Annotated in this window: 155 protein-coding genes, 5 tRNA genes, 1 rRNA gene and 3 pseudogenes; 72 read left to right on the top strand and 92 right to left on the bottom strand. The window is 51.2% G+C overall.

Going from position 1 to position 166,434, the window contains the following annotated elements; all coding sequences use genetic code 11:
• Positions 1 to 100: 100 nt before the first annotated feature.
• Positions 101 to 3,289 carry a DEAD/DEAH box helicase family protein gene (locus OH663_RS16820; RefSeq protein WP_263525780.1) on the top strand — a complete coding sequence of 1,063 codons (3,189 nt, stop codon included), beginning with the start codon at positions 101 to 103 and terminating at the stop codon, positions 3,287 to 3,289.
• 103 nt (positions 3,290 to 3,392) lie between these two features.
• Positions 3,393 to 4,111: pseudogene (locus OH663_RS16815) on the top strand (IS4 family transposase); the annotation flags it as partial.
• A gap of 348 nt (positions 4,112 to 4,459) precedes the next feature.
• On the opposite strand, the pseudogene OH663_RS16810 reads toward OH663_RS16815, so the two are convergent.
• The 6 genes and pseudogenes from OH663_RS16810 to OH663_RS16785 all read right to left on the bottom strand — a co-directional run bounded on the left by OH663_RS16810 (position 4,460) and on the right by OH663_RS16785 (position 10,173).
• Positions 4,460 to 5,725: pseudogene (locus OH663_RS16810) on the bottom strand (tyrosine-type recombinase/integrase).
• Positions 5,726 to 6,472: 747 nt separating this feature from the next.
• Positions 6,473 to 8,806, bottom strand: a complete 2,334-nt coding sequence (locus tag OH663_RS16805; protein ID WP_200042215.1) for a primase-helicase zinc-binding domain-containing protein — start codon at positions 8,804 to 8,806, stop codon at positions 6,473 to 6,475.
• 14 nt (positions 8,807 to 8,820) lie between these two features.
• Positions 8,821 to 9,141: a DUF5375 domain-containing protein gene (locus OH663_RS16800; protein ID WP_001472077.1), complete on the bottom strand. Its 321-nt coding sequence runs from the start codon at positions 9,139 to 9,141 to the stop codon at positions 8,821 to 8,823.
• Positions 9,138 to 9,365 carry a hypothetical protein gene (locus tag OH663_RS16795; protein ID WP_263525779.1) on the bottom strand — a complete coding sequence of 76 codons (228 nt, stop codon included), beginning with the start codon at positions 9,363 to 9,365 and terminating at the stop codon, positions 9,138 to 9,140. The genes OH663_RS16800 and OH663_RS16795 overlap by 4 nt, the downstream gene beginning before the upstream one ends.
• Positions 9,362 to 9,910 carry a host cell division inhibitor Icd-like protein gene (locus tag OH663_RS16790; protein ID WP_200042216.1) on the bottom strand — a complete coding sequence of 183 codons (549 nt, stop codon included), beginning with the start codon at positions 9,908 to 9,910 and terminating at the stop codon, positions 9,362 to 9,364. The genes OH663_RS16795 and OH663_RS16790 overlap by 4 nt, the downstream gene beginning before the upstream one ends.
• Positions 9,907 to 10,173: a helix-turn-helix transcriptional regulator gene (locus OH663_RS16785; protein WP_023165627.1), complete on the bottom strand. Its 267-nt coding sequence runs from the start codon at positions 10,171 to 10,173 to the stop codon at positions 9,907 to 9,909. The genes OH663_RS16790 and OH663_RS16785 overlap by 4 nt, the downstream gene beginning before the upstream one ends.
• A 540-nt stretch (positions 10,174 to 10,713) precedes the next feature.
• On the opposite strand from OH663_RS16785, the gene OH663_RS16780 reads away from it, so the two are divergent.
• The 6 genes from OH663_RS16780 (at position 10,714) to OH663_RS16755 (ending at position 15,842) form a co-directional block, all read left to right on the top strand.
• Positions 10,714 to 11,457: a capsid protein gene (locus OH663_RS16780; RefSeq protein WP_263525778.1), complete on the top strand. Its 744-nt coding sequence runs from the start codon at positions 10,714 to 10,716 to the stop codon at positions 11,455 to 11,457.
• 3 nt (positions 11,458 to 11,460) lie between these two features.
• Entirely contained in the window at positions 11,461 to 11,700 is a 240-nt protein-coding gene (locus OH663_RS16775; RefSeq protein WP_000468231.1) for an STY4826 family bacteriophage gene regulatory protein, read from the top strand.
• 15 nt (positions 11,701 to 11,715) lie between these two features.
• Entirely contained in the window at positions 11,716 to 12,282 is a 567-nt protein-coding gene (locus tag OH663_RS16770; RefSeq protein WP_200042218.1) for a phage polarity suppression protein, read from the top strand.
• Positions 12,283 to 12,557: 275 nt separating this feature from the next.
• Entirely contained in the window at positions 12,558 to 13,721 is a 1,164-nt protein-coding gene (locus OH663_RS16765) for a PP2C family protein-serine/threonine phosphatase (protein ID WP_200042219.1), read from the top strand.
• A complete protein-coding gene (locus tag OH663_RS16760; protein WP_176210665.1) occupies positions 13,711 to 14,769 on the top strand; it encodes a serine/threonine-protein kinase in 1,059 nt (352 codons plus the stop codon). Before OH663_RS16765 ends, OH663_RS16760 begins: the two co-directional genes overlap by 11 nt.
• Positions 14,766 to 15,842 (top strand): serine/threonine-protein kinase, encoded by a 1,077-nt coding sequence (locus tag OH663_RS16755; protein ID WP_080195883.1) that lies wholly within the window; start codon positions 14,766 to 14,768, stop codon positions 15,840 to 15,842. The genes OH663_RS16760 and OH663_RS16755 overlap by 4 nt, the downstream gene beginning before the upstream one ends.
• A 62-nt stretch (positions 15,843 to 15,904) precedes the next feature.
• On the opposite strand, the gene OH663_RS16750 is transcribed toward OH663_RS16755, so the two are convergent.
• Complete coding sequence (locus tag OH663_RS16750) at positions 15,905 to 17,170, bottom strand: tyrosine-type recombinase/integrase (protein WP_200042220.1); 1,266 nt, start codon at positions 17,168 to 17,170, stop codon at positions 15,905 to 15,907.
• A 163-nt stretch (positions 17,171 to 17,333) separates the two neighbouring features.
• Positions 17,334 to 17,418 (bottom strand) — tRNA-Leu (locus OH663_RS16745).
• Between the two features lie 229 nt (positions 17,419 to 17,647).
• On the opposite strand from OH663_RS16745, the gene ahr reads away from it, so the two are divergent.
• Entirely contained in the window at positions 17,648 to 18,667 is a 1,020-nt protein-coding gene (gene ahr / locus OH663_RS16740) for an NADPH-dependent aldehyde reductase Ahr (protein WP_200012620.1), read from the top strand.
• Between the two features lie 31 nt (positions 18,668 to 18,698).
• On the opposite strand, the gene idnK is transcribed toward ahr, so the two are convergent.
• The gene (gene idnK / locus OH663_RS16735) at positions 18,699 to 19,220 is read right to left on the bottom strand and encodes a gluconokinase (protein ID WP_048222231.1); all 522 of its coding nucleotides are present in this window, start codon (positions 19,218 to 19,220) and stop codon (positions 18,699 to 18,701) included.
• Positions 19,221 to 19,438: 218 nt separating this feature from the next.
• On the opposite strand from idnK, the gene idnD reads away from it, so the two are divergent.
• The 5 genes from idnD to OH663_RS16710 all read left to right on the top strand — a co-directional run bounded on the left by idnD (position 19,439) and on the right by OH663_RS16710 (position 25,398).
• The gene (idnD, locus tag OH663_RS16730) at positions 19,439 to 20,482 is read left to right on the top strand and encodes an L-idonate 5-dehydrogenase (protein ID WP_045439253.1); all 1,044 of its coding nucleotides are present in this window, start codon (positions 19,439 to 19,441) and stop codon (positions 20,480 to 20,482) included.
• A gap of 11 nt (positions 20,483 to 20,493) precedes the next feature.
• Entirely contained in the window at positions 20,494 to 21,258 is a 765-nt protein-coding gene (gene idnO, locus OH663_RS16725) for a gluconate 5-dehydrogenase (RefSeq protein WP_200012618.1), read from the top strand.
• 187 nt (positions 21,259 to 21,445) lie between these two features.
• Positions 21,446 to 22,765: a gnt-II system L-idonate transporter gene (idnT, locus tag OH663_RS16720; RefSeq protein WP_048222237.1), complete on the top strand. Its 1,320-nt coding sequence runs from the start codon at positions 21,446 to 21,448 to the stop codon at positions 22,763 to 22,765.
• A 52-nt stretch (positions 22,766 to 22,817) separates the two neighbouring features.
• The gene (gene idnR / locus OH663_RS16715) at positions 22,818 to 23,816 is read left to right on the top strand and encodes a DNA-binding transcriptional regulator IdnR (RefSeq protein ID WP_045439240.1); all 999 of its coding nucleotides are present in this window, start codon (positions 22,818 to 22,820) and stop codon (positions 23,814 to 23,816) included.
• A gap of 79 nt (positions 23,817 to 23,895) precedes the next feature.
• Complete coding sequence (locus OH663_RS16710) at positions 23,896 to 25,398, top strand: helicase HerA-like C-terminal domain-containing protein (RefSeq protein ID WP_200012542.1); 1,503 nt, start codon at positions 23,896 to 23,898, stop codon at positions 25,396 to 25,398.
• A gap of 39 nt (positions 25,399 to 25,437) precedes the next feature.
• On the opposite strand, the gene lptG is transcribed toward OH663_RS16710, so the two are convergent.
• The 3 genes from lptG to OH663_RS16695 all read right to left on the bottom strand — a co-directional run bounded on the left by lptG (position 25,438) and on the right by OH663_RS16695 (position 27,733).
• Entirely contained in the window at positions 25,438 to 26,520 is a 1,083-nt protein-coding gene (gene lptG, locus OH663_RS16705; RefSeq protein WP_045439235.1) for an LPS export ABC transporter permease LptG, read from the bottom strand.
• Positions 26,520 to 27,620: an LPS export ABC transporter permease LptF gene (gene lptF / locus OH663_RS16700; RefSeq protein ID WP_045439231.1), complete on the bottom strand. Its 1,101-nt coding sequence runs from the start codon at positions 27,618 to 27,620 to the stop codon at positions 26,520 to 26,522. The genes lptG and lptF overlap by 1 nt, the downstream gene beginning before the upstream one ends.
• A gap of 62 nt (positions 27,621 to 27,682) precedes the next feature.
• A complete protein-coding gene (locus OH663_RS16695; protein ID WP_223307023.1) occupies positions 27,683 to 27,733 on the bottom strand; it encodes a hypothetical protein in 51 nt (16 codons plus the stop codon).
• 153 nt (positions 27,734 to 27,886) lie between these two features.
• Between OH663_RS16695 and pepA the strand changes: the two genes are divergently transcribed.
• The 4 genes from pepA (at position 27,887) to OH663_RS16675 (ending at position 33,468) form a co-directional block, all read left to right on the top strand.
• The gene (gene pepA, locus OH663_RS16690; RefSeq protein WP_045439229.1) at positions 27,887 to 29,398 is read left to right on the top strand and encodes a leucyl aminopeptidase; all 1,512 of its coding nucleotides are present in this window, start codon (positions 27,887 to 27,889) and stop codon (positions 29,396 to 29,398) included.
• A 92-nt stretch (positions 29,399 to 29,490) separates the two neighbouring features.
• On the top strand, positions 29,491 to 29,934 hold the full coding sequence (holC, locus tag OH663_RS16685; protein ID WP_045439226.1) for a DNA polymerase III subunit chi: 444 nt from the start codon (positions 29,491 to 29,493) through the stop codon (positions 29,932 to 29,934).
• Positions 29,934 to 32,789 (top strand): valine--tRNA ligase, encoded by a 2,856-nt coding sequence (locus tag OH663_RS16680; RefSeq protein WP_200012540.1) that lies wholly within the window; start codon positions 29,934 to 29,936, stop codon positions 32,787 to 32,789. The genes holC and OH663_RS16680 overlap by 1 nt, the downstream gene beginning before the upstream one ends.
• 175 nt (positions 32,790 to 32,964) lie before the next feature.
• Positions 32,965 to 33,468 carry a GNAT family N-acetyltransferase gene (locus OH663_RS16675; protein WP_045439219.1) on the top strand — a complete coding sequence of 168 codons (504 nt, stop codon included), beginning with the start codon at positions 32,965 to 32,967 and terminating at the stop codon, positions 33,466 to 33,468.
• Positions 33,469 to 33,471: 3 nt separating this feature from the next.
• Here OH663_RS16675 and OH663_RS16670 read toward each other — a convergent pair whose 3' ends face one another.
• The 3 genes from OH663_RS16670 to rraB all read right to left on the bottom strand — a co-directional run bounded on the left by OH663_RS16670 (position 33,472) and on the right by rraB (position 35,624).
• A complete protein-coding gene (locus OH663_RS16670; protein WP_200012528.1) occupies positions 33,472 to 34,302 on the bottom strand; it encodes a topoisomerase II in 831 nt (276 codons plus the stop codon).
• A gap of 71 nt (positions 34,303 to 34,373) precedes the next feature.
• Positions 34,374 to 35,147 carry a tRNA isopentenyl-2-thiomethyl-A-37 hydroxylase MiaE gene (gene miaE, locus OH663_RS16665; RefSeq protein ID WP_045439216.1) on the bottom strand — a complete coding sequence of 258 codons (774 nt, stop codon included), beginning with the start codon at positions 35,145 to 35,147 and terminating at the stop codon, positions 34,374 to 34,376.
• Positions 35,148 to 35,198: 51 nt separating this feature from the next.
• Positions 35,199 to 35,624, bottom strand: coding sequence for a ribonuclease E inhibitor RraB (gene rraB / locus OH663_RS16660; RefSeq protein WP_045439213.1), 426 nt, complete (start codon positions 35,622 to 35,624; stop codon positions 35,199 to 35,201).
• Positions 35,625 to 35,716: 92 nt separating this feature from the next.
• On the opposite strand from rraB, the gene argL reads away from it, so the two are divergent.
• Both argL and argF (OH663_RS16650) read left to right on the top strand, forming a co-directional pair.
• Entirely contained in the window at positions 35,717 to 35,818 is a 102-nt protein-coding gene (gene argL / locus OH663_RS26110) for a putative translational regulatory protein ArgL (protein WP_404842351.1), read from the top strand.
• Positions 35,788 to 36,792 (top strand): ornithine carbamoyltransferase, encoded by a 1,005-nt coding sequence (argF, locus tag OH663_RS16650; protein ID WP_200012526.1) that lies wholly within the window; start codon positions 35,788 to 35,790, stop codon positions 36,790 to 36,792. Before argL ends, argF (OH663_RS16650) begins: the two co-directional genes overlap by 31 nt.
• A 55-nt stretch (positions 36,793 to 36,847) precedes the next feature.
• Here the strand turns inward: argF (OH663_RS16650) and OH663_RS16645 are convergent, their stop codons facing one another.
• Positions 36,848 to 37,300 carry a YhcH/YjgK/YiaL family protein gene (locus OH663_RS16645; RefSeq protein WP_045439205.1) on the bottom strand — a complete coding sequence of 151 codons (453 nt, stop codon included), beginning with the start codon at positions 37,298 to 37,300 and terminating at the stop codon, positions 36,848 to 36,850.
• Between the two features lie 671 nt (positions 37,301 to 37,971).
• Between OH663_RS16645 and arcA the strand changes: the two genes are divergently transcribed.
• The 5 genes from arcA (at position 37,972) to OH663_RS16620 (ending at position 43,298) form a co-directional block, all read left to right on the top strand.
• Positions 37,972 to 39,192: an arginine deiminase gene (arcA, locus tag OH663_RS16640; protein WP_045439201.1), complete on the top strand. Its 1,221-nt coding sequence runs from the start codon at positions 37,972 to 37,974 to the stop codon at positions 39,190 to 39,192.
• A 9-nt stretch (positions 39,193 to 39,201) separates the two neighbouring features.
• Complete coding sequence (gene arcC, locus OH663_RS16635; RefSeq protein WP_200012513.1) at positions 39,202 to 40,128, top strand: carbamate kinase; 927 nt, start codon at positions 39,202 to 39,204, stop codon at positions 40,126 to 40,128.
• A gap of 83 nt (positions 40,129 to 40,211) precedes the next feature.
• Positions 40,212 to 41,216, top strand: coding sequence for an ornithine carbamoyltransferase (gene argF / locus OH663_RS16630; RefSeq protein ID WP_200012503.1), 1,005 nt, complete (start codon positions 40,212 to 40,214; stop codon positions 41,214 to 41,216).
• Between the two features lie 55 nt (positions 41,217 to 41,271).
• On the top strand, positions 41,272 to 42,675 hold the full coding sequence (locus OH663_RS16625; protein ID WP_045439193.1) for a YfcC family protein: 1,404 nt from the start codon (positions 41,272 to 41,274) through the stop codon (positions 42,673 to 42,675).
• Between the two features lie 143 nt (positions 42,676 to 42,818).
• Entirely contained in the window at positions 42,819 to 43,298 is a 480-nt protein-coding gene (locus OH663_RS16620; protein WP_045439191.1) for an arginine repressor, read from the top strand.
• Here the strand turns inward: OH663_RS16620 and OH663_RS16615 are convergent.
• Complete coding sequence (locus OH663_RS16615) at positions 43,295 to 43,417, bottom strand: hypothetical protein (RefSeq protein WP_200012493.1); 123 nt, start codon at positions 43,415 to 43,417, stop codon at positions 43,295 to 43,297. The genes OH663_RS16620 and OH663_RS16615 overlap by 4 nt on opposite strands.
• Between OH663_RS16615 and pyrL the strand changes: the two are divergent.
• The 4 genes and pseudogenes from pyrL (at position 43,397) to ridA (ending at position 45,407) form a co-directional block, all read left to right on the top strand.
• Positions 43,397 to 43,532, top strand: a pseudogene (gene pyrL / locus OH663_RS16610) (pyr operon leader peptide). The gene OH663_RS16615 and the pseudogene pyrL sit on opposite strands and share 21 nt — an antisense overlap.
• Before the next feature lie 2 nt (positions 43,533 to 43,534).
• A complete protein-coding gene (pyrB, locus tag OH663_RS16605) occupies positions 43,535 to 44,470 on the top strand; it encodes an aspartate carbamoyltransferase (RefSeq protein WP_045439188.1) in 936 nt (311 codons plus the stop codon).
• Positions 44,471 to 44,482: 12 nt separating this feature from the next.
• Positions 44,483 to 44,944, top strand: a complete 462-nt coding sequence (gene pyrI / locus OH663_RS16600; protein WP_003025816.1) for an aspartate carbamoyltransferase regulatory subunit — start codon at positions 44,483 to 44,485, stop codon at positions 44,942 to 44,944.
• 76 nt (positions 44,945 to 45,020) lie between these two features.
• On the top strand, positions 45,021 to 45,407 hold the full coding sequence (ridA, locus tag OH663_RS16595) for a 2-iminobutanoate/2-iminopropanoate deaminase (protein ID WP_042321681.1): 387 nt from the start codon (positions 45,021 to 45,023) through the stop codon (positions 45,405 to 45,407).
• 52 nt (positions 45,408 to 45,459) lie between these two features.
• On the opposite strand, the gene OH663_RS16590 is transcribed toward ridA, so the two are convergent.
• From OH663_RS16590 to mgtL, 5 genes are all read right to left on the bottom strand, one after another.
• Positions 45,460 to 46,746, bottom strand: a complete 1,287-nt coding sequence (locus OH663_RS16590) for a TRAP transporter large permease (RefSeq protein WP_045439183.1) — start codon at positions 46,744 to 46,746, stop codon at positions 45,460 to 45,462.
• Between the two features lie 30 nt (positions 46,747 to 46,776).
• Positions 46,777 to 47,286, bottom strand: coding sequence for a TRAP transporter small permease (locus tag OH663_RS16585; protein WP_045439181.1), 510 nt, complete (start codon positions 47,284 to 47,286; stop codon positions 46,777 to 46,779).
• 62 nt (positions 47,287 to 47,348) lie between these two features.
• On the bottom strand, positions 47,349 to 48,326 hold the full coding sequence (locus tag OH663_RS16580; protein ID WP_045439178.1) for a TRAP transporter substrate-binding protein: 978 nt from the start codon (positions 48,324 to 48,326) through the stop codon (positions 47,349 to 47,351).
• Between the two features lie 377 nt (positions 48,327 to 48,703).
• Complete coding sequence (mgtA, locus tag OH663_RS16575; RefSeq protein WP_045439174.1) at positions 48,704 to 51,412, bottom strand: magnesium-translocating P-type ATPase; 2,709 nt, start codon at positions 51,410 to 51,412, stop codon at positions 48,704 to 48,706.
• 142 nt (positions 51,413 to 51,554) lie between these two features.
• Positions 51,555 to 51,608, bottom strand: a complete 54-nt coding sequence (mgtL, locus tag OH663_RS26105) for a mgtA regulatory leader peptide MgtL (protein ID WP_223307022.1) — start codon at positions 51,606 to 51,608, stop codon at positions 51,555 to 51,557.
• Positions 51,609 to 51,800: 192 nt separating this feature from the next.
• Here mgtL and treR point away from each other — a divergent pair, with 192 nt between their 5' ends.
• The 5 genes from treR (at position 51,801) to nrdG (ending at position 59,120) form a co-directional block, all read left to right on the top strand.
• Positions 51,801 to 52,772, top strand: coding sequence for a trehalose operon repressor TreR (gene treR / locus OH663_RS16570; protein ID WP_255642480.1), 972 nt, complete (start codon positions 51,801 to 51,803; stop codon positions 52,770 to 52,772).
• 110 nt (positions 52,773 to 52,882) lie between these two features.
• The gene (gene treB, locus OH663_RS16565) at positions 52,883 to 54,301 is read left to right on the top strand and encodes a PTS trehalose transporter subunit IIBC (RefSeq protein ID WP_200012478.1); all 1,419 of its coding nucleotides are present in this window, start codon (positions 52,883 to 52,885) and stop codon (positions 54,299 to 54,301) included.
• A gap of 49 nt (positions 54,302 to 54,350) precedes the next feature.
• Positions 54,351 to 56,003: an alpha,alpha-phosphotrehalase gene (gene treC, locus OH663_RS16560; RefSeq protein WP_200012476.1), complete on the top strand. Its 1,653-nt coding sequence runs from the start codon at positions 54,351 to 54,353 to the stop codon at positions 56,001 to 56,003.
• 408 nt (positions 56,004 to 56,411) lie between these two features.
• On the top strand, positions 56,412 to 58,550 hold the full coding sequence (nrdD, locus tag OH663_RS16555; protein ID WP_045439162.1) for an anaerobic ribonucleoside-triphosphate reductase: 2,139 nt from the start codon (positions 56,412 to 56,414) through the stop codon (positions 58,548 to 58,550).
• 105 nt (positions 58,551 to 58,655) lie between these two features.
• On the top strand, positions 58,656 to 59,120 hold the full coding sequence (gene nrdG, locus OH663_RS16550) for an anaerobic ribonucleoside-triphosphate reductase-activating protein (protein WP_045439159.1): 465 nt from the start codon (positions 58,656 to 58,658) through the stop codon (positions 59,118 to 59,120).
• Between the two features lie 34 nt (positions 59,121 to 59,154).
• On the opposite strand, the gene OH663_RS16545 is transcribed toward nrdG, so the two are convergent.
• The 11 genes from OH663_RS16545 to pmbA form a co-directional block, all read right to left on the bottom strand.
• A complete protein-coding gene (locus tag OH663_RS16545) occupies positions 59,155 to 61,068 on the bottom strand; it encodes a BglG family transcription antiterminator (RefSeq protein WP_048222268.1) in 1,914 nt (637 codons plus the stop codon).
• Between the two features lie 21 nt (positions 61,069 to 61,089).
• Positions 61,090 to 61,830: a 2-dehydro-3-deoxy-phosphogluconate aldolase gene (dagF, locus tag OH663_RS16540; RefSeq protein WP_045439154.1), complete on the bottom strand. Its 741-nt coding sequence runs from the start codon at positions 61,828 to 61,830 to the stop codon at positions 61,090 to 61,092.
• Positions 61,827 to 62,945 carry a DgaE family pyridoxal phosphate-dependent ammonia lyase gene (locus OH663_RS16535; protein WP_045439151.1) on the bottom strand — a complete coding sequence of 373 codons (1,119 nt, stop codon included), beginning with the start codon at positions 62,943 to 62,945 and terminating at the stop codon, positions 61,827 to 61,829. Before OH663_RS16535 ends, dagF begins: the two co-directional genes overlap by 4 nt.
• Complete coding sequence (locus OH663_RS16530; protein WP_200012465.1) at positions 62,929 to 64,062, bottom strand: amidohydrolase/deacetylase family metallohydrolase; 1,134 nt, start codon at positions 64,060 to 64,062, stop codon at positions 62,929 to 62,931. The genes OH663_RS16535 and OH663_RS16530 overlap by 17 nt, the downstream gene beginning before the upstream one ends.
• A 62-nt stretch (positions 64,063 to 64,124) precedes the next feature.
• Positions 64,125 to 64,769, bottom strand: coding sequence for a DUF4310 family protein (locus tag OH663_RS16525; protein ID WP_003830379.1), 645 nt, complete (start codon positions 64,767 to 64,769; stop codon positions 64,125 to 64,127).
• An 11-nt stretch (positions 64,770 to 64,780) separates the two neighbouring features.
• Positions 64,781 to 65,557 (bottom strand): DUF4311 domain-containing protein, encoded by a 777-nt coding sequence (locus OH663_RS16520; protein WP_045439140.1) that lies wholly within the window; start codon positions 65,555 to 65,557, stop codon positions 64,781 to 64,783.
• 22 nt (positions 65,558 to 65,579) lie between these two features.
• Complete coding sequence (locus OH663_RS16515; RefSeq protein ID WP_045439135.1) at positions 65,580 to 65,879, bottom strand: DUF4312 family protein; 300 nt, start codon at positions 65,877 to 65,879, stop codon at positions 65,580 to 65,582.
• 2 nt (positions 65,880 to 65,881) lie between these two features.
• Positions 65,882 to 66,244: an SFCGS family glycine-rich protein gene (locus tag OH663_RS16510; RefSeq protein ID WP_008786042.1), complete on the bottom strand. Its 363-nt coding sequence runs from the start codon at positions 66,242 to 66,244 to the stop codon at positions 65,882 to 65,884.
• A gap of 10 nt (positions 66,245 to 66,254) precedes the next feature.
• Complete coding sequence (locus tag OH663_RS16505) at positions 66,255 to 66,593, bottom strand: glycine dehydrogenase (RefSeq protein ID WP_223306970.1); 339 nt, start codon at positions 66,591 to 66,593, stop codon at positions 66,255 to 66,257.
• Positions 66,594 to 66,907: 314 nt separating this feature from the next.
• The gene (gene cybC, locus OH663_RS16500) at positions 66,908 to 67,294 is read right to left on the bottom strand and encodes a cytochrome b562 (RefSeq protein ID WP_045439122.1); all 387 of its coding nucleotides are present in this window, start codon (positions 67,292 to 67,294) and stop codon (positions 66,908 to 66,910) included.
• A 160-nt stretch (positions 67,295 to 67,454) separates the two neighbouring features.
• Entirely contained in the window at positions 67,455 to 68,807 is a 1,353-nt protein-coding gene (gene pmbA, locus OH663_RS16495) for a metalloprotease PmbA (protein ID WP_045439120.1), read from the bottom strand.
• Positions 68,808 to 68,900: 93 nt separating this feature from the next.
• Here pmbA and yjgA point away from each other — a divergent pair, with 93 nt between their 5' ends.
• Positions 68,901 to 69,452, top strand: a complete 552-nt coding sequence (gene yjgA, locus OH663_RS16490) for a ribosome biogenesis factor YjgA (protein WP_045439118.1) — start codon at positions 68,901 to 68,903, stop codon at positions 69,450 to 69,452.
• A 97-nt stretch (positions 69,453 to 69,549) separates the two neighbouring features.
• On the opposite strand, the gene mpl is transcribed toward yjgA, so the two are convergent.
• A complete protein-coding gene (gene mpl, locus OH663_RS16485) occupies positions 69,550 to 70,929 on the bottom strand; it encodes a UDP-N-acetylmuramate:L-alanyl-gamma-D-glutamyl-meso-diaminopimelate ligase (RefSeq protein ID WP_200012463.1) in 1,380 nt (459 codons plus the stop codon).
• A gap of 175 nt (positions 70,930 to 71,104) precedes the next feature.
• Here mpl and fbp point away from each other — a divergent pair, with 175 nt between their 5' ends.
• A complete protein-coding gene (gene fbp, locus OH663_RS16480) occupies positions 71,105 to 72,103 on the top strand; it encodes a class 1 fructose-bisphosphatase (protein WP_045439113.1) in 999 nt (332 codons plus the stop codon).
• A gap of 126 nt (positions 72,104 to 72,229) precedes the next feature.
• Here fbp and OH663_RS16475 read toward each other — a convergent pair whose 3' ends face one another.
• The 5 genes from OH663_RS16475 to ytfQ all read right to left on the bottom strand — a co-directional run bounded on the left by OH663_RS16475 (position 72,230) and on the right by ytfQ (position 78,035).
• Entirely contained in the window at positions 72,230 to 73,342 is a 1,113-nt protein-coding gene (locus tag OH663_RS16475) for a methyl-accepting chemotaxis protein (protein ID WP_200012460.1), read from the bottom strand.
• Positions 73,343 to 73,445: 103 nt separating this feature from the next.
• On the bottom strand, positions 73,446 to 74,447 hold the full coding sequence (gene yjfF, locus OH663_RS16470) for a galactofuranose ABC transporter, permease protein YjfF (RefSeq protein ID WP_200012458.1): 1,002 nt from the start codon (positions 74,445 to 74,447) through the stop codon (positions 73,446 to 73,448).
• A complete protein-coding gene (ytfT, locus tag OH663_RS16465; protein ID WP_045439107.1) occupies positions 74,434 to 75,456 on the bottom strand; it encodes a galactofuranose ABC transporter, ATP-binding protein YtfT in 1,023 nt (340 codons plus the stop codon). Before ytfT ends, yjfF begins: the two co-directional genes overlap by 14 nt.
• Positions 75,457 to 75,469: 13 nt before the next feature.
• Positions 75,470 to 76,972, bottom strand: a complete 1,503-nt coding sequence (gene ytfR / locus OH663_RS16460; protein WP_045439104.1) for a galactofuranose ABC transporter, ATP-binding protein YtfR — start codon at positions 76,970 to 76,972, stop codon at positions 75,470 to 75,472.
• Between the two features lie 106 nt (positions 76,973 to 77,078).
• Positions 77,079 to 78,035 carry a galactofuranose ABC transporter substrate-binding protein YtfQ gene (gene ytfQ, locus OH663_RS16455; RefSeq protein WP_048222286.1) on the bottom strand — a complete coding sequence of 319 codons (957 nt, stop codon included), beginning with the start codon at positions 78,033 to 78,035 and terminating at the stop codon, positions 77,079 to 77,081.
• A 310-nt stretch (positions 78,036 to 78,345) separates the two neighbouring features.
• Here ytfQ and ppa point away from each other — a divergent pair, with 310 nt between their 5' ends.
• The 3 genes from ppa to OH663_RS16440 all read left to right on the top strand — a co-directional run bounded on the left by ppa (position 78,346) and on the right by OH663_RS16440 (position 82,249).
• Complete coding sequence (gene ppa / locus OH663_RS16450; RefSeq protein WP_045439097.1) at positions 78,346 to 78,876, top strand: inorganic diphosphatase; 531 nt, start codon at positions 78,346 to 78,348, stop codon at positions 78,874 to 78,876.
• Positions 78,877 to 79,085: 209 nt separating this feature from the next.
• Positions 79,086 to 80,156: a 7-bladed beta-propeller protein YncE gene (gene yncE, locus OH663_RS16445; RefSeq protein WP_200012456.1), complete on the top strand. Its 1,071-nt coding sequence runs from the start codon at positions 79,086 to 79,088 to the stop codon at positions 80,154 to 80,156.
• 83 nt (positions 80,157 to 80,239) lie between these two features.
• Complete coding sequence (locus OH663_RS16440; protein WP_200012454.1) at positions 80,240 to 82,249, top strand: TonB-dependent receptor domain-containing protein; 2,010 nt, start codon at positions 80,240 to 80,242, stop codon at positions 82,247 to 82,249.
• 43 nt (positions 82,250 to 82,292) lie between these two features.
• Here OH663_RS16440 and OH663_RS16435 read toward each other — a convergent pair whose 3' ends face one another.
• Genes OH663_RS16435 through tamA form a run of 3 tightly spaced genes read right to left on the bottom strand, consistent with a single transcriptional unit; the run spans position 82,293 to position 88,146 of the window.
• Positions 82,293 to 82,637, bottom strand: a complete 345-nt coding sequence (locus tag OH663_RS16435) for a gamma-glutamylcyclotransferase family protein (RefSeq protein ID WP_045439093.1) — start codon at positions 82,635 to 82,637, stop codon at positions 82,293 to 82,295.
• 2 nt (positions 82,638 to 82,639) lie between these two features.
• Positions 82,640 to 86,416: an autotransporter assembly complex protein TamB gene (gene tamB / locus OH663_RS16430; protein ID WP_045439084.1), complete on the bottom strand. Its 3,777-nt coding sequence runs from the start codon at positions 86,414 to 86,416 to the stop codon at positions 82,640 to 82,642.
• The gene (tamA, locus tag OH663_RS16425; protein ID WP_045439081.1) at positions 86,413 to 88,146 is read right to left on the bottom strand and encodes an autotransporter assembly complex protein TamA; all 1,734 of its coding nucleotides are present in this window, start codon (positions 88,144 to 88,146) and stop codon (positions 86,413 to 86,415) included. The genes tamB and tamA overlap by 4 nt, the downstream gene beginning before the upstream one ends.
• A gap of 212 nt (positions 88,147 to 88,358) precedes the next feature.
• On the opposite strand from tamA, the gene msrA reads away from it, so the two are divergent.
• Positions 88,359 to 88,997 (top strand): peptide-methionine (S)-S-oxide reductase MsrA, encoded by a 639-nt coding sequence (gene msrA, locus OH663_RS16420; protein WP_045439078.1) that lies wholly within the window; start codon positions 88,359 to 88,361, stop codon positions 88,995 to 88,997.
• 273 nt (positions 88,998 to 89,270) lie between these two features.
• Complete coding sequence (paeA, locus tag OH663_RS16415) at positions 89,271 to 90,608, top strand: polyamine export protein PaeA (protein ID WP_045439075.1); 1,338 nt, start codon at positions 89,271 to 89,273, stop codon at positions 90,606 to 90,608.
• An 84-nt stretch (positions 90,609 to 90,692) separates the two neighbouring features.
• Here the strand turns inward: paeA and OH663_RS16410 are convergent, their stop codons facing one another.
• The gene (locus OH663_RS16410; protein ID WP_041143739.1) at positions 90,693 to 90,899 is read right to left on the bottom strand and encodes a DUF1107 domain-containing protein; all 207 of its coding nucleotides are present in this window, start codon (positions 90,897 to 90,899) and stop codon (positions 90,693 to 90,695) included.
• A gap of 329 nt (positions 90,900 to 91,228) precedes the next feature.
• Here OH663_RS16410 and OH663_RS16405 point away from each other — a divergent pair, with 329 nt between their 5' ends.
• Positions 91,229 to 91,786, top strand: coding sequence for a YtfJ family protein (locus OH663_RS16405; RefSeq protein ID WP_045439061.1), 558 nt, complete (start codon positions 91,229 to 91,231; stop codon positions 91,784 to 91,786).
• Here the strand turns inward: OH663_RS16405 and cysQ are convergent.
• Positions 91,776 to 92,516, bottom strand: a complete 741-nt coding sequence (gene cysQ, locus OH663_RS16400; protein ID WP_045439058.1) for a 3'(2'),5'-bisphosphate nucleotidase CysQ — start codon at positions 92,514 to 92,516, stop codon at positions 91,776 to 91,778. The genes OH663_RS16405 and cysQ overlap by 11 nt on opposite strands.
• A gap of 256 nt (positions 92,517 to 92,772) precedes the next feature.
• Between cysQ and OH663_RS16395 the strand changes: the two genes are divergently transcribed.
• Entirely contained in the window at positions 92,773 to 94,716 is a 1,944-nt protein-coding gene (locus OH663_RS16395) for a bifunctional 2',3'-cyclic-nucleotide 2'-phosphodiesterase/3'-nucleotidase (protein ID WP_071828882.1), read from the top strand.
• Between the two features lie 91 nt (positions 94,717 to 94,807).
• Here OH663_RS16395 and OH663_RS16390 read toward each other — a convergent pair whose 3' ends face one another.
• Entirely contained in the window at positions 94,808 to 95,188 is a 381-nt protein-coding gene (locus OH663_RS16390) for a winged helix-turn-helix transcriptional regulator (RefSeq protein ID WP_045439054.1), read from the bottom strand.
• 89 nt (positions 95,189 to 95,277) lie between these two features.
• Here OH663_RS16390 and OH663_RS16385 point away from each other — a divergent pair, with 89 nt between their 5' ends.
• The 3 genes from OH663_RS16385 (at position 95,278) to OH663_RS16375 (ending at position 98,073) form a co-directional block, all read left to right on the top strand.
• Positions 95,278 to 96,126 (top strand): SDR family oxidoreductase, encoded by an 849-nt coding sequence (locus tag OH663_RS16385; RefSeq protein WP_048222302.1) that lies wholly within the window; start codon positions 95,278 to 95,280, stop codon positions 96,124 to 96,126.
• Positions 96,127 to 96,206: 80 nt separating this feature from the next.
• A complete protein-coding gene (locus OH663_RS16380) occupies positions 96,207 to 97,031 on the top strand; it encodes an AraC family transcriptional regulator (protein ID WP_048222305.1) in 825 nt (274 codons plus the stop codon).
• 76 nt (positions 97,032 to 97,107) lie between these two features.
• Positions 97,108 to 98,073 (top strand): DMT family transporter, encoded by a 966-nt coding sequence (locus OH663_RS16375; RefSeq protein WP_200012616.1) that lies wholly within the window; start codon positions 97,108 to 97,110, stop codon positions 98,071 to 98,073.
• Between the two features lie 63 nt (positions 98,074 to 98,136).
• On the opposite strand, the gene OH663_RS16370 is transcribed toward OH663_RS16375, so the two are convergent.
• Positions 98,137 to 99,690: a methyl-accepting chemotaxis protein gene (locus tag OH663_RS16370; protein WP_045439045.1), complete on the bottom strand. Its 1,554-nt coding sequence runs from the start codon at positions 99,688 to 99,690 to the stop codon at positions 98,137 to 98,139.
• 245 nt (positions 99,691 to 99,935) lie between these two features.
• On the opposite strand from OH663_RS16370, the gene ytfE reads away from it, so the two are divergent.
• Positions 99,936 to 100,598, top strand: a complete 663-nt coding sequence (ytfE, locus tag OH663_RS16365) for an iron-sulfur cluster repair protein YtfE (RefSeq protein ID WP_045439037.1) — start codon at positions 99,936 to 99,938, stop codon at positions 100,596 to 100,598.
• Positions 100,599 to 100,661: 63 nt separating this feature from the next.
• Here ytfE and cycA read toward each other — a convergent pair whose 3' ends face one another.
• A complete protein-coding gene (gene cycA / locus OH663_RS16360) occupies positions 100,662 to 102,071 on the bottom strand; it encodes a D-serine/D-alanine/glycine transporter (RefSeq protein ID WP_045439035.1) in 1,410 nt (469 codons plus the stop codon).
• 309 nt (positions 102,072 to 102,380) lie between these two features.
• Positions 102,381 to 103,001: an FKBP-type peptidyl-prolyl cis-trans isomerase gene (fklB, locus tag OH663_RS16355; RefSeq protein ID WP_045449404.1), complete on the bottom strand. Its 621-nt coding sequence runs from the start codon at positions 102,999 to 103,001 to the stop codon at positions 102,381 to 102,383.
• A gap of 336 nt (positions 103,002 to 103,337) precedes the next feature.
• On the opposite strand from fklB, the gene OH663_RS16350 reads away from it, so the two are divergent.
• Entirely contained in the window at positions 103,338 to 103,988 is a 651-nt protein-coding gene (locus tag OH663_RS16350; protein ID WP_045439032.1) for an OapA family protein, read from the top strand.
• 67 nt (positions 103,989 to 104,055) lie between these two features.
• Here the strand turns inward: OH663_RS16350 and OH663_RS16345 are convergent, their stop codons facing one another.
• The 6 genes from OH663_RS16345 to OH663_RS16320 form a co-directional block, all read right to left on the bottom strand.
• Complete coding sequence (locus tag OH663_RS16345) at positions 104,056 to 105,003, bottom strand: DMT family transporter (protein ID WP_045439029.1); 948 nt, start codon at positions 105,001 to 105,003, stop codon at positions 104,056 to 104,058.
• A gap of 143 nt (positions 105,004 to 105,146) precedes the next feature.
• Positions 105,147 to 105,596: a 50S ribosomal protein L9 gene (rplI, locus tag OH663_RS16340; RefSeq protein ID WP_003025676.1), complete on the bottom strand. Its 450-nt coding sequence runs from the start codon at positions 105,594 to 105,596 to the stop codon at positions 105,147 to 105,149.
• Between the two features lie 41 nt (positions 105,597 to 105,637).
• Positions 105,638 to 105,865, bottom strand: a complete 228-nt coding sequence (rpsR, locus tag OH663_RS16335) for a 30S ribosomal protein S18 (protein ID WP_000135199.1) — start codon at positions 105,863 to 105,865, stop codon at positions 105,638 to 105,640.
• Between the two features lie 4 nt (positions 105,866 to 105,869).
• The gene (gene priB / locus OH663_RS16330; RefSeq protein ID WP_006686338.1) at positions 105,870 to 106,184 is read right to left on the bottom strand and encodes a primosomal replication protein N; all 315 of its coding nucleotides are present in this window, start codon (positions 106,182 to 106,184) and stop codon (positions 105,870 to 105,872) included.
• A 6-nt stretch (positions 106,185 to 106,190) separates the two neighbouring features.
• Positions 106,191 to 106,586 carry a 30S ribosomal protein S6 gene (gene rpsF, locus OH663_RS16325; protein ID WP_006686337.1) on the bottom strand — a complete coding sequence of 132 codons (396 nt, stop codon included), beginning with the start codon at positions 106,584 to 106,586 and terminating at the stop codon, positions 106,191 to 106,193.
• A 159-nt stretch (positions 106,587 to 106,745) separates the two neighbouring features.
• Positions 106,746 to 107,510: a TSUP family transporter gene (locus OH663_RS16320; RefSeq protein ID WP_045439023.1), complete on the bottom strand. Its 765-nt coding sequence runs from the start codon at positions 107,508 to 107,510 to the stop codon at positions 106,746 to 106,748.
• A gap of 297 nt (positions 107,511 to 107,807) precedes the next feature.
• Between OH663_RS16320 and yjfY the strand changes: the two genes are divergently transcribed.
• The gene (yjfY, locus tag OH663_RS16315; protein WP_200012452.1) at positions 107,808 to 108,083 is read left to right on the top strand and encodes a DUF1471 family protein YjfY; all 276 of its coding nucleotides are present in this window, start codon (positions 107,808 to 107,810) and stop codon (positions 108,081 to 108,083) included.
• 134 nt (positions 108,084 to 108,217) lie between these two features.
• Here yjfY and OH663_RS16310 read toward each other — a convergent pair whose 3' ends face one another.
• The 6 genes from OH663_RS16310 to ulaA are packed head-to-tail and all read right to left on the bottom strand — an operon-like array spanning position 108,218 to position 112,627.
• Positions 108,218 to 108,904 (bottom strand): L-ribulose-5-phosphate 4-epimerase, encoded by a 687-nt coding sequence (locus OH663_RS16310; RefSeq protein ID WP_200012449.1) that lies wholly within the window; start codon positions 108,902 to 108,904, stop codon positions 108,218 to 108,220.
• The gene (locus OH663_RS16305) at positions 108,904 to 109,758 is read right to left on the bottom strand and encodes an L-ribulose-5-phosphate 3-epimerase (RefSeq protein ID WP_200012446.1); all 855 of its coding nucleotides are present in this window, start codon (positions 109,756 to 109,758) and stop codon (positions 108,904 to 108,906) included. The genes OH663_RS16310 and OH663_RS16305 overlap by 1 nt, the downstream gene beginning before the upstream one ends.
• A gap of 9 nt (positions 109,759 to 109,767) precedes the next feature.
• A complete protein-coding gene (gene ulaD, locus OH663_RS16300; protein WP_045439012.1) occupies positions 109,768 to 110,418 on the bottom strand; it encodes a 3-keto-L-gulonate-6-phosphate decarboxylase UlaD in 651 nt (216 codons plus the stop codon).
• Between the two features lie 13 nt (positions 110,419 to 110,431).
• Positions 110,432 to 110,899 carry a PTS ascorbate transporter subunit IIA gene (gene ulaC / locus OH663_RS16295; RefSeq protein WP_045439010.1) on the bottom strand — a complete coding sequence of 156 codons (468 nt, stop codon included), beginning with the start codon at positions 110,897 to 110,899 and terminating at the stop codon, positions 110,432 to 110,434.
• A gap of 9 nt (positions 110,900 to 110,908) precedes the next feature.
• Positions 110,909 to 111,214, bottom strand: a complete 306-nt coding sequence (gene ulaB, locus OH663_RS16290; protein ID WP_045439008.1) for a PTS ascorbate transporter subunit IIB — start codon at positions 111,212 to 111,214, stop codon at positions 110,909 to 110,911.
• Positions 111,215 to 111,229: 15 nt separating this feature from the next.
• Entirely contained in the window at positions 111,230 to 112,627 is a 1,398-nt protein-coding gene (ulaA, locus tag OH663_RS16285; RefSeq protein ID WP_045438997.1) for a PTS ascorbate transporter subunit IIC, read from the bottom strand.
• A 363-nt stretch (positions 112,628 to 112,990) separates the two neighbouring features.
• On the opposite strand from ulaA, the gene ulaG reads away from it, so the two are divergent.
• A complete protein-coding gene (gene ulaG, locus OH663_RS16280; RefSeq protein WP_200012443.1) occupies positions 112,991 to 114,055 on the top strand; it encodes an L-ascorbate 6-phosphate lactonase in 1,065 nt (354 codons plus the stop codon).
• Between the two features lie 105 nt (positions 114,056 to 114,160).
• Positions 114,161 to 114,916, top strand: a complete 756-nt coding sequence (gene ulaR / locus OH663_RS16275; protein ID WP_045438991.1) for an HTH-type transcriptional regulator UlaR — start codon at positions 114,161 to 114,163, stop codon at positions 114,914 to 114,916.
• Here ulaR and yjfP read toward each other — a convergent pair.
• On the bottom strand, positions 114,913 to 115,662 hold the full coding sequence (gene yjfP, locus OH663_RS16270; RefSeq protein WP_200012440.1) for an esterase: 750 nt from the start codon (positions 115,660 to 115,662) through the stop codon (positions 114,913 to 114,915). The two genes, ulaR and yjfP, sit on opposite strands and share 4 nt — an antisense overlap.
• A gap of 181 nt (positions 115,663 to 115,843) precedes the next feature.
• Between yjfP and bsmA the strand changes: the two genes are divergently transcribed.
• Both bsmA and yjfN read left to right on the top strand, forming a co-directional pair.
• The gene (gene bsmA / locus OH663_RS16265) at positions 115,844 to 116,173 is read left to right on the top strand and encodes a biofilm peroxide resistance protein BsmA (RefSeq protein ID WP_071828881.1); all 330 of its coding nucleotides are present in this window, start codon (positions 115,844 to 115,846) and stop codon (positions 116,171 to 116,173) included.
• A 147-nt stretch (positions 116,174 to 116,320) separates the two neighbouring features.
• A complete protein-coding gene (gene yjfN, locus OH663_RS16260; protein WP_136345327.1) occupies positions 116,321 to 116,596 on the top strand; it encodes a DUF1471 family protease activator YjfN in 276 nt (91 codons plus the stop codon).
• A gap of 93 nt (positions 116,597 to 116,689) precedes the next feature.
• Here the strand turns inward: yjfN and OH663_RS16255 are convergent, their stop codons facing one another.
• The 15 genes from OH663_RS16255 to nnr form a co-directional block, all read right to left on the bottom strand.
• Entirely contained in the window at positions 116,690 to 118,312 is a 1,623-nt protein-coding gene (locus OH663_RS16255) for an isovaleryl-CoA dehydrogenase (RefSeq protein ID WP_045438971.1), read from the bottom strand.
• Positions 118,313 to 118,433: 121 nt separating this feature from the next.
• Complete coding sequence (rlmB, locus tag OH663_RS16250; protein ID WP_045438969.1) at positions 118,434 to 119,165, bottom strand: 23S rRNA (guanosine(2251)-2'-O)-methyltransferase RlmB; 732 nt, start codon at positions 119,163 to 119,165, stop codon at positions 118,434 to 118,436.
• Positions 119,166 to 119,237: 72 nt separating this feature from the next.
• Positions 119,238 to 121,700 carry a ribonuclease R gene (gene rnr / locus OH663_RS16245; protein WP_200012437.1) on the bottom strand — a complete coding sequence of 821 codons (2,463 nt, stop codon included), beginning with the start codon at positions 121,698 to 121,700 and terminating at the stop codon, positions 119,238 to 119,240.
• 38 nt (positions 121,701 to 121,738) lie between these two features.
• On the bottom strand, positions 121,739 to 122,164 hold the full coding sequence (gene nsrR / locus OH663_RS16240; protein WP_045438964.1) for a nitric oxide-sensing transcriptional repressor NsrR: 426 nt from the start codon (positions 122,162 to 122,164) through the stop codon (positions 121,739 to 121,741).
• 232 nt (positions 122,165 to 122,396) lie between these two features.
• Entirely contained in the window at positions 122,397 to 123,695 is a 1,299-nt protein-coding gene (purA, locus tag OH663_RS16235; RefSeq protein ID WP_045438961.1) for an adenylosuccinate synthase, read from the bottom strand.
• 102 nt (positions 123,696 to 123,797) lie between these two features.
• A complete protein-coding gene (locus tag OH663_RS16230) occupies positions 123,798 to 123,995 on the bottom strand; it encodes a DUF2065 domain-containing protein (protein ID WP_003025602.1) in 198 nt (65 codons plus the stop codon).
• An 81-nt stretch (positions 123,996 to 124,076) separates the two neighbouring features.
• Positions 124,077 to 125,081 carry a protease modulator HflC gene (hflC, locus tag OH663_RS16225; RefSeq protein WP_045438957.1) on the bottom strand — a complete coding sequence of 335 codons (1,005 nt, stop codon included), beginning with the start codon at positions 125,079 to 125,081 and terminating at the stop codon, positions 124,077 to 124,079.
• A gap of 2 nt (positions 125,082 to 125,083) precedes the next feature.
• Positions 125,084 to 126,337 (bottom strand): FtsH protease activity modulator HflK, encoded by a 1,254-nt coding sequence (gene hflK / locus OH663_RS16220; RefSeq protein WP_048222322.1) that lies wholly within the window; start codon positions 126,335 to 126,337, stop codon positions 125,084 to 125,086.
• A 126-nt stretch (positions 126,338 to 126,463) separates the two neighbouring features.
• The gene (hflX, locus tag OH663_RS16215) at positions 126,464 to 127,744 is read right to left on the bottom strand and encodes a ribosome rescue GTPase HflX (protein WP_045438953.1); all 1,281 of its coding nucleotides are present in this window, start codon (positions 127,742 to 127,744) and stop codon (positions 126,464 to 126,466) included.
• A 73-nt stretch (positions 127,745 to 127,817) separates the two neighbouring features.
• Entirely contained in the window at positions 127,818 to 128,126 is a 309-nt protein-coding gene (gene hfq, locus OH663_RS16210; RefSeq protein WP_045438949.1) for an RNA chaperone Hfq, read from the bottom strand.
• An 84-nt stretch (positions 128,127 to 128,210) separates the two neighbouring features.
• The gene (miaA, locus tag OH663_RS16205; RefSeq protein WP_048222323.1) at positions 128,211 to 129,161 is read right to left on the bottom strand and encodes a tRNA (adenosine(37)-N6)-dimethylallyltransferase MiaA; all 951 of its coding nucleotides are present in this window, start codon (positions 129,159 to 129,161) and stop codon (positions 128,211 to 128,213) included.
• Entirely contained in the window at positions 129,154 to 131,016 is a 1,863-nt protein-coding gene (gene mutL / locus OH663_RS16200; RefSeq protein ID WP_200012434.1) for a DNA mismatch repair endonuclease MutL, read from the bottom strand. The genes miaA and mutL overlap by 8 nt, the downstream gene beginning before the upstream one ends.
• Before the next feature lie 9 nt (positions 131,017 to 131,025).
• Complete coding sequence (gene amiB / locus OH663_RS16195) at positions 131,026 to 132,354, bottom strand: N-acetylmuramoyl-L-alanine amidase AmiB (RefSeq protein ID WP_136345328.1); 1,329 nt, start codon at positions 132,352 to 132,354, stop codon at positions 131,026 to 131,028.
• A gap of 16 nt (positions 132,355 to 132,370) precedes the next feature.
• Positions 132,371 to 132,832: a tRNA (adenosine(37)-N6)-threonylcarbamoyltransferase complex ATPase subunit type 1 TsaE gene (gene tsaE / locus OH663_RS16190; RefSeq protein ID WP_045438937.1), complete on the bottom strand. Its 462-nt coding sequence runs from the start codon at positions 132,830 to 132,832 to the stop codon at positions 132,371 to 132,373.
• Complete coding sequence (gene nnr / locus OH663_RS16185) at positions 132,804 to 134,351, bottom strand: bifunctional ADP-dependent NAD(P)H-hydrate dehydratase/NAD(P)H-hydrate epimerase (protein WP_048222332.1); 1,548 nt, start codon at positions 134,349 to 134,351, stop codon at positions 132,804 to 132,806. Before nnr ends, tsaE begins: the two co-directional genes overlap by 29 nt.
• Here nnr and queG point away from each other — a divergent pair.
• Positions 134,350 to 135,489, top strand: coding sequence for a tRNA epoxyqueuosine(34) reductase QueG (queG, locus tag OH663_RS16180; protein WP_200012431.1), 1,140 nt, complete (start codon positions 134,350 to 134,352; stop codon positions 135,487 to 135,489). The genes nnr and queG overlap by 2 nt on opposite strands.
• A 269-nt stretch (positions 135,490 to 135,758) precedes the next feature.
• Here the strand turns inward: queG and OH663_RS16175 are convergent.
• From OH663_RS16175 to orn, 4 genes are all read right to left on the bottom strand, one after another.
• Positions 135,759 to 135,834 (bottom strand) — tRNA-Gly (locus tag OH663_RS16175).
• 37 nt (positions 135,835 to 135,871) lie between these two features.
• Positions 135,872 to 135,947 (bottom strand) — tRNA-Gly (locus tag OH663_RS16170).
• A gap of 37 nt (positions 135,948 to 135,984) precedes the next feature.
• Positions 135,985 to 136,060 (bottom strand) — tRNA-Gly (locus OH663_RS16165).
• 199 nt (positions 136,061 to 136,259) lie between these two features.
• Positions 136,260 to 136,805, bottom strand: a complete 546-nt coding sequence (gene orn, locus OH663_RS16160; protein ID WP_045438928.1) for an oligoribonuclease — start codon at positions 136,803 to 136,805, stop codon at positions 136,260 to 136,262.
• Between the two features lie 218 nt (positions 136,806 to 137,023).
• On the opposite strand from orn, the gene rsgA reads away from it, so the two are divergent.
• From rsgA to mscM, 3 genes are all read left to right on the top strand, one after another.
• The gene (rsgA, locus tag OH663_RS16155; protein WP_190284551.1) at positions 137,024 to 138,076 is read left to right on the top strand and encodes a small ribosomal subunit biogenesis GTPase RsgA; all 1,053 of its coding nucleotides are present in this window, start codon (positions 137,024 to 137,026) and stop codon (positions 138,074 to 138,076) included.
• Between the two features lie 92 nt (positions 138,077 to 138,168).
• On the top strand, positions 138,169 to 139,137 hold the full coding sequence (gene asd / locus OH663_RS16150) for an archaetidylserine decarboxylase (protein WP_045438907.1): 969 nt from the start codon (positions 138,169 to 138,171) through the stop codon (positions 139,135 to 139,137).
• 17 nt (positions 139,138 to 139,154) lie between these two features.
• Positions 139,155 to 142,469, top strand: coding sequence for a miniconductance mechanosensitive channel MscM (mscM, locus tag OH663_RS16145; protein ID WP_136345329.1), 3,315 nt, complete (start codon positions 139,155 to 139,157; stop codon positions 142,467 to 142,469).
• 49 nt (positions 142,470 to 142,518) lie between these two features.
• Here mscM and yjeM read toward each other — a convergent pair whose 3' ends face one another.
• Both yjeM and epmA read right to left on the bottom strand, forming a co-directional pair.
• A complete protein-coding gene (gene yjeM / locus OH663_RS16140; protein ID WP_045438901.1) occupies positions 142,519 to 144,021 on the bottom strand; it encodes a glutamate/gamma-aminobutyrate family transporter YjeM in 1,503 nt (500 codons plus the stop codon).
• 221 nt (positions 144,022 to 144,242) lie between these two features.
• Positions 144,243 to 145,220: an elongation factor P--(R)-beta-lysine ligase gene (epmA, locus tag OH663_RS16135; RefSeq protein WP_045438899.1), complete on the bottom strand. Its 978-nt coding sequence runs from the start codon at positions 145,218 to 145,220 to the stop codon at positions 144,243 to 144,245.
• Positions 145,221 to 145,543: 323 nt separating this feature from the next.
• Here epmA and frdA point away from each other — a divergent pair, with 323 nt between their 5' ends.
• Genes frdA through frdD form a run of 4 tightly spaced genes read left to right on the top strand, consistent with a single transcriptional unit; the run spans position 145,544 to position 148,837 of the window.
• Complete coding sequence (frdA, locus tag OH663_RS16130) at positions 145,544 to 147,334, top strand: fumarate reductase (quinol) flavoprotein subunit (protein ID WP_045438896.1); 1,791 nt, start codon at positions 145,544 to 145,546, stop codon at positions 147,332 to 147,334.
• On the top strand, positions 147,327 to 148,061 hold the full coding sequence (gene frdB, locus OH663_RS16125) for a fumarate reductase iron-sulfur protein (protein WP_045438893.1): 735 nt from the start codon (positions 147,327 to 147,329) through the stop codon (positions 148,059 to 148,061). Before frdA ends, frdB begins: the two co-directional genes overlap by 8 nt.
• A gap of 10 nt (positions 148,062 to 148,071) precedes the next feature.
• Entirely contained in the window at positions 148,072 to 148,467 is a 396-nt protein-coding gene (gene frdC / locus OH663_RS16120) for a fumarate reductase subunit FrdC (protein WP_200013318.1), read from the top strand.
• Between the two features lie 10 nt (positions 148,468 to 148,477).
• Complete coding sequence (gene frdD, locus OH663_RS16115) at positions 148,478 to 148,837, top strand: fumarate reductase subunit FrdD (protein ID WP_045438887.1); 360 nt, start codon at positions 148,478 to 148,480, stop codon at positions 148,835 to 148,837.
• A gap of 41 nt (positions 148,838 to 148,878) precedes the next feature.
• On the opposite strand, the gene ampR is transcribed toward frdD, so the two are convergent.
• A complete protein-coding gene (ampR, locus tag OH663_RS16110; protein WP_404842350.1) occupies positions 148,879 to 149,751 on the bottom strand; it encodes a LysR family transcriptional regulator AmpR in 873 nt (290 codons plus the stop codon).
• Between the two features lie 134 nt (positions 149,752 to 149,885).
• On the opposite strand from ampR, the gene blaCMY reads away from it, so the two are divergent.
• Positions 149,886 to 151,031, top strand: a complete 1,146-nt coding sequence (gene blaCMY / locus OH663_RS16105) for a CMY-2 family class C beta-lactamase (protein WP_045438880.1) — start codon at positions 149,886 to 149,888, stop codon at positions 151,029 to 151,031.
• Positions 151,032 to 151,125: 94 nt separating this feature from the next.
• Positions 151,126 to 151,659: a lipocalin family protein gene (locus tag OH663_RS16100; RefSeq protein WP_045438873.1), complete on the top strand. Its 534-nt coding sequence runs from the start codon at positions 151,126 to 151,128 to the stop codon at positions 151,657 to 151,659.
• On the opposite strand, the gene sugE is transcribed toward OH663_RS16100, so the two are convergent.
• On the bottom strand, positions 151,656 to 151,973 hold the full coding sequence (sugE, locus tag OH663_RS16095) for a quaternary ammonium compound efflux SMR transporter SugE (RefSeq protein ID WP_045438872.1): 318 nt from the start codon (positions 151,971 to 151,973) through the stop codon (positions 151,656 to 151,658). The genes OH663_RS16100 and sugE overlap by 4 nt on opposite strands.
• Before the next feature lie 256 nt (positions 151,974 to 152,229).
• On the opposite strand from sugE, the gene OH663_RS16090 reads away from it, so the two are divergent.
• Positions 152,230 to 152,829: a helix-turn-helix transcriptional regulator gene (locus OH663_RS16090; protein ID WP_045438869.1), complete on the top strand. Its 600-nt coding sequence runs from the start codon at positions 152,230 to 152,232 to the stop codon at positions 152,827 to 152,829.
• A 30-nt stretch (positions 152,830 to 152,859) separates the two neighbouring features.
• Here OH663_RS16090 and ecnB read toward each other — a convergent pair whose 3' ends face one another.
• The 3 genes from ecnB to efp form a co-directional block, all read right to left on the bottom strand.
• On the bottom strand, positions 152,860 to 153,006 hold the full coding sequence (gene ecnB / locus OH663_RS16085; protein WP_003025482.1) for a lipoprotein toxin entericidin B: 147 nt from the start codon (positions 153,004 to 153,006) through the stop codon (positions 152,860 to 152,862).
• Between the two features lie 107 nt (positions 153,007 to 153,113).
• Positions 153,114 to 153,248, bottom strand: coding sequence for a lipoprotein antitoxin entericidin A (gene ecnA, locus OH663_RS16080; protein WP_045438864.1), 135 nt, complete (start codon positions 153,246 to 153,248; stop codon positions 153,114 to 153,116).
• Between the two features lie 57 nt (positions 153,249 to 153,305).
• Positions 153,306 to 153,872, bottom strand: a complete 567-nt coding sequence (gene efp, locus OH663_RS16075) for an elongation factor P (protein WP_005120972.1) — start codon at positions 153,870 to 153,872, stop codon at positions 153,306 to 153,308.
• A 41-nt stretch (positions 153,873 to 153,913) separates the two neighbouring features.
• On the opposite strand from efp, the gene epmB reads away from it, so the two are divergent.
• On the top strand, positions 153,914 to 154,942 hold the full coding sequence (gene epmB, locus OH663_RS16070) for an EF-P beta-lysylation protein EpmB (protein ID WP_045438859.1): 1,029 nt from the start codon (positions 153,914 to 153,916) through the stop codon (positions 154,940 to 154,942).
• Positions 154,943 to 155,041: 99 nt separating this feature from the next.
• Here the strand turns inward: epmB and OH663_RS16065 are convergent, their stop codons facing one another.
• The 3 genes from OH663_RS16065 to OH663_RS16055 all read right to left on the bottom strand — a co-directional run bounded on the left by OH663_RS16065 (position 155,042) and on the right by OH663_RS16055 (position 157,631).
• Complete coding sequence (locus tag OH663_RS16065) at positions 155,042 to 155,395, bottom strand: DUF4156 domain-containing protein (RefSeq protein WP_045438856.1); 354 nt, start codon at positions 155,393 to 155,395, stop codon at positions 155,042 to 155,044.
• Between the two features lie 252 nt (positions 155,396 to 155,647).
• Positions 155,648 to 157,294 carry a chaperonin GroEL gene (groL, locus tag OH663_RS16060; protein WP_045438854.1) on the bottom strand — a complete coding sequence of 549 codons (1,647 nt, stop codon included), beginning with the start codon at positions 157,292 to 157,294 and terminating at the stop codon, positions 155,648 to 155,650.
• Positions 157,295 to 157,337: 43 nt separating this feature from the next.
• The gene (locus tag OH663_RS16055; protein ID WP_000027827.1) at positions 157,338 to 157,631 is read right to left on the bottom strand and encodes a co-chaperone GroES; all 294 of its coding nucleotides are present in this window, start codon (positions 157,629 to 157,631) and stop codon (positions 157,338 to 157,340) included.
• 278 nt (positions 157,632 to 157,909) lie between these two features.
• Here OH663_RS16055 and yjeH point away from each other — a divergent pair, with 278 nt between their 5' ends.
• Positions 157,910 to 159,157: an L-methionine/branched-chain amino acid transporter gene (gene yjeH, locus OH663_RS16050; protein WP_200013317.1), complete on the top strand. Its 1,248-nt coding sequence runs from the start codon at positions 157,910 to 157,912 to the stop codon at positions 159,155 to 159,157.
• Between the two features lie 32 nt (positions 159,158 to 159,189).
• Here the strand turns inward: yjeH and OH663_RS16045 are convergent, their stop codons facing one another.
• A complete protein-coding gene (locus OH663_RS16045; RefSeq protein ID WP_045438843.1) occupies positions 159,190 to 159,669 on the bottom strand; it encodes an FxsA family protein in 480 nt (159 codons plus the stop codon).
• Between the two features lie 337 nt (positions 159,670 to 160,006).
• Between OH663_RS16045 and aspA the strand changes: the two genes are divergently transcribed.
• The 6 genes from aspA (at position 160,007) to OH663_RS16015 (ending at position 165,905) form a co-directional block, all read left to right on the top strand.
• Positions 160,007 to 161,443, top strand: a complete 1,437-nt coding sequence (gene aspA / locus OH663_RS16040; protein WP_040232935.1) for an aspartate ammonia-lyase — start codon at positions 160,007 to 160,009, stop codon at positions 161,441 to 161,443.
• 115 nt (positions 161,444 to 161,558) lie between these two features.
• The gene (locus OH663_RS16035; RefSeq protein ID WP_045438837.1) at positions 161,559 to 162,860 is read left to right on the top strand and encodes an anaerobic C4-dicarboxylate transporter; all 1,302 of its coding nucleotides are present in this window, start codon (positions 161,559 to 161,561) and stop codon (positions 162,858 to 162,860) included.
• A 128-nt stretch (positions 162,861 to 162,988) separates the two neighbouring features.
• Positions 162,989 to 163,336: a divalent cation tolerance protein CutA gene (cutA, locus tag OH663_RS16030; protein ID WP_045438833.1), complete on the top strand. Its 348-nt coding sequence runs from the start codon at positions 162,989 to 162,991 to the stop codon at positions 163,334 to 163,336.
• A complete protein-coding gene (locus OH663_RS16025; protein ID WP_200013316.1) occupies positions 163,312 to 165,015 on the top strand; it encodes a protein-disulfide reductase DsbD in 1,704 nt (567 codons plus the stop codon). The genes cutA and OH663_RS16025 overlap by 25 nt, the downstream gene beginning before the upstream one ends.
• Positions 165,016 to 165,050: 35 nt before the next feature.
• Positions 165,051 to 165,626, top strand: a complete 576-nt coding sequence (locus OH663_RS16020) for a transcriptional regulator (protein ID WP_048222352.1) — start codon at positions 165,051 to 165,053, stop codon at positions 165,624 to 165,626.
• A gap of 203 nt (positions 165,627 to 165,829) precedes the next feature.
• Positions 165,830 to 165,905, top strand: a tRNA-Phe gene (locus tag OH663_RS16015).
• A gap of 408 nt (positions 165,906 to 166,313) precedes the next feature.
• Here the strand turns inward: OH663_RS16015 and rrf are convergent.
• Positions 166,314 to 166,429 (bottom strand): 5S ribosomal RNA (rrf, locus tag OH663_RS16010).
• Positions 166,430 to 166,434 lie beyond the last annotated feature (5 nt).

Here is a 166,434-nt window from a genome sequence, read left to right as displayed (position 1 = left end):
GCGATCAACAACCTGTTTGACTGCTTCAGTTTTAAACTCTTCAGGATAACGCTTACCGCTCATGGGCACCTCTCTTTAAGTCATCTTAAATGACTCTGAGGTGTCTGTTAAACGCGTGGCGATTCACAATTTAGATATTGATCCATTTAGAGAGACAACCAAGTCTCTTGTAGATGAATCCCTTGAGGGGCATGAAAACGATGGAAGCTCCCGTTACTACATTCGGCTTGTTGAGCTGTTAGATGAGCATAGTTCAATCATCCCGGAAATGTTGCTTGAATATGATGAGAATATTCAGCGACATACTGCATTTATTAACGAAAAGCGGACAAATAAAATTCAATGGAAGTACTTCCAGTATCTGTCTTTGCTGTTTACCGAAATGTATTTGGATCAGTATTTTCGAGCGCCTGAAGACTTGCTGAATAACTTGAATACTCATGTAGATAAGTTTAATGCATCTCTTTTAGAGTGGGGGGAAAAGAAGAAGGACCTCTTGGGGTATTACAAAAAAGCTAATTTAAACAAGCTGTCATTTTGGAATGCGACAGGAAGTGGAAAAACGCTTCTCATGCACATCAATATGCTTCAGTACAAGCATTACGTGAAGAAGTATCGTAAAGAGCATGAGCTGAACCGCATTGTCGTTCTGACACCAAACGAAGGGCTCACCCACCAGCACCTGGAAGAGATGCAAGCGTCTAACATTTCGTCGGGTGAATTCACAAAGGTGGCCAAACGAGGTGACATGTTCTCTGCTGACATTATTGATGTCATTGACATGAATAAGCTCAAAGAAGAAGGAAAGAAAAAGACCGTATCAGTCGATGAGTTTGAGCGAAACAACTTGGTTCTGATTGATGAAGGTCACCGGGGTGCTAAAGGTGATGTTTGGTCAGAAATGCGAAGCCGCATGGCGCAAGAAGGTTTCACTTTTGAATACTCAGCTACTCTTGGGCAAGCGGTTAGCAGCACTGCTTCGCTGGCAGAAGAGTACTCAAAGAACATACTTTTCGACTATTCATATCGTTACTTCTACGCTGATGGCTTTGGCAAAGATTATCAAATTCTAAATATCGACTTTGATGAAGAGACTAATGCAGATAAAGATAATAAGCAGCTTTATTTAACGGCTTGCTTGCTATCTTTTTATCAACAAAACCGGGTATTTAGAGACCGAGGAGCCAAGTACAAAGCCTTTGCAATCGACAAGCCGCTTTGGGTTTTTGTTGGCAGCAAGGTTACTGCCATTCGAAAGGAGCAGGGCAAAGAGGTTTCGGACATTGTTGATATTTTACTTTTCCTAGCCGAGTTCGTGCGAGATAAAGAAAAATCAATCAGTAATCTAGCAAAGCTTTTGAGTGGCAATACAAGCCTTCGTAATCACCAAGGAAAAGATATCTTTGCTGAATCTTTCAACTACCTTGTTGAAACGAGGGATGCGCCAGCGGCATTGTTTAAAGATATTCTGACTCACCTGTTCAACTCGCCATCGGGTGGTTTACTGCATGTTGACTATCTAAAAGGTGGTGATGGCGAGCTTGCTCTTCGCTTAGGCGGAAGTGAAGATGTGTTTGGTGTAGTGAACGTAGGTGATGCCAAGCAAGTAGCTGACCTGTGTGAGCTGCGAGAAGAGCTTGTTGTCAGTGAGAAGAGTTTTAACTCATCTCTGTTTAAGAGTATTAATAACAATGACTCTGCTATCAATGTATTGATTGGCTCCAAACGATTCTCTGAAGGTTGGAACAGTTACCGTGTTTCTACACTGGGCCTAATGCACGTTGGTAAGAGTGAGGGTTCAGAGATTATTCAGCTCTTTGGTCGTGGTGTCCGCCTTCGTGGTTACGAGCACTCTTTAAAACGAAGCCGTGCTATTCATTGGGCTGCTAAAGATGGCGAGCTAAGTTGGATTGCAAAAGACAACTATCTGCCGATTCTTGAAACGTTAAATGTCTTCGGTGTGAAAGCTGATTACATGACGCAATTTGATCAGTTCCTTGAAGGGGAAGGGATTAAGAAGCCAGATGATGCGTTAACTAAAACGATCAACGTTAATGTTAAGTTGCCTAAGACACCGTTAATCACGGTGAAAGTGCCTGACAACATTAATTTCAAGAAAGACAAAAAAACGACCTTGCTTGCTCCCGTCGATTTTGAGGGCGATGACTCGAAATTACCGTTCGTGACCTTGAATTGGTACCCGCGTGTTGCTTCGAAGCTAAGCGCTGGTATGCGTTTGACTCGACACGATATCGACTTAGAGACGCACAGTTTGACTGAAAAGCATCTCGCTTTCTTGGACATCGATGCAATCTATAAGTCAATGCAACAGCTGAAGGCTGAACGAAATTGGTATAATTTGAACTTAAGCCGCGAGGCTATACAAAAAACATTGGAAGATGCGTCCTGGTACAAGCTAGAAATTCCAAGTGAAAGAATGAAGTTCTCAGGCTTCGACCGGTTCTATGAGTGGCAAGAAATTGCGATTGCGTTGTTGAAAAAGTACTGCGATCGTTTTTACAAGAATGAGCAAGATGCTTATGAGGCACCATTCCGTAAATTTGCCGAATTGGACCCTTCAGACCCTAACTTTTTTGATGAGTATAAGCTGGTTATTGATCAGTCCGAAAAGCTCATATTGCATAGGGTTTCTGAACTTCAAGAGCACATTAAAAACGGCTCAGTGACTGATTTTAACTTAGGTGGAAAGGGTGAGGCGGTGTTTTGGGACAACTACCTTTACTCCCCGATGCTGCACTTAAAAAATGGTGTTGATAGTGATCTGTTTAAGATTACCCCAACACATTTAAACCAAGGTGAGTATGATTTTGTTGCAGATCTGAGAGCATATTATCTGTCAGCTCCATCCATTCTAGAGGGTAAGGACCTCTATTTGTTGCGGAACCAGTCAAGAGGGCGAGGCGTTGGCTTCTTTGAGGCTGGCAACTTTTATCCAGATTTCATTTTGTGGATCTTGGATGGCGATACTCAACATATTGTTTTCGTGGATCCTAAAGGCATTCTTCGCTGTGAGGGTATCAATGACCCGAAACTTCGATTCTGCAAAACGATTAAGAAGTTGGAAGCAAAAATGCGCTCTGACGGCTTGAAGTATGCAGACAAACTTCAGATGCATTCTTTTGTGGTTTCAAATACGCCATTGAATAAAGTGCGTTGGTGGGATAGAAAGCTCGCCGGGGTTGATGACTTTTATGACTGTAATGTTTTGTTCCAATACGAGGACCGAAGCGGGTATGTGGACAAGCTAATCAGTAAAGTATTGATATAAAATAAATGAGGGCTTGACTCTAATGCCGCTCAGTTAAGGATCACTTGATTGATCCAGTGGCTGTGTAAGTATCCGTAATCTCTCCAGGGATTACGGATTTTTTATGCTGCTCAGCCAGGCTTTAGACACTGTTAACCAGTTTACCCCTCAGGAGTTCACCACTCTGGCAGACCTACTTTCCCCTGAACTTATTGATGAATGCCTGGCTGATACCAGCGTTGTCACGTTGCGGAAGCGCCGTCTTTCCATGGAGATGATGGTCTGGGCAGTCACTGGCATGGCGCTGTTCCGCTCCCATTCCATGAGCCTGTTGGTCTTTCACATGGATATTCTTTTGCCCGGTAACCGGCCTTTTGTTGCCCCCAGCGCCGTTGTTCAGGCTCGTCAGCGGCTGGGTGAAGATGCCATCCGGCTGGTGTTCGAAAAAACACGCCAGCTCTGGTTTGCAAAGACACCTCTCTCTCTCTGAAATGGCCTCACACTGATGGCCGTTGACGGTACGCTGTGGCGAACACCCTATACGCCTGAAAATGATGCCGCTTTTGGCCGTACTGCCAATGTGAATATACAGTCTGAATGCGTATGGTCTGCCAGATGGAAGTCACCAGCCATCTGTTGTTTGTCTGCAGTGGCTTTCGACAGCGTCTCAGAAGCGGGCGAGATTGACCTTGCAGCACAGCTACTTGCGCAGCCCCCGACCACTCGTTGACCATTATGGATAAAGGCGCACTGGGTCTGTTGCATTGCTGGCAGTCAGCGGGAATAGAAAGACACTGGGTGCTTCCGTTACATAAGGGCGCGCAGTATGAAGTGGTGAGAAACCTGGGGAGTGGGCATCTAATGTAGAGCCGGTTACAGCTCCAGCAGCCGCACGCCCAAATAAAACCCCTACCTCAGCTCCTGCAATGGTACCGACCAAAGGTATAGCTGAGCCTATAGCAGCCCCGCTTAATGCTCCTTAAACTCCACCAGCTACAGCAACATCTTTCTTACCAATATGCCGTTCACGAATACGGGTTGAATCGCAGACTGGGCAACAAATGTAATTTTCCATCATGATTTCCGTTTATGTTGATTTAAAAGCAAAAAAGCCCATGTCCGTGAGGACAGAGGCTTTCAGTGATATAAATTTATTGAATAAGACGTATTACGGTAATGTTGGAACGATGATTATTTAAAAGGGTTATTCACTTTTGCATAGTCAAAAGGTGAGATGGCTTTTGCTCTATTTGCATCAAGAAAATCTGCCCACCACTGCACCATTAGCCTCCGTTCCCCAAGATGCTCGGCCTTATGAATATAAGCCGCCCGAACAGAGTTACGTTCCACATGACTCATCTACCGTTCTACCGCATCCCTCGACCACAACCCCGATTCAATCAACGAGCTACATGCCATCGTCCTGAATCCATGCCCGCAAACCTCAACCTTTGTGTCGTATCCCATCACGCGCAGTGCCTTGTTCACCGTGTTTTCGCTCATCGGTTTACGAGGGTTATGATCGCCAACGAAAACAAAATCAAGATCGCCACTAATCTTGTGAACCGCTTTAAGGATTGCTAGCGCCTGGCTAGATAGCGGCACCAAATGAGGTGTACGCATTTTCGAGCCACGCTGCGAATGCTTTACTCCTTCGATAGCTTCTCGTTCAGCTGGTATCGTCCACATTGCTGTTTCAAAATCGATTTCAGACCAACGCGCAAAGCGCAATTCACTGGAACGAATGAAGATTAATAACGTGAGTTCAACCGCCAGACGAGTTAAAGGACGTCCTGTGTAACTGTCAATTCTGTGGAGTAGTTCAGGTAGGCGTTTCAGCTCAAGTGCTGGACGATGAACACGGTTACTGGAAGCAACTGCTCCAGCCATCTCTTGGGCCGGGTTGTAATCAATCAGGCCACTTTGAACGGCATATCGCATGATGGCAGTTGTCCGTTGCTGAAGACGAGAAGCGACTTCAAAGCGGCCTGTAGCCTCAACGACTTTTATGGGGGCAAGCAGATCACGAGTTTTTAGCTCTTCGATACTGCGTTTGCCAATTGCGGAGAACAGATTATCTTCCAGGCTTTTCAGCACCCGTCTGCTATGTTCTTCTGACCATTTTTTATTAGTGGCATGCCACTCTCTGGCAACTGACTCGAAGGTAATAGCCTCTTTCGCCTGTTCTTCTTTCACAACACGTTTATGCTCGCGAGGATCGATTCCTGCAGCAACAAGCCTTCTGGCCTCTTCTCTTTTTTGACGAGCATCAGCCAAGGATGTTTCGGGATAAACACCAAACGCCATCAGGTGTTGCTTACCGCCAAAGCGAAAGCGGAACCGCCAGTATTTTGAGCCGTTGGGGTGAATCAGCAAAAACATGCCATCCCCATCAACTAGGGTGTACTCCTTTTCCTGCGGTTTTGCAGAACGCACTTTGATATCTGTCAGAGCCATAAAAGTTCTCCTTCCATGTGCCGCTGTGAGTATACAACCATTATCGAACCAGCATATATACTCGGTTCTATACTCACAAGCATGTTGATGTGGGGTAACTCAGATTGACTTCAATTGAGGTGAAAATCGTGGAAAGCCTTGTGTGGCGCGGATTTTAGGCATAAAAAAGACCTCAGTTGAGGTCCATTTACATACTTATGGTGCGAAGGCCGGACTCAAAACACAACCTAATAAATTGAAAAAAAAAGGAAATAAACAAGAGCACATGTTCATGTGCCCCCTTTTGTGCCCCCATGGCTTTTTAAGCCCCTTAAGTTCACAACTGATTGGTATTAAAAAGGAAATTGTTATTTCCCCCATCGGTTAGGTTCCGATATACGGATCCTAACCGGGGGTAATATTGAACATCAGTAAAATTCTTTTTTTCCATATAACTGTTCACACTGTTCACCTCTTCACTTTTCTTTTTAATATCATGGTGATAAATGGTGATGAGTTGGTGAAGAGTGAACAGTCAACTCTTCACCTTTGTGATTTTTGCTCGTTCTGGATGCGCCCGGTCAGGGGATGCGCAGGGTGATAAAAAGTTTTTTCAGGTTTTATTGTTCACACTGTTCACCTCTAGTTTTTTATCAATAATTTCATGGTGATACAGGGTGAATATACGGTGAAGGGTGAACAGTGGATTGTTCACCTTGTGGCAATGGCCAGAAAGGAAAAGACCGGCTGTTGCCGGTCTGAGTGAGGTTATGTTGCTGCGGGGTCATCGCACTTCGGCAGCCAGTCGCCGTAGCTTTCCTCTTTCAGCGACAGATTGGTTTGTATCCCCTGCTTTGTGTGCCGCTTCTCATAATTCAGGCCGTACTCTTTCAGCATCATGGGCAGCCCCAGCCCGAACATTTTCAGGCTGAGCACGTTCCTGTACCCGTTAGCCTCCATATAGGCCAGATACGCGTGATACAGATATTTACGGTAATTACGCGGAATGATGCTGGCATTCCCCATAAACATCCCGTTGGTCTGCGGGAGCATTTCCAGATAGCCGCAAAAATCAAACGTCGGGTCAGCATCGCGCTTGATGCTGAGTGCCTCGTCGGAGTTCTGCTGCGACTGGAGCAGTGCGCGGGCGGTCATCGGGTCGCTGAATTTCTGCATAAGCTGGCGCACAATGACGGCCAGCTCGCGTGCAATTTTATCCCTGAGCTGCGGGTCGCGTTCTTCCGGCGCAATCTGCTCCGGAAAGTGAATAATCACCCGGCGACGTGACACCCCGCCGCTGCGGTCGGTGAAGCGCATCGGGTTGTTGTTCACGGCCAGAATCACTGCCGGGATATGTGTTGAGTACGGGTTCTGGTATTTCGGATCAACCGAGACCGCATCGCCGCCGGTGATGGCCTTGAGCCCTGCGCCGTCACCGCTCCATTTTTCCTGGTCGGGCAGACGGATAAGCGAGAAGCCAATCAGGGAGGCACGCTTGCGCGGGTCTTCCAGTGTGTCGATATCGGCTGACGTGGCGTTATCTTCCCCGGCGAGAAGGGTCGAGATTTCGGCCAGAATACTTTTGCCGCTCCCGCCGGGACCGGTGACTTCGAGAAAGAGCTGCCAGTCGTAACGGTTCGCCAGCACCATAAACAACGCAGCCAGAATCACGTCGCGTTTTTGTGGATTTTTACCGGCCGCACGGTCGAGCCAGCGCCAGAAGTTCGGCGCGTGAGTCTCCAGCGTTTCCCCGTCCACCGGCGCAGTGAAATCCACGTCGCACAGCGTGCGCAGCCAGTGTGATTTACTGTGCGGGCTGAACAGGCCGCTTTGGGTATCGAGTACCCCGTTGCGAAAGCCAATCAGACGACGCGCCGGTGTATCCTGCTGCGGAATAATCAGTTTCAGGGTCTCCACCACCGAGGCAATTTTCCCCGATGAGAACGGGGCGCGTAAGCGCTGGAATAAATCAGCCACATTCCGTGAAAAAGTGGCGGCAGGGATATTTTTCCAGATGCCGTTTTCATAGCGGGACAGGAGCTGGCCGTTCGCATCCACCGCCAGCGCTTCGCCGTAATGCTCATGCACCCGTAAGGCCTTGTCGCTGGCGCTCATGGCGGTAAATTCCGCCTCGCTCATGGTATCAAACGGACTTTGCGCCGGTGGCCGGATAGCGTCATAAATCGCTTTCCGCGTGGCTTCCTCGCCGTACTGCATAAACGCATCATTCCAGTCACCGAACACCGGCGGCAGGGCAACAATGCCCTCACAGGCATCTGCGGCCGCAGCGGCTTTACTCTGGCCGTCGCCGTTAAGGTCACGGTCGGCAGCGAGCACAATCTGACAGGCCGGATATTTCTGACGGGCAAGGCTCGCCAGAGAAAGGAGGTTCACGGAGGATAGCGCCACCATGACGGTTTCCCCGGTCAGATGATGCACGGTGAGTGCGGTCGCATAACCCTCTGCAATCCACAGGCGTTTTCCGGCCTGTTTTTTCCCTTCGATGACATGACACGCCCCTTTGACCTGACCGCCTTTCAGGGTGCGTTTGAGACCGTCAGCATTGATAAGCTGAAGGTTAACCAGTGCACCGGTATCATCATACAGCGGGACAACCACATCCCCGGCGCGGAACGTCACGCCGCCGGTTTTATGTATGACGGTGAGCGTCAGACATTCCTGAGCGGGGAAACCCTTGCGGGTGAGGTAGGCGTTGCCGGTGGCCGGTCGGATTTTCTCCATGAGCCTGACGGCCAGCGCGACCGCCGTTTTGCGGTCGGCACTGGTTGCAGCCTCTGCGGCCGCAATCACTTCCGGGGCAACCGGTGACAGATTGCCGGTCACGGCGTTCACCTTCCCGGCGGCCTCAGAGGCTGATACACCGAACACCTTCTCGACCAGTTTCAGCCCGTCACCCGCGCCGCACTGGTTACAGAACCATGTGCCGCGCCCCTCTTTATCGTCAAAGCGGAAACGGTCAGAGCCGCCGCACACCGGACAGGCCTGATGGCGGTTTTTAATCACCTTCACACCCAGCGCAGGGAGAATGCGTGGCCAGTGACCGCACGCCTGTTTCACCGTTTCTGTTACGTTCATTTTCATGGTTATTTTCTCCCTCAGTGCAGTACTGGTGCGGTGATATGACGGGCGCAAAGCTCATCCATCACGGCCAGCCCGAGAAAGGACAGCGACGGGGCGGCTTTGAGTGGTCCGGCTTCCATTAAATCTTCCAGCAGGGCACAGGCAATCTGACGGCCTTTTTCCTCGCCGTGCTGGCGCAGGTAGAAGCCCTCCAGCTCGGCGGCAATGGCGCTTTCCAGCGCGTCGAGGGTGAGGTGCGGGTAGCGGTGCTGGCGTTCGCACAGGGTCAGCCATGCACAGGCCACGGCACGACGATACAGCGCGGCGCGTAATACGGGTGGTAATGGCTTTTTCATACGTTACCCTCCCCGGTCAGCCACTGCTGGTTGCAGCGTTCGACTACACCGTCGAGCTGGGCGCTCATGAGGTAAATCACAGAGGTGAGCTGTAAGTGCTGCGCCGGGTCACGACGAACGGTGGCGCAGTCCTGCACCTGCATCAGGTCGCCGACGAGCTGGCCGACATTGCGCATATGCTCCAGACATTCGAGGTCACGGGCGGTAATAGTGGTGTGTCTCATGCGCGCACCTCCGCAACCGGCAGGCGGCCAGCAAACGAGAGGACGTAATCGCGAACGAGGGAAAGGCGTGCGGCGTGCTCATCACTGGCAACGGTGCGAAGCATACAGATACGGGGTTTACGGTCTGCGCGACGAACAGCGGCAAACACAAAGACAAACTGCGGGAGTGACGGGGTGAGGGTCGTAGCCATAGCGGCAACCTCCATAGTTAGCTGATTACAGCTACCACCGAAGTTCTCACGCAATGGTGGTAGCCCAGACGGGGGTGAGAAACCGGCAACTATGGAAACCGGCCAGCCCGAAAGCTGCCCCGCCTGAGCCACCATTATTTTGACGGCGCAACAGACAAAGAACCGTTGCCCGATAAATGGGTGTGCAAAAGCATAGACACAAAAAAAGACGCATGGCGCGTCCGGTGTCGCCACAGTTAAACTCGGGTTCTCACGCCCGGCTGCCGATTTTGCGACAGCAGGAAAACTATACCTGGAAACGGTGAAAAGAAGCAAGCCAGAAAAAGGGGCTGTTTGCTGAGCGGCCATCATCATGCGTCATAGCCCCGGTTACGTTCGGCAATGCGATCCGCCATCCATGCAGTGATTTCAGACTGCGCCCACGCCACGTTTTTTCCGCCGAGGGAGATTTGTTTCGGGAAGGCTTCCCGGCTGATGAGGTCGTAAATGGTCGAGCGGGACAGGCCGCACAGATGCATCACTTCGGGCAGACGGATAAAGCGTTCCTGAACGGCATCAGAAACCGGCATCAGCGGCGCGGCAGGGGCAGAAGACGGGGAAGAAAAAGCGGTGTGCATCGGGCTACCTCACAAAGTCCATACAGTGCCGGTCGTGTCCGTCCGGCTTCGGGTAGCTCTCTATTTTGTGAATATTTTCCCTCAGGGCAACAAGTCATTTTGTAGTACTCCACCACACAACAGAGTGATTTTTATACAGTGGCAAACGTTGGCCGTTTTTTGGTAAACGTTGGCAAACCGGTGGCCCATTACTGATTACTTTTGTTTATATATTTATTGTTTTTAATCACTAAAAAGTCTAAGTAACTGACTGGCTGAAAAAACTGAAGGGTGAACAGTGGTGAACAGACGGTGAACAGTCAGGTCTTCAACTGTTCACCCTTTAACTTACTGTATTACTTATCTTTTTATTTAAGGTGAACAGTGGTGAATAGTTATAAGTAAAAAAACAAACGGTGAGCAAGGTTTTCCTGCGACCTTTCTCTGGCCAGCCTGATGTTAAGGTCTGTTTGTGCCATCACTCTGACAACGGCAATGAATCGTGTTGTTGTGCAGGAGGCGTCAGAATCATTTCAGGTTGAACACACGGAGAGCCTGAACATGAAACCCGAACTCATTATCAAAGCCATGCAGACCGTTATCAGTAAACAGGATGAAGGCGCGGAACAACGTATTGCCGGTGCGCTGGTCGCACTTAACGAAGCAAAAGACGCACACACGGCCAGCATGGAAAAACTCAGCGACATTGAGGCTTCCATTCAGCGTTGTGAGCAGGAACGACAGACCGCCCTCAGTGAAAGTGCACAGGCCGAACAGGACTGGCGCAGCCGCTTTCGAACTCTGCGCGGCAACCTCACTCCTGAACTGAAAGCTGAACACAGTAAACGTATCGCCAGTCGCGAACTGGCTGATGAGTTCACCGGTCTTATTACCGAGCTGGAGAAAGACAAAAGCCACGCCATGCTTGGCGCATGCTCCTCCGGTACGGCTTATATCAGCGCCCATGAAAAAGCGTTCACTACCTACGCCAACAGCGAGTGGAAGAAGGCGTTAGCCGGTATCAGCCCCGCACTGTTACGTGCCTTTCTGTTGCGTATACGGTCGCTGGAAATGAGCGGAGAAACCTCGCCGCGTGCGACCGTGACCCGCGAGCTGGGTGATGCCCTGAATATGCAGTCAGCCCTGTATCATTTTGATATGGAGCAGGAGCCGGTCCTGTCCGTAACAGGCATGAATCGCCCGGTCATAACCGGGGTTGATATGGCGCTGTTAAGAAGCCCGGCCAGACGGATGAAACTTGCCGCTGAACTGGCCGCAAAAGACCACGAACAGGCAGAGGGCTGAATTATGTTTCACTGTCCGTTCTGCAAAAAGACCGCGCACGTCCGTACCAGCCGGTATCTGTCGGAAAACGTCAAACAGCGTTATCACCAGTGTACCAATATCGAATGTTCGGCCACTTTCCGCACCATTGAGTCGGTTGACGGTGTGATACGTGCTGCACCGGAGAAAACCGACCCCGCGCCGGTGACGCCACCGCCGCCGCGTAAAGTACAGGGCTGCTACAGCTCGCCGTTCCGGCATTAATCAGGAGAGAGACTCGTGACCACTGTGACCATACAGCAGGCCTTTGAGGCCTGTCAGACGAACAAAAACACCTGGCTGAAACGTAAAGCCGAACTGGCAGACCTTGAACGGGAATACCGTGAACAGCTCCTTGCCGGTGACGAACAAATCCCGCGCAGAATGCAGGATTTACGCGACAATATCGACGTGAAAAAGTGGGAGATTAATCAGGCCGCCGGTCGCTATATCCGCTCACATGAGGAGGTACAGCACATCAGCATCCGCAACCGGCTCCATGACTTTATGCAGCAGCACGGCGCGGAGCTGGCCGCCACGCTGGCGCCTGAGCTGATGGGATATCACGAACAAATTCCCGCAGTAAAACAGAGCGCCATGCAGCACTCGGTTGATTATCTGCGTGAAGCCCTATCGGTGTGGCTGGCCGCAGGTGAAAAAATTAATTATTCCGTGCAGGACAACGATATTTTAACGGCCATCGGATTCAGGCCTGATGCGGCTTCGCGGGATGATAATCGCGAGAAATTCACTCCGGCACAGAACCTGATTTACACCCGCCGACGTGCAGAACTGGCCACACGGTAGTACGCGAAAAAATCCCCCGAAAATTCCGCTATTTTTCCTGAAAAAAGCCATGCATCCATAAGGTGCATGGTTTTGCATGCAAATCCCCGTATTTTTTATCCCACGCAACACCAGTGCTGGTGCGGCCTGAGGCCGTTCATGCACCTGCATTAAAAGCGACCACTTAAGCGGGCAGGCGTGGCGGGGAGAGCATTGCGCGCGAGCTCTTTCGTATTAATTGACAATTGGTTAGCTCATTGCGAAAGTAAACTCCCCCACAATAAAACGGAATTACTATGTTTACAGAACGACTTGCTCGCTGGTTAGCTCGTTCTTCGGCCAAAAGCGGCATTAACCGGCCAGAAGACCTCAACGCTGTCCTTAGCACGGATATAGGACTGGTTAGAGCTGAGAATCAGGATCTAATAGCCGCGATTAGAGTTAACACTCCGTCAAACGTTGGCAATCCTTTTTTTGCAATGGCGTTATTAGATGGCATGGGTGGAATGCAAGATGGAAAGCAATGTGCAACAATTGCTTTATCAACTTTATTCTATTCTTTGATTAAGTTTAGAAGTGATCCTCCCGAGTCTCGGTTATTAAAAGCGACTTTAGAAGCAAACTCCGTTGTATATGACTATGCAAAAGGACATGGCGGTTCAACATTATCCGCTGTAATTATTGAAAATGGGTCTGCTCCTGTAATTGTCAACGTTGGCGACAGTCGAATATATAGCTTTTCTCTGGACTGTGGACTTACAGCAATTAGCAGTGATGACTCTCTAGAAGCATTGGGTGGCAGAGGGCGCGGATTACTCCAGTTTATAGGAATGGGGGAATCTATAAAGCCTCATATCAATATCTTAGATAAAAATCATAAAAATATAATATTGACATCCGATGGAACTCATTTCATTTCTCATTCAGCATTCGAAGAGTTATTAAGTCATTCATCTGATTTTTCTACATCAGCGCAGAGAATAGCTCAATATGTTCAATGGTGCGGTGCGAAAGATAACGCTTCATTTGGAATTATTAATTGCAATGATATAGAAAACAACCTCAACTCCCATAAAGATATTGGTGTAGAGTTATGGGACCCTCATGGGAATCTACATATCATGTGGATGAAAAATTATCCTGCAGCGCAGAATTACTTCTCTCAAAATATAGTGGACGATCAAGATAAAGAACCTTCACCTATTATAGAAGATGATAGTTTTGAAAATAAAAAAACACTAAACAATCCTTCAACAAAAAATCTAGAATTAGATTCTGAAACACCACAAAGAGAGCTATTCTCAAACGAATCCCCAGAAAAACCTCAAGATCCATCCATTACAAGCAAAGCAATCAAACAAAGAAAAAACAAAGATAAAAAGAAAGCTATTGAAAAGATCAAAAAAGACCAATCTGTAATGATAAATATCAAGGATGAGGAAAACAAAAATGAAGATTAATCACGTCCTACCAGAAAGATATTCATTAAAGAGCACTGAACTCGGTGGTGGCATGGGGGACATTTTAATATGTAAGGATAATCATTTAGATAGAGATGTAATTGTAAAGTTGTTAAAGGATGGAGAAGAAGAGAGACGTTTACTAGATGAACAGAAAGCGCTACTCAAACTTCGTTCTAAACATGTAGTACAACTTTATGATTTAATTGACATAACAGTCTCCGAAAAAACTAAAAAAGGATTAGTTCTGGAGTATATTAACGGAGTGGATTTAAATTATAACCCGTCAGAAAGTCACCCCGAAAAACTAAAGAAATTATGGCAGATAGCATGCGGGTTAAGTGACATCCACTCTGCTAAAGTAATTCACAGAGATATAAAGCCCAATAATATTAGAGTAGACGAGAATAAAATTGTTAAAATATTAGATTTTGGTTTAGCAAGGTCCTCAGGCACAGAAGCATTCACTCATTCTGTTATTGGAACCTTAGGCTATATGGCTCCTGAACTATGGAAGAGAAAAAACATTAGTTTCGATCAAAAAATTGATGTTTATGCATATGGTGTCCTCGTTTTAGATTTATTCGGCATAGAAAAACCAGATGAATTATACGAACATCCCCCGGCCGCGATAACCAATATACCTGAATTAGGAAAGATACTTCCGAAGGACTTAGCCAGAACTTTCATTAGTTGCTTAAGCCATGACAAAGATGCTCGACCGGCAATGTCTTCGGTTAGAGATCAAATAGCTAAATACCTATTAAAAGATAGACACCGTGCCCTCTTCGTCCTGAATGGAAAGAAATATGAAATAAATGCTAAAAATAAAAGTGTTACGATCACTTGGGGTACTAGTGGAAGTATGGAAATAGTATATGATGGTTTCGACTTTAAAGTAGGTAATTTTTCAGGAAGTGCGACAATTAATAACCAACAAGTGATAACAAATAAAGTATTTCCTAGCTGCAGTGTAATTACTCTTATAAATGAAAAATCTAGAAGCTTTGTCACCTTTGATATATCTAGACCGGAGGTAATATCATGATTGAAGTCGGAAGAATCATTGCAGAACGCTATAAGATTTTATCTTATGTTGGTAAAGGTGGGATGCAAGACGTATATAAAGTTTTAGATCTAAAGCTGGATTTAGATTTAGCTTTAAAGACCCCACTTCCTGGTTTGGAAAGCAAAAGATTTCTTAAAAGTGCCAAAATCGCTGCAAAAATAAACCATCACAATATAGCAAAAACCTTTGATTATGTTGAAGATAATGGCAATATATTTTTAGCGGAAGAATTTGTTGAAGGTGAAAACCTTGAGGAAAAATTGCGCCACTTTGATTTTTTAGACCCACATTATGGCGCTTGTATACTACATAACCTTGCTAAAGGAATAATGGCATCTCATAAAGCAGGTGTTATTCATAGAGATTTAAAACCGAGTAATGTAATGGTGTCTGGCGGAGTACAAATTTCGAATCTAAAAATTACAGATTTTGGAATAGCTACGCTAACACAAGAACTTTTTGATGAAGCTGCTGCCAGTGGTGACCTAACAAGATCGACCTCTGGTACGATAAAAGGTGCTTTACCCTTCATGTCTCCTGAATTAATGTTTGGTAAAAAGGGTAAACCTATAGAAGCATCAACTGATATTTGGTCATTAGGTGCAATGATGTTTAAATTATTAACAGGAGACTATCCATTTGGCGTTTATTTAGATGCTGCTGTTAATGTTAAAACAAAAAATAGAATGGAATGGCCAACCTTTATGACTGCCAATCCACAATATCAAAGTTTATCACAAGATCTACAAAAAATTGTAGATAAGTGCTTAAGTTATGACCCGGACAAGAGGCCTACAGCTGAAACGCTTGTTAAGGCATGTGAAACCCTTTGTTATTTATCCGAAGAACGTCATGTCGGTCGCGTCAATAATCTTATTCAAGGAGGGATAAGTGGATTTATTGATGGGACACCTTCTAACTCCTTTTTTAGTATGGAAAGTGTATACGGTTCGAGGTACCCAAACACCTCAACAAGAAATACTGTTTGTTATTCCACTTTTGATGGACACCCATGGCCTAGAGCACACCCTGTAATTCTTTGGAAAGATTGAATTAATAGGCACAAGTAATTGTGCCTATTTTAATCCATTAAATTATCATCTATAAATATCATTCATTTTATGTTGCAGACTCTTGCATATTCATAAGGTGTAATATGCTCATACTGAATAATATCGAGATAATCAGCCCACCACTGCACCATCAAACGACGCTCATCCAAATGCTCTGAAGTGTGAATATAGGCAGCACGCACATTGTTACGCTCAGAATGGCTTAACTGACGCTCTATCGCGTCATCGCTCCATAATCCTGACTCACCCAAAGCACCACGCGCCATCGTCCGAAACCCATGCCCGCAGACCTCGGTTTTTGTGTCATAACCCATCGCACGCAATGCGCTATTTACCGTGTTTTCGCTCATAACCTTAGTTGCGTCGTGATCCCCCGGAAACAACAGCTCTTTATCACCACTAATCTGCTTGAGCTGCTCTAACAAAACCATCGCCTGCCGACTGAGAGGAACGATATGCTCCTCTTTCATCTTCATGCCACGGTACGAATAACGCACACCCTTAATTTCTTCTCGTTTTGCCGGTACGCGCCAAAGGGATTTATCGAAGTCGAACTCGTCCCAACGCGCGAAACGTAACTCGCTGGAACGTACAAAAGTTAGTAAGGAAAGCTCGACAGCAATCCGTGTCATTACACGGCCACGATATGCAGCAAGGCGAGCAAGAAACTCAGGGAAACGGCTAGAAGGTAAGGCTGGATAGTGTCGTGCTTTGGTAGTCGATAACGCACCGGCCATGTCACTGGCTGGATTAGAGTCGATGTAATCGTTCTGTACGGCATAACGCATAATAGCCGTGACGCGCTGTTGCAGGCGCTGAGCGACGTCGTGTTTACCACTGGCATCAACTTTTTTGATCGGGGCTAACAGGTGACTGGTTTTGAGCTGGCGAATGTCGGACGAACCGATATGAGGGAAAATATAAAGTTCAAGATAGCGAAGAACGCGCGATCGATGGTCTTTGCTCCAGCGCTTGTTACTGGCATGCCATTCACGAGCGATAGTTTCGAAAGTATACGCCCCCGAGTTCTCGGCCTGAGCCTCTTTCTTTTCGGTTTTTGGATCAATGCCCTGCACTAGCAACTTTTTGGCTTCATCGCGCTTTGCTCTTGCCTGAGCAAGTGTCACAGTAGGCCAAACACCAAAAGCGAGGCGATCCTCTTTTTTGTCAGAGGGGCGTCTGTATTTCATGCGCCAGTATTTGGATCCCTTGGCCGAAACCTCAAGGTACAAACCGCCGCCATCGGCCATTTTGTAGGTTTTGTCTTTTGGCTTTGCGGTCTCGACCTGTCTGGCGTTGAGCTTCATTTGGGGGCACATTTCTAATCGAAGTTAAGATGCCCCCAATTATGCCCCCAATGACTTCCGGATTTCAACGGACAACCTCGGACGACTCAGGACGTAAAAATCGCTTCAATCATTGATTCTTAAGGGATAATTGGACTTTCTCGGATGGTCTTGGAAGTACTAATGGTGCCGAAGGCCGGACTCGAACCGGCACGTATTTCTACGGTTGATTTTGAATCAACTGCGTCTACCGATTTCGCCACTCCGGCACGGAAGGGATGCGGAAAACGTTGTGGATTATACCTGTCATGCGCCACCATGCAAGCGCCAGCGTGTACCTGGCGCGCTAAGTGTTGAAAATTTCAGCATTACGTTACGCGCCTGCAATCACCATCACAGTTTATCCCCCGCAACAACCACCTTAATCCCCCCTTCTGCGAAGCGCCCCGTTACCCCATGCTCTACACTTCCAGTTCAACACCACATGAGGGGAACATGATGTCGATGATAAAAAGCTACGCCGCAAAAGCGGCGGGCAGCGAACTCGAACTCTACGAATATGATGCGGGCGAGTTAAAGCCGGAAGATGTCGAGGTGCAGGTCGACTACTGCGGTATCTGCCATTCCGATTTGTCGATGATCGACAACGAATGGGGATTCTCTCAGTATCCGCTGGTTGCCGGACATGAGGTCATTGGTCGCGTGGTCGCGCTCGGCAGTGCGGCGCAGGATAAAGGGCTGAAGATCGGTCAACGCGTTGGTATTGGCTGGACGGCACGTAGCTGCGGGCACTGCGATGCCTGTATCAGCGGCAATCAGATTAACTGTCTGGAAGGTTCTGTTCCCACCATTCTCAATCGCGGTGGCTTTGCCGAGAAGCTGCGTGCCGACTGGCAATGGGTGATCCCGCTGCCGGAGAGCATCGATATTGCGGCGGCGGGACCTCTGTTGTGCGGCGGCATCACGGTATTCAAACCGCTGCTGATGCATCACATTACAGCGACCAGCCGCGTCGGGGTGATCGGTATCGGCGGTCTGGGGCATATCGCTATTAAGTTGCTGCACGCGATGGGTTGTGAAGTGACGGCGTTCAGTTCAAACCCGGCGAAAGAGCAGGAAGTGCTGGCGATGGGGGCGGATAAGGTGGTCAACAGCCGCGATCCGGATGCGCTAAAAGCGCTGGCGGGCCAGTTCGATCTGATTATCAATACGGTTAACGTCGATCTCGACTGGCAACCCTATTTTGAAGCGCTGGCTTACGGCGGTAACTTCCATACCGTCGGTGCCGTGCTGAAGCCGCTGCCGGTTCCGGCATTTACCTTAATTGCCGGCGATCGCAGCATCTCCGGTTCAGCGACCGGCACACCTTTTGAGCTGCGCAAGCTGATGAAGTTTGCCGGGCGCAGTAAAGTATCTCCAACCACCGAGCTGTACCCGATGTCGCAAATTAATGAAGCTATCCAGCACGTGCGTGACGGCAAAGCCCGCTACCGCGTAGTGCTGAAAGCCGACTTCTGATGATCTGGCTCAGTCCCATCCGGGGCTGAGCTTATTGTCCATGTCGAAAAGCGAGTACCGCCTGGCGGCACTGTTCCGTCACATGTTCGATGTCGTGGTTCACGTCAATACGGGCAATATCGCGTTCATCATCCTGCGGGCACTCCAGCGCATCAAACTGACTTTTCAGCAAACCCACTGGCATAAAATGTCCTGCCCGACGCTGCATGCGCGCCAGAATGGTCTCGTAATCGCCGTCCAGCCACAGGAAATGCACATTAGGACTACCCTGGCGCAATATATCGCGATACTGTTTTTTTAATGACGAGCAGACAATAAAGCCGGTCTCATTTTTTTTATACAGGCTGTATGAGGCGTCATTTAATCGCGCTAACCAGGGGAGTCGGTCTTCATCGGTTAGCGGAATACCTTCAGACATTTTATCAATATTTTTAGCTGGATGGAGATCATCACCATCAATGAATTTAGCCGATAATACAGCGGCAATCTTACTGCCAATTAATGATTTACCGCTACCCGAAACGCCCATCAAAATATAACTTTCCCCGGCCATCAAAAAAACTCCAGATTCCTGTTTCCATGCCGCGATACTACGCTTCCCACATTAGGAATTTCACGCTTTTTTAGCGCTGCTGCTGAGAATTACAAGGCGTATCACGTTATGCGTAACATTGTAGTGTAACAATTTTCCAGCGTGATCTATGTCACAAATAATAACAAATAAAACCGTTTAAATGCTGCCGAGGTTACTACCTGACCAGTGAGGCATTTATGCAAGTCAAAACACAATCCTGCGTTGTCGCGGGTAAGAAAACTGTTGCCATTACAGACCAAAATATTGAATGGAATAATAAAGGAACATTGGTACAAATTACCCGAGGTGGTATTTGCGGTTCCGATTTACATTATTATCAGGAAGGTAAAGTTGGTAACTTTACCGTAAAAGCGCCGATGATTTTAGGCCATGAAGTCATTGGTAAAGTTGTCCATAGTGATTCAAAAGAATTACATGAAGGTCAGTCGATTGCTATTAATCCGTCTAAGCCTTGTGGTCACTGTAAATACTGTTTGCAGCATGAAGAAAACCAGTGCACGGAAATGCGCTTTTTTGGCAGCGCCATGTATTTTCCCCACGTTGACGGCGGCTTTACTCAGTTTAAAACCGTCGATACTGCGCAATGTATTCCCTACCCGCAGCAGGCAGATGAAAAAGTCATGGCCTTTGCCGAACCGCTGGCTGTGGCGATCCACGCCGCACATGAAGCGGGCGATCTGCAGGGCAAGCGCGTATTTATTTCCGGTGTTGGCCCTATCGGCTGTCTGATCGTCAGCGCGGTGAAAACGCTTGGCGCGGCAGAGATTGTTTGTGCTGACATTAGTCCGCGTTCACTCACGCTGGCACAGCAGATGGGAGCGGATACGCTCATTAATCCGCAGCAGGACTCTCTCGACGAATGGAAAAAAGAGAAAGGCTATTTCGACGTCAGTTTCGAAGTCTCCGGGCATCCCTCCTCGATTACCACCTGCCTGGAAGTCACCCGCGCGAAAGGTGTGATGGTACAGGTTGGCATGGGCGGCGCCGTGCCGGAGTTCCCGATGATGATGCTGATCGGCAAAGAAATCTCTCTCAAAGGCTCCTTCCGCTTTACCACTGAATTCAACACGGCGGTGTCGTGGCTGGCGAATAACGTTATCGATCCGCTGCCATTACTGAGCGCCGAATATCCGTTTACCGACCTCGAACAAGCGCTGATTTTCGCCGGGGATAAAACCCAGGCGGCAAAAGTCCAGCTCGTATTCGAAGACAGACAATAAGGAATAGCATGATGAACGATCTTTTTTCACTGGACGGCAAAAATATTCTGATCACCGGTTCGGCTCAGGGAATTGGTTATTTACTGGCGACTGGGCTCGGTAAATATGGCGCGCAGATTATCGTCAATGATATTACGCCAGAACGCGCAGAAGCAGCTGTTACGAAACTGCAGCAGGAAGGTATTCGCGCCGTTGCTGCACCTTTTAATGTTACGCATAAACAGGTTATTGATGCCGCCATCGAACATATCGAAAAAGATATTGGTCCGATCGACGTGCTGGTAAATAACGCCGGTATCCAGCGCCGCCATCCGTTCACCGAGTTCCCGGAGCAGGACTGGAACGACGTCATTGCCGTTAACCAGACGGCGGTATTCCTGGTATCACAAGCGGTGACCCGTCGCATGGTTGAACGCCAGGCCGGGAAAGTCATCAATATCTGCTCCATGCAGAGCGAACTGGGGCGCGACACCATTACGCCGTATGCCGCATCGAAAGGCGCGGTGAAAATGCTCACCCGCGGGATGTGCGTTGAGCTGGCGCGCCACAATATTCAGGTGAACGGTATCGCGCCTGGCTACTTCAAAACCGAAATGACCAAAGCGTTGGTCGAGGACGAAGCCTTCACCTCCTGGCTGTGCAAACGTACGCCAGCCGCACGCTGGGGCGATCCGCAGGAGCTGATTGGCGCAGCGGTATTCCTTTCTTCCAAAGCGTCAGATTTTGTTAACGGACACCTGTTGTTTGTCGATGGCGGCATGCTGGTCGCCGTCTGATACAACACAACGCAACATCACGCAGCGCCCAGGCGCTGCATTTTTGGCCCCCCCTAAATAATTCGAGTTGCAGGACGGCGGCAAGTGAATGAACCCGATGAGCTTACTTGAGTAAGTGATTCGGGTGAGTGAGCGCAGCCCACATACCTGCAACTTGAAGTATGACGGGTGTATAAGAGAAACGATTATGCCATTAATAATAATTGCGGCAGGCGTCGCGCTGCTTCTGGTCCTGATGATTGGCTTTAAAGTTAACGGCTTTATTGCCCTTGTACTGGTTGCGGCTGTCGTCGGTTTTGCCGAAGGGATGGATGCACAGGCCGTTCTGCACTCAATACAAAACGGCATCGGCGGGACGCTTGGCGGACTGGCGATGATCCTGGGTTTCGGCGCAATGCTCGGGAAGCTAATTTCCGATACTGGTGCGGCCCAACGCATCGCCACCACGCTGATTAGTACGTTCGGGAAAAAGCGCGTGCAGTGGGCGCTGGTAATCACCGGGCTGGTCGTCGGTCTGGCGATGTTCTTCGAAGTCGGTTTTGTTCTGCTGCTACCGCTGGTATTTACAGTGGTTGCCTCATCTGGCCTGCCGCTGCTGTATGTCGGCGTGCCAATGGTTGCCGCCCTTTCTGTTACTCACTGTTTTCTGCCGCCGCATCCGGGACCAACGGCGATCGCCACGATTTTCGAGGCGAACCTGGGGACCACGTTGCTGTACGGATTTATCATTACTATCCCGACGGTGATTGTCGCCGGACCACTGTTTTCCAAGCTGCTGACCCGTTTTGAGAAAGCGCCACCGGAAGGTTTATTCAACCCACATTTGTTCACCGAAGAAGAGATGCCATCATTCTGGAACAGTATCTTTGCGGCGGTTATCCCGGTAATACTGATGGCAGTAGCGGCGGTATGCGAAATTACGCTGCCAAAAACCAACAGCGTACGGGTGTTTTTTGAGTTTATCGGTAACCCTGCGGTCGCGTTGTTTATCGCCATCGTGCTCGCTATTTTTACCCTTGGTCGACGTAACGGACGTACGATTGAGCAAATTATGGATATCATTGGCGACTCTATCGGCGCGATTGCGATGATTGTGTTTATCATCGCCGGTGGTGGTGCGTTTAAGCAGGTTCTGGTGGACAGCGGCGTGGGGCAGTATATCTCACACCTGATGACCGGCACCTCGCTCTCTCCGCTACTGATGTGCTGGACGGTAGCCGCCTTGCTGCGCATCGCGCTCGGTTCAGCGACCGTTGCCGCTATTACTACTGCGGGTGTGGTGCTGCCGATTATTAACGTCACCCATGCTGACCCGGCGCTGATGGTGCTGGCAACTGGCGCGGGCAGCGTGATTGCCTCACACGTTAACGATCCGGGATTCTGGTTGTTTAAAGGCTATTTTAATCTCAGCGTCGGGGAAACGTTACGTACCTGGACGGTAATGGAAACGCTGATTTCCATTATGGGACTGCTGGGGGTTCTGGCGCTGAACGCCATCCTGCATTAATACGGTATTTACCGGGGAGCGAAAGTCAGTGCTCCCCGGCACTGGAGAGAAAATGAGGAACCACAGAATTTCTTTGCAAGACATCGCCACCCTGGCGGGTGTGACCAAAATGACAGTGAGCCGCTACATCCGTTCGCCGAAAAAGGTCGCAAAGGAAACCGGTGAACGTATCGCGCAGATTATGGAGGAGATTAATTACATCCCTAACCGTGCGCCCGCAATGCTATTGAATGCGCAAAGCTATACGCTCGGTGTGCTGATCCCCTCTTTTCAAAACCAACTGTTCGCCGACATCCTTGCAGGTATTGAATCGGTGACCTCGGACCATAACTATCAGACGTTGATCGCTAACTACAATTACGACCGGGAATCCGAAGAAGAGTCAGTGATTAACCTGCTCTCGTACAATATCGACGGTATTATTCTTTCCGAGAAATATCACACTCTGCGCACCGTGAAGTTTCTGCGATCAGCCACCATTCCGGTGGTTGAGCTGATGGATATTCAGGGCGATCGCCTGGATATGGAAGTGGGCTTTGATAACCGTCAGGCGGCGTTTGATATGGTCAGCACCATGCTGGATAAACGCCAGCGCCACAAAATTCTCTATCTGGGGTCGAAAGATGATATCCGCGATGAGCAGCGCTACCGCGGTTACTGCGATGCCATGACGCGTCGTGGACTGGAGCCGCTGCGCGTCAATCCGCGCGCGATTTCATCCATCCACCTGGGAACACAAATGATGCGTGATGCCCTCACGGCACACCCTGACGTAGACGGCGTTTTTTGTACCAATGACGATATTGCGATGGGTGCGTTGCTGTTGTGTCGCGAACACAACCTTGCCGTACCGGAGCAGATCTCCATTGCCGGGTTCCACGGACTGGAAATGGGCAGGCAGATGATCCCAAGCCTCGCCAGCGTCATTACTCCGCGTTTTGACATTGGGCGCATGGCGGCGCAAATGTTACTGAGCAAAATCAAGAACAACGACCATAACCACAACACGGTTGATTTGGGGTATCAGATTTATCACGGCAATACGCTTTAAGTCATTTTCTCTCCCTGTCGCATACTTTCTTTCATTCACATTGCCTATACTCCAGGCAGGATAAATGGAGGAAATCTTAATGAGCACACCCCTGTTAATTGCCCGCACACCGGACACCGAACTGTTTTTACTGCCAGGCATGGCCAACCGTCACGGGCTGATTACCGGCGCAACCGGGACCGGCAAAACCGTCACGTTACAAAAGCTTGCCGAATCGCTGTCTGAGATTGGTGTGCCGGTATTTATGGCTGATGTGAAAGGTGACTTAACCGGTGTGGCACAGGAAGGACAAGCGTCAGAAAAACTGCTCGCTCGCCTGAAAAATATCGGTATTACCGACTGGCAGCCACATGCCAATCCGGTAACGGTATGGGATATCTTTGGCGAGAAAGGTCACCCCGTTCGCGCCACTGTTTCTGATCTCGGGCCACTGCTTCTTGCCCGGCTGCTGAACCTGAACGACGTACAGTCTGGCGTATTAGATATTATCTTCCGCATTGCTGATGATCAGGGGCTGCTCCTGCTCGATTTCAAAGATCTGCGGGCGATTACCCAGTACATCGGCGATAACGCCAAATCCTTCCAGAATCAGTATGGCAACATCAGCAGCGCCTCGGTGGGGGCTATCCAGCGCGGATTACTGTCGCTGGAGCAACAGGGCGCAGCGCATTTCTTTGGCGAGCCGATGCTGGAGATTAAAGACTGGATGCGCACCGACGCCAGTGGTAAAGGGATGATCAACATCCTCAGCGCCGAACAGCTCTACCAGATGCCCAAACTGTATGCTGCCAGCCTGCTATGGATGCTCTCCGAGCTGTACGAACAATTACCGGAAGCGGGCGATCTGGAGAAACCGAAGCTGGTATTCTTCTTCGACGAGGCCCATCTGTTGTTCAATGACGCTCCGCAGGTGCTATTGGATAAAATCGAGCAGGTGATTCGTCTGATCCGCTCGAAAGGTGTCGGCGTGTGGTTTGTTTCGCAAAACCCGTCTGATATTCCTGACAACGTACTCGGCCAATTGGGCAACCGTGTGCAGCACGCCCTGCGCGCGTTCACGCCCAAAGATCAGAAAGCGGTGAAAGCAGCTGCGCAAACCATGCGCGCCAATCCGGCATTTGATACCGAAAAAGCCATTCAGGAGTTGGGCACCGGCGAAGCGCTGGTTTCATTTCTCGACGCCAAAGGCAGTCCCTCAGTGGTTGAACGGGCAATGGTGATTGCACCGTGTTCGCGGATGGGTCCGGTGACGGACGATGAACGTAACGGGTTAATTAATCACTCTTCTCTGTACGGCAAATATGAAGAAGAGGTCGATCGTGAATCCGCCTATGAACGCTTACAGAAAGGGGTTCAGGCCAGTACCGAACAGCAAAATCCCCCCCCAGCCAACGGCAAAGCAGTCGAGGTGGACGACGGTATTCTTGGCGGGCTAAAGGATATCCTGTTTGGTAGCACCGGACCGCGCGGTGGCAAGCGCGATGGTGTGGTACAAAGCGTGGCGAAAAGCGCGGCGCGTCAGGTCACTAACCAGATAATCCGTGGCATGTTGGGAAGTTTAATGGGCGGCAGAAAACGCTAGCAGAAAGACGCCCCTCCCGAACAACGAGAGGGGCAGATGTTATGACTTACGCAGCATCAGCCAGAGGCTGATCAGGAAGAACGATGCGCTTGGCAGCAACGCGCCGATGATCGGTGGAATACCGTACACCAGCGTCAGTGGGCCAAAGATCTGGTCCAGCACGTAGAACACGAAACCAAAGCTAATCCCTGTCACCACGCGCACACCCATCGGCACGCTACGCAGCGGGCCAAAGATAAACGACAGCGCCATCAGCATCATTACCGCTACCGATAACGGCTGAAAGACTTTGCTCCACATATTGAGCTGGTAGCGTCCGGCATCCTGGCCGCTCGACTTCAGGTACTTCACGTAGTTATGCAGACCGCTGATGGAGAGCGCATCTGGATCCAATGCCACCACACCAAGTTTGTCTGGCGTAAGGTTGGTTTTCCAGGTTCCGCTCACAGTTTGCGAACCGGTGATTTGTTTCGGATCCTGCAGGTTAGATTCATCAACCTGCGACAGGCGCCAGACTTTATTATCGGCATCGAATTTTGCATTCGCGGCATAACGCACAGACAACAGGCGACGCTGATCGTTAAAGGTGTAGATACTGATACCACCCAGCTCTTCGTCACCTTTCACCCGCTCAATGTAGACAAAGCTGTCACCATCTTTCGCCCACAGCCCCTGTTGGGTTGAGAGCAGCGAGCCGCCATACATCTGCTGCGCACGGTAGTTACGCGCCATCTGTTCGCCCTGAGGCGCAACCCATTCACCGATAGCCATCGTCAACAGCACCAGCGGAATAGCGGTTTTCATCACCGACAATGCGACCTGCATACGGGTAAAACCAGAAGCCTGCATCACTACCAGTTCACTGCGCTGGGCCAGCATGCCCAGCCCCAGCAACGCGCCGAGCAGCGCGGCCATAGGGAAGAAGATCTGAATATCTTTCGGTGCGCTGAGCAGGGTATACAGCCCTGCGCCCATCGCATCGTAGCTCCCCTGCCCGGCTTTTTTGAGCTGGTCTACAAACTTGATGATGCCGGAGAGCGACACCAGCATGAACAACGTCATCATGATGGTGGTGAAAATCGTTTTACCGATATAGCGGTCAAGTACACCAAAGGGCTGCATTATACCGCTCCTTTACGCAGAAAACGGGCACGCAAGCGGCGCACTGGCAACGTATCCCACAGGTTAAGCGCAATCGCCAGTGCCAGATAAAGCAGGTTAACCGTCCACATCCAGAGCGCTGGATCAAGCTTACCTTTGCCACCGTTCGACTTCAGGGAAGTCTGGATCAGGAAGAACATCAGATACAATAGCATTGCTGGCAGCATGGAAAGCACACGCCCCTGACGCGGGTTAACCACGCTCAGCGGCACAACCATCAGCGCCATCATAAATACGGTGAATACCAATGTGATACGCCAGTGCAGTTCCGCACGGGCACGATCGGTATCGGTCGTCCACAATGTGCGCATATCCATCTGGTCGGTATCGTTGGGATCCAGCGCCACAGCCTGATGACCGATAATTCCCTGATAATCCTGGAAGTCGGTAATACGGAAATCGCGTAACAGTGCAGTACCTTCAAAGCGCGTACCTTTGTTCAGCACCACCACCTGAGAGCCATCGCGCAACTGGGTCAAATGTCCTGAATCAGCCACCACCACCGAAGGACGGGCGTTACCTTTCGGGCGGATTTGCGCGAGGAAGACATCTTTGAAGTTGTTACCATCGACGCTTTCGATAAACAGTACCGAACTGCCGTTGGTGGCCTGCTGGAATTGCCCCTGTGCGAGTGCAGCCATGCCAGGATTCGCTTTCGCTTCCGCCAGCACTTCATCCTGATGTTTTGAGGACCAGGGTCCAGCCCACATGACGTTCACCGCCGCAATAATACTGGTAAACAACGCCAGCACCATCGCCGCTTTCACCAGCACCGCTTTGCTCAGACCGCAGGCGTGCATGACCGTAATTTCACTTTCGGTATACAGTTTACCCAGCGTCATTAGCAGCCCGAGGAACAGGCTTAATGGCAAGATAAGTTGCGCCATTTCTGGCACGCCCAGCCCCAGAAGCGAGAGCACCAGATTTGCCGGGATATCACCGTCAACCGCCGCACCGAGGATCCTGACTAGCTTTTGACAAAAGAAGATCAAAAGTAGAATGAAAAGGATCGCAAGTTGGCTTTTGAGCGTTTCCCGTACCAGATATCTTATGATTATCACTTTAAATACGCCCGTAAAAACTCGTCTTTTGCCGGAATTTAGCTTGTTTCATGGCTTATACGTCATTTATTCTCTTGAGTCGTCGAAATCGTCGCTAAGACTATTATACTCAACGGATTCACCTCTCAGAAATTGTTCTGACGTGCCAATGCCGTAATAACGTTAAGATTAACACGAAGTCACCGCAACAGCGGGTATGAGTTACGAAAGCTTGCAATTCTATCCGTAGCCACCGCCGTTGTCTTTAAGATTCAGGAGCGTAGTGCATGGAGTTCAGTGTAAAAAGCGGTAGCCCGGAGAAACAGCGGAGTGCCTGCATCGTCGTGGGCGTCTTTGAACCACGCCGCCTCTCTCCGATTGCAGAGCAGCTCGACAAGATCAGCGACGGGTACATCAGCGCACTGCTGCGTCGTGGTGAACTGGAAGGCAAACCGGGTCAAACCCTGTTGCTGCACCATGTTCCTAACGTTCTGTCTGAGCGAATTCTCCTCATTGGTTGTGGCAAAGAGCGTGAGCTTGATGAGCGCCAGTACAAGCAAGTTATTCAGAAAACCATCAACACCCTGAATGACACTGGCTCGATGGAAGCAGTCTGCTTTCTGACTGAGCTGCATGTGAAAGGCCGTAACAACTACTGGAAAGTGCGTCAGGCTGTAGAGACCGCGCAGGAAACGCTGTACAGCTTTGATCAGCTAAAGACCAACAAAAGCGAGCCGCGTCGCCCGCTGCGTAAAATGGTCTTCAACGTACCTACCCGCCGTGAGCTGACCAGCGGTGAACGTGCTATTCAGCACGGTCTGGCTATTGCCGCCGGTATTAAAGCCGCGAAAGATCTCGGCAACATGCCGCCGAACATCTGTAATGCGGCGTACCTGGCGTCTCAGGCACGTCAGCTGGCTGACAGCTACAGCAAAAATGTGGTGACGCGCGTGATTGGCGAGCAACAGATGAAAGAGCTGGGCATGCACTCTTACCTGGCCGTTGGCCACGGGTCGCAGAACGAGTCGCTGATGTCCGTTATCGAGTACAAAGGCAATCCGTCAGAAGATGTCCGTCCGATTGTTCTGGTCGGCAAAGGACTAACCTTTGACTCCGGTGGTATTTCCATCAAGCCTGCCGAAGGCATGGACGAGATGAAATACGACATGTGCGGCGCAGCGGCAGTGTATGGCGTGATGCGTATGGTGGCGGAGCTGCAATTGCCGATTAACGTCGTCGGTGTGCTGGCTGGTTGTGAAAACATGCCAGGTGGTCGCGCGTATCGTCCGGGTGATGTGCTGACTACCATGTCCGGCCAGACTGTTGAAGTGCTCAATACTGATGCCGAAGGCCGCCTGGTGCTGTGTGACGTGTTAACCTACGTTGAGCGTTTTGAACCAGAAGCGGTCATTGATGTGGCGACGTTAACCGGTGCGTGCGTCATTGCGCTGGGCCATCACATCACCGGCCTGATGTCGAACCATAACCCGCTGGCGCACGAGCTGATTGGTGCTTCTGAACAAGCAGGCGATCGCGCGTGGCGTTTACCGCTGGGCGATGAATTCCAGGAACAACTGGAATCCAACTTTGCGGATATGGCCAATATTGGCGGACGTCCTGGCGGGGCAATTACTGCGGGCTGCTTCCTGTCACGCTTTACCCGTAAGTACAACTGGGCGCATCTGGACATCGCCGGTACCGCATGGCGTTCAGGAAAAGCCAAAGGAGCAACCGGTCGTCCGGTCGCGCTGCTGTCGCAGTTCCTGCTCAATCGTGCTGGTTTTAACGGCGAAGAGTAAGTTTGAGATTGTCCCGTAGGCCAGATAGCGCCATCCGGCCTACGGTGTGCATCATGGCAACGCATTTAAATCCACCACAAGAAGCCCCATATATGAAGAATGCAACGTTCTACCTTCTGGACAATGACACCGTCATTGATGGCTTAAGCGCCGTCGAGCAACTGGTGTGTGAAATTGCCGCAGAACGTTGGCGCGCGGGCAAGCGTGTACTGATTGCCTGTGAAGATGAAAGACAAGCTATTCGGCTGGATGAAGCGCTGTGGGCGAGACCGGCAGAAAGCTTTGTGCCGCATAATCTGGCGGGTGAAGGCCCGCGCGGCGGTGCACCAGTTGAAATTGCCTGGCCGGAAAAGCGCAATAGTAGCCCACGCGATCTGCTGATCAGTTTGCGCGTTGGCTTTGTAGATTTTGCCACCGCTTTCACAGAAGTGATAGACTTTGTCCCTTACGAAGATTCTTTGAAACAATCGGCACGCGAGCGCTACAAAGCATATCGCGTGGCTGGTTTTAACCTGAATACGGCAACCTGGAAATAATGGAAAAGACATACAACCCACAAGATATCGAACAGCCGCTTTACGAGCACTGGGAAAAGCAGGGCTATTTCAAACCTAACGGCGATGAAAGCAAAGAGTCCTTCTGCATCATGATCCCGCCGCCGAACGTTACCGGCAGTTTGCATATGGGTCATGCTTTCCAGCAGACCATCATGGACACCATGATCCGTTACCAGCGCATGCAGGGTAAAAACACCCTGTGGCAGGCAGGTACTGACCATGCGGGTATCGCAACCCAGATGGTGGTTGAACGTAAGATTGCTGCCGAAGAAGGTAAAACCCGTCACGACTATGGTCGCGATGCTTTTATCGATAAAATCTGGCAGTGGAAAGCGGAGTCCGGCGGTACGATTACCCGTCAGATGCGCCGTCTGGGCAACTCTGTGGACTGGGAGCGCGAGCGCTTTACCATGGATGAAGGCCTTTCCAATGCCGTGAAAGAAGTCTTTGTTCGCTTGTACAAAGAAGACCTGATTTACCGTGGCAAACGCCTGGTAAACTGGGATCCAAAACTGCGTACTGCTATTTCTGATCTGGAAGTGGAAAACCGCGAGTCCAAAGGCTCGATGTGGCACATCCGCTATCCGCTCGCCGATGGTGCAAAAACCGCCGACGGTAAAGATTACCTGGTCGTTGCGACAACCCGTCCGGAAACCGTACTGGGTGATACCGGCGTGGCCGTTAACCCGGAAGATCCGCGCTATAAAGACCTGATCGGCAAATTCGTGATCCTGCCGCTGGTTAACCGCCGCATTCCAATTGTTGGCGATGAACACGCCGATATGGAAAAAGGCACCGGTTGCGTGAAAATCACCCCGGCCCACGACTTCAATGACTATGAAGTGGGTAAACGTCACGGCCTGCCGATGATCAACATTCTGACCTTTGACGGCGATATCCGTGAAAGTGCAGAAGTGTACGACACCAAAGGTGAAGAGTCCGACGTTTACTCCAATGAGATCCCGGCTGAATTCCAGAAGCTGGAGCGTTTTGCCGCACGTAAAGCCGTGGTTGCTGCTGTCGACGCACTGGGCCTGCTGGAAGAGATTAAACCGCACGATCTGACTGTTCCTTACGGCGACCGTGGCGGCGTGGTTATTGAACCGATGCTGACCGACCAGTGGTACGTTCGTGCCGATGTGCTGGCGAAACCGGCCGTGGAAGCGGTTGAGAATGGCGACATTCAGTTTGTACCGAAACAATACGAAAACATGTACTTCTCCTGGATGCGCGATATTCAGGACTGGTGTATCTCCCGTCAACTGTGGTGGGGTCACCGTATTCCGGCATGGTATGACAACGACGGTAACGTCTACGTTGGCCGTAACGAAGACGAAGTACGTCAGGAAAACAACCTGGGCGCCGACGTTGCCCTGCGTCAGGACGAAGACGTTCTCGATACCTGGTTCTCCTCCGCACTGTGGACCTTCTCCACCCTCGGCTGGCCGGAAAACACCGACGCTCTGCGTCAGTTCCACCCGACCAGCGTGATGGTTTCCGGCTTCGACATCATCTTCTTCTGGATTGCCCGCATGATCATGATGACCATGCATTTCATCAAAGATGAAAACGGCAAGCCGCAGGTTCCGTTCAAGACCGTCTACATGACTGGCCTGATCCGTGACGACGAAGGCCAGAAGATGTCCAAATCCAAGGGGAACGTTATCGACCCGCTGGATATGGTTGACGGAATCTCCCTGCCTGAGTTGCTGGAAAAACGTACCGGCAATATGATGCAGCCGCAGCTGGCAGAGAAAATCGCCAAACGCACCGAGAAGCAGTTCCCGAACGGCATCGAGCCGCACGGTACCGACGCTCTGCGTTTCACCCTGGCAGCACTCGCGTCTACCGGTCGCGATATCAACTGGGATATGAAGCGTCTGGAAGGTTACCGTAACTTCTGTAACAAGCTGTGGAACGCCAGCCGCTTTGTGCTGATGAATACCGAAGACCAGGATTGCGGCTTTAACGGCGGCGAAATGACGCTGTCGCTGGCGGACCGCTGGATCCTCGCAGAATTCAACCAGACCGTGAAAGCGTACCGCGAAGCACTGGATAACTTCCGCTTCGATATCGCCGCAGGCATCCTGTACGAATTCACCTGGAACCAGTTCTGCGATTGGTATCTGGAGCTGACCAAGCCGGTAATGAACGGTGGTTCAGAGTCTGAACTGCGCGGTACCCGCCACACGCTGGTGACGGTTCTGGAAGGTCTGCTGCGCCTGGCGCACCCGATTATTCCATTCATCACCGAAACCATCTGGCAGCGTGTGAAAGTGATTTGCGGTATCACCGCAGACACCATCATGCTGCAACCGTTCCCGGAATACGATGCGGCTCAGGTTGATGAAGCGGCACTGTCTGATACCGAATGGCTGAAGCAGGCGATCGTTGCCGTGCGTAACATCCGTGCGGAAATGAACATTGCCCCAGGCAAACCACTGGAATTGCTGCTGCGTGGTTGCAGTGAAGCCGCGATTCGTCGCGTCAACAACAACCGTAGCTTCCTGCTGAATCTGGCGCGTCTGGAAAGCATCACCGTGCTGCCTGCCGACGATAAAGGTCCGGTATCCGTGACCAAAATCATCGACGGTGCTGAGCTGCTGATCCCGATGGCTGGCCTCATCAATAAAGAAGATGAACTGGCACGTCTGGCGAAAGAAGTGGCGAAAATCGAAGCTGAAATCAGCCGCATCGAAAATAAACTGTCTAACGAAGGCTTTGTGGCGCGTGCACCGGAAGCGGTGATCGCCAAAGAGCGCGAGAAGCTGGACGGTTATGCAGAAGCGAAAGCTAAACTGATTGAGCAGCAGGCGGTTATTAGCGCGCTGTAATCTGAAAGCCGGGAGGCATATCGCTTACCCGGCCTGTTATATCTTTAATATCAATGTATTGCGCGCTTCCTGGGGTGCGCAATACATCCGTTCCTGAATTTTCCTCTCTTGCACATCCCCGTCCCACAGTGTTATTAACTGCGTATATCCGCCACTACATGTCACGAGTTTTGCTATGAATGTTATTTCACCGGTCGCGGCCACCCTGCGCCTTATCACCGCTGACGATAATTCAGCCGTTGCCAGCGTGATCCGTCAGGTTTCCGCTGAATACGGCCTGACCGCCGATAAAGGCTATACCGTCGCCGACCCTAATCTCGATGAGCTATATCAGCTCTACAATCAGCCAGGATATGCATATTGGGTTGTCGAGCAGAACGGAAAGGTTGTGGGCGGTGGCGGCATCGCACCACTTTCCTGTAGCGAACCTGATATTTGTGAACTGCAAAAAATGTATTTTTTACCCACGATACGTGGACAGGGAATGGCAAAGAAACTGGCGTTGATGGCGCTGGACCATGCCCGTGAACAGGGCTTTAAGCGCTGTTATCTGGAAACCACTGCCTTTTTGCGTGAGGCGATTGGCCTGTATGAACATTTAGGGTTTGAGCACATCAGCGAACCATTGGGCTGTACCGGGCACGTCGATTGTGAAGTGCGGATGCTCAAACCCCTTTGAGTTTTACTGCATGTCAGGTGCGACCGACAGGCGAATAACGCCGGCCGCATTTGCCGCAGGCAGTTTCAGCACCTGCGACCAGAAGTCCTGCACCAGATCGCAGGCAATCTTTTCTTTACCAACGCCTTTCTGCGGATCGGCCATGATTTCAATATCATGGCCATAACGCTGCACTAACGGTGGCACGACTGCCTGCACATCCTGTGTTGCCTGCTGACGTTCAGTTTCCGTAACCGTGTGTCGGTTTGGCCCATAGGCAGCACGCATCATTGCAGCATCGCTCTCCATCCGCCGCTGAATAATCTCCTTCGCAATCAAATGGACCGGGTTAATTCCACCTTTCACCGCCGGAAACAGAAAACGGAAGCACTCGTCATCCCCTTTCTTTTGCACTGCCGCAATCTGTTCAAGGTTGATTTTCATATAGGCCGTGACGTTCTCGTCCGGCGCATTCTGTAAGCGTGCCATCTGAATCTGCAATATCTGCGGTTGTACCGCATCAATCATCTCCTGCTCGCTTTTACCCTCTTTTCGCATCTGCAGGGCCTGCATGCGAATACGCTGCCATAATGCGGGTTCCTGCTCTTTTAGCACGATCATCGTTGGCAGGGTTGCCATCGCGGCATCAAATTTTTGTTCTTCGGTCTGACCTGAGGCTGCATTTTCCCGGGGGATCAGGTAATGCACGTCAAAAACGTTCCACGCAATGATCGCTATCACCATGAAAACCGCGCCGGAGATTTTCCCCACCCAGCCTTTTTTGCGAAAGATGCCCACCACGATGGCGATAACCACGCCTACGTAAGCAGCGAGTAATACATGTGTCCAGTTCATTGGTAATCCTTGTCCCAAAAAGAGACATTCTTAACGTCTGCAGACATCCTGTCACTGGGCAACAGCAAAAACTACCGAATTTTAGAGATGACCGGTACGCCACTGTGAAAACGGAACTCATCGTCCGGGGATAAGATCAGCGAAGCTTCTACTTCACCAAAAAATCGTACTCTTTCACTGATATCGTGTGCAGAAACCTGCTGTGCCAGCGCCAGATAATCCTGATAATGGCGCGCCTCTGAACGGAGCAACGACAGATAAAATGCCTGTAACTCGTCATCCAGATACGGTGCCAGAGCAGCGAAACGTTCGCAGGAACGCGCCTCGATATACGCGCCGCAAATGAGCTTATCAATCAGCGTTAACGGCTCATGGGTTCGCACCTCTTTGAGCATGCCTTTGGCATAACGGCTGGCAGTAATTTTGATATACGGAATATTGCGACTCATCATCGCCTCCCGCACCTGCCAGAAGTGGTGTAACTCTTCTTTGATCAACAAAACCATGCTGTCGATAAGCTGTCGTCCCCATGGGTCGTCAGTTTGCGGCATCACACTTTTGCCGATCTGCTTATTCAGTGAGATGAAATCAGGTTCTTCCCCTTCCCGGAAGGCAAAGGCCTCATAGGGTTTCAGCCACTCCAGCAGCGCCTGCGCTCCCTGCTTATCAGCGACATATTTACGCACCAGCAACATCGCGGTTTGCGCCGCTTTCAGTTCACAAATGAGGTGGTCGGTCAGTAACAGAGGTAGATGTTCCGGGTCTCGCGCTTTATCAAGCCATGCCTGGGGTGTTTTGCAGTGCAGGAAGTTCAGGATCGGGGAGAGTATTTGCGGGTAATCCATACGTTGTCCTTGCCCTACGACAGCAAACGCTGCCGTAGGTCAGCAGATGATTTAGTGACGCACGCCATCATCATCTTCGTCGACGAAATCTTCATCGTCGCCGTCTTCACCTTCTTCGCCGTTAGGGTCTTCAAAATAAGTACCCCACCCGTCGTACTCCACATCAAATTTTTCAGCCAGATTCATCAGTTGCTCAACCTGGGAGTCAATCAGCTCGGCGTTCAGAGCACATTCGCTGAGGATGTCACAGCAAATTACCGTGTCGCCCTCTTCCACTTCCAGCTCTTCCGGCTCGGTCACTTCATAACCCAGTTTGAAGGCTTCTACTGCTGCTTTTTCCAGGGTTTCAAAATCATCTGCGGAAAGGTGATGCTCGATGGTATACAGCGCATCAGGATCGCTGCCATCTTCAAGTAATTCTTCAATAATCAAGCGTGTTTCTTCACGCTGTTCTTCCAGGTGTTCCGGGTTTGCCATGGCTCGTTCCTCATAATGTCCTGCCGATACTCTTATTGTCACATACCGCTGACATTGCCTCCACCTTTCCAGGAAAGATTTGTTAAACAAGGTTGCAAACGAATAAATATCCATATAAATTGAATTTTAATTCAATAAATGGCTTAAGCCATGTGAGGGAACCATGTCTGCACTTTATCAGAAGCATTTTTTGAAACTGCTTGATTTCACCTCTGCTGAACTCGCATCACTGCTACAACTCGCCGCACAACTAAAGGTGGATAAGAAAAACGGCACAGAGATCGCCAAACTGACCGGCAAAAACATCGCGCTCATCTTCGAAAAAGACTCGACCCGTACCCGTTGCTCTTTCGAAGTTGCCGCATACGATCAGGGTGCTCGCGTAACGTATCTCGGGCCAAGCGGCAGTCAGATTGGTCATAAAGAGTCGATTAAAGATACCGCCCGAGTGCTCGGTCGCATGTACGACGGTATTCAGTACCGGGGCCACGGACAGGAGGTCGTTGAGACACTGGCGGAGTATGCCGGGGTTCCGGTATGGAATGGGTTAACTAACAAATTTCACCCCACTCAGTTACTGGCCGATCTGTTAACTATGCAAGAACATCTGCCGGGTAAAGCGTTTAATGAGATGACGCTGGTATATACCGGCGATGCCCGCAACAATATGGGGAACTCGATGCTGGAAGCAGCAGCGTTAACGGGGCTGGATTTGCGTCTGGTTGCGCCACAAGCCTGCTGGCCTGAAGAAAATCTGGTTGCGGAATGCAAAGCCCTGGCACAGAAAAACGGCGGTAATATAACGCTGACTGAAGATGTTGCCACAGGCGTTAAAGGTGCAGATTTCATCTATACCGACGTTTGGGTATCAATGGGTGAAGCGAAAGAGAAATGGGCCGAGCGTATTGCGTTACTGCGTAAATATCAGGTCAACAGCAGCATGATGGCGCTGACCGGCAACCCGCAGGTGAAATTCTTGCACTGCTTGCCTGCATTTCATGACGATCAGACCACGCTTGGCAAAAAAATGGCGGAAGAGTACGGTCTGCATGGCGGTATGGAAGTGACAGACGAGGTCTTCGAGTCACCCGCCAGTGTGGTATTCGATCAGGCAGAAAACCGCATGCACACAATCAAAGCGGTGATGGTCGCGACGTTAGCGAAGTGACTATATTACATGACGGAAGTGCCGGATGGCGTCTCATCCGGCATCACAATATATTCTACGCCACCAGCATTTTCACCACAGCTTTGCGTACCAGCGCAGGCTTACCCACCGCACACAGCGGCTTATGGACCTCCCCTGGATAGAACACCACAAAGTCACCTTCATTCAGTACAACCGTTTTCTCCTCAGCCCCTTCCGGTAAAAAGGCGATATCTTTATCCTCCAGCCAGTCGGTCTCCGGCGCACCCGCAGGTAATGTGCTGAAAGTCATCCCTTCCTGGCCTTTGAGCAGGATCTGAATATCAAGATAACGGGCATGGTACTCGGCACGGCGCTGCTCGAACGGCTCGGTCATATCTTCTGCAATCAGATAAAACAGGCGATTGCCATCGATGTCATGCTTACCTTTTTCAGTTTCATCCGTCACATGCGCTTTAATGTGCTCAATCGCCTGTCTCAACTCTTCTGGCAGCCATGCTTCCAGGTGGTGAATATTGCCAATAATCATTTCAAAACCCTCAACTAAAACAACGTTTCATTTTGGTTGTTATACGAAAAAACCGTCTGCCATACAACTCCTGGTTACTGATATTTTGCGTCAACGCATGTTTATCGCTGATGATGTTGGTCAGTTGTTAATATCCAGGATGAGTTATGCATAAACTATGCATAACTCATGATCCCCTCTTTCCCTGATGTTATGTAACCAACTGTTTTACAAAATTTTATTAGAAAAACCTGCAACAGGTCACATTTCACTCTCCCTTCATAATGCCTGTATATCCTCATATTTATTTGAAAATAAAAGTTAAACCACAAATAATAAAATTAAAAAATCGCATAACCATTCAAAGATGAAAAATAAACCATTAAAAATCAACAAACTATTAAATTCACTATATTTAAGAAAACACACAAACAATTAACACGAACAAATAACAAGACATATTCATGCGTATTAATTCAATTCAACACCCTATTATTTTTTAATTTCTCAGAACTCTGTCATATATTAAAAAAGAAAAATAAAACGTCCGCTCTACTGTGAAAGAAATCACATTTCTATGTCAGATAAGGTCTAAATATAGATCCCGCAATTAGCTGAAAAATCATGACTGCAAAAATCTTATTTGCAGGCACCTCCTCTTTATTTTTTACAATCACGTTAAAGGGATAATGATGGAAAAGCATTATGTCGGTTCCGAAATCGGTCAATTACGTAGCGTGATGCTACATCGTCCTAATCTCAGTTTAAAAAGGCTGACGCCATCGAACTGTCAGGAGCTGCTTTTTGATGATGTTCTTTCAGTAGAACGTGCGGGTGAAGAACATGACATTTTCGCCGACACACTGCGTCAGCAGGGAATTGAAGTTCTGTTACTCACTGATTTATTGACACAAACTCTTGATATCCCTGACGCAAAAAGCTGGTTACTGGATACGCAAATTTCTGATTACCGCCTTGGCCCCGCTTTCGCTACCGATATTCGCGCCTGGCTGGCAGATATGTCGCACCGGGAACTCGCCCGGCATTTAAGCGGCGGTCTGACCTACGGAGAAATCCCCGCTTCAATCAAAAATATGGTAGTCGACACTCATGATATTAATGATTTTATTATGAAGCCATTACCGAATCACTTATTTACTCGCGACACTTCATGCTGGATATATAACGGTGTGTCTATTAATCCGATGGCCAAAACAGCTCGTCAGCGGGAAACCAATAATCTCCGGGCAATTTATCGCTGGCATCCGCAATTTGCCGATGGTGATTTTATTAAATATTTCGGTGATGAAAATATTAATTATGACCATGCCACGTTAGAAGGTGGTGATGTGCTGGTCATTGGCCGTGGCGCAGTGCTGATCGGCATGTCTGAACGGACAACCCCACAGGGAATCGAGTTTCTTGCCCAGTCGCTATTCAGGCATCGCCAGGCTGAACGCGTGATCGCCGTAGAACTGCCAAAACATCGCTCCTGTATGCATCTCGATACCGTTATGACCCATATCGATATCGATACCTTCTCCGTCTACCCGGAAGTCGTTCGCCCTGACGTTCAGTGCTGGACCCTGACGCCAGATGGACGCGGCGGCCTGAAACGAACTCAGGAAAACACCCTGGTACATGCCCTCGAAAAAGCCCTGGGCCTTGATCAAATTCGCTTAATCACCACCGGTGGTGACGCTTTCGAAGCCGAACGTGAGCAGTGGAATGATGCGAACAACGTCCTCACTCTGCGCCCCGGCGTCGTAGTGGGTTATGAGCGCAACATCTGGACCAACGAAAAATACGATAAAGCCGGAATCACCGTTTTACCCATTCCAGGCGACGAACTTGGACGAGGTCGCGGCGGTGCGCGCTGCATGAGTTGCCCGCTGGAACGCGACGGTATTTAAGGGGACGTCATGGAAAACAAACCTACTCTGGTTGTCGCCCTCGGTGGCAACGCGCTGCTCAAACGTGGCGAGCCGCTGGAAGCAGATATTCAACGTAAAAATATTGAGCTGGCAGCAAAAACCATCGCCCAGCTCACGCAGCAGTGGCGCGTGATCCTGGTGCATGGCAACGGCCCGCAGGTCGGACTGCTGGCGTTACAAAACAGTGCCTACGCCAGCGTCACCCCCTATCCGCTCGACATTCTCGGCGCGGAGAGCCAGGGCATGATCGGCTACATGCTACAGCAGGCGCTGAAAAATCAGCTTCCGCAGCGTGAAATTAGCGTCCTGCTGACGCAGGTTGAAGTCGATGCCAGCGATCCGGCATTCAGCAACCCAACCAAATATATCGGACCGATTTACGACAACATCCAGGCCAGGACATTACAGGCGGAAAAGGGCTGGGTTTTCAAAGCCGACGGTAAAGCATTCCGCCGGGTGGTCCCCTCTCCACAACCCAAGCGCATTGTTGAAAGCGACGCGATTCGTACCCTGATCGCCCGCGATCATCTGGTTATTTGCAACGGTGGCGGTGGTGTGCCCGTGGTGGAGAAGGCCGATGGCTACCACGGTATTGAAGCGGTGATCGACAAAGATCTCTCCGCAGCCCTCCTCGCCAGCCAAATCCATGCCAATGCGCTGCTGATCCTGACAGATGCCGACGCCGTATACCTCGACTGGGGCAAACCCACTCAACGCCCGCTGGCTCAGGTCACTCCGGAGCTACTCAGCGAAATGCAATTCGACGCAGGTTCAATGGGGCCCAAAGTCACGGCCTGCGCCGAGTTTGTCAGCCGCTGCCACGGCATTGCGGGCATCGGTTCGCTGGCTGACGGCACGTCCATTCTCAGCGGAGACAAAGGCACGCTGATTCGCAGCGAAACCGTCGACGCATAAACCCCTTTTACCTGATGGCACGAACCCGCAGGCCGGATAAGGCGAAGTTGCCATCCTGCCTGCTACGACTTAAGGACCTATTTATGGCTATTTCACTGAAAAATCGCAACTTTCTAAAACTTCTCGACTACACCCCCACCGAGATCCAGTACCTCATCGATCTGGCTATCGAGCTAAAAACCGCGAAAAAAGCCGGGCGTGAAAGACAAACACTAATCGGCAAGAACATCGCGCTGATCTTTGAAAAAACCTCTACTCGCACCCGTTGCGCCTTTGAAGTCGGCGCTTTCGACCAGGGTGCGCAAGTGACCTATCTCGGCCCAAGCGGCTCGCAGATTGGTCATAAAGAGTCGATGAAAGATACCGCCCGCGTTTTGGGTCGTATGTATGATGGCATCGAATACCGTGGCTATGGCCAGGACATCGTTGAGGAGCTGGGTGAGTACGCCGGTGTTCCGGTATGGAATGGGCTGACGAATGAATTTCACCCTACGCAGATCCTCGCCGATCTGATGACAATGCTGGAACACGCGCCGGGTAGAACTCTACCTGAACTGAGTTTTGCTTACCTCGGGGATGCCCGTAACAACATGGGCAATTCGCTGATGGTCGGCGCGGCAAAAATGAGCATGGATATTCGCCTGGTCGCACCAAAATCCTTCTGGCCAAATGAAGCTCTGGTCGCCGAATGCCGTGAAATCGCCAGTGTTACTGGTGCGCGCATTACGCTCACCGACGATGTCGCTGAAGGCGTCTACGACGTGGATTTCCTCTATACCGATGTCTGGGTCTCAATGGGCGAGCCAAAAGAAGCATGGGCGGAACGCGTCAGCCTGATGACGCCCTACCAGGTTAACCAACAGGTCATCAAGGCCACCGGCAACCCTAATGTGAAATTTATGCACTGCCTGCCGGCCTTCCATAACGAGCACACCAAAGTAGGACGTGAAATCGAAGCGGCTTACGGCCTGAAAGGGCTGGAAGTCACAGAAGAAGTATTCGAGTCAGTTCACTCGATCGTCTTCGACGAAGCAGAGAACCGGATGCATACCATCAAAGCGGTCATGGTAGCGACACTCGGCGACTAATCCCTCAGGGCATATGTCGCCAGGCGACGTATGCCCGAGCTATCCGGAGAACATCATGGGCAAATTCAAATTTCCCAGCGCATATACCATCCTGTTTATTCTCATTGCACTTGTCGCCGTCATGACCTGGATAGTCCCGGCAGGGAAATACCAGATGGCGATGAATGACACACTGGGCAAAGAAGTACCGGTTGCTGGCACTTACGCCCCCACAGAGGCCCATCCACAAGGTTTTACCGCGGTATTACTGGCACCAATCGACGGTCTTTATAACCATGAAACCTACACCGCCGGTGCAATTGATGTGGCGTTGTTTGTCCTGATCATCGGCGGTTTTTTGGGGGTTGTGAATAAAACAGGTGCTATCGACGCCGGAATTGAACGCGTGACGGTGAGACTTAACGGTAAAGAGGAGTGGATGATCCCCATCCTGATGGGACTTTTTGCTGCCGGAGGAACGATTTACGGGATGGCAGAAGAGTCACTCCCTTTCTACACATTATTAGTTCCGGTAATGATGGCCGCCCGCTTCGATCCGTTAGTTGCCGCCGCTACCGTTCTGCTCGGCGCTGGTATTGGCACACTCGGTTCGACGATTAACCCCTTTGCGACAGTCATCGCTGCTAACGCAGCCGGGATCCCTTTTACCCAGGGGATGTTGATGCGCATTCTGCTACTGCTCGTCGGGTATGTTATCTGCGTCGTGTGGGTGATGCGCTATGCCCGAAAAGTTCGCAGTCATCCAGAGCTGTCTATCGTAGCGGACAAACTGGAGGAAAACCGCGCTCATTTTCTCGGTAATCGCGCCGATACCAACCTTGAGTTCACGGCTACGCGTAAAGCAATCCTGTTTATTTTCGCTGCCGCCTTTGCGGTGATGATTTATGGGGTCGCTGTACTCGGGTGGTGGATGGCGGAAATATCCGGCGTCTTTCTGGCTGCTGCAATTATCGTGGGCGTGATAGCCAGAATGAGCGAAGAAGCATTTACCAGCACGTTCATCGACGGCGCGCGGGATCTGCTTGGTGTCGCGCTAATTATCGGTATTGCCCGCGGCATCGTCGTGGTGATGGATAACGGCATGATTACCCACACGATTCTGCACAGCGCCGAGAATTTAGTCTCTGGCCTTTCTACCACCATTTTCATCAATGTTACCTACTGGCTGGAAGTTTTGCTGTCCTTCCTGGTGCCTTCCTCCTCCGGGCTTGCAGTACTTACCATGCCAATAATGGCTCCGCTGGCAGACTTCGCCCATGTGCAAAGAGATCTGGTTGTCACTGCGTACCAGTCCGCTTCCGGCATTGTGAATCTGGTTACCCCTACCTCTGCGGTGGTAATGGGGGGACTGGCCATTGCTCGCGTACCTTACGTGCGATACCTGAAATGGGTCGCCCCACTACTGCTCATTCTCACGCTGCTGAACATGGCGGTCTTAAGCATTGGCGCCATGCTGTAGCCCTTTTGCCGTCGGATATCGACGGCTTTTTTGAGCGCTCTCTCGTTTTTCTGCCCAACCGCCCGTTTGATCCGTTATCGATACGGAAAATATGGTGAATTTCGCCATCGCATTGATATAAATAATAAATATAAGGTGTCTTTATGAAGGAATACGATGATTACTCTGCCAAAGAGCAACTGCTGCTGGCGGTTTGTCAGCGCCTGATTACAGAAAAACGCTACCTGTCACAGGAAGCCATCCGCTGTGAACTACAAAACCAGGGGTTTGCCGGCATCAGCCAGTCTACTGTCTCACGCCTGCTGAAATTGCTCGGAGCTATAAAAATAAGAAATACAAAAGGGCAAAAAATTTATTCTACAAATCCCCAGTTGCGCCCTGCGCCGGATGCCGCCCGCTCTATTGCTGAAATGGTGGTCAGCATAGAGCACAATAGCGAATTTATCCTTATCCACACCGCAGCGGGATATGGCCGGGCCGTTGCCAGAATCCTCGATTATCACGCATTGCCGGAAGTTCTGGGGGTCGTTGCCGGCAGCAGTATTGTCTGGGTCGCACCTCGGGTAGTTCAGCGAACTGCGCTAGTCCACAAGCAAATTAATTATTTACTAAAGATGAATTAAAATTCATAAGAACCGTTTGCGATGAATAATTTGTGCATTATTTGCTTGATCCCATAACGTAGCTGAGTATAATCGCGGACAATTTGCCGGGAGGATGTATGGCTCAGTGTGTACGACATTTTGTCTTACCGCGTCTGAAAAAAGACGCTGGCCTGCCGTTTTTCTTCCCGTTGATCACCTATTCCAAGCCCCTCAATTGAGGGGCTTTTTTTTTGCCCAGGCGTCAGGAGATAAACATGGCTAACCCGCTCTATCAAAAACACATCATTTCCATAAACGACCTCAGCCGCGATGATCTGAATCTGGTCCTCGCGACGGCGGCGAAACTCAAAGCAAACCCGCAACCGGAACTGTTAAAACATAAAGTAATCGCCAGTTGCTTCTTCGAGGCGTCAACCCGTACCCGTTTATCATTTGAAACCTCGATGCACCGTCTGGGTGCCAGCGTGGTTGGGTTCTCCGACAGCAGCAACACATCCCTGGGCAAAAAAGGTGAAACGCTGGCCGACACCATTTCCGTCATCAGCACCTATGTTGATGCCATTGTGATGCGTCATCCGCAGGAAGGCGCCGCGCGTCTGGCAACTGAATTCTCCGGCAATGTGCCGGTACTGAATGCGGGTGACGGCTCCAACCAGCATCCGACGCAGACCCTGCTGGATCTGTTCACCATTCAGGAAACTCAGGGCCGCCTGGACAATCTGCAGATAGCGATGGTAGGCGACCTGAAATATGGTCGTACCGTCCACTCCCTGACCCAGGCACTGGCGAAATTTGACGGCAACCGCTTCTACTTTATCGCCCCGGATGCGCTGGCAATGCCGCAATACATTCTGGATATGCTGAATGAAAAAGGTATCGCCTGGAGCCTGCATGGCACTATCGAAGAGGTGATGGCGGAAGTGGACATTCTCTATATGACCCGCGTACAGAAAGAACGTCTGGATCCGTCTGAATACGCCAACGTGAAAGCACAGTTTGTTCTGCGCGCCAGCGATCTGAATGGTGCGAGAGAGAATATGAAAGTTCTGCATCCGCTGCCGCGTATCGATGAGATCACTACCGACGTTGATAAGACGCCACATGCCTGGTATTTCCAGCAGGCAGGCAACGGGATATTCGCTCGCCAGGCGTTACTGGCACTGGTTCTGAACCGCGATCTGGCACTGTAAGGGGAAATGACGATGACACACGATAACAAACTGCAAGTAGAAGCCATCAAACGTGGCACTGTGATTGACCATATTCCCGCACAGGTTGGTTTCAAGCTGCTGACGCTGTTCAAACTGACAGAGACCGACCAGCGCATCACTATCGGTCTGAACCTGCCGTCTGGCGAGATGGGCCGTAAGGACCTGATTAAAATTGAAAATACCTTCCTGACCGACGAGCAGGTTAACCAGTTGTCCCTGTACGCTCCACAAGCGACGGTAAATCGCATTGACGACTATGACGTCGTGGGTAAATCACGTCCCAGCCTGCCGGAGCGTATCGATAATGTGCTGGTATGCCCGAACAGCAACTGCATCAGCCATGCTGAGCCGGTTTCATCCAGTTTTGCAGTGAAAAAGCGCGCCGATGACATCGCACTCAAATGCAAATACTGTGAAAAAGAGTTTTCGCATTATGTGGTGCTGGCCAACTAATTGGGGTTGGTAATGAATTCCCGGCTCCCTATAATGACCGGGAACATTCTATTACCGCTGTAATTCAGGAGAAATCATGAGCAAGACTATCGCGACGGAAAATGCACCAGCAGCAATCGGCCCATACGTTCAGGGCGTAGACCTGGGTAGCATGATCATCACTTCCGGTCAGATCCCGGTCGATCCAAAAACCGGTAGCGTATCGGAAGACGTGTCCGCTCAGGCGCGCCAGTCGCTGGAAAACGTGAAGGCTATCGTAGAAGCTGCAGGCCTGAAAGTCGGCGACATCGTAAAAACAACCGTGTTCGTTAAAGACCTGAACGATTTCGCCACCGTTAACGCCACCTACGAAGCGTTCTTCACCGAGCACAACGCCACCTTCCCTGCGCGCTCTTGCGTGGAAGTTGCCCGTCTGCCGAAAGACGTGAAAATCGAGATTGAAGCGATCGCCGTTCGTCGCTAAACAATGAAGAAATCCGGGCGCGAAAGCCCGGATTTTTGTCACTGCAGGGCAATCACAGCACGCCAAACAATTTCGGCAGGAATAACGAAATCGCCGGAATATACGTCACTAACATCAGTACCAGAAAAAGTACGGCGTAGAACGGCAGCATCGCCTTCACCACTTGTTCAATCTTCTGCTTACTCACCGCACTGGCAACAAACAACACCGATCCTACCGGCGGCGTAATTAGCCCAATCCCTAAGTTAACCAGCATGATCATACCAAAATGGACCGGATCAATACCGAGCGCGTTGGTTACAGGCAACAGGACCGGCGTCAGGATCAGGATCAGCGGTGCCATATCCATCAATGTACCGATCAGTAGCAGCATAATGTTAATACACATCAGGATGACGTATTTGTTATCCGAGATGCTGGTAAAGGCTTCGGTGATGCGCATCGGCAACTGCATATAGGTCATCACCGCGCCGAACGCGGCAGCAAAACCAATCAAAATCATGACGATAGTGACCGTTTTCACCGTGCGGAACATCAGTTTCGGTAGCTCAGACCACTTATAGTCGCGATAAATAAACATCGTGACAAAGAAGGCCCACAGGCAGGCAATCGCCGCTGACTCCGTCGCGGTAAAGATACCTGACAGGATGCCACCCATGATGATAACCACCGTCATCAGGCCCCACAGCGTATCAACAAAAATCTTCAATGCCTGACGAAACGGTACGCGCTCGCCTTTCGGATAACCACGCTTGTGCGCAAACGCCACGCACATCACCATCAGGCTAAAGCTTAACAACAAACCAGGCAGGATCCCGGCGATGAACAGCGCAGCAATCGAAACCGTACCGCCGGTCGCCAGCGAGTAAATAACGGAGTTATGGCTGGGTGGCGTAAGGATCGCCTGTACCGATCCACTGGCGGTCACCGCCGCAGCAAAGTCACGTGGGTAACCTTTTTTGTCCATCTCCGGGATCATCACCGAACCGATGGAGGCGGTGTCTGCCACGGACGATCCGGAAATCGCGCCAAAAAAGGTGGAAGCCACAATGTTAACCAGCGACAGCCCACCGCGAATGAAGCCAACGAAAATATAGGCAAAATTCACCAGCCGACGAGCAATCCCGCCTTCGGCCATAATCGCTCCGGCCAGAATAAAGAACGGGATAGCCAGCAATGAAAACTTGTTCACGCCGCTGGTCAGTTGGATCATCACCGCTTCCAGCGGGATATCAATATACCAGGCCCCAATGATGGCGCTAATACCAACCGCGTACGCTACCGGTACCCCAATCGCCAGCATAATGCCGAGCGTAAAGACGAGAATAAATGCATCCATCTGCTTTCCTTTATGAAATGGGGGCGGTAACTAGCTGGTCGATCCCAGCATGACAACAGGACGCTGATACTGCGGACCACGACAAATCTTTTCAGCAATAAAAAGCAGCGTGATGGCAGAACCAATGGGTAGCGGGAGATAGTTTTGCCCGGCACTGAGAAGCGGGAATTCCGCGACGGCTTGATCCCACAATTCAAGACACAGCGTGGTTCCGTACCAGAGAATGAACAGGCTTATCGCAATCAGCATGAGATCGGCGACAATCGAGCAGTAGCGACGGGCGGAATCTCCCAGGCGATCAGTGACCATACTCACCGCGATATGGGAACCTGCGCGATAGCTTACCGCCGCGCCAATAAAGGTGAATGTCACCATACAGAGAATGGCGACTGGCTCAGGCCATGACAGTGCATTATTCAGAACATAACGTGCAAATATCCCGACAGGAATAATGGCGACCATAACCAATAATGCGACTCCGGCAATCCACATTGAGATCCGGTAAAGAAAATCCATTACTGATGAATAGCATTCACCCATCATCATCACCTCGAATTAATCAAAAGATTCAGACGGATGGTTAATCCCATCCGTCCAATAAATTACTTCACATCCTGAATACGTTTGATCAAATCCTGGTGTTCTTTACCGTAATTATCCCTTACCGATTGCGTGGCTTTAAAGAAATAATCGGTATCAATATCATGGAACTGAACGCCATTAGCTTTCATGGTTTCCAGAGACTTCTCATTATAGGCAGCCCAGAGCTTGCGCTGTTCTACTTGCGCTTCTTTAGCGAGTTTAATGATGAGGTCCTGGTCCTCTTTTTTCAATTTATCCCATTTAGCCTTCGAGAAAAGAAATAGCTCCGGGATAATAAAATGTTTACTCCAGGTATAGTTTTTAACGACAGGCAAATAGTTGTGCGCAACAAACGTTGGCGGGTTATTTTCCGTTCCGTCAATGACGCCAGTCTGCATTCCGCTAAACACTTCGCTGACGCCCATTACAATGGAGTTAGCGCCCATTGCTTTTAAAGTATCCAGCGCGATCGGGCTCGCCTGAACGCGGATTTTCATACCGTGCAAATCTTCCGGTTTAACCACCGGGTTTTTGGTAATCAGGTTACGTGTTCCGGCATCCATCCAGCCGAGAAACACCAGACGTGATTTACTGTTTGCCGTCAGGCGATCGCCAATTTCCTGGCCAATCATACCGTCAAGCACCTGATGCATATGGTTTTCATCGCGAAAAATATACGGCAGTGTAAACACGTTAATCTCAGGGAGTATTGCTGCTACTGGCGTCATCGAGACACGAATAATATCGATAGCGCCTAATTGTGCCTGCTCAATCATCTGTTTTTCGTCGCCCAACACGCCACCCGGAAATGTTTTAATCTCCAGACGACCATCCGTTGCAGCACTCAGCTTCTCTCCCATGTGCTTCACTGCCACAACGTTCGGGTAATCAGCCGGGTGAACATCTGCGGCGCGAAAAGTTTGGGCCAACGTTGAATGGCTGGTCAGTAATACTGATACACCAATGCACAGACTTAACAGGTTTTTTGTCAGTTTCATTTGTCCTTCTCCAGAAGTTCATAATATCCATTAACAGGAATAGCTTGCAGAGCAAATGACTGCCGGAATTAGAAATGGGCAGCGAGAAACTTTCTTTACGACGTTACCTGTGCAGACTAACTGGTGTAACAATTTATTTCACTGACTGCCTTCACAAAAAAACGTCAACGCTAATAATTTTTAGCACAGTGTTTCATTTTTGCAACGCAGATCGTTTTATTGATAAGAAAACAAAGAGAGAGGAAGGGATTGTTACCAATTTGCCCTGTTAGTATTTCAATAAAAATAAAACAGAAATATCGTCGAGTAATATCTTCGAATGAAATAAAAAAATGCCGGATAGTGACCCAAGCACTATCCGGCAGAGAACTAAAAGATTATTGCCAGCCGTAGCGACGGCTATAAAAACCTTTCACTAATTGGGTCAATGTCATGTAACCAGCCAGAATCGCAATCAGCCACGGGAAGTAGCTCAGCGGCAGAGCCTGCAATTGTAAGTAGCTGGCCAACGGTGAGAATGGCAGCGCAATCCCCACCACCATGACCACCAGCGTCATCAGCATTAACGGCCATGCAGCACGGCTCTGGATAAACGGTACACGGCGGGTACGGATCATATGCACAATCAGCGTTTGCGACAGCAGACCCACCACAAACCAGCCAGATTGGAACAACGTCTGATGTTCTGGCGTATTGGCATGGAAGACGAACCACATCAGACAAAATGTCAGAATATCGAAGATGGAGCTGATTGGCCCAAAGAACAACATAAAGCGGCCCAGTTCGGCAGGATTCCAGCGCTGCGGTTTTTTGATCTGCTCTTCATCAACGTTATCAAAAGGAATAGCAACCTGGGATACATCATACAGCAGGTTCTGAATCAGTAAGTGCAGCGGCAACATTGGCAGGAAAGGCAGAAATGCGCTCGCCACCAGCACGCTAAAAACGTTACCAAAGTTAGAGCTGGCGGTCATTTTGATATACTTAAGCATATTCGAGAAGGTACGACGCCCCTCGATGACCCCTTCTTCCAGTACCATCAGGCTCTTTTCCAGCAGGATGATATCTGCCGCTTCACGGGCAATATCGACCGCACCATCAACGGAGATGCCAATATCCGCCGCACGCAGTGCCGGGGCATCGTTAATGCCATCGCCCATAAATCCAACCACATGACCTTCGCGTTTCAGCAACGTGACAATGCGCTCTTTGTGCATCGGCGTAAGACGGGCAAACAGCGTCGTGCTCTGGGCCAGTTGTGCCAGCTCGTCATCGCTTAGCCCTTCAATGCTGCTACCAATAACCACATCGCCCGCATCCAGACCTACTTCATGACAGACTTTTGCCGCCACCAGTTCGCTGTCTCCGGTGAGGATTTTCACCGTAATACCGCTGGCCTTCAGCGCCTTCAGAGCCGGAGCGGTGGTCTCTTTCGGCGGATCGAGGAACGCAATGTATCCTTCGAGGATCAGGTCGGACTCATCAATACGCTGATAATCTCCCTCACGTGCGGGCAGGTATTTGGTCGCCACCGCCACCACGCGCAATCCCTGGCGGTTAAGCGTATCGGTAACGCGCTTAACCCGACGTAGCATATTGTCATCCAGCGGAACAATCTCGCCATTGTGACGCACCTGGGTACAGACACTGAGGATCTCCTGTAGTGCCCCTTTGCACACCAGCTGATGCACATCAGTTTCTTCCGCCACTACCACCGACATCCGGCGGCGCTCGAAATCAAACGGGATCTCATCGATTTTCTGCCAGCGGGTAGAGAGCAGGCGGGCCGATTCTTCATCGACACCTTCCAGCACCGCGGTATCCAGCAGGTTTTTCAGCCCGGTCTGGTAATGGCTGTTCAGCCACGCGGAATGCAGCACATGCTCACTGGGCTTACCGGAGATATCGGTATGATTCTCCAGCACGATTTTGTCCTGAGTTAGTGTGCCGGTTTTATCGGTGCACAGAATATCCATCGCGCCAAAGTTCTGGATGGCATCAAGGTGCTTAACGATAACTTTTTGCTTCGACAGTTTCACCGCACCACGCGCCAGCGTGGAAGTGACGATCATGGGCAGCATTTCCGGCGTCAGTCCCACCGCAACAGAAAGAGCAAACAGCGCCGCTTCCCACCAGTCGCCTTTGGTATAACCGTTGATGATAAGCACAACAGGTGCCATCACCAGCATAAAACGGATCAACAGCATGCTGACGCGGCTGATCCCTTTCTGGAACGCATTCTGCTCGCTTTCCTGCTCAGTAACCCGACCCGCCAGTTGTCCAAACCAGGTATTGGCCCCGGTAGAAATGACGATAGCCTGCGCCGTACCGCTCACCACGTTGGTGCCCATAAAGCACAGGGTATCGCACTCCAGCGGGTTGCTTTGCTGCGGGTCTCGGCTGTTCGCCACTTTCTCAACCGGCAGTGATTCTCCGGTAAGCGAGGCTTGCGCCACAAACAGGTCACGCGCCTGAACGATGCGTAAGTCAGCCGGGATCATATCGCCTGCCGCCAGTTTGATGATGTCGCCAGGAACAAGCTGGTCGATCGGCAACTCTACCCAGCCGTTTTCTCCTTTCTCGTTGATCACCCGCAGTACCGTGGCGGTGTTGCTGACCATCGCTTTCAGCGCATCTGCCGCTTTGGTTGAACGCGCCTCCTGCACAAAATTCAGTAACGTAGAAATAGCAACCATCAGGGCAATTACGCCTGCAGCAAACAGATCCTCAGTGGCATAGGAAATGCCGCCCAGAATGGTGAGCAAAATATTAAATGGGTTACGGTAACAGACCCACAGATGCACCCACCACGGCAACGGTTTCTGTGCCGGCAACTGGTTTTCACCGTGTTTCTCACGGGCACTTTCCACTTCAGCGGCGTTCAAGCCTTCAGGGTGCGCATCAAACGTTTTCCACAGTGCTTCCTCTTCCATCAGCGCCATTTTCAGGCAATGTTCGCTCAGGGAAGGTGGGATCGGCGCGCTGGCAACGGCCTGGGCATTGGGCAATGGATCGCGATGCACCAGACGATGCGGCAAATGACGATTGAGCCGGGCAAACAGCTGGCGGGTAATATTTTTAAACATAGGCAGTCCCCCTGCGCCAGTAAACACAGGCGCAGTGAATACATCAGGCACAGCAAAGCCTTGCCTGATGGCAATCTAAAATCACAACAGGGACGTCAGAACGTCACTGTCTTACATATCCGGTAAGACAGTGAAAGCAGGCTTACCGGAAAGGTTTATTTCTCCGTTTCGGGAGAGGGGTGGGATCGGGATCCATACAGCCTCCGGTAAGTGAGTGAGTTGCGCGGCGCATTATACGCAGAAAACCATAAGGTTCGTGGCAATTATGGCGGTATGATAAACCACAGTAACTAAACCAAACGTATACACATTGCCTGAATAACAAAGTAAATAAAGCAGACTTTGCCCATTGCACTCCACTTGAGTAAAGTTACCCTCTTAATTAAAACTGAATGCGCTACGGGAAAACAGGATGCAGAATCGGCTGACTATTAAAGACATCGCCCGCTTAAGCGGCGTGGGAAAATCAACAGTTTCCCGCGTTCTCAACAATGAAAGCGGTGTCAGCGAACGCACCCGTGAACGTGTTGAAGCGGTAATGAATCAGCACGGTTTTTCCCCTTCCCGCTCCGCACGCGCCATGCGTGGGCAAAGTGACAAAGTGGTAGCAATTATCGTCACGCGCCTGGATTCACTTTCAGAAAATCTCGCCGTCCAGACCATGCTGCCCGCCTTCTATGAGCAGGGTTACGATCCTATTATGATGGAAAGCCAGTTTTCACCTGAACTGGTAGAAGAGCATTTGGGCATGCTCAGACGTCGCAATATTGACGGCGTGGTACTGTTTGGTTTTACCGGTATTACCGAAGCCATGATCGCTTCCTGGCAGGACTCTCTGGTGCTACTGGCAAGAGATGCCAAAGGTTTCGCCTCCGTCTGTTATGACGATGAGGGTGCAATCCATACTCTGATGCAACGTCTGTACGACCGTGAACATCGCCAGATCAGTTTTCTTGGCGTTCCCCATAGCGATGTGACCACCGGTAAGCGCCGCCATGAGGCTTACCTCGCATTCTGCAAGAAACATAAACTGCATCCTGTTGCTGCTCTGCCAGGTCTCGCCATGAAGCAGGGTTATGAGCATGCCGCAGATGTCATTACTCCGGAAACCACGGCCCTGGTATGCGCGACGGATACCCTTGCCCTTGGGGTCAGCAAATATTTGCAGGAGCAGCGGATCGATAATCTGCAACTGGCGAGTGTGGGGAATACACCACTGATGAAATTCCTCCATCCGGAGATCATCACTGTCGATCCCGGTTACGCCGAAGCCGGACGACAGGCGGCTTTACAGCTGATCGAACAGATCAACGGCCGCAGCGAGCCGCGCCAAATCATCATCCCATCCACCCTTTCCTGATCGCTTTCTGAGCGTTAATTTGTGATCTTCGCTACGTTTCGGGAACGTTCCCATTTTTAAATATTCAACGAAGATATACTCTGACGCCAGGTCAACAACAGGGCTTAATAATGAGCAAAATAAAACAAGCAGACATCGATCGGCTGATTGAGCTGGTGGGCGGGCGCGACAATATCGCCACGGTGAGTCATTGCATCACGCGCCTGCGTTTTGTGCTGAATCAGCCTGCGAACGCCAGGCCGAAAGAGATCGAACAACTTCCGATGGTCAAAGGCTGTTTCACCAACGCCGGGCAGTTCCAGGTGGTGATTGGCACCGAGGTGGGCGATTACTACAAAGCGCTGCTGGCGACCACCGGACAGGCCAGTGCCGACAAAGAGCAGGCGAAAAAAGCCGCGCGGCAGAACATGAAATGGCACGAGCAGATGATTTCTCATTTCGCAGAGATCTTCTTCCCGCTGCTGCCGGCGTTGATTAGCGGAGGCTTGATCTTAGGGTTTCGTAACGTGATCGGCGATCTGCCGATGAGCAACGGCCAGACGCTGGCGCAGATGTATCCCTCACTGAAAACGCTTTATGACTTTCTGTGGCTGATTGGCGAGGCGATTTTCTTCTATCTGCCGGTCGGGATCTGCTGGTCTGCGGTGAAGAAAATGGGCGGTACGCCGATCCTTGGCATTGTGCTCGGCGTCACGCTGGTTTCCCCGCAACTGATGAACGCCTACCTGCTGGGTCAGCAAGTGCCGGAAGTATGGAATTTCGGCCTGTTTACTATCGAAAAAGTCGGTTATCAGGCACAGGTCATTCCAGCTCTGCTGGCAGGTCTGGCACTTGGATTGATTGAAACGCGCCTGAAACGCATCGTCCCGGACTACCTGTATCTGGTGGTGGTTCCGGTGTGCTCACTGATCCTCGCGGTGTTCCTCGCCCATGCGTTTATTGGTCCGTTTGGCCGCTGGATTGGCGATGGTGTCGCCTTTGCTGTGCGTCATCTGATGACCGGCAGTTTTGCTCCGATTGGCGCAGCGCTGTTCGGCTTCCTGTACGCCCCACTGGTGATCACCGGAGTGCATCAGACCACGCTCGCTATCGACATGCAGATGATTCAAAGCATGGGCGGAACGCCTGTGTGGCCGCTCATTGCGCTGTCGAATATCGCTCAGGCCTCTGCAGTGGTCGGCATCATTATCTCCAGTCGTAAACATAACGAGCGGGAAATTTCCGTTCCTGCTGCGATCTCCGCTTATCTGGGAGTGACTGAACCGGCAATGTACGGCATCAACCTGAAATACCGTTTCCCGATGCTATGCGCGATGATCGGCTCCGGCCTTGCCGGACTGCTGTGCGGTCTGAACGGCGTGATGGCGAATGGTATTGGCGTCGGCGGCTTGCCGGGCATCCTTTCCATCCAGCCAACCTACTGGCAGGTATTTAGCCTGGCAATGGTTATCTCGATTGTTATCCCGATGGTACTGACCTCGTTCATCTACCAGCGTAAATACCGTCAGGGCACATTACAGATTGTCTGACTTTTTTTCGGGGCGCAGTTGCGCCCCATCGCATTTGCAGGAAATAACGATGAATATTCCCCACTGGTGGCAAAACGGCGTTATCTATCAGATTTACCCCAAGAGTTTTCAGGACACAACCGGTAGCGGCACTGGCGATTTACGCGGTGTGACACAACGTCTCGACTATCTGCAAAAACTGGGGATAGATGCCATCTGGCTGACGCCATTCTACATTTCGCCGCAGGTTGATAACGGCTACGATGTCGCTGATTATATTTCCGTCGACCCGGCCTACGGTACGCTGGATGATTTTGACGAACTGGTGGCGCAGGCGAAAGCGCGCGGCATCCGTATTATTCTGGATATGGTGTTTAACCATACTTCGACGCAACACGCCTGGTTTCGCGAGTCGCTGGATAAAGACAGTCCGTATCGTCAGTTTTATATCTGGCGCGATGGTACACCGGACGCATGCCCGAATAACTGGCGTTCAAAATTCGGTGGCAGCGCCTGGGGCTGGCACGCTGAAAGCGAGCAGTATTATCTGCACCTCTTTGCCCCGGAGCAGGCTGACCTGAACTGGGAAAACCCGGCAGTGCGCGCGGAGCTGAAAAAAGTCTGTGAATTCTGGGCCGATCGCGGCGTAGATGGACTGCGCCTCGACGTCGTGAACCTTATCTCCAAAGAGCAGGACTTCCCGAGCGATCCTGACGGTGATGGACGCCGTTTTTATACCGATGGCCCACGCGTGCATGAATTTTTACGCGAAATGAACCGCGACGTCTTCACGCCACGTAATCTGATGACGGTGGGCGAGATGTCCTCTACTTCGCTTGCTCATTGTCAGCAATATGCCGCACAGGACGGCAGCGAATTGTCGATGACCTTCAACTTCCACCACCTGAAAGTAGACTACCCCAATGGTGAAAAGTGGACACTGGCAAAGCCAGATTATGTGGCGTTGAAAGCCCTGTTTCGCCACTGGCAGCAGGGTATGCACGACACCGCCTGGAACGCACTGTTCTGGTGTAACCACGATCAGCCGCGCATCGTTTCACGTTTTGGTGATGAAGGGAAATACCGCATACCTGCAGCCAAAATGCTGGCAATGGTGCTGCACGGTATGCAGGGCACACCCTATATCTACCAGGGCGAAGAGATTGGCATGACCAACCCGCATTTTCGACAGATTACCGATTATCGCGATGTGGAAAGCCACAATATGTTTGCCGAACTGAATGCCGCTGGGCGTGATGCCGATGAGCTGCTGGCGATCCTCGCCAGTAAATCCCGCGATAACAGCCGCACGCCGATGCAGTGGGATCGCAGCAAACATGCCGGTTTTACGCAGGGGGAGCCGTGGATCAATCTGTGCGACAACGCGGCTGATATCAATGTCTCAGCAGCGCTTGATGATGCCGATTCGGTATTTTACGCCTATCAGAAACTGATCGCCTTACGCAAAACTGAACCAGTTATCACCTGGGGCGACTACGAGGATCTGTTACCGGAAAGCCCGCATCTGTGGTGCTATCAGCGAGAATGGCAAGGACAGCGGCTGCTGGTCATTGCCAACCTGAGCGAGACCTTCCAACCCTGGCAACCGATCCATACCGGTGGAAACTGGCGGGTGCTGATGCACAACTATGCCGAGGTCGCCAGCCAGCCCGGGGGCATGACATTGCGTCCTTTTGAAGCTATCTGGTGGCTGCAAAAATAGCTTGCAATTGGTTTTAAGCCCGGTGCGTATAGCGCTGCCGGGCTTCTCTGCATGCATCCAGCCTACCCTTCTGTTTTTGTTGAATAATTAATCAGATTTTTCTCACCACAATTTACAATCGGCTGCAGTGCCCGTCATCTGTACGCTCCAGTTTTTACTTTGAGCTACGTCAATAAAAACGTAAACATCCTTGATGCAAATCACTACATATAGAACTTAAAATGCACTCCGACCCAATATGTTGTATTAATCGACTACAATTGCTACAACAACATTTCCCTTCATAGCAGTGGAAATGTGGATAAAAGAGGTCTGGATTGCGAGAAGTCATTGGATAGAAAGATGAATAAACCGATGAACGCTCCCTAACCTCTGTGGATAACCTGTTCTTATAAATATGGAGTGATCATGACACCGCATGTGATGAAACGAGATGGCTGTAAAGTGCCGTTTAAATCAGAGCGCATCAAAGAAGCCATTCTGCGTGCAGCTAAAGCAGCGGGAGTCGATGACGCAGATTACTGTGCCACCGTCGCAGAAGTCGTTAGCAGCCAGATGAATGAGCGCAGCCAGGTCGATATCAACGAGATCCAGACAGCGGTAGAAAACCAGCTGATGTCTGGTCCGTACAAACAACTCGCCCGTGCGTACATCGAATACCGCCACGATCGTGATATACAGCGTGAAAAACGTGGCCGTCTGAACCAGGAAATTCGTGGTCTGGTTGAACAAACCAACTCAGCTCTGCTGAACGAAAACGCCAATAAAGACAGTAAAGTGATCCCGACCCAGCGCGACCTGCTGGCCGGTATCGTCGCCAAACACTATGCACGTCAGCACCTGCTGCCGCGTGATGTCGTCCAGGCACACGAGCGTGGTGATATTCACTATCACGATCTCGACTACTCGCCATTCTTCCCGATGTTTAACTGCATGCTGATCGACCTGAAAGGCATGCTGACGCAGGGCTTTAAGATGGGTAACGCGGAGATTGAGCCGCCAAAATCTATCTCGACTGCAACCGCCGTTACGGCACAAATCATCGCGCAGGTTGCCAGCCATATTTACGGTGGCACCACCATTAACCGTATTGATGAAGTCCTGGCACCGTTCGTGACCGAGAGCTTTAACAAACACCGTAAAACTGCTGAAGAGTGGCAAATCCCGGATGCAGACGGTTATGCGCATTCCCGTACCGAGAAAGAGTGCTATGACGCATTCCAGTCACTCGAATATGAAGTGAACACGCTGCATACCGCCAATGGTCAGACGCCGTTCGTCACCTTTGGTTTTGGCCTGGGTACCAGTTGGGAATCTCGTTTGATTCAGCAGTCCATCCTGCGTAACCGTATTGCCGGTCTGGGTAAAAATCGTAAAACTGCCGTCTTCCCGAAACTGGTGTTCGCTATCCGTGACGGTCTGAACCATAAGTTTGGCGATCCGAACTATGACATCAAACAGCTGGCGCTGGAGTGCGCGAGCAAGCGTATGTACCCGGACATCCTGAACTACGATCAGGTCGTAAAAGTCACCGGTTCGTTCAAAACCCCGATGGGCTGTCGTAGTTTCCTCGGTGTTTGGGAAAACGAGAACGGCGAGCAGATCCATGACGGTCGTAACAACCTCGGCGTGATCAGCCTCAACCTGCCACGTATTGCGCTGGAAGCCCACGGCGACGAAGCCACTTTCTGGAAGTTGCTGGACGATCGTCTGGTGCTGGCGCGTAAAGCGCTGATGACCCGCATCGCTCGTCTGGAAGGCGTAAAAGCCCGCGTAGCGCCAATCCTGTATATGGAAGGTGCCTGCGGTGTGCGCCTGAAAGCGGATGATGACGTGTCTGAAATCTTCAAAAATGGCCGTGCATCAATCTCTCTGGGCTATATCGGTATTCACGAGACCATCAATGCGCTATTTGGTGATACGCACTTGTACGACAGCGAAGCACTTCGTGCCAAGGGCATTGCCATTGTCGAACGTCTGCGTAAGGCAGTCGATCAGTGGAAAGACGAGACCGGTTACGGCTTCAGCCTGTACAGCACACCGAGTGAAAACCTGTGCGATCGTTTCTGCCGTCTGGATACCGCCGAGTTTGGTGTCGTGCCGGGCGTGACCGACAAGGGTTACTACACCAACAGCTTCCACCTCGACGTGGAGAAAAAGGTTAATCCTTACGACAAGATCGATTTCGAAGCACCGTACCCGCCGCTGGCGAATGGCGGCTTCATTTGCTACGGCGAGTATCCGAACATTCAGCATAACCTGAAAGCGCTGGAAGACGTCTGGGATTACAGCTACCAGCATGTGCCGTATTACGGTACTAACACGCCTATCGATGAGTGCTATGAGTGCGGCTTTACCGGTGAGTTTGAGTGCACCAGCAAAGGCTTCACCTGCCCGAAATGTGGTAATCATGATGCAGCCCGCGTGTCAGTGACCCGCCGTGTATGCGGTTATTTAGGCAGCCCGGACGCACGCCCGTTTAATGCCGGTAAGCAAGAAGAAGTGAAGCGCCGCGTTAAGCATTTAGGTAATGGGCAACTCGGTTAATCCCTCACGGTTTTATGCCCGGTGGCGCTACGCTTACCGGGCCTACAAACTGTGCATACATTGTAGGCCGGATAAGCAAAACGCCATCCGGCATGGTTAAGCGAAATGAATTATCACCAGTATTACCCTGTTGACATCGTCAACGGTCCCGGTACTCGCTGTACCCTGTTTGTTTCAGGGTGCGTGCACGAATGCCCTGGCTGCTATAACAAAAGCACCTGGCGGCTAAACTCCGGCCAGCCGTTTACCACAGAGATGGAAGACAAGATCATTGCCGATCTGAACGATACACGGATCCATCGTCAGGGGATCTCGCTGTCGGGCGGCGATCCACTTCATCCGCAAAACGTGCCGGATATTCTGAAACTGGTACAGCGCATTCACGCTGAGTGTCCGGGAAAAGATATCTGGGTGTGGACTGGTTACAAACTCGATGAGCTCAATGCCGAGCAAATGCGGGTGGTGGATCTCATCAACGTGCTGGTCGATGGTAAATTTGTTCAGGATCTCAAAGACCCGGCGCTTATCTGGCGCGGTAGCAGCAACCAGGTTGTGCATCATTTGCGCTAACACTTCAGGCGGATGATGTTCTGTTTTCCGCCTGTCAAAACCGGCTCACACACTCCATCGCGACTGCTTTGAATTCGTTAAAGTCACGGCAGGTACAGAGTCTTGCCATGGCGCGTTCGCGCAGAAAAGTAACGAAAATATCGTAGATTGCCATCGCCTCTTCGTACTCGCTTTTGCTGATGGCGAGTAAAAAGATCACGTGTGCGGTTTCATCTCCCCAGGCAATGCCCTGCGGAGCGAGGACCGTGTAGACCACCGTTTTCTTGGCCAGCAAACCGAGCGCGTGCGGTAGTGCAATGCCGTCACCCAGCATGGTGCTAACGATGGCCTCACGTTCCACCACCGAACTGACAAACTCCGCATCCACAAAACCTTCATCCTGCAACTGATGGCATAGTGTGTTGAACAGCGTCTGTTGATCCATTTGCCCGTCGACAATACGAAAATGCGTCGCATCGAAGTATTTGTCCAGCATCCATGGGCGGGTCCTGTCCACCAGCACCAGTTTACCAATTTGCTCCAGTTGATAATCTGTTGGAAACGGCGCAATCATCACTACGGGCTTATCTTTTTCGCTAATTCGCGCAGTAGAGATAACAAAGTCTTCGCTAATACTGTCCCGTTGTTCATAGTCTCGCAGCGTCACGGTACTTACAATTTCAATCTGCGAGTACTTACGCGCCAGCACTGCTTCAATCATCCTTGCCATCGCATTTCCCGCATCACAGACCAGAAGTACACGGGGCTGTCGTTGGTAACCGATGTTGTAACTACGTTCCAGCCCAACACCAATATGCAGGACAAGGAAGCCAATCTCATTTTCACTGATCGTATACGGGGTGTATTTCCCCCACCCCGACACAGCAGCAAGTGTCATGTCCCATGCCATTGGATAGTGCTGTTTAATATTTTCCAGCAGCGGATTGGGGATCATGATCTGGTAGCGTACCCGGGTGATCATCGTCTTAATATGCGTTAGCAGATCGGCATGCAGTTGCTGGTCATTCAGCAGGTTATAGTTGTACTGGGTGTTGATAAAACGCAGGATGTAATTAACCAGCGCCTCATCATCGTCAGCATTGATGGCACTGGGGGCGATCTCCTGAACCTGACGGGCAGCAATATGCACCTTCAGCCAGTTTTCTTCAAAAACGGAAAGCGGTTTATCTGCCAACTGGTGCAATACCGCCGCAATCTCCCGCGTAGCAAGGCACACCGCATGTTCGACTTCTTCTGCGGCGAACTCAGGAAGTGGATACCCCTCGCTAATCCTGCGTACCGCCACCGCACAATATAAGCGCAGAAAAAGCTCGCCCTCATCGGTCAGGCTGATATGAAAACGGGAAAAAATATCCTGTAAAACAGGTTGCAACTGCTGCGGTACGCCAGCATTGAGCGCCTCTTCCATTACCAGCGGATGGGCAGGATCTTGCTGTGCCAGCGTCCACAGAAGATCGGTCAAACAGGCCCGAATCGCCATCTCGCTACCGAACAGCTTCATTCCATGCCGGGGGCGCGTTTCCAGCGTCAGATGATAACGTTGCAGGTGTTCACGCACCTCCGCCATGTCATTCTGCAGTGTCGCCCGACTGATGAACCATTCATCAGCTAAATCTTCCAACTTTAGCGAAAAAGCCGATGTCAGAAAACGGACCACCAGCCAGTGAACCCGTTCCCGGCTGGTACGCGGTATACGCAACAGCTGCTCTGGTTGCTGCGTTTGCAACGCATGATAACTTGCCGGATCGTCAATTTTAAGCTGGTAGCCGTTGCCCCGACTGAGAACAAACTGTGCGCCATACTGGGTGAGTAGCGTATTCAGCGCGGTGATATCCGCTCGTACAGTACGTGTGGAAACCGACAACCGCTGCGCCAGCTCATCCTGCGGCAGCGCCTCGTTTTGCAGCATGTCAAACAGCTGTGCTAAACGTTGGTTGGGGAATCGCACGTCTTTTTCCTCATCAGTCAGTTAACCTACACAGGCCCTGGTGATCGCCAGCAGCTGGCGTACATCATCCGGGCGAGTGTTCCCATTCACCTTATCAATAATAGAACTATAAATGTGAGGAATGATTTTGCTCACGCCTGCATCAAGCGCTATCTGCAGGATTTCCGCAAAGTTATCCAGGTCTATACCACCCGTTGGCTCCAGCCAGAAGTCATGCCGGGCGCAGGCTTCAGCCACAGCCTTGTACTCGTTACGGCACTTGAGACCGCCCATCGGGAAGTATTTAATCGAACTGCCGCCCATGTCTTTGAGCAGGGCGATAGCTGTTTCTAGTGGAACAATGCCATCCGGAGACTGGCTGCTCAGCGGCCCGGTGGAGATTTTGACCATACCAGGCGTTCCGGTAGGTGACACAAGACCATTGACCACCGTCTCATTCTGCCCCAGCAGCGCACGGCTGGTTGCGACGCCGGTAAAAACCTGGTTTACATGCTGTGGCTGTACCTGGCGGGAGATTTCACTGACCATCGCCGACTGGTTGGGATCACCGGCTCCCAGGCCCACGGAGAGCGCATTGTCGATAAGCGCCGCATATTCGCGCATATCAGCCACAGCGCTTTCAACATCTGGGTAATTTTTAGAGAGCACGCCGACCAGCACATGGCCTTCAGCCGCCGCATAAATATCCCGGGCATTCTCTTTGGAACCCGCCAGCACGTTCAGGCAAACGCGATCGCGATAAAAGTTAGGGGTCAGTTTCATGCTTTTTTCTCCTGCCGGGTCACGTCACCAATACGACGCGCCACAATCTCCAGTTGTGCGCGATCGACGCTGCGCACATCCGCTTCAATAATCCCTTCGTTGGCTTTATAGCCACGGAAATAAATCGCGTACTCACCCTGTTTAAGCGCATCAACCAGTTCACCCGTGGCGATACCGGTCACCGCTTCGTCAAACTTAATCTCTGCACGGGCGATGTCGCGTCCTGCGCTATCCCATACCACGCGGGCGCTAACGCCATTAAAAGTATTCAGCGTATTGATAAATGGTGTCATTTTTTCCACCATTTCCGCGCCGCTCTCTTTCTGCGCGTTCAGATAGAGTTCAATGGCGCAGGTCAGACCGAGAATGCCTTCTTTGCCGACCTTCATTGCCCTCCCAATACCCGCTGTCTGGCGTTTTACCCACTCGACATACTGAGTTTTGCCGATCACCAGACCGCTGGTTGGCCCTTCAATGGCTTTCGCACCGCTATAAATCACCAGGTCCGCGCCAACACGGTAATAGCATTGCAAATCTTCTTCCGCCGCCGCATCGACAATCAGCGGCAAGTTATGCGTGCGCGCTACCACTGCGGCCTGCTCCACACTGAGCATGCTTTTCTGCACACAGTGGTGGGATTTGATATACAGAATGGCCGCCGTGCGTGGTGTAATAGCGGCTGCCAGTTGTGCCGCAGAGCATTCGTTAGCGTAACCCGCCTCCACCAACTTACCGCCGCCAAGCGCCACCATGCTGCCAACCGGTGCGCCAAAGTTGACGTTGTGTCCTCTTGGCAGCACGATTTCATTGTTGTCGATTGGCGTAACGTGCAGATTTTCCAGCAGCCAGTCACTGTCCTTAACCAACACAGCGGCAACCGACAGGGCAATCCCTGCCGAAGCGCAGGAGACGACCGTAGCCCCCTCTACTTCCAGTAGCTTTGCGATGTAGTCTCCTGTTTTGTTGACCAGATCTTTCATCTCAAAGTACTGATTCATCCCTTCCATCGCGGCCTGTACAACCTCCGGGCGCGGCGTGGAAACACCGAGCGCCGTCATGCGACCGGAAGTGTTAATCACCTGTTTTAAATCGTATTTTTCAAAAATCGAAGACATGTTCTGCGCTCCCTTGTTCGGTCATATAACCCTTGCCCGCACGTATTGCGGCAAGCGGCACCAGCAGTTGATCTGCCTGTAAGCTGTCTTTTTCTGCATCGACCAGCACGGCTGGCTGGCGTTTAAGCATAAAGAGGGTGAGATCAGCATCCTGACCTACCTGAAGTCGGCCTTTGTTTTTCAAACGCAGACCGTCAGCAGCATTGGCGGTCACGCAGTCAATAACCTGCGGTAGCGACATGCCGATGGCGAGAAACTTGGACATCACATTGGCAAGCGAATACACCGGGCCGCTGATGCGATTACGGCAATAGATGTCTGAGCTGATGGTATGCGGCAGAATGCCTAAACTGATGGCGCGCTTCGCGACCGCAAAGCTCAAGCTGGCGGTGCCGTGCCCGACATCAAGGCGAACACCACGCGCGAGAGCCTGCGACACCGAGGCTCGCAGCTCGCCTTCTGGCGTCAGAATGCGGTTCGGTTTGCCGTTGTAACAGTGGGTAATGATATCGCCCGCCGCCAGGCGCTCGGCAATTTCATCCAGATCCGGCGGGTTATTACCAATATGTACCATCAACGGCAAGTCGCCGTTTTCGGCCTGCATCACTTTGGCATGCTCCAGCGGCGTAATGCCATTTTCACCGACCACGCTGCTGCTCATCCGCGCCTTCAGGCCGACGATAAAATCAGGGTAGCGGTTGACCGCCTGTCGCACCGCATCGGCATCAATGTTGGCCATGTTCGCCAGTTCATTTTGGGCGATAAGTCCAACGCGAGAGATATTCAGTAGCGCATAAACATCAGTGATCGCTTCACGAGTCAGCGTGTAAAAATCGTCAATATCATCAGCCCCGGTACTACCCGCATCGACCACCGTGGTGACGCCGGTGGCAATACCGACGCTGTCTGGCTGGTCATGATAAATCGGGGATTTCGGGTAGCAGTGGACGTGAGAATCAATCCAGCCTGCGCTGACGTAGCACTCGCCGCGTAAGTCGATGGTTTTCGCCGCCGGGCTATCAACATCGCCCAGCGCCGCAATTTTGCCGTCTTTGAGAGCAATATCGCTCACCGTATCGTCAACCAGACGCGCATGGCGCAGGAGTAAATCAAACATCGTTCTCTCCTTTGCCGGACAGGGCTGAGTAATCGCTCTGTCCGGCCTACAAAACAGCAGTGTTAGCTAATCGCAATCGGGAAGATTGATCCCAAAATCATCGCACCGAGGATCGCCCCGCCAGTGATCGGTTTTTGCCACAGGTAAAACAGCAGCGCACCCGCCAGGGAGCCGATACCGATAGGGATGGAGGCAGTCATCGCACTGAGAATGATCAACGGCCCAAGGAAGCGACCAGAGGCGTTACCGGCCCCCATCATTACGTCAGCGCCATAGGTCGAGTCGCTCTGATTGATGGTGAACTTACGCGCCAGAATGATGATGTAGCCAATCGCCAGGCCAATCACCAGACCCGTGACCAACGAGGCGGCAAAGTTCGCTACCGGGAAAATAATGCCCGCGCCCAGCAACAATGCCGGGACGCCCAGGCCAACACCGGTCTGAATCGCCCCACCGATATCAAGGATCCCTACCAGCGAACCTTCAATGATTCGGGCAAACAGGAAACTTGCGCCAAACGCCGCAACCGCGCCGTAGGATCCGGTGTCCATTCCCGCTTTCAGCATCGCCACAAATGCCACTTCGTTAAATGCGCCGATGCCGTACAGGTAGTACATGTGCGTTCCGGCAAAGACACCGGAGGAGAGCAGGCCAACGAAGATCGGGAACGACCAGTCGGCAAACCAAAAACCTTTATTCTGTTCCATGATGACCTCCGTTATTTGCCGCTGAGCGAGTTGTGGATCAGTTCGAGCCAGTTCGGCACGGTCAGATGGAAGGATTCGATCATCTTCATATCGAAGCCACGGAAGAAGCCGCTCAGGACGAACAACGCGACGATAGCGACCATCATCACTTTGGTGACGTGGTTCCAGCCGCTCTCTTCTACGCCTTTACCAATCAGAATACCGAGTACCAGACCCGGTACCGCATTACCCATAATGAGCTGTGCTGCACCACCAAAGACTGTCGCCCAGAAACCGGATTTCTTACCGGCATCAATAGCCGCCAGCCAGAAGATTACTGGCATCACGGTATTGACCAGCAGATTTGCCGCAGGAACCAACACCTTAACAGCGGTAACCTGCAATGCTTCCGGTACGGATGAAGCGGTCAGGTTCAGAAAGGTCACGACGATCATGCCGATAACGCCACAGGCAATCGCCATGCGTTTAGGGTCATGCAGCGTTTCACCGACATTACGGTTTTTCAGCATCAACGCCGCCGCGCCCCAGTTAGGAATGATGCGGTGATCGACATCCTGAGTGAACGCGCCGGCCGCCACGGATGATGCCCAGGCGTTGAAGAAGAAACCCAGACCAAATGAGAAGTGAGAAGCCGGATCCCCTTCGCAGGAATTCAGTTCTCCCAGGGTACGAAATGCGCCCATCCCCTGAGTGGTAGGCGCATGAAACATGCGTGCAGCCCCAGCGCCGACACCCACGCCAACCAGCGCGCCGATGATGAGCGATTTTATTAATATTATCAGGAACATATTTATGCCTTTTAATAGTAAATCAGCGTTGCGTGACGAAATCCACCTTGTCGAGATTGATGGCAGTCACGTTGACGGTCACATCCAGCTCCACGCTGAAAGTGCGTCTTTCCCGGCGCATAAAGAAGAATAAAAATGCCTCTTTACGCACCGATTCACGCGCTTGAACAACCTGCACATCCTGTGGCTCAATACGCAGTAAGATATGCGGCGATGCCTTCATCACCGCAGCCTGAACATGATTCAGGGCATCAGCAAAGGCGCGTGCTTTCGTGTCGCCTTTGCCGGTAACTCTCACCGTCGTGGTGAATTGCTCTTTCATACTCAAGCGCCGTATTTCTTTTGCCACGCCTGTACCAGACGCTCGCCCAGTTCTTCCTTATCCATAAAGCCAAAGCCCAGCACGTTGCAGCCTTCGTTAATGGCGGTCACACCCTCATCCACTGAGCGCATGCCGTATTTTGCTTTGTAGCCATATTTGGTCTGCGCAGTGATGGCTCCCGCGCCGCCGCTGCCACAAAAAGAGATGCCAAAGGTGGCGTTTTCCGCTTTCATAACGTCGCCCAGTTTCATATCTGCCGCCACACCCGGCACCACGACCGCACGACCACCAGCTTTCTCAACGCCTGCCGCCACTTTCTGGCCCTTACCCAGACGATCGCCAATCACCACAGTAATCTGTTCCATCTTTTGCTCCTTAAAGGTTATCTTTCGCGACTTCGAAATGTACCGACAGCAGCCAGGCCTCTTCTTCTGGAAGATTGCCAAACTCAGCTACGACGTCGCGGGCAAGCGCCATTGATTCGGCAGAAATTTCATCAAATAGGCTGGCATCAACGTCTGGCAAGGGTTCCCCCGTCACCGAGCGGTGCGCCATGGCGCGAACATGCGACGTCAGCATTTGTTCCTGTACGGCGTTGGGGATGATGTGGCGTTCACGCAACAGGGCATATACCTGCGCCAGCATGCGATCGGCCAGTTCACCAGACGGTGTCACCGGTTCCCCCATGTCATTCATTGCAACTCCGTTATTCACTCGTTTCACCCCACTCATGGCTATGAGGGTAAACTAGCGGTGGAGGTTAAAAGTTTGTAGCGAGTTGTTTTCCACTTCGAAGTGGAAAGGCGAGCAGCGATAGTGATCTGTGCCACAGAAAAGACGGAATTGGCGATTAATAACCAGCATAACGTGATGGGGATCGCAGGAGATTGCAGGTAAAGCACAAGCGGAAGGAATAACGGTCTGACGTTAAAAGTTAAAAAATGTGATGGGCATAACGTTTACTTATGGAGGGAATCTGATGGGTATGTCTTACCCGACCTACGTAGTCTGTAGGCCGGATAAATAAATCAACGGTACTTCTTATGGTAAGCATTGCGGGTGGATTTCAGCTCTTCCGCTACTGCCTTCGCCTCTTTGACTTTACCTTCGTTCGCCAGTTTTAACGCACCGTCAATCTGACCGATCAACGTGTCAAAACCGTGGCGGAAATCTTTCATCTCCGGGCTGTCCGGGGATTTGCTTTCCAGCTTCGGCGGCGTTCCTTTTTGTGCGTCTTGTGCAGCTGCACGCATTTTGGTTAACGCACCTTTGAGTTCAGTCGCATTATCCGTTTTTTCGACGATCTTCAGGTTATCGTTGAGGATCCCCATGTCGTCTTCGAGATCGGCAGCAAACGCAGAAGAGCCAAGAACCAGCGTTGAAGCCGCGATGATCGCTAACAGGTGTTTACGCATTGCTCACTTCCTTTTTATTATTAAAAAATAACGCCCGATACCCTAAATAATCCGAGTTGCAGGCAAGCGGCAAGCGTGTGAATCCCGGCCATTTACATAAGTAAGTGACTGGGATGAACGCGTAAAACCAACACACCTGCAGCTTGAAGTATGAAGGGTATTATTGACCGGCGATCTTCATCTCCGGCAACAGTACAGAACCACACTGTATATTACTGCGCGTTTCAATATCGTTCCCTACGGTCACAATATTGCGCCACATCTCTTTTAAGTTACCGGCAATGGTAATTTCACTTACCGGATACTGAATTTCACCGTTTTCGACCCAGAAGCCAGCCGCACCGCGAGAGTAATCGCCGGTAATACCACTCACGCCCTGCCCCATCAGTTCGGTAACAACCAGGCCAGTGCCCATCTCTTTGAGCAACTGCTCGAAGCTTAGCCCTTGTCCGGGAATACGCCAGTTGTGAATGCCGCCAGCATGACCGGTGCTTTTCAGCCCCAGTTTACGGGCAGAATAGTTGGTCAACAGCCACTGAGTCAGTACACCATCTTTGATAATGTCACGACGCTCGGTACGCACGCCTTCACTGTCGAACGGTGAGGATGCCAGTCCTTTCAACAGATGCGGGTGTTCTTCAATGGTCAGCCATTCCGGCAGGATCTGTTTGCCCAGTGAATCCAGCAAGAAGGTGGATTTACGATACACCGAGCCGCCTGCAATAGCGCCGACCAGATGTCCAAACAGTCCGGTCGCCACTTCGTTCGCAAAAATAACCGGTGCTTTCATGGTGGACAGCTTACGCGGCGACAGGCGAGATAAGGTGCGACGGGCACAGTCTGCGCCGACCCACTCCGGCGTTTGCAGATCGCCAATTGCACGGCCAATGGTATAGGCATAATCGCGTTCCATATCGCCGTTCTCTTCAGCGATAACGCAGCTGGAAAGTGAATGACGCGTGGAGCAGTAACCCTGTAGCATGCCATGGCTGTTACCAAAAACTTTGATGCCATAGTGGCTATTAAAACTGCCGCCTTCGGTGTTAGTAATGCGCTTATCGGCCTGTAACGCAGCCTGTTCAGCACGCGCGGCCAATTCAATAGCTTCATCAGGCGACACTTCTGCCGGGTGGAACAGATCTAAATCTGGCGCATCAAATGCCAGCAGCTCTTTATCTGCCACGCCCGCGCACGGGTCCGGCGAGGTGTAACGGGCGATATCCAGCGCGGCCTGCACGGTACGTGCGATAGCCTGCGGGCTTAAATCAGTGGATGATGCGCTCCCTTTACGGTTCTGGTGATAAACCGTAATGCCAAGAGCACCATCACTATTGAATTCTACGTTCTCCACTTCACCATAACGGGTGCTGACGCTAATACCCGTGGTCTTGCTTACAGCGACTTCCGCGCCATCCGACTGACCTGACGCTAGCTCCAGTGCTGTCGAGACCGCTTCTTCCAGAATCTTACGCTGCGCTTCAACTTGTGAGATTACTTTCATCGCAAATGCCATAATGTAGAGAGTTTCTCTGAAGTCTAACAGAGAACCGTTTTTCAGTGCGCATCTTAACTGGTAACATTAGCCTCTTTTTTTAAGGAGCCTGACATGACTAAGCAGCCCGAAGACTGGCTCGACGACGTTCCCGGTGATGACATCGAAGACGAAGACGATGAAATTATCTGGGTCAGTAAAAGTGAAATTAAGCGGGACGCCGAGGAGTTAAAGCGCCTGGGCGTAGAACTGGTAGAACTGGGGAAAAACGCGCTGGATAAAATCCCGCTCGATGCGGATCTGCGTGCCGCCATTGAACTGGCGCAGCGTATCAAGATGGAAGGCCGTCGCCGCCAGTTGCAGCTGATTGGTAAAATGCTGCGCCAGCGGGATGTCGATCCTATTCGCCAGGCGCTGGATAAGCTGAAAAACCGTCATAACCAACAGGTTGTGCTGTTTCACAAACTTGAACAGTTGCGCGATCGTTTGATCGTTGAAGGTGATGACGCGGTAGCAGAAGTACTGAGCCTGTGGCCAAACGCCGACCGTCAGCAGCTTCGTTCTCTGGTTCGCAATGCGAAGAAAGAGAAAGAAGGCAATAAACCGCCGAAATCAGCGCGTCAGATCTTCCAGTATCTGCGTGAGCTGGCTGAAAACGAAGCATAATTTCATGCGTTGAAAGTGCCAGATAACTGCGTCAATGCCTTATCTGGCCTACAGTCAATTACATACCCGGTAAGCGGCCACGCTACCGGGCATTCTCTTACTCTTCCGCTTCTGCTTGCGCTTTCTTCGCCAGACCATCCAACAGTTTTTGATGGATGCCGCCAAACCCGCCGTTGCTCATCACCAGAATGTGATCGCCAGGCTGCGCGGTTTTCACCACCATATCAGCCAGCGTATCAACATCTCCGCTCCAGTGAGCAGGCTGGACACAGGCTTCAGCTACTTCAGAGACCAACCACGGAATATGTGGTGGTTGCAGCAGGAATACTTCGTCCGCACGTCCTAACGAAGGTGCCAGATCGTCTTTGCACAACCCCATTTTCATGGTGTTAGACCGAGGTTCCAGCACAGCAATGATACGCGCCGTACCGCCGACTTTACCGCGCAGTGCCGCGAGGGTAGCCAGAATCGCCGTTGGGTGATGGGCGAAATCGTCATACACCTTCACGCCATTAGCTTCACCGCGTAGCTCAAGACGACGGCGGGCATTGATGAACGATCCCAGTGCGTTGGCCGCATCCGCTGGCGTCACACCAACGTGACGGGCCGCCGCAATCGCCATCAGGCCGTTGTGCATGTTGTGCTCACCCACCAGGCCCCATTTCACAACACCGGCTTTTTCACCGTCCAGCCACACTTCCCACTCGGAAGCATCAGTAGTCAGTTTTTTCGCCTGCCAGTGTCCCTGCTCGCCGACCAGTTCCTGTTCACTCCAGCATCCCATCGCCATCGTCTGTTTCAGATTGATGTCGTTTTCCGGGAAGATGATGCGACCCTGACCCGGCACAATACGCACCAGATGGTGGAACTGTTTCTGAATCGCTTTCAGATCGTCAAAGATATCTGCGTGATCAAACTCAAGGTTGTTGAGGATCAGCGTTCGCGGGCAGTAATGCACAAACTTGGAACGCTTATCAAAGAACGCGCAGTCGTACTCATCCGCTTCAATGACAAAAAAGTCGCTTTCGCCCAGACGAGCAGAAACCTCAAAATTACCGGGTACGCCACCAATGACAAACCCCGGCTTATAACCGCAGACTTCCAGAATCCAGGTCGCCATCCCTGCCGTGGTGGTTTTACCGTGTGTCCCCGCCACCGCCAGTACCCAGCGTTCGCGCAGAACAAAGTCATGCAGCCACTGCGGTCCGGACATGTACGGAATATTCTTCTCAAGCACCGCTTCCACGCACGGATTGCCACGAGTCATGGCGTTACCGATGATCACCAAATCCGGCTGTGGGTCGAGCTGGCTGGCATCGTAACCCTGAATCAGGTCAATGCCCTGCTTCTCAAGTAAAGTACTCATCGGCGGATACACATTGGCGTCCGAACCCGTTACTTCATGGCCGAGCGAACGCGCCAGCATCGCCAGACCGCCCATGAAGGTGCCACAAATTCCCAAAATATGAATGCGCATACGTCACTATCCTTTTTTAATCTGGGGGCCATTTTACGCACATGTCTGGCAAGTGAGAAACGCATTTCAGGATATTCCGTAGTTTGCTGGCGCGATTCACCTGAGCGCGATAGCTGAAATATTTGTTAATATTGTTGCGGTCGCTTTACTCCACATAAATTGCAGGGAAAGTGTTATGAAAACGTTAGGTGAATTTATTGTCGAAAAGCAGCACGAGTTTTCTCATGCTACCGGTGAACTCACTGCTTTGTTGTCGGCAATAAAGCTGGGCGCCAAGATCATCCACCGCGATATCAATAAGGCCGGTCTGGTCGATATCCTGGGTGCCAGCGGTGCAGAAAACGTGCAGGGAGAGGTACAGCAAAAACTCGATCTGTTTGCGAACGAAAAACTGAAAGCAGCACTGAAGGCTCGTGATATTGTCGCAGGCATCGCCTCCGAAGAAGAAGATGAAATCGTCGTCTTTGAAGGTTGTGAACACGCAAAATATGTCGTGCTAATGGATCCGCTGGATGGCTCATCCAACATCGATGTTAACGTCTCCGTCGGTACGATTTTCTCTATTTACCGCCGCGTAACTCCTGTCGGCACACCGGTCACGGAAGAGGATTTCCTGCAGCCGGGTAACAAGCAAGTTGCTGCGGGCTATGTTGTTTATGGTTCATCCACCATGCTGGTGTACACCACCGGTTGTGGCGTACACGCCTTCACCTACGATCCTTCTCTGGGCGTATTTTGCCTCAGCCAGGAACGTATGCGCTTCCCGGCAAAAGGAAGCACCTACTCCATTAACGAAGGCAACTACATCAAATTCCCGAATGGCGTGAAGAAGTATATTAAATTCTGCCAGGAAGAAGATAAGGCCACTCAGCGCCCGTACACCTCGCGCTATATTGGATCTCTGGTCGCAGATTTCCACCGCAACCTGCTGAAAGGCGGGATCTACCTGTATCCAAGCACCGCCAGCCACCCGCAAGGGAAACTGCGTCTGCTGTACGAATGCAACCCAATGGCCTTCCTGGCCGAGCAAGCGGGCGGCAAGGCGAGCGATGGCAAAGATCGTATTCTGGATATCACCCCAGAAAGCCTGCACCAGCGTCGCTCGTTCTTCGTAGGTAACGACCATATGGTTGAAGATGTAGAACGCTTTATCCGTGAGTTCCCGGACGCGTAAACGCAACATCCCGGTCTACACCACGTTGTAGGCCGGATAAGCGAAGCGCCATCCGCGCACGATACGGTAATATTGCCGGATGGCGGCGTAAACGCCTTTATCCGGCCTACAAAATCCATAGCCCGATTACGACACCTGCAACCGGAACGCCGCCATCGCCTCCAACAGTGCATGTGACTGCTCTTCCAGTGAGCGAGTAGCCGCCGAAGATTGCTGTACCAACGCCGCATTCTGCTGCGCCGTTTCATCCATCTGGCTCACGGCAATGTTCACCTGTTCAATCCCGCGGCTCTGTTCCTGGGAAGCGCTGGCAATTTCACGCATTAGTTTAGTCATACGCATAACTTCAGTCGCAATCTCATCCATGGTTTCGCCCGCTTGCTGCGCCAGCTCACTTCCTTCTCCCACATGCGTGTGCGAGTCGCTGATTAAGGTACGGATCTCTTTTGCCGCTTCGGCACTGCGGCTGGCAAGATTGCGCACTTCTCCTGCTACCACCGCGAAACCACGCCCTTGCTCGCCAGCACGCGCCGCTTCAACAGAAGCATTCAGCGCCAGGATATTGGTCTGAAAAGCAATGCCATCGATTACGCTGAGGATGTCGGCGATACGACTGGAACTCCCGGAAATATCACGCATTTTTTCAATAACGTAGCACACCATTTCACTACCCCGATCGGCGGTATCCGATACCGATTTTGCCATCTGATGCGCCTGTTCCGCGTTTTCCGCATTCTGTTTCACGGTCGCCGTTAGCTCTTCCATACTGGCGGCGGTCTGTTCCAGCGAGGTTGCGGTGGATTCTGTACGTTGTGCCAGGTGTTGGTTACCTGCGGTCAGTTCGCGACTGCCGAGATCAATTTGCGAGCTGGCATCACGTACGCGTTGCACAGAATCACCCAATGCATGACGCATTTCATCCATTGCAGTATTAAGGCGGTTGAATTCGGCACTGGCTGACAAGGCAGTAACGGGTGACAAATCGCCCGTCGCCAAACGCTCGAGCTGTTCCACAATGTTATCCAGAGGCTGCAGAAACTTATTTCGCAGCATAAACCAAATAACCGCCAGCAAAGCAATGGCAGCCAACATGGATATCCCCATAATACCGTGATAAATCAATGAAGTAATTACACGGGTTGCGGCATAAAGCCCCATCCCTCCAGTCAGCAACAGAAGAAAAGTCAGCAGAGACAATAACACCAACAAACTTGATCGAATTGAAAGGGATTTTGGCATCGTTATATTTCCGGTTGTAGGGATAAAACAGACCTGTACAGAACCTATCGACTACAACCGGAAAAAGTTTAGGTATTTAAATGTTTTCTATAAAATCAGGATGTTACTTTGGTGCCGCAGACGTGGTAACTCTGGTTACCGGTGAACTCTGACGGTTCTCCCACAACACGGTAAGACCCCGTTGCAAGGCAATAAAAATAAACAATAAAATGCCAATGGCGATTTTTGTCCACCATGAACTTAATGTTCCATCAAAATTAATGTAGGTCTGAATCAGCCCCTGAATGGCTACGCCAAACAGGGTTCCTAAAACCGTTCCCACTCCGCCGCTCAGCAGCGTACCGCCAATCACCACCGAGGCAATAGCATCCAGTTCTACGCCGACACCTGCCAGTGCATAACCTGCCTGGGTATAAATTGAAAAAACAATTCCGGCCAGCGTCGCCAACCCGGTAGACAACATATAGATGCGGATTGTCGTACTGCGGGTTGAGATCCCCATCAGGTTGGCAGAGGTGGCATTACCACCGATAGCGTAAACCTGATTGCCAAACCGCGTACGGTGCGCAAGGAATATGCCGATCACCACCACAGCCAGCATCAGCAATCCCATCGCGCTTAGGCGACCGCCGCCGGGGATCTTCCATGCCAGGCTGGAGAGCGTGTCATAAACAGGATGGTTAATCGGGATTGATTCTTCGGAGACCAGATAGCTGACGCCGCGAAGGAAGAACATCCCCGCCAGAGTAATGATGAATGCCGGGATCTTCAGCGCATCAATTAACAACCCCATAAACGCACCGAATGCGCAGCCCATCAAAAGAATCAGGGGGAACGCCAGCAGAGGAGAAATTCCCCAGTAGCCAATGGCCTTTGCCAGAAATACGCCAGTAAAAGCAATCACTGAGCCGACGGAAAGATCGATCCCGCCAGAGAGAATGACGAAGGTCATACCAACAGCAATGATCCCTAAAAAAGCGTTATCAGTCAGGATATTGCATATCACTCGGGTAGAGGCAAAAGCCGGGAATTGCGTCAGACAGTAGAGATAGCCCAGCACAAAAACACCGAGGGTGATCATCAACGGTAAATTACGTTTTATCATGACCGCGCACTCCTTTTATCAGGCTGATAAAGCGTTGTGACTGCACGACCAGCACACACAACACGACAATGGCTTTGACCACCTGGTTCAGCTCCGGCTGGAAGCCCGAGAGTAAAATCCCGGTGTTCATCCCCTGAATAATGAGGGCTCCGACTACCGACAACAGCAGGTTGAAACGCCCTCCCATCAACGAGCCGCCGCCAATGACCACCGCCAGAATGGCATCTAACTCCAGCCATAATCCGGCATTATTAGCATCTGCCCCACGAATATCCGCAGTGACGATAATTCCGGCAATCGCTGCGCACAGGCCGCTCAGTACATAGGTGAGCATTACAATGATGCGGGTGTTCACCCCGGCGTTTTTCGCCGCGCGAATATTGATACCTACCGCTTCAATAAACATGCCCAGCGCCGTTTTGCGGGTCAACAGCCAGAATGCAACCAACGTCAGCAGCGCGATGATCACCGGCGTAGGGAACAGTAACAACGAGCCGCTGCCGAACCACGACAGATCGGGGGAATTGAAGGTGACGATCTGCCCTGAGGTGATCAACTGCGCAACTCCACGCCCGGCCACCATCAGGATAAGCGTCGCGACAAACGGTTGGATCTTGAGGATCGCCACCAGAATGCCGTTCCACAATCCTGCCAGAATACCGGAGCCTAACGCAGCGAGCAGGACAATAGGTAAACTGTGTCCTGCGACTGTCATCGCAGCGGTGGTGGCGCCTGCAATGGCCATCACCGCACCAACAGAAAGATCGATACCGCCGGTGGCAATCACCAGCGTCATGCCAATCGCCAGCAGCGCTACGGGCGCAGCGCGGTTGAGAATATCAATAGGGCTACCGAACAGGCGGCCGTCCTGCAAAATCACCTGATAGAAGTGCGGTGCTACCAGGCTATCCACCAGCAACACCAACAGCAGCGCTACCAGCTGTGGCATTCCTTTTGGCCAGCGAAACCGTCGTTTAGGCGGAGTAGATTGGGGGAGAGATTGAGGCATCACAATAATCTCCTTAGGCCGCAATGGCGTTCATAATTGCCGGTACGGACAGTTCAGCCAGTGGGATCTCTGCCACCTGTTTGCGATCGCGCATAATAATGACCCGATCGGCATAACCCACCAGCTCTTCCAGTTCGGACGAAATAACCAGCAGAGCGAGGCCATCAGCGCACAGCGTTTCGATCAAGCGAATGATCTCCGCATGCGCACCGACGTCGATCCCACGCGTCGGTTCATCAAGGATCAAGAACTGTGGTTTAGTCAGTAGCCAGCGTGACAACAATACTTTTTGCTGATTACCGCCGGAGAGAAATTCGATCGGCTGTTCGGCGTTCGGCGTACGAATGCCGAGCTGGCGGATAAAGCGCTCGGCGATCTCGTTTTGTTCTTTACGGGGAATGGGCCGCAACCAGCCTCGCTGCGCCTGCAGGGCCAGAATGATATTTTCCCGCACCGAAGCAGCGGCAATAATGCCATCCGTTTTCCTGTCTTCCGGGCAAAAGCCGATCCCCAGGCACGAGGCCTGATGCGGCGATCGCAGGGTCTGCGGTTTACCTTTGATCAGCGCACTGCCACTGTCGGCAGGTTTAATACCGAAGATCACTTCCGCCGTTTCCGTCCGCCCCGAACCCAGCAACCCCGCCAGGCCAACGATCTCGCCGGGCCGAACCTGCAAATCAAAAGGTGCGATCGTGCCTTTCTTGCCAAAATTACTGAATGCCGCCACCGGCTTATCACTCAACAGCGTGCGACCTGCGCGCTGTAACGCATGGGTATCCAGCTCACGACCCAGCATCATTTTCACCAGTTCGATCTGTGGTAGTTCTCGTGTTTCACGGCACCCAACGAAGCCGCCGTTACGCAGAACGGTGATCCGATCGCTGACCTGATAAACCTGATCGAGAAAATGGGTGACGAAAATCAGGCTGACGCCGCGATCGCGCAGATGACGCATTAGTCCAAACAGCATTTCAACTTCCTGGGTATCCAGGCTGGCGGTGGGCTCATCGAGGATCAACACTTTTGCGGAGAGATCGATCGCCCGGCAGATGGCGACTATCTGCTGCATCGCCACGGAAAAGCGGTTAAGCGGTTCGCGAACGTCGAGAGAAAAACCGTAAGAGGCCATCAGCTCTGTCGCACGCTTTTCCATCTGTTTACGTTGCAACAGGCCAAAGCGCCGCGGCTCACGGCCAATAAACAGATTATCCGCTACCGACATATTGGGCAGCAGGTTCACTTCCTGATAAACGGTGCCAATCCCCAGTTGCTGGGCGTGGGCGGTATTTTTGGGTGAAATCGTCTGGCCTTCGAGCCAGATAGTGCCACGATCGGCATGGTAAACGCCGGTCAGCGCTTTGATCAGCGTCGATTTTCCGGCTCCGTTTTCTCCCAACAGCGCCATAATCTCGCCACGACGCAAGCTGAAATCCACGTTATCCAGCGCTTTGACGCCGGGAAAGAATTTACTTAATCCTTCGGTTCGGAGGATTTCCTGGTGCTGTTCGGTGGTCATGGTTCCCCCTCTATCAACTGCCGGATGGCGACGCTCGCATCTTATCCGGCCTACAATACACTCGCCTGTAGGCCGGCCATCCAGCATTGTTCCTCACGCTAACGACTTAGTAGCCCATGTTTTTCTTCTTCTCTAACTCTTCTTTGGCGGTATCAGGCAGATAGAGGATTGATTTGGTAATGGTCAGCTTCTCGGGCATCGTGCCGTCTTTTTTGAATTTCTCCAGCGCGTCGAATGCCGGACCAGCCATATTTGGCGTCAGCTCGACGCTGGCGTTGGCTTCGCCGTCAATCATCGCTTTATAGATATCCGGTACGCCGTCAATTGAACCGGTGAGAATATCTTTGCCCGGCTTCAGGCCTGCTTCTTTAATCGCCTGAATAGCCCCAATCACCATGTCATCGTTATGGGCGTAAACCATGCAGATGTTCTTGCCGTTGTTTTCCGCTTTGATAAAACTTTCCATAACTTCTTTACCTTTACTGCGGGTAAAGTCTCCGGACTGGGAGCGAATAATTTTGATATTTGGCGCGTTGGCAATGGCTTCAGCAAAGCCTTTTTTACGGTCAATTGCCACGCTGGCGCCGACGGTCCCTTGCAGCTCAACGACGTTACATGGCTTGCCGTTCACCTCTTTAATCAACCAGTCGCCGATTAATTTACCTTCCAGCACGTTATCGGCGGTGACAGTGGTCATATAGAGAGATTTGTCTTTTACATCGATGGAACGATCGAGCAAAAAGACCGGAATTTCGGCATCTTTAGCTTCTTTTAATACTGGCTCCCAACCCGTTGCCACGACCGGTGCAATGAAGATGGCATCCACGCCCTGGGCAACGAATGAACGTACTGCTTTAATCTGGTTTTCCTGCTTTTGCTGACCGTCGGCGATTTTCAGCGTAATACCGCGCTTCTCGGCCTCGCTTTTCGCCACGTTGGTTTCTGCGGCGCGCCAGCCGGACTCAGACCCGACCTGCGAAAATCCTACGGTTAAAGGGGCTGCCATTGCCATAGACGACATGGCTGCTGAAACTGCTGTGACTAAAAGTAAGCGCTTCCACATAAGTGCGTCCTCGTAGGGTGATTATTGTTGATTAATAAACAGTCGCGAAAAAACTATAGACAATCGAGCATGTAACGAATTGAGTTACATCACACTTCAAAAAAGTAAATAAAACGTTAATCACAAGTTTGTAATCGCTTTCATTACCCTATGAAAAATGCGACTGAACTTATGGATTTTTCTGTCATGCAAACAGTGTGAAAAAGAGAAATTCAGAGGAACTAAATCGAAAAACAAGCGGAGACATTCAGCGCGAGTTGGCTATAATACCCGCCACTTGTTTGCCATAGCATATTTAAAGGAAACAGACATGAGCTTACTCAACGTCCCTGCCGGTAAAGATCTGCCGGAAGATATCTACGTTGTTATCGAGATCCCTGCGAACGCAGATCCGATCAAATACGAAGTTGACAAAGAGAGCGGCGCCCTGTTCGTTGACCGCTTCATGTCCACTGCGATGTTCTACCCATGCAACTACGGTTACATCAACCACACCCTGTCTCTGGATGGTGATCCGGTAGACGTTCTGGTCCCGACTCCGTACCCGCTGGAGCCAGGTTCAGTCATCCGCTGCCGTCCGGTTGGCGTACTGAAAATGACCGACGAATCCGGTGAAGATGCGAAACTGGTTGCAGTACCGCACACCAAACTGAGCAAAGAATACGATCACATCAAAGATGTGAACGACCTGCCGGACCTGCTGAAAGCGCAGATCACTCACTTCTTCGAGCACTATAAAGACCTCGAAGCGGGCAAATGGGTGAAAGTTGACGGTTGGGACAACGCAGAAGCTGCTAAAGCTGAAATCGTTGCATCCTTCGAGCGCGCCGCGAAGAAATAAGTTCGCTTGTGCTGATAGCCCTGAACACCATACTCTGGTTAGTAAGGGCTTTTTTATGTCTGTGCTTTCCCCCTTCCGTTTCCTCACGCAACCTGCTGGTTCCTTTTTGACCTACCAAATCGGGTAGTCACATTTCATTCATCTTATTTGCGAATAAGATTCGATCTCATTATCATTCGCAACACGTAAATAAATGTGAATAAACGTCAATGAACCTCCACAATGTGAAGTCCCTGAAATGCTATTCCGGTGTGGCCTTCGCCACAGCGCTGCTATTTACCACTCTGTCCGGTTACGCAGGTACGCTGCCTGAGAAAGATTTTCTGACCCGCGATGTCGGTAACGGCGTGTATGAACTGGCGGTTGATGACCAACAGAATGCACTTTTTGCTGCCTCGTCGCCGTCGTTTGATAAGGATAAAACCAGTGGGCTGATCTATAAACTCGATCTGGAGAAACTCACCACCACGGAAGTTATTACTACCAGCCGTCGCGCTTTTGCTACCGCGCTGGATGCAGAAAATCATGTTCTGTATGTCGGAAATACGCTGGAAGGTTCAGTAACGCTAATCGATACCCGCAGCGGTAAAGAGCTGGCGATACTACAACTGAGCGAGACCAAAAGCCCGAAAGACATTGTCCATACCCGTGAAATGGTGCTCGATAAGCAGCATCATCGTCTGTACATTTCCGGCGTTGCAGAAAAAGGAATTGTCTGGGTAGTAGATACGCAAAAGCGTGAAAAAATTGCCACTATTGAAAATATGGGTGAATACCCGACCGGCATGGCTGTTGATGCCGATAAAGATCGCCTGTATGTCGTTAATGGCAGAAACGAGTTGATTACTCTGGATACCACCAGCCATAAAATTATTAACCGCTTTACCATTGAACCTGCCAAAAAACATTTCTTCCTGAATATCGCTCTTGATGCGAAAAATAATCGTGCATTCCTCACCGATCCTGATCTCGCGGACGTACTGGTTGTCGATATTAATAACGGCAAAGTCATTGCGCCAATTAAGGTAATTAATTCTCTTGCCGTGTTATATAACGAAAAACGTCAGGAAGTTTACATTACCCACCGCAATGCAAAACAAGTCAGTATTGTGGACAGCAAGACCTATCAGGTGAAACAAAGCATTGAAACCAATGCATTACCAAACAGTCTTGCGCTATCGACAGATGCTAGCTCCTTGTATGTCAGCGTAAAACAGCCAGAAAAAATGATTGGCGTGAAGCCCGACTATGTGCTGAAAATCGATCTCTCTAAATATTAATAATCAAAAATCATTCTTTCACCTTGTCGCCAAAACGACGACAAGGTGACGTTGTTATTTTTACTTTTCAGGTGTCTTATATTATGAAAACGCGTCAACTTATTACGCTGACAGGGATCGTTGCACTCTCTGGCGGTGTTATATTCCCCTCACAGGCCGAGGAATTAAGTGAAACTTCTCGCAACAACGAAGATGAAATGGTAATCACCGCATCCGGTTTCTCACAACAAAAACGTGAAGCCCCGGCGACCATTTCCGTTATCGATCGTAAAACACTGGATATTCAACCCGACCGTAACATCGGTGAAGCAATAAAAAATATTCCCGGCGTTTCAGTTACCAACAGCAGCGGTATGAATGCTGGCAGCATTATGATCCGCGGGATGGACCCGTCCTATACCGCATTCATGGTCAACAGCGTCAAACAAAACACCGGCGAGTCACGCCCGTACGGACACGATATTGGTACCGAAGCCAACTTCTTACCGCCGATGGAGGCCATTGAGCGTATCGAGGTTATTCGCGGGCCGATGTCATCGCTGTACGGATCAGATGCCATCGGCGGCGTGGTGAACGTTATCACTAAAAAGCCTTACGGTACAAAGGACTGGACGACGGCAATTGCCGCTAATACCTGGCTTCAGGAACACCAGTATCTGGGCAATACCAGCCAGATGAATCTGTTCACTATGGGTCCCATTATCCCTGATGTTCTGGGATTAAGCGTGGCGGCAGACTGGCTCGACCGACGCGATGACGATCGCAACAATTACTTTGGCAAGCATAACCGTAAATCCGTGGATATGACGCTGGGTCTGGCCGCCAGCGAAAATAACCTGTTCGACCTCAACGTCGTCACCGGTGAACAAGAGAAAAACCGCACCCAGAAACGTGGCGCGCCGTGGTCATGGCTGTTCGATCGTAACGCCGTCACCCTCACTCATACCGGCTGGTACGCAGAAGATACCGTCGCGACAACCAATTACATTAACTACGAAAAAGGCCGGTCAAAATACGTTTACGACGGGCAATCACCACAGTATGTGCAGATGGAAAACTACGTCGCCAACTCGCAAACCACCATCACTCTCGACAACCACAAGCTGACCGTCGGGGCGAATTTTACCCGTGAAGAGTTAAACGACCGCTTTGATGTGGCAAACAAAACGCTGCCGGGTTCAGAACCCGTGACCAAAGTCAGCCGCAACGGTTGGGCGCTGTTTGCTGAGGACGGTTGGAGTATTGATGATTTTATCCTGACTACGTCAGCGCGTATGGATCAGGATGATAATTTTGGGACACATATTACGCCAAAAATGTACGGCAACTGGGCATTCAGCGATGACTGGGCGCTGAAAGGCGGCGTTTCCGCAGGGTATAAAAAACCAGAACTGCGCGCGACCTCCAGCGACTTCGTCACGCCTTACGGCTCAACTGTGCCTTATCCGTTCCTGACGGTGGGTAATGACGACCTGAAACCGGAGAAAAGCGTTAACTCTGAGCTGGGTCTCTACTGGACCGGCAATACATTGTCGCTGGATAGCACCGTCTTCTATACCCAGTTCAAAGATAAAATTGCCGAGCAAACCATTTGCGAAACCACGGCGACAAATCAGTGCTCCGTAAATGGTTACAAGGCGGATTCCGTCAGTAAGTACTTCAACGTTAGCGAGGCGGATGTATACGGTGTGGAGCTCAACGCCGACTGGCAAATCAGCGCGGATATTAAAGCTAACGCCAACTACACCTGGAACCACAGCGAGCAGAAAAGTGGGGTAAATAAAGGCTACGCGCTGAACGATTACCCACGCCATATGGCAAATCTGTCACTGAACTGGACGGCAACACAAAGTCTGGACGTATGGAGTACGGTGAATTATCGCAGCAGTAACCGCAACAGTGGCAACAACTATAAGTACGATGACTACACGATGGTAGACGTAGGCGTACGCTATAAACTCAATAAAAATACACAGCTGATGGCGGGTATCTACAACCTGCTGGATGAGGATCCGAAGCTGACTACCGCGTGGAATGAGTCCGCTCAGGTGGAAGGACGTCGCTATAACCTCGGCGCGCGAGTGGAGTTTTAAGCCCTGTAATAAAACAACGCCACCCGAGGGTGGCGTGTTCATATTAGTACTGGTCTCTGTCTAACCAGTTACCGCTTTCAATCAGCGTTAACCCCTCGACCGGACGTTGGTACACGTACATCCATGCACTTCCGTACGGCGTCTGAATTAACTGGCGTGCATACTCGCCGCCTCGCGTACGCAGAGCGTCAAGCTCTGCCAGCGTAGCGTTGTCAATACGATAAACTTCCCCGTGTACCGATCCGTTTCCCGGAACTGCGCCTGGATAGTGGCCCAGACTATACAACTGGTAGTTCTCGATATTGAAATCACCCAGCAACTGGGCGTTGGTCATCCAGTGGCTATTGCCCTGTTTGCGTCGTAAACTACCGTAGACAAATATTCGCATTGCTAAAACTCAAACTGATAGAGCAAATCAAGTGCCTGATCTACGCCAGACACGGCTTCCAGATATAGCTTAGGCATCAGACGATAACGTAGCGTGAGTGTCGCTAAGGAGTCAAATATACCCACACCATATTTCACCTGCAGACCTGGCAGTACGTATCCGCTGACAACCACCTGAGATGAGTCGCCCACCCCTTGTGTGTCCAGTGCCAGATTGCTTACGCCAAATGTCTCCCCGATTTTACCCACAACCTGACCACTTTGTGCAACCCCCAGACCAATAAGCATTGATGTCATTGCCGCACTGTCGCTCTGCTCGCTGTCCAGTCCTTGCCCACGAAGCAGGTAGGAAAGCGCCATTTGCTGTGACATCGCCGGGTCAGAGAAGATCTCCGCTTTCGGTTCATCAGCAGTACCCGTAACGCGAACACCGGCAATGACGTCGTCTTCAGTGGCATCCGGGTTACGAATCGCCTCGATGTTGAGCAACGGCTGGTCCGGCGGGCCGGAGAACAACAGCTCGCCTTTGCGCACAATAAGATCCTGACCATAAGCATGGAAGCGACCGCTCGGGATGTTAATCTGCCCGTTAAGCCCCAGCCCCTGCTTGTCCTGCGCCACTTTCAGATCGCCTGTCAGTCTTGCTTTCAGACCAAACGCATCGATGCGCACGTTGTTGCCTACATGCACGATCAGATTGCTGTTGATCGGAATACCCGCACTCTGTGGCTTCTCAGGCTGAAGATCGTTATTGAGCATTACCATATCGCTGGAGACACCCACCGCGCTTTCCGGCAGGTCATGCACCACAATACGCGCCCACGGTACATCAACGCTACCATCCAGCGTGAATAAACTTGGCGTGGCTTCGAAGACCACATCCGGAGATACATCCAGACGAACCATTGGCGGCACGGTGATACGAACGCGGCTGCCTTTAGCCGCGATACGCGCCCGCCAGTTGTCTATCTGAGTCCAGTCGGCGTCACCACTCAGGTTAATCTGTCCCTGCTGCGTGCGCACCACGCCCGCAATCGTCGAACGTGACCCCGTGAAATTAATCGCCAGCTGGCTTGGCTGCATGTCAAATGGCATAAAGTTGCCGTCAATGTCCAGACCACTAAGCTGTAACTGTCCGAGCAACTGCGGGCTTTGCACATCGCCGCCGAGGCGCAGGTTAGCGTTTAGCATCCCCGCAGCTTTTTCACCACGCGAGAAGATGGGATTGACCATCGCCAGATTAAAGTTACGGATATTGACGTTACCGCCAAGGTTGCGTCGCCCTTGCGGATCGGTAACCTGCACCTGCCCGTCAAACTGTCCGTTATTGGTCAGGCGAATCAGCCATCCCAGTTCGGCACGGTTATTATGCAGGTCAGCGGTCATATTCAGCGTTTCAAATGCCACCGGCAACGGTGCATCATTGACGCTTTGTGTGACCTTCACGTTACGCCCGCTTAGCGTTACCTTTCCCTGTGGCAACCCTTCTTTAGTCGTGTCCCAGCTTACATCGGCTTTACCGCTGAACACGCCGCTCGCCTGCGTGGTATCTGGCATAAACGGTTTCAGCATCGCCAGATCGAAGCGGTTCAGATTAACCACTGCACGTCCTTCAGCACCGGCATCAATCGTCTGCGGCACGCACAGTTCAGCGTTTGGATTGTTCCAGCAGTGCGGTCCGATGCTGATTTTCTGTTCCTGATTACGGTAATCCAGCGCTATCGCGCGGTTCAGCGACCACGGACCAACCGGCGTCTGGAAGCGGGTATTGCTCAAGGCTCCTTTCCAGCGCTGTTCTTTGCGATCAAAACTCCCTGCCAGGTCAAGCTGCCCGGAGACCGGCTCCCCCTGAATACGCAGCTGCAGCTCATGCTGCTTTTCGCTGCCTTTGGCATTCAGGGTAACGAGATTGATATTCACATCAGGTTGCACAATCCGCTCTACGCGCACGTTGAGGCTACCGGCGATTTGTTCAGCCGATTTCACATCGCCTTCAACGCGCACCTGGGCAACGGAGAGTTCCTGCCAGCGCAGGCCACGGGCGGTGATATCCGCCAACAGTTGCGGCGCTTCCACCGTACCGCGAATTTTGACCAGACCTTTCGCCGTACCGCCTAACCCCGGTAGCGCGTTATCCAGGCCCGGAGCATCAATCATCGCGTCGAGATTGAGATCTTTTACCCCCAGTTCACCTTTCACCTCGGCGCTGTTACGCCCCAGTTCCAGGTGCAGGCCTGGGATTGTCCACTGCAGGTAACTGTTCCCTTTCAGTGAGCCATTCACATTAACCTTGTTCTGTTTAACGTTACCGGTCAGCTTTAGCTCCGGAACCTCCATCTGCCAGGTTCCGCCATACAGGCTACCTCGGGTTTTCACCAAACCATTCAGTTTTGACGGCCAGTCCGGAAGCTCTTTCGCAGTGTTAATACCATCCAGCGTCAGTTCTCCACGCCAGCTTATAGCCTGCTGCCAGTCAAGCAACGCTTTGAGTTCGGTTTTCCCCTCCAGCGCCGCCACGGTAAGTTTGTCGAGATTAATCTGCTGTTCGTTGCCTTTAGCATCCAGCGTAATGGTTGCCGGAGGAATGTCCTGTCCCTTCACTGCTGTGCGCATCGACAGCGTATAGTCCGTCATTTTGCCGGTCAGTTTGAGCTTGATATCATCGGCCTGGAATTGCTTATCGCCGGTAAACGGCCAGTAAACCTGTTTGCTGACGACGTCCAGATTGAGCGGTAATCCTGCTTCCGCCAGGCGCGTTTGTGCGCGCAGATCCATATCCACCGGGCCGGATAGATTAACACCCACTTCCAGTTGTTCGCGCAGCGCGCCGCCAACCTTCAGCTTCACCTTTTCGCCTTTTAACGGGTCAATGTTCAGCGTACTGTTCAGCGTAATATCGACTGGCCACGCATCGGTCAGTTGCGCCGTCCCGCTGGCGTTCACCGTCCCCTGGCTGGAGTCGATATCCAGCGCGTCGAGCTTCATATTGCCGTCAATGCTGCTCACTTTCAGCAACATGTTGTGTACTGTCAGATCGGTATCCCCAGTCACGCGCAGTTGCTCGCCGCGGAATTCTTCAATATTGAGATTCAGCGGCAGGTGAACATCGGTCATTTCCGGTAGGACCGGTTTTGAGAACAGATCTTTGAGCGTTTCACCCAACGGTTTCTCATCCGGCTGCGGATTCTGGATCTTCGGCTCAACAACCTCTTCCTGGGCGACTTCCGCCACTTTAGGCAGTGCAATCAGCAGGCCCTGTAATGACGTTGGCTTCAGGGTCAGTGTTTTTTCCTGCCAGTTCAGGCCGGAAGTAAAATCCAGCACGGAAACGGTGGTGTCATCAATTTTGATATTGATGTTGTTAAGCGCCACGCGTGAAAGCGTGATGGGATAAGGCGTTGACAGATTAAGCGGGCCGCTATCCTCTTCCTCCACCGGAGCAGAAGGCGGCATCTTTTTACTGTCGATAGCCACGTTAATATCTTTTAGCGACAGATCATTGACGCACAGACTGCTGTTCCACAGACAGTTGAGGCCGACGGCCAGATGCACTTCACCCGCATTCACCGCCACGCCAGGCTGATCGTAGCGGATATTTTTCAGCGATAAATCCCGCCAGCCGCCAGTGACCTGGCCTATCTCCAGCCCCGGAACCCAGCGATTAGCCGCCTTAAAGAGCAGATGCAGACCCGAGGTTGTACCCACGAGAAACGCTACGGTGCCTAACAACAGCAGGATAAAAATCAGAACGCCGAGGCTTATCTTCTTCCATAAACTCATAATTCAGGCCCCAGACCGATGTAAAACTGTAAACCATGCTCATCTTTGTCGCCGACAGGTACAGCAAAATCGAGCTTGATAGGTCCTACCGGTGACTGCCAGCGCACACCAACCCCGGCACCGGTTTTAAAATCACTTCTGCGGATATCGCTGACCGCTTCACCGCTATCAACAAACATCGCACCCCACCATTTTCCGGTCACGTTGTACTGGTATTCCAGCGATCCTGTCGCCAGCTTCGAGGCCCCTTTCAGTTTGCCGTCGCTGCCTTCAGGCGCAATAGATTTGTATTTGTAACCGCGAATACTGCGGTCGCCCCCGGCGAAGAAACGCAGATCCGGTGGTACTTTGTCGAAGTCTCCGGTTTCAATCCAGCCGAGGTTACCGCGCATCACAAAGCGATGACGGTCGTACAACGTGCGGATCCAGACGTTCTGTGCCTGGAAGACGGAGAAATCGACATCTGAACCCCAGGCGGTATTCGAGTAATCGATGGAATAGCGCTGAGAATCCCCCCAGACGGGCATCAGACCGCCGCGCGAGCGCGTCCGGCTAATCATCACACCAGGATAGAGCAGCATAGTGGTATTGGTGACATTACCCTGGGTAAAGTGGTCGAGGCTCCAGCGCAGGTTAATTGCGCGCTGCCAGCCGCTGGAGAGATCCCAGTAGCGAGAGACGGCAAGCGTGGTGGAGTCCTGCTCGGTATCGTTCAAATCGGTACGTTTAAATCCCCCCTGAACCAGGTAGTACTGCTCCAGTGGGTTCTTTAACAGCGGCATTTTATAACTGAAATCAAGAACCTGTTCAGGCGCAGAAACGCTGACGCTGGTCGCCAGACTGTGACCGTACGAGTTCATCCACGGTTTTTTCCACGTGGTTTTTAACCGTGGCCCGACGTCGGTGGAATAGCCGACCCCGGTTTCAATGGTGTTTTCCGTGCGTGGCGAGACCACGCCTTTCAGCGGCAACACTTTGGTTTTGCGGGCTTTGTCGAATTCCGGCGCGACCACTACAGAATTAAACCAACCGGTTGCCGAGAGACGACGGTTCAGCTCCGCCAGATCTTTCGATTCGTACTCTTTGCCTTCTTTGAACGGCACCAGATTTTGCAGATACTCATCGCGAATCTGCGATCCTTCAAAGGTGACATGTCCAAAACGATAACGCTCTCCGCTGTTGTAATCGATATCCCAGAATGCCTGGCGACGATCGAGCGCGATCCCGAGTTGGCTTTTATTAAATTCACTGTCGAAATAGCCCTTACGCAGCGCCACGCTGGTTAGCGACTTTTTGAAGCTGTCATAGTCGCCTTGATTCAGCACAGTGCCGATGGCTGGACGCGTTTTTAGCAGGTCCAGATAATCTCTGTCAGTGCGCGCCCCACCGCGTAAAATGACGTCGGTTCCGCCAATCAGTACCGGTTCACCGGGTGTCACTTTGGCAATCAACACCTGACGTCCCTTCGCCGGTGGTGGACGCAATTCAAAATCAATGGTCGGCTCAAAATAGCCCAGCGCTTTTAGCCCTTCGCGAATAGCATCATCGACGCGCGCACGAAAACGGCGGTCAGGCGTGACTTCATCACTCTGAATCGTGGATAACTGCGCCCGGACGTTTTTTTCCAGCGGTCCCGATAATCCCTCGACCTGTAAGCGAACATTCGCAGCGGCGGCTGAGCCACTTAAGCACAGTAACCCCACCCAACATAACTGACGGATATGTGGCACATTTTCTCCTGAATATCCTTTTTTCCCACCCCTGGAAAAAAATACTATGCCGTTCCTGGGCTTAACAAAAAATCAACAATAAGAGTTGAAAAACAGACGACAACCCAAATATTTCTTATGTTTAACTCTAGACGTATTCACACCGTTTATTGTGGGCAAAGACGCGTCTTGTTACAACCTTAACCCAAATGACTGATTTCGGGAGAACGGCCATGAGTTTATTTGATAAAAAGCATCTTGTTACTCAAGCAGATGCATTACCTGGACGCAACACCCCGATGCCAGTGGCAACGCTGCATGCGGTTAACCAACATTCAATGACCAACGTGCCCGACGGTATGGAGATCGCCCTTTTCGCCATGGGCTGTTTCTGGGGCGTAGAACGTTTGTTCTGGTCACTCCCCGGCGTGTACAGCACTGCAGCCGGATACACTGGCGGCTATACCCCCAATCCAACCTATCGGGAGGTTTGTTCTGGTGATACGGGCCATGCTGAAGCAGTACGTATCGTCTATGACCCGCATGTTATCAGCTACGAACAGCTACTGCAGGTATTCTGGGAAAATCACGACCCGGCGCAAGGTATGCGTCAGGGCAACGATCAGGGCACTCAGTATCGTTCCGCAATTTATCCATTAACTCCGGAGCAAAATACCGCAGCCCAGGCCAGCCTTGAACGCTTTCAGGCAGCGATGACCGCAGCCGGTGATGATCGTCCTATTACAACGGAAATCAAAACGGCAACCCCGTTCTACTATGCCGAAGACGATCACCAGCAGTACCTGCACAAAAATCCTTATGGATATTGCGGCATTGGCGGCATTGGGGTTTGCCTGCCGCCACAAGGATAAATATCAGCCTCTGGCGACTTTACAGTCGCTTACGCTATACTAGCTTCTGAATTTACCGGCTCACTTCCGCGAGCCGGTTTTCAATGAATATTCCATTGGATTTATACTCTATGGATTTCGAGTTGCAGAAAGGCGGCAAACTCGTTAATCCCCAGGAGCATAGATAACTATGTGACTGGGGTGAATGAGTGCAGCCAACGCATCTGCGGCTTGAAAGACGACGAGTATCAACTTCTCCCTTCCGAGGATCTGGCCTTAACGGTCGGATAAGATATGTTAAACAGTATTTTAGTCATTCTCTGCCTGATCGCCGTGAGTGCGTTCTTCTCGATATCCGAGATCTCGCTTGCCGCATCACGCAAAATTAAACTTAAGCTGCTTGCCGATGAAGGCAATATCAATGCACAACGCGTTATGAAGATGCAGGAAAATCCCGGCATGTTCTTCACCGTGGTGCAAATTGGCCTTAACGCCGTCGCCATTCTTGGCGGTATCGTGGGGGATGCTGCGTTTTCTCCGGCTTTTTACGGCTTGTTCTCGCAATACTTCGCTCCAGAGCTGTCCGAACAGTTGAGCTTTATCCTCTCGTTCTCACTGGTAACTGGCCTGTTCATCCTGTTCGCGGATTTAACCCCGAAACGCATCGGTATGATTGCGCCAGAAGCTGTGGCTTTGCGTATCATCAACCCGATGCGCTTCTGCCTGTTCGTGTTCCGCCCGCTGGTGTGGTTCTTTAACGGCCTGGCAAATAACATTTTCCGCCTGTTTAAGATCCCAATGGTGCGCAAAGATGACATCACCTCAGACGATATTTACGCCGTGGTAGAAGCTGGCGCGCTGGCGGGTGTACTGCGTAAACAGGAACATGAGTTGATTGAAAATGTGTTCGAGCTGGAATCCCGTACCGTCCCGTCTTCCATGACATCACGTGAAAACGTTATCTGGTTCGATCTGCACGAAGACGAGCAGAGCCTGAAGAACAAAGTTGCGGAACATCCGCACTCCAAGTTTCTGGTGTGTAATGAAGATATCGACCACATCATTGGCTATGTGGACTCCAAAGATCTGCTTAACCGCGTACTGGCAAACCAGAGCATGGCGCTAAACAGCGGCGTGCAGATCCGCAATACACTGATTGTCCCGGATACGCTGACGCTCTCAGAAGCGCTGGAAAGCTTCAAAACTGCAGGTGAAGACTTTGCCGTCATCATGAACGAGTACGCGCTGGTAGTAGGGATTATCACGCTTAACGACGTAATGACCACGTTGATGGGTGACTTAGTCGGTCAGGGCCTTGAAGAACAGATCGTAGCACGTGATGAGAACTCCTGGCTGATTGACGGCGGTACGCCAATTGATGACGTGATGCGCGTGCTGGATATCGACGAGTTTCCACAGTCTGGCAACTATGAAACTATCGGCGGTTTCATGATGTTTATGCTGCGTAAAATCCCGAAACGCACCGACTCGGTGAAGTTCTCAGGCTATAAATTTGAAGTGGTGGATATCGATAACTACAAGATCGATCAGCTGCTGGTGACGCGACTGGACAGCAAACCCAGCGTCCTGGTGCCGAAACTGCCGGATGCAAAAGAAGAAAGCAAAGCCTGAATGTCCTGAGTGTAAAAACATCAACGGCTCCTGTTTAAGGAGCCGTTTTTTATATACCACTTACACTACTGCATAGCACTTTGGTCAAGCCATCTCAGTTTGCAGACGCAAAACCTGACGGTTAACTTCGGACATCACAGAGAAATGCTGTTTGTCCTTCACTTTTGGGATAAGAATCTTACCCTTATCAAATTCAAAAGCGCCTACATCCTTGATATATAACCGTCCACGAAACAGGATCTTCACGTACTTCGCCACCTGCAGCGGGTTGTATCGTTGGAAAATTTTCATTGTTGTCTCCTGCTGAGCATTACGCCTTTGCGGTACCACAATCGGTCCGACAATACTCAGGCGCAAATTTTAATGCCCTATGACTATAGACTATCTCTACGATGTTTCCAGCGTGTATAAGTTTATTTACCTTCAGGTTACAATTATTCAGAATTATCTTTTCATCCATTCGCTGTCTTCAGTATAAGCCTTCATTTTTCACAGGATTTGTGCGCCCGTCCGCAAACTGGCATCGCACTTGCGGGAAAAAGCATCATTCGCACATATGATTAAATTCCAGACCCAAGTGGTCGGATCACCTGCAAAATATAAAGAAAGAAGGAAACACCATGACCTTACAAAAACTGCTGGCGGTATCATGCCTGCTGCTACCCATGATGGCCTCCGCACATAAGTTTGAAACCAACCAGCGCGTGCCGCCGGTGGGGATTACCGATCGCGGTGAACTGGTGCTTGATAACGATAAGTTTAGTTATAAAAGCTGGAATAGCGCGCAGTTGCCAGGGAAGGTACGCATTGTGCAACACATTGCCGGACGCACTTCTGCCAAAGAGAAAAACGCGACGTTAATCGAGGCAATCAAAGCGGCAAATCTGCCGCACGATAAATACCAGACCACCACCATCGTCAATACAGACGACGCCATTCCAGGCTCCGGCATGTTCGTTCGCAGCAGCCTTGAGAGTAATAAGAAGCTCTATCCCTGGTCACAGTTTATTGTCGACAGTAACGGTGTTGCGCGTAAAGCCTGGCAACTGGATGAAGAAAGTTCAGCCATCGCGGTACTCGACAAGGATGGCCGCATTCAGTGGGCAAAAGATGGCGCATTGACGCAGGAAGAGGTGCAGCAGGTTATTGCCCTGCTGCATAAGTTGCTCAGTAAATAGAGACCCGGAAGCCGGGGTTAAGAAACGATTCACGCGGAGTGTAATCCAGGGGTTTCCCCTGCCAGTCGTGAACGTGCGCCCCGGCTGCTGCGGCAACAGCGTGGCCTGCGGCAGTATCCCAAACATTGGTTGGCCCAAAGCGCGGGTACAGCTGTGCCTGCCCTTCAGCGACCAGACAAAACTTCAGCGACGATCCAATCGACGTGGTCTGATGCTCGCCTAATTGTTGCAGATACTCTTTTAGCTCATTGTCAGCATGCGAACGGCTGATCACCACCAGCGGTGGACGCGCGTCACGCACCCGGATTTGCTTGCGCACGCCGTACTCTTCTTTCCACGCCTTACCTTCCGCCGCGCTGTACATCACGTTCATCACCGGCGCATACACCACGCCCAGAACCGGTTTTCCCTTCTCAATTAGCGCAATATTCACGGTGAATTCGCCGTTACGCTTGATGAACTCTTTCGTTCCGTCCAGAGGATCAACCAGCCAGTAGCGCTGCCAGTGCTGACGTATATCCCAGCCCGGGGGAGCCTCTTCTGATAAAACCGGAATATCTGGCGTCAGGGCCTGTAATCCTTCGAGGATCACCATGTGCGCGGCAATATCCGCCGCAGTGACCGGAGAATCATCCTGCTTGCTGGTGATCTCTATCGGTTTGATTCCATCGTAGACCTGCATAATGGCATCGCCCGCGTTCCGTGCAAGCTGGCATACATGTTCTAGCATTCTCCACCTCGTTTACACCCGTCATACTTCAAGTTGCATGTACGTTGGCTGCGTTCCTGCAACTCGAATTATTTAGAGTATATATCAGTGATGTTAACTCGTTGTTTTACTTATACCCGATCGTCAGGGGATCCGCCAACTGTGATAGCGTCTGCGGTTTTAAACGCTAACTTCATGTCATGATTCACAGTTCTGTAAGCAAGAAGATTTATATACATTTTCTTTTGTGGCTTAGATCTTAAAAAGGATGCCCCTGATGATTAAGTTTAGTGCAACGCTTCTGGCCACGCTGATTGCAGCCAGCGTGAATGCTGCAACCGTCGATCTCCGCATAATGGAAACCACTGATTTGCATAGCAACATGATGGATTTCGATTATTACAAAGATACACCAACTGAAAAATTCGGTCTGGTGCGTACGGCAAGTTTGATTAATGCCGCCAGGGGTGAAGTAAAAAACAGCGTTCTGGTCGATAACGGCGATCTGATTCAGGGCAGCCCTCTCGGGGATTACATGGCGTCCAAAGGGCTTAAAACTGGCGAAACTCACCCGGTCTATAAGGCGCTCAATACTCTCGATTACGCGGTGGGCAACCTCGGCAACCATGAGTTTAACTATGGGCTGGAGTATCTGCATAAAGCGCTCGCTGGCGCAAAATTTCCCTACGTTAACGCCAATATCATCGACGTTAAGACCCAAAAGCCGCTGTTTACCCCTTACCTGATTAAAGACACTGAAGTTGTCGATAATGAGGGCAAAAAGCAGACACTGAAGATTGGCTATATCGGCTTTGTACCACCGCAGATCATGACCTGGGACAAGGCTAATCTCAGCGGTAAAGTGACGGTGAATGACATTACCGAAACCGCACGTAAGTATGTGCCGGAAATGCGCGAAAAAGGCGCTGATGTGGTGGTAGTGATTGCTCACTCCGGTCTCTCTGCCGACCCATACCAGACCATGGCGGAAAACTCTGTTTATTACCTCAGCGAAGTCCCGGGCGTGGATGCGATTATGTTTGGCCACGCTCACGCCGTTTTCCCGGGTAAAGACTTTGCCAGTATCAAAGGCGCAGATATTACCAAAGGCACGTTAAACGGTATTCCTGCAGTAATGCCAGGCATGTGGGGCGATCATCTGGGCGTGGTGGATCTGGTACTGAACGACAACAGTGGTAAATGGCAGGTCACCCAGGCGAAAGCCGAGGCGCGTCCCATTTATGACGCGGCGGCTAAAAAATCCCTGGCTGCCGAGGACAGCAAGATAGTTGAGATCCTGAAAGCCGATCACGACGCCACGCGTGAGTTTGTCAGTAAGCCAATCGGAAAATCTGCCGATAACATGTACAGCTATCTGGCATTAGTGCAGGACGATCCGACCGTCCAGGTCGTGAATAACGCGCAAAAGGCCTACGTTGAACACTTTATCCAGGGTGATCCAGACCTGGCAAAACTGCCGGTACTTTCTGCCGCTGCGCCGTTTAAGGTCGGCGGACGTAAAAACGATCCGGCAAGCTTTGTGGAAGTCGAAAAAGGCCAGCTGACTTTCCGTAATGCCGCCGATCTCTATCTGTATCCGAATACCCTGGTGGTGGTAAAAGCCAGCGGTAAAGAAGTGAAAGAGTGGCTGGAATGTTCCGCCGGGCAGTTTAATCAGATTGATATTCACAGCAACAAACCCCAGTCGTTAATTAACTGGGACGGCTTCCGTACCTACAACTTCGACGTGATTGACGGCGTGGATTATCAGATTGATGTTTCACAACCCGCCCGCTACGACGGCGAGTGCCAGACCGTGAACGCCAAAGCAGAGCGTATTAAAAATCTGACCTTTAACGGTAAACCTATCGATCCTGACGCGACCTTCCTGGTAGCAACCAACAACTATCGCGCCTACGGTGGCAAGTTCGCCGGTACCGGCGACAGCCATATCGCGTTTGCTTCACCGGATGAAAACCGCTCAGTGCTGGCGGCATGGATAGGTGCCCAGACGAAGAGTGCAGGTGAAATTCACCCAGCGGCGGATAATAACTGGCGTCTGGCGCCGATCCACAGCGATACGAAACTGGATATTCGCTTTGAAACGTCGCCGTCCGATAAAGCCGCCACGTTTATCAAAGAGAAAGGGCAGTATCCGCTGAAGAAAGTCGCCACCGACGATATCGGTTTTGCCATTTATCAGCTGGATTTGAGTAAGTAACGTTAATGCCGGATGACGGCTAACGCCTTGTCCGGCTTAAAAATTGTGTACGCACACAGGCCGGATAAGCGAAACGCCATCCGGCAACATATCATGCAACCCGCTCTTCCCTCAGTGCCAGCACCTGCGGTAAATTCATTTCAATCCAGTCCGCCAGTGCAGCAACTTTATCACTCACCTGCTCACCCAACGGCGTGAGACTGTACTCCACATGCGGCGGAACCACCGGATACGACACCCGGTTGATAAACCCGTCCTGCTCCAGTGCCTGCAGGGATTGCGCCAGCATTTTTTCACTAACGCCGCCCATCTTGCGACGTAAATCACTGAACCGGTGCGTACCATCACGCAGCGCCACCAGAATCAACACGCCCCAGCGGCTGGTGACGTGTTTTAACACCTCGCGGGAGGGACACTGTTCGGCAAATAAGTTGCCGTCACGCAATTGCTGAGAAAGTGTCGAAGTTGTCATATTCATACTTACCTTTTTGTACGTACTTACTAAAAGTAAGTTTAAGTGCTAGCTTTACTAAACACAAGACAAACACCAAGGAGTTCCCCATGATTGCGATTACCGGTGCCACTGGTCAACTGGGCCAACACGTTATTGAAGCCCTGCTGAAAACCGTACCCGCCAGCCAGATTGTGGCCATTGTGCGTAACCCAGCCAAAGCTACTGCACTCAGCCAACAGGGTATTACCGTCCGTCAGGCGGATTACATCGACGAGGCCGCTTTCACTACAGCATTGCAGGGGATCGACAAGCTGCTGCTGATCTCGTCCAGCGAAGTTGGGCAACGTACCCCACAGCATCGCAACGTGATTAACGCGGCAAAAGCCGCCAATGTGAAATTTATTGCCTATACCAGTCTGTTGCATGCCGACAGCTCTCCGCTGGGGCTGGCAGCTGAACACGTGGAAACCGAGAAAATGCTGGCTGACTCCGGCATTGCTTATACCCTGCTGCGTAACGGCTGGTATACCGAAAACTATCTGGCCAGCGCGCCAGCCGCGCTGGAGCACGGCGTGTTTATTGGTGCTGCGGGCGAAGGCAAAATCGCCTCAGCGACCCGTGCCGACTATGCTGCCGCTGCCGCACGCGTCATCAGTGAAGACGGTCACGCCGGTAAGATCTACGAGCTGGCGGGCGATGAGGGCTGGACCCTGAGCCAACTTGCCGCCGAACTGGCAAAACAGAGTGGCAAAAAAGTGGTGTATCAAAACCTGAGTGAAGCCGATTTTGCCGCTGCGCTGAAAGGTTTTGGTTTGCCTGCCGGACTGGCGGATATGCTCGCCGACTCTGACATCGGTGCCTCAAAAGGTGGTCTGTTCGACGACAGCCACACCCTGAGCCAATTAACCGGTCACCCGACAACTTCTCTGGCGGACAGCGTCAAAGGCATCGTGTAAGTGTTAAAAATCGGTTAATTATGGTGGCATCCCCGCGTATCCTCTCTGATAATGAAAGACGATGCGTGGGGAGAGAAAACGTGCAAGGTGTACCTGAGCAGTTCATTGATGAGAAAGACAGCGCCCGCTTTCGCCATCTGGCGCAGGTTCCGGGCGTTGAGTTGTATCATGCGCACATCTCCCGTTATGCCTTTGAACCACATACCCACGAAGCCTTTGGCATAGGCGCGATTGAAGCGGGTGCAGAACGGTTTCGCTATCGCGGTACGCAGCACGTTGCTCCTGCCCACTCCGTCGTCACCATGAATCCCGATGAGCTGCATACCGGTGAGGCGGCAACCGCCGACGGCTGGCGCTATCGGATGGTCTACCTCGAACCTGACCTTCTGGAAGACGTCACCGGGATCCGCCACTGGTGGTTTCATGATGTTACGCGCCACGATCCGCTACGCTCGTACCAGATCTGTTCACTTATCCACGGCCTGTGGAATACCGAGGATCCGCTGGCGCAAAAAGGGTTACTGCTCGATCTGATTGATACATTCCAGCCTCTGGCCCGTCATGCGCCGGTACAACTGGAAGGCGCCCATCGCTTTGAGCGCGTACGCGAATATCTACACGACAACTACATGCACCCGGTGACGCTCGACGAACTGGCCCGCGTTGCCTCGCTGAGTCCCTGGCATTTTCAGCGCCAGTTCAAATCTCATTTCCACGTCACGCCACACCAGATGCTGATGGCGATCCGCCTGTGGCGTGCCAAATGTTTTCTTACTCACGGCATGCCCGCTGCAGATGTCGCCGCAGCGACTGGCCTGACCGACCAGTCGCATCTCACCCGCGCATTTACTCATCGTTACGGCATTACGCCTGTACGCTACCAGAAACAGGTTTTTTCGCGCTAATGCGCAATCTCATACAATACGTGGCCATTTTGCCTGCCTACACTGCTCGCAATGTTAAGCGATGTGGATGTCAAAAATGATTAGCGGTGTGTTGTACGCCCTGCTGGCCGGGCTGATGTGGGGATTAATTTTTGTCGGGCCGCTGATCGTGCCGGAGTATCCGGCAGTATTGCAGTCGATGGGACGCTATCTGGCGCTGGGACTGATCGCCCTGCCGATCGCCTGGCTGGGCCGCGGACGTCTGCGCCAGCTGGCGCGTAAAGACTGGATGACCGCACTGACGCTGACGATGATGGGTAACCTGATTTATTACGTTTGCCTGGCCAGTGCGATCCAGCGCACCGGCGCGCCGGTCTCAACAATGATCATTGGCACATTACCGGTGGTGATCCCGGTATTCGCCAACCTGCTCTACAGTCAACGTGATGGCAAATTATCGTGGTGGCGCTTAGCCCCTGCCCTGGTGCTAATCGGCATTGGTCTGCTGTGCGTGAATATTTCTGAGCTGAATCAGGGACTGCCTGATTTTAGCGGTTGGAGATACGGTTCCGGTATCGCGCTGGCGCTGGTTTCCGTAGTGTGCTGGGCGTGGTATGCGCTACGTAATGCCCGCTGGCTGCGAGAGAATCCCGATAAGCATCCAATGATGTGGGCAACAGCGCAGGCACTGGTAACGCTTCCCGTCTCCCTGCTGGGATACGTTGCGGCCTGTCTGTGGCTAAATGGACAAACACCAGATTTCTCTCTGCCCTTCGGCCCACGTCCGGGCGTGTTTATCGGTCTGATGGTCGCCATTGCGGTACTGTGTTCGTGGGTGGGAGCATTGTGCTGGAACGTCGCCAGTCAGAAGTTACCAACGGTGATCCTCGGGCCGCTGATTGTCTTTGAAACGCTGGCGGGCCTGCTCTACACCTTTATTCTGCGCCAGGAGATGCCGCCGCTGCTGACCCTGAGTGGCATCGTGCTGCTGGTTGTGGGTGTGGTGGTCGCCGTCAGGGCCAAACCGGAAAAACCAAGTGTCGTCGCGGTTTCACCATCATAATGAGCCGGATAGTACTACGCTAATCCGGCCTACAGGATATTTTCTTGTAGGCCGGAGCAGACGTTAAACTTTAAACACCGCCACCGTCTGATTCAGGCGTGCTGCCTGCTCTTCTAGCGCGGCAGCGGCAGAAGCAGACTCTTCCACCAGCGAGGCATTTTGCTGCGTCACTCGGTCCATCTCAGCAACCGCCTGACCTACCTGATCAATACCCCGACTCTGTTCATCTGAGGCGGATGCAATCTCACCCATGATGTCAGTCACCCGGCTGACGGCACTGACTATTTCCGCCATCGTTTCACCGGCTTCATGCACCAGCGCAGTACCGGCGTTGACCCGGTTACCGGAATCATCAATCAGCGCCTTAATTTCTTTCGCCGCCTGGGCGCTGCGCTGCGCCAGCGTACGCACTTCTCCTGCTACCACAGCAAAACCGCGCCCCTGCTCACCGGCTCGCGCCGCTTCTACCGCCGCGTTCAGTGCAAGAATATTGGTCTGGAAGGCAATACCGTCGATAACATTGGTAATTTGCGCAATTTTACTCGAACTGGTGGCGATCTCATCCATAGTGCGCACCACACCATCGACCACAGCGCCACCTTTCTGCGCCGTCTGTGAGGCATTTTTTGCCAGACTGGTTGCCTGCCGCGCATTGTCCGCATTCTGTTTCACGGTAGCGGTAAGCTGCTCCATACTGGCAGCCGTCTCTTCCAGAGAGGCGGCCTGTTGTTCAGTACGGGAAGAGAGATCATTACTACCCGCAGCGATTTCCCCCGCGCCGGTATAGATGGTATCTGCCCCATCGCGTACGACGCCAACCGTGTTTGCCAGCGCCTGTTGCATATCACGGACATTACGCGCCAGTAGCGCCATTTCATTACTGCCCTCGGCGCTGATACCGTGGGTCAGATCGCCAGCGGCAATATGGCGGATGTGCCCAATTACCTCATGGAGTGGCCTCAGCAGTACGCGTTGCATGGCTATCCAGCTGACGACAATAACGGTTATCACGATCAGCATCACCGCGGACAATAGCCAGATAATCTTCTGATAGTCCTTCTCGTTATCCTGTACACCAGCATTTGCCAGAGCAGATTGCGCAGCGCGCCATTCCTGATAAACCCCCTGCATCGCCGTCTGCTTTTGCTCAGCATTCTGTTTAAACATCTCCTCCAGTTTGCCTTCAGCGAGCAGCGCATTCATTTTTGCCAGCGTTGCAGAATAGATGCCGTACTGCTCTTCGAGCCGGTCAGCCAGATGCTCATCCAGACCCGGCGTTTCCGGCAAGGCATAGTATTTATCGTAATGATCTTTGGCATCATTCAGCAGGCGATTTGCTGTATTCACCAGTTCCTTCAACTGGCCACCGTTAATTTCATTCGCCATCGTCCCTTGCAAACGCAGCATACCCCGATTGAGCGTGACGCGAGCCTGGTTCAGGCTAATCCAGGCATCAGTAAACTCGGCCACATTCTGGCTGGAAAGCTGAGACACGTTAAAGTTTTGCTTGTCGTTATTGAGCGCGCCAATAAAAACGCCTGCGGAAATGAGCTGCATTGCGCCCAGGGCGAGTAACACGGTGATAAGTAAGGTTATCACTTTGATTCGTTTGAACATCTGTTGCCTTTTTATTATGCAGGTATTGTCTGAGGTCTAACTATCGGCAGCAGCGTCCGCTTATTTAATCTTGTGACGCGGTTTTTTTCGCCGTTTTTCCCCTTTTCAATAAGATTCAGCATGTTAAAGAGATAAGAAATTTTCGTGACAACCATCACATAATCCTCTGCCCCGAAAGGGTTATATCCTTCTCTATAAGTTGCATTTAAAATGCACCTTATATTATTGAGAATGAGGTAACGGCTATGTCTTATCGCGATCAACCTTTAGGTGAACTGGCGCTCTCTATTCCTCGCGCTTCGGCACTGTTTCGTAAATACGATATGGATTACTGCTGTGGCGGTAAGCAAACGCTGGCACGCGCTGCCGCACGTAAAGAGCTGGATGTAGAAACTATCGAAGCACAGCTCGCACAGTTGGCAGAACAACCGCTGGAGAAAGACTGGCGCACCGTAGCGCTGGCAGAAATCATCGACCATATCATCGTTCGTTATCACGACCGCCACCGCGAACAACTGCCGGAACTGATCCTGCAAGCCACTAAAGTTGAACGCGTTCATGCAGACAAACCTAACGTACCACGCGGTCTGGCAAAGAACCTGACCATGCTGCATGAAGAACTGTCCAGCCACATGATGAAAGAAGAACAGATCCTGTTCCCGATGATTAAACAGGGAATGGGTAGCCAGGCGATGGGACCTATCAGCGTGATGGAAAGCGAGCACGACGATGCCGGTGAACTGGTAGAAGTGATCAAGCACATCACCAACAATGTGACGCCTCCGCCAGAAGCCTGCACCACCTGGAAAGCCATGTATAACGGCATTAACGAGTTGATCGACGACCTGATGGAGCACATCAGTCTGGAAAACAATGTGTTGTTCCCGCGTGCCCTCGCTGGTGAATAAAAAGGGCGCCTGAGAGCGCCCTGTTTTACGGAATATTAGAGCCGCATCGCGGCTCTTTTTTTATTAGCGTACGCCAGCCATGCGTTTCTTACCGATAAACAGCCAGCCCAGTCCCAGTGCAATGAACCACAGCGGCGTTACGATCAGTGCCTGTCGGGTATCCTCTTCCAGCGTCAGCAGTACCAGTACAAACACGAAGAACGCCATGCACACCCAGCACATCAGCTTGCCTAACGGCATCTTGTAGATCGATTTCTCATGCAGATGCGGACGCTGTTTGCGGTACACCAGGTACGAGCAAAGAATAATGGTCCAGACAAACATGAACAGAATCGCTGATACGGTGGTGATCATGGTGAATGCGCCAATCACACTCGGGTTAACATACAGCATCACTACGCCGCCCAGCAGGCAGATACAGGAGAACGTCAAACCTTTCGCCGGTACTGCACGTTTAGACAGCTTGGCGAATGCTTTAGGCGCTACGCCTTCCTGCGCCAGACCAAACAGCATACGACTGGTTGAGAACACACCGCTGTTCGCAGAAGACGCAGCAGAAGTCAGAACCACAAAGTTAATCAGGCTCGCCGCTGCCGGTAGCCCTACCAGCACAAACAGCTCAACGAACGGGCTTTTGCTTGGAACAACCGAGCTCCACGGTGTTACAGACATAATCACGATCAGCGCGAAAACATAGAACATGATAATACGGATCGGAATCGAGTTAATTGCTCGCGGCAGAGATTTCTCCGGGTCTTTGGTTTCCGCAGCTGTCGTTCCCACCAGCTCGATACCCACAAACGCGAACACCGCTATCTGGAAGCCAGCAAAGAAACCACTCAGACCTTTCGGGAACCAGCCACCATCATTCCATAAGTGCGTAAACGACGCTTCAACGCCGGTTGGCGACTGGAAGTGCGTCAGTACCATCACCAGACCGACAACAATCAGTCCAACAATGGCGACGATCTTGATCATGGCAAACCAGAACTCCATCTCACCGAACATTTTAACGGTGGCGAGGTTGAGACTCAGCAGCAGAATGATCACTGCCAGTGAAGCAACCCAGTCAGAGAGTCCAGGGAACCAGAATTGCGCATAAGCCGTAATGGCGACAACGTCCGCCATCCCGGTAACTACCCAGCAAAACCAGTAGGTCCAGCCGGTAAAATACCCAGCCCATGGCCCGAGAAGGTCAGAGGCGAAATCGCTGAAGGATTTGTATTCGAGATTCGAAAGCAACAGTTCTCCCATTGCCCGCATCACGAAAAACAACATGAAACCGATGATCATATATACAAAGATGATCGACGGTCCGGCGAGACTGATGGTTTTTCCGGAGCCCATAAACAGGCCCGTGCCGATGGCACCACCGATTGCAATAAGTTGAATATGACGGTTTGTGAGATTGCGCCGTAGCGACTGTTCAGACGAACCCTCTTCGTCGGCAACGACTTTTACCTGATCTACCATGTTTTTTTCTTCCTGTACCTGTCTGTGTTGTTCAGGCTCTACGGCCTTTAATGTGTCTATGATACGACGATCCCGTTAGCAGGACTCATCGATATTAGGTAAGAATCGGCGGGATGAATACTAAGATTTAGATATAATGTTAATTTAATGTTTAAAGTGAGTGTCATATCACTCTGATACCGCGAATTAGCTCACAAAAATACACGCAAGAACGTCATTTGCAAGATAAAATATCGATACTGTTACAACTATAGGTTTTAAAACTAATTTTCCGCTCCCCTCAATCCTGAGGGGAACAGAAGTCACTGCTTACAGGATCTCGAGCAGCTCAACCTCGAACACCAGCGTGCTGAACGGAGGAATGGACGCGCCAGCGCCACGCTCGCCATAAGCCAGTTCCTGAGGAATAGTCAGTTCCCATTTGGAACCCACCGGCATCAGGGTCAGCGCTTCAATCCAGCCTGGGATCACGCCATTAACCGGGAATTCAGCCGGCTCACCACGAGCGACAGAACTGTCAAACACAGTACCGTCAATCAGTTTACCGGTATAGTGCACACGTACGCGGTCGGTACGCGCCGGAATTGCACCTTCACCCTGAGTCAGAACACGGAACTGCAGACCGGATTCAGTGCTGTTCACACCGTCTTTCTCACGGTTTTCTTCCAGATATTTGACGCCATCGGCGGCCATAGCCTGGAAACGTTCACGACGTACCGCATCTGCACGTTCGTGGATTTCACGCAGTGCGCGGTGCACAACGTCAACAGGCACAGCTGGGTGTTTGCCTTCCAGCGCATCAGCAATACCAGCGACCAGCGCTTCAGGTAACAGCCCTTCCAGACCGGATTCGCTCAGTTGCTGTCCAACCTGCAAACCAATGCCGTAGCTTGCTTGCGCTTCGATAGTGTCAAAAGTCGGGGTGGCCATCATATTTCCTTTCATCGGATGTAAAGTAGCGGGCAGCATATCAGCCATGCCGCATCCGGTAAAACTTTGTATCAGGAAGAGATGACAAATCGCGAGGAAAAAGAAACAATGGCTATATTCCGCATCAATATCACGAAAGCGGATGTATACCCTGAAAAATTCGAGTGCAGGCAGGCGAACGAATCCCGATGAGCTTACATTTATAAGTAATTAGGGTGAGTGAGAGCAGCCAACACACCGGCAACGCGAAGCATGAAGGGTATTATGACGAACATCATAGCGTTAGCCATCTATACTCTATGATCGAGGAACGATAAGCGGAGCAGGAGGAAAGCCATGCCCGGGCGCTTTGAATTAAAACCAACCCTGGCGAAAATCTGGCATGCACCGGACAATTTTCGCATTATGGACCCGCTACCGCCTATGCATCGCCGTGGCATCATTGCTGCTGCAATCGTGCTGGTGATAGGTTTCCTGCTCCCTTCTAATGACTCCAGCGATACTCCAGTGGTCACACGTGATGCACAACTGGATTTCCAGTCGCAATCACAGCCGCCGACTGAGGCTCAGCTTCAGGCACAGCTGGTTGCCCCGCAAAACGATCCTGGCCAGGTCGCTCCGGTTGCGCCGGAACCGATCCAGGAAGGAGAACCAGACGTACAGCCGCAGGCTCAACAATCTCAGCCCCAGACGCAGCCTTTTCAGCAGGATAGCGGGATTGACCAGCAATGGCGCACCTATCGCGTAGATTCAGGCAAAACGCTGGCGCAGGTATTCCGCGATCATAACCTTCCACCAACCGATGTGTATGCTATGGCACAGGTCGAGGGGGCAGGAAAACCGCTGAGTAATCTGAAAAATGGTCAGATGATACAGATCAGGCAGAATGCCAATGGAGTGGTGACGGGTTTAACTATCGATACCGGTAATGGTCAGCAGGTGCTGTTTACCCGCCAACCCAACGGCAGCTTTATTCGCGCACGGTAATTTTTAGTCCGGGTGGCGACGTCAATGCCTCACCCGGACTGGCATCGGCCTGATAAGCGCCACGTTATCAGGCATTCTGTGGTTTGCGCACTTTACTGACCTTATTCACCCACCAAATCCCCGAACAGACCAGCACCAGCGCAACCGCGTATTTCCACTCCAGAATATTCTCGCCGAGGAAGATCGCCGACAGCACCGCTCCCGAAACGGGAATAAGAAAGTTAAACGGAGCGATCATCCCTACACGATTGTACTTGAGCAAGATGCTCCACAATGCGAACGCCACCGAAGAGAGCAGCGTCAGGTAGCCAAGAATCGCCACCGAAGACGAACCGTGTACGGTCAGCGTCCCACCGAAAGCATAGCCCCCGATAACCAATGCCAGACCGCCTATCCCCAGTTGATAGCCTGTCATCACCGTCGGATCCACTGTCTGAGAAATACGTTTACCGTAAAGCGTGGCGGCAGAGAGAATAAAGGCTGCCAGCACCACCGAGCCATCCCCTAACAGACTAAAGCTAAAGTCCATCAGGCCACTGTTAAAGTTCACCACCATCACACCGGTAAAGCCCAGGATACAGCCCAGCGCCTTGTTGTAGCTCAGCTTGTCATTCTGGTAGATAAAGTGGGCCAGCAGTACGCTAAAGAACGTGCCAGTGGCGTTCATGATTGAGCCTTTCACACCCGTCGTGAACGCCAGACCGATGTAAAAGAAGATGTATTGCAGTGAGGTCTGCGTCAGTCCCAGCAGCGTGAGCTGTCCAAACTGGCGTGGGCTTAACCTGCCGATAGGTTTACGCTGCATCATAGCCAGCAACAGTAGTAATAATCCCGCAAACAAGAAGCGGTATCCGGCAAAGACAATTTTCGACGGAATGTCATCCGTGGCAATCTGGAAGATCTCATACCCGCTTTTTATCGCCGGATAGGCACTTCCCCAGAGCAGGCAGCAGAACGCCGCGCTCAGATAGACTACGTTTTTACGCGCAAACAGAGGTTGGTGCGTTGTTTCCATTCCATCACCACTTTGAAATAATGTTTTATTTTTACGATTATCCCGAAAAGGATAGAGAATAGCCAGAGCGAAAAACAGGAGGGGGAGAAAAGCAAAACGCCGGCACAGGGCCGGCGCTTTTACGCGGTTTTCAGAATAAAAACTTATTCTGCAACTACGTTTACAGTCAGCTTAGCAAACACTTCGCTGTGAACCTGGAAGCTCACTTCGTGCTCACCAGTGGTACGCAGAACACCGTTCGGCAGACGAACTTCGCTCTTAGCCACTTCAACGCCAGCTGCAGTTACAGCGTCAGCGATGTCGCGAGTACCGATGGAACCGAACAGTTTACCTTCATCGCCCGCTTTGGACGCGATGGTTACGGTTTCCAGTGCGTTGATTTTCTCAGCACGAGCTTCAGCAGCAGACAGAACGTCAGCCAGTTTGGCTTCCAGTTCAGCGCGACGCGCTTCGAAAAATTCAACGTTTTTCTTGGTAGCAGGAACAGCTTTACCCTGTGGTACCAGGAAGTTACGAGCATAGCCCGCTTTAACGTTAACCTGATCACCCAGGCTACCCAGGTTTGCTACTTTATCAAGCAGAATAACTTGCATTACCTTATCCTCTCAAAGTCGTATTAATGGACCGTGACCGATTACTGATGACGATCAGTGTACGGCAGCAGGGACAGGTAGCGAGCGCGTTTGATAGCGCGAGCCAGCTGACGCTGGTATTTTGCACGGGTACCGGTGATACGGCTTGGGACAATCTTACCGCTTTCGGTGATGTAGTTTTTCAGCGTAGCGATATCTTTATAGTCGATCTCTTGAACGCCTTCCGCGGTGAAACGGCAGAACTTGCGACGACGGAAATAACGTGCCATATGGCTAGTCTCCAGAATCTATCAATTCAATCTGCTCGGCATGCAGAACCATTTTGCTCAGGCCGTTCTTTGCCTTATGGCAAGAAATGAACCCCTGAACGGTCACTGCGCTACCGACCGTTATACTGTGAGTAATGGCCTGGTTTTCGTGTCCGCTAACAATAACGGGCATTTGACACCATGCCTGCCGGTGAAAACCGGCTTCCTCCTGCACAGAACGATGCTCAAGCACGAACTGGCAATGAGGAATTCCTGATGGACTGACCTTTCGAAGGGGAGCCCTGCACACGGTGCCGGACAACGCCAGACGGTTGGTCATCAGAAATTACTCTTCAGAATCCCCAGCATCTGCATCATCTGCGGTTTCGTTTGCGAAATCATCGCGACGTTCACGACGCTCGTCTTTCGCTTTAACCATCGGAGATGCTTCGGTAACAGCGTGCTTAGTACGCATTACCATGCTACGGATAACGGCATCGTTGAAGCGGAAGTTTGTTTCCAGCTCATCGATAACTTCCTGCGGCGCTTCAACGTTCAGCAGAACGTAGTGAGCTTTGTGCAGTTTGTTGATCGGGTAAGCCAGCTGACGGCGGCCCCAGTCTTCCAGACGGTGGATCGTGCCTTCTGCTGCAGTGATTGCACCAGTGTAGCGTTCGATCATACCCGGAACCTGTTCGCTCTGGTCAGGATGGACCATAAAAACGATTTCGTAATGACGCATCGAATTGCTCCTTACGGATTATTCAGCCTCCTGTCTGGGTCAGCCGAGGCCCGGGGAGGCAAGGAACGTGTTAAAGGTCGGCTGAAAAATTGACGCGTAATCATACTTGCGCCTACAGCCAAACACAAGGCGATTGTTCGATTATTTATCATGGCGTCATTAATACATATCCAGCAGCATTTTGACGCTGATGCAAATGGAGACAATCACAATCATCGGTCTGATGACTTTCTTTCCTCGCGTCAGCACCACCGTGGCCCCCAGGCGCGCACCGAGGGATTGTCCCACGAACATGACCAGCCCGAGCGACCAGATCATTTTACCGCCGAAGATAAAAAACAAAATCGAGGCGATGTTCGATGCCAGATTAATAAAGTTAGAGTGGATTTGCGCCTTATCTATGCTGTATCCCCAAAGCAGGATATAGCAGAGCGTATAGAAAGAGCCGGCCCCAGCGCCAAGAAACCCATCATAAAAACCCACGCACCCACCGCCGATAAGTGAAAAAAGAAGCAGTGACACCTGCTGTTTTCTTTTCGGTTCACTGAGATTAGGGGCAAATATGAAATAGATGGCGACGGCGATAATCAGTACCGGCAGCAACTTTTTTAGCAGGTCCGGCTCAATAAACTGGATTAATGTGGTGCCCAGCGCAGAACCAATAAAGGCAGATAAAAATACATATTTGTGTTCCTGAACATTGATATGCCCTCGGCGTAAAAAATAAATCCCGGAGGTGAGCGAACTGCCCAACGCCTGAATTTTATTGGTCGCCAATGCGTTGGCCGGCGGCAAACCGGAAATCAACAATGCGCCAATAGAGAGAAACCCACCGCCCCCCGACACTACGTTAATAAAACCAGCTACCAGCGCAACCATAAACATAATCAGGAAATAGCTGAAATCCATGAATGAAGTATCCATAAGTTTTTGCCTTATAATCATAAAGTTATATTATTTTTCAGCTCACTATAGACGGCGTACTCATTCGGTTAAATTGACCATTTGGTAAGAGGTTATGCCTGGAAAACAGGAATTTTTAACCACAGCGGTAGACATCAGCTAACTGTTAATTAAAGGAAAGACAGGCATGCGGTAATTTTTTGAACAACTGCATCAGAAATGGTCGCTATCGACTCCGTCGGTAACGGTTAAAATTAAATCAGAAGTTATCTACTCACAGGAGAAAGCGAACCAGAGACCGCAGTCGAGGAGGTACATATGCGAGCCCGTGTTTTGACCCTTCTGGCTGTACTTTTGCTCAGTGCAAGTGCAACAGCAGCCATCAAGATTGACAATCATCAGGCCAGAAATATGGATGATGTGCAGAGCTTAGGCGTAATTTACATAAACCATAACTTCGCCACTGAAAGTGAAGCCAATCAGGCCCTGAATGAAGAAACAGATGCTCAAGGCGCTACCTACTACCGCGTAATCCTCACCAGGGAGCCAGGTAGTAACGGAAATATGCGCGCCAGCGCGGATATTTATCGCTAGCTATCCAGAAATAACCAACGAGAACATTGCCACAGTTTGACTTGCCCCCTTCATTGGGGGCTTTTTTTGCAGTAAAACGCATCCGGAGCTGATCGATAACATCCCCTGAAAGCGTTAGCTCCGGAGCGTTTTGTTTATTTCTGTCCGTAATAGGCGTTCGGGCCGTGCTTACGCATGAAGTGTTTGTTCATCAGGTAGCCATCAATGGGATTGAGGCATGGGTTGATGCCGCGCGCAATCCACGCCATCTTCGCCACCTCTTCCATCACCACTGCGTTATGTACCGCCTCATGGGCAGTTTTCCCCCACGCAAACGGACCGTGCTGATACACCACCACACCTGGGGTATGCAGCGGTTCAACGTCCCCCAGAGTTTCAATGATGACCTTGCCGGTGTTCAGCTCATATTCGCTCTGTACCTCTTCTTCGTTTAACGCCCGGGTGCAGGGAATATCGCCAAAGAAATAATCCGCATGCGTAGTGCCAAGTGCCGGGATCGCCAGCCCCGCCTGCGCCCATGCCGTCGCATGGGTTGAGTGGGTATGCACCACGCCGCCGAGCGACGGATAGCGGCGGTACAGTGCCAAATGCGTCGCAGTATCAGAGGAAGGACGATAACGCCCTTCCACCACGTTCCCTGTCATATCGACCACAACCATATCGTCTGCGGTCATGGCCTCATAAGCAACACCGCTGGGTTTGATCACTACCCACCCGCGTTCGCGGTCGATGCTACTCACGTTACCCCAGGTAAAAGTCACCAGTCCGTAGCGCGGCAAATCCATGTTGGCATCGAACACCTGCTGTTTAAGCTTTTGCATTACGCCGCCTCCACCAGACCAACGCTTGCCATACGCGCTTTCACCCAATCACGCGCTTTCGCCACTTCTCGTGCCGGATCATCTGCCGTTTCACTCCACATCTCAATCAGGTATGGCCCGCAATACCCACTCTGCTTGAGTGTCGCAAAACAACGTTCGAAATCCACCACGCCCTCGCCAAACGGCACGTTTTTGAACACACCGGGTTTGGTGTCTTTAACGTGTACCGCCACGATATGTCCTATCCCGGCCTGTAATTCCATCTGCACGTCGTTATCCCACGCCGACAGATTGCCAATATCAGGATAAAGCTGGAACCAAGGATTGTTCAGGTAGTGCGCATAACCCAGCGCCTTGCTGATCGAGTTCATCAGGGGATAATCCATAATCTCCATCGCCAGCGTCACCTGAGCACGACTCGCCATTTCCACGCTCTCTTTCAGCCCATCGCGAAAACGACGACGCGTTTCGTTATTGGCCTTCTGGTAGTAAACGTCGTAACCCGCCAGTTGGATCACGCGAATGCCAATATCCTGAGCAAATCGGATCGCTTTACGCATGATCTCCAGTCCCTGGTCACGCACCGCGTCATCTTCGCTACCGAGCGGAAAACGACGATGCGCACTCAGGCACATGGAAGGGACACGCACACCGGTTTCGGCAATCGCACTTACCAGCGCCAGACGCTGCTCACTGCTCCAGTCCAGGCGCGCCAGGCGGTCGTCTGTTTCATCAACAGACATCTCAACAAAATCAAAACCCAGTTCTCTGGCAAGATTCAGCCGCGTTTGCCAGCACTTCCCGACGGGGAGCGCTTTTTCATAGATACCGAGCGGGATCTGTTTCGACAACATAACCGCTCCTTAGCCCCAAAGTTGGGCGATGGAACGTTTGAACTGACGAGCAGCTTCTACCGGTGAGGCTGCATCACGAATGCTGCGACCGGCGATAAAAACATGGATTGGAATGCCTTTGAACAGCGGTAGATCCTCCAGCGCCAGACCGCCGGTAACGGTGACTTTGAAGCCCATATCGGCCAGACGTTTGATGGCGCTGATATCTGCGTCCCCCCACGCCACACCTGCGGCCTGTGCATCGCGACTACGGTGATACACAACCTGTCCAATGCCCGCGTCACGCCATTCCTGCGCCTGTTCCCAGGTCCAGTAACCGGTCAGTTCAATCTGTACATCGCCATTGAATTCTTTCGCCACATCCAGCGCACCTTTGGTGGTGTTGATATCCGCACAGCAGATCACAGTCACCCAGTCAGCGTTGGCTTCAAAGCACATACGAGAAAGAATTTTGCCTGCATCGGCAATTTTGGCATCCGCCAGTACGATTTTATGCGGATACAGCGCTTTAAGATCGCGAACCGCACGCACGCCTTCAGCGACACAGAGAATCGTACCAACTTCAATGATGTCCACTTCATCTGCAATCAGGCGTGTTGTTTCATACGCGGAAGCCATCGTTTGATTATCCAGCGCTACCTGCAACATAGGTAATGACATTTTAGTGTTCCTTTTAAGCAGCCGCCGCAGTGGCGTTATCAATTAAATCCAGTACTTCCTGCGCGGTGCGGCAGGCACGTAAACGATCAAAATTGGCTTCATCTTCAAACAGATTAACAATCTGCATGATGCCAACCTCCTGATGCGTGTTGGCATCCACTGCCGCCATGGTGATCAGAATATCAACCGGGTCGTTATCTTCGTGGTTAAACACCAGCGGTGTTTTCAGCGTAACCAGGGCAAACCCGGTTTTCTTCACACCTTCCTCCGGGCGGCCATGAGGCATAGCCAGACCAGGTGCTATCACAAAATACGGGCCAAACTGCTCTACGCCGTCGAGAATCGCCTGGTAGTAACGCGGTTCGACAACATCGGCCTTAACCAGCAGATCGACGCCCAGCTTTACGGCTTCCTGCCAGGTGCTGGCATCAGCCTGCAAAAGGATGGCGTTATTGTCCGCTAATGAATCACGTAATTTCATATGGCGTCCTTACTTCACATCCTGCGGAAAATGTTCTTTGATCACTTCCAGCAGCTTTGGACCAAAATCGGCTGGCGATAGCATATTGCGTACGCCAACGACATATTTGTTGCCGGAAACAGTGATTTCACCGGCGATATGGGTAGAGGCGATGATGATATCTGCGCCGCTCAGCTCGCTTTTGTATTCACCCACCGCGCAACTGTTCACCGTATGGTCAATATTTGACTGGGTTAAAAACTGATCCACTTTCATTTTCATGATCATGGAACTGCCTTGCCCATTGCCACACACAGCCAGAATACGTACGGTCATAATCGGAACTCCTTATTAGGCAGATTGTCCTGCCAGTTGTTTTTCTGCATCTTCCTCAGCGCGCAATGTGCGCCCTGCGAAAAACATATAAGCCAGTGAAATCAGAATCATGACGGCCATAAAAATCAGTCCGAGTGAGGCAAAGCCCTGCATCATCGGTGGAGCCAGAATCGACCAATCCGCCATCCCCATCCAGGCGCTCATGCCGGTGAGTTTCACCGCCCAGACGCAGCCAAAGATTTCGATCATCCCCATCACAAGACAAATTTTGAGCGCCGCACGCCAGCCGCCAAAGTGGTTAGCAAACACACCAATAGTGGCGTTAGAGAAGAACATTGGGATAAAGCCAGGGATTATCAGAATGGATGAGCCGAAACCCACCAGGATACCGACGGCGATCAACTGGCCGATGGTGCCCCACATAAAACCCCAGACCACCGCATTTGGTGCAAAGCTATAAATCGCCGCACAGTCAATCGCCAGTACTGCGCCGGGAATAAGGCGTTGAGAAATACCATTGAACGCTTCTGAAAGTTCAGCAACGAACATACGTACGCCCTGGGTGATGATGAAGATCGCGACCGCGAACGAGAAACCAGTTTGCAGGATATAGATAGTCCAGTGGGTTTTACCCGCCATCGCCTGGACAACATCAATACCGAAGGAAAGCAGGATCGCTCCAAAGAAAATGGTCATCACAATGGCTGTAGAAACGATGTTGTCATGGAAGATATTCAGCCAGCCAGGCAGCTTAAGATCTTCGACGCTCTCTTCTTTTTTACCCAGATATGGCGCGAGTTTGTAAGCCATCCACGAAGCGAATTGCTGCTGGTGACCAATGGAGAAGCCGCAACCGTCGGTGACTTCCTGGGTCGGCTTGTACATCATGTTGGAGGTAATGCCCCAGTAGAGCGACACCAGCACCGCGGTACAGATAATGGTGGTCCACATCGGGTAACCGAAGATGTAGAAAGAGACCGCAATCAGCCCCGCTTGCTGGAACATGATGTGGCCGGTCAACATGATAGTGCGGATACCGGTAATACGCCGCAGCAGGACGTAACAAATGTTCAGCGCCAGCGCCAATAACACGGCGTAGCCTACCCAACTATAGGCATCGCCCATACGTTCAATGGTCGCCATCATTGAGGCGTAGGTATCTGAAATCGCGCCGTTGATGCCATAAACCTCAGACATCTTCGCCACCACTGGTTTAAAGGTGCTGGTCAGGATGCCGGACCCCGCCTGCAACAACATAAAACCGATGATTGTTTTGATCGTGCCTTTGATAATCACGCTGACGCTCTTACGCAGCAGGATGTAGCCAAGACAGGTCACAATACCCAACAGCAGCGGAGCATTGGTCATTACCTGATTAAAAAAGACGGTAAAGATGTTGTAGAGGATCTCCATAACGATCTCCAGTAAACGAAGTTGCCGGGTTTTGTTGATACCCGAATGTTGTACCCTCACTCTAATTTTCAAAAGTAATCACAACAAGATTGAATTTGATTAAATGTGACGCACCACGCAAATAATTCCTATAGATCAGGAAAGGATTAATCACCATCAACTTAAATCACGATTAAGTGCAATAAAATCAAATAAATAATAAAATACCCCAAATAAAACCTCGCGTAATTCCCTCGTAATTACACTCTGTCAGAGATGCTGATCGCGAAAAACAAGTCATTGCCAACGTGAAAAAATAGTGTCAGGATTAATCAAAACAAATCACACTTTGATTCAATCTGAACAAACATGAAGGTAAATGCGATGAGTAAAGTAAAAAGCATCACGCGTGAATCATGGATCCTGAGCACGTTCCCGGAGTGGGGAAGCTGGCTGAATGAAGAGATCGAACAGGAGCAGGTTGCACCAGGCACCTTTGCCATGTGGTGGTTAGGTTGTACCGGGATCTGGCTGAAATCAGAAGGTGGGGCTAATGTCTGTGTCGATTTTTGGTGCGGGACAGGTAAGCAGAGCCACGGTAATCCGCTGATGAAAACCGGGCATCAGATGCAGCGTATGGCCGGAGTAAAGAAATTGCAGCCAAACCTGCGCACCACGCCATTTGTGCTCGATCCTTTCGCTATTCGCCAGATCGACGCAGTACTGGCCACTCACGATCATAACGATCACATTGACGTTAACGTTGCTGCGGCCGTCATGCAGAACTGTGCCGACGATGTACCATTTATCGGGCCGCAAACCTGCGTGGATCTGTGGATCGGCTGGGGTGTGCCAAAAGAACGCTGCATCGTAGTGAAACCGGGTGACGTTGTTAAAATAAAAGACATTGAAATTCATGCTCTTGATGCATTTGACCGCACAGCGCTGATCACACTGCCAGTCGATCAAAAAGCGGCCGGCGTCCTTCCAGACGGCATGGATATGCGTGCCGTTAACTACCTGTTCAAAACGCCGGGCGGTACGCTGTATCACAGCGGAGACTCCCACTACTCCAACTACTACGCAAAACACGGCAATGAACATCAGATAGATGTGGCACTGGGTTCCTATGGCGAAAACCCGCGCGGCATTACCGACAAGATGACCAGCTCCGACATGCTGCGTATGGCGGAAGCGTTAAATACCAAAGTGGTGATCCCGTTCCACCATGATATCTGGTCAAACTTCCAGGCCGATCCGCAAGAGATCCGTGTTCTGTGGGAGATGAAAAAAGATCGGTTGAAGTATGGCTTCAAGCCGTTTATCTGGCAGGTTGGCGGCAAGTTCACCTGGCCGCTGGATAAAGATAACTTTGAATATCACTATCCACGCGGTTTTGACGACTGTTTTACAATCGAGCCGGATCTGCCGTTTAAATCCTTCCTCTAATCGCTATGATGCCGGGTTTTTCCCGGCATTTTTCTATATTTACTTTAGTATTTTCAGGCTATTTCAAATATCATCTTAAAAAATCATTTTGTATCGGAATAGCTCATGACTGAAGCACAAAGACATCAAATTCTACTCGATATGCTGGCACAGCTGGGCTTTGTGACCGTTGAAAATGTCGTAGAACGCTTAGGAATCTCACCCGCTACGGCACGTCGGGATATCAACAAACTTGACGAAAACGGCAAGCTTAAAAAAGTTCGTAACGGCGCAGAAGCCATTACTCAACAGCGGCCACGCTGGACGCCGATGAATCTGCACCAGGCACAGAATCATGACGAGAAGGTACGCATAGCCAAGGCAGCGTCACAACTGATCAATCCAGGCGAAAGCGTGGTGATCAACTGTGGATCCACTGCATTCCTGCTTGGGCGGGAAATGTGTGGCAAGCCGGTGCAGATCATTACTAATTATCTGCCGCTGGCAAATTATCTGATCGACCAGGAGCATGAGAGCGTAATCATCATGGGCGGGCAATATAACAAGAGCCAGTCCATCACACTTAGCCCGCAGGGCAGCGAGAATAGCCTGTACGCCGGGCACTGGATGTTTACCAGCGGCAAAGGACTTACCGCTGACGGGCTGTATAAAACTGACATGCTGACCGCGATGGCAGAACAGAAGATGCTTAGCGTAGTCGGCAAACTGGTAGTACTGGTCGATAGCAGTAAAGTGGGTGAACGTGCAGGTATGTTATTCAGCCGTGCCGATCAAATCGATATGCTGATTACCGGTAAAAATGCGAACCCTGAGATCTTGCAACAGCTCGAAGCGCAGGGTGTAAACATTTTGCGCGTTTAGAGATGTTGGCGGAAAAATGATACCGTCGCTGCCAGCGCTTCTGGCGTGATACGGTGGCGCACGCCAGCTTCCCACAGGCAGGTCAGATTTTTATCCAGACCTGCCTGAATCAACGCCTGTTGTAAGCGTAAGGTTTCAACGGCCGGGACCACATCGTCATCCTGTCCATGCCACAATAAAAGCGGTCTGTCGGCCAGTCGGTCCAACTGATGCGTCACATCCCACTCAGCGAGCGGAGCTATTATCGTATCGAACTCCGTCTGCTGCTCTGGCGTCTGCACGAATAAAGGTGGAAAAAGCGTATGGGCAAGGTGGGTAAAATAGCCCGAACCCATCAGGCTGGCTGCACATTTAACCTCGGGATATCGCGCCATAATACCCAGTGCCGTCATACCACCCATTGAGGCGCCCGCGATAGCAAGACGTTCATCTAATATCCAATTCTCTGCCACCAGCGCCGCACGTAACGCCGTAAATTCCTGCATGTTTTGCTGCAAAATCTGCCAGAAGCGGTACATTCTACCCTGCGTATCACCACTGAACCGCGCACCATGATCGGGTGCTTCGGGCATAACAACCCGGAACCCGGCCTGTGCCAGAGCGACGGCAAAATAGCTGTAAACCAGGCTGGAAGAAGTGAACCCGTGATAAAAGATAATGCTGGGAAGTGAAAGGTCGTGTTGACCAGCAGGAAATGCGTGCAGGACAGGAATACCAGCCAGTTGCCGTGTTTCAATTTCTATCATTTGTCGCCTCTTTCTTTCCGGTATGCCATGGAGAAATACTTAACGCAAGTGAATGTGTTCGGCAATGATTCATAATGTTGAGAACTAGGTTACGCTTTCGCAACATTTTCATTCGAAAATCGCGCGAGAGATAACATTTCGGGAACATTCCCCTAAAGGGAAATTAATAAGGCACTACACTATGGCTATCAGGAAACGAGATAGAGTTATGCGTCGGTTTGCCTCTTTGATGCTGGTTATGTTTTTAAGCGCCTGTAGCGTGCTACAGGGGACGCCACAACCCGCGCCACCTGTCGCAGACCATCCGCAAGAAATCCGCCGTGACCAGAGCCAGGGGTTACAGCGAATGGGGACAGTCAATGCGCTGGTGAGAGGCTCTCCAGATGATGCGCTGGCAGAGATTCGTGCCAAAGCTGCCGCGGCTAAAGCTGATTATTACGTTGTATTACTGGTTGATGAAACCGTGGTAACGGGCCAATGGTATTCACAAGCCATTTTATATCGTAAATAACACGGGATTGAAATTTAGTCAGCTTTACATTGCTTTGCGCCCCTATGCGTTTACCTGTGCACAATAAACCAACAGCAGGGAGCTTGAGGTTTATTATCGCGATGGAATGCCCTGCCACGTGTAGGGGTACGAATAATGGAGCTGACGATGAAACAATCACTTGCCTTATCCTCACTGCTGCTTTCTGCCGGACTGGTGGATACCACGGCACAGCCTGCCGAGTTCGCCAGTGCTGACTGTGTCACGGGTCTGAACGAAATAGGACTGATCTCTGTCAGCAACATTGCAGGAAATCCACAGGATGTGGAACGCGTTGTGGCGTTAAAAGCGGATGAACAAGGTGCCTCATGGTATCGGATCATTCAAATGTATGAAGAACAACAGCCTGATAACTGGCGTGTACAGGCCATACTCTATGCATAGCATACTGCCAGGTGTCGCTCACTTATCTGGCCTACATCGAAAGTAAGAGTGTAGGCCTGATAAGATCCTCCTGCACAGCCGCCAGGCAAGTCATTAACACAAGCCACCCGTAGCCCGTAATAACAAGTCATTCTGCACCTGTTCAGACAAACGCCGACCACCACGCGTATCCAACATCATCTGACACCAGGCCTGCGCCACTGGCGGAGATGCATAGCGCAACATCTGCGCCCCACAGCCGAGCAGGAAAAGCTGCTGCGTAATCTCCCGTCCCAGCTCCTCACTGGGTTTACGTAAGTGCTGTTGTAGCTGACGTACCATTCTGTCGTAATGTCGGTCTTGCCCTTTTACTTCAGCAAAAGCTTCACTGAGCATATCGTACATACCCGGTTGTTTCGTTAACACTCGCAATACATCGAGGCACATAATGTTCCCGGATCCTTCCCAGATACTGTTTACCGGCATCTCGCGGTACAAACGCGGCAGTTCACTCTCCTCACAATACCCCGTGCCACCAAGCACTTCCATGGCCTCTGCAACGAATGGCATACCGCTTTTACAGATGGCGAACTTTGCCGCTGGCGTAAATAATCTGGCCCACAGAGCTTCTTTCACATCGTTGCGACGATCCCAGGCTCGCGCCAGCCGAAACAGCAACGCTGTTTGGCCTTCCAACTGGAGAGCCATCCGGCTCAATACCTGTCGCATCATCGGCTGCTCAATCAGTGGTTTGCCAAATACCTGCCGCTGATGCGCATGATAAATTGCCACGGAAAAAGCGCGCCGCATCATACTGTGGCTACCAAGCGCACAGTCAAAACGTGTCATACCGCCCATTTTCAGGATATGACGAACACCTTCTCCCTCCTCACCCAGTAGCCAGCCAATCGCATCCTGAAATTCAACTTCGCAGCTGGCGTTAGAGCGGTTGCCTAACTTATCCTTCAGCCGTTCAAGACGGATAGCGTTACGCCGCCCATCAGGTAAAAATCGCGGGACAAAGAAGCAGGACAACCCTCCTTTAGCCTGTGCCAGCACCAGATGAGCATCGCTTTGCGGTACGGAGAAAAACCATTTATGCCCAATTAGCCGATACGTGCCATCCTCAAGGCGGTCTGCCTGAGTGGTATTGCTCAGCACATCTGATCCCCCCTGTTTCTCCGTCATTCCCATGCCAATCAGCAGACCGCGCTTTTTCCCGCCGGGCAGCAGATGTGAATCATAACGATCGCTGCATAGCGGTGTGAACCAGTCATGAAATTGTGGAGGTAACATATCAAGTAACAGCGGCGTGGCGGCAAACGTCATGGTAACAGGGCATAACGTGCCTGCCTCCACCTGCGCATGCAACATAAAACGTGCGGCCCGGGCAACAAATGCCCCCTGTCTTGCATCTTCTTCCCAGGCAAGATTATGTACCCGGTTGGCACACAGCCCCTGCATCAGTAAATGCCAGGCGGGATGAAAACGCACGTCATCCAGTCGCTGCCCCTGCGGATCGTATCGCAATAGTTCTGGCGGATAAGCGTTGGCCAACCGTCCCAGTTCGAGCGATTCCGCCGTTCCTAATTGCTGGCCAATACTGGCAAGAAGATCGCTGTCCCAGCCAGCCCCCTCACGATTCACCGCTTCACACAGTGCACCATCGGACAGGTATAAATTGCTGTTATTGAGCGGTACAGGTTGGTTAAAAACGGTATGCGTTTGCCAGTGCATTGTGTTTCCCTCCGTCAATGGCAGTGACCATAAGTATGGTCACTCACAGAAGAGGGTGCCTGGGATAGCGGTCACAAAAAAGCCATCCCGGAGGATGGCTTGATGGAAATGGAGAGCTCAGTTACCCGCGCTGACGAACGGCCTCAAACAGGCAGATCCCCGTTGCAACGGAGACGTTCAACGATGAGACGCTACCAGCCATCGGAATACTGATCAGCTCATCACAGTGTTCACGAGTCAGACGACGCATACCTTCACCTTCAGCTCCCATGACCAGCGCCAGGCGGCCAGTCATTTTGCTCTGATACAGAGTGTGGTCAGCTTCACCTGCCGTCCCAACAATCCAGATGTTCTCTTCCTGCAGCATACGCATCGTGCGCGCCAGGTTGGTCACACGGATCAGTGGCACGCTTTCTGCCGCGCCACAGGCGACTTTTTTCGCCGTCGCATTCAACTGCGCAGAACGATCTTTCGGGACGATAACAGCATGCACACCAGCCGCGTCTGCGCTTCGCAAGCAAGCGCCCAGGTTATGCGGATCGGTAACGCCATCCAGGATCAAAAAAAACGGCTGATCGAGTGAGGCGATCAGATCCGGCAGATCGTTTTCCTGATACTGGCGGCCCGGCTTCACGCGGGCAATAATACCCTGATGTACCGCACCCTCACTTTTCTCATCCAGAAACTGGCGGTTAGCCAACTGGATGACAACGCCCTGCGCTTCCAGAGCATGGATCAGCGGCAGCAGGCGTTTATCTTCACGACCTTTGAGAATAAAGACGTCCTGAAAGCGCTCAGGCGCACGCTCCAGCAGAGCCTGCACCGCATGGATGCCGTAAATCATTTCACTCATGAATGTACTCGTTAATAGTTTATGTGTAATGCCGGGCAGTACTTAGCTCACCCGGCTTACGGTTTATGGCCGTTATTCCGCGACTTTCTTTTTCGCCGCGCGTTTAGCTTTGGTGGCAGCAGCGATTTTAAGCGTTTTCGCCGATGGCTTTTTCGCTTTTTTGTCGCCTTTTTTCTCAGTCGCTTTTTTATCCGCCTGAGGTTTAGCTCTGCCTTTCTTCTCGCCACGGAAAGCACTATCCGGCTCGAAATTCACCTTTTTGCCCATCTGACGACGTCTGCCGGTGTTTTTACCTGCATCACCTTTTTTCGCTTTTTCGCGCGCGGTTTTACCCTCATTACGCGGTGCGCGTTCACTGGAGATCAGGCTAAAGTCGATTTTACGCTCGTCCATGTTGACGGCTTCCACACGAACTTCCACACGATCGCCCAGGCGATACATCTGACCGCTGGATTCCCCCGTCAGGCGTTGTCCAACCTGATCAAAGCGGTAATAGTCATTATCCAGTGAGGAGACATGCACCAGACCGTCAATAAACAGCTCATCAAGACGAACAAAGAAACCAAAACCGGTCACGCTGGCAATCACGCCTTTAAAGACATTACCGACCTGATCCAGCATAAAGTCGCACTTCAGCCAGTCAGAAACGTCCCGCGTAGCTTCGTCAGCGCGGCGCTCCGCCATGGAACAGTGCTGGCCCAGTTGCAACATCTCTTCCATCGAATAATGGTAGCCCCCCGTTTCCGTGGTGTTACCTTTGTGGCCCTGCTCCTGTGCCAGCAAATACTTAATTGCACGGTGCAAAGACAGATCCGGATAGCGACGAATCGGTGAGGTAAAGTGTGCATAAGACTGCAGCGCCAGACCAAAGTGCCCGCGGTTTTCTGGATCGTAAATTGCCTGCTTCATTGAACGCAGCAGCATAGTTTGCAGCATTTCCGCGTCAGGTCTGTCGGCAATTGATTCCAGCAACTCGGCATAATCACGTGGCTCTGGTTTGTTACCACCAGGCAGTTCCAGTCCCAGCTCTGCCAGTACGGAACGGAAGGAGGTGATTGCTTCAGTGGTCGGCTTGTCGTGGATACGGAACAGTGCAGGCTCTTTGGCTTTCTCAACGAATCGTGCCGCTGAGATGTTAGCCATAATCATGCACTCTTCAATCAGTTTGTGCGCGTCATTACGCTGGGTCTGTTCAATACGTTCAATGCGGCGTTCAGCGTTGAAGATAAATTTGGCTTCTTCACTTTCAAACGAGATACCGCCACGTTCTTCACGGGCTTTATCCAGCACTTTGTACAGATTGTGCAGCTCTTCAATGTGTTTAACCAGCGGCGCGTATTGCTCACGCAGCTCCTGATCGCCCTGCAGCATGTGCCAGACTTTGGTGTAGGTCAAACGAGCATGGGAGCTCATTACCGCTTCGTAGAATTTAAAGCTGGTTAAACGACCTTTCGACGAAATGGTCATTTCGCACACCATGCACAGACGATCCACCTGCGGGTTCAGCGAACACAAGCCATTGGAAAGCACTTCCGGCAGCATCGGTACAACCTGCGACGGGAAGTAGACGGACGTACCACGATTGCGAGCTTCCTGGTCCAGCGGTGTTGGTGGTCGAACATAATAGCTTACGTCAGCGATAGCCACCCATAAACGCCAGCCGCCACCGCGTTTCTTCTCACAATAAACGGCATCATCGAAGTCACGCGCATCTTCACCGTCAATTGTCACCAGCGGTAAATCACGCAGGTCAACACGGCCAATTTTGGCCTCTTCCGGTACTTCCTCTTTAAGCCCGGCGACCTGCTTCTCTACCGCCTGCGGCCAGATATAAGGGATTTCATGAGTACGCAAAGCCATATCAACGGCCATGCTAGTGCCCATGTTATCGCCCAACACTTCAACAATTTTACCTACCGCTTTGGTGCGTCGGGTTGGGCGCTGGGTAAGTTCAACCACTACCACAAATCCCATGCGGGCGCCCATTACCTCTTCAGGTGGGATAAGGATATCGAAGCTCAGGCGGCTATCATCTGGTACCACAAACCCTACGCCGGCGTCGGTGAAGTAGCGACCGACAATCTGGCTGGTTTTTGGCACCAGTATGCGCACAATACGTGCCTCGCGACGGCCTTTACGATCCGCGCCCAGCGGCTGTGCCAGAACCTGATCGCCATGGATGCAGGTTTTCATCTGTTCGCTGGAGAGGTACAGGTCGTCTTTACGTCCTTCAACGCGCAGAAAGCCGTAGCCATCACGGTGGCCAATAACGGTACCTTTCAGCAGGTCAAGACGTTCCGGCAGCGCATAGCACTGACGGCGAGTGAAGACCAGTTGCCCATCACGCTCCATAGCGCGCAGACGGCGACGTAGCGCTTCTAACTGCTCTTCACCTTCAATGTTGAGTTCAACAGCCAGCTCATCGCGGTTGGCCGGTTTTTCACGTTTGGTTAAATGTTCGAGGATAAATTCCCGGCTCGGGATAGGGTTCGCGTATTTTTCAGCTTCGCGTTCCTGGAAAGGATCATGTGACATCTCGGTTCCTCCGTTGTCATCTCTGATGAAGATTTTCGTCACTCCACCAGCAATAATTTATAAAGCGGTTGATTATTTTCAACCAAATCGGCAAGTGTGTAGTTGTCCAGTTCCGTCAGAAAACTTTGCACTGCTTTAGAAAGCGCCTGTTTGAGTCGACAGGCAGGGGTTATGTGGCAAAACTCGCTGCTACAGTTGACCAGCGATAAAGGTTCCAGCTCGCGAACCACATCGCCAATACCAATAGCCTTAGCTGGTTTGCCCAAGCGGATACCGCCGTTTTTTCCTCGAATAGCAGTAACGAAGCCCGCCCGGCTAAGTTGATTGATTATTTTGACCATATGATTACGGGACACGCCGTAGACTTCTGTCACCTCAGAAATACTGGTCATACGTCCTTCGGGAAGCGACGCCATGTAGATTAGCGCACGTAATCCGTAATCGGTGAAACTTGTTAACTGCACATCAACCTCAGGAAAAAGGGAAAACGGATAAGCCTGGTAGTATTAATTATATTGATGATAAACCAGCCACCAGCCAGGTCGCTAATTTATTTCAGTTCGGGAAGGAAAAAAGCGAGGAACTTACAAGATTTTAAGCCGGATACCAGCGTAAAACGCCTTATCCGGCCTACAAATGCCCACTCACTGTAGGCCCGACAAGCATAGCGCCACAGGCGCTATGCAACAACCATAATTATGCGTCGAACGGGTCGCGCAGGATCATAGTTTCAGTACGGTCTGGACCAGTTGAGATAATATCAATTGGTACACCGGTCAGTTCTTCAATACGCTTGATGTAGTTCAGAGCAGCCTGCGGCAGACCACTACGTTCTTTCACACCAAAGGTAGATTCAGACCAGCCAGGCATGGTTTCGTAAATCGGCTCGATACCTTTCCAGTCGTCTGCTGCCAGCGGGGTTGTCGTGACTTCACGTCCATCCGGCATACGGTACGCCACACAGATTTTCACCTCTTTCAAACCGTCCAGTACGTCCAGTTTGGTCAGGCAGAAGCCAGACAGGGAGTTAATCTGTACTGCGCGACGCACAGCAACGGAGTCCAGCCAGCCGGTACGACGACGACGACCCGTGGTCGCGCCATATTCGTTACCCTGCTTGCACAGGAACTCGCCGACATCATCAAACAGTTCAGTCGGGAACGGACCTGCACCTACACGAGTAGAGTAGGCTTTAATGATACCCAGCACGTAGTCCACATAACGTGGGCCCAGGCCGGAGCCAGTTGCCACGCCACCAGCAGTGGTGTTGGAGGAGGTTACGTACGGATAGGTACCATGGTCGATATCCAGCAGTGTACCCTGCGCACCTTCGAACATGACAAAATCGCCACGTTTACGCGCCTGGTCCAGCAGATCGGAAACATCAACAACCATAGAGGTCAGGATGTCGGCAATCGCCATCACATCATCCAGCACTTTTTGGTAGTCAACTGCTTCAACTTTATAGAAATTCACCAGCTGGAAGTTGTGATATTCCATCACTTCTTTCAGTTTTTCAGCGAAGGTTGCTTTATCAAACAGATCGCCAACGCGCAGACCGCGACGAGCTACTTTGTCTTCATAAGCCGGACCGATGCCACGACCGGTGGTGCCGATCGCTTTCGCGCCACGCGCTTTCTCACGTGCGTTATCCAACGCGACATGATAATCAAGGATCAGAGGACAAGCTTCAGACAGCAGCAGGCGCTCACGGACAGGGATACCACGATCTTCCAGTCCTTTCATCTCTTTCATCAGCGCGGACGGAGACAGCACAACACCGTTACCGATGATGCTGATGACATTCTCGCGAAGAATACCTGATGGAATAAGATGGAGGACGGTTTTTTCACCGTTGATTACGAGAGTATGGCCTGCGTTGTGACCACCCTGGTAGCGCACAACATATTTAGCCCGTTCAGTCAGAAGATCGACGATCTTCCCTTTACCTTCGTCACCCCATTGGGTGCCCAGTACGACGACGTTGTTACCCATTTTTCAAAATCACCGTTTGCTTAAAAATGGATTCTACCACCGCTTTTTCAGATATACAGCACTTTTTGCATCCAAAAATTCGTAAATTAGTCTACTTATTAATCAGCCAATCGTTTTCCTCAACATGTAGTAGACCACAACGCCCGCAACCACAAGACCGCCGCCAAAACGACGTAAAATATTTTCCGGCAGTTGTGCCATCGCAGAGATCATTTTCTTCCAGGCACTGGGATACAGCATCGGACCAAGACCTTCCAGCACCAAAACCAGCGCGAGCGCCAGCAAAATTGTTGAGTTCATCCGCTGTCCTTATATAAAAAGAAAACCACCGCATCCCTGAGGACGCCGGTGGTTTTACTGGTCTAAAACCGCTGGGCTATTTTAGCGTGTCGCGGAATTCGGTGTCTTCATGTAACGGAAGAAATCGCTGTCCGGACTCATAATCATCACGTCCTGATTACCTTCGAAGCTCTTCTCGTAAGCACGCAGGCTACGGATGAAGGCGTAGAAGTCAGGATCCTGACTAAATGCGTCGGCAAACAGTTTAGCGGCCTCCGCATCACCTTCACCACGCATAATACGGCCCTGGCGCTCAGATTCTGCCAGCGTTTTAGTAACTTCATAGTCCGCTGTTGCGCGCAGTTTTTCCGCTTCTTCCTGACCTTGTGAACGATGGCGACGCGCTACCGCTTCACGCTCAGCGCGCATACGGTTGTAGATAGCCTCGGACACTTCGGCCGGCAGGTTGATTTGCTTGATACGCACGTCGACCACTTCGATACCCAACGCCGCCATACTGTTCGGGTTGATGACCGGTACTTTACCGTTCGTTTCAGCCTGAACACGTTCAGCTGCTTCGGCAATTGCACTATCCGCCGCAGGGGTCGCTACTTCATCTTCCGTGCCAGCAGATCCGGAGTTCAGCGCGTCACGGACTTCCAGGGTCAGACGACCACGAGAATCGGTAACGATGTCTTTTACATCCAGACGACCGATTTCAGAACGCAGACGGTCAGAGAACTTACGTTTCAACAGAACTTCTGCCTGAGAAACATCACCACCGCCCGTTGCCAGGTAGTAACGGCTAAAATCGCTGATACGCCATTTAATGTAGGAGTCAACGATCAGGTCTTTCTTCTCTTTGGTAACAAAGCGATCGGCCTGGTTGTCCATGGTCTGAATACGCGCATCAAGCATTTTCACTGATTCAATAAACGGGATCTTAAAGTGCAAACCCGGTGCAAAAACCAGCGGCTTGTTGTCATCGTCGCGCAGAACTTTACCAAAGCGCAGCGTAATACCGCGCTCGCCTTCTTTGACGACAAAGACAGACATGAACAGAACTACCAGAACGATGATAATAATCGCAATAACTGACTTACGCATCGTTATTCCCCCTGACGCTGGTAGTCGTTACGCTGCGCGTTCGCGCGGCGTTGGTCCATAATATCACCCTGACTGGTGGACGAAGTGCTGCTTGCTCCAGTACTGGAGGTTGATGCCGGTGGCAGACGCAACAGGTTTGAGCTGCTGTCAGATTTTGCTGCTGGCGCATTTCCGCCTTTAAGCATCTGATCTAACGGCAGAACCATCAGATTGCCGCCCTTATCGTTAACCAGTACTTTGCGGGTATGGCTCAGCACTTTTTCCATGGTTTCAATATACAGACGCTCGCGAGTAATTTGCGGTGCGGCTTTATATTCCGGCAGAATTTTTGCAAAGCGAGCCACTTCACCCTGTGCTTCCAGGATGGTTCGCGTTTTATATGCACGCGCTTCTTCAAGAATACGCTGCGCCTGACCATTTGCGCGTGGCTGAACTTCGTTGGTGTACGCTTCAGCTTCACGGATGTATTGCTGCTCGTTTTCACGTGCTGCGATGGCATCGTCAAACGCGGCTTTCACCTCTTCCGGCGGACGTGCAGCCTGGAAGTTGACGTCCAGCAGAGTAATACCCATGTTGTATGGACGGATGGTCTCTTCCAGTTCACGCTGGGTGTCGCTACGAATAACAGTACGCCCTTCGGTCAGAATACGATCCATGGTGTATTTACCGATAACCCCACGTAAGGCGCTGTCGGTAGCCTGGCGCAGACTGTCATCAGCACTGGTTACGCTAAACAGGTAACGCTGCGGATCGGTAACACGGTACTGCACGTTCATTTCAACGCGCACGACGTTTTCGTCAGATGTCAGCATCACGCCGGATGCAGCAAGCTCACGCACAGCTTCGACGTTTACCGGAGTAACTTCGTCGATAAATGTCGGTTTCCAGTTCAGACCCGGCTCAACCAGATGGCTGAATTTACCGAAGCGTGTCACCACGCCGCGCTCCGCTTCTTTAATGGTATAGAAACCGCTGGCTGCCCAGATAATGACAATTGCCGCTGCTGCGATAGTAAAGACCCGTCCTCCCAGTTGTGGACGCGGGCCTTGCGATGAACTACCGCCACCAGAACCTGTACCTTTACCGCCACCCAGACCACCGAGTTTTTTACTCAGTTTGCGGAAGATATCATCAAGATCGGGAGGTCCCTGCTCACGACCACCTTTGTTTCCATTTCCCTCAGGGTTGCCGCCAGGTTTGCTGCTTCCCCAGGGGTCGCGGTCTTGTCCGTTATTACCGGGCTGATTCCACGCCATGTTTGTGCTCCATATTTGTTATGCGGTGATATACCCCGTTTTTTGCACTACAGGAGCGTTACCGCCTTCCTGCAACCCAAAATTCGATGAGTATTGGGCAAAAAATCCCCAGGCATTTCCTCCCGGTCAGACGATGTAATCTGCCAGGGTCGGTTCTTGTTTACAGAGGCGACGCCAGTCAACGATCGGCATACGAACTTGCAGACCTACGCTGCCATCCTCCTCCATCCACTCTTTTTCTATTGCCTGAAGTTGGTAAAACCGGCTTCTCAGACGCCCTTCCTGCGGCGGTAAACGCAACGTATGCTGCGCAACCTCACCGGAAAGCCGCTCTGTCAAAGCCTGAAAAAGTTGTGGTATACCAATGCCAGTTTGCGCAGAAACCCAAACGCGGATTGGTTTATTCTCTTCATCTCTGTCGATACGCGGTTCAAAATCATCCAGCATATCGATTTTATTCATCACCAGCAGGGTCGGGATCTCGTGCGCGTCGATCTCTTCGAGAACCGTATCCACAGCCTGAATATTTTCCTGCACACGGAAATCTGCCGCATCAATAACGTGCAGCAGCAATGTCGCCTGACGCGTCTCCTGCAAGGTGGCTTTAAACGCCGCCACCAGGTCGTGCGGCAAATGACGGATAAACCCGACGGTATCCGCCAGCACAGTTTCACCGACATCCGCTACGTCTATACGACGTAGTGTAGGATCCAGGGTCGCAAACAGTTGATCTGCTGCGTAGACCCGGGCTTCGGTTATCTGGTTGAACAAGGTGGATTTTCCGGCGTTGGTATATCCCACCAGTGAGACGGTTGGGACATCCGCTTTCTTGCGCGATTGCCGCCCCTGCTCACGTTGCTTTTCAACTTTTTCCAGGCGCGACTGTATCTGCAAAATGCGATTACGCAGCAAACGACGGTCGGTTTCGAGCTGGGTTTCACCCGGACCACGCAAACCAATACCGCCCTTTTGCCTTTCAAGGTGAGTCCAGCCACGGACCAGGCGTGTAGCCATATGACGCAACTGCGCCAGTTCAACCTGCAACTTACCCTCATGGGTACGTGCACGCTGGGCAAAAATATCTAAAATGAGGCCAGTCCTGTCGATGACAAGACACTGGCATAACTGTTCCAGGTTACGTTCCTGGGCAGGGCTTAGAGCATGATCAAAAATCACCACCGCAGCGCCTGTCGCTTTCACGGCTTCCGCAATTTCGATTGCCTTACCTTCACCAACAAAAAACTTCGGGTGCGGTGCTTTACGGCTCCCGGTAATCACCTGCATTGCTTCGACACCGGCGGAAGAAACCAGAGATTCAAACTCCTGGAGGTCTTCCATATCTTTGTCTTGCGAAAAATAGATGTGTACCAGTACCGCCTGCTCACCGGCATCATAACGGTCAAACAAGCGTCAACCCCTTAATATATATCAACGGGGAACGCAGGATCTCTGGCTCCCCGTGTGTAAAACAGCCAAAACCTTATTCGGTTTCTTCGCTGTCCTGTTGCGCAGATGAACCCTGCGCGTTGCTACCGTGATGGTAGTTACTGCTGGTGCCGCCGGTGGCGTTATTGCTGTGATGAGAAACCGGGCGAGACGGGACAACAGTAGAAATCGCGTGCTTATAAACCATCTGGCTGACCGTGTTTTTCAACAGGATCACGAACTGATCAAAAGACTCGATTTGACCTTGCAGCTTAATACCATTCACCAAATAAATAGAAACTGGAACACGTTCCCGACGCAGTGCGTTCAGGAACGGATCTTGTAAAGATTGCCCCTTAGCCATTCTCTCTTTTCCTTATATGCTTATTTGTACTTTGAACCTTTCGATTCTGAAAAATTGCGCACGATACGTTTCAATTGTACACATTCAGTTCGCGATAGCACCAACAACCTGTAATACTTCGTTTCGCGCCTGGTCAGGCTTTTCACTGTCAAGCCAGTGCACCCCATCCCAACCACGCAACCAGGTTACCTGCCGCTTCGCCAACTGCCTCGTGGCGCAAACACCTCTATAAACCATTTCATCATATGAGATTTCACCTTCAATGTATGACCACATCTGGCGATACCCAACACAACGAATGGAAGGCAAATCCGTATGCAAATCTCCTCGGGCAAAAAGCGCCCGGACTTCTGCTTCAAAACCTGAAGCTAACATCTGATGAAAACGCTGCTCAATTCGCTGATGGAGCAGTTCACGGCTCGCCGGGGCGATAGCAAACTGATGCACCTGATACGGCAAAGCATCTCCTGACGTTTGCGTCAGCTCCGTTAAAGTTTTACCCGAAATGAAAAAAACTTCCAGTGCCCGGGAAAGTCTTTGCGGATCATTTGGATGAATCCGCGCTGCGGCAACAGGATCAATCTCCTGAAGCTGCCGATGTAACGCGTCCCACCCGAGCTCTGCCGCCTGCTGTTCAATTCTGGCCCTGACCTCCGGATCCGCCGACGGTAACGGCGACAATCCCTCAAGCAAGGCTTTGAAATATAACATTGTGCCGCCTACTAACAGCGGGATGCGCCCCGCTGCAGTAATATCAGCCATCTCGGCTAGCGCATCGCGACGAAAATCCGCAGCAGAATACGCCTGTGCCGGATCGCGAATATCCAGCAATCGGTGCGGTGCAGCCTTTAGCTCTTCAGCATCGGGCTTGGCGGTACCGATATCCATCCCCTTGTAAATAAGGGCGGAATCAACGCTTATCAACTCTACAGGCAAAACTTTACGCAATTCAATTGCTAATGCCGTTTTACCGGAGGCCGTTGGCCCCATTAAAAAAATTGCCTTTGGCAGGCTCGCCTTACTGATATCACTCATGTTTCAGGGCGTTCATTACCGAATGTAAATCAACAGGTTGTAACAGACCACCCGGCGGCGCCTTCACAAGCTGCGGACAGAGCCGCTCAACATCCGCCAACAGCGTAATAGCCTGAGCCATGCTCCACTGCGGATGTTCACTCATCAGGTTACGCGCAATCCACTGTGCAATGTTGCCATGTTCGAATACGGACTGCTGCGCCAGGTAGCCTATCAGTTCAGGAATCAAGATTTGTAAATTTTGTTGGCGTAAGGGTAAAGGCACTGCTCGGATGGTCACATGCTGCGCATCCAACTGAAATTCAATGCCCAAATCCGCCAACTGGCTTTGCGCTTTTTGCAAAGCCGCCTTTTCATCTGCGGTCACTTTCAAACGCAACGGGATCAGCAATGGCTGAGCACAAACAGGTCCCTGTCCCGGCGTCAACTGCGCCTGACGCAACCAACGTTCAGCTACCGGTAGCGCCAACAGCCGGATATGTCCGTCGCATTCGAGTAACGCGCAGTCTGCACCGACGATTGTCAGGACTCGGCCAAAACTTTGGCTGTGTCCGGCAAGAGAAGACTCTGCCACGTTGGGTACAGCGGATTTGTGCGTTGGAACCGGAGCAGGTGTCTGAAGTAGTTGTTGGTAAACTTCACCCTGTTGCTTTTGATACCCAGGCTGAGCATGCGGCCAACTGGCAGATGCCTGACGACCGCCACCACTCCCTGCCGATACGGAATAACGCGGCGTAGTGGGTTCACGTGCTGGCGCAGGTTCTGCAAAGTGATTACGTCCCGCCGCAACCCGGTTTTCCGGGATATGCCTTGGTAGAGGATCTTCATCACCCTCCAACGGAAGCGATGTTTCAAGCTGTTGTTGCAGTACGCTCAGCACCCCCTGATAGATAAAATCATGCACCAGGCGGGACTGATGGAAGCGGACTTCATGTTTGGCAGGATGCACATTTACATCTACCTGATGCGGGTCAATTTCCAGATACAAGACAAATGCGGGTTGTTGATCGGCCCCTAACTTGTCTTCGCAGGCCTGGCGGATAGCGTGGTTAATCAGCCGGTCACGCATCATACGACCATTCACGTAGCAGTACTGAATTTCTGCCAATGCCGCAGTGGTGTGATTCGGGTCAGCTACCCAGCCCCGCAACGTCAAATCGCCATGCTGCCACTCAATAGCCAGCGCCTGCTCCAGAAATGGCGTACCACAAATAGCGCCCAGTCGACGCTCTTTTTGCCCATCGGCTGTCACCGCGCGGTACTGGCGCATTATTTTACCGTTGTGTGACAAATTAATCGTCACGTCAAAACGCGCCAGCGCAATGCGTCGGATGATTTCGTCAATATGATTAAACTCGGTTTTCTCGGTGCGCATGAACTTGCGCCGCGCTGGCGTGTTGTAGAACAAATCCAGCACTTCCAGCGTAGTACCCACCGGATGCGCAGCAGGTTTAACCGTCACGTCCATATCGCGCCCTTCAGCATACGCCTGCCAGGCTTCGGGTTGTTCTTGTGTACGGGACGTCAGGGTTAAACGTGAGACAGAGCTGATACTTGCCAGCGCCTCCCCGCGAAACCCGAGACTAACGATAGCCTCGAGATCGTCAAGTGAGGCTATTTTACTGGTGGCATGGCGAGCCAGCGCCAGCGCCAGCTCGTCTTTTTTGATACCACAGCCATTGTCACGAATACGGATAAGCTTTGCACCACCGCGTTCGATATCAATATCAATACGTGTAGCACCCGCATCAAGGCTGTTTTCCACCAGTTCTTTTACTACCGACGCAGGCCGTTCTACCACCTCACCTGCGGCAATCTGGTTCGCCAGCTGTGGCGGTAGAACCTGAATCGGCATGGCTAATCCTTAATTTGTTAACGTATCACCCGGCGATACAGCGCTGGCTGTTTGTGACGGTGCGCCCTGCGGCCCCGTTTGCATAGGGTGCGCCAGGAAGTAGTTACGCAACCCTTTATAAATCGCCTCTGCCAGTTGCTGCTGATAATCATCGCTCGCCAGCAGGCGCTCTTCACTGTTGTTACTGATAAAACCGGTTTCAACCAGTACTGACGGGATATCAGGCGAGCGTAATACGCCAAGGCTGGCGTGCTCTGGTCGACGTTTGTGCATCGAACCAATACGCTCTAACTGGCCGATCATACTGGTCGCCACATCATACCCTACACGCTGTGAATGACCGAACTGCAGGTCCAGCACCGCCTGGCTTAAGTACGGATCGGACTGACTGTTTGCCAGCACATCCCCCGCACCACCCAACAGCTCAGATTGCTTCTCATGCTGTTCCAGCCAGCCGGCCATTTCACTGTTGGCACGACGGTTTGACAGTACCCACACGGAAGCGCCGGTGGCATCCCGGTTTGGTGCAGCATCCGCATGAATAGAGACCAGGAAATTGGCATTTTGTTTACGAGCGACGTCAGAACGCCCCATCACCGAAATGAAGTAATCGCCATCACGGGTAAGCACGCCTTTAAACATCGGGTCGTCATTCAGCAAGCTACGCAGCTTACGCGCAACCGCGATAGTGACGTTTTTCTCCCGCGTACCGCCAGGCCCGATAGCGCCGGGATCTTGCCCACCGTGTCCTGCATCGATAGCGATAACGACTTTATCGCCATTGTTGTTGGTCGCCCGGGCGGCAGGTCGCGTGACCGTATTGCTGTTGGTCACGGCAGTTGTACGATTGCTTTCCGTTTTAAACGGATTGCGTGCAGGCTCAACCGAACGCGGGGCAACAACCGGCGCTTCAACACGCTTCACGACCACTGGTGGAGGTGGAGGCGGTGGAGCATCGGCTTTGATCGTAAACACGACAGTATAGTTACCACCGTTTTGCCGTTTCACGGCTTCAGCTTTCCCGTTTTCGGTTAAATCGACGACCAGCCGCAGAGACTGCGCGTCATTCGGCGTGCCGGAGCGGATCGCCTTCACCAGATTATTGCCACTAAACAGCAGCGGTAATCCCTGAATCACACCGGATTGTTTGATATCCAGCGCGACAGTTCGTTTCCCGTCCTGCGATACGCTGTATTCAGGATCGCCAATAAAACTTAACGTGATCCGCGCCTGTTGGTCGCCGTTGGAAACCTGAAGATCCGAGAGGCTGGCGGCCCCTGCCTGCGCGCACAGCAGGACCAGGGTTGCCATCAGCCAGTTTCTGATGCGATAAATCATCCCGCCACCCTTAAGATTAATCGGCTAAACGCGCCAGCAATAAATCACCCGATGAGGAGACGGCACTTACGCGCGCCTCCCGACCTTGCGCCTGGTACTCAATGTGTATTTCGACGTCCGGGTCAGGAAGCACACCTTTACCTTGTTGCGGCCATTCCACCAGGCAAATTGCATCATTGGCAAAATAATCTCGGATCCCCATAAACTCCAATTCTTCCGGGTCCGCAAGTCGATACAGATCGAAGTGATACACCATCAGGTTATCGAGTGAATAGGGTTCAACCAGTGTGTAGGTGGGGCTTTTTACATTGCCTTTGTGACCCAACGCCTGCAGGAATCCCCGGCTAAAGGTGGTTTTACCCGCACCCAGATCGCCGTACAAATAAATAACAGTTGCGCCGTCACAGGCGTTGGCTACCCGCAGTCCCAGGTCTAAAGTCGCCTGTTCATCAGGTAGCGGAATTACTCGATTCATCATGATAAACGTCAATCACATCAGGGTTAACAATACGCTGTAGCGTGGTAAAGAGATCTGTCGCCAGCATGCCGCGAGTTCCAAAACGCGCTGCCAGCACATCCGCCGCCGCACCGTGCGCGACACATCCTGCACACGCTGCATCATACGGGGTAAGCTTCTGTCCGAGCAATGCACCAATAATACCGGAGAGCACATCGCCCATACCGCCGCTGGCCATTCCTGCATTGCCGGCATCAATAATACCCAACGCATTTTGTTCGGAGGCCACAACCGTACCCGCACCTTTCAGCACCACTACACCTCCGTACCGTTTTACCAGACGTTGTGCAGAAAGTAAGCGATCGTCTTCAATTTCTGCTATGGAACAGCCCAGTAGTCGCGCGGCCTCACCTGGATGCGGCGTGATCACGCGATTGTGACGTTTATCGGGGTTGATTGCCAGCAGGTTAAGCGCATCAGCGTCCCAGAGCATTGGTTTACGAAAATTCTCCACTTTTTGCAGCGCTTTTTTGCCCCACTCCTGCTGCCCAAGCCCAGGACCAATGACCACCACATCCGCCCATTCCAGATTTTCCTCCAGCGCATGCGGCGTTAGCGTATCCACCATCAACTCCGGACGGGCAGTCAGGATTGGCGCAATGTTTTCGCTGCGGGTCAGAACTTTAACCAGCCCAGCACCTGCGCGAAGTGCGGCTTCACCGGCCATACGTATTGCACCAGCAGTGCCATGGTCGCCACCAATAATCACCAGTCGCCCATGGGAGCCTTTATGCGATGTCGGTCGGCGCGGCGTTAACCAGTGGGCAAGTTGCGAAGCATCAAAACGCTGAACAGGCACTTCCTGCCCTGCAAGCCAGGTCTCCAGCCCAAGAGCATTAAAATGAAGATGCCCAGTGACATCACGCGCTTTACCGGTTAACAGTCCCGGTTTTAACGCAATAAAAGTGACGGTATGCGCGGCACTCATCACCGCACCTGGCGTCGCTCCTGTCTGCGCCAGCAGACCGGACGGAATATCTATCGCCACCACGGGAGCAGGGTGCGAATTAGCCAATTCGATCAATGCAGCCAGAGGGGCGCGCGGTGCATGTTGTAAGCCGGTACCGAGCAGCCCATCAATAATGACATCCACCTTTTCCGGCCAGATAATATCTGGAGCATGGATAACGCCCCCTGCATTCAGCCAGGCGTCACGCGCCTGCTGCGCCTCTTCAGGGAGAGGCTTGTCACTCTCCTGCGCCAGTAACGTGACGTTAATACCCACCGCTTTGGCAAGCCTTGCGACCACATAGCCATCCCCACCATTATTTCCGTGGCCACAGAGCACCAGCCAGTGCCGGGAGTCCGGGTACGCGTCGCAGGTAACCTTAAATGTTGCCTCTCCCGCTCGTAGCATCAGTTCATAAAGAGTCAGCCCAAGACTGTCTGCTGCCTCACGTTCCGCTCTCTTGATGTCATCGGCGTGCCAGATGGAGTGTGGTATACTTGCGGGGTTTTTCTTCATTGTATGGTCCGTCATGTCAGAGCCCCTCGATCTCAATCAGTTAGCGCAAAATATTAAGCAGTGGGGGCTGGAACTTGGCTTTCAGCAGGTCGGTATTGCCGATACCAACCTTAGCGAAGCCGAACCCAAACTGCAGGCATGGCTGGATAAACACTATCACGGCGAGATGGACTGGATGGCCCGTCACGGCATGATGCGTGCTCGTCCCCAGGAGTTATTGCCCGGGACTTTACGCGTCATTAGCGTACGAATGAACTATCTCCCTGCCAACGCGGCCTTTGCCAGCACCTTAAAGAATCCGACCCTGGGCTACGTCAGTCGATACGCACTGGGGCGTGACTACCATAAACTACTGCGTAACCGCTTAAAAAAACTGGGAGAGATGATTCAGCAACACTGTGTTTCGCTGAATTTTAGACCTTTTGTTGATTCTGCGCCTATTCTTGAGCGTCCACTGGCGGAAAAAGCCGGGCTTGGATGGACAGGTAAGCACTCACTTATCCTTAACCGTGAAGCCGGTTCACTTTTCTTTCTGGGTGAGTTACTGGTTGATTTACCTTTGCCAGTGGATCTGCCAGCAGAAGAAGGATGTGGGAAGTGTGTCGCCTGCATGACCATCTGCCCGACTGGTGCGATCGTTGAGCCGTACACCGTAGATGCCCGTCGCTGCATTTCTTATCTCACCATTGAGCTGGAGGGTGCAATTCCGCAAGAATTTCGCCCACTGCTGGGAAATAGGATCTATGGCTGCGATGACTGCCAGCTCATTTGTCCCTGGAATCGCTATTCGCAGTTAACCGTAGAAGACGACTTTAGCCCACGCAAACAACTCCACGCCCCAGAGTTAATTGAACTGTTTAGCTGGAGCGAAGCGTGGTTTTTAAAAGTCACAGAAGGTTCTGCCATTCGTCGTATTGGTCACTTGCGCTGGCTACGAAATATCGCCGTCGCGCTGGGTAATGCCCCCTGGGATGGGGCTGTTATCAATGCGCTGGAAAATCGCCGAGGTGAGCACCCACTTCTCGATGAGCACATAGAATGGGCGATTGCGCAGCAAATTGAGAAGCGAAATGCCTGCGTGGTTGAAGTGCAACTGCCGAAGAAGCAGCGCCTGGTCAGGGTCATTGAAAAAGGCTTGCCACGTGACGCTTAAGTCATCCACAGCTTGTGTATAAAAATAAAAACACATTGATATTCAAGAGGGAAAAAATCGTCAAGTGATCGCATTAACAGTTTGAAATGATAATTAATTCAACGTATTCAATTAATTACAAAGATACTATTCACCCGGCTAAGTTTTTTGCATTCCAGGAATAATATCCGAACCTGTGGATAAGTCTGTTTACAAGAGTATGTCAAAGACAAAAGAAAACAGCCCCAACGCGATAATTCGTTGTGGATATGTTTATTGAGATAAGAATTTGGAGCGGGAAACGAGACTCGAACTCGCGACCCCGACCTTGGCAAGGTCGTGCTCTACCAACTGAGCTATTCCCGCTTGGGTGTGTCTGTGCTTGATAAGCACTTTCAAATTTTGGAGCGGGAAACGAGACTCGAACTCGCGACCCCGACCTTGGCAAGGTCGTGCTCTACCAACTGAGCTATTCCCGCTTGGGTGTGTCTGTGCCTGATAAGCACTTTCAAATTTTGGAGCGGGAAACGAGACTCGAACTCGCGACCCCGACCTTGGCAAGGTCGTGCTCTACCAACTGAGCTATTCCCGCACAATCTTCGATGAAATTTGTTGCTGTCGTAATTCGCATTTCTGCGTCGTTACGGGAGGCGCATTATACGAGAAATCCGTTTAGCTGCAACCCCCCTGAATACGTTTTTTTTAAAAACTCGTTCAAGTGATTACTTTGCAATCAAGCTGAACAATTTAACGTCAAATACCCGGTTACGCAAGCGCACCGGGCATAGAAATCAAAGCTTAATAAAATGCTCGCGATAGTAAGCAAGCTCAGCAACCGACTCGCGGATATCGTCCATCGCCTGATGCGTTCCCTGTTTTGTGAAACCATCGAGGATCTCTGGCTTCCAGCGACGGGCCAGCTCTTTCAGAGTACTAACGTCCAGATAACGATAATGGAAATACGCTTCCAGTTCCGGCATGTATTTAAACAGGAAGCGGCGATCCTGACCGATACTGTTGCCGCAAATAGGTGATTTCCCTTCCGGAACCCACTCTTTTAAAAATGCTAACGTCGCAAGCTCAGCTTCACGATCACCCATCGTGCTCGCCTTTACGCGCTCCACCAACCCACTACCTGTATGCGTTCTGACGTTCCAGTCATCCATTAATGCCAGCTGTTCATCAGACTGATGTACCGCAATTGTTGGTCCTTCAGCCAGAATATTCAGATTGGCGTCAGTCACCAGGGTAGCGATCTCAATGATGCGATCGCGCTCGGGATCCAGACCGGTCATCTCCAGATCGATCCAAATCAGGTTGTTTTCATTGGCACTCATGCTATTTTCCACCCTTCTTACGTGACGATACGCGAAACCATTCATGCTGCATCAAGGCGGCAAGGAAAGAAACCCTGAGGGCATAGAAAACTATGTGGCCTGGGTTTCTGAGCATAGCCAGTGCTGGGGCAGCGTGAAGGATGAAGCGTATATATTCATCTAAAATTGCGTGTATCATAGATGTTTTGCCCATAATGGGCGATCAGGAGCCAGTACGATTGAGTAAAAATAAACTCTCCAAAGGCCAACAGCGCCGCGTGAACGCAAATCACCAGCGTCGTCTTAAAACGTCCACGGAGAAACCCGACTACGACGACAACTTGTTTGGCGAAACCGCTGAAGGCATTGTTATCAGCCGTTTTGGTATGCATGCCGACGTGGAATCTGCTGATGGTGAAATTCACCGCTGCAACATCCGCCGTACAATTCGTTCGCTGGTTACCGGCGATCGCGTGGTCTGGCGTCCGGGTAAAACGGCAGCCGAAGGTGTCAATGTTAAAGGGATCGTTGAAGCGGTACATGAGCGCACTTCCGTTCTCACACGCCCGGATTTTTATGACGGCGTGAAGCCCATTGCTGCCAACATTGACCAAATCGTTATTGTCTCAGCCATCTTACCTGAACTGTCATTAAATATTATCGACAGGTATCTGGTGGCCTGCGAAACGTTACAGGTTGAGCCAATTATCGTACTCAACAAAATCGATCTGCTGGACGACGAAAGCATGGCTTTCGTAAATGAGCAGATGGATATCTATCGCAATATTGGCTATCGCGTATTGATGGTATCAAGCCGCACAAAAGACGGTCTGAAACCGCTTGAAGAGGCATTGACCGATCGTATCAGCATTTTCGCCGGTCAGTCTGGCGTAGGTAAATCCAGCCTACTCAACAACCTGCTTGGCCTGCAGGAAGAAATCCTGACCAATGATGTCTCCGACAACTCCGGCCTTGGACAACACACGACTACCGCTTCTCGCCTGTACCACTTCCCGCACGGCGGTGACGTCATCGACTCCCCCGGCGTACGTGAGTTTGGGCTGTGGCACCTTGAACCGGAACAAATCACGCACGGCTTTGTCGAATTCCATGATTACCTGGGCCATTGCAAATACCGCGACTGCAAACATGATGCAGATCCAGGCTGCGCTATCCGTGAAGCTGTAGAGAAAGGGGCGATAGCCGAAGTTCGCTTTGAGAATTATCACCGTATCCTCGAAAGCATGGCTCAGGTAAAAACGCGTAAAAACTTTTCTGATACAGACAACTGACAACTAAGCTAAGCATCGCTAGAATCGTCCCCTTTTTTTCAGGATCCGGCCCACACGCTGGATCAGGAACAAATTATGGCCTGGAGGCTACCTTGTTAAACTCATTTAAGCTTTCGCTACAATACATTCTGCCAAAACTATGGCTCACTCGCCTGGCGGGTTGGGGTGCGAGCAAACGAGCAGGATGGCTAACTAAGCTGGTTATCGATCTGTTCGTGAAATATTACAAGGTCGATATGACAGAGGCGCAAAAGCCGGACACCGCCAGCTATCGCACCTTCAATGACTTCTTTGTCCGCCCATTACGTGACGATGTACGCCCTATTAATACCGATCCAAATGTTCTGGTCATGCCGGCTGATGGCGTGATTAATCAACTGGGAAACATCGAAGAAGATAAACTTCTGCAGGCCAAAGGGCATAGCTATAGCCTTGAAGCGCTGCTGGCAGGCAACTACCAGATGGCGGACAAATTCCGCAATGGTACGTTTGTAACCACTTACCTCTCGCCGCGTGATTACCACCGCGTACATATGCCGTGTAACGGTATCCTGCGGGAAATGCTGTATGTGCCTGGCGACCTTTTCTCAGTAAATATCCTGACCGCGCAAAACGTACCGAACCTGTTTGCCCGTAACGAGCGCGTTATTTGTCTGTTTGATACTGAATTCGGCCCGATGGTACAGATTCTGGTTGGCGCAACCATCGTCGGTAGTATTGAAACGGTTTGGGCCGGCACCATTACTCCGCCGCGTGAAGGAGTCATTAAACGCTGGACATGGCCTGCCGGTGAAAGCGAAGGTTCCGTGGCGCTGCTAAAAGGTCAGGAAATGGGCCGCTTTAAGCTCGGTTCAACCGTTATTAACCTGTTTGCACCAGGCAAAGTTAACCTGGTTGAGCAGTTGCAGGATCTTTCGGTCACTAAAATCGGTCAACCGATGGCAATTTCTACCGAGTCTTTCGTAACGCCAGAAGCTGAACCTAACCCACTGCCGAAGGAAGAAATCGAAGCAGAACACGACGTCAGCCCGCTGGTTGATGACAAAAAAGACGAAGGTTAAACATAGGAATCGCTGCTGTGCGCCTGATTATCACTTTACTGATGGCCTGGTGCCTCAGCCTGGGGGCGCACGCTGCGACGGCCCCCGATGCCAAACAAATCACTCAGGAACTGGAGCAGGCCAAAGCGGCTAAGCCCGCTCAGCCAGAAGCCGTTGAGGCGCTCCAGTCCGCGCTGAATGCCCTTGAGGAGCGTAAAGGCTCCCTTGAGCGTGCCGAACAGTATCAGCAGGTTATTGATAACTTCCCCAAACTGTCTGCAACGTTACGCGCGCAGCTTAGCAATCTGCGTGACGAACCGCGCAGCGTGCCGACTGGCCTGACTACTGATGCGTTAAACCAGGAGATCCTCCAGGTCAGCAGCCAGTTGTTGGAAAAAAGCCGCCAGGCCCAGCAGGAACAAGATCGCGCACGCGAAATCGCCGACTCATTAAGCCAGCTTCCGCAACAGCAAACCGATGCGCGCCGTCAGTTAAATGATATTGAGCGACGTCTGGGGGCAGCCAGCAGCAACTCTCCACTGAATCAGGCGATGCAGGCTGAATCGGCCAAACTCAAAGCCCAGGTCGATGAGCTGGAACTGGCACAGCTTTCCGCGAACAACCGCCAGGAACTGGCGCGCATGCGCTCCGAACTGGCAGAAAAACAGAGCCAACAACTCGACGCGTACCTGCAGGCATTACGTAATCAACTCAATAGTCAGCGTCAGCGTGAAGCCGAGCGGGCGCTGGAAAGCACCGAACTACTGGCAGAGAACAGTGCGGGGCTACCAGAAGGCATTGTTGACCAGTTCAAGGTTAACCGTGAGCTGTCTCAGGCCTTAAACCAGCAGGCGCAGCGTATGGACCTGGTCGCCTCTCAACAGCGGCAGGCCACCAGCCAAACGCTGCAGGTGCGACAGGCATTAAATACGTTGCGGGAACAGTCACAGTGGCTTGGTGCCTCGAATATGCTGGGAGAAGCCCTGCGCGCGCAAGTCTCCCGCCTGCCAGAAATGCCTAAGCCTCAACAGCTAGATACAGAAATGGCGCAACTTCGCGTACACCGAATGCGCTATGAAGATCTCCTTAATAAACAGCCGCAGTTGCGCCAGATCCATCAGGCCGATGGACAACCACTTACCGCAGAGCAAGAGCGTATCCTCAACGCCCAACTGCGTACTCAGCGTGAACTACTGAACTCCCTGTTACAGGGCGGCGATACGCTGATCCTCGAATTGACCAAGCTGAAAGTCTCCAACAGCCAACTGGAAGATGCGCTGAAAGAGGTCAATGAGGCAACTCACCGCTATCTGTTCTGGACGTCTGACGTCAGCCCAATATCACTTTCCTGGCCTGTCGACTTAGTCCAGGATCTGCGTCGTCTTATCTCATTAGACACGTTTAATCAGCTTGGCAAAGCCAGCATTATGATGTTGACCAGCAAGGAAACGCTGCTGCCGCTTTTCGCAGCGCTGGTGTTGGTTGGGTTTAGCCTCTATTCGCGTAAGCACTTCACTCGCTTTCTCGAACGATCGTCAGCGCGGGTGGGAAAAGTAACCCAGGATCATTTTTGGCTGACGTTGCGCACAGTGTTTTGGTCGATACTCGTCGCTTCCCCATTGCCGGTACTGTGGGCAACTCTGGGTTATGGTTTGCAGGAAGCCTGGCCCTATCCTCTGGCCGTCGCGATAGGCGATGGCGTTACCGCAACGGTACCAATGCTGTGGGTAGTGATGATTTGCGCTACCTTCGCACGCCCTAACGGTTTGTTCATTGCCCACTTTGGCTGGCCGCGTAACCGTGTCGCTAAGGCAATGCACTATTACCTGATGAGCATCGGACTGATTGTCCCGCTCATCATGGCGGTGATCATGTTTGATAATCTCAATGACCGGGAATTCTCCGCCTCTCTGGGGCGCCTGTGCTTTATTTTGATTTGTGGAGCACTGGCGCTCGTGACCCTGAGTCTGAAACGCGCCGGAATACCGTTATATCTCGATAAAGAGGGCAACGGTGACAACATGGTCAACAGTATGCTGTGGAATATGCTGATGGGCGCACCACTCATTGCGATTCTCGCGGCTGCCGTAGGCTACCTGGCAACGGCGCAAGCACTGCTGGCTCGTCTGGAAACATCTGTAGCTATCTGGTTCTTATTGTTGGTGATTTATCACGTCATTCGCCGCTGGATGCTGATTCAGCGCCGCCGTCTGGCATTCGATCGCGCCAAACATCGACGGGCAGAAATGCTGGCACAACGCGCACGTGGCGAAGAAGAACCGCCGCATTCCACCAGCCTTGAAGGGGCGATTGATGTCGATGAAAGCGAAGTGGACCTTGACGCTATCAGCGCACAATCACTGCGCCTGGTACGTTCTATCCTGATGCTGATCGCCCTGCTTTCGGTTATCGTGCTGTGGTCAGAAATTCACTCTGCCTTCGGCTTCCTGGAGAACATCTCATTATGGGATGTCACCTCCACGGTACAAGGCGTAGAAAGCTTAGAGCCGATAACGCTGGGCGCGGTATTAATTGCGATTCTGGTGTTTATCATCACCACTCAGTTAGTACGTAACTTGCCCGCGCTGCTGGAGCTGGCACTGTTACAGCATCTGGATTTAACACCCGGCACGGGTTATGCCATCACCACCATAACCAAATACCTGCTGATGCTGATTGGTGGCCTGGTTGGCTTCTCAATGATTGGTATTGAGTGGTCCAAACTGCAATGGCTGGTTGCCGCGCTCGGTGTGGGGTTGGGTTTCGGTTTGCAGGAGATCTTCGCCAACTTTATTTCCGGCCTGATCATCCTGTTTGAAAAACCCATCCGCATTGGCGATACGGTGACAATTCGCGATCTTACCGGTAGCGTGACGAAAATTAACACCCGCGCCACCACAATCAGCGACTGGGACCGTAAAGAAATCATCGTGCCCAACAAAGCGTTCATCACCGAACAGTTCATCAACTGGTCGCTATCCGACTCGGTCACTCGTGTGGTGTTAACTATTCCGGCACCGTCGGAGGCCAACAGCGAGGAGGTCACGCAAATCCTGCTTACCGCCGCGCATCGCTGTTCGCTGGTTATCGACACCCCGGCACCGGAAGTCTTCCTGGTTGATCTTCAGCAAGGGATTCAGATCTTCGAATTGCGTATCTATGCCGCAGAAATGGGACACCGCATGCCATTGCGCCATGAGATCCATCAGTTGATTCTGGCGGGCTTCCGTGAGCATGGCATTGATATGCCATTCCCACCATTCCAGATGCGTCTGGAAAGCCTGAATGGTAAGCAAACAGGGAGAACGTTAAGTTCTGCGGGAAGAGGCAGTCGTCCGGCAGGAAGCTTGTAATGGGTGTCTTGCCGGATGGCAGCGCTAACGCGTCTATCCGGCAAGATGATTACTCAGCCGCCCACTCTGGCTCACAGGCCATGCGACGACTGTAGTTCTGATAAATCGCCATGGCCAGCAGTGAGAAGAATATCGGGCCACCTATCATCCACAGCGCACTGTTCCAGTCTCCGGCTTCAATCACTGGCTGGATGATGGTAAATACGTTGGCAAACGTTACCACCAGCACCACCACGCTCGTTGCCAGCAACGTTGCGGCCCGGGTTTTAAAAATCACAAACGGCCTTTCCAGCCCCTCACGGGATTTAAAGAAAGGGAAAGCCAGTGCAAGGAACAGATACGGCAACGTCATTGATACGTTCGCCATCAGCGTCAGTTTGTTATAAAACGCGGAAGCAGTATCGCCACCAAATGAAACCAACAGAATAAACAGGCTCACCAGCAGACACTGCATCCACATTGCCATCGTCGGCATACCCATGGTATTCAGCTTCGTCATTGGCGCAGGCCACAATGCTTTTGGCGTTCCCTGAATAATTGCTTTCAATGGCGAGTAGCTGAGCGTAAAGAAAGCACCGGTATAAGCGAGGAACATGGAAAGCCCAGTGATACGCGCAAACCAAATGCCCATGGTCATCGCAGATTCAGGAGACAAATGCAATGCATTACCCAATGTCACCCCCAGACTTTTCATCAGGATATAAGTAATATTGCCAAGGTTAACTGAGCTATTACTTAATACCTGCTGCCAGTTGGTGCTAACGCCCCATAAAAATATGGCCAGCGAATAACCAATTGAAATCACTATTGCGGCAAAAACAATTCCTTTTGCAAAATTCTTTTCTGGTTTATCCGTTTTATCAACCAGCCCACCCACAGCTTCAATTCCACCATAAGCAAAAATAGCAAATACAACAAATGACAACATGGCCAGACCGGACTGATATCCCGGATTAGGTGAGGAGACAAAATTAATATCCTGCGCAAAGTGACCACCTGTTAATAACAAAATAGCGATACTCGCTAACAACAAAACTAAATTAAGACACATTACGGCAATTCCGCCCACAGCCGTAATACGGGCAATTTTATTAATACCTTTGGAAGCGACACCCGTCACCAAAATCATCCAGCCTACGGCGAGCAACCCAACAACCTGCGTTGGCTCAAGTCCCGCGATACGCCATTGCTGCGTCATATCTGCGCCGAATAAAAAGGTGGAAAAAGGCACCCAGACTTTTGCCGCGGTGCTCACCATCCAAATCACATAAGAGGAGAACCACATAAACGTACCGATAAACGCATAGCGCGGTCCAACGCTATTATTCATCCACGAATAGATCCCCCCTTCTTCTTTACGATAGGCAGATCCCATTTCCGCCATCATTAAGGCAAATGGAATAAAGAATAATAATGCAGAAAATACATACCATGGAATGGCGCTATAACCCATTAAATAAAAAGCTGAAGGGCTATTTGCAAATCCGAAAACTGACGTGAATATCATAAGGATGAGGCCTGACAGGCTCATCTTCTTTATTGTTTGGGTCATTAAACTATCCCTTACTCTGGAACGCGCAGGTTAAACCGCGTCCACATGTTTACACTGTCCTCCAGGCGGAGGTCAGCCATCAAAAAATCAAACCAGAATTGATACCTGAATAACGGCAAATATCCAGATTTAAACTGTGTCTATAAAGATGAAATTGAAAAAAAAAGCTACAAAATGGCGCATTACGCGCCATTTATTTTACTGCGGGGAGATTTTCAGATTCACGCCCTATCGACGGTAAAGGCGATAACATCGGCCAGGCTATCAGCACCCAGCGCCAGCATCACCAGACGATCAACCCCAAGCGCCACACCGGAACAATCCGGCATACCGACCTTGAGCGCTTCAAGCAGGTTGTTGTCGATTGGCTGCTGCGGCAAGCCACGAGCGGCACGTTTGCGATTATCCTGCTCGAAGCGTTGCTGCTGCTCACGCGCATCGGTCAGCTCATGGAAACCATTCGCCAGTTCAATACCCTTGTAGTAAACCTCAAAACGTTCAGCAACGCGGTGATCTTCGGTACTAATTTGTGCCAGCGATGCCTGGCTGGCCGGGAAGTGATACACAAACGCCGGTTTGTCTTTCCCAATATGTGGCTCAACCCCCATCGTAAACAGCAACTGTAACAGGGTATCCCGGTCTTCTTCAGTATCAGCGATGTTGCTGAGATCCAATTTAGCCGCCACTTCACGCAATTGGGTCTTATCCGCTGACAGTGGATCGATTTCCAGATGACGCTGGAAGGCTTGCTGGTATGAGAGGCTTTCCGCAGGGGAACAATCCAGCACTTGCTGGAGTAAATCATCCACTTCATTCATCAGGCGATACATGTCGTAATGGGGACGATACCACTCGAGCATGGTGAATTCAGGGTTGTGATGACGTCCCATCTCTTCATTACGAAAGCTTCTGCACAGTTGATATACCGGGCCGCATCCTGCCACCAGCAGGCGCTTCATATGGTATTCCGGGCTGGTCATTAAATAGAGGTTCATCCCCTGAGAATGTCCAGGGCCAACGAAACGCGTTTCGAACGGGAACAGGTGAATGTCCGTAACCGTCGCCTGACTCATACAAGGTGTCTCAACCTCAAGCACGCCACGATCGGCAAAAAAGCGACGAATCTCCGCTATAATTGCAGCTCGTTTTAACAGATTGGGGATGGACGCGCTCGGCTGCCAGGTTGCCGTTTCGCTCATGGTTATTTCTCCGATTTAAGACAAGGGCACGAAGTCTACTCGTATCGCGTTAGCGAGACAAATTTCACGCGGGAATAATAAACACTGGCTGGCGGGTAAAAAAAGCAACATTGGGTGGTTTAGTAATTAAATTAATCAAATTCAATGATAATTCAGCCCTCTGATACGCTAAAAAAATCGAACACGTCAAATTTCCCTCACATCCCTAAGACTATACTATTGTACCTATAAAGGAGCAGTGGAAACGCGTTCATAACCTGTCTGAATCAGATTAAGCATCTGATTCAGACAGGGATGAAATAACAACAATCTGGAGGAATGTCGTGCAAACCTTTCAAGCCGATCTTGCCATTATAGGCGCCGGTGGCGCGGGATTACGTGCTGCAATTGCTGCTGCGCAAGCAAATCCCAACGCTAAAATCGCACTGATCTCAAAAGTGTACCCAATGCGCAGCCATACCGTTGCTGCCGAAGGCGGCTCTGCTGCTGTCGCGCAGGATCATGACAGCTTTGACTACCATTTTCACGATACGGTAGCAGGCGGAGACTGGCTGTGTGAGCAGGATGTCGTGGATTACTTTGTCCACCACTGCCCAACTGAAATGACGCAACTGGAACAATGGGGTTGCCCATGGAGCCGCCGTGAAGACGGTAGCGTCAACGTACGTCGCTTCGGCGGCATGAAAATTGAGCGTACCTGGTTTGCCGCGGATAAAACCGGCTTCCATATGCTGCATACTCTGTTCCAAACTTCTTTGCAGTTCCCTCAAATTCAGCGTTTTGACGAACATTTCGTTCTGGATATCCTGGTTGATGACGGTCATGTTCGCGGCCTGGTTGCCATGAACATGATGGAAGGCACTCTGGTACAAATCCGTGCTAACGCAGTGGTGATGGCAACGGGCGGCGCAGGCCGTGTATACCGTTACAACACCAACGGCGGCATCGTAACTGGTGACGGTATGGGTATGGCGCTGAACCACGGCGTTCCGCTGCGCGATATGGAGTTCGTTCAGTATCACCCGACTGGTCTGCCAGGATCCGGTATCCTGATGACCGAAGGCTGCCGTGGTGAAGGCGGTATTCTGGTCAACAAAGATGGCTACCGTTATCTGCAGGACTACGGCATGGGCCCGGAAACTCCGCTGGGTGAGCCGAAGAACAAATATATGGAACTGGGTCCGCGCGACAAAGTTTCTCAGGCTTTCTGGCATGAATGGCGCAAAGGCAACACCATCTCCACTCCGCGTGGCGATGTCGTTCACCTCGACCTGCGTCACCTCGGCGAGAAAAAACTGCTCGAACGCTTACCGTTTATCTGCGAACTGGCGAAAGCCTACGTGGGTGTCGATCCGGTTAAAGAACCGATCCCGGTACGTCCGACCGCACACTACACCATGGGCGGTATCGAAACCGATCAGAACTGCGAAACTCGCATTAAAGGTCTGTTCGCTGTCGGTGAATGTTCATCTGTAGGTCTGCATGGTGCTAACCGTCTGGGCTCTAACTCCCTGGCTGAACTGGTGGTCTTTGGTCGTCTGGCCGGTGAACAAGCGATGGAACGTGCGTCTACAGCGAGCACCGCTAACGATGCAGCACTGAATGCGCAGGTTGCCTCCGTTGAACAACGTCTGAAAGATCTGGTTAACCAGGAAGGTAACGAGAACTGGTCGAAGATCCGCGACGAAATGGGCATCTCCATGGAAGAAGGTTGCGGTATCTACCGTACACCAGAACTCATGCAGAAAACCGTTGATAAGCTGGCTGAACTGCAGGAACGCTTCAAACGCGTACGTATCACCGACACTTCCAGCGTCTTCAACACTGACCTGCTATACACCATCGAACTGGGTCACGGTCTGAACGTTGCTGAATGTATGGCGCACTCTGCTCTGGCGCGTAAAGAATCACGCGGCGCGCATCAGCGTCTGGATGAAGGCTGCACCGAGCGTGACGACGTCAACTTCCTTAAACATACCCTCGCCTTCCGCGATGCTGATGGCACAACTCGCCTGGAATACAGCGACGTGAAAATCACCACTCTGCCGCCAGCTAAACGTATGTACGGTGGCGAAGCGGAAGCAGCCGATAAGAAGGAGAAGGCGAATGGCTGAGATGAAAAACCTGAAAGTTGAGGTGGTGCGCTATAACCCGGAAGTGGACACCGCACCGCACAGTGCTTTCTATGAAGTTCCTTATGATGAAACAACGTCACTGCTGGATGCGTTGAACTACATCAAAGATAACCTGGCACCGGACCTGAGCTATCGCTGGTCTTGCCGTATGGCTATCTGCGGCTCCTGCGGCATGATGGTCAACAACGTGCCTAAACTGGCGTGCAAAACCTTCCTGCGTGAATACACCAACGGCATGAAGATTGAAGCGCTGGCTAACTTCCCGATTGAACGCGATCTGGTCGTCGATATGACGCACTTTATCGAAAGTCTGGAAGCTATCAAGCCGTACATCATTGGTAACCCGCGTACACCGGATCAGGGTCCAAACACCCAGACTCCGGCACAGATGGCGAAGTATCATCAGTTCTCCGGTTGCATCAACTGTGGTCTGTGCTACGCAGCGTGCCCGCAGTTCGGCCTGAACCCTGAGTTCATTGGACCGGCCGCGATTACGCTGGCACATCGTTATAACGAAGATAGCCGCGACCACGGTAAGAAGGAGCGTATGGCTCAGTTGAACAGCCCGAACGGCGTTTGGACCTGTACTTTCGTGGGCTATTGCTCCGAAGTCTGCCCGAAACACGTCGATCCGGCTGCGGCCATTCAGCAGGGTAAAGTAGAAAGTTCAAAAGACTTTCTTATCGCAACCCTGAAACCGCGCTAAGGAGTGCAAGATGACGACTAAACGCAAACCCTATGTGCGGCCAATGACGTCCACCTGGTGGAAAAAGCTGCCATTTTATCGCTTTTACATGCTGCGCGAAGGTACAGCGGTTCCGGCAGTCTGGTTCAGTATTGAACTGATTTTCGGTCTGTTTGCTCTCAAGCATGGTGCTGAATCCTGGATGGGCTTTGTCGGCTTTTTGCAAAACCCGGTAGTGGTTATCCTCAATCTGGTTGTTCTGGCAGCAGCGCTGTTGCATACCAAAACCTGGTTTGAACTGGCACCGAAAGCTGCCAACATCATCGTAAAAGACGAAAAAATGGGGCCAGAGCCGATCATCAAAGGTCTCTGGGTAGTTACTGCGGCTGCGACCGTAGTCATTCTGTATGTTGCCCTGTACTGGTAAGGAGTCCGGGATGATTAATCCAAATCCAAAACGCTCTGACGAACCCGTATTTTGGGGCCTGTTCGGTGCAGGTGGTATGTGGGGCGCAATCATTGCGCCGGTAGTGGTTCTGCTGGTTGGCATTATGCTGCCGCTGGGGCTTTTCCCGGGCGATGCGCTGAGCTATGAGCGCGTGCTGGCATTTGCCCAGAGCTTCATCGGACGGGCATTTCTGTTCCTGATGATCGTTCTGCCGCTGTGGTGCGGTTTACACCGTATGCACCATGCCATGCATGACCTGAAAATCCACGTGCCAGCTGGCAAGTGGGTATTCTACGGTCTGGCTGCAATCCTGACGGTAGTAACAGCGATCGGTATTCTGACTATCTAATCGCATGCGTGACTTATCAGGCCCGCCACTGGCGGGCCTTTTTATTTGTGCACAACACCGGTTAACCAACGGGAAAACTCGCACATGGCAGGCGTCTCCGGGCGGGATTGTAAACGCGTTATCCAGTAACTCCCCAGATCAATCTGCGTTGAAAACGGCTGTACTATACGTTCACTGTTCAGCAAATGAGTGAACATTCTTACGGGGGCAATAGCAACGCCCATCCCTGCCTGCGCCGCTTCCAGCATCGTGACAGACGAATCAAACACTATCACGTTATGCGTTGGTGAAGGGGGAAGTTCCCCCGCAGCCTGCATCCAAAGGGCCCATTCATCACGGCGGTAAGATCGTAATAGCGGAAATTTCAGGACATCCGTAGGGACCTGAATCTGAGATGCCAATGCAGGTGAGCAAAGCGGAGACATCGGGGCACTACATAAGTATTGCGCATCAGTATCGTGCCAGGCACCACCACCGTAGCGAATAGTGTAATCCAGTCCCTCAGCGGCAGGATCCACGCGATTATTGTGGGTGGAAAGATGCAAATCAATATGCGGGCAACTCCGCTTAAAATCGGCCAGTAAAGGAAAAAGGCAACCAACCGCAAAGGTACCCACCACACCAATCTTAAGCTTTTCCTGGATCTGATTGCGGGCAAAACGGTCCAGCGTCCCCGCAATACGATCAAAAGAGTCATTAAGTACAGGTAACAGACTTTCACCTTCTGTTGTCAGCATCAACCCCCGTGAAACTCGAACAAAAAGCTGACAATTTAGTTGTTTCTCCAGCGCTTTCACATGCTGGCTGATGGCGGAATGCGTAACGTTCAGCTCAATCGCTGCGCGGGTAAAACTGAGATGTCTGGCGGCCGCTTCAAAAGCCCGCAGCGAATTAAGTGGGATATAGCTACGCATGGTCATTGTTCCCGTTAGAAAAACTTATATCTGCTGCTAAATTTAACCGTTTGTCAACACAGTACAAATCAAACAAACTGAGCGCGTCTGATGGGCCCGGACACCCTTTCGCTTTTTATTACGGAAATAATTTCATGATGAAAAAATCGTTATGCTGTGTGCTGCTACTGACAGCATCTTTCTCAACGCTTGCCGCCTCGAAAACAGAACAACAGATTACCGATATCGTTAATCGCACCATCACACCACTGATGAAAGAACAAGCGATTCCGGGTATGGCCGTGGCAATCATCTACCAGGGAAAACCGTATTATTTTACCTGGGGTAAAGCTGATATTGCCAATAATCGCCCTGTTACACAGCAAACGCTGTTTGAACTCGGATCGGTCAGTAAAACCTTCAATGGTGTGCTGGGTGGCGACGCTATCGCTCGCGGTGAAATCAAACTTAACGATCCAGTCACCCGATACTGGCCCGAACTGACAGGCAAACAGTGGCAGGGTATCAGCTTGCTGCACCTGGCCACTTACACAGCAGGTGGCCTGCCGCTTCAAATACCCGACGAAGTGACTGATAAAGCCGCATTGCTGCACTTCTATCAAAACTGGCAGCCACAATGGGCTCCGGGAGCTAAGCGTCTCTACGCCAACTCCAGTATTGGCCTGTTTGGTGCACTGGCTGTAAAACCTTCGGGAATGGGTTATGAAGAGGCGATGACCAACCGCATCCTACAACCATTAAAACTAAAGCATACCTGGATTACTGTTCCTCAGAGTGAGCAAAAGGATTACGCATGGGGCTATCGCGAAGGCAAGCCCGTGCATGTTTCTCCGGGTCAACTTGATGCCGAAGCGTATGGTGTAAAATCCAGTATTATGGATATGGCTCGCTGGGTTCAGGTCAATATGGACGCCAGCCACGTGCAGGAGAAAACCCTCCAACAGGGCATCGAGCTTGCGCAGTCACGTTACTGGCGTATTGGCGAGATGTACCAGGGGTTAGGCTGGGAGATGCTGAACTGGCCAGTGAAAGCCGACATAGTTATCAACGGCAGCGACAGCAAAATCGCTTTGGCTGCGCTTCCGGCCGTTGAGGTAAACCCACCCGCACCTGTAGTAAAAGCCTCGTGGGTACATAAAACGGGTTCGACTGGCGGATTTGGTAGCTATGTTGCCTTCATCCCGGAAAAAAATCTTGGCATCGTGATGCTGGCAAACAAAAGTTATCCTAACCCTGCCCGCGTAGATGCGGCCTGGCGCATCCTCGAAAAACTGCAATAACTGAGTTTGAGGTCCTAATCTTCGGGCCTCCTTTCTTCCTCTACTTTTCCTGCCGTCATCTACACTTAACAAAAAATACAGCAAGGAAAATCCCATGCGCATTCTGCCTGTCGTTGCTGCAGTCGCGGCTGCATTTCTGGTTGTTGCTTGCAGTACCCCCACTCCGCCAAAAGGCGTTACCGTTGTGAACAACTTTGATGCCAAACGTTATCTCGGAACCTGGTATGAAATCGCGCGCTTCGACCATCGTTTTGAGCGAGGGCTGGATAAAGTCACCGCGACCTACAGTTTGCGTGATGATGGTGGTATCAACGTGATCAACAAAGGCTACAACGCAGACCGGGGTATGTGGCAAAAAACGGAAGGTAAAGCTTATTTTACCGGGGAACCTTCACGTGCCGCACTCAAAGTCTCATTCTTCGGCCCGTTTTACGGAGGGTATAACGTAATTGCTCTCGACAGAGAGTATCGGCATGCGCTGGTCTGTGGTCCGGATCGCGACTACCTGTGGATCCTTTCGCGTACCCCTACTATTTCAGATGAGATGAAACAGCAGATGCTGGCAATCGCAACCCGAGAAGGGTTCGATGTGAATAAACTGATTTGGGTAAAACAACCTGGCGCTTAATGGGTGCTGAGCTTCAGACCAACAATTCCGGCAACAATCAACCCAAGACTCAACAAACGCGCCGGGCTGGCGGATTCACCGAGTAACAGAATACCGGTAATAGCAGCCCCCACCGCACCAATACCGGTCCAGACGGCATAGGCCGTCCCAACCGGCAGTGTTCTCATCGCCCACGAAAGCATGGCGATACTGACGATCATTGCCACCACGGTAATGATGCTCGGCGTCAGGCGGGTAAAACTATGGGTATACTTCAAGCCAATCGCCCATACAACTTCGAGCAGACCAGCAATGAGTAAAATGATCCAGGACATATAAGGCTCCAGAACAATGGGGCCGTCCCCGGTGAAAGAAGCGTTTGCAGGCCGTCCTGCAAAGCAGAAGTATGAAAAGGCATTTTTGCCCGAGAGAAAATGAATTTCAACCTTTTTATTAACTGCATACTTAAAGCAAGAATTAAGCACAATTAGCAGCGTAGTTCCCGCATTTGGCTCACATTGGATTTCTCTATGATGAAGGGCTTTCTGAATTCAGGAAGCCGTGTGCCCCTCTTCTGAATGCGAAAAGTTTATGCTTAAAATTTTAGTGATTGACCGATGCCACTACACCCGTACAGGGTTAGAGGCTTTGCTCAATCATTCTGGGATGTTCAACTCTTCATTTCTGGTGTCAGGAATTAATAATCTCCTGCTGGCAAAAGAGCATATTTTGCAGTGGAAGCCACATCTGGTGATCGCCGATTTATACAGTTTTCTCAGCGATGCTCATTCCAGTCCGCCGATAGCACCTTTTTTTATGAGTTGTGGCATGATCCCCCTGATCCTGCTGCGACCAGGAGATCGAGAGCACATACCCGCCCACAACCCTCAATATTCAGTCCACTCGGTATTATCCAAACGCGCCACGCTGGCCGAATTGTCAGACAACATTCAGGATGCATTACATGTTCGCCCCACGTTAGAGACAGCAAAAAACGTTACACCATTGCTTACGCCGCAGGAGGAAAAAGTATTGTCGATGTGGATGGATGGCGTGGGTAACAATGAGATAGCAGCAGCACTTTGTATTCATGGCAAGACGGTCTACACCTATAAACGCAATATCCGAATGAAACTGCATTTGGGAAACCGTTTCTCACCGTTTCTGTCACTGCCGGAGAAAATGAATTAACGGTACGACACAACGTCGTACCGTTCATGGTTATTGCTGGGCTTTGGTCGCTGCACCAGAAATGGCACTACCACCTTCAGAAATATCCTGCCCTACGCCTCGCGTGGTATTACACGCGGTTAATACAGAAGAAAGTACCAACACAGAAAAGATCGCAGCAATTGTCTTTTTAACCATAACGTCTTCCTTTTCTAGCCAATATTGTTTGTGTATAGCTACTTAATGATAGACAAGATCCGAAAGGTTGACGGATAAACGGGCGTTTTTAAGACAATATGAGAAGATCAGCTAGCGGCGTGAGAGATTGAATTACCAAGGTGTTTGATATCTTCACCGAAGCCACGCGCAGTGTTACAGCCCGTCAGGAGAGTACTGGTGAAAAGGATGAACATTACAAGACCGAGAAGACGTTTCATCATTCCTGCCCTGGAAAAAGTATGGCGCAGCAATCTGCGCCATAGATCAAATAGGATGTATTACTTAACGCGGGAAACGTATTCGCCTGAACGCGTATCCACTTTGATCACTTCGCCGATCTGTACGAACAGCGGAACTTTAACTACAGCACCAGTGGACAGAGTAGCCGGTTTGCCACCAGTACCTGCGGTGTCGCCTTTCAGACCTGGATCAGTTTCGATGATTTCCAGCTCAACGAAGTTCGGCGGGGTCACAGAGATAGGCTGACCATTCCACAGGGTCACGATGCACTCAGCCTGATCCAGCAACCATTTAGCGCTGTCACCTACCGCTTTCGCGTCAGCTGCAAGCTGTTCGAAAGTAGAGTTGTTCATGAAATGGTAGAATTCACCATCGTTGTACAGGTAAGTCAGGTTCATATCTACAACGTCTGCGCCTTCAGCGGAGTCAGTAGATTTGAAAGTTTTCTCTACACGAGTACCGGTCAGCAGACGGCGCAGCTTAACGCGCGCGAAAGCCTGGCCTTTACCCGGTTTAACGAATTCACTGGCTTCAACCGCATAAGGTTCGCCGTCCATCATGATTTTAAGACCGGCACGAAAATCGTTGCTATAGTAAGTCGCCATAAGGCCCTCTGAAAATTGTTAACTGGTAGCTAAGCCACAAAATGGCGCATATTGTAACCCTAAACACCCCATCCAGAGAAGATTGGTTAGTACAACTTGCCGATGTTCTCACCGATCCGGATGAACTATTACGTCTTTTGAATATAGACGCTGATGAAAACTTGCTCGCAGGTCGCGAGGCAAAACGTCTTTTTGCTCTACGCGTACCGCGATCGTTTATCGCTCGTATGGAGAAAGGTAACCCCAACGATCCCCTGCTGCGTCAGGTACTCACCTCACAGGATGAATTCGTCGCCGCACCTGGATTCTCTACTGACCCGCTGGATGAACAACACAGCGTCGTGCCAGGATTGCTGCATAAATACCGCAATCGGGCGTTACTGCTGGTAAAAGGCGGCTGCGCGGTAAACTGCCGTTACTGTTTCCGTCGCCATTTCCCTTATGCCGATAATCAAGGGAATAAGCGTAACTGGCAGGTCGCATTAGATTACATCGCCACCCACCCGGAACTCGATGAAATTATCTTTTCTGGTGGCGATCCGCTAATGGCCAAGGATCATGAACTGGACTGGTTGCTAACGCAACTGGAAGCCATTTCGCATATAAAACGTCTGCGTATTCACAGCCGTCTGCCGATTGTTATCCCGGCACGTATCACGGAAAAGCTGGCAACCCGGTTCGAACAATCACGTCTGCAAGTTCTGCTGGTAAATCATATTAACCACGCTAACGAAATCGATGAAGAATTTCGTCAGGCGATGACCCGATTGCGCAAAGCGAACGTCACGCTGCTCAACCAAAGCGTATTGTTGCGTGGTGTAAATGATAACGCGCAAACGCTGGCCGATCTCAGCAATGCACTGTTTGATGCGGGAGTGATGCCTTATTACCTGCACGTACTGGATAAGGTACAGGGAGCTGCCCACTTTATAGTCAGTGACGATGAAGCGCGGCAAATCATGCGCGAACTGTTGACGCTGGTGTCAGGTTATATGGTGCCCAAACTGGCACGCGAAATTGGCGGGGAGCCAAGCAAGACACCGCTGGATTTGCAATTAAGACAAAACTGATAATACCCGTCGAGGCTACGCTTATCAGGCCTACGGTCACTTGCACCTGTAGGCCTGATAAGACGCTTTAGCGTCGCCATCCGGCAACGCCAGCGTTTATCAGTTAGGGCACTTATAAACCTGACCAATCATCTCACTGGCAGTCGGGACAAAACTGGATAGCATCCCTTGCGATGGGCTGCTGACACCATAAATCACGTTACCGCCCATTGCCGCAGCCTGATTACGCAGGTCATTTGCCGCACCGCGCATAGAGCCACCTTCTTCGCCATGCTGACCAGAAAGCCAGTTGCTTTGTTTACCGGTCGCAGTACCAACCAGTTGACACTCTGCGCCTGGCTTCTCTTCGACAAAGCGTACGCTTTGTCCGGCTGAACTCAGTTCGTTGCTGGAGCTACAACCCGCCATCAGTAGCGCGGCACCAACGATCCCTGCTAAATATTTCACGTGCATGTTATTCCCCATAATCAATGAGCTGGACCTTTTGTCCGTAGCTGAATCATATACTAAAAAGATGACCAAAAGAAAAACCCCCGGACATTTCTGTCTGGGGGTTTTTCATTTATGGGAGATGAACACCCAAATCATTCTGGTTGCAGCAAGGCGGCAAGTTTGTTTATCCCCGGGAGCTTACTAGAGTAAGCAACAGGGGTTAGCAAACGCAGCCAACACATCTGCAACCTGAAGGATGCAGGGTGTGGGCAATTACATCATGCCGCCCATTCCACCCATGCCGCCCATTCCACCAGCAGCACCTAAGTCAGGCGCATCGCCTTTCGGCAGGTCGGTAACCATGCACTCGGTGGTGATCATCAGACCCGCAACAGAAGCCGCGTACTGCAGAGCAGAACGGGTTACTTTGGTCGGATCCAGAATACCCATGTCGATCATGTTGCCGTATTCTTCAGTTGCAGCGTTGTAACCGTAGTTACCGTCGCCTGCTTTCACAGTGTTAGCCACAACAGACGGCTCTTCACCGCAGTTCAGAACGATCTGACGCAGCGGAGCTTCCATTGCGCGCAGCGCAACTTTGATACCCACGTTCTGGTCTTCGTTCTGGCCACGCAGTTCGCTCAGTTTGGACGCTACGCGAATCAGCGCTACGCCACCACCAGCAACAACACCTTCTTCTACCGCAGCACGGGTAGCGTGCAGGGCATCTTCAACGCGTGCTTTCTTCTCTTTCATTTCAACTTCGGTAGCAGCACCTACTTTGATAACTGCAACACCGCCTGCCAGTTTCGCTACGCGCTCCTGCAGTTTTTCACGGTCGTAGTCGGAAGTTGCTTCTTCGATCTGCTGGCGAATCTGAGTCACACGACCCTGGATTGCCGCTTCTTCACCCACGCCATCAATGATGGTGGTGGTGTCTTTGTTGATCACAACGCGTTTTGCCTGGCCCAGGTCTTCCAGGGTCGCTTTTTCCAGCTCCATACCGATCTCTTCAGAGATAACGGTACCACCAGTCAGAGTAGCGATATCCTGCAGCATCGCTTTACGGCGATCGCCGAAGCCAGGAGCTTTAACTGCAGCCACTTTCACGATACCACGCATGGTGTTCACAACCAGCGTAGCCAGCGCTTCGCCTTCAACATCTTCAGCGATGATCAGCAGCGGTTTGCCAGCTTTAGCAACGGCTTCCAGAACCGGCAGCATTTCGCGGATGTTGGAGATTTTCTTATCAGCCAGCAGGATAAACGGGCTTTCCAGCTCTACAGCACCAGTTTCCGGCTTGTTGATGAAGTAAGGGGACAGGTAGCCGCGGTCAAACTGCATACCTTCAACCACGTCCAGTTCGTCCTGCAGACCGGTACCGTCTTCAACGGTGATCACGCCTTCTTTACCGACTTTATCCATCGCTTCTGCGATCAGCTTACCTACGGTTTCGTCGGAGTTAGCGGAAATAGTACCAACCTGAGCAATAGCTTTAGAGTCGGAGCACGGTACGGACAGTGCTTTCAGCTCTTCAACCGCAGCAGCAACAGCTTTGTCGATACCACGTTTCAGATCCATCGGGTTCATACCCGCAGCAACAGCTTTCAGGCCTTCAGTGATGATAGACTGAGCCAGAACGGTCGCGGTGGTGGTACCGTCACCTGCAGCGTCGTTCGCTTTAGAGGCAACTTCTTTCACCATCTGTGCGCCCATGTTTTCGAACTTGTCTTCCAGCTCGATTTCACGTGCTACAGAAACACCATCTTTAGTAATGGTTGGTGCACCGAAAGATTTATCCAGAACTACGTTACGACCTTTCGGGCCGAGGGTAACTTTCACTGCGTCTGCCAGTACGTTTACGCCGCGCAGCATTTTCACACGAGCGTCGTTACCGAATTTTACGTCTTTAGCTGCCATTTTCTCTTTCCCTTAAATTCGTATGTTCAGTGTCGTTCGCGGATTAAGCTTCAACAATCGCCAGAATGTCGCTTTCAGACATGATCAACACTTCTTCATTGTCGATCTTCTCAGATTTAACACCGTAGCCATCGTTGAAAATTACGATATCGCCGACTTTTACGTCCAGCGGCTGTACAGTACCGTTGTCCAGGATGCGACCCTTACCGACAGCGATGATTTCGCCACGAGTTGATTTACCCGCTGCAGAACCGGTCAGTACGATGCCGCCAGCAGATTTGGATTCAACTTCTTTACGTTTGACGATCACACGATCATGTAACGGACGAATACTCATTGATAGCTCTCCTTTGAGAAAGTCTTTATCAGTTATGGGTGACGCCGGCCCGTAAACGGTTTCCCGGCTAGTGCCCAGAGAGATGGGGATGAGAATTTGTGCCTTCAAGGGGGCAAGCGAAAAAAAATTTATATCAGGATAAAATCCCGTCAAAACACCGACGCACCTCACATTTCATAACGATTTCTGCCATCTCGTCATAAGCAAATCCGATTGTGATAACATCGAAAAACTGCGTAGTTGCCTGACTTTCAGGCATAACCGGACAATAACTAATTATGAGTGGACTGAAACAAGAACTGGGGCTGGCTCAGGGTATCGGCTTGTTATCGACATCATTACTCGGTACGGGCGTATTTGCCGTTCCCGCACTGGCCGCGTTAGTCGCTGGCAATAACAGCCTGTGGGCATGGCCAGTTCTCATCGTTTTAGTCTTTCCCATCGCCATTGTCTTTGCCGTACTCGGTCGCCATTTCCCCAGCGCGGGTGGTGTGGCGCATTTCGTCGGAATGGCTTTTGGCCCACGTCTGGAACGCGTCACCGGCTGGCTATTTTTATCGGTTATTCCCGTTGGCCTCCCTGCTGCACTCCATATTGCTGCCGGATTCGGTCAGGCGATGTTTGGCTGGCATGGTTGGCAACTGTTGCTGGCAGAACTCGGTACGTTGGTCCTGGTGTGGTACATCGGTTCACGCGGTGCCAGCTCCAGCGCTAACCTGCAAACGGTGATTGCCGGGCTGATTGTTGCTCTTATTGTCGCTATCTGGTGGGCTGGAGAGCTAAGGCCGGGCGAAATCCCCTTCCCTTCTGTCAGTCACATTGAACTTCCCGGATTGTTCGCGGCGCTGTCGGTAATGTTCTGGTGTTTTGTCGGCCTTGAAGCGTTTGCACACCTGGCGTCCGAATTCAAAAACCCCGAGAGAGATTTCCCGCGCGCGCTGATGACAGGCCTGCTGCTGGCCGGTACCGTTTACTGGGCGTGTACGGTGGTAGTACTCCATTTCGGTGCTTACGGTGAGCAGATGGCTGCGGCGGCTTCACTGCCCGAAATTGTCGTGCAGCTGTTTGGCGTGCAAGCGCTGTGGATAGCCTGTGTCATTGGTTATCTGGCCTGTTTTGCCAGCCTGAATATTTATATTCAGAGTTTCGCCAGACTGGTGTGGTCACAAGCACAATATAAACCGGACCACTATCTGGCTCGCCTGTCCCCTCGTCATCTTCCGCGCAATGCGCTGAACGCAGTGTTGGGCTGCTGCGTGGTCAGTACATTGTGCATTTATGTGCTGCAAATCAATCTCGACGCATTAATCGTCTACGCTAACGGCATCTTTATTATGATCTATCTACTGTGCATGCTGGCAGGATGTCGATTACTGAAAGGACACTATCGCGCTTTAGCGGTTATTGGTTGTCTGCTGTGCCTGCTGTTGCTGGCTATGGTCGGTTGGAAGAGTATGTATGCGTTGATTATGCTGGCAGCACTGTGGCTGTTTTTACCCAAGCGGAAGCAGGCTGAGGCCCGGTAAGCTTAGCGCTACCGGGCGATCATTTCAGAGAGTTAATCCCGACGATCATCGTCTTTATGGTCAAGACGGTTGCGATCGTCGTCTTTGCGTTGAAATTCTCCGTCAAACGTCTCACCACCGCCGGTTCCGGCGCCAAAACCGCCACCAGGCATACGAGAAAAACGCAGGTGCGGCAGGAGCTTCATGGTCAGATGCTTCTGTACTGGAGGTAATAAAAGAAGAAGACCAAGGAAGTCGGTGAAGAAGCCAGGAAGCACCAGCAGCAAGCCAGCAATAATCAGCGACACGCTTTTAATCATTTCTGCAGCGGGGCTTTCACCTGCCGCCATCTTTTGCTGCATCAGCAGAAAATTCTTGAACCCTTGGTTGCGTACCAGCGACATCCCGATGACCGAAGTGAAGATAACCAGGAGCAGGGTCATCAGAACGCCTAACACATGGGCGACCTGGATAAAGATAGAAATCTCAATGTAAACATAAAGAAAGATGGCAAGTAATGGTATCCAGCGCAAAGGACTCTCCTGTAAATAACAGCCGTTTTCGCAACGCCTGTCTGAATGGTTGTGCGACTCGCATTAGTCAGATGTTGAGGTCGTTAGCAAAATTTCAAGCTGTTTGTACACTTATATTTGGTATTAATCCTAAAGGGGTGATCTATTTCACATAATAATAAATAAGGGGTAAATTCCACACTTTAAGTGATCCAGATTACGGTAGAAATCCTGAAGCAGCATATGATCTCGGGTATCAGACCGATGCAGGGGATAATCGTCGGTCGAGAAACAATCGAAATCACATATATCCTGTGTGTTTAGTAAAATCATTGGCAGCTTGAAAAAGAAGGTTCACATGTTAAACAACATTCGTATCGAAGAAGATTTGTTGGGTACCAGGGAAGTTCCAGCGGACGCCTACTACGGTGTTCATACTCTGAGAGCGATTGAAAACTTCTACATTAGCAATAACAAAATCAGTGATATTCCTGAATTTGTTCGCGGTATGGTAATGGTTAAAAAGGCAGCGGCCCTGGCCAACAAAGAGCTGCAAACCATTCCTAAGAGTGTGGCAAATGCCATTATCGCGGCGTGTGATGAAGTCCTGAATAACGGAAAATGCATGGATCAGTTCCCGGTAGACGTTTACCAGGGCGGTGCGGGTACCTCCGTCAACATGAATACCAACGAAGTGCTGGCCAATATCGGTCTGGAACTGATGGGTCACCAGAAAGGTGAATATCAGTACCTGAACCCGAACGACCACGTGAACAAATGTCAGTCCACCAACGACGCTTATCCGACCGGTTTCCGTATCGCTGTTTACGCATCTATCATCAAACTGATTGATGCTCTGAACCAGTTGCGCGAAGGCTTCGAACAAAAAGCCGTTGAATTCCAGGACATCCTGAAAATGGGCCGTACCCAGTTGCAGGATGCTGTACCGATGACCCTCGGTCAGGAATTCCGTGCTTTCAGCGTACTGCTGAAAGAAGAAGTGAAAAACATTGGTCGTACCGCAGAGCTGCTGCTGGAAGTTAACCTCGGCGCAACAGCAATCGGTACTGGTCTGAACACACCGAAAGAGTACTCTCCGCTGGCAGTGCAAAAACTGGCTGAAGTTACTGGTTTTGCCTGCGTTCCGGCTGAAGACCTGATTGAAGCAACCTCCGACTGCGGCGCATACGTTATGGTGCATAGTGCACTGAAACGTCTGGCTGTGAAGATGTCCAAAATCTGTAACGACCTGCGTTTGCTCTCCTCTGGCCCACGTGCTGGTCTGAACGAGATCAACCTGCCGGAACTGCAGGCTGGCTCTTCCATCATGCCGGCAAAAGTGAACCCGGTTGTTCCGGAAGTCGTAAACCAGGTATGCTTTAAAGTCATCGGTAACGATGTCACCGTCACCATGGCATCTGAAGCAGGTCAGCTGCAGCTGAACGTAATGGAACCGGTAATCGGCCAGGCAATGTTCGAATCTATCCATATTCTGAGCAACGCTTGCTACAACCTGCTGGAAAAATGCGTTAGCGGCATCACCGCTAACAAAGAAGTGTGTGAAGCATTCGTATACAACTCCATCGGTATCGTCACCTACCTCAACCCGTTCATCGGTCACCACAACGGCGACATCGTCGGTAAAATTTGTGCCGAAACAGGTAAGAGCGTACGTGAAGTTGTCCTGGAGCGCGGCCTGTTGACCGAAGCAGAACTGGACGATATCTTCTCTGCACAAAACCTGATGCACCCTGCTTATAAAGCAAAACGTTATACTGATGAAAGCGAACAGTAATCGTGTAGGGTAGTACCAGAGAAGGCACGTCATGATGACGTGCCTTTTTTCTTACTCGAAGTTACTTAAAAACAACAATTTAATATCAACTTGTTAAACAACAAGGAAGGCTAATATGATAGTTTTAGAACTTATCATCGTTTTGCTGGCAATCTTTTTGGGTGCCAGACTTGGGGGTATCGGTATTGGATTCGCAGGTGGGCTGGGTGTTCTGGTTCTCGCCGCTATCGGCGTAAAACCGGGTACAATTCCGTTCGACGTTATTTCCATTATCATGGCGGTTATCGCAGCCATTTCAGCCATGCAGATTGCCGGTGGTCTGGACTATCTGGTTCATCAGACTGAAAAACTGCTGCGCAAAAACCCGAAATACATCACGATCCTTGCTCCTATCGTGACCTATTTCCTGACTATCTTTGCTGGTACAGGCAACATCTCTCTGGCAACGCTGCCGGTTATCGCTGAAGTGGCGAAGGAACAAGGGATCAAACCTTGCCGTCCTCTGTCTACTGCGGTGGTTTCTGCACAGATTGCGATTACCGCATCACCTATCTCCGCAGCCGTGGTTTATATGTCTTCCGTAATGGAAGGTCATGGAATCAGCTACATCCACCTGCTGTCTGTGGTCATTCCATCCACCCTGCTGGCGGTTCTGGTGATGTCTTTCCTGATCACCGCACTGTTCAACTCCAAACTGTCTGACGACCCGGTTTACCGTAAACGTCTGGAAGAAGGTTTGGTCGAACTGCGCGGCGAAAGACAAGTTGAAATCAAAGCCGGTGCGAAGACCTCCGTATGGTTGTTCCTGCTGGGTGTAGTTTGTGTAGTCGTTTATGCCATCGTCAACAGCCCAAGCCTCGGTCTGGTTGCTAAACCGCTGATGAACACCACTAACGCAATTCTGATCATCATGCTGAGCGTCGCGACGCTGACCACGATTATCTGCCGCGTTGAAACTGACGCCATCCTGAACTCCAGTACCTTCAAAGCCGGTATGAGCGCCTGTATTTGTATCCTGGGTGTGGCATGGCTGGGTGATACCTTCGTATCTCACAACATCGACTGGATCAAAGATACTGCAGGTAGCGTGATTCAGGGTCATCCGTGGCTGCTGGCAGTCATCTTCTTCTTTGCTTCTGCACTGCTGTACTCTCAGGCAGCAACGGCTAAAGCACTGATGCCGATGGCTCTGGCACTGAACGTTTCTCCGCTGACGGCTGTAGCATCTTTCGCCGCCGTTTCTGGCCTGTTCATTCTGCCAACTTACCCAACGCTGGTTGCTGCGGTTCAGATGGATGACACCGGTACAACCCGCATCGGTAAATTCGTCTTTAACCATCCGTTCTTCATCCCTGGCACTCTGGGTGTGGTTCTGGCGGTTTGCTTCGGCTTCTTGCTGGGCAGCTTCATGCTTTAAGTTTTACCTGCAGGGTGTGCAAGCGCCCTGCAGTTCTTTCCCCTCACCTCGCTTTAACTAACATCCTTCCCTCGTCCGTTGTATAGTGACCCTTCTCTTGCTGGTTACTCTGTTCTTTCGAGGTGTTTATGCTTGATGTAAAGAGTCAGGATATCCCCATCCCCGATACCGTTGTGGTGCTCTGCACCGCCCCGGACGAAGCAACAGCCCAGGATCTGGCCGCTAAAGTGCTGGCTGAAAAACTGGCCGCCTGCGTAACACTTCTGCCTGGCGCGACCTCCCTCTATTATTGGGAAGGCAAGCTTGAGCAGGAATATGAAGTCCAGATGATTTTAAAAACCGCAGTAACGCATCAGCAAGCCCTTCTCGATTGCCTGAAGTCTCATCACCCGTACCAAACCCCTGAGCTTCTGGTTTTACCCGTCACTCATGGAGACTTTGATTACCGCTCATGGCTCAACGCATCCTTACGCTGATCCTGCTGCTGTGCAGCACATCCACCTTTGCCGGATTATTCGACTCGCCTGGCCGCTCGCAGTTCGTCCCTGCCGATCGGGCATTTGTTTTTGATTTCCAGCAAAACCAACACGACCTGAACCTCTCCTGGCAGGTCAAGGACGGCTACTATCTCTATCGTAAACAGGTAAGCATTACGCCATCTCAGGCCAGTATTGCCGAAGTAAAACTACCGCCAGGTATTTGGCATGAAGATGAGTTTTACGGCAAGAGTGAAATTTACCGCCAGCAGTTGAACATTCCGGTTACGGTAAATCAGGCCACATCTGGCGCTACAATCACGGTCACTTATCAGGGTTGTGCCGACGCCGGATTTTGCTATCCGCCGGAGACTAAAACCATACCGTTAAGCGAAGTTGCCGCCCTTACAGATACAACACCAGTCACGGTATTGCCGGAAGAAAAATCACAGCCAGAGCCAGAGACCGAGCTTCCCTTTTCCGCCCTGTGGGCATTGTTGATCGGAATTGGCATCGCCTTTACGCCTTGCGTACTACCGATGTATCCGCTGATATCCGGCATAGTACTGGGTGGGAAGCAACGCTTATCAACCGGGAGAGCGCTGCTGCTGACCTTCATCTACGTGCAGGGAATGGCGCTCACCTACACCGCGCTGGGTCTGGTCGTTGCAGCGGCAGGCCTACAGTTCCAGGCTGCACTACAGCATCCTTATGTACTGATTGGCCTTGCCGTCATCTTTACACTGCTGGCTCTGTCGATGTTTGGTCTGTTCACGCTGCAGCTACCTTCTTCACTGCAAACGCGGCTCACGCTGATGAGCAATCGCCAGCAAGGCGGCTCTCCCGGAAGCGTGCTTGCGATGGGAGCGATTGCAGGGCTGATCTGTTCTCCTTGCACCACCGCACCACTGAGCGCAATTTTGCTTTACATCGCCCAGAGCGGAAACATGTGGCTGGGAGGCGGCACGTTGTACCTGTATGCACTAGGGATGGGGTTACCCCTGATGCTAATTACCGTATTTGGTAACCGACTTCTGCCCAAAAGCGGCCCATGGATGGAACATGTTAAAACAGCCTTTGGGTTTGTCATCCTTGCGCTCCCCATATTTTTGCTTGAACGCATTACCGGCGACGAGTGGGGAATACGCTTGTGGTCACTGCTGGGCGTCGCATTCTTTGGCTGGGCATTTATCACCAGTCTACAGGCGAAGCGTACGTGGATGCGTATCGTCCAAATTATTCTGTTAGCTGGCGCTCTGGTGAGCGTGCGTCCGTTACAGGACTGGACGTTTGGTGCTCCACATGCGCAAACTCAGACACATTTGAACTTCACTAAAGTAGCATCGGTGGAAGAATTAAATCAGGCTCTGGAGCAAGCTAAAGGTCGCCCGGTCATGTTGGATCTGTACGCAGACTGGTGCGTTGCCTGTAAAGAATTTGTGAAGTACACCTTCAGTAATCCGCAGGTTCAACAAGCCTTAGGCGATACGGTACTGTTGCAAGCAGATGTCACAGCAAACAGTGCGCAGGATATCGCTCTGCTAAAACATCTACAGGTATTAGGATTGCCAACGATCTTGTTTTTTGATGCGCAGGGTAAAGAACATCCGGACGCCCGCGTTACCGGCTTTATGGATGCCGCAACCTTCAGTGCGCATTTGCACAATCACCAACCGTGAGCAACACTTGCAAAAGGAAAACGGAGGAGAATACCGTGCAACGTGAAGATGTCCTGGGAGAAGCCCTGAAATTACTTGAGGTTCAAGGTATAGCCAATACCACGCTGGAAATGGTGGCTGAACACATTGATTATCCCCTTGATGAGCTACAGCGTTTTTGGCCCGATAAAGAAGCCATTTTGTATGACGCGCTACGTTACCTCAGTCAACGAGTGGATATCTGGCGACGTCAGCTTCTGCTGGATGATACCCTGAGTGCTGAGCAGAAACTCCTGGCACGCTACAACGCCCTTGCCGAATGCGTGAGCAACAATCGCTATCCAGGCTGCCTGTTCATTGCTGCCTGTACGTTTTACCCCGACCCAGAGCATCCTATCCATCAGTTAGCTGGACAGCAAAAAAAAGCGGCACATGACTTTACCCACGAACTGCTGACTATGCTGGAAGTTGACGACCCGGCGATGGTTGCCAGGCAGATGGAGCTGGTGCTGGAAGGCTGTCTCAGCCGCATGCTGGTCAATCGTAGCCATGCGGACGTGGAAACGGCACACCGCCTGGCTGAAGATATCCTGCGCTTCGCCCAATGCCGCCAGGGTGGTGCGCTGACTTAAGCGTGCATTCCTGTCTACGATGAAATAAACGGGTATTGCGCATTGGGAAAAAAGTGCAGACACGGTTTAAATCGCATCAGACCGGTGGATTTGTGCAAACTTCAGGCAAAAACGCACAGATTGCCGTAATATTAAGCGGTTGAACAGCTTTTCCTGAAATTTGATTGACTGGCAGACGTGAATACGGTTTAATGCGCCCCGTTGCCCGGATAGCTCAGTCGGTAGAGCAGGGGATTGAAAATCCCCGTGTCCTTGGTTCGATTCCGAGTCCGGGCACCACTATTTAAAGAACCCAGCCTATGGCTGGGTTTTTGCTTTTCAGCATATCCCTGATATTTATCCGTCATCAACACGCCATGCTTCCCCCTTCAACCAGCGCAACTAACGCGCAAATTTTGCCGATACAGTTACCGTACAACATGATAAGCAGCTGTAGAGATCTATAAAAACAAGTGTAACTGTCCCTGTACAGCAATACGGGTACATACATGACGGGTATCAGAAAGATATGTGTATTTACGCGCACTGATATCTGTCTGTAGGGTAGTACGGTAGAGGAAAAAGAGACGGTTTTATTGATCCCGACGGGATAAAGAGGGGCAAAACAGTGCCGGACGGCAGTATTTCCTGCAGTCCGCAGACGCAAAAAAGCCCATCCGGCAGGATGGGCTTCTTCACTGGTTTGATGCCTGGCAGTTCCCTACTCTCGCATGGGGAGACCCCACACTACCATCGGCGCTACGGCGTTTCACTTCTGAGTTCGGCATGGGGTCAGGTGGGACCACCGCGCTACAGCCGCCAGGCAAAT

Origin of the sequence: Citrobacter sp. Marseille-Q5395, from assembly GCF_947057495.1 — a bacterium.
Taxonomy (GTDB): domain Bacteria; phylum Pseudomonadota; class Gammaproteobacteria; order Enterobacterales; family Enterobacteriaceae; genus Citrobacter; species Citrobacter murliniae.
Note: the sequence above shows the minus strand (reverse complement) of the source record. Positions and strands in the feature narration are given on the sequence as shown.

Excerpts from the sequence above, each read along its gene's own strand:
- idnD (WP_045439253.1), top strand. The coding sequence starts at position 19,439 with ATGCAAGTCAAAACACAATCCTGCGTTGTCGCGGGTAAGAAAACTGTT.
- OH663_RS16760 (WP_176210665.1), top strand. The coding sequence starts at position 13,711 with ATGAAGATTAATCACGTCCTACCAGAAAGATATTCATTAAAGAGCACT.
- yncE (WP_200012456.1), top strand. The coding sequence starts at position 79,086 with ATGAACCTCCACAATGTGAAGTCCCTGAAATGCTATTCCGGTGTGGCC.
- OH663_RS16800 (WP_001472077.1), bottom strand. The coding sequence starts at position 9,141 with ATGAAAAAGCCATTACCACCCGTATTACGCGCCGCGCTGTATCGTCGT.
- ulaA (WP_045438997.1), bottom strand. The coding sequence starts at position 112,627 with ATGGAGATCCTCTACAACATCTTTACCGTCTTTTTTAATCAGGTAATG.
- ulaC (WP_045439010.1), bottom strand. The coding sequence starts at position 110,899 with ATGAAATTACGTGATTCATTAGCGGACAATAACGCCATCCTTTTGCAG.
- OH663_RS16515 (WP_045439135.1), bottom strand. The coding sequence starts at position 65,879 with ATGAAAGAGCAATTCACCACGACGGTGAGAGTTACCGGCAAAGGCGAC.
- arcC (WP_200012513.1), top strand. The coding sequence starts at position 39,202 with ATGGAAAACAAACCTACTCTGGTTGTCGCCCTCGGTGGCAACGCGCTG.
- pyrI (WP_003025816.1), top strand. The coding sequence starts at position 44,483 with ATGACACACGATAACAAACTGCAAGTAGAAGCCATCAAACGTGGCACT.
- idnO (WP_200012618.1), top strand. The coding sequence starts at position 20,494 with ATGAACGATCTTTTTTCACTGGACGGCAAAAATATTCTGATCACCGGT.
- idnK (WP_048222231.1), bottom strand. The coding sequence starts at position 19,220 with ATGGCCGGGGAAAGTTATATTTTGATGGGCGTTTCGGGTAGCGGTAAA.
- OH663_RS16790 (WP_200042216.1), bottom strand. The coding sequence starts at position 9,910 with ATGATGATGGCCGCTCAGCAAACAGCCCCTTTTTCTGGCTTGCTTCTT.
- epmB (WP_045438859.1), top strand. The coding sequence starts at position 153,914 with ATGGCGCATATTGTAACCCTAAACACCCCATCCAGAGAAGATTGGTTA.
- OH663_RS16625 (WP_045439193.1), top strand. The coding sequence starts at position 41,272 with ATGGGCAAATTCAAATTTCCCAGCGCATATACCATCCTGTTTATTCTC.
- cycA (WP_045439035.1), bottom strand. The coding sequence starts at position 102,071 with ATGGTAGATCAGGTAAAAGTCGTTGCCGACGAAGAGGGTTCGTCTGAA.
- OH663_RS16100 (WP_045438873.1), top strand. The coding sequence starts at position 151,126 with ATGCGCATTCTGCCTGTCGTTGCTGCAGTCGCGGCTGCATTTCTGGTT.
- OH663_RS16670 (WP_200012528.1), bottom strand. The coding sequence starts at position 34,302 with ATGAACTGGACACATGTATTACTCGCTGCTTACGTAGGCGTGGTTATC.
- frdC (WP_200013318.1), top strand. The coding sequence starts at position 148,072 with ATGACGACTAAACGCAAACCCTATGTGCGGCCAATGACGTCCACCTGG.
- rraB (WP_045439213.1), bottom strand. The coding sequence starts at position 35,624 with ATGGCAAACCCGGAACACCTGGAAGAACAGCGTGAAGAAACACGCTTG.
- orn (WP_045438928.1), bottom strand. The coding sequence starts at position 136,805 with ATGAGTGCCAATGAAAACAACCTGATTTGGATCGATCTGGAGATGACC.
- miaA (WP_048222323.1), bottom strand. The coding sequence starts at position 129,161 with ATGAGTGATATCAGTAAGGCGAGCCTGCCAAAGGCAATTTTTTTAATG.
- cutA (WP_045438833.1), top strand. The coding sequence starts at position 162,989 with ATGCTTGATGTAAAGAGTCAGGATATCCCCATCCCCGATACCGTTGTG.
- treC (WP_200012476.1), top strand. The coding sequence starts at position 54,351 with ATGAATATTCCCCACTGGTGGCAAAACGGCGTTATCTATCAGATTTAC.
- OH663_RS16345 (WP_045439029.1), bottom strand. The coding sequence starts at position 105,003 with ATGGAAACAACGCACCAACCTCTGTTTGCGCGTAAAAACGTAGTCTAT.
- OH663_RS16230 (WP_003025602.1), bottom strand. The coding sequence starts at position 123,995 with ATGAACTCAACAATTTTGCTGGCGCTCGCGCTGGTTTTGGTGCTGGAA.
- OH663_RS16755 (WP_080195883.1), top strand. The coding sequence starts at position 14,766 with ATGATTGAAGTCGGAAGAATCATTGCAGAACGCTATAAGATTTTATCT.
- OH663_RS16620 (WP_045439191.1), top strand. The coding sequence starts at position 42,819 with ATGAAGGAATACGATGATTACTCTGCCAAAGAGCAACTGCTGCTGGCG.
- OH663_RS16590 (WP_045439183.1), bottom strand. The coding sequence starts at position 46,746 with ATGGATGCATTTATTCTCGTCTTTACGCTCGGCATTATGCTGGCGATT.
- OH663_RS16785 (WP_023165627.1), bottom strand. The coding sequence starts at position 10,173 with ATGCACACCGCTTTTTCTTCCCCGTCTTCTGCCCCTGCCGCGCCGCTG.
- paeA (WP_045439075.1), top strand. The coding sequence starts at position 89,271 with ATGTTAAACAGTATTTTAGTCATTCTCTGCCTGATCGCCGTGAGTGCG.
- OH663_RS16510 (WP_008786042.1), bottom strand. The coding sequence starts at position 66,244 with ATGGAACAGATTACTGTGGTGATTGGCGATCGTCTGGGTAAGGGCCAG.
- aspA (WP_040232935.1), top strand. The coding sequence starts at position 160,007 with ATGTTAAACAACATTCGTATCGAAGAAGATTTGTTGGGTACCAGGGAA.
- ulaR (WP_045438991.1), top strand. The coding sequence starts at position 114,161 with ATGACTGAAGCACAAAGACATCAAATTCTACTCGATATGCTGGCACAG.
- ridA (WP_042321681.1), top strand. The coding sequence starts at position 45,021 with ATGAGCAAGACTATCGCGACGGAAAATGCACCAGCAGCAATCGGCCCA.
- OH663_RS16750 (WP_200042220.1), bottom strand. The coding sequence starts at position 17,170 with ATGAAGCTCAACGCCAGACAGGTCGAGACCGCAAAGCCAAAAGACAAA.
- tsaE (WP_045438937.1), bottom strand. The coding sequence starts at position 132,832 with ATGATGAATCGAGTAATTCCGCTACCTGATGAACAGGCGACTTTAGAC.
- OH663_RS16025 (WP_200013316.1), top strand. The coding sequence starts at position 163,312 with ATGGCTCAACGCATCCTTACGCTGATCCTGCTGCTGTGCAGCACATCC.
- yjfY (WP_200012452.1), top strand. The coding sequence starts at position 107,808 with ATGCGAGCCCGTGTTTTGACCCTTCTGGCTGTACTTTTGCTCAGTGCA.
- rplI (WP_003025676.1), bottom strand. The coding sequence starts at position 105,596 with ATGCAAGTTATTCTGCTTGATAAAGTAGCAAACCTGGGTAGCCTGGGT.
- blaCMY (WP_045438880.1), top strand. The coding sequence starts at position 149,886 with ATGATGAAAAAATCGTTATGCTGTGTGCTGCTACTGACAGCATCTTTC.
- amiB (WP_136345328.1), bottom strand. The coding sequence starts at position 132,354 with ATGATTTATCGCATCAGAAACTGGCTGATGGCAACCCTGGTCCTGCTG.
- ecnA (WP_045438864.1), bottom strand. The coding sequence starts at position 153,248 with ATGATGAAACGTCTTCTCGGTCTTGTAATGTTCATCCTTTTCACCAGT.
- hflK (WP_048222322.1), bottom strand. The coding sequence starts at position 126,337 with ATGGCGTGGAATCAGCCCGGTAATAACGGACAAGACCGCGACCCCTGG.
- ytfT (WP_045439107.1), bottom strand. The coding sequence starts at position 75,456 with ATGCCTCAATCTCTCCCCCAATCTACTCCGCCTAAACGACGGTTTCGC.
- OH663_RS16775 (WP_000468231.1), top strand. The coding sequence starts at position 11,461 with ATGTTTCACTGTCCGTTCTGCAAAAAGACCGCGCACGTCCGTACCAGC.
- OH663_RS16375 (WP_200012616.1), top strand. The coding sequence starts at position 97,108 with ATGATTAGCGGTGTGTTGTACGCCCTGCTGGCCGGGCTGATGTGGGGA.
- OH663_RS16395 (WP_071828882.1), top strand. The coding sequence starts at position 92,773 with ATGATTAAGTTTAGTGCAACGCTTCTGGCCACGCTGATTGCAGCCAGC.
- yjeH (WP_200013317.1), top strand. The coding sequence starts at position 157,910 with ATGAGTGGACTGAAACAAGAACTGGGGCTGGCTCAGGGTATCGGCTTG.
- rlmB (WP_045438969.1), bottom strand. The coding sequence starts at position 119,165 with ATGAGTGAAATGATTTACGGCATCCATGCGGTGCAGGCTCTGCTGGAG.
- ulaD (WP_045439012.1), bottom strand. The coding sequence starts at position 110,418 with ATGTCATTACCTATGTTGCAGGTAGCGCTGGATAATCAAACGATGGCT.
- ulaG (WP_200012443.1), top strand. The coding sequence starts at position 112,991 with ATGAGTAAAGTAAAAAGCATCACGCGTGAATCATGGATCCTGAGCACG.
- fbp (WP_045439113.1), top strand. The coding sequence starts at position 71,105 with ATGAAAACGTTAGGTGAATTTATTGTCGAAAAGCAGCACGAGTTTTCT.
- OH663_RS16530 (WP_200012465.1), bottom strand. The coding sequence starts at position 64,062 with ATGTTTGATTTACTCCTGCGCCATGCGCGTCTGGTTGACGATACGGTG.
- OH663_RS16795 (WP_263525779.1), bottom strand. The coding sequence starts at position 9,365 with ATGAGACACACCACTATTACCGCCCGTGACCTCGAATGTCTGGAGCAT.
- OH663_RS16475 (WP_200012460.1), bottom strand. The coding sequence starts at position 73,342 with ATGCCAAAATCCCTTTCAATTCGATCAAGTTTGTTGGTGTTATTGTCT.
- purA (WP_045438961.1), bottom strand. The coding sequence starts at position 123,695 with ATGGGTAACAACGTCGTCGTACTGGGCACCCAATGGGGTGACGAAGGT.
- rpsF (WP_006686337.1), bottom strand. The coding sequence starts at position 106,586 with ATGCGTCATTACGAAATCGTTTTTATGGTCCATCCTGACCAGAGCGAA.
- yjeM (WP_045438901.1), bottom strand. The coding sequence starts at position 144,021 with ATGACCCAAACAATAAAGAAGATGAGCCTGTCAGGCCTCATCCTTATG.
- OH663_RS16585 (WP_045439181.1), bottom strand. The coding sequence starts at position 47,286 with ATGGGTGAATGCTATTCATCAGTAATGGATTTTCTTTACCGGATCTCA.
- dagF (WP_045439154.1), bottom strand. The coding sequence starts at position 61,830 with ATGAAACTGACCCCTAACTTTTATCGCGATCGCGTTTGCCTGAACGTG.
- yjfF (WP_200012458.1), bottom strand. The coding sequence starts at position 74,447 with ATGATAAAACGTAATTTACCGTTGATGATCACCCTCGGTGTTTTTGTG.
- OH663_RS16435 (WP_045439093.1), bottom strand. The coding sequence starts at position 82,637 with ATGCGAATATTTGTCTACGGTAGTTTACGACGCAAACAGGGCAATAGC.
- sugE (WP_045438872.1), bottom strand. The coding sequence starts at position 151,973 with ATGTCCTGGATCATTTTACTCATTGCTGGTCTGCTCGAAGTTGTATGG.
- yjgA (WP_045439118.1), top strand. The coding sequence starts at position 68,901 with ATGACTAAGCAGCCCGAAGACTGGCTCGACGACGTTCCCGGTGATGAC.
- holC (WP_045439226.1), top strand. The coding sequence starts at position 29,491 with ATGAAGAATGCAACGTTCTACCTTCTGGACAATGACACCGTCATTGAT.
- OH663_RS16370 (WP_045439045.1), bottom strand. The coding sequence starts at position 99,690 with ATGTTCAAACGAATCAAAGTGATAACCTTACTTATCACCGTGTTACTC.
- lptG (WP_045439235.1), bottom strand. The coding sequence starts at position 26,520 with ATGCAGCCCTTTGGTGTACTTGACCGCTATATCGGTAAAACGATTTTC.
- OH663_RS16035 (WP_045438837.1), top strand. The coding sequence starts at position 161,559 with ATGATAGTTTTAGAACTTATCATCGTTTTGCTGGCAATCTTTTTGGGT.
- OH663_RS16615 (WP_200012493.1), bottom strand. The coding sequence starts at position 43,417 with ATGTCGTACACACTGAGCCATACATCCTCCCGGCAAATTGTCCGCGAT.
- frdB (WP_045438893.1), top strand. The coding sequence starts at position 147,327 with ATGGCTGAGATGAAAAACCTGAAAGTTGAGGTGGTGCGCTATAACCCG.
- rpsR (WP_000135199.1), bottom strand. The coding sequence starts at position 105,865 with ATGGCACGTTATTTCCGTCGTCGCAAGTTCTGCCGTTTCACCGCGGAA.
- cybC (WP_045439122.1), bottom strand. The coding sequence starts at position 67,294 with ATGCGTAAACACCTGTTAGCGATCATCGCGGCTTCAACGCTGGTTCTT.
- ampR (WP_404842350.1), bottom strand. The coding sequence starts at position 149,751 with ATGCGTAGCTATATCCCACTTAATTCGCTGCGGGCTTTTGAAGCGGCC.
- nrdG (WP_045439159.1), top strand. The coding sequence starts at position 58,656 with ATGAATTATCACCAGTATTACCCTGTTGACATCGTCAACGGTCCCGGT.
- OH663_RS16520 (WP_045439140.1), bottom strand. The coding sequence starts at position 65,557 with ATGTTCCTGATAATATTAATAAAATCGCTCATCATCGGCGCGCTGGTT.
- ytfQ (WP_048222286.1), bottom strand. The coding sequence starts at position 78,035 with ATGTGGAAGCGCTTACTTTTAGTCACAGCAGTTTCAGCAGCCATGTCG.
- OH663_RS16055 (WP_000027827.1), bottom strand. The coding sequence starts at position 157,631 with ATGAGTATTCGTCCGTTACATGATCGTGTGATCGTCAAACGTAAAGAA.
- mpl (WP_200012463.1), bottom strand. The coding sequence starts at position 70,929 with ATGCGCATTCATATTTTGGGAATTTGTGGCACCTTCATGGGCGGTCTG.
- OH663_RS16320 (WP_045439023.1), bottom strand. The coding sequence starts at position 107,510 with ATGGATACTTCATTCATGGATTTCAGCTATTTCCTGATTATGTTTATG.
- OH663_RS16255 (WP_045438971.1), bottom strand. The coding sequence starts at position 118,312 with ATGCACTGGCAAACGCATACCGTTTTTAACCAACCTGTACCGCTCAAT.
- OH663_RS16645 (WP_045439205.1), bottom strand. The coding sequence starts at position 37,300 with ATGATTATTGGCAATATTCACCACCTGGAAGCATGGCTGCCAGAAGAG.
- pyrB (WP_045439188.1), top strand. The coding sequence starts at position 43,535 with ATGGCTAACCCGCTCTATCAAAAACACATCATTTCCATAAACGACCTC.
- frdD (WP_045438887.1), top strand. The coding sequence starts at position 148,478 with ATGATTAATCCAAATCCAAAACGCTCTGACGAACCCGTATTTTGGGGC.
- OH663_RS16765 (WP_200042219.1), top strand. The coding sequence starts at position 12,558 with ATGTTTACAGAACGACTTGCTCGCTGGTTAGCTCGTTCTTCGGCCAAA.
- ulaB (WP_045439008.1), bottom strand. The coding sequence starts at position 111,214 with ATGACCGTACGTATTCTGGCTGTGTGTGGCAATGGGCAAGGCAGTTCC.
- nrdD (WP_045439162.1), top strand. The coding sequence starts at position 56,412 with ATGACACCGCATGTGATGAAACGAGATGGCTGTAAAGTGCCGTTTAAA.
- rnr (WP_200012437.1), bottom strand. The coding sequence starts at position 121,700 with ATGTCACATGATCCTTTCCAGGAACGCGAAGCTGAAAAATACGCGAAC.
- mutL (WP_200012434.1), bottom strand. The coding sequence starts at position 131,016 with ATGCCGATTCAGGTTCTACCGCCACAGCTGGCGAACCAGATTGCCGCA.
- treB (WP_200012478.1), top strand. The coding sequence starts at position 52,883 with ATGAGCAAAATAAAACAAGCAGACATCGATCGGCTGATTGAGCTGGTG.
- OH663_RS16535 (WP_045439151.1), bottom strand. The coding sequence starts at position 62,945 with ATGTCTTCGATTTTTGAAAAATACGATTTAAAACAGGTGATTAACACT.
- miaE (WP_045439216.1), bottom strand. The coding sequence starts at position 35,147 with ATGGATTACCCGCAAATACTCTCCCCGATCCTGAACTTCCTGCACTGC.
- ytfR (WP_045439104.1), bottom strand. The coding sequence starts at position 76,972 with ATGACCACCGAACAGCACCAGGAAATCCTCCGAACCGAAGGATTAAGT.
- OH663_RS16065 (WP_045438856.1), bottom strand. The coding sequence starts at position 155,395 with ATGCACGTGAAATATTTAGCAGGGATCGTTGGTGCCGCGCTACTGATG.
- OH663_RS16410 (WP_041143739.1), bottom strand. The coding sequence starts at position 90,899 with ATGAAAATTTTCCAACGATACAACCCGCTGCAGGTGGCGAAGTACGTG.
- OH663_RS16580 (WP_045439178.1), bottom strand. The coding sequence starts at position 48,326 with ATGAAACTGACAAAAAACCTGTTAAGTCTGTGCATTGGTGTATCAGTA.
- yjfN (WP_136345327.1), top strand. The coding sequence starts at position 116,321 with ATGAAACAATCACTTGCCTTATCCTCACTGCTGCTTTCTGCCGGACTG.
- arcA (WP_045439201.1), top strand. The coding sequence starts at position 37,972 with ATGGAAAAGCATTATGTCGGTTCCGAAATCGGTCAATTACGTAGCGTG.
- idnR (WP_045439240.1), top strand. The coding sequence starts at position 22,818 with ATGAGGAACCACAGAATTTCTTTGCAAGACATCGCCACCCTGGCGGGT.
- OH663_RS16675 (WP_045439219.1), top strand. The coding sequence starts at position 32,965 with ATGAATGTTATTTCACCGGTCGCGGCCACCCTGCGCCTTATCACCGCT.
- idnT (WP_048222237.1), top strand. The coding sequence starts at position 21,446 with ATGCCATTAATAATAATTGCGGCAGGCGTCGCGCTGCTTCTGGTCCTG.
- OH663_RS16440 (WP_200012454.1), top strand. The coding sequence starts at position 80,240 with ATGAAAACGCGTCAACTTATTACGCTGACAGGGATCGTTGCACTCTCT.
- OH663_RS16090 (WP_045438869.1), top strand. The coding sequence starts at position 152,230 with ATGCTTAAAATTTTAGTGATTGACCGATGCCACTACACCCGTACAGGG.
- yjfP (WP_200012440.1), bottom strand. The coding sequence starts at position 115,662 with ATGATAGAAATTGAAACACGGCAACTGGCTGGTATTCCTGTCCTGCAC.
- pepA (WP_045439229.1), top strand. The coding sequence starts at position 27,887 with ATGGAGTTCAGTGTAAAAAGCGGTAGCCCGGAGAAACAGCGGAGTGCC.
- bsmA (WP_071828881.1), top strand. The coding sequence starts at position 115,844 with ATGGCTATCAGGAAACGAGATAGAGTTATGCGTCGGTTTGCCTCTTTG.
- tamB (WP_045439084.1), bottom strand. The coding sequence starts at position 86,416 with ATGAGTTTATGGAAGAAGATAAGCCTCGGCGTTCTGATTTTTATCCTG.
- argF (WP_200012526.1), top strand. The coding sequence starts at position 35,788 with ATGTCTGCACTTTATCAGAAGCATTTTTTGAAACTGCTTGATTTCACC.
- hfq (WP_045438949.1), bottom strand. The coding sequence starts at position 128,126 with ATGGCTAAGGGGCAATCTTTACAAGATCCGTTCCTGAACGCACTGCGT.
- ytfE (WP_045439037.1), top strand. The coding sequence starts at position 99,936 with ATGTCTTATCGCGATCAACCTTTAGGTGAACTGGCGCTCTCTATTCCT.
- OH663_RS16710 (WP_200012542.1), top strand. The coding sequence starts at position 23,896 with ATGAGCACACCCCTGTTAATTGCCCGCACACCGGACACCGAACTGTTT.
- cysQ (WP_045439058.1), bottom strand. The coding sequence starts at position 92,516 with ATGCTAGAACATGTATGCCAGCTTGCACGGAACGCGGGCGATGCCATT.
- queG (WP_200012431.1), top strand. The coding sequence starts at position 134,350 with ATGTCAGAGCCCCTCGATCTCAATCAGTTAGCGCAAAATATTAAGCAG.
- OH663_RS16780 (WP_263525778.1), top strand. The coding sequence starts at position 10,714 with ATGAAACCCGAACTCATTATCAAAGCCATGCAGACCGTTATCAGTAAA.
- OH663_RS16405 (WP_045439061.1), top strand. The coding sequence starts at position 91,229 with ATGACCTTACAAAAACTGCTGGCGGTATCATGCCTGCTGCTACCCATG.
- OH663_RS16525 (WP_003830379.1), bottom strand. The coding sequence starts at position 64,769 with ATGGAACAGAATAAAGGTTTTTGGTTTGCCGACTGGTCGTTCCCGATC.
- ppa (WP_045439097.1), top strand. The coding sequence starts at position 78,346 with ATGAGCTTACTCAACGTCCCTGCCGGTAAAGATCTGCCGGAAGATATC.
- groL (WP_045438854.1), bottom strand. The coding sequence starts at position 157,294 with ATGGCAGCTAAAGACGTAAAATTCGGTAACGACGCTCGTGTGAAAATG.
- efp (WP_005120972.1), bottom strand. The coding sequence starts at position 153,872 with ATGGCGACTTACTATAGCAACGATTTTCGTGCCGGTCTTAAAATCATG.
- fklB (WP_045449404.1), bottom strand. The coding sequence starts at position 103,001 with ATGGCCACCCCGACTTTTGACACTATCGAAGCGCAAGCAAGCTACGGC.
- priB (WP_006686338.1), bottom strand. The coding sequence starts at position 106,184 with ATGACCAACCGTCTGGCGTTGTCCGGCACCGTGTGCAGGGCTCCCCTT.
- epmA (WP_045438899.1), bottom strand. The coding sequence starts at position 145,220 with ATGAGCGAAACGGCAACCTGGCAGCCGAGCGCGTCCATCCCCAATCTG.
- OH663_RS16680 (WP_200012540.1), top strand. The coding sequence starts at position 29,934 with ATGGAAAAGACATACAACCCACAAGATATCGAACAGCCGCTTTACGAG.
- ecnB (WP_003025482.1), bottom strand. The coding sequence starts at position 153,006 with ATGGTTAAAAAGACAATTGCTGCGATCTTTTCTGTGTTGGTACTTTCT.
- OH663_RS16390 (WP_045439054.1), bottom strand. The coding sequence starts at position 95,188 with ATGACAACTTCGACACTTTCTCAGCAATTGCGTGACGGCAACTTATTT.
- OH663_RS16350 (WP_045439032.1), top strand. The coding sequence starts at position 103,338 with ATGCCCGGGCGCTTTGAATTAAAACCAACCCTGGCGAAAATCTGGCAT.
- nnr (WP_048222332.1), bottom strand. The coding sequence starts at position 134,351 with ATGACGGACCATACAATGAAGAAAAACCCCGCAAGTATACCACACTCC.
- OH663_RS16305 (WP_200012446.1), bottom strand. The coding sequence starts at position 109,758 with ATGTTGTCGAAACAGATCCCGCTCGGTATCTATGAAAAAGCGCTCCCC.
- OH663_RS16385 (WP_048222302.1), top strand. The coding sequence starts at position 95,278 with ATGATTGCGATTACCGGTGCCACTGGTCAACTGGGCCAACACGTTATT.
- hflC (WP_045438957.1), bottom strand. The coding sequence starts at position 125,081 with ATGCGTAAGTCAGTTATTGCGATTATTATCATCGTTCTGGTAGTTCTG.
- msrA (WP_045439078.1), top strand. The coding sequence starts at position 88,359 with ATGAGTTTATTTGATAAAAAGCATCTTGTTACTCAAGCAGATGCATTA.
- OH663_RS16805 (WP_200042215.1), bottom strand. The coding sequence starts at position 8,806 with ATGAAAATGAACGTAACAGAAACGGTGAAACAGGCGTGCGGTCACTGG.
- pmbA (WP_045439120.1), bottom strand. The coding sequence starts at position 68,807 with ATGGCATTTGCGATGAAAGTAATCTCACAAGTTGAAGCGCAGCGTAAG.
- mgtA (WP_045439174.1), bottom strand. The coding sequence starts at position 51,412 with ATGTTTAAAAATATTACCCGCCAGCTGTTTGCCCGGCTCAATCGTCAT.
- OH663_RS16310 (WP_200012449.1), bottom strand. The coding sequence starts at position 108,904 with ATGCAAAAGCTTAAACAGCAGGTGTTCGATGCCAACATGGATTTGCCG.
- argF (WP_200012503.1), top strand. The coding sequence starts at position 40,212 with ATGGCTATTTCACTGAAAAATCGCAACTTTCTAAAACTTCTCGACTAC.
- ahr (WP_200012620.1), top strand. The coding sequence starts at position 17,648 with ATGTCGATGATAAAAAGCTACGCCGCAAAAGCGGCGGGCAGCGAACTC.